Below are 230,686 nucleotides of genomic sequence, written 5' to 3' on the forward strand. Positions count from 1 at the left end.
CGGGATGGTGAAGCGGGCCGACGCGCCGTGGTGGTCACGCTGGGCCGGGCGCGGCCGGTCGGCCGGCAGCTCCAGGGTCTCCAGCCCGGCGAGCCGGTCCTTCCAGTAGACGAGATCCGCGTCGTGAGCGTCCACCCGGGACTGTTCCCACACCGCGAAGTCCGCATAGGACAGTTCGATCGGGGGCAGCTCGGCGCCGGTGTAGAGCTTGCGCAGGTCCTCCAGGAGGATCGGCAGCGACCAGCCGTCGCAGGCGATGTGGTGGACGTTGAGCGCCAGGACGTGCCGCTCGGGTGCCTCGCGGACCAGCAGCGCCCGGAACACCGGCCCGGCCGCGAGGTCGAACGGACGGCTGACGTAGTCCGCCAGCACCGCGTCCAGGTCGCCCTCGACCACCGGCAGGTCGACCGGCTCGGGAGCGCCGATCACCTGACGCGGCTTGTTGTCCTCGGCGATGTAGGTCGTGCGCAGGATCTCGTGCCGCGCGACCAGGGCGTCGAGCGAACGCTGCAGCGCGTCGACGTCGAGGGTGCCGTCCAGGCGGAGCAGGAGCGGCACGGCGTACTCGGCGCTGTCCGGGTCGAGGCGGTCGAGGAACCACAATCGCTGCTGGCCTGCCGACAGCGGGAGCGGGACGTCGCGGTCGGCCCGGCCGAAGGTGCGGACCGGCGCGGTCGCCCGGCCGCGCAACCGCTTCGCGAGCACCGCGGCCCGCAGCCGGGCCGCCCGTTCGGCGGTGTCGTCGGCGGGGCGGGTGTCGAACGTGGTCATGCGCTGGCCTCCTCGGTGAGGGAGTCGAGGAGCTCCTGCTCGGACATGCCGGCGAGCTCGGCCTCGATCTCGGTGTGGACCACGGCGGCGAGCGCGGCGACCGTGGTGGTCTGGAACAGCACGGGCAGGGGCAGGTCCACGCCGAACGCGGCCTGCAGCCGCATGCGGACCTTGGCGGCGAGCACGGAATGCCCGCCGAGGGCGAAGAAGTCGTCGCCGAGCCCGACGCGGGGCACGCCCAGCACCTCGGCCCAGATGTCGGCGATCAGCTGCTCCTCGGGGCTGTCCGGGGCGACGTAGTCCGCCGTCTCCTCGGCCGGTTCGGGCAGCGCGGCGCGGTCGAGCTTGCCGCTGGTGTTGACCGGCAGCGCGGCGAGCACGACGAACGCGCTCGGCACCAGGTGCTCCGGCAGCCGCTGCCCGAGGAAGGCACGCAGGTCCGCGGCCGTGACGTCCCCGGCGACGTAGGCGACCAGGCGTTTCTGGCCGGCCGGGTCCGGTTTGGCGAGCACGACCGCCGCGGTGAGCGCGGGGTGGGCCCGCAGCGCGGACTCGACTTCGCCGAGTTCGATGCGGAAGCCGCGGATCTTGACCTGGTCGTCGGTCCGGCCGAGGAACTCCAGCTCTCCGGCGCGGGTGCGGCGGACGAGGTCGCCGGTGCGGTACATCCGGCCACCCGCCGGGTTCGCGACGAACCGGCTCGCGGTGAGTCCCGGCCGGCCGAGGTAGCCGCGGGCCAGGCCCGGGCTCGCGACGTACAGCTCCCCCGCCACGCCCGGCGGCACCGGCTGCAGGCGGTCGTCCAGGACGTACGCCCGCGTGTGGCGCAGCGCGCGGCCGATGGTCACCTGCTCGCCCGGCACCAGCGGCTCGCTCACCGTGGACACGACCGTGGCTTCGGTCGGGCCGTACATGTTGAGCATCCGGCGGCCCGGCGCCCACTTCGCGACCAGCTCCGGCGGGCAGACGTCGCCGCCGACCACGACCGTCCGGAAGTCCGGCAGGTCCGGGTCCTCGACGGTGGCCAGCGCCGCGGGCGGGATCAGCGCGTGCGTCACGCGTCCTTCGGCGAGGACGTCCCGGAGCTGGTCGCCGAGCAGCGGTCCGGGCGGGGTCACGACGAGGGCGGCGCCGGTCATCAGCGACGCGCACAGCTCCAGGATCGACGCGTCGAAGCTCGGCGAGACGTACTGCAGCACGCGGTCGCCCGGGCCGACCCGGTAGGCGGCGACGGTGTTGGCCACCAGGGTGCCGAGGCCGGCGTGGCTGACGACGACACCCTTCGGCCGTCCGGTGGAGCCCGACGTGTAGATCACGTACGCCGCGTTCTCCGGCTCGACCTCGACGTCCAGCGGACTGTCGTCCATTGTGGACTCCGGCAGCTCTCGGAGAGTGAGCACCGGATCGGCGTCGTCGAGCATGTAGCGGATGCGCTCTTCCGGGTAGCCCGGGTCGATCGGGAGGAACGCCGCCCCGGTCTTGACGACGGCAAGCTGGGCGACGACCAGGTCGGCCGAGCGCGGCAGCAGCAGCGCGACGACCTCCTCCGGCCCGGCGCCGTGAGCCTGCAGGACCCGGGCCACGCGGTTCGCGGCCTTGTCCAGCTCGGCGTAGGTGAGCGAGTCCGGTCCGGCCACGACGGCCGGGGCATCCGGGGTTCGCTGTGCCTGGGCTTCGATCAACCCCGCGAAGGTCCCGCCGGGGGCATCGTCGCCGAGCGGGGTGGCCTCGGCCGCGTCGAGCATCGGGACGCGGTCCACAGGACGCTGCGGGTCGGCGGCGAGCCCGGCCAGGAGCCGGACGTACCGCTCGGCGAACCCGGCGACCGTGTCCTCGTCGAACAGCGCGACCGGGTATTCGAGGACGCCGTCGACCGCGCCGGAGGGCTGCTCGCGCAGCACCATGGCGAGGTCGAACTTGGCGGCGCCGGTCTCGACGCCCAGGGGCTCGCAGTCGAGGTCACCGAGTTCCCAGCCACCTTCGGAGACCGTCTGCAGCGCGAACATCAGCTGCACCAAGGGGTTCCGGCTCGGGTCGCGGTCGGGCCGCAGCTCGGCGACGACCCGGTCGAACGGGACTTCCTGGTGGCTGAAGGAGTTCAGCGCGGTCTCGCGGACGCGCTCCAGCAGCTCGGTGAAGCCGGGCGAGCCGGTCAGGTCCGCGCGCAGGGCCAGGGTGTTGACGAACTGGCCGATCAGCCGCTCGGTGTCCGGGTGGTCGCGACCGGCGACCGGGCTGCCGACCGCGAACTCGCGCAGCCCGGTGTGCCGGGAGACGAGGACCTGGAATCCCGCCAGCAGCGTCATGAACAGGCTGGCCCGGGCTTCGGTGCCCAGCTCGCCGAGCCGGTTCGCCAGCTCCGCCGGGACGCTGAACTCGTACCGCGCGCCACGCGGGTCCCGCACCGCCGGCCGGGGCCGGTCGGCGGGCAGCTGCACGACCTGCGGGACCCCGGCCAGCTGCGTCCGCCAGAACTCGACGTCCGCTTCGGTGGGCTGGGACCAGGTCGCGACGTCGGCGTACTGCACCGGCAACGGCGGCAGGTCGGCACCCGCGTAGAGGTCGCGCAGCTCCTCGGCGAGGAGGCCTTCGGACCAGCCGTCGAGGACGATGTGGTGGGCCGAGAGGACCAGGACGTGGTCGTCCTCGGCGAGCCGGCCGAGGGCCGCAGCGAACACCGGGCCCGTGGCGAGGTCGATGGGCCGCGCCGCCAGGAACGGCTCGACCTCGTCGATGTCGCTGACCGGCAGCGGGACCGGCCCGGCGGGGTCGACGACCTGCCTCGGCTCACCGTCGATCTCCACGAACCGGGTCCGCAGGATCTCGTGCCGCTCGACCAGTTTCGTCAGGGCGGCGGCCAGCGCGTCGATGTCGAGGGAGCCGCGGAGGCGGACCGCGTTGGGCACCAGGTACTCGGCGCTGGACGGTGCCATCCGGTCGGCCAGCCACATGCCGACCTGGACCCCCGCAAGGGGCGCGGGGCCGTCGGGCCGCTTCGGGATCGCCTCGAACTCGCGGCGGGTGGCGCGGGCGACGGCGTCGGCGAGTTCGGCGACTGTGGGCGAGTCGAAGATGAGCCGGATCGGGATGTCCGCCGAGAGCCGCTTGCGCAGCTCGGCGACCACCCGGACACCCAGCAGGGAGTGCCCGCCCAGGTCGAAGAAGTTGTCGTCCGCGCCGACGCGTTCGACGCCCAGGACGTTCTGCAGCACCTCGGCGACCAGCTCCGCGACCGGGCCTTCCGGAGCGCGGTACTCGGCGCCGGCCGCGGCCGGCGCGGGCAGCACCTTGCGGTCGATCTTGCCGCTGGTCGTGGTCGGGAACTCCGGCAGCACGCTCAGCGCCGTCGGCACGAGGTAGCCGGGCAGCCGTTCGCGGAGCTGCTCGCGGATCCCGGCCTCGGTGAGCGTGACGCCGGCCTGCGCGGTGACGTACCCGGCGAGGCGCTTGTCCCCGGGCGACGGCTGCCAGACCGTCACCGCGGCTTCACGCACCCCGGGCAGCTCCAGGAGCACCTGCTCGACCTCGCCGGGTTCGACGCGGATGCCGCGGATCTTGACCTGCGAGTCCTGGCGGCCGAGGAAGGTCAGCGCGCCGTCGGGGGTGCGCAGACCGCGGTCGCCGGTGCGGTAGAGCCGCTCGCCGGGGTGGAACGGGCTGGCCAGGAACGCCGCCGCCGTCTTGCCCGGGTTGCCGAAGTAGCCCCTCGCCAAGCCGACGCCGCCGATGAACAGGTCACCGGGGACGCCGACCGGGACCGGCCGGAAGTGCTCGTCGAGGACGTGGATCTGGTTGTTGGCGATCGGTGAGCCGACGCTGACCGAGCCCGCGCCGTCGAGGTCGGAGCGGAGGCACTCGCGCATGGTCGAGTCGATCGACACTTCGGTGGCGCCCCACTGGTTGTGCAGGGTCGCGTGCTCGCCCAGGCGGTCGAGGAACAGCTTCAGCAGTTCCGGTTGCAGCGCTTCGCCACTGGTGATGACGTTGCGCACGGTCTTGAGCGCGGCCCGGTCGGCCGAGGTCAGCTGCTCCAGGAAGAGCGTCAGCATGCTCGGCACGAACTGCAGGTTGACGACCCGGTGCTTGATGGCGCCGGCCAGGATCGCGGCCGGGTCGCGGTGCAGGCCCGGTGGGATCAGCGCGACGCGCCCGCCGACGATCAGCGGCCACAGGCATTCGATGGCGGCGTCGTCGAAGACCAGCGTCGTCTTCTGCAGGACGGCTTCGCCCGGCTGCAGCCGGTAGGTGTCCTGGTGCCAGCGCAGGCGGTTGACCCAGCCGCGGTGGGTGCTCGCGACGCCCTTCGGCTTCCCGGTGGAGCCCGAGGTGTAGTAGATCGAGACGAGGTTGTCGGGGTGGGTGTCGTCGGTGATCTCCGGGGCTTCTCCGGCCGAATCGGACACTTCGAGGAAGACGATCTCGCCGGTCGCCGGTGTCTTCGCCCCCGCGTTGACCAGGCAGACGGGCGAGTTGGCGTCGCCGAGGATGCCGAGGACCCGGAGGTCGGGTGCGTCGGTCTCGATCGGGACGAACGCGCCGCCGGCCTTGAGGATCGCGACGAGGCCCACGATCAGGTCGATCGAGCGGTCCATCCGCAGGCCGACCGGGACGTCCGGGGCCACGCCGTGGTCGCGCAACCGCGCGGCGAGGACTCCGGCGCGGCGTTCCAGCTCGGCGTAGTCGAGGTGGTCGTCTTCGTATTCGACGGCGGTCGCGTGCGGGGTTTTCGCTGCCTGTTCGGCGATGAGGTGGTGCAGGCAGACGCTCTCGTCGTAGGCGACGTCGGTGTCGTTGACGCCGTGGACGAGGTGGGTGCGCTCGGTCTCGCCGAGGAGGTCCAGCTCGCCGACCGGGGTCTCGGGTGCGTCGGCGATCCGCTCGAGCAGTGTGGTGAAGTGGCCGGCCAGGCGCTCGATCGTGGTGGTGTCGAACAGTGCGGTCGGGTACTCGAAGATGCCGGTCAGGGCGCCGCCGGGGTCGTGGGCGAGGGCGAGTTCGAGGTCGAACTTGCTGACCCGGGTGTCGACGGACAGCTGTTCGACGGTCAGGCCGGGCAGCGCCCAGCCGGCTTTCTCGTTGTTCTGCAGGGCGAACACGATCTGCACCAGCGGGGTGCGGGTGAGGTCGCGTTGTGGGCGCAGGAGTTCGACGATCCGGTCGAAGGGGACGTCGTCGTGGTCGAACGCGGCGAGGGTGCTGGTCCGGACCCGGCGCAGGAGTTCGGTGAAGGCCGGGTCGCCGGTCAGGTCCGCGCGCAGCGGCACGGTGTTGACGAAGTGCCCGACGAGCGGCTCGGTCTGCGGGTGGCTGCGGCCGGACACGGGGGTGCCGATGGCGAAGTCCCGCATGGCGGTGTAGCGGCCGATCAGGACTTCGAAGGCGGCGAGCACGGTCATGAAGAGGCTGGCACCGTGCTCGGCCCCGAGTGCGGCCAGCTTCCCGACGGTTGCCGCGGGCACGTGCACCGGGGTCTTGGCCCCGGCGATGTCCCGGGTGAGCGGGCGAGGCCGATCGGCGGGCAGCTCGGCGACGTGCGGCATGCCGTCGAGGGCTTGACGCCAGAAGGCGAGCCCGGCTTCGTCGGAGGCTTCGGCTTGCCATGCGGCAACGTCGCCGAACTGCACGGGCAGGGCCGCGGGACGGATCCCGGCGTAGTGGTCGCGGAGTTCGGCGGCGAGGACGCCCATGGACCACCCGTCGGCGACGATGTGGTGCAGGACCAGGACGAGGACGTGGTCGGTCGGTGAGACGCGGCCGAGGGCGGTGCGAACGACGGGGCCGTGTTCGAGGTCGAGCGGGATGCCGACCTGGGACTGGATGAAGGACTCGACGTCGCTCACCTCGGTGACCGGGAGCGGCAGCGGCCGCACCGGGTCGACCACCTGGGATGGCTCACCGTCCTGCTCCACGAACCGGCTGCGCAGCACCTCGTGCCGCGCCACCACCGCCGACAGCGCGCCGGCCAAGGTCTCCACGTCCAGGTCGCCGCCGATGCGCAACGCCAGCGGGACCAGGTACTCCGCCGAGCCCGGCGCGAGCCGTTCGGCGAACCAGAGTCCCCTCTGGACCGGGGAAAGCGGCGTACGCGCCCCGTGCTCGCGGACCGGGATCGGCGAGAAGTCCACAGTGGACGCATCCGGGATCAGCCGGGCCAAGGCCGCGATCGTCGGGGCCTCGAACAGCGCCCGCACCCCCAGCCGCACGCCGAACTCCGTGCGCATCCGGCCGGTCACCTTCGCCGCCAGCAGCGAATGCCCGCCCAGCGCGAAGAAGTTGTCCTCCACTCCCGGCTCCGAGACACCGAGGACATCGGCCCAGATCGCGGCGAGCGCGACCTCAGCCGGGTTCCGCGGCGCGACGTGCCCCGCGACGACCCGCTGCGGCGCGGGCAACGCCGCACGATCCAGCTTGCCGTTCGCAGTCCGGGGCAGCTCGGCCAGCGGCACGATCACCGACGGCACCAGGTACTCCGGAAGCCGTGCCGCCGCATGATCGGCCAGCACCGCCGGGTCCGCGGTGCCGACGACGTACGCCACCAGCAGCCCGTCGCGAACGACCACCGCAGCCTGCGTGACCCCCTCGAACCCGGCCAGAACGGCCTGCACTTCCCCGGGCTCGACGCGGAAGCCACGGATCTTCACCTGGTCGTCCGCCCGGCCGGCGTACTCGAGGACACCGAGAGCGTTCCACCGCGCGAGGTCACCCGTGCGGTACATCCGCTCCCCCGCCGCGAACGGCGAAGCCACGAACCGCTCGGCGGAAAGCCCCGGTTGCCCGAGGTAGCCGTGCGCGGTACCGACACCCGACAGGTACAGCTCGCCGACGACACCGGCAGGCACCGGCTGCAGGAGAGCGTCGAGGACGTACGCGTGCTTGCCGACCACCGGCCGCCCGATCGGGACCGGCCCGTCCACCGCCGTGACCGCGTGGACCGTGCTGAAGCCCATCGTCTCGGCCGGCCCGTACCCGTTGACCACCGCGACGTGCGGGTACGACCGCAGCACCTTCGCCAGGTGCGCGGGCGAGGCCGCCTCGCCGCCGGTCATCGCGCGGCGGACCGTCGCGAACACCGCCGGGTGCTCGTCGACCAGGAAGTTGAACAGGCTCGCCGAGACGTCCAGGACCGTGACATCGTGCGCCACGACCAGGTCCTCGATCAGCGCCGGCTCGGGACGCTGGCCGGGCTGGAGCACGACCGTGCCGCCGGCCAGGAGCGGCCCGAGCAGCTGCGTGCCGAACGCGTCCCACGACACCGGCGCGCACTGCAGCCAGACGTCGTCCGGGCCGAACCCGGCGTAGTCCTGGCCGGTCAGCGTGCCGACGACCGCGCGGTGCGGCGCCGCGACCGCCTTCGGGACGCCGGTCGACCCCGAGGTGAACATGACGACGGCGAGGTCGTCCGGGCTGCCGGGCAGGCCGAGGACACCGCCGTCGCGCACGGCGATCGCGGCCGCGTCGGCGACGACGTCGATCCGGCGCCAGGGCAGCTCGCGCCCATCGGTCAAGACGACCGCCGCCGACGTCCGCCGCAGCGCGCCGACCAGGCGCTCGGCCGGGAAGTCCGTGTCCAGCACGGTGTAGGCGGCCCCGGCCTTGAGCACGGCGAGCAGCGCGACGGCCAGCCGCGGCGACCGTCCGATGTGGACACCGACCAGGTCGCCGCGGCGGATGCCCTCGGCGATCAGGTGCCGGGCGAGCCGGTTGGCCTCGACGTCGAGCTGCCCGTAGGTCAGCGACGAGCCCTCGAAGACCAGCGCGGCCGCGTCCGGCGCCCACGCCGCCTGCCGCTCGACCAGCTCGTGCAGCCGCATGGCCGGAGCGGTGACCGTCGTCGTGCCCTGGGCCAGCAGCGCGGCTCGCTCGTCGGCGGTCAGCAGGTCCAGGTCCACGAGCGGGACGTCCGGAGTGGTGACGGCCGCGGTGAGGAACCGGGCGAACCGGGCCGCGATCGACTCGGCGGTGGCCGCGTCGAAGAGGTCGGCGGCGTACTCCAGCTGCCCGGTCAGGCCGGCCGGAGCGCCATCCGGCAAGTGGTTCTCCTCGATGCCCGCGGTCAGGTCGAACTTGGCGACGTCACGGCGGACCGTGACGCCCTCGGTTTCCAGACCCGGCAGGCTGAGCTGCGCGGTGGCGTTGTTCTGCAGCACCAGCATCACCTGGAACAGCGGATGCCGCGCGGCCGAGCGCGCCGGGTTCAGCTCCTCGACGACCCGCTCGAACGGGACGTCGGCGTGCGCCAGCGCGGCCAGCCCGGCGTCGCGGACGCGGGCCAGGAGCTGCCGGAACGTCGGCTGCCCGGACACGTCGGTGCGCAGGACGAGGGTGTTGACGAAGAACCCGGCGAGATCGTCCAAAGCGGTGTCCCCGCGGCCGGCGACGGCGGTGCCCAGCGGGACGTCGTCGCCCGCGCCGAGCCGCGACAGCAGCGCCGCGAACCCGGCCTGCAGCGCCATGAACAGCGTCGCGCCACCGGAGCGGGCCAGGTCGGCGAGGGCCGCGTGGACGTCCGCACCGAGCGCGAACTCCACCGAACCGCCGCGGTGGCTCGCCACAGCCGGGCGGACCCGGTCGGCGGGCAGCGCCAGTTCCTCGGGTGCCCCGGCGAGGGCGTCGCGCCAGAACCCGAGCTGACCGGTGATCTCCGCTTCGTCGAGGACTTCGCGCTGCCACAGCGTGTAGTCCGCGTACTGCACCGGCAACGGCGTCCACTTCGGAGCGTCGCCGTCGAGGCGGGCCGCGTAGGCGGTGGCCAGGTCGCGCCACAGCGGCGCGGCCGACCAGCCGTCGGACGCGATGTGGTGCAGCACCAGCAGCAGCACGTGGTCCTCGGCGGAAACCGAGACCAGGTGCGCGCGGATCGGCAGCTCGGTCCGCAGGTCGAACACGTGCGTGGCGGCCTCGGCGAGCACGTCCGGCAACGAGTCCTCGGTGCACTGGGTGAGCGTCCACGGCACCGAAGGTGTGGTCAGGATCTCCTGCCACGGCTCGCCTTCGTGCGACGGGAACACCGTGCGCAGCGACTCGTGCCGCTCGACGACGTCGGCCAAAGCGGCCTGCAGCGCGGGCACCTCGAGGGAGCCGCGCAGGCGCAGCGCACGCGGGACGTCGTAGCCGGCGTTGGCCTCTTCGGCCTGGTCGACGAACCACAGCCGCTGCTGCGCGAACGACAGCGGCAGCCGCTCGGGCCGCTCCCGCCGGGTCACCGGCGGACGCGCCGGGGCAGCGTCGCCGAGGACCTCGGCGAGCCCGGCGACCGCCGGCGTGCGGAACAGGTCGCGGATGCCCAGCTCGACGCCGAGCACGGCACGGACGCGGCCGATCAGCCGGGCGGCCAGCAGCGAATGCCCGCCCAGGTCGAAGAAGCCGTCGTCGAGACCGACCTCGGGCAGCCCGAGGACTTCGGCGAAGAGTCCACAGAGGACGTTCTCGGTGACGGTCCGCGGCCGGCGCCGTGAGCCCGCCGCGAAGTCCGGCGCGGGCAGCGCGCGGCGGTCGAGCTTGCCGTTCGCGGTCCGGGGCAGCTCGGGCAGCGGCACGATCGCCGACGGCACGAGGTAGTCCGGCAGCCGATCGGCCAGGTAGGCCCGCAGATCGGCCGGTTCGGCCGAGCCGACGACGTACCCGATCAGCCGTCCGTCACGGACGACGACCGCGGCCTGCTCGACTCCGTCGTGGCGGGCCAGCACCGCGCGGACCTCACCGGGCTCGACGCGGAAGCCGCGGACCTTGACCTGGTCGTCGGCGCGGCCGACGTACTCGAGAACGCCGTCGGCGTTCCACCGGACCAGGTCACCGGTGCGGTACATCCGCTCCCCCGCCGCGAACGGCGACGCCACGAACCGCTCGGCGGTGGCGCCGGGCAGGCCGCGGTAGCCGTCGGCGAGGCCGTGGCCCGCGAGGTACAGCTCGCCCGTAACACCCGGCGCGGCGAGCGCGAGATGCGCGTCGAGGACGTAGGCGCGCTTGCTCGCCACCGGCCGCCCGATCGGGATCGCGACCCCGCCGAGGTCGGCCGCGGTGATCGGGTGGAACGTCGTGTAGCCCATGCTCTCGGCCGGGCCGTAGCCGTTGATCAGCGCGACGCCCGGGTATTCGCGCAGTGCCTTCGTGACGTGCTCGACGGACGCCGGCTCGCCACCGGTCATGGCGCGGCGCAGCACCGAGAAGACCTGCGGCTCCTGGTCGAGGAGGTAGTTGAACAGGCTCGCCGAAGCATGCAGGACGGTGACGCCGTGCTCGACGACCAGCGCGGCGATGCGGTCCGGCTCGGGGTTCTGGCCGGGCTGCAGGACCGTGCGGCCGCCGTAGAGCAGCGCGCCGAACAGCTGGAGCGCGAAGCCGTCCCACGACACTGGGGCGCACTGGAGCCACACCTGGTCCGCGTCGAAGGTGGCGTAGCCCTGGCCCATGGTCGCGACGACGCCGCGGTGCGAGGTGGCGACGCCCTTGGGCACGCCGGTGGAGCCCGAGGTGAACATGACGCAGGCCAGGTCGGCCGGGGTCAGCTCGACGTCGGGGTTCGTCGGGTCCGGGTGGTCCGGGATCGCTGTCAGGACCCGCCGCACGCCGGCCTGCTCGGTGACCGCGGCCAGGCGCTCGGCCGGGTAGCTCGGGTCCAGCAAGGTGTAGGCGGCGCCGGACTTGAGCACGCCGAGCACCGCGGCGGCGAAGTCGAAGCCGCGGTCGATCAGGACACCGACCACCTCGCCGCGCTGCACACCGTCTTCGATGAGGTGGTGGGCGACCCGGTTGGCGCGGGCGTTCAGCTCGCCGTAGGTCAGCGACTCGTCCTCGAACAGGATCGCGACGGCGTCGGGGTCCTGGCGTTCGACGATGGTGTGCAGGCAGTCCTCAGGCGCCCGCTCGAGGTCGAGCGCGTGGCCCGAAGTCAGCACGATGTCGCGTTCGGCGGTGGTGAGCACGTCGAACGCCGCGACCGACGTCGTGGGCGCGTCGGCGATCTGCTCCAGCAGCCGGACGAACGCGGCGGCCAGGCGCTCGGCGGTGGCGGCGTCGAACAGCGCGGTCGCGTACTCGAACGCACCGGTGATTCCGTCGCCGTGGTCCTCCAGCGCGACGGTGAGGTCGAACTTGGCGACCGAACGAGTCACCTCGTACGGCTCGGTGTCCACTCCGGACAGGGCGACGGGCGGGGTGTCCTGCTGCAGCACCAGCATCACCTGGAACAGCGGGTGCCGCGACGCCGACCGCGCCGGGTTAAGCTCCTCGACCAGGCGCTCGAACGGGACGTCGTCGTGCTCGAACGCGCTCAGGTCGGCTTCCCGGACGCGGTCCAGCAGCTCGGTGAACGCAGGGGCGCCGCTGACGTCCGTCCGCAGGACGACGGTGTTCACGAAGAACCCGACGAGGTCGTCGAGAGCCGGGTCGGGCCGGCCCGCGACGGGGGTGCCGATCGGGACGTCGTCGCCGGCGCCGAACCGCGCCAGCAGCGTGGCGAGGGCGGCCTGCAGAACCATGAACAGGGTCGCGCGCTGCCCGGCCGCCAGCTCCAGGAGCCGTGCGTGCAGCTCGGCCGGGATCTCGATCGCCGCCGAGCCGCCGGTGTGGTCCGCGGTGGCGGGACGGACGCGGTCGTACGGCAGGGCCAGCTCCTCGGGCAGCCCGGACAGAGTATTCGTCCAGTACGCGAGGTCGGTGTCGAGTTCTCGTTGCCACAGCGTGTAATCCGCGTACTGCACGGGCAGCGGCTCCCACTCCGGAGCGCGGCCGCCAAGCCGGGCCGCGTACGCGGTGGCGAGGTCGCGCAGCAGGACCGGGATCGACCAGCCGTCCCCGGCGATGTGGTGGGTCAGCACCAGCAGGACGTGCTCGTCGCCCTCGCTGAACAGCCACGACCGCACCGGCGGCGCGGCGGCCAGGTCGAACGGGGTGCGCGCGGCGTCGGCGACCGAGCCGGTGCCGGCCTCGAACGGGACCTCGAAGGAGTCGAGGATCACCTGGTACGGCCCGGACTCGTCCTCGGCGTAGTACGTCCGCAGGGCTTCGTGGCGTCCGGCTACATCGGACAGTGCGGCCGCCAGCGCGGCAGCGTCGACGTCGCCACGCAGCCGCAAAGCGATCGGCATGTGGTACGAGGTGTCGTCGCGGTCCATCCGGGCCAGGAACCACAGGCGTTCCTGACCGGGCGCCAGCGGGAGCCGTTCGGGCCGCTCGCGGCGCGTGACGGCCGGGCGAGCCACGACGGCGTCACCCAGGCTCTCGCTCAGCCCGGCGACAGTCGGATTCGCGAACAGCGCCCGCACGGTGACGTCGAGGCCCAGCACCGCGCGGATCCGCCCGGCCAGCCGGGTGGCCAGCAGCGAGTGGCCGCCCAGGTCGAAGAACCCGTCGTCGACGCCGACCTCGGGCACGCCCAGGACCTCGGCGAACAGCTCGCACAGCGCGTGCTCGCGAGCGGTGCGCGGGACCCGGCCGGTGCCGCTTTCGAGTGCGGGCACGGGCAGGGCCTTGCGGTCCAGCTTGCCGTTCGGCGTCCGGGGCAGCTCGTCGAGCAGCACGAACGCCGACGGCACCATGTACCCGGGCAGCGCGGCGGCCACGTGCCGGCGCAGCTCCTCGACGTCCGCGGTGCCCACGACATACGCGACCAGGCGCTTGTCGCCCGGCCGGTCCTCGCGGACGACGACCGCGCGCAGCGCGACGGCCGGGTGCGTGGCCAGCACGGCCTCGATCTCGCCCAGCTCGATGCGGAAGCCGCGGATCTTGACCTGGTGGTCGACGCGGCCGAGGAACCGGATCTCGCCGTCGCGGCGGCGCGCGACCAGGTCGCCGGTGCGATACATCCGCTTCCCCGGCTCGAACGGCGAGGCGACGAACCGGTCCGCGGTCAGGTCGGGGCGGCCGAGGTAGCCGCGCACGACACCGTCGCCGGCGATGTACAGCTCGCCCGGCACACCCGCCGGGACCGGCCGCAGGGCGCGGTCCAGCACGTGAACCTGGGTGTTCGCGATCGGCGTGCCGATGGTCGGCGAGCCCTCGCCGACGCGCGCGGTCGTCGACCAGATCGTCGTCTCGGTCGGGCCGTACATGTTGGTCACGGATGCGGCCCGCGCCCGCAGCGCGACGGCCAGGTCGTCCGGCAGGGCTTCGCCGCCGACCAGGACGTGCACGCCGGAGAGGTCGACGGGCTCGGCCAGCAGCGCGTGGAACAGGCTCGGCGTGGCCTGCAGGAGCGTGACGCCGTCCTCGGCGAGGGCGGCCAGCGCGCGGGTGTCGCGGACGTCGTCGCGGCTCGCGAGGACGACCGTCGCCCCGGCCAGCAGCGGCGCGAAGATCTCCAGGCCCGCGATGTCGAAGCCGACGGTCGTGACGGCCAGCAGCCGGTCGCCCGGAGTCATGCCGAAGCGGTCGACCATGTCCAGCAGGAAGTTCAGCAGCGGCCGGCGCGGGACGACGACGCCCTTGGGACGGCCGGTCGAACCGGACGTGAAGATCACGTACGCCGGGCTGTCCGGCGACGCGGTGTGCGCCAGGTTCTCCGCCGGGCCGTCGAAGACCAGCTCGTCGCGGGTCAGGACCAGGGCCGGGGCGGCATCCTCCAGCATCATCGCCAGCCGGTCCTCCGGGTACTCCAGGTCGAGCGCCAGGTAGCCCGCGCCGGTTTTGAGCACGGCCAGCATCGCGATGATCAGCTGTTCGTCGCGGGGCAGGGCGAGCGCGACGTACCGCTCGGGCCCGGCGCCCCGCGTGGCGAGGTGGTGGGCGAGCCGGTTGGCCTGGGTGTTCAGTTCGGCGTAGGTCAGGGTCGTGCCGCCGAACTGCAGGGCGGGCGCGTCCGGACTGGCCGCAGCCTGCGTCTCGAACAGCTCGATCACCGAAGTGTCCGGCAGTGGCCGGACCGTCTCGCTGTTCGCCGTCTCGATGGCCACGCGCTCGCCGTCCGACAGCAAGTCCACAGTGGACAGCGCGACGTCCGGGGCGGCGACCGCGGCGGTGAGCAGGCGGACGAACCGGTCGGCCAGGTCGGCCGCGGTACCCGGGTCCAGGAGGTCGGTCGCGTACTCGAGGTACCCCCCGATCCCGGCGGTGGTCTCCTCCAGGTTGAGCGTCAGGTCGAACTTCGCGGTCGCGGTGGTCACCGGCACGTCCGCCGTGGCCAGGCCGGGCAGGGCCAGGTTCGCCGCGACGTTGTTCTGCAGCGCCAGCATCACCTGGAACAGCGGGTGCCGCGCGGTCGAGCGGGCCGGGTTGAGCCGCTCCACGACCCGCTCGAACGGGACGTCGGCGTGGTCGAACGCCGCGAGCGAGCTCTCCCGGACCCGGCGCACGAGCTCGGTGAAGCTCGGGTCGCCACTGAGGTCGGTCCGCAGCACCAGGGTCTCGACGAAGAAGCCGACGAGGTCGTCGAGCGCGGCGTCCGGCCGGCCCGCCGACGGGGTGCCGACGGCGACGTCGTCCCCGGCGCCGAGGCGGGACAGCAGGGCCGCGAACCCGGCCTGCAGCACCATGAACAGCGTCGCGTGCTCGCCGCGGGCGAGCTGCAGGAGCCGGGCGTGCAGGTCCGCGTCGAGGGCGACCGGGACGGTCGCGCCTCGGTGGCTCGCGACCGGCGGGCGCGGATGGTCGAAGGGCAGGGAGATCTCGTCGGGCAGCCCGGCGAGCGCGTCCGCCCAGTAGTCGAGGGAGTCGTCGGTGAGTTCTTGTTGCCACAGCGCGTAGTCCGCGTACTGCACCGGCAGCGGCGTCCACTTCGGACGTTCTTGTGCCACGCGGGCGGCGTAGGCCGTCGACAGGTCGCGCAGCAGCGGGCCGAAGGACCAGCCGTCGCCGGCGATGTGGTGGGTGACGAGCACCAGGACGTGGTCGTCACCGTCGGGGATCAGCGCGGCGCGGATCGGCAGGTCGGCGGCCAGGTCGAACTCGCGGGCGGCGAACTCGGCGACGTCGATCGCGTCGTCGGTCCACGGCAGCTCGGTGAGCGGGCGGATCTCCTGGCGGGGCACACCGTCGGTGTCCGGGAACACCGTCCGCAGCGCCTCATGACGCTCGACGACGTCGGCGAACGCCTGGCGCAGCGCCGCGACGTCGAGAGCGCCGGTCAGCCGCAGGGCGCGCGGGACGTTGTAGGTGGCCCCGGCCCGGTCGAGCTGTTCGACGAACCACAGGCTGCGCTGCGCCGACGACAGCGGCAGGACGTCCGGGCGCGACCGGGCCACGACGGCCGGTCGGGCGGCGTGGGCGGTGTCGAGCGCCGTGGCCAACCCGGCGACGGTCGGGGCGCGGAAGACGTCCGCGACGCCGATCCGGACCCCGAGCACCGCGCCGACGCGGGCGACGAGCCGGGCGGCCAGCAGCGAGTGCCCGCCGAGGGCGAAGAACCCGTCGTCGACGCCGACCGTGTCGACGCCGAGCACGTCGGCGAAGAGTCCGCAAAGGACCTCTTCACGCGGGGTGCGCGGTGCGCGGCTGGTGGTCGTGCGGTCGGGCGCGGGCAGGGCGCGGCGGTCGAGCTTGCCGTTGGGGGTCAGCGGCAGCGCGTCGAGCAGGACGAACGCGCTCGGCACCAGGTGTTCCGGCAGCCGCTCGGCGAGGTACGCGCGGAAGTCGGCCGGCTCGCCCACGACGTAGGCGACCAGCAGCTTCTGGCCGGGCCGGTCCTCGCGGACGACGACGGCGGACTCGCTCACGGCCGGGTGCGTGCCCAGCGCGGTCCGGATCTCACCCGGCTCGACGCGGAACCCGCGGATCTTGACCTGGTCGTCGGCGCGGCCGGCGTACTCCAGGACGCCGTCGGCGCGGCGGCGCACCAGGTCGCCGGTGCGGTACATCCGCTCCCCCGCCTCGAACGGCGACGCGACGAACCGGACAGCGGTGAGGTCGGGGCGGCGGACATAGCCGTCCGCGATGCCGCCGCCCGCGGCGTACAGCTCGCCGACCACGCCGGGCGCGACCGGCCGCAGCCGCTCGTCCAGGACGTACGCGCGCTTGCCGTTGAGCGGGGTGCCGATCGGGATGGGCGCGCCGGTGAGGTCGGCCGCCGTGACGCGGTGGCAGCTGACGAAGATCATGTTCTCGACCGGCCCGTAGGCGTTGCTGAACGCCACCGACGGGTGGCTTTCGAGGGCCTTGGTCAGGTGGGCGACCGACGCGACCTCGCCGCCGGTGTAGACGTGACTGACCTGCGAGAACACGGCCGGGTACTCGTCGAGGAGGAAGTTCAGCAGGCTGGCCGAGGCGAACATCGTCGTGACGCCGTGCCGCTCGACGAGGTCGGCGATGAGGGCGGGCTCGGGCTTCGGGCCGGGCTGCAGGACGCAGGTCGCGCCGGTGAGCAGCGCGCCGAACAGCTCGAACGCGAAGGCGTCCCAGGAGACCGGCGCGGTCTGCAGCCAGACGTCGCCGGAGTAGCCCTGGCCGAGGATCGTCGTCGCGACCGCTGCGTGCGAGGCGACGACGCCCTTCGGCGTGCCGGTCGAGCCGGAGGTGAACATGACGCAGGCGGGCCCGGCCGGGTCGGTGTGCCGGCCTGGCGCTTCCGCCATGGCGTCTACTGTGGACAGGTCGTCGAGCACGATCGGCGTGCCGACCTGCTCGGCCAGCAGCTGCCGCCGCTCGACCGGGAAGGACGGGTCCAGGAGCGTGTAGCCGCAGCCGGCCTTCAGCACGCCGAGGATGGCGGCGACCAGGTCGGGGCCGCGGTCGAGGCAGATCGCGACGATCCGCCCGGCCGGGACGCCGGTCAGGAGCGCGGCGACGCCGTTCGCGCGGGCGTCCAGCTCGGCGTAGGTGACGATCTGGTCCTCGAACAGCAGCGCGGCGCGGTCCGGGGTGCGGCGGGCGTGGCTCTCGACCAGCTCGTGCAGGAGGACGGCCGGGGCGGCGGGGGCGGGCATGCCGCCCGTCTCGGCCTGGACCCGCTCGGCCGCGTCGAGGATGGCCAGGTCGCCGATCCGCGTGTCGGGGTTCTCGGCGACCGCGGACAGGACGCGCAGCAAGCGGCCGGCCAGCGTCGCGGCGGTGCCGCGGTCGAACAGGTCGCTCGCGTACTCCAGCAGGCCGGTCAGCTCGCCGTCGCGTTCCTCGAAGATCGCGGCCAGGTCGAACTTCGCGTAGCCGATGTCGACGCGTTCGCCGTCGGCGCGGACGCCGGGGAGGTCCAGCTCGGCGGCGAGGTTGTTCTGCAGGACCAGGAGCACCTGGAACAGCGGGTGGCGGCCGAGCGAGCGGGCCGGGTTCAGCTCCTCGACGACGCGCTCGAACGGCACCTCGGAGTGCTCGAACGCGGCCAGGCAGGTCTCGCGGGCGCGGTCGAGGAGCTCGCGGAACGTCGGGTCGCCGCCGGTGGCCGTGCGCAGGACGACGGTGTTGACGAAGAACCCGACGAGATCGTCGAGGGCGGCGTCGGTGCGGCCGGCGACGGGCGAACCGACCGGAACGTCATCGCCGGCGCCGAGGCGGGTGAGCAGGGCGGCGAACGCGGCCTGCAGGACCATGAACAGCGTCGCGCCTTCCGCCGCGGCCAGCGCCGCCAGCTTCCGGTGCGTCTCGGCGGGCACGTCCATCGGGACGACGCCGCCGCGGTGGCTCGCGACCGCCGGCCGCGGGCGGTCGGCGGGCAGCGGCAGTTCTTCCGCGAGTCCGGCCAGAGCGTCACGCCAGTACGCGAGGTCGCGCTCGACAGGGAGTTCTTGTTGCCACAGCGTGTAGTCCGCGTACTGGACCGGCAACGGCGTCCACTTCGGACTTTCTCCGGCGAGACGGGCCGCGTAGGCGGTCGAGACGTCGCGCAGGAGCGGGGCGAAGGACCAGCCGTCGCTCGCGATGTGGTGCACGACCAGGAGCAGCACCGCTTCTTCGGCGTTCAGAGTGAAGAGCGTCGCGCGGATCGGGAGTTCGCGGGCGAGGTCGAAGTCCGCTTCGGTGGCCGCGGTCAGGTCGGCACCGAGAGTGTCCTCAGTGGATTCTTTGACCGCCCACGGGACTTCGCCTCCGGGGAGGATGCGCTGCACCGGCTCGTCGCCGTCGCTCGTGAAGATCGTGCGGAGGGTTTCGTGCCGGGCGACGACGTCTTCGACCGCGCTTCGCAGCGCCCTGGCGTCGATCGGGCCGGTCAGGCGGACGGCCTGCGGGATGTGGTAGCTGGCGTTGCGGGTGTCGGCCTGGTCGAGGAACCACAGCCGCCGCTGCGCGAACGACAGCGGCATCGGCTCTGGGCGGGGGCGCGGGGTGAGCGCCGGGCGGGCTTCCGGCGCGTCTTCGAGGAGTTCGGCCAGGCCGGCCGGGGTCGGCGCGCGGAAGATGTCACCGAGGGCGGCCTCGACGCCGAGCGTCGCGCGGATGCGGGAGACGAGCTTGGCCGCGAGGAGCGAGTGGCCGCCGAGAGCGAGGAAGCCGTCGTCGATGCCGACGCCGTCGACGCCGAGGATCTCGGAGAACAGCTCGCACAGTGCCGCTTCGCGCGGGGTGCGCGGGGCGCGGCCGGTGCGGGCGGCGGACCAGTCCGGGGCGGGGAGGGCCTTGCGGTCGAGCTTGCCGCTCGGGGTCAGCGGCAGCTCGGCCAGGACGACGAAGGCCGCGGGCACCATGTACTCCGGCAGGTTCTCCGCCAGGGCGGCTCGGAGGGCATCGACGTCCGGGGTGCCGTCCGGGACGACGTAGCCGACCAGACGCTGGTCGCCGACGCGGTCTTCGCGGGCCAGCACGCACGAGCCGCCGACGCCGGGCTGGCGGTCGAGGACGGCTTCGATCTCACCCAGCTCGACGCGCAGGCCGCGGATCTTCACCTGGTGGTCGGTGCGGCCGAGGTACTCCAGCGCGCCGTCTTCCGTCCAGCGTGCGAGGTCGCCGGTGCGGTACATCCGTTCCCCCGGCGCGAACGGGCTGGCCACGAACCGCTCGGCCGTCAGGCCCGGCCGGCCGTGGTAGCCGCGGGCCAGCTGGATCCCGGCGAGGTACAGCTCACCGGCCACGCCGGGCGCGACCGGGTTCAGCTCCGCGTCGAGGACGAACGTGTGCGTGTTCCACACCGGACGTCCGATGGGGACTGTCCGTTGTGCCGGGTCGCACGCCCAGTACGTCACGTCTACGGAGGCTTCGGTGGGACCGTAGAGGTTGTGCAGCTCGACACCGGGCAGGGTCTCGAAGAACCGGGCCTGCAGCTCGGCGGGCAGCGCCTCACCACTGCACAGCACGCGCCGGAGTCCGGTGCAGGTCGCGGCGGCCGGGTCGAGCAGGAACGCCTGCAGCATCGACGGGACGAAGTGGACGGTCGTGATCCGCTCGGCGCGGATCAGCCCGGCGAGGTAGGCGGGGTCGCGGTGGCCGCCGGGCCGCGCGACGACCAGCGTGGCGCCGGTCAGCAGCGGCCAGAAGAACTCCCAGACCGAGACGTCGAAGCTGGACGGCGTCTTCTGCAGCACGCGGTCGGTCTCGTCGAGGCGGTACTCGGCCTGGGTCCAGGCGAGCCGGTTGACGATGCCTTCGTGCGGCACGAGCACGCCCTTGGGGCGGCCGGTGGAGCCCGAGGTGTAGATGGCGTAGGCGAGGTCCTGGGTGGACGTCGTAGTGTCGGGTTCGGTGGCCGGGGTGAGGTCGAGGGTGTCGAGGCAGAGCGTCTCGGCGGTCTCGGCGAAGAGGCTTCTGTGGTGGGTCTGGGTGAGGACGACCGGTGCGGCGCTGTCGGCGACCATGTACGCCAGCCGGTCGGCCGGGTAGTCCGGGTCGAGCGGGACGTAGGCGCCGCCGGCCTTGAGCACCCCCAGCAGGGCGATGACGAGCTCAAGGGATCGGTCGGCGCAGACGCCGGTGAGGACACCGGGGCCCACGCCCCGCTCGACCAGGAGATTGGCGAGGCCGTTGGCCTTTCCGTGCAGTTCGCGGTAGGTCAGGGACTCGTTTTCGAACACCAGCGCCGTCGCGTCCGGGGTGCGGGCCGCCTGCTCGGCGAGCAGCCGGGCGAGCGTGCGGCCCGCTTCCGGGACGTCGGTGGTGGTGTCGTTCCAGGCCGCCAGCAGCTGCCGGTCGTCGACGTTCACGTAGATCAGCTCCAGTTCGGTTTCTGCCGGCGGGTGGGGGTCAGCGCATCGAGGCGACGAGGCTCGCCGGGCGCAGGTCGGTCCAGTGCGTCTCGACGTACTCCAGGCACGCGGCGCGGGTGTCCTCGCCGTGCACGGTGCGCCAGCCGGCCGGGACGTCCACAGTGGACGGCCAGAGCGAGTGCTGGTTCTCGGCGTTGACCAGGACCAGGAAGGTGGCGTTCTCGTCTTCGAAGGGGTTGGTCATGACTTCTTCTCCTCTGTGAGGGCGGCCCGGCCGAGTGCCGGGGTGGCGACGAGCAGGGCGAGCGCGACGAGCGCGACCGCGGCGTGGGCGAACATGGTGAGCGGGACGCCGATCGCCTCGGTGAGCACGCCGATCAGCAGGTTGCCGACCGGGGTGGCGGCGAGGGTGAACAGCGCGAGGATCGACATGACGCGCCCGCGCATCTCGGGGGTCGCCCACCGCTGGGCGAGGCTGACGAGCACGAGCGCGGTGAGCCCGGCGACCAGGCCGAGGGTGAAGAAGGCGGCGACGCCGACGGCGAGGTTCCCGCTGGCCAGCAGCGCGAGGCAGCCGGCCTGGGCGGCGAGGCCCGCGGTGGCGAGCCGTCCGGCTTTCCCGCGGGGCGGCCACTTGACCGAGACGACGAAGGCGAGGGAGGCGCCGAGCGTCATGGCGGTGAGCAGCCAGCCGGCGCCGTGGGTGCCGCCGAGGAGGACGAGACCGAGGTTGATCGGGCCGGCCCCGCTGAGCTCGAGGAGGCCGGTGACGATCATGGCGGTCCGCAGGGCGGGCCGTCGTGCGACGTACCGGCAGCCTTCGCCGATCTCCTTGCCGAGCTGCTTGACCTTGACGCGTTCCCGGGGTTCGTTGCTGGTCAGCGTCTTGGTGTTGCCGGCGGCGAGGGCGGAGATCCCGAAGCTGACGCCGTTGACGACGGCGACGGTGACGAGCCCCCCGAGCCCGGCCAGCCAAGACCCGAGCGCCCCACCGGCGGCTTGCCCGCCCCGCACGGCGGCGAGGTAGACGGCGTTGCCGCGCACGAGGTGTTCGGGCGGGAGCAGGTTCGGGCGCAGGGCATCGGAGGCGGGGATGAAGAAGGCACTGGCCACGGCCATGACGACGATGAGCCCGGCGAGGAGAGGAAGCTGCGGCCCGACCACGAGGACGGCGGCGGCCCCGGCGAGCATGGCCCCGGCGCGGACGAGGTCGGTGGTGATGAGGACGCGCCTGGGTCCGGTGCGGTCGGCGACGGCGCCGCCGACGAGGAGGGTGAGGACTTTGGGGAGGGAACCGAGGGCGAGGACGAGGCCGGCGAGGGCCGGTCCGGCGGTGCCGACGAGGGTGACGGAGAGGGCGATGAGCCAGACCGCGTCGCCGAAGGAGGACAGGCCCATGGCCAGGACGAGGCCGAGGAAGGGAGCAGGGAGGGCTTTGCCTGCGGTGGGGACGGGCTCGGCAGCGGCGGCCGGCTCGGCCACCACGGTGGCGCGATTCGCGGCAGCGATGCCCAACGCCCCCGTGACCCCGGCCGGCCCAGGCGCCGGGTGCGGCTCGGCTGCTGGCGCGGTGGTGGCGGGCTCGGCCGCGCCCGGCTTGGCCGGTGCGGTGGTGCGCTTGGCCGCAGCAATGCCCGGCGCCCCGGCCCGCGCAGGCGCCAGGTGCGGCCCGGCTGCCGCCGGGGTTCGCGAACCGGTCTCCGCCAAACGCGGCCCGGTCGGCGGGTCGAGTTCCGCCGCGCGGGGCTCCTCGACCGCCGTCATGACAGCACCTGCTCGCGGACTCGGTCCGGCGTCCCCGGGAACCACACGTCCTCGGGCGTCAGCGCGTCGGCGCGGTACTGGCCCAGCGCGCTGAGCAGCATCCGCAGCTCCAGCGCCAAGGCCTCAACGAACCGGAGCAGCCCGGAAGCCGGGTCCGTGTCCACCGCCAGCAGCGCCGCGCGGCCGAGGCCTGCCGCGCGGGCTCCCAATGCCAGGACCTTTGCCACTCGCGTGCCCTCCCACATGCGGCCCGAGGCCAGCAAGCACCCCGCCGGCACACCGATGCGGGACAAGCACTCCGCCAGCGGCAGGCCGACCGAAGCGAACGACAGCGGGGCCCAGCCCGACCCGCCCTCCGCGCCGTCGACCGTCACCGCCGAGGCTCCCGCCGCCCACGCCACCGATGCCGCGAACGCCACATCGCGGCCCGGCGGGAGCTTCACCCACACCCCGGCGCGCGGGAAGTTGTTGCGCATCAAGCGGATCTGCTGACGGAGGATCTCGTCGGTGAACGTCCCCGGCGAACTGCTCCGCAACACCGAAGAGCCCAGCGACAGATCGACCGCGTACTGAGAAGACAGCGAAGCGGCGACAGCAGGCGAGACCAGCGTCATCCCGCCGAGCCCCGGCTTCGCGCCCTGCCCCACCTTCAGCTCGAACGCCAACCTCCCGGACTCCAGCAGCGATGCCGCCGACGGGTCCGAGTACACGAGGTTCCACACCTCCGCGTCCGCGTCCTCGGTGCTCTGCTGGACGACCACCCCGCCGAGCCCGTCGGGCACCGCGTCCGCGTACGCCCGCATCCGCTCCAGCAGCGTCCCGGCCGACGCTCCGCCCGCACGACCGTGGCCGTGCACCGGGACGACGTTCTCGCCGATCACCATCGGGATCCCGAGCCGCGCCGCCTGCGCCGAAGCCGCCGCGCCCAGCCCGGCACCGGCGACCTGCGTCGAGCCGAATGCCGACAGGTACAGCGGCAGCGAAGACTCGAACCCGCCGATCGACGTCGACAGGGAGACGTCGCCGTACAACGGCTCGCGGCCCAGCTCGATCAGCTTCTCCAGCCGCCGCGGTACGAACACCGGCGGGACCAGCCGCGCCTCGTCAAGAACGTCCGACGAAAAAGAAGGAGCGTCGCCGAACAACGATGTCCCGTAAGAAGAAGCGTCAGGGAACACCGCCGCGGCGCCGGAACGGGCCCGCTCCCGGACCTGGTCGGCGGGGAACCCGGAGGCGTGCAGCGCGGTCACGGCGAGACCACCCCCGGCAGCTTCGGGAACGCCGTCGCCTGCCACACCGCGTCCAGCCCGGCCACGTACCGGGTGAACCGCTGCACGCCCAGGCCGAACCCGGCACTCGCCGGGATCCCGGCCCGGACCAGGTCGAGGTACCACGCGTACTTCGCCGGGTTCTCGCCGGTCTCCCGCATCCGCGTGACGATCCGGCCGTAGTCGTGCTCACGCTCGCTGCCACTGCACAGCTCGCCGTAGCCCTCCGGCGCGATCAGGTCGAAGTTGCGCAGGACGCCGGCAACAGAAGTGCTTTCGCGGTCGTAGAACCCGCGCGACCCCTTCGGGTAGTCGACGAGGAAGAACGGCCGCGCGTGCTTCTCCGACAGGATCGCTTCGCCCGCCCAGTCGATCTCGGCGTCCGCGCTCTGCGGGTGCCCGAGCTCGCGCAGCGTCTCGACGGCGGTGGCGTGCGGCAGCCGGCCGAACGCGCCGCCGAGCAGGTCGGTGAACGCGCCCGAGTCGCGGCCGAGCGCCTCCAGTACGTCGCCCGCGTCCTCGACGACGCGGCGCACCACGTGCGCCACCAGGTCCTGCAGCAGGTCGAGCACGTCGTCGCGGGACGCCCCGGCGACCTCGACGTCGAGCTGGTGGAACTCGGCCAGGTGCCGGCTCGTGTTCGCCGTCTCCAGGGGCTCCAGCCGCACGTTCGGCGCGACGTAGAAGATCTTCGAGAAGCCGAGCAGCGACGCCTGCTTGTACAGGATCGCGCTGGTCATCAGCTTGTAGCGGTGGCCGTAGAAGTCGACGTCGACCTGCTTCGCGCCGCGGCCGCCGGGGTCGGTGACCGGGCCGATCACCGGCGGCAGCAGCTCGGTGAAGCCGCGGGCGCCGAGGAACGCGCGCGCCTCGGTGAGCATCTTGTGCTGGAGGCCCAGCACGTGCCGCGTGGTCTCCGAGGTCAGGTGCGTACGCGGGTCCGGCGGATCGGTGTACTCCATGGCGTTTTCACTCCCAGCTGGTCGGGACGGATCAGGACAGGACCGGGTCGAGCCTTCGGCGGTGGTAGGACAGGTCGGCGAGCAGCCGGGTCGCGCTGACCCGGTCGTGACCGCGGCGGCCGCCCAGCGCGGGCGGCAGCGGCATCCGGCCGGTGTGCCACCACTGCAGGCGGCCTTCGTCGTCGAGCACGCACCGGGTTTCGCCGCCGTTGTCGGGGTGCAGGCAGTACGGGACGTCGAGCAGGCCGCGTTCGAACGCCGCCGGCAGCGCCTCGGCCAGCGTCGGGGCGAGCGAGCGCACCTCGTCGACGAGCCGCCGCGCCTGCGCGTACACCTCGGTGTCCTCTGATGTGGGGGCGGCCGGAGCCGGCTGGTCCAGCGCGGTGGCGTGGGCCAGCCGCAGGGCCTCGACGTTCTCTTCGACGGTGGGGATCCGGTGTGCTTCCGCCGTGGTCTTGACGATCAGCCGCTCGGTGCCGGTGCGCACGGCCAGCCGGACGCTCTCGGCGACCAGCTCCCGGGCCCCGGCCGCGGACTCCGGGAACAGGCCCATGTACGTGTAGAGCACGATATGATAGTCCACAGTGGACAGTTCCTCGGCGCAGAGCCGCCGCATCGCCCACAGCGCTTCGGCGTCCTGCTCCGGGCTGGTCTGCTGCGCGTAGCTGGCCGATACGCTGCGCACGCCGTGCTCGACGAAGAACAGGCACTCGAGCACCGACAGCGCGACGAGCAGGCCCGGCGGGCACAGCTGCCCGAGCATGCAGCCGCCGAAGCTCTCCAGGTGGCACTCGACGGCCTGCCCGGCCAGCAGCGACGCCGAGCGCGACCACGACTTCGCCGCCGTCCGCAGCGGCACGCTGCTGTAGGGCAGGCAGTAGGAGACCGGCCCGCCCTCGGAGGCGTCGAGCCCGGCTTCGAGCATCGCGGCGAAGATGTCCTCCGGCTGCGCCGACCCGTGCCGCACCTGGACCGGGAAGCGCGGGCCGTACAGGCCGTCCACCAGCTCGGCGGTGACGGCCGGGCCCAGCGCCACCAGCGGGTAGCCGTTGAGCGGGACGCCGGAGGCGATCGACATGGCGGCGAGGTCGTGCTGCCCGGTGCGGGTGTAGCTGTCCAGGGTCACGGTGCCGACGGCCGGCACGCCCGCCTCGGCGACCGCGCGCAGCCCGCGGCGCATCGTGGCGGGGTCGGAGAACCCCATGCGCGGCTGGACGAGCAGCGTCCGGCGGCGCCGGTGCTCGGCCACGAAGCCGCTGAACACCGACCGGGCAGCGGTCACCGCAAGGTCCGGACGTTCGCCGCGACGAACTCGCGGAACGACTCGATCGCCTGGCCGGAGTCACCGGCGCCGACGTGGAACACCGCGTCGTAGCCCAGTGCCAGCAGCTCGGTCTCCAGCCCGGCGTTGGCGTCGCCCTGGACGCCGAGCTTGCCGCCGATGACGGCGGGCAGGCCGGCCAGCTCGGCGTCGGCGCGCAGGGCGGAGATCACCCGGGCGCCGTCGACGTGGCCGTGGCCGTTGATGGTGCTGATCACCAGGCAGTCCGGCCGCTCGGCGCGGCAGGCGGCCAGCAGCCGCTCGACCGGGACGCAGGCGCCGAGGTTGACCACCTCGTGCCCCATCTCCTCCATGATCAGCTGGAGGGCGACGAGGTTCCACATGTGCGAGTCGGACTGGACGCTGGACAGGACGAACTTGAGCGGGGACCCGGCGGCCACGCCGGGCCCGTCGGGGGTCTGCTCGATCTGGAACGTGGTCATCGTGCGTCGCTCCCTGTGTGTTCGGGGAACGTCCGCGGGGCGAGCCGCGAACTTCTCACGACGAATCGTCATCGGCCGGCGGCCCGCGCACATGGGTGCGGCGGCCCCGCATTCCGGTGCCGCTCCCGGCACCGGAGTCCGCCTCGCGCGCGGGCGACGCGGCCGCGCGCGCGACCGCGGAGACAGGGGGCCGGGGGTGCCCCGCACGGGGGATCGAGCCGGTGCGCGCCCTCGTCAACCCCTGTCGGGCCCGCCCACCGAACGGACCAACCGCCACGTCCATTCAGGGCAAGCACGTAGTCCGCGACCAGGCGTTTCGCCGGCGGCGCCCCCATGAACCCCTAATACGCCCCCATGCCGCGCGGGAATGCGGGCGTAGCACCCCCATGTAACCGGCGTCACCCGCTGCCATGCTCGATCCCGTGATTCCCCCGCAGCCGAACCCGGCGACCACGACGCTCCCGCCCACCTGGTGGGCGGCGGCGCTGACCACGCAGGAGCGGCGTCCGGACGGCGTCCGCCCCGCGTGGGTGGACTTCGCCGAGACGGCGCTCACGTCGGCCCGGCCCGCCGCTCCGGCGACCGGTCCGGACTGGCGCACCGCGTTCGCCGCGGTGTTCCGCCCCTTCACCGACGCGGCCCGCGCCGCGATCGCCGGCGCCGCAGCGGCTTCGCCCGCCGTCGACGCCACCGCGATCGCCGGCGGGTGCGCCGCGGGGCTGGGTCACCAGCTCGCCGGGCTCGCCGCCCGCACGCTGGTGCTGGAACTCGGCCGGGCCCGCCGCGCGGAGCTCCTCACGGGGGAAACGCCGGAAGCGCGGTTCGCCGGCTTCGTCCGGCAGACCGGCACCCCGGCCGGGCTCACCGACCTGCTGCACCGCTACCCCGTGCTCGCCCGGCTCGCCGCGCAGGCTTCGCTGCACGCGATCGAGTCGGTCACCGAACTGCTCGACCGCTTCACCGCCGACCGTGCCGACCTCGCCGCGTTCATCGGCGCCGAGCCCGGCACGCTGGTCGAGATCAGCGGCGGCACCGGGGACGCCCACCAGCGCGGCCGCTCGGTCCGCGAGCTGCGGTTCGCCGGCGGCGCGCGCGTCATCTACAAGCCCCGCCCGCTCGACCTGCACGCGGCGTTCACCGGCCTGGTGGAGTGGCTCAACCCGCGCGTGCCCGGCCTCGAGCTGCGCACGGTCGACGTCCTGGTGCGCCCCGGCTACGGCTGGCTGCGCTTCGTCGAGCACCGGCCGTGCGCCGACCTCACCGAGGTGGACCGGTTCTACCGCCGCCAGGGCGTGCTGCTCGCCCTGCTGCACGCCCTCGACGGCACCGACGTGCACTTCGAGAACATCATCGCCGCCGGCGACCAGCCCGTGCTGATCGACATCGAAACGCTCTTCCAGCCGGTGCTGCCGGCCGAAGAGACCGAGGTCGACCCCGCTTCCGAGCTGCTCGCGCGGTCGGTGCACCGGACGCTGCTGCTGCCGCAGATGATCGTCGGCGAGCACGGCGCGGTCGACATCTCCGGCCTCGGCGGCGGCCGCGCGGCGGGCCCGGCGCTGACCCGCGTCGACTGGCTCGACGCCGGCACCGACCGGATGCGGCTGACCCGGGTGCCCGGCGGGGTCGGCACCGGCGTCAACCGGCCGACCCTCGGCGGCGTCGACGTCGAACCGGCCGAGCACGGGGCCGCGCTGCTGGCCGGGTTCCGCGCCGGCTACGACGCGATCGCCGCCGGTGCGGCGGAGTTCACCGCCCTGCTGGACCGCTGCGCCGGCGCGGGGATCCGCGTCCTGGTGCGCCCGACCAGCTTCTACACGCGGCTGCTCGACGAGACCACGCACCCGTCGCTGCTGGCCGGCGCCGACGCCCGCGACGACGCGTTCGGGCTGCTGCACGACGACAGCACCGACGACGTCCGCCGCGGCCTCGTCGCCGCCGAGCTCACCGACCTGTGGGCGGGCGACGTCCCGATGTTCATCGGCCGGCCCGGATCCGCGGACCTCTGGGACGCCGACGGGAACCGCCTCCCCGGGCTCCTGGGCGAACCGCCGCTGACGACGGTCCGCGCGAAGGTCGCCGGGATGACCACGATCGACCGCCGCGACCAGGAGTGGCTGATCTCCGCGGCGCTGGCGACCCGCCCGGCGGCCGAGACGCACGCGGGCACCGGGGTCACCGACCGGGTCCTGCCGAGCAAGAGCCCCGAGCCCGCGCACCTGCTTTCGGCGGCGTGCGGGGTCGCCGACGCGATCATCGCCCGGGCGTCCTCGGCCGGCGGCCGGGTCAACTGGGTGGGCCTGGAGCTCGTCGACGAGAAATACTGGACCGTGCTGCCGATGGGCGCCGGGCTCGGCGAGGGCTACACCGGCGTCGCGCTGTTCCTCGCGCAGCTGGCCGAGCTGACCGGCATCGACCGCTACCGCGACCTGGCCGGGAAGGCGCTTTCCGGCCTGCCGTGGCTGGTGTCGGCGCTGGAGGCCGACCCGGAGCTCGCCGCCGCGGCCGGGCCCGGCGGGCTGCTGGGGCTCGGCGGCGTCGCCTACGCCACGGCCCGGCTCGCCCGGCTGCTCGACCGCCCGGACCTGCTCGACCTGACCGCTCGCACGGTCGCGGTCATGCCCGCCCCGACGCCCGAGACGTCGCCGCGCTACACCACCGGCCTGGCCGGCGGCCTGGTCGCGCTGCGCTCGGTGGCCACCCAGACCGGGCTCGCCGAAGCCACGCTGCTGGCCGCCGCCTACGCGGCCGAGCTCGCCGTCCGCTCCCTCGACCCCGACCTCGCCGACCCCGGGTTCGCGCACGGCGCGGCCGGCGTCGACTGGGCCCTCGCCGGCTACCCGCGCGAGACGGCGACCCTGCCGCCCGCGAAGGCCGCCACCGGGCACGGATGGTGTTCCGGCCTGGCCGGGCAGGTGCTGGCCTACGCCGGCCAGCCCGCGGTGCTCGGCGGCCTCGACGAGCAGGTCGCGGCCCTCGCCGCCCAGGACCCGCTGCGCGACCTGAGCCTCTGCCACGGCGAAACCGGCATCACCGACGTTCTCGGCTTCCTCGCCGACACCGGGCACCTCGGCGCCGCCGCCGCGGTCGCCACCCGCACCGGGCAGCTGCTCACCGCCGTCGAACAGGACGGCGCGCGCTGCGGCACCCCCGACGGCGTCCCGTCCCCCGGCCTGCTGACCGGCCTGGCCGGCATCGGCTACGGCCTGCTGCGCCTGGGCTTCGGCCCCCGCGTCCCGTCCGCCCTGCTCCTGCAACCCCCGACCCGCTGAGCCCCTGATCCGCACCCGTCCCCACCGTCCCGCCCTGAGGAGAGAACGACCGATGCCCGAAACCACCGCCGAGACCGTCGAAGCCACCGTCGGTGCCCTGGTGCTCCCCCGCGCGAACCGCCGCGGTGCCCGCAACCAGGCGCTGGCCGGCACCCGGCCCCGGCTCTCCGGGATGACCCTCGAGACGCTCGGTGGCCCCACCGTCGTCACCAACGGCACCTTCGCCCTCTGACGTCCGTCCCCTGCCCCGATTGCGACAGAAAGCGGAGAACACGCCATGAGCGAGTACGACTTCACCGGCTCGGACAACCCCGTCGGCGACCCGACCCTCCCGGTGCCGACCCGGACCGGCGCCCGCAACCGCGCCCTCGCCGGCCGGACCGCGCGGCTGAGCCACAACGGCGCCGACACCCTGGACATCACCCCGGTCTTCACCGTCAGCATCGCGTTCCCCCAGTAGCCGTTCCCGCCCCCAGCACTACCGAGAGTGGAGCCACCCGCATGACCCAGCACGACTTCGCCGGCCCGGACAACCCGATCGGCGACTTGACCCTCCCCCGGACCTCCCGCACCGGCGCCCGCAACCACGCGCTGTCCGGCAAAACGGCGCGCGTGAGCCAGAACTCGCTGACCACGATGGACATCACGGTCGTCACGGGCGGCTTCACCGAACAGTGAGACACCGGGGCGTCGGTAATTCGACCTACGTCCGGATGTGGCCAGTCCGGTTATAGTGACCGCGATGGGCATCCGGTCGACGCGTCTCATCGGACGCGACAGGGAGCTCGGCGCACTGTCCCAGGCTCTGGAGAAGGCCCGCACCGACCACGGTGGGGCCTTCTTCCTTGTCGGCGAAGGCGGGATCGGGAAGTCCCGGCTCGCCGCCGACGTCGCCTCGCGGGCCCTGGCGACCGGGCTCCCGGTGCTACGCGGACGAGCCAGCTCGATCGGCCCGATGGTGCCGTTCCGGCCACTGGCCGAAGCCCTGCTTTCGCACTTCCGCGGCGGTCTCCCGCCCGCCGCGCCCGAGCTCGACCCGCTCGTGCCGGTGCTCGCCCGGCTCGTGCCCGACTGGTACCGCGGCGACCGGCCGCACGACAACGGGAACCTGCTCGTGCTGGCCGAAGCCGTGTTCCGGCTGCTGTCGGTGGCCGGTCGCGAAGGCGGCTGCCTGATCGTGCTGGAGGACCTGCACAACGCCGACGCCGAGACCCTGTTCATCGTCGAGTACCTCGTCGACAACCTGGCGTCGAGCCGGGTCATGCTGATCGGCACCCTGCGCGGCGAGCCGGGCGAGGCGCTGCGGCTGGCGACCGCGGCGGCGCAGCGCTCGTCCAGCCACACCTTCGAACTGGCCCGGCTCGACGCCGAGCGCACCCGCGAGTTCGCGGCCGCCTGCCTGGAGACCGAGCCGGCCGCGGTCCCGGCCGCCGTCGCGAACCTGTTGTGGCAGAACAGCGAGGGCGTCCCGTTCGTCGTCGAGGAGCTGCTGCACGGCATGCTCGGCGACGGCCTGCTCGTCGGTGGGGCGGGCGGCTGGCAGGTCGTCGGCGAGCTGCAGGCCCGCGTGCCGGAGGCGCTGATCAGCAGCATCGCCACCCGCGTCGACGCACTCGGCTCGGACGGCGAGACGCTGCTTTCGGTGGCCGCCGTGCTGGGCCGGCGGTTCCCGCTGTCGGTCGTGCAGGCGGTGACCGACATGGACGACCGCATGCTGCACAACCACATCAGCGCGAGCGTCGCGGCGCACCTGGTCACCACCGACGAGACCACGCCCGGCTGGTACGCCTTCCGCCACCCGCTGACCGCCGAGGCCCTGCTGGCCCGGCTCGTGCCGTCGACGAAGGCGAACCTGGCGCGCCGGGCCGCCGACGCCGTCGAACTCCTGCACCCCGGCCTGCCGGGCGAGCTGTGCGCGCTGGCCGCGGCGCTGCGGCTGACGGCGATGGACCACCCCGGCGCCGGCCGGCTGTTCGCCGAGGCCGGCCGCCGCGCGCTCGACGGCGGCGCGGCCGACACCGCGGTGACCATGCTGACCCGCGCCGTCGAGCTGCTGGCCGCGGCCGGCCCGGACGACCGCGCCGACGCCCTGGAGACCCTGCTGCACGCGCTCGGGCAGACCGGCCAGTTCGACCGGGCCGTCGAGTTCTCCGCCCGCTTCGCCGAGATCGGCCGTCTGGAACGGGCGGTCGACCTGCACATCCAGCTGGCGTGGGCGGCCTACATCGGCGGGCGGCACGACGAGTGCCTCAACCAGATCGAGCAGGCCCGCGCGCCGCTCGGCGGCGAGATCACCGAAGAGCAGAAGGCGGGGCTGGACGCCGTCGAAGCGACGCTGTGGCTGGACATCCCGGGCCCGGCGCACACCGAGCGGGCCCGGAAGCTGGCCGAGCAGGCGTGGGAGGTCGCCGAGCGCGCCGGAGTGCCGTTCGTGTCGTGCCAGGCGCTGCAGGTCCTCGGCATGGTGGCGCTGGAGACCGACCTCGCCGAAGCCGAGCGCTACCTGCAGCTGGCGCGGCGGCTGGCCGAACAGCACCAGCTGACGCACCTGCGCACCCAGGTGCTCGTGCGGCTCGGCGGGCACCGGATGCTGGCCGAGGGCGACGTCCGCACGTTCGACCTGGCCCGCGCGGAGGCCCAGCGCACCGGCGCGATCACGCTGACCTGCGCGGTCGACGCGAGCCGCGCGGTGCACGCGGCGATGCGCGGCGAGTTCGCGCAGGCCGACACGATCCTCGACGAGAACCTCGCGGTGCTCGGCCGGCTCGGCCTGGTCGCGCTGCTGCAGTACACGCACATGACGCGCGCGATGGTGGCCGCCCACCAGGCGGACCGGCCGCGGATGGACCGCGCGCTCGAGGACTTCCGCACGGCGGGCGGCACCGGAGCACAGGAGCTCGTCCTCAGCGTCGGGCTGGCCCAGGTGTTCTGTTCCCTGCTCGAGGAGGACGCCGAACGCGCCCGCCGCGAGCTGGACCAGGTGCTGGCCCTGGAGGAGCGGCAGCCGAGTCGCTTCCACCTGGCCGGCCAGCACGGCCTGCGGCTGCTGGTCGAGGCGCTGGACGGGACGGAGCCGGAGGTGACCCGGCCGCGGGCGGCGGTGAGCGGGATGCGCTGGAACCGCCAGTTCGTCCTGCTCGGCGACGCGGTCCGCCACGGCCGCGCGGGAGAACCGGAGCAGGCCGACGCGGCGGTGGCGGCGGCGATCGAGGCGGCGGCCCCGTTCCCGGTGAGCAGGCACCTGGGGCTGCGGATGGTGGCGGAGTCCGCCTCGGCCGACGGCTGGGGCGACCCGGTGACGTGGCTGAAAGAGGCCGAGGAGTACTTCCACCAGGCGGAGGTGACGGCGGTCGCGAGCGCGTGCCGCGGCCTGCTGCGCAAGATCGGCGCCCCGGTCGGCCAGCGCCGCACGGGCTCGGACCGCCTCCCGGCCACCTTGCGCTCGGCCGGGGTGACGGTGCGCGAGTACGAGGTGCTGCAGCTGCTGGCGGACAACATGGGCAACAAGGACATCGCCCGCCGGCTGCACATTTCGCCGCGCACGGTGGAGAAGCACGTGGCGAGCTTGATGGCGAAGTCGAACCTGCAGAACCGGGGCGAGCTGACGGAGTACGCGCGGAACACACCCCACTAGCGGCGGCTCGGGCCGGCGGGGGCCTGGCCGCGAGGTGTCGATGGCGGCTTCGGGGACGCCGGGTGGCCGGAATCCTCCATCGACGAGCACCGAGGGCCCCTGGCCGTGACGCGACCCCGACGGCGGAACCGTCGCCGGAGCTTCAGCCGGCGAACCCGTTCCACCGTCGAACGAATTGCAACGCGCGACACCAGCTGCGGCGGCTCGATCCGGGCGGTAGTGCCCCGGCATTTTCGCTTGCCCGGGCACGCCCGGGGCCACCACCCGAACGTCCACATCGGACTCTCACCTGTTCACCCCCGATCAGACCTTGACGCGCGTGATGCGGGTCACGTAAATTACTTGCTCATTGAATCGTTTCAATTCAGCTGGGGAGCTTCATGACCGAGCACGACGAAGTGCGGATCATGCCCACCACCGGCGTGCGGCTGTCCCGGCGGCAGGCGCTCACGCTCGCCGTCGCCACCGGGGTGGCCCTCCGGATCCCCGCCGCCGAAGCCGCGACCGAGGCGACCAGCGGCTTCTCCGCCGGCCGCTTCGCCGACCCGCGGCCCGACTCGCGCCCCACCGTGCTGTGGTTCTGGAACGGCACCGTCACGCCCGGCCTCGTCGCCACCGGGCTCGCCGACCTGCGTGGTCAAGGCGTGCACGAAGTCCTGCTCTTCCCCTTCGAAACCGGTGCTCTGAAACCCGCCTTCTTCACCGAAGACTGGTTCTCCGTCATCGAATTCGCCCTCCGCGAGGCCCAGCGCCACGGCATGCACCTCTGGCTGTTCAACGACGACTACTTCCCCAGCGGCCGCGCCGCCGGCCTCGTCGTCGACGGCGGGACCGTCGGCGGCCGCGTGTACCCGCCCCGGCCGGACCTTCGGCTCAAAGGCGTCGGGCACCAGGTGCTGACGGCCACCGGCGGCTCGCCGGTGCCCTTGGTCAGCCGCGGGCTGTCCGTTTCGGACGGCCGGCTGCTCGTCGACGCCGCCGCCCGCGACGGCGTCACCCTCCTGCGGCAAGGCGCCCAGTGGCAGGACTACGACGTCGAAGCGAAGGTCCGGGTCGAGAGCGCGACCGCGGGCCTGATGGTGCGCAGCGCGAGCGAGGGCGACGGCGTCCTCGCCGACCTGCGGGCCGACGGCGCCGTCGACGTCTGGCAGCAGACCGGCGGCGCCTTCGCCCTGGTCCGGAGCGGAACTCCGGTGCCGGGCTTCGACGCGAGCGCGGACCACGTACTCCTCGTCACGGTCCGGGGCACGCACCTGACCGTGGCGCTGGACGGCACCGCGCAGGCCCCGGCCGACATCGCTTTCGCCGCCGGGCGCGTCGGGGTGCGCGCGGTGGCGAGCCAGCGGTCCTCGTGGGACCGCCTGACCGTCCGCGATCCCGCCGGAACCGTCCGGTACGACGAAACCTTCGACACCGCCGCCGCGCTCGACGCCTTCGACCTGCCCGCCGACGGACTGCCGCTGGTCGCCGCGACCGCCCGCCCGGCGGGCTCCACCGACCCGAAGTCCCTCGTGGACCTCACGAACCAGGCCCGCGCGGGCGGGACGTGGACGCCGCCGGCCGGGCGGTGGCAGCTGGACCTGTTCACCGTCCGCCCGCTGAGCACGCCCACCGGCTCCGGCCGCGCCTACCTGGACCTCCTGGACGACGAGGCCGTGCGGCTGTTCCTCGACGCCGTGCCGGGCGAGTACGTCCGCCGCTTCCCGTGGGCCGGGAAAGCCGTCCTACGCGGCTTCGCCGACGACGAGCCGTACCTCGCCTCGGCGCACGGCCCCTTCGACACCGTCCCCTGGTCCCCCACCCTCGACGCCGAACTGGGCCGGCTCGGGACGTCGGCCGGGGTCGCCCTGACCGCGGTGCACGACGACCTCGGCGCGGACGGCCTCCGCCTGCGCGGGCTGTTCTGGCGCGCGGTGAGCAACCGGTTCGCGGCCGCCTACTACCGCACGCAGGGCCGGTGGATGGCCGACCACGGCCTCGAGCTGATCTCCAACCCGCTGTGGGACGAGTACGGCCCGGGCGAACAGCTGCAGAGCTCCGGCAACCTCAACGCGAACAACCAGTGGGCGCAGCGGCCCGGCACCGACCTGATCTTCGACCACTACCAGCGCGGCTACCACCGCACGCTGTCGCGCTTCCCGGCCAGCACGGCGCACCAGCTGGGCCTCGAGCGCGTCTACCTCGAAGCCATGGGCGGCACCGGGTGGACGGTGACCCCGGCGTTCGTGCGCGAGGTCGTCGGCGCGTTCGCCGTGCGCGGGGTCAACCACACGCTGCTGCACGCGCGGTTCAGCGACGAGAGCCAGATCGTCTACCCACCGCCGTTCCAGCCCGCCAACCCGTGGTGGCCGGTGTCCGCGCCGCTGAACGACTGGATCGGCAGGCTGATGGAAGCCTGCCGCGCGCCGGCCGTCGCGCAGACCGCCCTGCTGCAGCCACAACGCGCCGCGGAGTCCACTCAGGACACCCCGGCGATGGCCGAGCTCGACACGGCGTTCCTCACCACCGCGCACGCGCTCGAAGACGTCCAGGTGGACTTCGACTTCCTCGACGAGGGCGCGCTCGACGCCGACCCCGCGCTGGTGACCCACGCCCGGCCGAGCGGGCCGAACCTGGTCGTCGGGCAGCAGGCGTACCGGATCGTGGTGGTGCCGGCGACGCCGGTCCTGGCGCTCGGCGCGGTGCGGACGCTGACGCGGTTCGCCCGTGGCGGCGGCGCCGTGGTCGTCATCGGCACGCCACCGGCCCGCGAAGCCGGTGGTGACGACGCGGGCCTGCGGGCCGCCTTGGCCGAGTTGTTCGCGGCGCGCTCGGTGACGCGGGCGGCCGACCCGGGTGCGGCGGCGGCCGCGGCGGTCACGGCCGGTGGCGCGGCGGCCGCGTTGGACCCGCCGCACGCCGACATCCGGGTGCTGCGCCTGGAAAACCGCGGCGAGCAGGCGTTCGTCGTGGTGAGCGAACGGGCCGACGCCGTCGAGCTGACCGCGACGTTCCCGGCGACCGGAACGCCCGAGGTGTGGGACCCCGACACCGGCGCGGCCACCCCGGCGGGTGTCTGGCGCAAGGCCGGGGCCGGCACGGCGGTTTCCCTGCGGCTGGAGCCGAAAGCCGCGCTGCTGGTGGTCTTCCGCGGCGGACGGGAACCCTTGCACGCGGTGTCCGCGTCGGCGCCGGTGGAGCGGATCGACGGGCGGAGCGCGATCGTGCGCGCGACCGGGCCGGGCCGCATCACCGTCACCGCGACGGACGGCGCTCGCCGTTACACCGGCGCGGCGACCGTCTCCGACTCGCTCGCGCCGGTCGCGCTCGGCGGCGCCTGGACGTTCCACTTCGACCGCGCCGGCGCGCCGGTGACCACGCGGCCGCTCGGCTCGTGGACCGACGTGGACGCCGCGTACTCCGGATCCGCCTGGTACGAAACGGAGTTCGACCTGCCCGCCGTGCCCGGCCGGCGGTGGACGCTCGACCTCGGCGAGGTCCACGAGGTGGCCGAAGTGGAAGTCAACGGCACAGCTACCGGGTCACGGCTCTGGCCGCCCTACCGGGTCGACGTGAGCGCCGCCCTGCGCCCCGGCCGCAACCGCGTCCGGGTGCGGGTCACGAACACCGGCGCCAACGCGCGCGGGCAGGTGCTCGCGTCCGGCCTGCTCGGGCCGGTCACGCTGCGCCCGTACCGGCTCGTGAGCGTACCGCTGACTTAAACGTTTCACACTCTCCGGCACATCTCAACGTGCGAGTTGAGTGCACGTCTGTACACTCAACTGGCATGGCTGAAGTGGGAATGCGCCCCCCGGCGTCGCCGCTGCGGCGCCGGGCACTGCGCGCGGTGCGCTGGCTCTTCACCCCCCTGCGCCCGGACGACTACCTCGAGCTGATCAACCCCCTGTGGTCGACCCGGGAGCTGCGCGGGCGCGTCGAGCGCGTCGTGCCCGAACGAGGTGGCGCGGCCACCGTGCTGATCCGGCCGGGCTTCGACTGGGTCGGGCACCGGCCCGGGCAGTACGTGCGGCTGGGCGTGGTCATCGACGGCGTCCACCACTGGCGCGCGTACTCGCTGACGTCGAGCCCGGACCGCGCCGACGGGCTCATTTCGGTCACCCCTAAGAAGGTCGACGGCGGAGTGGTCTCGCCGTTCCTCGTCGACCGCGTCCGCCCCGGGGAGGTCGTGCGGCTCGGCGAGGTCGAAGGGGCCTTCACCCTGCCGGACCGGCTCGACCGCGGCCTGCTGTTCGTCACCGCCGGCAGCGGCATCACGCCGGTGATGAGCATGCTGCGCCACCTCGCGCCGGGGCCCGGCCTGCGCGACGTCGTCCACGTGCATTCGGCGCGGGAGGCGGACGGGGTCACCTTCGGCGAAGAGCTGGCCGGCCTCGAAAAGCAGCACGCGGGTTTCCGCCTCGAACTGCGCATCACCGGTGCGGACGGCCGGTTCACCCCGGCCGACCTCGACACCGTGTGCCCGGACTGGCGCGAGCGGGAGACCTACGCCTGCGGTCCCGGCGAGCTGCTCGACGCGCTGCAGGCGCACTGGAAACGGCACGGCGACACCGGCCGGCTGCACCACGAACGGTTCCAGCCGATCGTCGGCGGCGAAGACGCCGAGGGCGCGGGCGGCACCGTGCGGTTCGCGCACCGCAACCTCGACGCGGACTGCCCGCCCGGCACCCCGATCCTCGTCGCGGGCGAGAACGCGGGCGTCGAGATGCCCTTCGGCTGCCGGGTCGGGGTCTGCCACACGTGCGTGCTGCCGATCCGGGAAGGCCGGATCCGGGACCTGCGCACGAACGCCGTCAGCGAGAAGCACAACGAGATCGTGCGCACCTGCGTGCACGGTGCCGAAGGCCGGGTCACGGTCGAACTCTGAACGTGGAGAGGAACTCATGACTGCCCCTACGCACCCTTTCGCCCACTTGAGCGAAGTCCAGCTCGCCGAACTCGCCCGCGAGTTCGACGCCATCCACGACCGGGTGCGCGCCGACCTGGGCGAGCGCGACCGCCGGTACATCAAGGGCGTCATCCGGCTGCACCGCCAGATCGCGGTGGCCGGCCGGGCGCTGCTGCTCGGATCCCGGTCCAAGGTGGCCTGGACCGCGGGCACCGGCTGCCTCGCGGTCGCGAAGATCCTGGAGAACATGGAGATCGGGCACAACGTGCTGCACGGCCAGTGGGACTGGATGAACGACCCGTACATCCATTCGTCCACTTGGGACTGGGACACGGCGTCGACGGCGGCGGCGTGGAAGCACTCGCACAACTACATCCACCACACGTACACGAACATCCGCGGCAAGGACAAGGATCTCGGCTACGAGATCATGCGCATCGACCCGCACCAGAAGTGGCACCCGGCGTACCTCGCGCAGCCGTTGTACAACCTGCTGCTGATGGCGTTCTTCGAGTGGGGCGTCGCGGTGCACGACCTGGACGTCGAAGCCATCCGCGCCGGCGAGAAGCCGATGAAGGACGTGTGGCACGACATCAAGGGCATCTCGGGCAAGGCCCGCGACCAGATCCTGAAGGACTACGTCGGCTGGCCGCTGGTGAGTGCGCTCGCCGCGACCGCCGTGGGCAGGCTCGTGCACCGCGAGCCGCGTTCCCGGGCCCGCGGACGACGTCGTCGCGGTGCGGTGCGGGCCCAGCTCGCGGCGGCCCGGACCGAGGGCGGCGGCACGTTCGCGGCGACGTTCTGGGCGGACTTCACGGCGAACATCATCCGCAACCTGTGGGCCCACTCGATCATCTTCTGCGGCCATTTCCCGGACCAGACGTACACGTTCGGCCAGGAGGAAGTCGAGGACGAGACCCGCGGCGGCTGGTACGTCCGCCAGCTCGTCGGCGCGGCGAACATCACGGGATCCCCGCTGTTCCACCTGATGAGCGGCAACCTCGGCTACCAGGTCGAGCACCACCTGTTCCCGGACATGCCGAGCAGCCGCTACGCGGAGATCGCCCCCCAGGTCCGCGACATCTGCCGGCGCTACGGCCTGCCGTACAACACGGGCCCGCTGTCCAAGCAGCTCGGCACGGTGCACCGGACGATCTTGCGGCTGGCGTTCCCGGGCGGCAAGGTCCGCCCGAAGCCGGGCCCGTACCCGGGCGACGAACTGCAGCGCGCGGCTTGAGCATCGAAGCGGGCGCGGCCGGCGCGATGGTGGCTGGAAAGGCCAAGATCTCGCCGGTCGCGCAAGGGCCACCGGTACTCGCGGACCGCCAAAGCCAGGGCCGAAACCCGTCGCTTGGCTCGGGGAGGTGGCCCGTACCCGGGCGACGAGCTGCAGCGCGCGGCCTGAGCGCCGGACCGGGGCGGGGCCGGCGCGATGGTGGCCGGCACCCCACGGATCTCGCCGGTCAGCGCCGGCCGCGCAAGTGCCAACGGCGCACGCAGACCGCCGAAGCCCAGCCCGTACCCGGGCGACGAGCTGCAGCGCGCGGCCTGAGCGCCGGGCCGGGGCGCGGCGGCCAGTCGGTCGATAGTTGCCATTCCGCTCGTATCAAGGCGCCGCACCTCCTACTCTCACTGGTGTGGACGGCATCGAGAGTCTCCGGCACGCGATCGAGACGATCCCCATCCCCGGCGCCCCGCCCCGGCTGTCGCGCCAGGGTGCCGCCGTCGGGCTCGCTCTTCTCGACACCTCCTTGCGGCTCAACCACGTGCGGCGCCTGACCGAACGGCTGACCGTCGTCGAACACGGGACCGCCCGGCGCAGCACCGAGGTCGACGTCAGCCTCAAGCTCCTCGACGAAGGGCAGCGCCAGGCCACCGCGCAGCTGCAGGACCTCATCGGGCAGGAACACGGCGAGCGGGCGGCCTCGCGACCGGCCCGGCAACGGTCCCTGTGGGTGCCGCTGGCCCGGCTGCCGCGCCGGGACGTCTCCCCCGTCGACGTCTTCGACAGCGCGGGCCAGAAGCTGCCGCGGCTCACCCAGCACGAGGCGTCCCGGCTGGTCGCTTCCGGGCTCTACCGGCTGCTGCGCGGGATCCTCGCCGGCGACGAGAACGCCCAGACCGCCAAGCACGAGCTCAACACGTTCCTCTTCCAGGTGCACGAACCGCGCTGGCTCATCCAGCAGGCCTTGCTGACCCTGCTCACCGAGCGGAACCACCCGGAGGAGCAGTTCGCGCTCGCCCCGGCCGGCGGCACGGTCCCCGGCTACGGGCGGCAGTGCCGGGAACTGGCGCTGGACATCCTTTCCGGCTGCGCGGACCTGCTCGTCGAATACGCATACCTGCTGAACGTCGCCGTCCGCGACTACATGCTGGTGGTCGCGCTGGACGACTCGGTCGAAGAACACCGGCTCAGCTACGAAACCCCGCTGCACGTCGACGCCCGGCAGCCCGTCGCGAAGGAGCAGTGGCGGCGGCTGGCCTCGAGCCGTCGCGGCTACGTCGTCAGCTACGAGACCATGATCCCGGCGACGCTGAAGTCCTACCACCTGGTGGCCGGGACCGCGCCGGAAGCCGAGATCTCCCGGATGTACCTGTCCACCGACGCCGACCAGCACCAGGTCGACGGCCTGGCCGAGGACCTGCTCTCGCTGGCCGAACGCCAGGACGCCGCGCCGCTGCAGGAAGCCGACGGCGCCCGCCACAAGATCCTCGAGCTGCAGGCGCAGACCGTGCTGCGGCGGCTGGCCGACCTGCTGCGCCGCCGCAAGTGGGAGGCCGGCCAGTCCGGGGTGGAGCTGTCCCCGCGCAGCCTGCCCGCCTGCCACCGGCTCGCCGCCGCGGCCACGACGGGCGAGGCGGTGCGGACCGACGTCGGCGAGCTCGACAACTCCCTGCGGCGGCACCCCGAGTTCACGGCCGCGAACCTCCGCGAGGCCGCGCGCGAACTGACCGAGCGGGAGTTCGGGCAGGACCTGGTCCTCGTCAACGGCATCGCCGACAACGAGGCCCGGGCGTACTGGCGCCGCTCCGGCGGCCGCGACCCGCGCGGCGACCACGTCCGGATCCGCGCGACGCTCGTCCTCAAGGACTCCACGAAGTCCGGCCCGCTCAACGTGACGTTCTACGCGCTGGCCGTCGCGACGGTCTCGTTCGTGCTCGGCTGGCTGCTGGTGGGCAGCCCGTGGCCGTACGGCCGGGAGGCCACCACGGCGCTCGGCCACATCGGCGACGGCCAGTCGGTGATCACGATGTTGCTGCTGCTGCCGGGCTTCCTCTACAGCCGCCTGTCATTGCCGCCGCGACGGACCGTGCTCGGCTACCTCGGCACGCTGCCGCAGGCGCTGGTCCAGCTGAGCATCGCGGCCATCGCCGGGTTCGCCGCGGCCGTCGCGACGCAGAGCCGGGGCGAGGTCGTCCAGGTCACCCTCACGATCGCGGTGGGGCTGCCGGTGCTCGCCGCGCTCGTGCTGTTCGGCCAAGCGTCGTGGCGCGAGTCGGCGATCCCGCTGTCGCGCATCGGGGCGCCACGGTGGGCGGGCTCCGGCGCCTGGGACCGCCGCAAGCCCCTCGAAGCCGACGTGCGGTTCGACTCGTCCGGCGGGTGGTGAAGGTGCGCAGCCAGCGGATCTCCGTGCGGAACGTGGCCGACCTGGCCCGGGCCGGGTTCGAGATCGCGCGGCAACCGGTGACCCAGGTGGACTTCGAGGTGCACCACGCGCTGGCGCGGCACGGCTACCTGCGCGAGCTCGTCTCCGCGAACTCCGACAGCACGGTCTTCCTGGAAACGCTGTGCTCGGCCACGAACGGCGCCGGCGTCGTGATCGGCACCCGCACCCGCAAACCCCTGGACGGCACCGAGGTCGTCGAGCGCGTCGACGGGCACCAGCCGGCCGAACGCCCCGAGCAGAACGCGGGCGGCTGGGTGTTCCACCAGACGACCTCGCCCAACCCGACGTTCATCTACGAGTCCGCGCAGCGGTTCGAGGGCCTGATCGGGATCGACCCGGGGGCGCGCGAGGTGTCCGAGTGGCACGGCCTCGCCATCCGCGACCTCGTCCGGGAGATCTCCGACGCCGCGTCCTCGCTCATCGACGCGCCGCTGCTGTCGCTGCAGTGCCCGGCCCAGCTGCCGACGGTCGTCAAGACCCGCAACCACGACCTGCGCACCCGCAAGGAGATCGCGTCGCCGTGCGCGTCGCTGGCGGTCCGGTTCGCGATCGCGCTGCGGGACGCGTCCGCGGCCGCGCGGTTCGAGCTGGCCGACCGGTTCCGGGAGCTGTGCGAGAAGCACGGGTACAGCTTCTGGCTCGCCGACACGCGGCCGGGGCACCGGCAGGGCAACTGGTTCGAGGTCTCCCACGCCGACGGCGAGTTCTCCCCGCTCTACAAGGGCGACCTCCGGTCCCGCCAGCGGGTCGGCGCGGTCCTGCCGGTGACGTTCGTCGGGCCGGCGCGGATCGGCTCCACGAACGCCATCGCCTCCTTCCTGCAGCGCTACCCCCAGGTGGGCGTGGTCGGCTGCGCGGCCACGACGCTGTCGGACGTCGCGTTCGTCCACCTGCAGCTGGCGATCCACGGCGTGGCCACCGACCGGCTGAACCGCATCCTCGGCAAGCTGCTCGGCGAGGCCACCACCCCGGCCCGGCCGACCAAGCTGCTGCGCGAGCTGTTCAAGCGCCTCGGCCTGCCGCCCGACCCCGACGGGCCGGGTCCGTCCGCGAAGGACCCGACCAGCGACTACCAGACGTTCACCGGTCCCGCGTTCGCCTACCGCCCGTTCCAGATGCCCGACTGCATGGCGGTGTGGGTGTCGTGGGAGATCGCCCGCCAGCACCAGGGCCTGGCCGCCCCGCTGGACTGCCTGTACCGCGCGCTGGCCCAGGTCGCGCCCCGGGTGTCACCGGAAACCGTCGGCTCGGCGGGCGACCTGGCCACCGTCGAGTACCTCATCTGCCGCGCCACCGAGCAGTCGGTGGTGCGGGGCAAGGCAAAGCTGGCCGTGCCGAAGTCGGTCCTGCGCCAGTTCTCCTCGGGCGGGGTCGAGCTGCCCGCGTCCAAGCTGTGCGCCGCACTGGAGGAGGCGTGGAAGGCCCACGTCGACCAGTCCGGTGTGGACGGAGTGAGCGAGCTGACGGTGGCCTGGCGCGAATCCTGGCTGGGCCACTGGACCTATTCGTAGAAGTCGCGCAGCGCCCGGGCCACGACGAGCGGGGCTCCGTCGTCCTCCGGTCCCGAATGGCCCAGGCCCGGCAGGGTGACGCTGTGCGCGTGCGGGAGCACCTCGGCGAGCTTCCCCAGCGCCCGGCCCAGGTACTCCGCGCTCTTGGTGCCGCCGAGGAGCAGCACTCGCGCCTCGAGTCCGGTGTACTCCCCGGCGGTGTCGGCCAGCTCGTCGATGACCTGCATGTCGAAGTGCAGCGTCGGGATGAGCGCCTCGACCGGCACGTCCTCGGGGTTTCCCTTGCCCTGCAGGCGCGCGCCGGCGGTCAGGAGCGGCACCAGGGCGACGCGCGGGATCCGGCTGAACAGCGACGGTTCGGTGGCCAGCCCCCGCATGCCCGTGACGAGTGCGGCCGCGCTCCGGCCCGCGGCGATCTCGCGGTCGAAGCGCGGCAGCCAGCCCATCGGCACCGACCCGTCGATCGACAGCGGCGGCTCGTACAGGGCGATCCGGTCGAGCGCGGGCGTGCCCAGGGCCGTGCGCAGGACGACGAGAGCGCCCGTGCTCAGGCCGAAGGCCCGGGTCGCGCCGGTCGCGGCGACGAGGGCCTGCAGGTCTTCGACCTCCTTCCCGACGCCGAAGTCCCCGCCGTGCGGACCGCTCAGCCCGCGGCCGCGCCGGTCGGGCACGTGGACCGTGAAGTCGGCCGACAGGGCGGCAGCGAGCTTCGTGAAGTGCTGCGACGCGAGCATTCCGCCGTGGACCAGGATCAGCGCGGGGCCGTGGCCGAGGGTGCGGTAGCCGATCGTGGTCCCGTCGGCCGAGCGGACTTCGTTCATCGCGCTGCCCCCGAGACCGGGACGAACCGGCGCAGGGCCTGCTTGCCGACCTCGACGGCCGCGTTCCCGCGTTCCAGCAGATCATGCTGGTACGCCTCCAGAGCCTGGTGGAGATCTCCCGCCTCGGCCAGCAGCGCGCTCAGCCGGACGGCGTCCTGCATCGCGGTCGCGGCGCCGTTGCCGCCGCTGGCGAGCGTCTGGTGCGCGGCGTCCCCCAGCAGCGTCACGCGGCTCACCGGCCAGGGCGGCATCGGGCGGTCGAAGACCTTCGAGCGGCCGACCCCGCTCATGTCGGCGCTTTCCACCAGCGCCCGGAGGTCGGGGTGCCAGCCGTCGATCAGCTCCAGCACCAGCTCGCGGGCGTCGTCCCGGGGCGGGCCGGTGGCGGCCGGATGGTCCGGCGGGACGAGCAGCACCCAGCGCACGTAGCTTTCCCGGTGCGGCAGGGGCAGGCCGGGAGCGAGCTCGGCGGCCGCGTCCGACGGCTCCCGGTCGAAGTCCATCCGGCCCAGCATCAGCGTGCTGTCGGGCCCCTTCACCATGGTGCCGCGTCCCGGGACGAGCCGCCGGAAGCGGTCGGCGGCGGGGGTGCGTCCCATCGCGCCGCACAGGTCGGCGTCGACGAGCTGTACTTCCGGCACCAGCTTCCGCCGCACCGCGGAGTTCCCGCCGTCGGCGCCGACGAGGACGTCACCCGTGGCCTTCGTGCCGTCGGTGAAGAAGGCGGTGACGGTGTGCTCGTCTTCGTCGAAGCTCTTGAGCCGCTTGGTGAAGGTGACGCGGTCACCCAGGTCGCCGAGCAGGATCTGCCGCAGCACCTGCCGGTCGAACGCCCTCGACTCCTCCGGTCCGGGCAGGTCGCTGCCGAGCAGGGTGAGCTGCGCGTCGAAGAGCAGGCCGGGCCCGGTCAGGCTGCCGCTGGTGGCCTCGGCGAGGTCGTGGAGCCGCGGCGGCAGGCTCGCGCGCAGGGCGTCCATCGCCGGCGGCGCGAGGCCGATCCGGTAGCCCTGGGTGCGCTCGCCGGTCCCGTCGTCGGCTTCGAACACGCGGACGTCGAGGCCCGCGCGGACCAGGGCGTGCGCGAGGGTCAGCCCGCCGAGCCCGGCGCCGATCACCAGAATCCGTGTCATTTCCCATCCCCCATCTCCCATGTGAACAACGTTCACGTGTACATTGTTCACGTAGGCGAGGCAGGCTTGTCAAGCCCGGATTTTCGGAGGACTTTCGTGGGGCAGCGACGCACCGAGGTACTCGCGGCGGCGATCGAGCTGCTCGACGAGGCCGGCTTGGACGCGCTGACGATGCGGCTCCTGGCGAGCCGGCTCGGGGTGCGCGCGAGTGCGTTGTACCGGCATTACCCGAGCAAGCAGGCGTTGCTGGACGCGATGGTGGCTTCGCTGGTGGGCCCCGCTCCGGCCATGCCGGCCGACGCGCCGTGGGAGGACTCGTTGCGCGGCGCGGCTTCGGGCATGCGCGAGGTGATGCTGGCCCACCGCGACGGAGCCCGCCTGATTTCCGGCTTCCACAACCCGGGCGACGAGGCGATCGCGGTGTTCACGCACCTCGTCGAGTCGCTGGCAGGGGCGGGGATTACGGCTGGGATGGCGTCGGTCGCGGTGGACACGGTTTTGGCTTATGCCAACGGTTTCACGATCGAGGAGCAGGCGCGGAAGCTTGCGTGGCCCAGAGAGGAGCGGGACCGCGCTTTCGGTGACGGGTTGGATTTGATCATCGCGGGGATCAGGGGATCACTGCCGTCCTGACCCGACCGCTGGGCGCTATCGGACCGCGCCGGCGGCGTAGAAGACGATGCCGAGACCGACCAGGATCAGCGGGATGACGACCAGGACCCAGGTCAGCAGCCGCTTCAGCTTGTAGATGGCGACCAGCGTCTCGTACTTGATCTGCAGGTCGGCTTCGTCGGTGTCGTCGGCCTCGAGGATGCGGCCGACCACCTGGTCCATCTCGGTGCCGGGGCGCACCTCGTGCGCGGACATGATGCCGAACTGTGCCAGCGTTTCAGCCATCGCGGCCCTCTCCCGTCGGTCACCCCCTGCCCTCGCAGGTCGCCTGCACCGCCGCGGCCGTTACAGTGTCAGGACGATCTTGCCGTGGACATGACGGCTCGCCTGGACCTCCACCGCCTCGCGGACCTTCTCGATCGGGAACGTCCCCGCGATCGGCACCACGATCTCCCCCGCGAGGATCGCGTCCGTGAGCCTCGCCATCGCCTCCGGGGCCGCGTCCGCACCTCCGGTCGCGCGCACTCCGCCTGGTGGGTTCGGGCCCGCCGCGATCGTCGAGATGCGCGCGGGTGAGATACCCAGGGCGAGCGCCGCCTCCGCTGCTTCCGTGCCGAACAAGTCCGTTGCCGATGTCGGGGCCAACGCACGGACTCGGTCCGCCAGGCCGGGGCCGTAGGACACCGGGATGGCGCCCAGCTGGCGCACGAACGGGAACGTCCCCTCCCCCGCGGTCCCGATCACCCGGGCGCCCGCGCGTGCGGCCAGTTGCACTGCGAACACGCCCACCCCACCCGCCGCTCCGCCGATCAGGACCGTGTCCTGCGGCCGCAAGTCGATCGCCGCCAGGGCCGCCGCGGCCGTCAAGCCGGCCACCGGGAGCGTCGCCGCGACTTCGTCGGGAATGCCAGGCGGGGTCGGCCAGAGCGTGTCGGCCGGGGTTGCCACCACCGCGAAGTCCGCCGCCGCGCGAGCCATCACGCCGCCGAACACCCGTTGGCCCACCGAGAAACCCGTGGCGCCGGGGCCGACCTCGTCGATCACCCCGGCCAGGTCGTAGCCGAAACCGGACGGCACCGTCACGCCGAACTGCGCCGCCAGCGCCGGGTGCGATGCCAGGCCCCAGTCCATCGGGTTCAGGCCCGCGGCCGCCACCCGGATGCGGAGCTCACCCGGCCCCGCGTGCGGCTCCGGGACCTCGCGCACCTCCAGGACCTCGGGACCGCCGAACTTCTCGTAAATGACCGCGCGGCTCATGAGCCACCTCCACTGTGATGAGACTTGGTCCCATCACCGTACACGAGGTGACGGGACCAAGTCCCGTACACTCGGGCCATGGCCCGCTGGCAACCCCACGCTCCGGAACGACTCGTCACGGCCGCGCTCGAACTGTTCGAGGAGCGGGGCTACGAAAACACCACCGTGATCGAGATCGCCGAGCGCGCCGGGCTGACCAAGAGCACCTTCTTCCGGCACTTCCCCGACAAGCGCGAGGTGCTCTTCGGCGGCGACACCCTCGCCGGGCTGCTCGCCGACCGGATCGCCGACGGGCCGGCCGCGGCCGGCCCGCTCGAAGCCGTTGCCCACGCCCTCGAGGCGCTCGGCCGAGAAACCTTCACCGCCGAGCGCCGTGAGTTCAGCGCCCGGCGAGGAGCGGTCATCGCCGCCAACCCCGAGCTGCGTGAACGCGAGGCACTGAAGGGCCTCGGGCTCACCGCGGCGATGGCCGAAGCCCTCGGCCGCCGCGGTGTGCCCGATCCCGCAGCACGCGTGGGAGCGCAGCTCGGCGCGCTCGTCCTGACGCTCGCCTACGAACGCTGGAGCGAGCCGGGCGGCGACACCGATTTCGGTGCCGCCGCCCGGCAGGCCCTGCGCGAAGTGCAAGCCGCTACAGCAGCTTCCTGACGTCGCCGGCCCGGGCACCGGCGGTGGGCGCGCCGCCGATGTCCGACTCGATCGCCGCCGTCACGATGCGGTTCCGGTCCCCGCTGGACAGCACGCCGTTGCCGACCAGCTCCTGCGTCACCGCCTTCACGTGCTTCACGAACCGGTCGTGCGACGCGTATTCCGCGTTCTCGTCGATGACGTCGTTGAGCGTGCAGCCGTTGCCGATGTCGATGTTCTCCACCTGGCTGTCGACCCCGCCGATCACCACCGTCTCCCGGGTGTCCGAGACCGGGCAGGCGTCCGGCGGCGGCGTGGCCGAGACCACCGTGAACGCACCGAACACCTCCAGCGAGGCGTTCCCGGCGACGTCCGTGGCCCGGGCGCCGACGGTGTGCGCGCCCAGCGCCGACACGACTACGGGCGCCGTGTACCGCGTCCACGCTCCACTGTCCACTTTATACTCGACGGAGTCCACACCCGACCCGGCGTCGGTGGCGGCCAGCGTCACGGTCGCCTGGCCGACGTAGGACCAGTTGCCGTCCTGCCTGCCGCTCACCGCCAGGGACGCCACCGGCGCCGTCGTGTCGCCGCCGGCCACCACGGTGAAGGACACGCTCGCCGGCGCGGACGTGTTCCCGGCGACGTCCCGGGCGCGGTAGCCGACCGTGTGCGCACCCACCGCGGTCACCGCGACCGGTGCGGTGTAGGCGGTCCACGCGCCACCGTCCACCTGGTACTCCGTCGCCGCGACACCGGACCCGGTGTCGGAAGCCACGACCGTGACGGTCGCCTTGCCGACGTAGTTGCCGCCGGTGTCCTGCGTACCGGCCACCGAGGCCGTCACGGTCGGCGGGGTCGTGTCGCTCTTCACCACGGTGAAGTGGGACATGCCCTCCGGTGACGTGTTCCCGGCGGTGTCGGTCGCCCGGAAGTGGACCATGTGCTCACCCGCACCGGTCACCGCGACCGGCGCGGTGTAGGCGGTCCACGCCCCGCCGTCCAGCTGGTACTCCACCGACGCCACCGCGGAATCGGCGTCGGTCGCCGTCAGCCGGACCGTGGCGACGTCGATGTAGTTGCCCGAAGAGTCCTGGGTACCGGTGATCGCCGCGGTCACCGTGGGCGGGCTCGTGTCCCCCTGCCCCGCGACGATCGTGAAGTGCTCCATACCCTCGGCGGAGGTGTTCCCGGCGACGTCGGTGGCGCGGTAGTGGAGCATGTGCATGCCCACGGCGGACACCACCACCGGCGCCGAGTACGCGGTCCAGCTACCGCCGTCCAGCTGGTACTCGACCGAGGCCACGCCGGACCCCGCGTCGGTCGCGGTCAAGGACACCGTCGCCGACGCGATGTAGTTGCCCGAGGGATCGCGGTCGCCCGCCACGGCCGCCGTCACGACCGGTGCGGTCGTGTCGCCGGTGCCGTCGGAGACGACGAACTCCCCCACCATCGTGGTGTGGCCGGGGATCGTGCAGAAGTACCGGTACTTGCCCGGGGTGAGCGTCACGACCGCCTCGTGCCGGCCGTTCTGCGGGTCGAACGGGTTGGCCAGGACGTTGAGCGACACGTCGTGGTTGTAGCCCGGCGTCGACGTGTCGAACGTCAGGGTGTGCGACATCCCCGTCGTGTTGCCGGTGGCTTCGCTGTTCTCGAAGACGATGGTGGTCTCGCCGGGCAGCGCGCCGGTGGGTGCCGACGCGTATTCGGTGGTGCTGTTGCTCCCGGTCCAGGTCAGGGTCTGGACCGGCGCCGCCACCGCGGGGGTGACGAGGCCGAGCAAGACCAGGAAAGCGGCCAGCAGCACGGCGATCGGTCGTGGGGACATCACGGGAAACCTTCCTGGGAGGAACGGGGGCCGGGGGTGAGCCCGGCCCCCGTCGCGCTACAGCTGCCGCACCCGGATGTTGCGGAACTCGATCAGGTCGTTGTCACTGTGGTTCTGCAGCCCGATGAACCCGCTGACGAACTGCCGCAGGTCGGTCGGCGGGTCCCCGGCGCGCGAGGACTGCTGACCCGGCGTGTTGTCGAACTCGTTGATCACCACGCCGTTGCGGATCATCGTGTAGTGCTGCCCGACGACCTTGATCTCGTACTCGTTCCACGTGCCCTTCGGCCGCGCGCCCGCCTGGTCCAGCGTCCGCGGGTCGAAGTTGTAGACCGACCCGGTCTTCTGCGGTTCGCCGGAGTCGCCGTCGTAGATCTGGATCTCGTGACCGCAGTAGATCGCGACCCACGCCTGCGACGTCCGGGCCGAGCCGACCGTGCCGCAGCTGCCCGGTGGCCGCTGCTCCAGCGGCGTCCGCGGGTCCGGGAACCGGACGAAGACGCCGCTGTTGGCCCGGAAGGTGTCCGGGGCGATGTCCTTGAACTGGACCTTCACCGAGAAGTCGGTGAACTGCCGCTGGGCGTACCAGAGCATGCCCAGCCCGCCTGCCGACCGGATCGACCCGTCGGGTTGCAGGGTGAACTGCCCCGATGGCGCCTGTTCCCAGCCGCGTAGCGACGCTGCCGTGCCGTCGAAGATCGCGTCGTAGCCGGTGGTGCCCGGCTTCCCGATCGGCGACGCCTCGGCCGCGGTGTTCAGCTCGGCCACCTCGGCGTCGTTGAGCACCCCGAGGTCCGACAGCGTCTCGGTGGCCTGCTCGACGTGGTTGACGAAGGCCGCGTGCGTGCTCCACGTGCTCTCGTCGTCGATGAAGTCGTCCACCGAACAGCCGCCGCCCGCGTTGCGGTTCGGCACCTTCGTGATCGCGTCGCCCAGGGTCACCACCGGGCTCGGATCGGCCACGAGGCACCCGACGTTCACCGCGGTCCGCGTGGTCACCGCTTCGCCGTCCGCGTAGGTCACGGTCAGCTTGGCGGTGAAGATCCCGGTCCGCGGGTAGGTGTGGCGCGGGTCCGCCTGGGTGGACACCGAGCCGTCGCCGAACTCCCAGCGGTAGGACACCCCGCCGGACTTCGACCCGGTGAACGCCGCCGTCAGCGCCTTGTTCTGCACCAGCACCGACGACGCCGCCGGCGCCGGGGTCGGCGCACCGCCGGTGTAGCTGATCTTCAGCAGCTTCTGGTTGGCGTCCAGGGAGAAGAAGCCGTTGCCGTAGTCGAGCACGTACAGCGCGCCGTCCGGCCCGAACTTGGCGTCCATCCAGCTCTGCACCTTGGTGTCACCCGACCCGCCCGGGATGATCTGGCGGAACGTCTCGGCGAACACCGGCGGCTGGTGCGTCGGCACGCCCGCCGGGTCCACGGTCACCGCGACCCGGTTCTGGGAGTTGGACTCGTCGCCGATGAACCACTTGTTGTCCCAGTACTCCGGCCACGCCACGCCGCTGTTCGTGTTGACCAGCGAGCGGTGGTACGTCGGCCCGGACATGACCGCCTGGCCGCCGCCCCGCAGGTACGGCTGGGTGTAGGTGGCGTCCGCGGCGACGTAGGTCGGGATGGACGAGCCCGGCCGCTTCGGGAAGACCGGGCCGCCGCCGTCCGGCGAGTACCAGATCATGTTGTCCTTGATCGGCGGCAGGTTCACCAGGCCGGTGTTGCGCGGCGAGGTGTTGACCGGGTTGTCGCAGTCGTACCAGCCGGTCAGCTCCGCGGCGTTGGTGCTGCTGCGGTCGCGGTAGGGCTGCCGGTTGCCCATGCAGTACGGCCAGCCGTGATTGCCCGCCTCGGTGATGATCGTCGCCGTCTCGTACTTCGCCGGGCCGAGCTCCGGGCTCGGCGAAGACGCGTCGGGGCCGACCCAGCCCGCGGTCATCCAGTTGTGCACCGGGTCGATCTGCAGGCGCGAGATGTTGCGGACGCCCATCACGTAGATCTCCGGGCGCGTCTTGTCCGCCGGCCCGTTCGGGAAGAGGTTGCCCTGCGGGATGGTGTACGTCCCGTTCGCCTCCGGGTGGATGCGCAGGATCTTGCCGTCGAGGTCGTTCGTGTTGCCCGCCGTGCGGCGCGCGTCCTGGAACGAGATGCCCTTGTAGTCGAGCGTCCAGTTGTTGCCCGAGTAGCCGTTCGAGCCGCCCGAGGAGTTGTTGTCCCCGGACCCGATGTAGAGGTTGCCGTCCTTGTCGAACGCCATGCCGCCGCCGGCGTGGCAGCAGCTGTGGATCTGGACGTCCCAGGACAGCAGGTCCTTGCGGGTGGCCTGGTCGAGCGTCTGCGCGGTGGCGTTGTAGGTGAACCGCGAGACCGTGCGCTTGCCGATCCGCTTGTCGCGGTCGATCGACGCGTGCGGCATCCAGTACGCGTACATGTAGCCGTTCTCGGTGAACTTCGGGTCCAGCGTCAGCCCGAGCAGGCCCTCTTCGTTCTTGACGAGCTCGTCACCGCTGCCGCGGTTGCCCATCACCGGCAGGGTGGTGAGCAGCTTGACCTTCTTGGTGACCGGGTCCCACTGGTGGACCGTGCCGCAGCCGAGGCCGACGTTCGGGTCGTCCCAGCTGACGATCGGGCCGGTCGGGCAGGCCGCCTTGCCGATGTAGAACACCTTGCCGTCCGGGGCGATGGTGAGCCCGTGCGGCTCGCCGATCTGGTCGAGCTGCCCGGCCGCGTTCTTGCCGGTCAGCCGCTCGACCTTGTAGTTCGCGGCGATCCCGGCCTGGCAGTCGCCGCGCACCATGCCGGTCGTCCAGCGCAGGGCGCCGAGCAGGTGGTTGCGGAACTGCGCTTCGCCGTAGGAGCCTTCGGTGCGGCCCATTCCGGTGTAGAAGGAGCGGCCGCCGTCGTAGTCGCGGCACCACGAGATCGGGTGGAACGCGCCGTTCGCGCCGACGCCCGGCTGGTAGCCCTTCTCCTCGACCTGCGCGACCGTGTGGACGGTGCCGACCGGGTTGGACTCCCAGTTGAGCCAGCGGTCGGTGCGCGTCCAGTTCTGCGGCAGCCCGGCGGTGGCCGGGTGCTTGGCGTCCAGGACGTCGACGACGGCCTGCTGCGGCGCGGGCTCCGGCGGCGGCGGGGTCGTCGAAGTGTCCTTGAACAGCTTGAGGTCGGCGAGCTGGATGAGCGGCTCACCCGAGTTCGCGGTGATGTTCAGCCGGTAGTTCGGGTAGACCGTGGTGTTGCTGAAGGTGAACGTCCGGGTCTGGAACCGGTCGGTGAACACTTCGTTCGTGCGCGTGTCCAGGTCGGTCCAGGTGGCCCCGTCGGCCGAGCCCTGCAGGGTCCAGTTCTTCGGGTCGCGGCCGGGGAAGTCGTTCGCCGACACCAGCGAGTAGCTGCTGACCGCGACCGGAGTGGCCATCTTGTAGGCGGCCCAGCCGGTCGTCGCGAACGTCAGCCACTTGGTGTTTTCGTTGTTGTCGGCCAGTTTCTCCTTGGTCTCGTTCGGCGGGTTCTCCGCGCTCGCGGTCACCGAAGCCACGGCCTCGGGCGTCGGGCGGGCGCCGACCGGGCGCGCGCCGATCAGGCCGGTGAACCACTGGGACGAGTCCTGCGCGCGGGCGGCGTCGGAGATGCCGAGGAACCCGCCGCCGGCCTTCATGTAGGCCTGCAGCGCGGCTTCCTGCTCCCGCGCGAGCGTCACGCCCTGCGCGGACAGGAACACCACGCCGCGGTAGCGGGCGAGGTTGGCCGTGCTGAACACGGCGGGGTCGGACGACGCCGTGACGGTGATGCCGTTGTCCTGCCCGAGCCGCGCGATCGCGTCCGCCGCGCGCAGCACCGGGTCCTTCTGGTCGCCCGCCGCGCCGTGGAAGACCAGCACGTTCACCGGCACGTTCACCACGGCGGGCGCGGCCTGCGCGACCGGCATGGTGATCAGCGGGGCCCCGGCCGCGAGCACCGCCCCGATGGCGAGCACGAGCGCCCCGCGCCTGCCGAACCATCGTCTCTTCATGATCCGTTCCCTCCTAAGCATGGGTGCGGCCGTCGGGGTTCATGTCGTGCCCGGCGTGGCCGTGCTGCTTGAACCGGTCGATCGCTTCCTGTGCGCCGTCGGGCAGGCTGCCGTCGGGGTTGCGGACCAGGAACAGGCCCACCATCCCGCCGTCGGAGTGGGTCTGGACGTGGCAGTGGTACATCCACACCCCCGGCCCGACGCCTTCGCCGGCCAGCACCTGGAAGCCGAACGAGCTGCCGGGGTCGAGGTTCTTGTTGTCGACGACCTGGGCGTTGTCGGTGGCACTGCTCAGCATCCCGGTGCGGGTGTCGGCCCAGCGGTGCCCGTGCAGGTGGAACGTGTGCGGCAGGCTGCCGTACCCGATGCACACCCACTCGACGCGCTCGCCGAGGCGCGCCTCGAACATCGGCGTGTCGGGCGCCATCTCGTGGTTGATCATCATCTCGTTGAACACGACGGTGTACTGCCGGCTGGGCAGCAGGTCGCCGCGCTTGCGCACGATCAGCCCGCCGTAGAGCCCGCGCGCGAGCCCGGCGGTGCCGTGGTCGGTGCCCATCGCGTGGTCGTGGTAGTGCCAGTACCCGGCGCTGCCCGGCATCCAGAACCCGCCGCTCGCTTCGTAGCGGGTCCGCGTCTTCCAGGTGTAGGTCCGGGTTTCGCCCGGGTTGTTGAACGACGCGTTGAGCGGCGCGCCGTCGGACGCGGTGTCGTAGTTGACGCCGTGCGGGTGGATCGACAGCCGCTGGTCGGTCCGGTTGACCAGTTCGATCTCGAGGGTGTCGGCCTCGTAGATCTCCAGCAGCGGTCCCGGAATCGTGGCTTTGCCGGGCTCCAGGCCGTAGCCGTAGCGGCCGCCGGGAAGCGCTTCCGCGTAGATCGTGATCTTGCGGGTCAGACCCGCCGCCGACGCCGTGTCGGCGGCGCCGAGGGCGGGCACGAGCACGCCCGCGGCGGTTCCGGCCAGCATCGACCGACGTGACACTCGCATGTGGATTTCCCCCGGGGTCTCAGAACCGTACGGTGCGGAGGTATTCGAAACCGACCTTGGCCGTGTTCAGCGGGTCGGCAGGCTGGTCGTGCTCGACGATGTAATCGCCGATGTTGTGGCAGGACGCGGCGAAGATGCGCGGGAAGTTGATGACGCCGGCGCCCGGGTCGACCATCTGCCCGTCCGCGGTCCGGTCCTTCACGTGGTACTGGGTCACGCGCGGGAAGTTGCGCCGGAACAGCTCGACCGGGTCCGCGCCGCCGTTGACCGCCCAGAAGAGGTCGATCTCCAGGTGCACGTCCCGCTTGTTCGTCTTCGCGGTGAGGACGTCGTACGGGACCACCCCGCCGATCGGGGCGAACTCGTGGTCGTGGTTGTGGTAACCGAGCGCGAGCCCGGCCTTCTTGAAGGCGACGGCCGCGGTGTTCATACGGCCCGCGAAGGCCTCCCACTCGGCGATGGTGCCGAAGTTCGCGTACGGCACCACGACGGAGCGGTTGCCGAGGACCTTCGCGTCGGCGATGGTCTGGTTCAGGTCGCCGTCGATGCCGACGTGCGTCGAGGACGCCTTGATGTGGTTCTTGTCGAGGATGGCGCGGAACTCGGCGGCGCTGCGGCCGTACGTCCCGGCCAGCTCGACCTTCCGGTAGCCGATGTCGGCCAGCGCGGAGAGCGTGCCTTCGGGGTCGTTCTGCAGCAGCGACCGCAGGGAGTAGAGCTGGATGCTGATCTTGTCGAGCGGGACGCGCCGGCGGGCCGGGGAGGCGCCCGCGGTGCCGGGTAACGCGATAGCTGCTGCCCCTACCGTGAGGGCCGCTGTCGCCACGTTCAGGAATGTCCGCCGGGAGTGCTGCTCTGGCCGGTCACCGCACATGGAACTCCCTCATTTCTGATTGCTGAAAGCCGCGTCGAAAGCCGCCGACGGCTGGTCGAACAGGTGCTCGCGCAGGTACTTCACCGCCTCCGCCGCGCCGCGGAGGCGGTCCATCCCGGCGTCCTCCCACTCCACCGAGACGGGCCCGGTGTACCCGATCGAGTTCAGCGCCCGGAAGCAGTCCTCCCAGGGGACGTCGCCGTGGCCGACGGACACGAAGTCCCAGCCCCGGCGCGGGTTCGCCCAGGCGAGGTGGGAGCCGAGCCGGCCGTTGCGGCCGTCGAAGCGCTTCTTCGTGTCCTTGCAGTCGACGTGGTAGATCCGGTCGGCGAAGTCGAGGATGAACCCGACCGGGTCGAGGTCCTGCCACACGAAGTGCGACGGGTCCCAGTTCAGCCCGAACGCGGGCCGGTTCCCGACGGCTTCGAGGGTCCGTTTCGTGGTCCAGTAGTCGTACGCGATCTCCGACGGGTGCACCTCGTGCGCGAACCGGACGCCCACCTCGTCGAAGACGTCCAGGATCGGGTTCCAGCGGCGCGCGAAGTCTTCGTAGCCGTCGTCGATCACCTCCTGCGACACGGGCGGGAACATCGCGACGTACTTCCAGATCTTCGAGCCGGTGAACCCGATGACCGTGTCCACGCCGAGCTTCGCCGCCGCCCGCGCGGTGTCGGCCAGCTCCGCGGCCGCCCGCTGCCGGACACCCTCGGGCTCGCCGTCACCCCAGATCCGCGACGGGAGGATCGCGCGGTGCCGGTCGTCGATCGGGTCGTCGCAGACGGCCTGGCCGACGAGGTGGTTCGAGATCGCCCACACCTTGAGCCCGTGCTCGGCCAGCAGCGCCAGCCGTCCTGGCACGTAGTCCTCTTCGGACAGTGCGCGGTCGACTTCGAAGTGGTCGCCCGAGCAAGCGATTTCCAGGCCGTCGTAACCCCAGTCGGCCGCGAGCTTGCAGACCTCGGTGAACGGCAGGTCCGCCCACTGGCCGGTGAACAGCGTGACCGGACGGCTCACCGGGCCACCTCGGTCCACGAGGCTTGCGCGGAAGCGCTTTCCTCCACAGCGTGCAGCACGCGCTGGACGCGCAGGCCGTCCTCGAAGCTCGGCTCGGGGTCGGTGCCCGAGCCGATGGCGTCCAGGAGGTCGGCGACCTCGTTGGTGAACGTGTGCTCGTAGCCGAGCAGGTGGCCCGGCGGCCACCACACCCCGACGTACGGGTGCTCCGGCTCGGTGACGAGGATGCGCCGGAAGCCCGCTTCGGTGCCGGTGCCCTCGTACCACTGCAGCTCGTTCATCGACTCGAAGTCGAACGCCAGGCTCGCCTTCGACCCGTTGACCTCCAGCCGCATCGCGTTCTTGCGGCCGAGCGCGAACCGCGTCGCCTCGAAGCTCGCCACGGCTCCCCCGGACAGCCGGGCCAGGAACAGCGCGGTGTCGTCGACCGTCACGTCGTCCGTCCCGCCGTTCTCGGCCGGCCGCTGCTTCACGAAGGTGTTCGTCAGCGCCGAGACGCCGGTGATCACGTCCCCGGTGACGAACTGGGCGGCGTCGACGATGTGCGCGCCGAGGTCGCCCAGCGCACCCGACCCGGCGGATTCCTTGCGCAGCCGCCAGGTCATCGGCGCCTGCGGGTCGGACAGCCAGTCCTGCAGGTAGACCGACCGCACGTGCCGGATCTCCCCGAGCGCCCCGCTCGCCACCAGCTTCCTGGCGTGCGCGAGCGCGGGCACCCGGCGGTAGTTGAACGCCACCATGGCCCGCACCCCGCGGTCCCGGGCCTTCCGCGCCGCCTCGGCCATCGCTTCGGCCTCCGCGACCGAGTTGGCCAGGGGTTTCTCGCACAGCACGTGCTTGCCGGCCTCGAGCGCGGCGATCGCGATCTCGGCGTGGCTGTCGCCCGGCGTGCAGACGTCGACCAGGCCGACGTCGTCGCGGGCGATCAGCTTCCGCCAGTCCGTCTCGACGGCTTCCCACCCGAACCGCTCCGCCGCCGCCTTCGTGCGGGTCTCGTCGCGGCCGGCGAGGACGGCGAGTCTCGGCACCAGCGGTGGGTCGAAGAACCGGTGGACGCTGCGCCAGGCGTGCGAATGCACCGCACCCATGAACGCGTGGCCCACCATCCCGATCCCGATGGTTTCCCGTGCCGGGCTCATACCCCTCCTTCGTTACGTGCGTGCGAGAACCGGGTCAGGAGTCGAAGCCGACGTCGAGGTACTGGTCGACGTTCTCCTTCGTGACGACCGCGGAGTACGTCGTGATCTCGGCCGGGATGTCGTGCTCGGCCAGGTCGGCGATCCCCTTGGTCTGCCCGAGCAGGCGGGCGAGCGCGATCGCCGTCGAGGCCATCGACGGGCTGTAGAGCACCGTCGCCTTGATCGGCGACGCGTCGGCCTTGATCAGGTTCATCATGTTCTTCGAGCCGGCGCCGCCGACCATCAGGAACTCCTTGCGGCCCGCGGTGTCGATCGCGGCGTTGACGCCGATGCCCTGGTCGTCGTCGTGGTTCCACAGCGCGTCCAGCTTGGGCGCACCCTGGAGCAGGTTCGCCGTCTGCTGCTCCCCCGACTCCGACGTGAACTGCGCCGAGACCCGCGGGCCGACCTTGAACCCGGCCCGCCCGAGCGCGTCCGCGAAACCCTTGCTGCGTTCCTGGGTCAGCGGCAGCGAGTCGATCCCGGCGACCTCGCCGATGACCGGGTTCGCGACGTTCTTCGCCTTCAGCTGCTTGGCGATGTAGTTGCCCGCGTTGACGCCCATGCGGTAGTTGTCGCCGCCGATCCACGTTCTATAGGCGAGCGGGGTGTCGAAGACGCGGTCCAGGTTGATCACCGGGATCCCGGCGTCCATCGCCTGCTGCCCGACCGAGGTGAGCGCCTTGCCGTCGAACGGCAGGATCACCAGGACGTCGACCTTGGCGTTGATCAGCGTCTCCACCTGGGAGATCTGCTGGTTGACGTCGTTGGTGCCCTCGGTGGCGGTGAACTTCACCTCGCTGAACTTCTGCGCCTGCGCCTTGGCGTTCTTGGTGATCGCCGCGATCCAGCCGTGGTCGGCGGCCGGCGCGGAGAAGCCGATCGTGACCGGCTTGCCCGGCTGGGCGTTGTTGCCCGCGTTGGCGACCGGCGCGTTGGACTCCGAGTTCGCGGGCGTGTTCGACGTGCAGCCGGCCAGCAGCGCGCCGGCGCCGACGGCGGCCCCGCCCAGCAGGAAACCCCGGCGGCCGAGGAAAGGGTGTTCGGCCATGGTGAACCTCCATCGGTGGTGACTACTACGACCCGGTCCTGGCTTTCCTGGCCCGGAACTGCAAGAGCACGGCGAGCACGATGATCACGCCTTTGGCGATGTTCTGGATGTCGGTGTCCAGGTTGTTGAGCGTGAAGAGGTTGGACAGCACCGTGAAGATCAGCACGCCGATCAGGGTGCCGATCAGCGAACCGCGGCCGCCGGTGAGCAGGGTGCCGCCGATGACGACGGCCGCGATCGCGTCGAGCTCGTAGAACATGCCGTTGGTGGACGCGCCCGCCGTCGTCCGCGCGACGACCATGAGCGCCGCGATCCCGCAGCACAGCCCGGCGACGCCGTAGACGAGCGCGAGGTGGCGCTTGACGTTGATGCCGGCCAGCCGCGACGCCTCGATGTTGCCGCCGACCGCGTAGGTCCGGCGGCCGAAGGTGGTGCGGTTGAGCACGACCCAGCCGACCGCGAACACCAGCGCGAACAGCCAGATCAGCACCGGGATGCCGAGCAGGTCACCGCGGAAGAAGGCGAGGAAGTCCTGGTCGGCGACCACCTGCGTGCGGCGGCCGCTGAGCCGCTCGGCGAGCCCGCGTGCCGAGACGTACATCGCGAGCGTCGCGATGAACGGGACGACCTTGCCGTAGGAGACGAGCACGCCGTTGACCAGCCCGCAGCCGAGGCCGACCGCGAGTCCGCAGAGGACCATGATCCACGGCCCGTAGGACTGGGTGGCCAGCGTGGTGAGCCAGACGCTCGACAAGGCGACGATCGAGCCGACGGACAGGTCGATGCCGCCGCTGATGATCACGAACGTCATGCCGACGCTGACCACGCCGATCGCCGCGGCCAGCCGCAGGATCGTCGAGATGTTGCTTTCGGTGAAGAACAGCTCGGGCCGGGTGAACTGGCCGACCAGGCAGAGCACGACGAGCACCCCGGCCAGGCCGAGCAGCCGCGGGTCGGCCCGGAAGGAGAACCGCTTCCGTTCGACGGGAAGCGCTTCCTGTGGTGCTGCTTGCGTTTCGGTCATGCCGCGCTCCCCTCGAGAATCACGTCGAGCACCTCGGCCTCGGTCAGCCCCGCCGACGGCCGGTCGGCGAGGACACGGCCCTCGCGCAGCACCAGCACCCGGTCGGACAGCCCGAGCACCTCGGGGATTTCACTGGACACCAGCACGATCGCGACACCGGTCGCGGCCAGCTCGTCGATCAGCCGGTAGAGCTCGGCGCGGGCGCCGACGTCGACGCCGCGCGTGGGCTCGTCGAGCAGCAGCACCTTGCAGCCGCGGACCAGCCACCGGGCGAGCACCGCCTTCTGCTGGTTGCCGCCCGAGAGCGTGCGGACGATCCGGCGCGGGTCGGCGGGCCGCAGGTCGAGGCGCCGCAGGCTCGCGCCGGAGTCGTCCAGTTCCTTCGCGCGCTCGGTGAACCCGAGCTTCGAGTAGCGGCCGAGGCTGGCCAGGGTCACGTTGTGCGCCACCGAAAGGTCGAGCAGGAGGCCCTGGCTCTTGCGCTCCTCCGGAGCCAGCCCGATCCCCGCCTTGACAGCGGCCTGGACGTTGCCGGGGGTCAGCGCTTTTCCTTGGACGGTCACGGTTCCGCGGTCGGCCTTGCGCGCGCCGAAGATCGTCTCCAGCAGCTCGCTGCGGCCGGAACCGACCAGCCCGGCGATGCCGACGACCTCGCCCGCGTGGACGGTGAAGCCGACGTCTTCGAACTCGCCTTCCCGGGTCAGCCCCTCGACTTCGAGGGCACGTTGGGACCGGTCGGCGTGGCCGTCGTGGCGCGGCCCGAAGACCGTCTCGACCTTGCGCCCGGCCATCAGCGCGACCAGGTCGGCGGTCGGCGTCGTGCGGGCGTCGAGGCCGGTGCCGACGGTCCGGCCGTCCTTGAGCACGGTCACCCGGTGCCCGATCCGGCGCAGCTCCTCGAGCCGGTGCGAGATGTAGACGACCGCGACGCCGTCCGCGGTCAGCTCGCCGACGATGCGGAAGAGGTTGTCGACCTCCTCGCCGGCCAGCGCGGCGGTGGGCTCGTCCATCACGAGCAGCCGGGCGTCGTGGGCCAGCGCGCGGGCCATCGACACGAGCTGCTGCCCGGCGGCCGACAGCTTGCCGACCTCGTGCCACGGCCGGATGCCGGGGTGGCCGAGCCGGGCCATCAGCCGGGCGGCTTCGTCACGGGCCTGGGAGATCCTGGTGAACCCGAACCGGGCGCGCTCGTGGCCGAGGAAGATGTTGTCCGCCACGGAAAGCCCGGGCACGAGGTCGAGCTCCTGGTACATCGTGGCGATGCCCAGACGCAGCGCGTCGACCGGGGTGCCGAGCGACACCGGCTCGCCCTGCCAGGTGATCTCCCCGGTGTCGGGCTGGTGCGCCCCGGCGAGGACCTTGATCAGCGTCGACTTCCCCGCGCCGTTCTGGCCGAGCAGGCAGTGCACCTCGCCGGGTTCGACGTCGAGGTCGACGCCGTCCAGCGCGCGCACCCCCGGGAAGGTCTTCACGATTCCGCGAACGGAAAGCAGGCTCATACCGAGGCCTCCTCGATGAGCGTCGGGTTCGCGAACAGCCGCTCGGCGGCCAGGTGCGCGGCGCCCCGGAGCGGGGCTTTGAGGCCGAGTGCCGACGGCACCACCGCGGCGTGGCCGAGCGGCCGGACGGCGAGCTCGACGCGGATCGGCTCGACCAGCCAGTCCCCGAGCTCGGCGAAGTAGCCGCCGAGGACGACGACGTCCGGGTCGAGCACGTCGACCACAGTGGACAGTGCGACCCCGAGGGCGACGCCGAGGCCGTGGACCGCGGTGGCCGCGCGCTGGTCGCCGTGGCGGACGCGGTGCTTCAGCTGGGCGACCCGGCCGTCGATGCCGAGGGAGGGATCGTGCAGCGGGTCACCGGGAGGGGCCGCCGCGCGCAGGACGGCGGCCAGGTTCGCCTTCGTCTCGAGGCAGCCGGTCCGGCCGCACGAGCAGCGTTCGCCGGACGGGTCGACGGCGATGTGCCCGACCTCGCCCGCGAAGCCGCGTGCGCCGCGCAGGATGGCGCCGCCGGAGACGAGCCCGCCGCCGACCGCCGTGCCGCCGCTGAGGTAGAACAGCTCACCGGCGCCGGCGGCCGACTCGGCGAGCGCGCCGAGGTTGGCCTCGTTGTCCACCGCGATGGCGTCGGCCGGGAGGTCCAGCCGGGCCGCCATCAGCCCGGCGATTTCGGCGTCCCGCCAGCGCAGGGCGGGAGCGAGCCGCAGCACGGCCGCGGCCGAGTCGACCAGCCCGGGCACCGAGATCGCGACCCCGACCGGCGGGCCGGGCAGCACCCGGTGGGCGAGGTGGGCGAGCTCGTCCATGCCTCTCTGGAGCCCGAGCGCGGCGACGTCGACGGTCTCCGTCCGCTCGGCCAGCACGCGGCCGCCGAGATCGGTGACGAGCGCCGAGAGCCGGTCGGCCTCGATGCTCAAGGCGAGGGCGTAGGCGTCTTCGCCGTGCAGTTCGACCAGCCGGCTCGGCCGCCCGTTGCCGGGGAGGACACCGGCGGGCCGGACCAGGCCGCGCCCGGCGAGCTCGGTGAGCAGGCCGGGAACCGCCGACTTCGCGATCCCGCAGCGGGCGGCGAGCTGGGTGCGCGAGAGCGGTCCGGTGCGCAGGGCTCGCAGGACGGCGGCCAGGTTCGCGGTACGCGGGCTCGCCGGATCGGCTCGCCTCGTCCCGGTGACGGCCACGGTGCCCCCAACTTGTGCTGCGCACTGAACGGACTTTGTCTCTCAGGCAGCGAAAGTAGGGTGGTCTGCATCACTCGTCAAGGTGATGTCGTCGCGGTTAGTCCGGTTTTCACCCGGATAGACGTGCGGAACCGGACAGACTTTCGCTCTGGCGATACGAAAGTCTGTCCGATTCTGACATTACGACGGGAAGTTGTTCAGCAACGGAATGTGAAGGGGAGGTCATCGGCAGGTTTCCGATGGCCGACGGCGGCGGGCGCCGGCCGACCTCGGCGGGACGTCGGCCGGCGGCGGAAAGTGAGCGGTGCGGTGAGTTGCTGTGGGTGATTGGCCGGTCGGCTGGCGGACCGCGCCGGTAGCGGCCAGCGCACCGGCGGGCCACGCCGGTGCGCTGGCAGGCCACGACGGTGGCGCGACCGCGTCACCGGCGGCCGCGCGCGTCAACTGCTGAGCGTGAAAGCCCGATCCGTCGCCGACCAGGCCGCCCCGATCACGCCCGCCGTCTCGCCCAGCTCCGACAGCACGATCGGCAGGTTCCCCGTCGCCAGGGGCAGCGACCTCCGGTACACCGCGCCGCGGACCTCGGCCAGGAGCTGGTGCCCCAGCTGGGCCACGCCGCCGCCGATCACCACCATGCCCGGGTTGAGGAAGCTGACCAGCGATGCCACCACCTGGCCGACCCGGCGACCGCCGTCGCGGATGAGGTTGACCGCGCCGAAGTCGCCCGCCGCTGCCGCCCGGCCCACGTCGCGGGCCGTGACCACGCCGCGGTCGGCCGCCACCTCGGCGAGGTGGGCCGACCGGCCGCTGCGGGCCAGGGCCAGCCCGTCGCGGGCCAGCGCCGCCCCGCCGAAGTAGGCCTCCAGGCAGCCGACCTCGCCGCACGCGCACGTCGGGCCGAAGTCGTCGAGGCGGATGTGCCCGATGTCGCCCGCCGTGCCGGCGACGCCGCGGTAGACCTTGCCGCCGAGCACGATCCCGCAGCCGATGCCGGTGCCGATCTTGACGAACATCAGGTCGTCGGTCGAGCGCGCGACCCCGGCGTGGCGCTCGCCCAGCGCCATCGCGTTGACGTCGTTGTCCACCGCGACCGGGCAGCCCCAGTGCCCGCCGAGGTGGTCCCGCACGTTGAACCGGTCCCAGCCCGGCATGATCGGCGGCGCGACCGCCATCCCCTCGGCGAAGCTGACCGGCCCCGGCAGCCCGATGCCCGCCGCGACCAGCCGGCCGGGCGCCTCGTCGCGCACCTTCTCGGCGAGTTCGGCGACCCGCCGCAGCACCGGGTGCGGCCCCTGCCGGACGTCGCAGTCCTCGACGGCGTGCGCGAGCACCTCGCACGAAGCGTCGGTGACCGCCACCCCGACCGACGTCGCGCCGACGTCCACCGCGAGCACCCGCAGGTCACCCGCGAGCCGGACCAGTGTCGAACGCCGGCCGCCGCGGCTGGCCGAAGGCCCCGCCGTCTCGACCAGCCCGACCTCGCCGAGCCGGGTCACCTCGGCGCCGACCCGGGCCCGCGGCAGCTCGAGCCGCTCCCCCAGCTCGACCCGCGACATCGGGCCCTCGTCCCGCAACAGGGTGAGCAGCCGGGTCTGGTGCCGGGTTTCGACCATCGAGTGCTCCGTGCCGGATGCCACGCTCATTCGCCTCAGCCTACTGCGTCGGTTGTCCTGCCCCGGGGAGCGCCGCTGGTCGCGGCCGGGTTGTCGAGGGGTAGTCGACGACTGTCGACGGATTGTCGACGGCCCCTGCCACGGTGACACCCAGGGCTCGACGGGAGGGGGTGATCGGCATGTCCGCGGACGCAACGTCAGCCGGGCAGGGTGGGCTCCGTCCACACCTTGCCCATCTTTTCGAACTCGCGGCGGGTGGCGCTCAGGACGTGCCGCCTGCCGATCTCGCTCTTGTCGACCGCGGCCAGGAACGCGGCGTTCAGCGCGATGTTCTTGATGTTGCCGCCGGAGATCGTGAAGTGCCCGGCCAGCTCGGCGAAGTCCACGTCGGCGGCCAGCGGCGCCTCGGCCGGGAAGACGGCCCGCCAGATCCGGCGCCGGCTGTCGGCCTCCGGGAACGGGAACTCGACGACGAACCGCAGCCGCCGGGTGAACGCCTCGTCGAGGTTCTGCCGGAGGTTGCTGGCCAGGACCACCACGCCGTCGTACTCGTCCATCTTCTGCAGCAGGTAGCTGGTCTCGATGTTGGCGTACCGGTCGTGCGCGTCGGACACCTCGGTGCGCTTGCCGAACAGCGCGTCCGCCTCGTCGAAGAACAGGATCGCGTTGCCGGTGCGGGCCTCGTCGAAGATCTTCGCGAGGTTCTTCTCCGTCTCGCCGATGTACTTGCTGACCACCTGGGACAGGTCCACCTGGTAGACGTCCAGGCCGAGGTCGACGGCCAGCACCTCGGCGGCCATCGTCTTGCCGGTGCCCGGCGGGCCGCTGAACAGCGCGCTCAGGCCCTTGCCCCGCGCCAGCTTCGCGCCGAAGCCCCAGCTCTCGAGCACCTGGTGCCGGTGGTCGAACTGGTCGCGGATCTCGTGCAGCACCGCCACCTGGTCGGCGGGCAGCACCAGGTCGTCCCAGCGGGCGGTGGCCGTCATCTTCACCGCGACACCGCCGAGCGTGCGGGCGGACTGCTGCCGGCAGGCGGCGGACACGTCGGCCAGCCGCAGCGGCCCCGGCTCGGGCGCCATCAGCCGGTTGTCCCGGGCCAGCCGGACCACGGCCGGGATGCGGCCGGCGGGCAGCCGGTACCGCCCGGCCAGCTCGCCGGCCCACGACTCGGCCTCCGGTCCGCAGCCGGCCAGGCAGGCGCGCCAGATGTCCGTGCTGCGCGCGAGATCCGGCAGGGGCACCGCGAGGGGGACGACGGCGTCGCCGGGCGGCCACTCGGACTCGCCGCTGAGGACCACCAGTCCCTGGTGCCCGGCCAGCGCCGGCATCAGCGCGGCGCGGCTCAGCGTGTCGGCTCCGGCGACGTGCACGGCGGCTCCGTGCAGCAGGCCTTCGCGCAATGCCAGGCGAAGCAGGGAAACGTCGTCGCCGAGGCTCGCGCCGTCGACGCTGACCAACGGCACGCCGAGGCGCTCGGCGCAGCGCATCGCCAGCGCCCGCTTGCCGGACCCCGCCTGCCCCTGCAGGTAGAAGACGACCGGCCGGTGCTCACCCAAGCGCACCATCCGGTCGGCCAGGCCGGCCTCGGGGCGGGGACCAGCCTCGAGGCCGGTCGCCGGGTACAGCCGGGCGTGCCCGGCCAGGCGGGCGTCGAGCCCCGCGGTGCCGAGCAGGAACCGGGTGATCCGCGGGTCCAGCGCGAGGAACCGGCCCAGGCCGGACGAGCCGGACGGGCTGTGCGGGTCCTCGACCGGCCGCAGGATCCCGGAGCGCAGGAGCGGCGCGCTGTCGTCGAACACCGCCTGGGCCGCCCAGCGCTCGCGTTCGCCGGCGCACACCAGATCCAGGACGAGATCGACGCTCGGCCGCTGCCGGGTGATGTCGTCCTGCAGGTACGCGTAGAGCCGGTCGTACTTGCGGCGCAGCTCGGGCGCCAGGCAGATCAGCACCGCGTCGAGCTCGAGGGCGGACAGGCCGAAGATCCGGCCGAGCTCCGGCAGCGGCAGCACGCCGTCACTGGCCGCGACCCGCGCGGCCACGTGAGCGGTGAACTCCGCGAGCCCGGACCGGTCCGGCACCGGATCGGCGGCCTCGCCGCCCAGCAGCGACTCGACCTCCTGCCGCGTCACGTACATCGCCCGGTTCACCTGGCCGGCGCCGTCGGCGGCGTCCACCGCCTTCAGCCGCGTGCCGATCAGCAGATCCAGCCGGTGCAATTCGTCGGCCAGGTGTTCCCCGCAGTTCGCATACTCCCGTGCCGTCACCGGAAATCCCCCTTCGGATGCACTCACGAATGGAAGGTCCCCACCGACTGGGCCGCCCAGCGGCCGAGCACCGCCCAGGCGGGCCCGGGCTGGACGACGGTCACCGCCCGCGACACCGCGCAGACGCTCACCACCCCGCGGTTCTGGGTCGGCCTGCGCCTGGCCAACACGAAGACGACGCCGCTGACCATCGGGATCGACCGCGTGCTGTTCAACGCGGCCGGCGCCCACAACGCGCTGACGATCCCCACGCCCGAGCCGCTCGGCCAGAGCACCGGGCAGCCGTTCCAGATCTTCGGCCTGGCCCACCGGCCGCTGTTCCGGCGCCCGGACACCATCACGCCCTACGACCACCTGACGGTCCAGGTCGGCGTCGGCAAGCCCCCGGTGTGGCAGACGTGGACGGCCGTCGCCGACCTGCCGCCCGGGCCCGGCCAGGTGTACCGGGTCGACCCGGTCACCGCGGAGATCAGCTTCGGCAGCTACGACGAGCAGGCCAAGACCGGCCACGGCACGGTTCCCCCGGCGGGCAGCCAGATCCGTGCCCTGTCGTACAAGTACGTGGCCGGCGGGGTGGCCGGCAACGTGGCGCCCGGCCAGGTGACCATCCTCGGGCCCACGCCCGGCGGCGGGCTCCCGAGCGGGATCACCGCGGTGACCAACCTCGGCCCCGGCCTGGACGGCTCGGACGAGGAGGCGCTGGACGACACCCTGCGCCGCGCCCCGGACGCCCTCAAGGTGCGCGACCGCGCGGTCACCGCCGCCGACTACGAGTTCCTGGCCGCCGAGGCCACCACCGACGTCGTGATCGTGCGCGCCCTGCCGCCGCGGCTGCAGGAGGCCGACGGCGCCGGCAACGCCTGGAAGAAGGGCGATCCCTGGGCGTTCGCCGGGATCAGCCGGGCCCCCGGCACGGTGAACCTCGTCGTGGTGCCCGACCAGGGACCGGCCGTGCCTCAGCCGGCGCCGACCCCGGACCTCGTCCGGGAGATCCAGACCTACCTCGACGCGCGGCGGGACCTGTCCGCGCGCCTCACCGTCATCGGTCCCCGCTACCTGCCGATCATCGTCAAGGCGGAGGTCACGTTCTTCCCGCAGGCGCCCAACTCGACGGCCGACCAGAACAAGGTCAAGGCCGACATGCTGGACAAGATCAAGGCGTTCCTGCACCCGGCGCGCGGCGGCCCGGACGGGCGCGGCTGGCAGGTGGGGCAGCCGGTGGTCGTCTCCGACCTGTTCCGCGCGATCACGCCGCCGGAGGACACCGCCTTCCTCTCCAGCCTGCTGGTCAAGCCGGACATCCCGGTGTACCACCTGCCGCCGCTGAACCCGGCGGGCACCACGGGCAACTGGAGCAACCTCGAACGGCCCTTCGCGCTCTCGGACTACGGCGCGGCCGTCCGCGTCGCGGACTACGAGCTCGTGTGCGCGGCCGCCGACAACCTGCACACCATCACCGTCATCCTCGCGTCGAGCTGAAGGAAGCCTTGCGATGGCCGAGCTGAGCAGCTACCTCCGGCACCTGCCCCCGGTGCTGTGGTCCGGGGACCCGGCACCGCCCGGGTTCTCCCTCGGTGCCTTCCTGCGGATCTTCGAGAAGGTCCTCACCGGGATCGACGACGACGTCGAGGTCTCCCACGGCGACCACGCCCACCCGGCGATCACCGAGCTGGTCGCCCGCCAGCACGAGCTGTTCGACCCGTGGCGCACGCCGGCGGAGTTCCTGCCGTACCTGGCCTCCTGGGTGGGCCTGGAGTTCCCGACGCTGCAGCGGCAGCCGCTGTGGGACGAATACCAGCAGCGGAAGGCGACCGCCGAGATCGCGAGCATCGAGCGGCAGCGCGGGCTGCGCAGCGGCCTGAACCGCTACCTCGACCTGTACACGGTCGGCCAGACCCACCCGCGCGTCGTCCTCGACGACGGACGGCGGCTGCTGGTGACCAAGCCCGCGCGCGGGCGCCTCGCGCCGATCGCCGGCCTGGTCACCCAGGGCCCGGTGCTCGCCGGCGGCCTGCCGACGGGAGCGGTCGTCAGCGACGGCCTGATCCGGCCGCAGTGCGTCACCCCGGCACCCGACGGCGGCCTGTTCGTCGGGGACATCGGGGCGCCGAGCGCCAGCGGCGTGCCGTTGAAGAGCCGGGTGTTCCGGATCAGCGCCACCGGCGGGTACGACCTGACCGGCACGCCGCCGAAGCCGCAGCCGCTCGTCGGCTCCGACGTCATCCAGGTGCCGGTCGTCGCGCTGGCGGTCCGGCCGGCCGGCGACGGGCTGCCGGAGAACCTCTACATCGTGGACCGGTCCGGCAAGGTGTTCGCGCTGCCCGCGCCCTACACCGGGAAGACCGCGACCCAGGTGACGACGGTGGCGCCCGGGGGCAACACGACGATCGCGCCGGTGGCCATGGCCGTGGACACCAACGGGGACCTGCTGATCCTGGACCGCGGCGACGGGTCCGGCACGACCAACCCGCCGAAGATCATCACCATCAAGCCCAGCCCGCTGACGGTGACGCGCAAGAACCTCACGACCGTCGTCGAGCCGCTGTCGCTGCTGGTGCAGGCCGACGGGAAGCTGATCGTCGGCGACGGCGGCAACCAGGCGCCCACCGGGCCCGAGCAGCTGCCCGGCAACCTGGTCCGGATCACCCGCAGCGGGACCACCTGGACCGAGGCCGCGCTGCTGCCGGCGGCCAACCCGCTGGTCGCGCCGACCGGGCTGGTCCAGCCGGGTGGCCGGCTCTACGTGCTCGACGCGGGCCTGAAACCGTTCTCGCCGCCCAACGTCGACCCGTTCCTGCTGAACGTCGCCGACCCGGCCGTGGTGTACGCCGTCGACCTGCAGGCGTCCCCGGTCACCGTCACCCCGGTGACGGAGCCGGGCAACATCGTCTACCCGACCGGGCTGGCCACCTCCGGCGACCGGCTGGTCATCTGCGACCCCGGGCAGCCCGAGGTGGCCGGCGGGGTCGTGCCGGTCTGGTCCCGGCTGCTGCCGTGCCGGATCGACGTGGTGATCCACTTCCTCGTGGCGCGCGTGCCGGCCGACCCCGACGAGCGCTCGGCCGTGCTGCGCCAGGTGGTCGGCACCATCCGCACCGTCGTCGAGCAGCGGAAACCGGCGCACGGCATGTGGAACCTGGTCACCGAATTCTGAAGTTTCGTCAGGGAGGGGAAGAAATGCGTGCACAACTCCAGGCCCGGCTCACCGAGCTGACGCGGGACCACCAGCTCGGCCAGGGCCGGCTGGCGGAGCTCGACCGGGAACAGGCGGCGCTGCGGGAAACCCTGCTGCGCATCAGCGGCGCGATGCAGGTGCTCGAAGAGCTCCTCGGCACCGCGAACACCAACGGGCAGCAGGCCGGTTCCGAGACCGCCGCGGCCCACTGACCGTGACCACTATGGGGAGGACACCGAGATGACGAGTTTACCGTTGGTGCGCACCGAATACATGAACGTCAGCACCAACACCGTGCGCACCGGCGCCACGTCGCACGGCGAGAGCCTGACCGACATGGAGTCCTACGTCATGCGCCACGGCCAGGTGGCCGCGTCGGCCCTGCACGCCTGGGGCGTCGCCGAGGGGCTGGCCGTGCTGGCCGCGCCGGATCCGACGAGCCTGACCGTGCAGCCGGGGGTCGCGCTGGACTCGGCGGGGCACCTGATCGTGCTCGCCGCGAACGGCTTCGCCATCACCGATCCGAACGTCGACCCGGGCCAGGTCGCCAACGTCCCGACCGTGCAGGTCGCCGCGGACGGCGTCGTCCTCACGGCCACCGGGCTGACCGGCGACCGCTACCTCACCCTCACCTGGCGGGAGGTGATCGACCCGAACTCCCCCAGCAGCGCCCCGACCCTCCTGCACGCGCCGTGGCTGCGCCTGCAGCCCGTCGCCGAGGTCCCCGACACCGGCGACCAGGTCGTCCTCGCGCACGTCGTGCTGAGCAACCAGAACCAGATCACGGCGCTGACCGCCGACCACCGGCGCGTCGCCGGGATCCCGGCCGGGCGGCTGGAACTGCGGCGCTCGCGCAGCAACGGCGGCCCGCCGGCGACGGTCGACCAGCTGCCCGCCGGCGAGCTCCAGGCCACCGACGGCGGCGGCGTCGCGATGAACCTGCTGCTGGCCAACGGAACCAGCCAGCCGGTGCTGAGCGCCGACCCGGCGGGCACGCTCGCCCTGCTGCCCAGCGGCGGCAACGCCGGGGTCGGCCTGCACGGCTCGCCCCCGCGGCGCACCCTGCACGTCGAGGGCAGCGAGGTCCACAGTGGCGGCTCCGGCGGCGGGTTCTCCTTCGCCAGCCGGACGACCGGCAGCTTCGTCGAGAACCCCACGGCGGGCGAGCGCTGGTCGTGGTACGCGGCGGGCGGCACCGCGCGGCTCTGGTCCGGCTCCGACCAGTTCGTCTTCGGGACCAACGCCGGCGGCACGCGCGTGCAGGCGGGCGGCGTGGGCGCGCCGCTGGAGCTGAGCGCGATCGGCGGCGCCCTCGGCAAGCTCGCGCTGACCACGACCACGATCGCGGCCCGCCGCTCCGACGGCGTCGAGACCGTCGTCGTCGACACCGTGAACGGGCGGATCGGGCAGGGCACCGCCACCCCGACCCACCCGCTGCACGTCACCGCGAACCGCGGCATCCGGCAGAACTCGCTGTACGTCGGCGGCACCACGGGGTGGAGCAGCCTGACCTACAACGCGTTCCACAACGACGCGAACACCGACTGGGTCTTCCCCGATCCGAGCCGGCCCGGCGTCACCCTGGAGATGGACGACAACGGCGGCACCCCGCGGTTCCAGGTCTACACCACCACGCCCACCAACAAGACTGCGTGGCAGCTCCGGCTGGGGATCGACGGCACCACCGGCAAGGTGACCATCCCCGGGCAGCTCAGCCTGAGCACCGGCGGCTCCTCGAGCGGCCCGTTCAGCGTGTCCTCGAACGCCGCGAACACCAACGCGTTCTCCGCCACGAACAACAACGGCGTGGCGATCTGCGCGCTGAACAACAGCAACGCCGGGTCGACGGTGCAGATCCTGGGTGGCGAAACCGGGCTGTCGGTGCTCGGCGCCTCCTTCCAGGCAGCCTCGTTCAACGGCGACGTCCGCGTCACCGGGACGCTGTCGGCCAACGCCAAGCAGTTCGTGATCGACCACCCGCTCGACCCGGAGAACCGCTACCTCAACCACGTCGCCATCGAGTCGAGCGAGCGGACCGTCGTCTACAGCGGCAACGTCGAGTGCGATGAGGACGGCAGCGCGACGGTGCGGCTGCCGGAGTGGCTGGAGGCGCTGGCGGACGACTTCCGCTACCAGCTCACCTGCGTCGGCGGGCGGTCGGACGTGTACGTCTCGGCAGAGATGAAGGACAACGCCTTCGGGATCGCCGGGGGCAGCGCCGGGCAGCGGGTTTCCTGGCAGGTCACCGGCGTCCGCCACGACGCGTGGGCGGAGTCCCACCAGTTCTTCGTCGAGGAGGACAAGCCCGAGCGGGAGCGCGGCTTCTACCGGAACCCGGAAGCGTTCGGGAAGGACGTCACGGCGGGCGTGCAGTGGGTCGACACCGAGCAGGTGCGCCAGGCGCACCCCCTGGCGACCCGGCACTTCGTCCGCCGGCACGCCGAGCAGGAAGCCACCCGGCTGCGGGTGCAGGCCGAGCGGAAGCTGGCCATGGCCCGGTGAGCCGCCGAAGGACGCCTTCGGCGGACCTCGTGCCCTGAAGGCGTCCTTCGGCTCCGGCAGCAACGCGAAAGGGGAAGGCCGGTGGAACGGGCCGAGAAGACCTCCGGAGCCAAGGGTTCCGTCCAGGGCACCAAGCGACCGGGCACGGCCGCCGGCCCGGCGGCGGCTCCGCTGTCCCCGCTGGGGCTGATCCAGCGGTTCGCCGGCAACCGCGCGGCCGGGCAGATCCTGCACCGGTGCGGACCCGAACCGTGCGAATGCTCGGCCGGGAAGCAGCGGGAGGCCGCCGGTTACGCGGGAATCCCGGTCAGCCACCCGAACGATCCCGCCGAGCGGGACGCCGACCGGGCGGCCGACGAAGTGCTCCGGGTGCGCGACGACGAGCTGGGCCCGGTGCGGGAGCACCACCCGGAAGACGCCGGGGTCGTCCACCGGTCCGCCGCCCACGACGCGGCCGGCCCGGCACTGGCGGCCCCGGTGCGGGCGGCGCTCGCCGCCGGGCAGCCGCTCGACGCGGTCACCCGCGCCTGGTTCGAACCCCGCTTCGGGGTGTCGCTGGACGGGGTTCGCGTGCACACCGGCCCGGCGGCCGCCGACTCGGCGCGTGAGCTGGACGCGCGCGCCTACACCGTCGGCTCGGACATCGCCTTCGGGGCCGGGGAATACGCGCCGGGCACCCCGGCCGGGCGGCGGCTCCTCGCCCACGAACTGGCCCACGTCGTCAGCCCGGCCGGACCCGGGGTGTACCGGCAGCCGGCCCCGGCCGACACGTTCCACGACCGGGACAAGGGCCCGGTGCGGCCGAGCTCGAAGTCCTACACCTTCCAGGGCGTCGAACTGTCGACCGACCCCGCCTACACCCGCCGGGAGCTGAAACTCCTCGTCCGGCGGTTCGGGATCAAGGGACTCGAGCTGTGGTACGGCGTGCTGCACGGCACCCGCACCCAGATCGCCCTGCCGTTCTCCGCGCACGCCCGCGCGTTCGGCGGCCTGCGCCCGCGCACCCCGATGGACGCGCAGCGGGACATGGCGAACGACGCCGTCCGCGGCGAGATCGGCGCGCAGGCCGTCGCCGTGGTGGACAAGATCTACCCGGAGGTCCTGGCCGAGGCGCAGGCGTTCCGCGCGTCCTTCCAGCGCTCGCTGCGCCGGTCCCTCGAACACCTGCTCAGGGAGAGCGAGCTCCGGATCCGGACGCAGCGGATGCGCTACGGGCTCCAGGCGGACCCGGCCCACCCCGACGAGGTGGTTGCCGCGGACACCGTCTCGTTCCGCGCGGTGGTCGGCGCGGCGCAGGACCTCCTGGTCATCCGCCGCCGGGTCGACCGGCTCCGCGGGGAACAGCACGCGCTGCTGGAGATCACGAACGCCAAGGCGGGCACGACCCGGCTGCCCGAACGGAACCGGGCCCGGTACGACGAGCTGGGCAAGCAGGCGGCCGAGATCGAAAAGACCTACGACGAGGCCCGGGTGTCCGCCGCTTCCCGGCATCCCGCGCTGGGCGCGGTCCTGGACGACGCCGGCGCCGCCGCGACGTTCGAGCTGGAGAACCTCGCGACCGGCGACCGGCGCGGCACGGTGCGCCGCATCGGCCGGTCCCGCGGCACGGCCGCGGGACTCGAAGACGTCATGCGGAGCCGGGAGCGGAGCATCGGCAAGGTCCGGGAGAAGGCCGACGGCGACCCGGAACTGCTGTGGGCGCTGCCCGAGATCGTCGCGCTCACGAAGGCCGTGCTCGGCACGGACGGCAACATCATGGCCGACGGGATCATCAAGGAGAAGCTCGACGAGCTCCAGTTCGAAGAGGCCCTGAAGAGCTCGTTCCTGCTCGTCGCCCAGCTGGCGCTGCTGATCCCGAGCGGTGGTACGAGCTTGGCGGGGACGGCGGCGCTGTCGGGCTACCAGGCCGCCCGCAGCGTGGACAACTACCGGTACCAGTCCGCGCTGGCCTCGACCGACCTGAACAAGCGGGCGTACGCGATCGCCGCCGAGGACCCGTCGCTGGCCTGGGTCGCGCTGGACGTCGCCTTCGCCATCCTCGACGCCAAGGCCGCGGTGCACGCGTTCCGGGAACTGCGCCCGCTGGCCCGGGCGGCGCTGCTCGGCAAGGAGGCCGACGCGGCCGCGCTCGCGACCCGGGCCGACGGGTTCGGCCAGGGGCTCGGCAAGCGGCTGCTGGACCGGCTCGCCGTCCTGCGCAAGCGCCCGGAGGCGGTCCGGTTGCTCGGCGCGGCGGGCGAGGCGGAGGTGAAGGCCGTCGCCGAGGCGGCCGAAACGATCGGGCGCGAGGCGAGTGCGGCGGAACGGATCGCGGGCGTCGCCGGCCACGACGTCAAGGTCACCAGGTCCGGCGCGCTGGTGGTGTGCAGCGAGTGCATGTGGCTGCGGGAACGGTTCGCCACCGAGCTGGCCGGGAACCCGGCGCTGAGCAGCCGGATGGCCACGGCGGAAGCCAAGGCCAGGGCCGGTGCGCTCGACGCGGCGAGCAAGGCGGAGGTCGGCGCCCTCACCACGGAGCTGCAACGGCTCCGGGAGACCCGGCTCGTCGCCGAGTTCGGGCCGGCCGCGGCCAAGGCGGCCGCCGCCGGTGACGCCCGTGCCGCCTATCAGACGGTGCTGCGGCGGCGGCCGGGGCTCGATCGCGAGCTGACCGAACTGGAGCGGCGGCTGGCGGCCGCGCCGCGGCTGAACCCGGCCGACGCCGCCCGCGTGGACCGGCTCACCGCGCAGCTGGAGCGGCTGCGCTCGATCGACACGATCAGTGTGGCGCCGCGCAACGGGCGGATCGTCGAAGTGTCCCTGGACCGGACCGCCGCGAACTACTTCGAGCACGTCGCCTCGGTGGTCCCCGGTCCCCCGGTCGTGCTGGAGTTCCCCGACGGCAGCCGCGTCTGGCGGGACACCGTCGGCGGTCCCATCCGGCACGAGTCCACGCTCGGCGGTTCGCTGGGGCGGGCCGGGACGGAGAACGCGAAGTACGCCACGGGCGCGCACGGCAACCTGCCGGCCGGGCCGAAGTACGAGCGCGCCCACACGTCCGGTCAGGGAACCGGGTTCGAGAGCCCGTACGCCATCTACTACGCACCCGAGTACGTCAACCAGACGCTGCAGAACCAGGGCATCGAGACCTACCTGCGGGACATCACCGCCGGCGCCCAGCCGGGCGAGTCGTTCCGGGTGGTGACCCGGACGCAGCCGCACCCGGACACGTTGCGGCTGGCCACGATCGACTACAGCATCCTGCGCCAGACCGGCGACCGGGTCGAGGAGATCGCGTCCTACTCGATCGTGGTCAGCAGTTCGGCCGAGCACCCCGTGGTGACGGCGGGCGCGCTCCGGTTCGCCCCGACGAGCACCGGGCGGGCGATGGCCACCCGCTTCCCGATCCCGCCACCGCTGACCGGCCCCGCCCGCTTCGCCTACTAGTGCCACGGGATCCGGCCGGCCCGCCCGTTGGCGCACACCGCACGGTCCGAAAGGGAGGTATCCGGCGGACCCCCTTCGCGCTCTTGTCCGCGTGGGAGAAAGTCGTGGAGTGGGCACGCGAAGACCGCCGGACGACGGCACGGCACCGCCGCCGTTTCGGGTCCTCGGGCCGTTCGAGGTGTGCGTCGACGACCGGCGGCTCGAGCTCGGCGGTCCGCGGATCCGGACCCTGCTCGCGCTGCTGACCGCGAACGCCGGCCGGGTGATGCAGGTGGGTGCGCTGGTCGACGCCCTGTGGGGCACGGATGCCCCGCCGGACGGCGCGCAGACCGTGCGGACCTACGTCTCGCGGCTGCGTCGTTCGCTGTCCGCGGCGGGTCAGCTCATCGTCACCCACCCGGTCGGCTACGCGCTGCGCCTGGTGCCGGGCGCGCTCGACGCCGGGAACTTCGAACGTCTTGTCGCCACCGGACGGGACGCGCTCACGGCATCGCGGCACGCGGACGCCGTCACTCGACTGGCTTCGGCGCTCGAGCTGTGGCGCGGCGACGCCTACGCCGACTTCGGTGACGTCCCGCTGCTGCGCTCGGAAGCCGGCCGGCTGGCCGCGATGCGCCTGGCCGCCACCGAAGACCGGATCGACGCCGAACTCGCCACCGGCGCGAGCTCGGGCCTGCTCGACGAGCTGACCGAGCTGACCGAGCGGCACCCCGGCCACGACCGGGTGTGGGGCCAGCTGATGATCGCGCTGTACCGGGCGGGCCGGCAGGCCGACGCGGTGGAGGTGTTCGGGCGCGCCCGTGCCGTGCTCGCCGGGCGGTTCGGTCTCGACCCTTCGGCGCGGCTGACGGAAATCCACCGCCGGCTCCTGAACAACGACACCCGGTTGCTCGGTGTCCCCGCCGCCGTCACCACCACCTCGGCGCCGGCCCGCGACGACCTTCCCGGTGCCGTCGCCCGCTTCACCGGCCGCGCGGCCGAGCTGTCCCGGCTCCTGGCCGTGCCCACCGGCCCGCCGGCCGCCGTCGCGGCGATCGACGGGATGCCCGGCATCGGCAAGACGACGCTGGCCGTGCACGCCGCGCACCGCCTCGCGGACCACTACCGCGACGCCCGGCTCTTCCTCGACCTGCACGGGCACACCCCCGGCCGGGCGCCGACGCCGCCGTCGGCCGCGCTGGACACGCTGCTGCGGGCCCTCGGTGTGCCGGGCGGCCGGATCCCGGACGACCTCGACGCGCGTGCGGCGCTCTGGCGGGCGGAGCTGGCCACCCGGTCGGTGCTGGTGGTGCTCGACGACGCCGCCGACCTCGCGCAGGTCCGCCCGCTCCTGCCCGGCACCGCGCGGACCCTGGTGCTGGTCACCGGCAGGCATCGCCTGGTCGGCCTGGACTCCGCGCTCAGCGTGTCCCTGGACGTGCTGCCGGAAGCGGACGCCGCCGCGTTGTTCGCCGGCGTCCTCGGCGACGACCGCGCCGCCGACGCCGGTGCCGTCCACGACGTCGTCGACCGGTGCGGGTACCTGCCCCTGGCGATCCGGCTGGCGGCGGCCCGGCTGCGGGCCCGGCCGTCGTGGCCGGTGCGGTACCTGGCCGAGCGGCTGCGCGGGCTCGGCTGGCCCCTCGCCGAACTCGAGGCGGACGGCTGCGGTGTCGCCGCGGCCCTCGCGCCGTCCTGCGACCGCCTGGCCCCGCCCGCGCGGCGGCTGTTCCGGCTCCTGGGGCTGCACCCGGGCCCGGACTTCGACGCACCCGCCGCCGCGGCGCTCGCCGCCGTCGCCGTGCCGGAAGCCGAACGGCTGCTGGAGCACCTCGTCGACGACCACCTGCTGCGCCCGTCCGCCGCCGGCCGCTACCGGTTCCACGCGCTGGTGCGGCGGCACGCCCACGCCGCCGCGCTGGCCGAAGAGCCCGAGCCCGAACGCCGTGCGGCGCTGCGCCGGGTGCTGGAGTTCTCCCGGCACACCGCCCGCCGGCCGTCGATCAGCCTCGGCCCGGCGGCGGCCGTCACGTTCGCGTCGAGCGCCCCGGCCGAGCCGGTGGAAGTCACGCCGTGGGCCGGATTCGCCGGAGAAATCCTCTAGCGGGCTTTCGTCGGATTGGTGCCTATTCTCCGAACCCAGTGCGCGATCCGGGAATATCCCTGCCACGAAACGGATCCGCGCCGGATGGGCCGTCCGGGTGCACCCGGACGGAAACCCAGTGGACTGGACCACCCGCACCTCGTGAACTGTTGACACCGGCGAGAACCCGGCCCTACCCTCCCCCCATTCCCATCCGTTCTCCCCGCATCCCCCTTCTCTCCCGGAAATACAACGTTGTAAAAATCCGCGCAGGTTGCTGACCTGCGACTTCGAGAGTGAGGTCCCGTGCCCCGCGGTCGAAAACCCCTCGCCATCCTCACCACGGCACTGCTCGTCCTCGCGGCCATGCTCGGCCTGGGCACCGGCGCCCAGGCCGCCGGTTCCCTGCCGTGCGACATCTACGGCGCCGCCGGCACCCAGTGCGTTGCCGCGCACAGCACCACGCGCGCCCTCTATTCGGCCTACGCCGGTGACCTCTACCGCGTCCAGCGCGCTTCCGACCACGCCGAAACGAACATCGGCCTGCTCGCCACCGGCGGGTACGCCAACGCCGCCGCGCAGGACTCGTTCTGCGCGGGCACGACGTGCACCATCACGGTGATCTACGACCAGTCCCCGCGCCACAACGACCTCACCGTCGAAGGCCCGGGCACCGCGGGCGGGCAGGACGTCGCCGCGATCGCGTCGGCGCTGCCGGTCACCGCGGGCGGCCACAAGGTCTACGGCGTCTACGTCTCCCCCGGCACCGGGTACCGGCACTACGTCGGCGCCGGCGTCGCGGTCAACGGCCAGCCCGAAGGCATGTACATGGTCGCCAGCGGCACGCACGTCAACGGCGGCTGCTGCTTCGACTACGGCAACGTCGAAGCGCAGATCGCCGACACCGGCAACGGCCACATGGACGCCGTCAACCTCGGCACGACGTGCTACTTCCCGCCGTGCACCGGGATCGGCCCGTGGGTCGCGGGCGACCTCGAAAACGGGCTGTTCCAAGGAAACCGCTCCAACACGGCCAACCGCGGCAACGCGACGCCGTTCGTCACCGCGCTGCTGAAGAACAACGGCCAGACCACCTTCGCGCTCAAGGGCGGCAACTCCCAGAGCGGCGGCCTCACCACCTGGTACAACGGCACGCTGCCCTCGGGCGGGTACACGCCGATGCACCAGGAGGGCTCGATCGTGCTCGGCACCGGCGGCGACAACAGCAACGCGTCCATCGGCTCGTTCTTCGAAGGCGTGATGACCGCGGGCTACCCGACCGACGCCGCGGACGACGCCGTCCAGGCCAACGTGGTCTCCGTCGGCTACTCCGGGTCCACCGGGACCCCGCCTTATGCCGCAACGGTTTCCGGCCCCGGCGGCAAGTGCCTCGACGTGGCCGGCGACGACACCGGCGGCAACGGCACCGCCGTGCAGCTGTGGGACTGCCAGGCCAACGCGTCGGACCAGCACTGGGCGCACAACGCGGACGCGTCACTGTCCACTTTGGGCCGCTGCCTCGACGTCGTCGGCAACGGCACGGCGGGCGGCGCGCTGCTGGAGCTGTGGGACTGCAACGGCGTCGGCGGCCAGAAGTGGGTGCAGCAGGCCGACGGCTCGCTGCGCAACCCGCAGTCCGGCCGCTGCCTCGACTCGCCGAACGGCGCCACCGCCAACGGCACCCGGATGCAGCTGTGGGACTGTAACAGCTCCGCGGCCCAGAAGTTCTCCGTCACCGGCGGCGGCCCGATCACCGGCCCCGGCGGCAAGTGCGTCGACGTGGCCGGCGACGACCACGGCGTGAACGGGACGGCCGTGCAGCTGTGGGACTGCCAGTCGTTCGCGGTGGACCAGCACTGGTTCCACCTCTCCGGCGGCGCGCTGCGCACCCTGGGCCGCTGCCTCGACATCACCGGCAACGGCACGGCGAACGGCGCACTGGCGGAACTGTGGGACTGCAACGGCGTCGGCGGCCAGACGTGGACGCAGCAGGCCGACGGGTCCCTGCGCAACCCGCAGTCCGGCCGCTGCCTCGACTCACCGAACGGCGCGACGGGCAACGGGACGCGGCTGCAGATCTGGGACTGCAACGGGTCCGCGGCCCAGAAGTTCCCGCTGATCTGAGCCCGGGCCCCGGGGGAGCTCGTCAGCCGAGGCTGATGAGCTCCCCCGAAACCGGGACGAGCAGATCTCCGTGCGCACCGACGGCGAGCCGGCCGGTGATCGGCCGGCCCGCCGGCCACGTGCCCCGCGGGCCGTCCTCGTCGAAGAACAGCACGTAACAGTCTTCGGCCAGGTCGAAGCCGGGCCACCCGTGGTAGGTCGTCCAGCGTTCCCACGTCGGGCTGACCGCGACGGCGACCAGCCCGTCGGTACCGGCGGCAATGCCCCGGATGTCGGCGCGCAGCCGCCGGTGCTGGACCACCGCCCCGGTCCCACCATCCACTATGGACACCGTCGGGCGCCATTCCCCGTCGTCGTCGCGCTCGGGCCAGCCGGGCAGCGCGAGCCGGCCACCGGGCAGCGGCACCGCCGGGGTACCGGGTGGCAGGTGTGCCGGCAGCGTCCGGACTTCGCCGCCCGGGTCGAGCACGACGTAGCCGGTGTGCTCCTCGCCGTGGACCGGCACGAGCACGCTGCCGTCCGGCAGGCCGACGAGGGTCCCGGCCACGTCGCCCGCGAGGGCGGCCCGCCACAGCGCGGCACCGTCCCGGTCGAACGCCCGGACCGCGGTGCGCCCGGCGACGAACACGGTGTCGTGCCAGACGAGCGGCCACGCCGGGGCGGGCACCTCGACCTCCCACCGCGGCTCCCCCGTCAGCGTCGCCGCCCGGAGCACGGGCCCGTCGGTCAGGAACACCAGCGACCCGTCCGCCAGCGCCATCGGCGCGGACCTCGGCGTCGCGCGGAGCACGCCGGTGACGGCACCGGTCCGCCGGTCCCGCAGCTCGTACCCGTCGGCGCCGGCCGTGACGAGCAGGCCGCCGTCGAGCAGCAGGCCGCCCCCGGGAGCCGACGCGTCCGCGGTCCAGCGAACCTTCGGGCCGTCCAGGGCGACCACCCCGGTTTCCGTCGCCACGAAGCACATTCCGTCCGCCGCCACCGAGATCCCGGCGACGGTCCGGCCGGGCAGCGGGACGCGCCACCGCACCTCCCCGGTGCCCGACAGCGGAACCGGCGACGTCGTCATCAGAGCCCGAACGCTTCGACGGCGAGGTCGATGTGCTGCTGCTGCACCGCATCGATGGGCGGGACCACACCCCGCACGGTCCCGGCCCGCAGGTCGTTCATCACCCGCATCAGCCAGCCGAGCGACGCCCGGGCCCGGAAGAACGCGTCCGCCTGCGGGGTCGTGCCGGTGGCGCCGGCGGCCGCGTACGCGCGGCGGAACACGGACTGCAAGGTCGCCACCTCGGCGCGGGTCAGCTTCAGGGCGACGCTGTAGTGCGCCACCTGTTGCGCGAAGACGCCGACGTCGCGCGACGGCGCGCCGATCGGGTTGCCGCGGGCGTCGATGGACAGGTGCAGCGTCGTGACGTCGATGATGGTCGTGACCCCGCTCGCCGGGTCGAAGAAGTAGTTCCCGGGGTGCGCGTCGCCGTGCACGAGCGCCGCCCCGCCCGGGTGCGCGCGGAAGCCCGCGATGAGCGCGTCGATCCGCGCCTGGAGCGCGCCCACGTCGATCCCGGCGTGGGCCAGCTGGGTGCGGAGGCCGGTCAGCTTGGTCCGGCGGTCCGCCATGTCGTCGAGGTGGCGCCGCAGGTACGCCGACGCCACGGGCCCGCCCGAGCCGCCCGGCCGGGTGTGCAGCTGGGCCAGCGTCCGCCCGATCCCGGCGACGGCCGCCTTCAGCTGCCCGAACAGCCGCCGGCGCTCCGGCCCGCTCGGGGTGGCGTCGGTCTCCTTCATCATCCCCTCGACGTCCCGGCCGCCCGCCGCGCTCGACACCACCAGGCCCGCGGCGGTCCGCCGCCGCGACGTCCGCGCGACGCCGAGCGCGGCCACCGCCCGCCCGCCGACGATCCGCACCCGGCCCAGCCGCGCGAGCGCGGACAGCTCCATCGCGAACTCCTCGCGGCTCGGGAACAGCTTCAGCACGCCGAGCAGTCTGCCGCTCGCGTCGAGGATCCGCCGCACCGGCGCGCCGGAGAACCCGCCGCCGACCGCCACCAGCCGCACCTCCCCGGGGGCGTTGACCGACAGAGCGGCGAACCGCGCCAGCGCGTCACCCGCGGTCGGCACCACCGGCAGCGAGCTCAGCAGCCGGTCCAGCGCGGCCGGGTCGACGCCCCCGGCCGGCGTCCGGGTCCCCGCCGCCCGCTTGGTCGCCTGGCTGGTCCGGAACCGCTCGCGGGCCCGGGCCGTCGCCGTCCGGGCGCCCTTCTCGTCGAGCACGTGCTGCCGTCCCTCCGGGAGCGCGGTGCCGTCGGCCAGCAGCTCCCGGAAGTACCCGGGCACCGGCATGTCCAGGATCTTCGTGGGGTCGTCGCCCCAGTCCATCGCGTGGAACTTCAGCTCGATGGAGCGGCGGGTGGACCGCATGATCCGGCGCACCGTCGGCAGCTCGGTTTCGAGGAGCACCGAGGAGGCCAGGAACTGCCGCACGAAGATGTGGATCTCCTTGCGCAGGCTGCCGGCGTACCGCCGGGAGAACACCATCCACAGCGGGCGCACCAGGGACCAGTCGTCGAGCAGGGTCAGGCCCTTCGTGACGTTGTAGAACTCCTGCGTCTCCAGCGCGGCGAACCCGAGGCCGGCCGCGTACTCGCTGATGTCTTCGCCCTTCGACCAGAGCGCGCCCTGGCCCGGCGCGATCCGCATGCTGTGCATCAGTGCTTCCGCCACGACCTCGAAGTTGGCCGGCTTCCCGTCGCGCAGGCCCTCGATGAGCAGTTTCCAGAGGGCGGCGGCGGTCGCGGCCGGGAGGTGGATGGTCGCCGCGCCCGCCATCCACCTGGCGCGCTCCGGGTGTTTGGCGGGGTCCTTGAGGTCGTCCCCGGTCAGGTGGACGAAGCTGTAGACCGCGCGGCCGTCCGTGATCGTCTTGGTGAGCTTGCCCGCGGTGACCCACTTCTCGGCGTACTTGCGCGCCTGCGTCGCACTGAGCCCGAGGACCTTCTTCAGCCCGGGCACGGTGGCGCCCTTCGGGTCCCGCCGGTCGTCGACCGCGAAGTCGAGGCTGTCCTTGGGATCCGGCCTCTTGTAGGCCTTCCGCGCCTCGGAGAGGTAGCGGTCGTTCGCGAGGTGCTCGAACTTGGCGCGCGGGTTGATCGCGCCGTCGAAGACGAACAGCACCGCCTCGCCGGTGCCCGGCCGGGTGGCCACGGTCAGCGCGGTCAGCCGGTACCGGGACCGGATCGCGGGCAGCCCGCGCCGCACGGCGTCCTGGTCGCCGGACACGCGGTCGGCCAGCCGGCCGGCCTCGTGCAGCGCGGCCATGAGCGTCCGGCGGAGCTTCGCGTCGTCTTTCTGCGGGCGGCCGGCGGGGCGAGGACGGCGTGGCCGGGCGGGCCGGTGGTCGTCCGGCCGCCCGCGCACGGGCCGGCGCGGCTTCGGCTTGATCTTGGCCCAGAGCTTCTTGACCAGCCCGGCGATCTTGTCGATGACCCAGTCGATCGCGCGGGTCACCGGCCGGGAGAGCTTCTGGAAGATCTGGCGGACTTTCCCCGCGATGCCGCCGATGCCGAGCAGCGCGGCGAGCGCGCCGATGAGAACCGGGACGGCGCGGGCCAGCGCGCGTTCGACCAGCGCGGGCACACCGCCGGTGCCGCCGCGGGCGATCGCGAGGACGGCGTCCAGCACGGCGTTGACGAAGTCGATGATCTGCCGGGCGTTCAGCACGACGAACCGGACGATGTCGATGATCATCTTGCAGGCGCGGATGAACGCCGACGCCGGGTTGAACAGCGACAGGATCCAGGTGATGCCGGCGATGACGATCGTCGGCAGCAGGTACGACACCAGGTCGTCGATCAGGGTTTTCTTCAGGTCGCCGACGCGGGTCTTGACGTCGTCGACGACGCCGAGGATCCCCCGCCGCTTGACCTGCACGAGGATCGGGACGGAGACCTCGGCGGCGACGACGGCCTTCTCCGGCACCTTGCGCACCAGCCGGGACCGGATGTTCGGCCACGAGATGCCGAGCAGCGTCGCGATCAGCACCAGGATGCCGGCGATGTCGAACGTCGTCGGCAGCTGGAGCCCGGCGGTGGCGGCGGTGCCCAGCAGCCACGCCAGCACGCCCTGTTCCAGGTGCTTGCCCGCGTTGCGGATGAACAGCTTCAGCCCGCCGCCGACGCCGGTGACCAGGTTGCCGAGGAACCCGATCGGGTCCTTCAGGATCGCGCCGATCGCGCTGACCGCCTTGGCCAGCACGCCCAGCAGCATCCGGCCGAGCTCGACGATCGCCTTGATCGCGCCACCGATCGCGTCCGCCGCCTTCGCGACCAGTCCCTTGTTCTTCTCCTTCTCGGCGGCGATCTCGCCGTCGACGGCCTCGACCGCTTCGGTGTACTTCGTGGCGAGCGTGTCGACGAGCTCGGTGCCCTTGTCGTCGACGGTGTCCTTCAGCTCTTCGAACCGGGCGGCGAAGTCGTCGGCCGCCTCGCGCCCGATCGCCTTCAGGTCGGCCGGGAGCGCGTCCACGGCGGCCTGGAGCTCCCCGCGGCCGGTGCCGATGCGGTCCTTGGCGCGGCGCAGCTCCCGTTCCACCAGGTCGGCGATGTCGGTGATGATCAGGCCCATCGCGGTCAGGTAGTGGTCCTTCGCGACCTCGTAGATGCGGTTGGCTTCCTCCGGCAGGCCCGCGAACAGGTCGCGGCCCCACTTGATCCAGCCGTCCCAGCCGCCGTAGCGCTCGTCCTTGTAGCGGCTCATCCCGTCTTCGTGCTCCTGGGTGAACCGGTCCCGGGCGCGCTTTTCCTTGGTGGTGAACTCGTCGTCGACCTTCTCGTCCAGGTCGGTGAGGATCTGCTCGACGTCGCCCTTGGTCCGGTCGAAGACCTTCTGCAGGAGGTCGGTGACCTCCTTGCGCTTGTCCTCGTCGGTCTTCTTGGTGCCGGTTTTCCTGGTGCCGACCAGCTTGCCGGTGGCCACCCGCGTCGCCTGGATGCCCGCCATGGTCGCGGAGCCGCGGGCGGCCGCGCCGGCCTTCACCTCGCCGACCTCGCGGTGCTCGTCGGCGCGCAGCTTCTTCGGCGCCGTCTCCGAGTGCGCGTCCATGGCCTTCTTGTCCCGGACGGCCTTGTCGAACCCCGGCTCACGCGAGTTCTCGAACGTCAGCTGCTGTTCGGTGACGTTCGCGGCGGCCAGCTGCTTGTCGACCTGCGCGGGACCGGCGGACAGGTCCGTGGCGGACGGCGGAAGGGTGTCGGGGGCGGCCTGGGCCGGGTTCGGCGGGCCGGGCTTGGCGGGCACCCGGTCCGGCGCCATCGGGACGACCCGCTTGGCGTCCGGCGCGGGTTCCGGCGGCGCCGCGGTCGTGTCGGCGATCTCCCGGGCCGAGGCGTCCTTGCCGTCGCCGACCTTGTCCTGGACCTCGGTCTTGATCTGCCCGGCCTTGTCCGACTTCCCGAACTTGTCGGCCTCGTCGAGGTTCTTGGGTGCCTTGTCGGCAACCGCTTTCTTGACCGCGTCGACGAACGCCTTCTTGTCGAACTCCTTGGGCTGTGCGGCAGCCATGTCCTCGGCGTGCGCCGCCTTGCCCCGGGCCTCCTGGTCGTCGGCCGGCGCGACGGCGGCCGCCTGCGCCGAACCCGCCTCCGCCGTCGCGGGCGGATGACTGCTCCCGACGGCCTTCTTCTTGGTGGCGACGTCCTTCTTCAGCGCCTGGAACTTCGGGTCGGCGCCCGGCGAGCGGGGTCCCGCCGCCTTCTCCCCGGGCGCCCGCTCGGCCGGACTCTCCACTGTGGACTTGTCCGGCTCGGCCTTCCGCTCCGCCGCGGCCGGTTTCGCCTTCGGCGCAACGGGAGCCGGGGGTATCTTCCCGGCCGCAACCGGCACCGGCCGGGCGGGCGGCACCGGTAGTCCCCGGCTCGCGACGACCTGGTTCCCGACCAGCTGCTGCCCGGTCAGCAGCTGCCGGGCGGCCCACGAACCCGGGGTCGGTTCCTTCCCCGGCGGCAGCCCGCCCATGACCGCCGACACGGCGGCGTTGCCCACGACGGCCTGCGCGCGCACGACATCCGCCGGCCCGGGGTCCAGGGCCCCGCGCGTCTCCGGCCGTCGCGGCGGCCCCACGGACGTCACCGCGGTCGACACGGCAGGCGGCCGCGGACCGCGGACCTTCATCGGGACGGGCATCGAACCCGAGAATGACAGAGGCGGCGAGGCCCGGACGTCACCGCGACGTCACCAGGGCGTTCACGCCGTCAGGATGGCAAGGACACCCTCGACCTCCGCGCGCGCATGCCCCTCGACCGTGACAAGCAATTCCCGCAACGGCCCGACCACCCGGCGCACGCCACCACGGCGCTCACCCCGTCAAGATGGCAAGGACACCCTCGACCTCCGCGCGCGCATGCCCTTCGACCGTCACGAGCAATTCCCGCAACGGCCCGACCACCCGGCGCACGCCACCACGGCGCTCACCCCGTCAGGGTGGCGAGGACGCCCTCGATCTCCGTTCGTGCGTGCCCTTCGGCCGTCACGAGCAGTTCCCGCAACGGCCCGACCGCCCGGCGCACCTCCAGCGCGCCCGCGGCCCGGACCGCGCGGCGGTCGGCGTGCAGGCGCAGCAGTACGAGGTTCTCGACGAGCGTGCGTTCGCGTCCGGTCAGTGTCTCCAGCCCCTGCGTGCGGAACTCCGGCCGGGCGCTGTCGATGCTGTCGGCGAACCGGCGCACCGCCTTGGTATCGCAGCGCCAGGTCAGGCCCAGGTCGTCGGCCGTCTCCCCCGCTTCCCACCGGGCGACGATCTCGCGCAGTTCGGTCAGTGCCTCGGTCCGCACGGTCGTCAGCGACGACAGCAGCCGGCCGGCGGCGCTCATGAGCACCTCGCCCCACAGCACTTCGTCGCCGTCCAGCCCGACGAGGGTGAGCAGCGTGTCCGTCGCCTCGGACCGCGCGGTCGGGTCCGGGTCCGCCGCCATCACCTCGTAGACGATTTCCCGGTCGGGCTCGGGGAACTCGGCCAGCAGCCGGACGGCGGCGCCCCGGTCGTAGCCGGTGCCGGCGTGCGTGCGCAGCAACCGGATCATGGCGGCCTCGCCGGCGAGATCGTCGAGCTGCAGCAACGCCCGCGCGGCGGCCACCCGCGTGGCCGGCGGCGCTCCATCGGAGGTCGCCTCGACGAGCGCCGGGATGGCGCGGAAGCAGTCGGCCTCGGCCAGCGCGGCGGCGGCGCGGCCGTCACCGGTGGCGAGCTTCGCGACGAGGATGTCCTCCGCCTCGAGCCGTTCTTCGCCGACGAGGTCGAAGATCGCGCCGACGCCGGGGATCTCGTCGAGCGAGTCCTTCGTGAGCCCGACGGGGGTGGTGACCCCGGCCAGGAACCGCTCGAACGCGGCGGAACGCGCCATCCGGCACACGGTAGTCACCCGGCGCGCGGGTCCGCCAGGTCGTGGTGACCGGGCGCCGGGGCCGCCCCCGTCACCAGCTCCGCCCGCCCCTTGATCCGCAGCTTCCGGTAGGCACTGGTCAAATGCTTCTCGACGGCTCGGATCGTGACCCCCAGCTCGGCCGCGATGTCGCGGTTGCGGCCGCCGCGGGCCACCAGCTCCACGATGCGCTGCTCCGTCGTCGTCAGCGCCGGGTCGGAGGCGAAGCCGCGGCCGGCCGCGTTCTCGCCCGGTGCCGGGTCGGGCAGGTCGCACAGCAACCGCAACCGGCGGCCCCGGCGGAGGTGGTCCTCCGCGTCGGGGACGCCGGGGCGGCGGCCGAGGGCGATCAGGGACTTGGCCAGCTCCAGCCGGTCCCCCGACGTCGCCAGGGCCGCCACCGACTCGTGCAGCAGCCGGATCCCCGGGGGCCCGGCCGCCAGCGCCGCCCGGGCCCGCAGCGCCCGGCCGAGCGCCGCCGGGGCGCCCCAGCGCTGCGCGTGCTCGTACTCCTGCTCGACCAGGTCCACGGCGGGCCCGCGCCGGCCGGCCCGGCTGTGCAGGGTCGCGGCCAGCAGCCGCCACGGGTACCACGCCACGTTGGTCCGGCCGGCGCGGCTCACCTGGCGGCCGTAGTCCTCGACGTACTCGATCGCCGTGGGCAGGTCGCCGGTGGTCACCGCCACCGCGCCGTGGACCATCGACAGCTCCCACGGCGCAAGCCGCGCGCCGCCGGCGGCCGCCCGGGCCCGGATCGCCAGCTCGTCGTCACGCAGCTCGATCGCCAAGCGCGCCAACAGGACCACGCAGTCGGTGACCACCGCGGTCCAGTCCGGCGCGGCGTGCTCGAGCGCTTCGAGCGCGCGGTCCCTGGCCCGCACCGGGCCGCCGGTCGCGGCCCACAGTTTCGCCTGGTTCGTCCACGCCTGCAGCGCCGCCAGCCCGGGCTCGTCCGCGCCGGGCTCCGCCGCCGCCTGCAACCACGACTCCAGGCCCTCGGTGGCGTCGGCCGCCACCAGCACCGCCGTCACCAGCGGCAGCACTGTGAACATCTGGGCGGGACCGCCGGGTTCGCGGTCGAGGACCCGGTGGGCGAGGCCGGCGGCCGCCCGCCGCGGGACCGTCTCGGCCTGCGTCGCCGCGTGCAGGAGCGCGACCACGAGCTCGCGCTGCCCCGGACCGGCCGGTGCCGGGTCCGGGCCGAGGCGGCGCAGCCGGTCGGCCGCCGCCGTGAACGTGCTCGCGTTGTCCTGGCCGTGCAGCCAGAGCCGGGCCTCCAGCCGCGCCCGGAGATCCTCCTCGCCGCCGTTCGCCGCGAGTTCGACGAGGGTGCCGCGCAGCAGCTCGGTTTCCTCGCGGCTGCGCGCGGTCGCGAGCGCGGGGACGCGGCAGAGCAGGTCGGCCCGCTCGGCCGGGGTCCGCAGCAGGGGAAGCGCTTGCTGGAGGTGCCGGGTCGTGGCGCCGGGGTCGCGCCCGCGCTCGGCCGCGACGAGGTCGGCAAGCAGCACACCGCGTTCGGACGTCGTGTACAGCAGGGCGTGCCGCAGGTACTGGGCCGCCTGCTCGGCCTCGCCCCGGTCGGCCGCCGCCGCGGCCGCGCCGCGCAGCACCTCGGTCCCCCACGGCGCCGGTTCGGCGGTCGTCGCGAGCAGTTCCCGCGCGATGCGCTCCAGCGGCGCGCCGTCGGTGTAGAGCACCTCGGCCGCGCGCAGCCGCAGCTCGTCCTGTTCGGACACGGTCATGGTGCCCGCGACGGCTTCGGCGATCCGGGCCCCGGCGAACCGGACGCCGTCGGCGGCCAGCAAACCCAGGCGCCGCAACGCTCCGGCGGCCTCGTCGAGGTCCGCCGGGTCGAGCCCGCTGAGCCGCCCGAGCGCGGCGGCGTCGCCGGGCTCGCCGAACGACGTCAAGGCTCGCGCCAGCTCCGCCACCCGGGGCGGCTGGGCGCGCAGGCACCGGGCGATGTGGTGCGACGGGCCGGTCGGCCGCAGCGCCAGCACCTCGGCGAGGTGCCCGTCGGCCGGATCGAGGTCCTCGGCGAGCATCGCGTCCGCCAGCGCGCCCAGGAACATCGGGCTGCCGCCGGTGACTTCGCGGCACGCGACCGCGAGGCGTTCGCCGGCCGGTTCACCGCAGTGGCGGCCGAGGAACGCCCGCGTCCCCTCCGGCGACAGCGGCCCCGGCTGCAGGACGACGGCCGCCGCGCGCACGAGGTCGCCGACCACCGGGCGGTCGGCACCGGCGTCGCCGTCGAGCACGGTGGCCACGACGACCAGCGGCACCGCCCGCAGCCGGTTGACCAGGTGGGCCAGCCAGCCCAGCGACTCGGCGTCGGACCACTGCAGGTCGTCCACGAGCAGCGCCACCGGCCGGTCCGCGGCGACTTCGGCGACCAGCACCCACAAGCGGTGCAGCAGGGCGTGCCGGCCCGCCGCGAGTGCCGCCGCGTCGGGCGGGCTCACCAGGCTCAGCTCCGCGGGCAGCTCCCGGCCTTCGGCCACCAGCGGCTCCAGCAGCTGCCGGGCGACCCCGTGCGGGAAGCGGCGCTCCGTGGGCGCGGCGGACGCGCGCAGCACCCGCGTGCCGTTCTTCCCGGCGAGCCCGGCCGCGGCGTGCAGGAGCGCCGACCGGCCGCAGCCGAGCCGCCCGCCGATCACCGCCAGCGCACCGGTGCCCCGGCTGCCGGCCGCCAGGAGGTCGGCCAGCACCGCCAGCTCGGCGTCGCGCTCGATCAGCATGGCGTCCCGAACTCCCCGTCCTCCAGCGCGAACAACGCCCGCAGCTCGGCGCGCCCGGTGACGCCGAAGTGCCGGTAGATCCGGGTGAGCCGCACCTCGACCGCCCGCTTGCCGACCGTCAGCCGCCGGGCGATCTCCGCGTTCGGCAGCCCCTGCACCACCATGTCCACGACCTGCGCCGAGGTTTCCGACAGGGCTTGGCGCTTGCGGTCCGCGCGCTGGGCCGAGCCCGCCGGGCGGGGCTGCGCGGCGAGCCGGGCCGTCAGGTCGCGCACCCGCGCCGACTGGCCGTCGAGCCGGTAGGCCTTCACCAGGCGCCCGGCCTCGTGCAGCAGACCGGACACCCCGGCCGGCTGGCCCGCGTCGAGCTGCGCCTCGGCGAGCCGCAGCACCGCGGTGACGTACCAGATCCGCTCCGGCGAGTCCCGCAGCGATTCGACCGCGCGGGTCAGCCGGAACGACGCGCTCCCCGCGGGCAGCGCGATGCCGGCGAACAGGTGCGTCAGCCCGGTCGCGGTCCGGGTTCCCCACGCCCTGGCCAGTTCCCACTCGGCCGTGACCAGTTCTTCCGCGGCCTCCGGGTGGCCGAGGTCGCGCTGGGCGACGCCGGCGAGCGACCGCCAGGGCAGCAGGGCCGGGTTGACCCAGCCCCGGCTCAGCAGGATCCGGCCGCACTCCTGGAAGTGGTGCAGCGCGGCCTGCGGGCGCTGCCCGGTCCAGTCGAGCAGGCCGCGGGCGAACAGCAGCTGCGTGTCCAGGTGGTGGCGGCCCCGGCGCGCCGCCGTCCCCCGCGCCAGGGTCGCGGCCGCCCGCTCGGCGGCGTCCCGGTCGCCGCGGGCCAGGCCGAGCAGGATCCGCAAGCCCAGCAACGCGCGGGCCATCGGCGGCGGCCACCGGGTGAGCGGGTAGCCCTCGATCGCGGCCTCGGCGTCGGCTTCGGCGGCCGGGACGCGCCCTCGCCGCAGGCTGAGCCGGCCGCGGGAGAGCAGCGCCAGCGCGGCCGCGGCCCGTGATCCCCGGCGGCGCGCGTCGGCGAGCACCCCGTCCAGGCCTTCGGCCGCTTCCAGCGGGTCGTCGGTGGCCATGAGCGTCCAGGCGGCGGCGATCCGCGGCGCGTAGAGGCGGGTGCCGCCCCGGCCGGGCGAAAGCGCGACCCTGGCCAGTTTCCGCGCCCGCCGCGGGTCCGTGCCCCGGGTCGCGGTGAGCCAGGCGGCGGCGCCCGCGCGGTCGGGGTCGAGGCGGTCCTCGGCGTAGGCCGCGGCCGGGATGCCGACCGCGGGCACGCCGTCCGGGGAATCGGTGGCGAGCCAGTGCAGTGCGGCCAGGGAACCGAGATCGGGTGCATCGGTGCCCGCGGCGAGCCCGGTGAGCAGGCCGGCCGCGCGTTCCGGGGCGCAGCGCGTGACGAGCAGGTCCGCGGCGGCCAGCCGTTCGCACAGCAGCCGGTCGGTGGTCGCGGTCAGGGCCGCGCGAGCGAGCCGCACCTCGCCGGTGTGCGGGGCCGCACCGTCGGCGGCGGCGAGTTCGAGCGTGAGCTGCGCGCGGGTGGTGTCCGCGAGCGGTTCGCGCAGGGCGCGCCGGTAGTACGGGGCAGCTTCGCCCGCCTGGCCGGCGGCACTCCGCGCGGCGGTGAGGAGTGCGTCGAGCGCCCACCGGGTCCCGGTCGGCCCGGCGCCGAGCAGCAGGCGGGCGACGTCCTCTTCCGGCAGGGCGCACCGGTGCGCCAGTTCCGCGGCGGCGCCGTACAGTTCGGCGCGTTCGGCGCGGGTCATGCCCGCGAGGACCCAGGTGGCGATCCCGGGGTCGGCGCACCGGCCGCGTCCCGGCACGAGCCCGATGCCGACGAGCACCCGCCAGGCGCGCGCGGGCGACAGCGTCTGCCGACCCGCGAGCGGCCCGAGCTGTTCCGGGGAAAGCAGGTGCCCCGCGACGACGAAGGCGCGCAGCAGCCGGCGCAGGTCGTCGGGGAGCCGGCCGAGCAACCCGAGCATCTGGTCGCGGCGCGCGTCGGCGGCCAGCCGGTCCGGCCGCGCGCCCGGCTCGGGATCGGTCCGGCAGTGGTCGAGCACGACGCGGACGAGGGCGGGGTTGCCCCCGGTGGCGGCGTGCAGTTCGGTGACGAAGTCCTCCCCGCCGGGCCCGGCCCCGTGGGCGCGCACGACCTCGGCGACCCCGGACCGGCTCAGCGGCCGCAGCCGCACGACGTGGGTGGCGTGCCAGTTGAGGCCGGAAAGCTGCCACGGTTCGGCGGTTTCCTGGTCGAAGAACGGCAGGACGACCCCGGCGCCGGTGATGACGACGAGGAGCGGAACCTGCCACAGCCGCCGCAGCAGCGCGCCGAGCCAGGCTTTGGAGCTGTCGTCCATGAGGTGGGCGTCATCGAGCAGCAGCAGAACCGGCCGCCGCCGCGCGGCCTCGACGAAGGGGTGCCAGAGTTCGGGAGATCCTTCGTCGAGCGCACCGGTGGCGAGCAGTTCACCGAGGGCGCGGGCCACGGTCCGATCGGGCAAGGCGGAGGCGAGCTGCGAGACAACACCGAACCGCAGCGCGGACTCGGTCAGCGAGCCCCGGGCGCTGAGCACCTGGATCGGCCGGTCTTTGCCCCGCGTGGCGAGCAGCGAGAGCAGACTGGTGCGGCCGGTACCGGGCAGTCCGGTGACGACGGCGATGCCGGAGTTGCCTTGTTCGAGCTCGGTGAGCAGGCCGGTGAGCAGGGCGGTTTCGCTGACCCGCTCGGCGAGGAGGTCAGTACCGGAGGTCCCGGCGAGCACGGTCATCCCACGCACCGGCCGGCCGGAGTCCACATCGGACGGAGGTGGAGCGGGTAGGTGGCGTGCGCGGTAGGCGGCGCGAGGGAATCGCTTCCGGCGCAGGCCGGGCGGCCACCGGCGGCCCCGGCTCGGAGCGACCGCAGGGCAAGGCGCTTTCCAACGCCGGCCATCCCGCGCGCCCCGCGACCAGGCGAGCCCAGCCCGGCGCCTCCGGCGCCGGCCGGGCTCGCGAGCCGCCCAACGAAGTCGCTTCCAGCGCCAACCGGCTCACTCCGAGCAAGGCTTGCGCCGCGACCCGCCCAGCCACCTCTCTCACCACCGCGCCGACAGCCAGCTGGCCGGGCCCCCGGCGCGGGGCACCCGGGGGCCGCTGCTCCGGCCGACCGCACGGCAAAACCCCTTCCCCCGCCGGCGATCCCGCGCCCCGCGCGACCAGGCCGCTCCAACCCGGCGCCTCCGGCGCCGGAGGGGTTCGCGAGCCGCACAACGAAATCGCTTCCGGCGCCGACCATCTCGCGCCGAGCAGGGCTTGTGCCGCGACCCGCCCAGCCCCTTCTCCCGCCACCCGGCCGGGCCCCCAGCACAGAGCGCCCGCGAGCCGCAGCTCCGGCCGACCGCACGGCAAGACCCCTTCCCCCGCCGGCGACCCCGCGCCCCGCGCGACCCAGCCCGGCGCCGCCAAGCCCGAAACCTCTTCCGCTGTCCCTCATACCGCGTCCCGGCGGGACAGGGCTGCGGCCAGGTCCGGGCGGCCCGCGATGCTCAACTTCTTGTACACGCTCGTCAAATGCATCTCCACCGTGCGGACCGTCACGAACAGCGCCTCCGCTATCGCGCGGTTGCCGTCGCCCCCGGCCGCCAGCTCCGCGACCCTTCGCTCGCTGCCCGTCAACGTGTCGAGCGCCGAGCCTCCCTGGGGGCCCGGGCGGCCGCCGGCCGCGAGGAGTGCCGTGCGGGCCGCGTCGAGGAGGCGGCGGTCGCCCGTTCGGGTGCATCCGTCGACCGCTCGGCGCAAGTGCTCGCGCGCGCCTCGGCGGTCGTCGCGGGCCAGCAGTGCCCGGCCCAGCAGGTACTCCGCGCGCTGGTGTTCGCGCAGGCCCGGGCCGCCCTCGAACGTCCGGACCGCCTCGGTCAGCAGGTCGACGCCCGCCGCGCCGGACGTCGTGACGCCCGCCGCCAGCAGGCCCATGCCCACCGCCCGGGGCGTGCCCCAGCGCTCGGCGAGCGCCTGGCCGTGCTCGGCCAGCTCGCGGCCCTCCGAAAACCGGCCGAGCTCGGCCAGCAGGCACGCGCCTTCCAGCCACCACGGCGCGAACACCGGGTTCGCCATCCCGGCCCCGCTCAAGCTCTCCCCGCACCGGCGCAGATGTTCCAGGGCACCCGCAGCATCACCCAGGCCCGCACGCGCCGCCGCGCGCGCCATGAGGTACCAGTGGTACTCCAGGGCGAACCGGTCGAGCCGGGGACGGGTGATGCCGTCGAGCAGTTCCTCCGCACGGGCCGCCTCGCCGCGCGGGGCCAGCACCGTCGCCAGCGCGATCCGCGGCATCGTCGTGGTCTCGCCCCACGATTCCTGGTGGGCGAGGTCGTAGCTGACCTGCGCGTCCGCCCCGGCCTCCGTCAGATCCCCGGCCCAGTGCCAGAACATCGCCCGCGTGCACTGCGCGAGGCAGTACGTCCACGCGTCCCCGGCGCCGCTCGCGTGCTCGATCAGCCGGCCCAGCGCGTCCTGCGCCGGCTTCAGCTCGTCGGCCAGCTGGAGCGCGAGACCCGCACCCAGCGCCGCCCAGCCGCCCAGCCCGGCGGGGTCGACGCGCAGGGCGCGGGTCGCCTCCGCGGCCGCCGTCACCGCCGAATCGCCTTCCAGTGCCCGCGCCGCCGCGCGCATCCCGAGCAGCTGGCACTCGGCCGGATCGTCGCCGGCCGGCGTGGGCTGCTCGCGGACGCGGGCGAGCGCCGCGGGGACCGTGCCCTTCTCGTCGAGCCCGGTGATCAGCGCCATCGACTCGACGAGCGTGCGCAGCCCCGCGTCGGCGACCGACCGCGGTTCGCCGAGCCGGGCGTCCAGCTCGCCGGCCACGTCGCGCAACACCGTCACCGCCTCCGGCGCGCGTTGGACGGCCAGGGCCACCATGCCGAGCCGGACGGCGATCCGCGCCCGCTCCCGCACGTCACCCGCCAGCCCGCGGGCCCGCTCCAGCAAGTCGAACGCGGCGACCGGGTCCGCCGGCGCCAGCGCGGCCGCCAGCTCCAGCAGCAGGCCGACGTCGGCAGGCTCGAACGCCAAGGCCAGCTTCAGGTACTTCGCGGCGGTGCCGGGCGCGCCACGGCCGGTGGCACTCTTGGCCGCCTCCCGCATGATGCCGGCCATCCACCCCTCGTCCAGCTCCGGCAGCAGGAGCAGGTGCCCCGCCACCTCCTCGGCCGGCCGGCCGGCGTCGCTGAGCAGCCGCGCGGCCCGCCGGTGCCAGCGGGCGGGCTCGCCGGCGCCCCCGGCGTCGAGGATCGCCGCCCGGACCAGCTCGTGCACGAACTCCCGGGTGCCGTCGAGCAGGATTTCGTGCGCCTGCAACGTTTCCAGGGCCGTCGACACGACGGCGGCGGGCACTTCGGCGAGCTTGGCGAGCAGGCCCGGTTCGTCGTCGCCGAGCACCGCGACGGCCATCGCGACCGCCCGGGTGGGCGCCGAGAGCCGGTCGAGCGTCGAGGTCGCCAGGACGGCGCGGCCCGAGCCCGCGACCGAGGACAGCGAGAGCGGCTCGCCGCCGGTCCGCGCCCGGGCCAGCTCGCCGAGCATCCGGCGCAGCAGCAACGGGTTCCCGCCGGTCTCGTCGAAGCACGTGCGGGCGAACAGCCCGTCCGCCGTGGCCAGCGGTTCCGGGATCAGCTCGGCCACCGCGTCGAGCGGCAGCGGGCCGAGGTCGAGGGTCCGCGTGTCGTGCGCACCCGCGATCTCCGCGAGAGTCCCGTCCGCCGAGATCGCCGTGCCGCTCCGCTGCGCCAGCACGACGAGCAGCGGGAGATCACCGGCCCGGCGCACCAGGAACTCCAGCCAGCGCAGCGAACTCTCGTCGCACCACTGCACGTCGTCCACGACGAGGATCAGCGGCCCCGGCGTCGCGAGCGTGGCGGCCAGCCAGTACAGCCCGTGCTGCACGGCGTAGGAGCTCACGGCGAGCGGTTCCGCGACCGCGTCCGTGGTCAGCGCGTGCCGGGCGAACCGGGCGCTGCCCTGCAGCAGGGACTCGCCCGCTTCCCCGGTCAACCCCAAGGGGGCGAACAGGTCCCGCACGACGCCGTACGCGGTGTTCGCGTCCTTCCGCACCGCCGCGGCCGTCAGGATCCGGCCCGGCTCCGGCAGGTCGGCCGCCGCGTCGTGCAGGGCCGCGGCGAGGAGGCTGGTCTTGCCGATCCCCGCCGGGCCGCGCACGAGCAGGGCGTGGCCGTGGCCGTCCCCGGCGTACCGCCTGCTCTCGATGAAGCGGTCGAGTTCTCGCCGACGCCCCACCAGCCTGGCCGGCGGTGCGGGGAACGGGATCCGGGAAGACAAGTGCCACCTACCGTTTCCGCTGCGCGGGCCCACCCGGGCGAGCGAAGACCGCTCCACTGGGTGCGCCTGCTGCGACAGTCCGTGATCGATCTCCAAGAAATCACAAGGCCGTCACGCGGACAAGGGGCAGCACGGGCGAATCAGGCGAAGCCGGGTAACCGCGGGCAAGAACCCTGCCCCGGACGGGCAGGAAATGTATTTGAAATTCTTTCGCCTTTCACTTTTTGGTCACCCGACCGGAAACCACCGCCCTACCCCAGCGTAGTCCGCTGAACGGGGCACGAGACCTTTTGTCCGTTTGTCAACTTTCGGTTGGCCAGTGCGTCAACTTTCGGCTAACCGCAGCCACCCGCGTGCCCACCATCCGAGACGGCCTTCGCCAGCTCGGCGAATTCCGGCCGCTCATCTGAGACCGATTCCGCGGGCGTGGTGACCATGCGGGCCCGCCACGCCGCGAGGAACCGGGCGAGCCGGTCGGTGCCCCAGAACTTCTCGCGGCCCAGCACGAACATCGGCACCCCGAAGACGCCGTCATCGGCCACCCGGGTGAGAACGTCGATCCCGCGGTGGCGCAACTGCTCGTCGTCGGCCGCGCCGGCGTAGCGGGCCGGGTCGAGCCCGAGCCCCTCGGCGATCGCGCCGATCACCGCGGGATCGGAAATGTCCTCCCCGCGTTCCCAGCGCGCCGCATAAACGCGGTCGAGGAACGGACGGCCCATGCCTTCGTCGGTCGCCGCGAGGTAGGCCAGGTGCGAGACCTCCCACACCGGCGCCCGGTCGACGGGCCAGATCATCGGCAGGCCCCGCTCCTTCGCGAGCCGCCGGGTGTCCTGCAGGATGTAGAAGTTCTTGGCCCGCGACATCGGGACGACCGGCAGCTCGACGCCGCGCTCGGCGAGCATCCGCTCCGAGACCGGGTCGGGCTCCCAGACCGGGATCCACTCCGCGGCGTGCAGCACCGCGGGCTCGGTTTCCAGCAGCTCCCGGTAACAGAACCACGAATACGGGCTCCGCAGCGAGAAATACCACCGCGGTTGCGCGTTCCTGCGCGCCATGAACGGACTCCTTCGCACTCAGACGGTGATTCCGCCGTCGATCTGGAAAACGGAACCGGTGACATAGGACGCGCGCGGCGAGGCGAGGAAGGAAACCAGATCGGCCACCTCGTCCACCGTTCCGAACCGCCGCAGCGGAATGGCTTTCAGCATCTTTTCGCGGGCGGACTCGGTCATCACGCGCGTCATCTCGGTGTCGATGATCCCCGGTGCCACGGCGTTCGCCCGGATTCCGTACCGGCCGACCTCCTTGGCCAGCGCGCGGGTGAACCCGATGATCCCGGCTTTGCTCGCCGAATAGTTCGTCTGCGTCGCGTTCCCGTACACCCCGGACACCGACGACAGGTTCACGACGCAGCCGGCCCGCCGTTTCATCATCGCGAACACCGCCGGGCGGCAGACGTGGTAAACGCCGTCGAGATTGGTGTGGACGACGTCGTTCCACTGCTCGTCGGACATCAGGGCGAGGGGCTGGTCGCGGGTGATCCCGGCCGAGGTGACCACCACCCCGACCGGGCCCAGCTCGCCCTCGACGCGGTCCACCCAGTCCCGCACCTCGGCCGCGTTGCCGACGTCGACGCGCACCCCCAGGGCGCGTACGCCGGACTCACCGGCCAGCTTCTCCACCTCGGTCGCCGCCCGTTCGTCCGAGCGGTAGCAGAACCCGACGTCCCAGCCGTCCTCGGCCAGCCGCCGGACCACGGCCGCCCCGATGCCGCGCGACCCGCCGCTGACCAGGGCGACCCGCGGCGCGCTCTCCTCGCTCATCCTTCTCCCGTCCCGTTTTCGTCGATCGTGTCCAGGTCCGCCTCGGGCCGGAACGCCAGCGTCATGCGCTCCACGCTGAGCACCGGGCGCCCGCCCGCCGTGCTCTCGCCCGCGACGATCGCGCTGTCGTCGAACACGCGGACCACGTGCAGCCGGTGCTCCACCAGGTCGCCGGGGAACACCTTGCCGTGGAACCGGACGCCGGAGACCGCGCCGATCAGCGTCACCCGCCCGGCCCCGGCCGCGCCGCCGGTGACGCCGAGCACGCCGGCCGACTGCGCGAAGGACTCGACGAGCAGCACGTCCGGGTACGCCAGCTGCTCCTCGGCGACGTCTTCGCCGAGCGTCGCGTACCACGGCTCGTTCGCGGTCACGGCCTTGACGGTGACCGCCCGCACCCCCGGTTCCAGCTCCACCACCCGGTCCACCAGCAGGATCGGGTACCGGTGCGGCAGCAGCTCCCGCACGCCCGCGCCGCCGATCACGCCGGGTCCTCCGCGTAGTGCAGCCGGACGGTCGCCGCCCGGCCGCGCGCGGTCCCGATCTTGGCCGAGACGCGCCAGCCGCCGTCCTCGCGCTTCCAGTCCAGGGCCAGGTCGAGCACGTCACCCGGCACGACGGCCGAGACGAACCGGGCGGACCCCAGCTCCGCGAGCCGCAGCTCCCCGGTGCCGGGCGGCCGGGCCGCGACCGCGCCGCGGTGCACGCACTCGACCAGGCAGACGCCCGGGAACAGCGGCAGTCCCGGGTAGTGGCCCGCGAAGACCGGTTCGATCTCGCGGACCCCGAAGCGGGCCTTCGAGTGCCAGCCGCCGTCCGCCTGGACGCCGGCCTCCAGCACCTCCACCTCGCCCCGGACCGGGCTCGCCGTCCCGGTCAACGCTCGTCCCCCGGCAGCCCGAAGACACCGCACGCCACGGATCCGTCGGCATCGGCCGACGTCACGACGGCGACCCGGGCGCCGGTCTCGGCCTCGCCGAGCGCGGCCACCACCCCGAAGCACGCCGACGCGGCGCCGGTGTCCCCGATCAGCGCGCCGACGTCGAGCCGGTGGGCCGCGCCGAACACCCCGTCGAGGACCTCGGTCTCCTGCGCGCCGGTCCGCCCGCCCGCCCCGGAGGGCACGACGACGTCCACCGCCACCGGGGCGACGCCGGCCTCGGCCAGCGCCGCGTGCACGCAGTCGCGCAGCGCGTCGCGCAGGTCGTCGGCCGCGAAGACGCGGGACGTGATCGCAAGGGCTCGAGGCCGGCCCGTGGTCGCCGTCTCGGCTCGCTCCAGCAGCATCATGCAGGCGCCTTCGCCGAGCGGCCGGGGCGCCGGCCCGTCCTCCCGGCTGTGGAAGTCGAGCCACGCCCGGTCGGCGGAGTACTCCTCGGCCCCGCCCACCAGCACGGTGTCGGCTCGCCCGCGGGCGAGCAGCCGGGTCGCGTAGCGGAACGCCGACAGGCCCGAAACCCGGCCGCTGGCCAGGGTGACGTTGGGCCCGTTCAGCCCGTACCAGATCGCGCAGCGGCCGGCGGCGCAGTTCATCACCGTGTTCGGCATGCGGGCCGGGTCGACGTGGTAGGGCTTGTCCCCGAGCAGCGACGACCGGGTGAAGTCCATCATGCTCTGGGTGCTCCCGCTCGTGGCGAGCACCAGCCCGGTGCCGCCGGGCGCGGCCCCGGCGTCGAACACCTGGCCCACCGCGGTGACCGCCAGCGCCGTCACCCGGTCCATCGCGCGGGTTCCCTTGCGGCCCAGCACCTCCCGGATGTCGAAGTCCGGGACGGCCCGGCCGCGTTCGCCGGGCACCCCGCCCTCGGCCTGCGCCATGTGGCGGGCGGGCTCGCCGGTGCGCAGCCCGTCCAGGAAATGCTTGCGGTCGATCCCGAAGGGCGACACCGCGGACCACGCGGTGATCACCGCGCCGGTCGCCGTTGCGCTCATCTGCTCACTCCCTCACTAGGCTGCCCGGCCGGACCCGGCCAGTGCCGGGTAGCGGCCGAGGACGACGCTCGCGTTGTTGCCGCCGAACGCCATCCCGTTGTTCTGCACGACGTCGATCTCGGCGTCGACAGCGTGGTTGGGGACGCAGTCGACCGCGCACTCCGGGTCGGTCTCGACGTGGTTGATGGTCGGGAACACGAAGCCCTCGCGGATCGCCAGCGCACCGGCGATCGCGGCCAGCGCACTGGCCGCCCCCATGGTGTGGCCGAGCATCGACTTCAGCGAAACCGTGCGCGGGGCGTCGGCGCCGAAGACGTCGTGGATGGCCCCGCACTCGGTGACGTCGTTGGCCTTCGTGCCCGTCCCGTGCGCGGAGACGAGGTCGACCTGGGCCGGGTCGAGCCCGGCGTCCTCCAGCGCCAGCCGCATGCACTGCGCGACGCCGTCCTGGTTCGGCGCCACCTGGTGGTAGGCGTCGCAGTTCAGGCCGTACCCCAGCACCTCGGCGTGGATCCGGGCGCCCCGGGCGAGCGCGGAGTCCAGCGTCTCCAGCAGGAGCACGCCGGCGCCTTCGCCGGTGAGGATGCCCTTGCGGCCGATGTCGAAGGGGCGGCAGTTGTCCGGCGCGATCGTGCCCAGCCGGTAGAACCCGGCGAAGGTCTTGCGGCAGATCGCGTCCGCGCCGCCGCACAGCGCGAACTCGGCCTCGCCCGCCTTGACCGCGTCGAAGCCGTAGCCGAGCGCGTAGTTGCCCGCCGAGCACGCCGTGGCGATGGTGGTCGCCTCGACGTCGCCCAGTTCCAGCTCCCGGGCGATCGCCGTGGAGAGCCGGCTCGGCGGCACCCGCCGGACCTGCTGCGGCGTCAGCGACTCCGGCCCGCCGGCGATCCCGGCCGCGGCCAGCTCGTCCAACTCGTTCGACTCGCCATCGGTCGTCCCGACCGCCACCATCCCGCGGCGGGACCGCAACAGTTCGGGCGTCAGGCCCGCGTCCTCGAGCGCCATCCGGGCCGCGGCCACCGCGAACCGGCTGGCCCGGCCCAGCGACTCCACCGGCAGGTTCCGGATCCAGTCGCCGGGTTCGAACCCGCGCACCTCGCAGCCGCGGGAGTGCTCGAACCCGGTGGTGTCGAACGCGGTGATGTCCCGGGCGCCGCTGCGCCCGGCCCGCAGGCCGGCCGCGAACTCGGTGGCGCCGAGGCCGATGCTCGACAGCGCGCCGAGCCCGGTGAGCACCACCCGGTGGCCGGTCACCAGCCCGCGCTCTCTGCGACCACTTCGTGCACGGCGGTCAGGTTCACCATCCGCGGCAGCTCGGCCTGCTCGATGGTCACCTTGAACTCCTTCTCCAGCAACGCGAGGATCTCGATCGCGAGCAGCGAGTCGGCGCCGTGGTCGTCGATGAAGAGGCTGGTCGGGGTCATCTCGTCCTCGTCGATCTCCAGGACGTCGCAGACGATCTCCTTGATCCGGGCGGTGCGCGTGGAGGTTTCGGTGCTGGTCATCGTCGTTCTTCCTTCGTTCCGGTTCGGGGTCGTTCGGGTTATTCGGCGTGCTTGGCGGCGAGGCTGCGCGGACGCAGGTCCCGCCAGTTCTCCTCGACGTAGGCGAGGCAGGCCGCGCGGGTCTCCGGGCCGTGCACGCGGTCCCACCCGTCGGGCAGTTCGGCGAACACGGGCCAGAGGGCGTGCTGGTCTTCGGCGTTGACGACCACGTGGAAGGTGCCCGTCTCGTCGTCGAAGGGGTTGGTCACCGATCGCTCCTTTCGTTCGCGAGGTACTTCTCGATCGCCGCGCCGATCCGCCGCAGCGGCTCGGCTCCGGTCATGGCGTCGTGCCCGGCCGCCACGCCGGTCACGGCGACCGCACCGTCCACATGGGACGTCCACGCCGCGGCGGTGCGGTTGCCCGCGTCGGCGGCCGCGGCGAAGTGCAGCAGGGTGCCGCGGAAGGTGCGGGGCACGAACTCCTTCTGCAGCTTCAGGTTGTTGCGCCAGGCGGCGAAGCACCGCTTCAGCTGCTCCGGGGTCAGCTCCGCCAGGGGGTTGGCTTCCCGCGCGAACAGCTCGCGCAGGCCGGCGAAGTCGGGGCCGCGCACGGGTTCCTCGTCGCCGCGGTAACCGAAGAACCGCAGCACGATCGCCGCGAGCTCCTCGTCGCCGGGCAGGTCGTCGTCGCTGCCGGGGGCGCTGTCGAGGCTCACCAGCAGGGCCACGTGCTCGCCCTCGTCCTGCAGCCGGCAGGCGATCTCGTGCGCGACCACGCCGCCGAACGACCAGCCCAGCAGGTGGTAGGGCCCGTGCGGCTGGACCCGGCGGATCTCCGCCAGGTAGTCCGCCGCCATCGCGCCGACGTCGGCGGGCAGCACGGCGTCGTCGACGATCCCGCGGGCCTGCAGGCCGTGCAGCGGCCGGTCGGCCAGGTGCGCGGCGAGCCCGTGGTAGGACCAGCTGACGCAGCCGGCCGGGTGGACGCAGAACAGCGGTTCGCGGGTGCCTTCCCGGCGCAGCGGGAGCAGCACGTCGAACGACGTCCCCCCGTCGGCACTCTCGATCCGCCGGGCCAGCCGCGCGGGCGTCGGGTGGTCGAACAGGTCACGGATGCCGAGCCCGCCGGACAGCCGGTCGCGGACCCGGCTCAGCAGCCGCGTCGCCAGCAGCGAATGACCGCCCAGGGCGAAGAAGTCGTCGTGCAGGCCGACCGCGGGCACGCCGAGCACGTCGGCGAACGCCGCGCACAGCAGGTCCTCGGCCGGGGTCCGCAGCCGGTCGTGGCCGGCGGTGATCGTGGCCGCCGGCGCGGGCAGCGCCGAACGGTCGAGCTTCCCGTTGGCGGTCAGCGGGAAGCGCTCGAGCACGACCACCGCGGCGGGGACCATGTAGTCCGGCAGGGTCTCGCCCAGCCGGGCCCGCACCTGCGCCGGTTCGACCCCGTCACCGGCGACGTAGGCCACGAGCCGCCGGTCGCCCGGGACGTCCTCGCGCACGATCACCGTGGCCCGGCCGATCTCCGGAAGCGCCAGGAGCGCGGTTTCGATCTCCCCGAGCTCGATGCGGAAGCCGCGCAGCTTCACCTGGTGGTCGGTCCGGCCGACGTAGTCGAGCTGCCCGTCGGCGCCCCACCGCACCAGATCGCCGGTGCGGTACATCCGCGTGCCCGGCGCGCCGAACGGGTCGGCGACGAAGCGCTGCGCGGTGAGGCCCGGGCGGTTCAGGTAGCCCCGCGCGAGCCCGGCGCCGGCGATGTACAGCTCGCCGGGGACGCCGTCCGGCACCGGCCGCAGCCGGGCGTCGAGGACGTAGACCTGCGTGTTGGCCAGCGGGACGCCGATCGTCGGCGCGCCCGGCCGATCGGGCCCGGCGGTCAGGTCGGCCGCGGTCGACCAGATCGTCGTCTCGGTGGGGCCGTAGACGTTGGTGACGCCCCGGGTGACCGCGCCGAGCCGGTCGGCCAGCGCGCGGCTGACCGCCTCGCCGCCGATCAGCGCCCGCAGCCCGCCCAGGGTCTCCGGCGCCGTCTCGGCCAGCTCCTGCCACAGCGTCGGCGTCGCCTGCATGATCGTCGCTCCCGTGTGGACGATCAGCTCGCCGAGCACCGCGGGGTCGCGGACCTCGTCGGGGGCCGCGACCACCAGCCGCGCCCCGGCGAGCAGGGGCACCAGGAGCTCCAGGTTGGCGATGTCGAACCCGGGCGTGGTGACCGTGAGGAAGCTGTCGTCCGGGGCGATCCGGGTGCGGGTCACCATGTCGTCCAGCAGGTTCGCCAGGGCGCCGAGCGGGACGACGACGCCCTTGGGGCGGCCGGTGGACCCCGACGTGTACAGGATGTACGCGGGGTTCTCCGGCCGGGTGACGACACCGTCCGGCGGAGTGGGGTAGGACTCCGCCGGAACGGCGTCGTCGAGCAGCACCCGCGGCGCGCTGCCCGTCTCGGTGCCCGGGGTGGTGACGACCACCGCGGGGGCCGCGTCTTCGAGCATGAAGGCGACCCGCTCGGCCGGGTAGCCGGGGTCGATCGGCAGGTACGCGGCGCCGGTCCGCAGCACCGCGAGCACGGCGACGACCAGGTCCGCCGAGCGCGGCAGGACCAGGCCCACCACCGCCTCCGGCCCGGCGCCGTGCCGGACCAGCACGCGGGCCAGCCCGTTCGCCCGGGCGTCCAGCTCGCGGTAGGTGAGCTCGGTGTCGCCGGCCACCAGCGCGACCGTGTCCCAGGCCCGCTGGGCGGTCAGCCGCAGCCGGTCGGACAGGGTCGCCGCGGCCAGCTCGCGCGCGGTGTCGTTGCGGGCCACCAGGATCCGGGCGCGCTCCTCGGCGTCGAGCACGTCGATCGCACCGAGCCGCTTCCCCGGATCGCCGGCCATCGCCCGCAGGACGGTGCTCAGGCGCTCCGCCATCCGCGTCACGGTCTCCGCTTCGAACAGCTCGGTGCGGTACTCGACGAACCCGCCGAACCCGCTTTCGTGCTCGGTGAATTCGAACGCCAGGTCGTACCGGGCCGTGCCGGTGGGCTCCGGCAGCACCTCGGCGTCCACTCCGGACAGTTCGAGGCTCGCCCCGGCGTTGTTGTGCAGCACCAGCAGCACGCCGAACAGCGGGGTCCGCGCTTGGGAGCGGGCCGGGTTGAGCACGTCGACCAGCCGCTCGAACGGCAGGTCCTGGTGGGCGTAGGCGGTCAGGTCGGCCTGGCGGATCCGGGCCAGCAGCTCGGCGACGGTCGGGTCGCCGGCGAGGTCGGTGCGCAGGACGAGGGTGTTGAGGAAGACGCCGACCAGGTCGTCGAGCGCGTCGTCGGTGCGCCCGGCGACCGGGGTGCCCAGCGGGACGTCCTCCCCCGCGCCGAGCTTCGCCAGCAGCGTGGCGAGCCCGGCCTGCAGCACCATGAACACGCTGACCCCGGCGGCGGCGGCGAGCCGTTCGAGACCGGCCCGCAGCTCGCGGTCCAGCTCGAAGTACACGCGGTCGCCCCGCCCGTCGGCCACGGCGGGCCGGGGGTGGTCGGTCGGCAGCTCCAGCTGGTCGGGGACGCCGGCCAGGGCCGTGCGCCAGTGCGCCAGCTGCCGCGCGGCGAGGCTGTCCGGGTCGTCCTCGGCGCCGAGCAGGTCCCGTTGCCACAACGCGAAGTCCGCGTACTGCACCGGCAGCGGCGCCCAGTCCGGCGTCCGCCCGGCCAGCCTGGCGGCGTAGGCGTGCGAGAGGTCGCGGGTCAGCGGCCCGAACGACCAGCCGTCGGCGGCGATGTGGTGCACGACGACGACCAGCACGTGCGCCCGCTCGCCGGTGCTGAGCAGCGTGGCCCGCATCGGCGGCTCCACCGCCAGGTCGAAGCCCCGCCGGGTGGCGGCGCGCACGGCGCCGTCCAGCTCGCGAGCAGTGACGTCGGCGGCGGTGAACACCCCGGTGACCTCGACGATCTGCTGGTACGGCACCCCGTCGTGCTCGGGGAACACCGTCCGCAGGCTCTCGTGCCGCGCGACGACGTCGTCGAAGGCGGCCGAGAGGGCACCGGTGTCGATCGGGCCGGTGAGCTTCACCGCAACGGACAGCGTGTACGCCGCGCTCTGCTCCTCGAACCGGCTGAGGAACCACAGCCGCTGCTGCGCGAACGACAGCGGCAGCACCCCGGGACGCGGCCGGGCCACCAGCGCGGCGCGGGTCCGCGCGCGGTCCAGCCGGCCGGCGAGCCCGGCGGCCGTCGGGTGGTCGAAGAGGTCCTGGACGGACACCTCGGCGTCCAGCTCGGTGCGGATCCGGCTGGCCAGGCGGGTGGCCAGCAGCGAATGCCCGCCGTGGGCGAAGAAGTCGTCCGTGACACCGACTTCGCGGCCCAGCACTTCGGCGAACAGGGCCAGCAGCCGCCGTTCGCGCTCGGTTTCCGGGGCCCGGCCGGGTTCGGCCGCGCCGGTGCTCGGCGGCACCAGTGCCTTGCGGTCGACCTTGCCGTTCGGGGTCAGCGGCAGCGTCTCCAGCCGGACGTAGGCCCCGGGCACCATGTAGCCGGGCACGGCGCGGGCGAGCCGCCCGCGCAGCTCGTCGTCGGGGATGTCGCTGTGCAGCACGACGTAGGCGGCCAGCTCGTCGCCGTGGGGCTGCACGACCGCGTCGCGGATCTCGGGCTGGGCCCGCAGCGCGGCCTCGATCTCGCCGAGCTCGATGCGGTTGCCGCGGATCTTGACCTGGTCGTCGCGGCGGTGCAGGAACTCCAGCTGCTCGTCGGCGCGCAGCACGACGAGGTCACCGGTGCGGTACATCCGCTCCCCCGGCACCGGCCGGAACGGGTCCGGCAGGAAGGTCGCGGCGGTGCGGCCCGGGTCGGCCAGGTACCCGCGGCCGACGCCGAGCCCGCCGACGTACAGCTCGCCCGGCACGCCGGCCGGGACCGGCCGCAGGTGGTCGTCCAGGACGTAGAGCGCGGTGTTGCGCAGCGGCGAGCCGATCGGCGTCCGCGAGCCCTCCGGCGCGGTCGTCAGAACCGCGTGCGTGACGTCGTCCGAGCACTCCGTGGGCCCGTAGGCGTTGACCAGCGGGACGTCCGGGAACCGGGCGAGCCAGCGTGCGCAGGATCGCGGCGGCAGGGCCTCGCCGGTGACGACCAGCAGGCGCAGGGCGGGCAGCGCCGGCGCGCCACCCTCGATCTCCCAGGCATCGAGGGTGGCGGCCAGCAGGGAGGGCACGATCTCCAGGACGGTGACGCCGTGCTCGGCCACCGTCGCGAACAGGGCACGCGGATCGCGCGCGGACTCGCGGCCGGTCACCTGGACCCGCCCGCCGGCGACGAGCGGCGCCAGCATCTGCCAGACCGAGATGTCGAAGGTGACCGGCGCGTTGTGCACCACGACGTCCCGCTCGCCGAGCGCGAGGTCCTCGACCTTCGCGAGCAGGTGGTTGGCCATGCCGCGGCGCGCCACCATGGCACCCTTGGGCCGACCGGTCGACCCGGACGTGTACAGCACGTACGCCAGGTCCAGCTCGTCGCCCGACAGCGGCGGCGCGTCCTCGGCGGTTTCGCCGTCGAGGGTCAGGACGGGGACCCCGCCGGCCAGTTCGGCGGCGAGCGTCCCGTGGGCCGGGTCGGCCAGGAGGACGACCGGAGCGCTTTCGTTCAGCAGACCGGCGTTCCGGACGAGCGGCGCGGCGGCGTCCAGCGGCAGGTAGGCGCAGCCGGCACCGAGCACACCCAGCACCGCCGCGACGTAACCGGCGCCGGGCTCGGCCAGCAGCGCGACCAGCGAGCCGGTCACCGCCCCGGCGTCGCGCAGCCGGGTGGTCACGGCGTTCGCGCGGCGGACGAGCTCCGCGTACGTCGTTTCGCCGTGCTCGTCACCGACCGCGACCCGCTCCGGGAAGCTCCCCGCGAACTCCCGCACGCGGGCCACGACGTCGGTCATGCCGAGCGGGCGTCCGGTGTCGTTCCAGTCGACCAGCAGCCGGCGTTCCTCGGCGGGGCTGAGCACCCCGACCTGGCTGAGCGGCAGCTCCGGCCGGGTGAGCGCGCGATCGAGGAACCGCGCCAGCCCGTCGGCCAGCCGCTGCACCGTCTCGCGGTCGAAGAGGTCGGTGCTGTACTTGATCAGCGAGACGACGCCGGCGCAGGTGTTGTCGTCCGTCCGCTCTTCGGCGAACTCGAAGTGCAGGTCCAGGTCCGCGGTGCCGGTCGGGACCAGCTCGCCGCCCAGCGTCAGGCCGGGCAGCTCCACGCGCGGGGTTTCGTTGCTGTGCAACGTGATCGCGACCTGGAACAGCGGGTGCCGGGCCCGCACGCGCGGCGGGTTGAGCACCTCGACGAGCCGTTCGAACGGGACGTCCTGGTTGCCGTACCCGGCGAGGTCGGTCTCCCGGACCCGGCCCAGCAGCTCCCGGAAGGCCGGGTCGCCGGCGAGGTCCACGCGCAGCACGAGCGTGTTGACGAAGAACCCGGCCAGGTCGGCCAGCGCGGCGTCGGTGCGGCCTGCGACCAGCGTGCCGAGCGGGATGTCGTCGCCTGCGCCGTACTTGCCGAGCACCGTGGCGACGGCGGCCTGCAGCACCATGAACACCGTCGTGCCCGTCTCGGCGGCCAGCCGGTCGAGCCGGGTGTGCAGGTCCGCGTCGAGGGTGAAGGGGACGATGTCGCCGACGTAGGTCGAGGTGGCCGGGCGCGGGCGGTCGACCGGCAGCGGCAGCTCGCCGGGCAGGCCGTCCAGTGCCTCGTTCCAGTACGCGAGCTGCCGCGCCTGCAGGCTTTCCGGGTCGCCGGCGTCGCCCAGCAGCTCGCGCTGCCACAGCGCGTAGTCCGCGTACTGCACCGGCAGCGGCGCCCAGTCCGGGGCGACGCCGTCGAGGCGGCGGGCGTAGGCCTGGGCGAGGTCGCGGGCCAGTGGCGCGGCCGACCAGCCGTCGCCGGCGATGTGGTGCAGCACCAGCAGGAGCACGTGCTCCTCCGGGCCGACGGCGAACAGGGTCGGCCGCAGCGGCACGTCCCGCGTCACGTCGAACGCCGTGCGCGCGGCTTCGCGGAGCACCTCGTCGAGTCGGTCCGCCGAGGTCTCGACGACCGGCAGCTCCGGCTCCGCTTCGGTCGCGGCGAGCACGAGCTGCACGCCTTCGCCGTCGACCTGCGGGTACACCGTGCGCAGCACTTCGTGTCGCTCGACGAGGTCCCGCAGCGCGGTCCGCATCGCGTCGACGTCGAGGTTTCCGGTCAGCCGCAAGGCGATCGGGATGTTGTAGGTGGCGCCGGGACCCTCGAACTGGTTGAGGAACCACAGCCGCTGCTGCGAGAACGACAGCGGCACCCGGCCGGGACGCGGGCCCGCGGTCAGCGCGGGCCGCGTGCCCGTGCCGCCGAGCCGGGTCGCGAGCTGCGCCGGGGTCTGGTTCTCGAAGACGTCGCGGATGGTCAGCCCGGCGTGCAGGACGGCCTCGATCCGGCCGACCAGCTTGGTGACGAGCAGCGAATGCCCGCCGCACTCGAAGAAGTTGTCGTCGATGCCGACGCTCTCGCGGCCGAGCACCTCGGCGAACAGGCGGCACAGCATCTCTTCGCCCGGGGTGCGCGGCTCCTGGGAGCGCGGGCCGACGACCTCGGGTTCGGCGGCCGCCGGCCGGACCGGCTCGAGGACTTCCGGCTCGCCGTAGCGGCTCCACCGGCCCCGGCGGCCGGTCGCGGCCATCCGGGTGCCCGCCTTGCCGAACGGGCTGGGCACGAGCGTCGTGGCGAGCGCGACGGGGTCGGCGTCCGCCGTCGTCGTCAGCGGCCGGCTCGACGCGACGTACCACCACCCCGGCACCCCGGGCGGGACGAGCCGCAGGTGCTCGTCCAGCAGGTACACGCGCGGTCGCGCGGGCGGGGCGACCGGCAGGCCGGCCAGCAGCTCCGGCACGCCGGCCGCGCGCTTGCTCCACTCCCCGAGCAGCGTCTCGCGCTCCCCCGCGGCCAGCAGGTCCAAAGTGGACAGCGTCCGGCCGGGATCGGCGACGGCGGAGGCGAGCACGGCCAGGAAGCGTTCGCCGAGCAGGCGGGCGGTGTCTTCGAAGAAGAGGTCGGTGCTGTACTCGAGGCCGAGGGTGATCCCGGCCGGGGTGCCGTCGGCGCCGAAGTCCTCGACGAAGTCGAACGACAGGTCGAACTTCGCGGTGCCGTTGGTGGCCAGCTCGAAGTGGCCGGCCAGCCCGTCCATCGTGACTTCGGGCCGCTCGTTGTTCTGGAAGGTGAGGATGACCTCGAACATCGTCTTCGCGCCGCCGGAGCGCGCCGGGCGGATGGTCTCCATCAGCCGTTCGAACGGCACGTCCTGGTGTGCGTAGGCGGCGAGGTCGGTTTCGCGCACCCGGGCGAGCAGGGCGCGGAAGCTCGGGTCGCCGGACAGGTCGGTCCGCAGGAGCACGGTGTTGAGGAACAGCCCGACCAGCGGGTCGAGCACCGGCTCGGTGCGCCCGGCGACCGGGCTGACGAGCGCGATGTCCGTGCTGCCGCCGAGGCGCGACAGTAGCGTCGCCAGCGCGGCCTGCACGACCATGAACGGCGTGGCGCCGGACGTCCTGGCCAGCTCGGTGACGCCCGCGTGCAGCCCGGCGCCGAGCGGGAAGTGGAGCGTGTCGCCCTGCGGCGTCCGGTTCTCCGGCCGCGGCCGGTCCAGCGGGAGGTTGAGGTCGGTGGTCAGCCCGACGAGCTCGGCCCGCCAGTACTCGATCTGCTCGTTCGCGAGGCTGCCCGGGTCGTCGTCGGCGCCGAGCAGTTCGGTCTGCCAGCGCGTGTAGTCGGCGTACTGGACTTCCAGGGGCGTCCAGTCCGGCGCCTGCCCGCGCTTGCGGGCGTTGTAGGCGGCACTCAGGTCGCGGGCCAGCGGGGCGGCCGACCAGCCGTCGGCGGCGATGTGGTGCACCACCACGAGCAGGACGTGCTCGCGCTCGGCCAGCTCGAACAGCGTCGGGCACACCGGGATCTCGGTGGCCAGGTCGAAGACGTGCGCACCCGCCTCGGCCAAGTCTTCGGCGAGGTCGTCCTCGGTGGTCTCGACGACGTCCAGCCGCGGCCGGGCGGCCTCGGGGGCGAGGACGACCTGGTGCGGTTCGCCGCCGTCGTCGGGGAAGACCGTGCGCAGGGTCTCGTGGCGCGCGATGAGGTCCCAGACCGCCTGCTCGAGGGCGTCGCGGTCGAGGTCGCCGGACAGCCGCGTCACCGCGGGCACGTTGTAGGTGCCGCTCGGGCCTTCCATCCGGTCGAGGAACCACAGCCGTTGCTGGGCGGGCGAAAGCGGGATGCGCGCCGGCCGCTCGGCGCGCTCGAGCGGGGGCCGGGGCCGGAGCGGGCCGTCGAGCAGCGCGGCCAGGTCGGCGGCCTTCGGCGCGCCGAACAGGTCCTTGAGGGAAAGCTCGATCCCGGTGGCCCGGCGCAGCTTCCCGATCAGCCGGGTGCCGAGCAGGGAGTGCCCGCCGAGGTCGAAGAAGCTGTCGTCGACGCCGACCCGCGCCACGTCGAGGACTTCGGCGAACGCCGTCGTGACGAGCTCTTCGTTCGCGGTCCGCGGGGCGCGGACGTCGGCGCCGGTGTCCACCCGGGGCTCGGGGAGGGCCTTGAGGTCGACCTTGCCGTTCGGGGTGAGCGGCAGCGCCGGCAGCGCTTCGAACACCGACGGCACGAGGTGGCCCGGCAGCCGTTCGGCCGTCGCGGCCCGCCACTGCTCGGGGTCGCCGTCGCCGACAACGTAGCCGACGAGCCGCTTCTGCCCCGCCGGGTCGGTGCCGACGACCACCACGGCGTCGGTGACGCCGGGCAGCGCGCGCAGGGCGACCTCGACCTCGCCGATCTCGATGCGATGGCCGCGGATCTTGACCTGGCGGTCGCGGCGGCGGAGGAATTCGAGCTGGCCGTCGTCGCGGTGGCGCACGATGTCGCCGGTGCGGTACATCCGCGCGCCCGAGCCGGGCTGGAACGGGTCCGGCAGGAACGTCGTGGCGGTGCGGCCGGGGTCGGCCAGGTAGCCGCGGCCGACCCCGTGCCCGGCGACGTACAGCTCGCCCGGGACGCCCGGCGGGACCGGGCGCAGGCCGTCGCCGAGCACGTAGAGCCGCGTGTTGCGCACGGCGTGCCCGATCGGCACCAGCGGCCCGTCGAGCGGGCTGGCGGAGGTGAGCACCGCGTGCGTGACGTCGTCGGCGCACTCGGTCGGCCCGTAGGCGTTGACCATCGGAATCCCGGCGAACCGCGAGAACCAGCGGCGGCACAGGTCCGGGGGCAGCGGCTCACCGGTCACGACCAGCTCGCGCAGGAGCGGCAGCGCCGGCGTCGGGGCACCGTCGTCCCAGGAGTCGAGCGCGGCCCGCAGCAGCGACGGCACGACCTCGAGGATCGTCACGCTCTCGCGGGCGGTGACGCCGAACAGCGCGGCCGGGTCGCCGGCGACCTCGCGGCCGACGACGCGCACGCGGCCGCCGAGCACCAAGGCGCAGGCCATCTGCCAGATCGAGATGTCGAACGACAGCGGCGCGTTCTGCACCACGACGTCCTCGCCGCGCAGGTCCAGGTCGTCGATCTTCGCCTGGAGGTGGTTGACCAGCCCGCCGTGGGTGACCATCGCACCCTTGGGCGTGCCGGTGGAACCGGAGGTGAACAAGACATAGGCGAGGTCGTCGGCCTCGGCCGGCACCGCCGCGTCGAGCAGCCGGCCGGCGGTTCCGGCCGGCACGAGCGGGTCCACGCCGAGCGCGACGACGGCCTCCCGGTACGCGGGAGCCGCGATCACCGCCGTGGCCCCGCTTTCGGCGATCAGCTGCGCCGTGCGGGCGCCCGGCGCCCGCGGGTCGAGCGGGACGTAGGCGCCGCCCGCGGCCCAGACGCCGACCATCGCCGCGATGAACCCGGTGCCGGGCCCGTCGAGGATGCCGACCCGGTCGCCCTTCGCCAGCCCGCGCTCCCGCAGCTGCCGCGCGACGGCGGCCGCCCGGCCGCACAGGTCCGCGTAGGTGGTCTCACCGGCGTCGTCGACCACCGCGACCGCGTCGGGCCGGGCGGCGGCGATCGCGTCGATCCGCTCGACGACGCCGGTGAATTCCGGGGCGCCGCTGGTGCCGGTCCAGCCGGCCAGCAGCGCGCGTTCGGCCGGGGCGAGCACGTCGATCCCGCCGAGCGGCCGGTCCGCCGGCCAGTCCCCCAGGTCGCGCAGGTAGCCGAGGAACCGGTGGGCCAGCCGGTCGAGGTCGGCCTCGGTGTAGAGCTTCGGGTTGCCGTCGAAGAGGACGCCGAGCCCGCCGTCCTCGCTGTCGTAGACGGTGATGGAAAGGTCGTCGTTCGGCGCGGTGGACAGGTTGTGCGTGCGGCCCGGGCACGGCCCGAAGCGCAGCTGCTCCACGAAGGACGCGACGTTCAGCTCCGGCCCGAACGGCCGCGTGTCGGTCGGCGGCAGGCCGATCAGCCCGCGCACCTCGCGGCCGCGGTGGCGCTGGTGCTTCAGCGTCCGGCGGACCTCCTTGCCGACGTGGCCGAGCAGCTCGCCGCGGGTCATCGCCGGGCGGATCGCCAGGGGCAGCGGCAGCACGTTGGCGCGCATGCCGGGGATCGCGCGGGTCGCGTCGGTGGTGCGGGCGGTCACCGGCAGCGAGAGGACGACCTCGGGGCCGCCGGTCAGCCGCTGCAGGTACGCGCCCATCGCGGCGATCACGAACGTCGGCCACGCGGCCCGGTCCTCCCAGGCCAGCGCGCGCAGGGCCGCGGCGGCGGCCGGGTCCAGGGTCGCACCGCGGCGGAGGAAGCCGTCGGCGGGCACCACCGGGCGGGTCGCCACGGTGGTCAGCTCGGGGGTCTCCGGGAACCGGCCGGCCCAGAACTCGCGGTCGCGCTCCGCCTGCTTCGAGTCCAGGTAGGACTGTTCGTCGGCGAGCAGCACCGACAGCGGCTCGAACGCGCCTTCGGCCGGGTCGGTTCCGTCGACGAGCGCGGTGTAGATCGTGGCGACGCGGCGGGCGAACACCGCCTCGCTGAAGCCGTCCCACAGGACGTGGTGCGCGCGGGTGTAGAAGTAGTGCTTTTCGTCAGCCAGCCGCAGCAGCGCCATCTCGTACAGGGCCGCGCCGGGATCCGCCGGGTCCACGGGACGGCGGACGTCGGCCCGCATCCACTCGAGCGCGTCCTGCTCGGCATCGAAGCCGAGCAGCGTCAACGGCGACCCGGTCAGCGGCTCGACGACCTGGCGCACGGTGTCGCCCTCGGCGTGGAACCGCACCCGCAGGCACTCCGCCTCGGTGACCGCGCGGCGCACGGCGTCGGCGAAGACGTCCTCGCGCAGCGGGCCGTCGATCTCGTAGTACTCGGCGATGTTCCAGATCGGGTTGCCCGGGTCGAGCTGCTGGGCGTACCAGACTTCGAGCTGCGCGGCCGACAGCGGCAGGGCGGCCCCGGATGGATTCTGCGACATGCTGACGTTTCTCCCGGTCAGTGCGCGGCGTTCAGTTCGGACAGCCGGCCGTCTTCGTACGCCGGTTCGTATTCGGGCCAGTAGGACTCGCGCACCCAGGCGTCGTCGTAGACGGTGGCGAGGTAGCGCTCGCCGAAGTCGGGCGCGATGGCGACCGCGGTGACCGGCGACGTCCCCGTGTTCGCGTCCAGCCAGGCCAGCGCGCCGGCGATCACGGTGCCAGTGGATCCGCCGAACAGGAAGCCCCGCCGCGCCAGCTCCCGGCAGCGGCGCACCGCGTCCGGCTCGGTCACGTGCACCACTTCGTCCACAAAGGACTCGTTCAGGATCCCCGGACGGACGCTGGTCCCCAGCCCCGGGATCAGCCGGCGCGCGGGCGCCCGGCCGAAGGTCACCGACCCCTCGACGTCCACGGCCACGATCCGCGGCGCCCGCCGGGCGGTGCGGAAGTACCGGGCGCACCCCATCAGCGTCCCGGTGGTGCCCGCGCCGACGAACAGCACGTCGACGTCGGGGAACTGCCGGGCGATGGCGGGCGCGGTGGTGAGGTAGTGCGCCATCCAGTTGTCCCGGTTCCCGTACTGGTTCAGCCAGACGAACCCGTTCTGCGCGCAGAGCATCCGCACGTGGGCGATGCGCGCACCGAGGAACCCGCCCTCGGCGGCCGGTTCGGTGACGACGTGCACCCGGGCGCCGAAGGCTTCCATCATCCGCCGCGTCGCCTCGTTGCAGCGCGCGTCGGTCACGCAGACGAAGCCGTAGCCGCGGTCGGCGGCGATCATGCTCAGCGCGACGCCGAGGTTGCCCGAGGACGATTCCACCAGCGTCGAGCCGGGCGTGAGCAGGCCACGCCGCTCCGCGCTCGTGATCATCTCCTGCGCCGCCTTCAGCTTGACCGAGCCGGCGAAGTTGAACGCCTCGCACTTGAGGTACAGGGCAGGGCCGAAGACCGGCCGGAGGTCCACGTACAGGTTGTCTTCGTTGTATTCCTGCGGAGCCGAGATGATGGGCACGCACAACCCCTATTCGTGCGGGAGAGGACCGGCCGGGCGGATCGCCGCGGTCCGGGCTAGCGGGCCGGGGGCCGGTGCCGGTCCAGCTCGTGGAAGAAACCGTCGACCACCGGCAGCTCCCCCGCCGCGGCAGTCTCGTCGTACACGTACTTCGCCACCGCGAGGTCGAGCACCCCGAGGCCGAACGGCGAGAAGATCAGCGGGCGGCCGGCCGGCGGTTCGAGGCGGCCGGTCAGCACGTCGAACAGCGTGCCGGACAGGAAGCCCCGGTCCCCGGTCAGCTGCTCGGCCAGGTGCGGCGAGGTGTTCGCCTTGAGGCAGTGGTCGACGTCGTCGACGACGTTGGTGGAGACCAGCACGATCTCCGGGGCGATGTCCCGCAGCGAGATGTTGAGCACCAGCGGGTCGTGGGAGAACCAGTCGACGTCGGACACGTACGGCTCGGCGGCGACGGTGGCGAACACGACCAGGTCGCTGGCGCGGATCAGGCTCTCCGCGTCGTCGTGGCCGGTGACCCGCGCGGTCGTGCCGGTGCCTTCGAGGTAGTCGCGGAAGCCGGCGGCCGACCCCGCGTGCAGGTCGTGCACGCCGATCTCGTCGAACTCCCAGCCGGTGGCCTGCAGGTAGGTGTGCACGAACCGGGCGATCAGGCCCGTCCCGACGAACCCGACCCGGCGCGGACGGCCGCGGCTCGTGCTCAGCACCGCCGCGGCGAGTGCGGCCGAGGCGGCCGTGCGCGCGGCGCTGATGATGGAGCTTTCCAGGCAGGCCAAGGGATAGCCGGTGGCCGGGTCGTTGAGGATCAGCACCGCCGACGCCCGCGGGATCCCGTTCTTGACGTTGCCCGGGAAGCTGGAAATCCACTTGAGACCGTCGACGCCGTCGTCGCCGCCGAGCGAGGCCGGCAGCGCGATGATCCGGGAGTCCGGGCGGTCCGGGAACCGCAGGAAGTAGGAGGGCGGGTTGACCGTGTTCCCGGCGCCGTGCAGCCGGTAGGCCGCCTCGACGAGGTCGACCACCTTTTTCTCGTTGCCGGCCAGTACGGCCGAGACCTGCCGGCCGGAAATGACCGCGAAAGGAGGAATTTCGTTCCGCTCCGGCATTTCTTCCCTCCGATTCCCGCCCGGCTTTCCCGGGCACTGGGGTGGCTTGCCGAAATGACGCTAGCCGCGCCGCCACTGGCAATCCGCCACCACTGCTGGCGGGCGGCAAACGGGCGCACTGCTGGACTGGGGCCCGCGCCGTCGCCGGAAGAGAAGGGCCGAGGAGTGACCGCAGCAATCGAAACCGAGGGTCTGACCAAACGGTACGGCAGCCATCAAGCGTTGCGCGGGGTGGACCTGCACGTGCCGGCGGGCACGGTGCTGGGGGTGCTGGGGCGCAACGGGGCGGGCAAGACGACGACCGTGCGGATCCTCTCCACCCTGCTCGTCCCGGACTCGGGCCGGGCGTTCGTCGCCGGGCTCGACGTCGTGCGGCAGCAAGCCGAAGTGCGCACGCGGATCGGGCTGACCGGACAATACGCCGCGGTCGACGACCGGCTGACCGGCCGGGAGAACCTGGTGCTGCTGGGCACATTGCTCCACATCGGACGCTCGCCCGCGAAGGCCCGTGCCCGCGAGCTCCTGGCGCAGTTCGACCTCACCGGCGCCGCCGACCGGCAGGTCCGGACCTACTCCGGCGGCATGCGGCGCCGGCTCGACCTGGCCAGCTGCCTGATCTCCCGCCCGCCGGTCGTGTTCCTCGACGAGCCGACCACCGGGCTGGACCCGGCCAGTCGCGCCGTGCTGTGGGCGGCGATCCGCGAGCAGGCGGCGGCCGGCACGACCGTGCTGCTCACCACGCAGTACCTCGAAGAGGCCGACAAGCTGGCCGACCGCGTCGTCGTGATCGACGCCGGCAAGGTCGTCGCCGAGGGCAGCCCGGAACAGCTCAAGCGGGATGTCGGCGGCGAGTGGCTGGAGGTCTCGGTCGCCGACCCTTCGCGCGCGGGTGAAGCCCGGGAAATCCTGGCGTCGGTCGCCGGCTCGGTCGAGGTCTCGGACGGCAAGCTCAGCGCGCCCATCCCCGACGGCACGGCCGGAATCGCCGCGGTGGCGGGGAAACTCCACGCGAACGGGATCGCCGTGCTGGAGTTCGCCTTGCGCCGCCCGTCGCTCGACGACGTCTTCTTCGCTCTCACCCGGACTTCGGAGGCGGTATGACCACGCTCATCAGCGACGTCGCGGCGTTGACCGGACGCCGGTTGCGCGCGACGGTCCGCTCGCCGGCCAAGATCGTCGGCGTCCTGCTCATGCCGATCAGTCTGGTGCTGGTGCTCGGCTTCCTCTTCGACGGCTCGATCACGCTACCCGGCGGCGCGCCCTATGTGGACTACCTGACCGCCGGCGTCGCCGCGCAGGTGGGTCTGACGCTGGTGGCGACGAGCGGACTCGGCATCGCCGACGACCTGGCCGGCGGGCTGGCCGACCGGTTTCGTTCGCTCCCGATCCCGCGGTCGGCGGTGCTGCTCGGGCACACGCTCTCGGACCTGGTGCTGGCCGCGGCCGGGATCGGGGCCACCACGGGGATCGCGTACACCATCGGCTGGCGGATCCACAGTGGACTGCTGCCGGGGCTGGCGGGGTTCGGGCTGCTGCTGTTGTTCGCCTACGCGATGCTCTGGCTCGGTGCCCTGATCGGGCTCACCACGAGCGGCGCCGAGGCGATCAGCGCGATCGCGGCGTTGGTCATGGTGGTGGGTTCGTTCGTGTCGAACGCGTTCGTGCCGCTGCGCGGCCTGCCGGCCTGGCTCGCGACGGTGTCGGCGTGGAACCCGGTCAGCTCGGTGGTGGCGGCCTGCCGCCGCCTGTGGGGCAACCCGGACCTGGTGACCGACGGAGCCGGCTTCCCCCAGCGGCACGCGACGCTGATCGCACTGGTGGTGCTGGTGGCGGTACTGGCGGCAGCAATTCCGGCCGGGACGCGGATCTATCGAGCCGGCACCGCGGCCTGACCGGCGGCGATCCCAGCCGGGACGCGCATCTGCCGGACGGGCACCGCGCCCTGACCGGCGGCGATCCCAGCCGGGACGCGCATCTACCGGACGGGCACCGCGCCCTGACCGGCGGCCGGCCCTGCGGCGATGGAGTTCGGACCGGTCCGTCCCCTGCGGCGGGCCGGTCTTCTTCTTGTGGGGCCGCCCGCCCGAAGCAAGCGGCGAGGTCGGCGCGAGCGGTTCTTCACCTCGCGGCCCCCAGGACCGGTACTCCCGCCCGACCGGTCCCCGCCGACCGGGCATCACCTGCGGCACGTCCGGCGCGCCCCCAGCGGCGGCCGAACCGGCGCAGCCGGTCTAGCGGACCGAAACCGCGGCCTGACCGGCGACCGCCCGGCCCGGCAGGACCTGCGGCGGCCACACGTCCGGCGCGAGCAGACCGGCCACATAGGCCCGTGAGACCAGCTCCGTCCGGTTCTTCACCTTGAGGAACCGCATCATCCGGTGGATGTGGTACTCGACGCCCTGCCGGGACAGGTACAGCCGCCGGGCCAGCTCGGCCGTGCTGGCACCGGCCGCGACGCCCTGGAGGATCTGCGTCTCGATCTCGCTCATCGCGCGGTTCCGGCCGGCCGGGTCGATGCTGCGGCGCTGCACGCGGTCGGGCAGGAACAGCAGCAGGGCCGCCGCGGCAGCCGGGCGACGGCCGGGCAGGGCCGCGGCGATCAGGGTCACCGGCAACGCTCCCGCCGCCGGCACGAGCGGGGTGAACCGCTCCCGGAACCCGCGCTCCCCCTCCAGCACGAGCCGCGTGAGGCGGCGCTGGACGCGTTCGGAGACGAACGGGTGCAGCAGGCCCGGGAGATCCGCCCGGCAGACCTCGGCCGCGCTCCGGCCGAACAGGGCCAGCAGTTCGCGGTTCGCCGCGACCACCCGCAGCCGGTCGTCGAGGATCGCCGAAGAGACGTCCGAATTCTCCAAGAAGGACGAGAACATTCTTTGGTATTCGCCCCCGATTTCCTTTTCTTGGTCGGGGGAGAAACGGGAGTCGGTCACCGAGCCGTGGACCTGGATTTCGGGCATGGAAAACCACCGGTTCGTCGTCGGGCGATGCGGGATCCGGTGGCTTCGGTGCCGGGTGCCGGCCGTACCACCGTCGGGACTCACCCTAGGAACGGGCGGTCACCAGCGTCAACACGAACGGGTGAGTGCGACCTAATCCTGTGGCACTGCGGGTGACCGTACGGTGACCCCACCCACCGAACGGTACGGTCGGTGCGGTTTAGATGTTCTCCTCGATTCCCGTCCGGCGGTTGACAAGGCCGGTCACGGTCGGAAGACACAATCCATTTTACCTACGTTAAGGCCATCTTAAGGGCAGTGGACACCCCTGAGATGGCCTTGACGGGTTCGTTATGAGATTCAGCTGGTCAAGCCGGTGAACGCGGCTTCGAGGGCGGCGAGGGTCTCCCTGATGTGCGGCAGGGTGAGCGGCGACGGCGACCGCAGCGCGGCCCACCGCTCGGCGTCGTCGGCGCCGTACAGCATGCTCGTCGCGGCGCGGAACCGCAGCGCGCCGGGATCGTCGCCCAGGTGCTCACCGCCCAGCACCGCGACGCCCAGCCGGTCGATCAGGTGGTCCTGCAGCGCCGCCGACCCGGTGATCCCCTTCGCGGCCAGCACGTCCCGCACCGGCTCGAAGTCGGGGTACACGTAGAAGCCACCGGTGGGCGGGCGGCAGATCGCGCCCGCCTGCGTGACGATCCGGTGCACCGCGTCCGCCACGGCGCCGTGCAGGCGCGTACTGGCCCGCAGGTGCGCGACGACCTCGGGTGGCTCCGCCAGCGCGAGGCAGGCGACCTCCTGCATCGGGCCCGCCAAGGTGGACCAGATCTCGCTGGCCAGCCCCAGGACGGTCGAGCGCAGCGCCCGGCCGTCGCCGGTGTCCGGGAACCGGGCGAACCCGATCCGCCAGCCGCCGAGGGCGAGGCTCTTGCTCAGCCCGGACGTCACCACCGTGCGCCCGGGGCTGAACTCGGCCGGGCTCGCGAACGGGTCGGCCGGGTCGTGCAGGATGTCGCGGTAGATCTCGTCGGAGACGATCAGCAGGTCCTCGGCCTCGGCGATGTCGCACAACCGCCGCACGACGTCGGGCGGCGCGTGGGTGCCGGTGGGGTTGTCCGGCAGCGTCAGCAGCAGCATCCGGGGACGCCCGCCGGCCGCGCGGAACGCCCGCAGCGCGCCCGGCAGCAGGTCGGGGTCGGGCACCCCGCCGCAGCCGGCCGGGATGGGCACCTCGAGCACCGGGCGGCCGAACAGGCGCGCCTGCGGGGCGTAGGTGACCCAGCAGGGCTGCGGCAGGACCACCGCGCCGTCGATCGCCGCCATCAGCGCGAGCAGCAGCGGCTTGCTCCCCGGCGCCAGCACGATCTGGTCCGCGCCGGTCTCCAGGCCACGGCGGGTGAAGTAGCCCGCGGCGGCCGCTCGGCTGTCGTCCGCCCCGGCGACCGGCCCGTAGGCGGTGCGCCGGGCCCCGGCGAGCAGCCGCTCGGCGAGGAAGTCCGGCAGGGGCAGCCGGGACTCGCCGAACCCGAGGTGGATCAGCGGCTGCCCGGCCGCGCGGCGGCGGCTCACGGCCTCGTCGAGGGCGAGGTTCGGCGAGACGGCGTGCACGGCGGTCATCGGGCCCCTCCCGGCGTGGTCGGGAGCAGTTCGAGGTCCGCCGTGGCGGCACGCGTGCCCACCAGGTGTTGCGAGCGGACCGCTTCGGCGATGTCGGGCGGGGTGTCCGGCAGCAGCTCCAGCTCGTCGAGCCAGGCGGCGTCCGGGTTGTACCGGGCGAAGAACGGCCTGCCGGTCAGCCCGGGCCGCCGGGCCTGCAGGAACCGCAGCTGGAACAGCCGCTGGCCGCCGAGCTCGACCGTGCCGTCGACGACGACCTTGCCCGGCGTCGCCGACATCACCGGCCCCCGGATCGTGCGGGCCAGCCCGGGCAGCTGCCCGTACGCCCCGGAGAACAGCTCGTGGGCGCGGGCGAGCGGCACCTTGAAGTAGTCGTGCGGGCCGGTGTCCCGGGCGACGAACATGTAGTACGGCACCGCACCCAGAGCCAGCTCGGTGCTCCACAGCCCGGCCAGGGCGCCGGCGTCGTCGTTGACGTGCGCGATCAGCGGCGACTGGCAGTACATCCGGGCGCCGGTGGCCAGGATCCGCTTGACCGCCTGTCCCGCGACGTCGGTGGCCAGCTCCCGCTCGTGGCTGTAGTGCGCCATCACCGAGAGCGTGCGCCCGGAGGCGACGACGTCCTCGTAGAGCCGCAGCACGGCGTCCGCGTCGGCGTCGGTCACGAAGCGCTGCGGCCAGTAGGCGACGGACTTGGTGCCGATCCGGATCGTGCGGACCGTGGGGATCGCCAGCAGCGGCTCGAGGTGCACCCGCAGCCGCTCGGCGGACATCACCATCGGGTCGCCGCCGGTGACCAGCACGTCGGTGACCTCCGGGTGTTCCCGCAGGTACGCGACCAGCTGATCGGCCTCCTTCACCGCGAACCGCAGGTCCTTCTCGCCGACGAACTGCGCCCAGCGGAAGCAGTACGTGCAGTAGGTGTGGCAGGTCTGACCCTGCTGGGGGAAGTACAGGACGGTGTGGCGGTACTTGTGCTGGAGCCCGCCCAGCTCGTCACCGCCCAGGGTGGGCACGTTGAGCTCGAGCTGGCCCGACGGGTGCGGGTTGAGGCGCTGCCGGATCCGCCGCACGACCGCGGGCAGCTCGGCGCGCCGGCCGGCCCCGGTGGCCGCGCGGGCCAGGTCGTGCTCGTCTTCCTTCGTGAGCATCCCGTCCTGCGGGAAGACCAGCTGGAAGATCGGGTCCGCCGGGACGTTCGCCCAGTCGATCAGCTCCGTCAGGACGTACTCGTTCACGCGGAACGGCAGCACGAGGGAGAAGAGCCGGATGGTCTCCGCGAGCCCTTCCGGGACGGGGAACCTCTTCAGGATTTCGTCGAGCTTGCTCGGTCCGTACGCTTCGAACCTGGTGCCCACCGGGGCCGGCTGTTCCAGCAGCTTCACGTCGACAATTCCCTTTCCTTCGAAACTCGGCCACGGCAGCGGAAAACGGCGGAATCTCTTTCCCTGGCATTTCTGTTTCCGGTCGCCAGGTTAGGAGTCGGCGTCCTGGCAGAATGCTCGTCCCGCGAAACCGGGAACGAGACTGGCACGGTGCCACCGGGGCGGCCACTAGCGTCGGAAAACGCATCGCTGCCCCGTACGAGGATGGTCTGGTGAGCATGAAGTTCTACTGCTGTCCCTTCGCCGGTGCCGGCGCGAGCGTCTACCGTTCCTGGACGCCGCCCGGCGACGCGGAAATCGAGATCCGGCCGGTGCAGCTGGCCGGCCGCGAAGAGCAGTTCGGCCTCCCGCCGCACGAAGACGTCGCTTCCGCGGCCGCGCACGCGCTCGGGCAGATCCGGCGCTCCGCCGTCGCGGGCGAGGAGATCGTCCTGTTCGGACACAGCTCGGGCGCCGCCGTCGCGTTCGAGACGACCCGCGCGATCGCGGCGTCCGGCGAGTTCCGGGTGGCCGGGCTGGTCGTCAGCGGCGCGCCGGATCCGGTGACGCCCTTGGACCTCGGCCTGCGCGGGCTCGAGGGCGAGGAGTTCGTCGCCGCCGTCGAGCGGCTGATCGGCTACGCCCACCCGGCGCTGGCCCAGCCCGAGCTGCGCGACATCCTGCTGCCGCCGCTGCGCGCGGACCTGCTGGCGCGCGAGGTGTACCTGGCTCCCGCCGGCACCCGCCTGCCGGTGCCGGTGCTCGCGATCCGCGGCGCGGACGACCCGCTCGTGTCCCGGGCCGACCTGGCCGGCTGGGAGCGGATCACCGGCGACCGCTTCGACGTCGCCGAACTCCCGGGTGAGCACATGTACTTCCTGCCGGATCCGGGCCCGCTGCTGGACCTGCTGGCCGCGCGGTTCGCCGTCCCGGCGCGGGAAGGTGCGCGATGAGCGACGACTGGATGTCCTTCGGCCCGGCCGGCTCCGGGACCGCCGAAGTGAGTGCTCCCCTTCCCGCGGGCAGCCCCGCGGACGTGCGGACGCTCGCCGCCGCCACCGCCGCGGTGCTGGCCCGGTTCTCCGGCGGCACCCCGCGGATCGCGCTGCCGGACGCTCGCGGGCGGCGCACCTGGATCCTCCCGGTGGCCGAGGAGCTGCCCGCATCTCGTTACCTGGCCACGCTTTTCGTCGGCGCCTCGGCCGACGAGGGGCCGGCGCCGGTCGCGATCGGCGTGGCGGACGGCGACTTCGCCTTGGTGCTCGACGTCGATCCGGGCGACCCGCGGCGCCTGCGTTGCCGCTTTCGCCGTGAGCAGGTCCACGAGACCGCGGCCCGCTGGCTGCTGCACGGCGTCGGCGTCCTGCTGGACCTGTTCGCCCGGAACCCCGGCGCGACCGTCGGGTCCGCCGACCTGACCGCCGGCGAGCACCCGGCGCCGGTGCTGCCCGGCGAAGCCACCCCGGACTGGCTCGACGGCGAACACACGCTCCACGAGCTGATCCAGCGCCGGGTGCTGGCCGATCCGGACGCGATCGCCGTGACGGCCGGGCCGCGCTCGGTGTCCTACCGGGAACTCGGTCACGCCGCGGACGTCCTGGCCGCCCGGCTCGCCGCCCACGGCTGTGGCCCGGGCAGCCGCGTCGGCCTGAGCTTCGCCCGGTCGCCGGAGCTGATCGCCGCGATGTTCGCGGTGCTGAAGACCGGCGCCGCCTACGTCCCGCTGGCGCCGGGCAACCCGCCCGCCCGGCTGCGGCGGATCGCCGAGGACGCGGAGGTGTCGCTCGTCCTCGCGGACTCCCCCGCCGAGCTGGGCCTGCCCACGCTGGTCGTCGACGACGGCGTGTGGACGGACCGGGCCGAGCCGGTCCTGATGACCGGGACCGCGGACGACGGCGCGTACCTCATCTACACCTCCGGCTCCACCGGGCAGCCGAAGGGCGTGGTGGTCGCGCACCGGCAGATCTGCAGCCTGCTCGACGCGGCCCGGGTGTTCGGGTTCGGCTTCGGGTCCGCCGACAGCTGGGCGCTGTTCCACACCTACTCGTGGGACTTCTCGGTGTGGGAGATCTTCGGCTGCCTGACCACCGGCGGCCGGCTGGTCATCGTGCCCGAGGAGACCGCCCGCGACGCGCACGCCCTGCACGACCTGCTGTCCGCCGAAGGTGTCACCGTGCTCAACCAGACGCCGTCGGTGTTCACGCAGCTGGCGGCGGTGGACGCCGACCGCGCCGAACGGCTTTCCGTGCGGCTGCTCATGTTCAGCGGCGAGCCGCTGGACATGGCGCTGATGCTGCGGTGGTTCGAGCGGTACCCGGCGGACACCTGCCAGGTGATCAACATGTACGGGATCACCGAGACGACGGTCGCGTGCACGTGGCACCCGGTCACCCGCGAGGCCGCCGCGGCGGGCAGCCGCTCGGTCGGGCGGGCCGTGCCCGGGTGGCGGGTCGACGTCGTCGACGAGCGCGGCCGGCGCGTACCCCCGGGGGTGCCGGGTGAGATCCTGCTCGGCGGCGCCGGGATCGTCGACGGCTACCACCGGCGTCCCGAGCTGACGGCGGCCAAGTTCCTCGGTGAACCGGGCGCACGCTGGTACCGCACCGGCGACCGCGGCCGCGTGCTGCCCGACGGCGAGCTGGAGTACCTGGGCCGGCTCGACGACCAGGTCAAGATCCGCGGCCACCGCGTCGAGCTCGGCGAGATCCGCGCGGTGCTGCTGGCCGAACCGGGCATCCGCGCGGCGGCGGTCGTGGTGCGTTCCCGCGGCACGGGCGCGGGTTCGGAGCGGCTGGACGCGTACGTGGCCGGCACCGGGCTCGACTTGTCCGTGGTGGACCAGCGGCTCCAGGAGCAGCTGCCCGGGTACATGGTGCCGGACACGCTGACCGAGCTTGACGCGCTGCCGGTGAACGCGAACGGCAAGCTGGACCCGGGACGCCTGCCGGAGCCGCAGGCCACCGATGTCGGCCTGGTCGACGCGGTGGAGGCGACCGAGCTGCAGCTGAGGGTCGGCGAGCTGTGGTCGGGAGCCCTCGGCCGCCCGATAGCCCTGGACGACGACCTGTTCTTGACGGGCGGCAATTCGCTGCTGGCCTTCACGATCGTGGACGGCATCCGCAAGGCGGGTCTGGGCGACCTGGCGGTGGCCGACCTCTACCGCACCCGCACGGTCCGCGGAGTGGCGGAGATCCTGTCCCCCGCTGCCGCCGCGACCTGATCAGGCACCCACCCCGCCGGGCCACCGGACACGGCACCTTCCGCGGGTTCCACCGCACCCAGCATCCGCAAGGCGGGTCTGGGCGACCTGGCGGTGGCCGACCTCTACCGCACCCGCACGGTCCGCGGAGTGGCGGAGATCCTGTCCCCGCTACCTGATCAGGCGCCTTCGACCGAACCCGGCGGCAGGAAGTCCACGTCGTGCAAGGCCGACAGCCGGACGACCTCCGCCGGGTCCGTCAGGTCGTGCAGCCGGTCGAAGAGCTGGGCGAGCCGGCCGGCCGGGCTCACCCAGAACAGCCCACGGGTCAGGCCCTCGCTGCGGTTGTAGTACGCGTGCGGCAGGCCCTTCGGCATCCGCACGGTGTCGCCGGGGCCCGCCGTCGTCCACTCGCCGTCGAGGTAGAGGGTGAACACGCCCTCCAGGATGTAGATGTGCTCGTCCTGGGTCGGGTGCACGTGCGGCGGTACGCCGGTGCCGGGTGGGTCGAGCGTCTCGAACGCGAAGCTCGACTCGCTCGCCGCCTTCAGGGAGTACGTGTGGCCGAGCACGTTCCACACCTTGCCCTCCCCGGCCGGCGTGATCCCCTTCGGCAGCGGGCCGAGCACGATCTCTTCGCCGGTCATGGCACCTCCTGCTGGTCGTGCGCGGCCAGCCGTTCCTGGACGCGGGCGTGGCGGAACTGGTAGACGCCGCCGGCCTGCCGCAGCACGCCGCGGCGGTGGGCGTCGTCGAGGAAGTGCATGAGGCGCCAGGGAAGGCGGCCCGTCGCCGCCAGCCAGACGTGGTGGACGAAGTAGTTGCCCCACGCGCGCGTCACCAGGACCGCCAGCCCGATGCCGCCGCCGAAGAACACGCCGACCACCACCGGCAGCACCGGGTTCGTCGCCGGCGGGAACACCTGGCCGCCGGCGAGCGCGCCCGCCAGGCCGTAGCACACCGCCGCCACCCCGCGGCCCATGAACCACCCGAACGACGCGCCCGCGAGCCCGCCGGCGATGGCCAGCGCGAGGTCGTACCGGCCGCCCAGCACCGGCAGGAACCGGGTGTTCGCGGTGAACGCGAACGCCATCCCGTCGAACAGCCCCAGCGACACGAAGAAGGAGGCGGCCAAGGCGATCGCGCCGGTCCGCTCGTTGCGCAGGATCGTCCCCGGGCTCGACACGCGGCTGGCGTCGACCGGCTTCGCGAGCCACACGTGCACCGCGAACACCAGCCCGAACACCACCGCCAGGAAGACGACCAGGCCGGTGGCCAGCGACCAGCCCAGGCCGAGCAGCACACCCACGACGGCACCGATCGCGAAGCGGCCGGCGAACTTCCGGCCGGCCCCGGCGAAGCGCAGTTCGGTGCGCAGCGGCTCCGGCGCGCGCCCGAAGCGGTGGGTCAGGTAACCGGCGCCGCCGAAGGAAAGGCCGTAGATCGCGGCCAGCACCGGTCCGTCGTCGAACCAGCCGGTGACGACGAAGAACAGCGCGATCAGCACCCCGATCAGGGCCGACCGGGTCCCGGCGGGCACCGCCCGGTAGAGCTGCCACCAGGCCAGGTCCCGGCTGCGCGCCCGCTCGAGGTGCCGGGCCAGGAACCCCAGCCAGCGGGTCGCCTGCTCGGCCGTGTACCGCCCGGACGGGCTGGTCTTCGGGTTCCGCCCCGGCGACTGCGGCACCTGGGCGTAAGCGTTGGGGACGAACGAATCGAGCAGCCGGCCTTCGAGGGCGCCCGCGTCTTCGGCGTCGAGCAGCTCCGCGGGATCCGCGCCGGGACGGCCGTAGCCGATCCGCGCGAGGTCGACCATCAACGGCGTCCGCAGCACCCGGCCCAGCGCCGCGTCCGGCTCCCGGCGCAGCCGCTCGGCCACCGGGCCCCAGCGGTCGCTCCCCCGCGCCGAGAGATAGGTGATCGCCTCCTGCCGGGCCACCGGTTCCAGCCGCACCACGGTGGCGGCACCCAGCACCGGGCCTGCTTCGCGGGTGACCTGCTCGTACTCGGCCGAGCGGCAGGTCAGCACGAGCGACCGGCCGACGGCCATGGTCTGGTCCAGCGCGTCGAGCGCCGCGGCGCGCAGGTCGGTCGGCATCTCGTCGAGACCGTCGAGGACCGGGACGACGTGGCCGCCGAGGACGAGCCGCGTCGGCGCGCCGGGCCCGTACTCGCGGGCGTTGAGCAGGGCCGGGTGGTTGTCGGCGAGCCGGCCCGCCAGCCACCGGTCGAGGTGTTCGCGGCGAGGATCCCAGGAGGCCAGCGAAAGCAGGACCGGGACCGGGGTCCCCGGGTCGCGGGTGCGCAGCAGCTCCACCGTCAGCATCAGGGCGAGCACCGACTTGCCGGAGCCGGGATCGCCGAGCACGACGAGCTGCTTCTCAGGCAGCGCGGTGAACGTTTCGGCGATGTCATCGAGGTCGCCCCGGCGCGCCGGCCGGCCCGGGCGCGCGAGGGCCGACCAGCGCAGGACGATCGGCTGCGGCCGGTGCAGCGACCGCAGCTCGGCTTCGGCGCGCCACTGCCACGTGACGGCCTCGGCCAGCTCGGTCACCGCGCGATCGAACTGGTGGTGCGCGGGCGGGGTTTCCGGCTCGGGGTCACTCGGCGCGGCCTCGGCGAGGATCTGGTCGTGCAGCCGCCGCAGGTCGGGGTTCGGGTCGACGCCGAGCTCGTCGGCCAGCCGCCGGCGCAGGCCGTGGAACAACGTCGAGGCCTCGGCGTAGCGGCCCTCCTTCGCGAGCGCACGCATCAGGAGCAGGTGGGACAGCTCGCGCGTCGGGTGCTCGCCGCAGAACTCGGTCAGCTCGCGGACGACCTCCCCCGTTTCGCCGAGCCGCAGCCGCCATTCGGCACAGAGCTCCACGGCGTCGGCGCGCTGTTCGTCGAGCACCGCGGCCCGGCCGGCCAGCGTGGTCGTCCGCAGCCCGTCGAGCGCCGGGCCGCGCCAGAGGGCGAGCGCGGCCTGGATCTCTTCGACGGCGTCGACGAGCTTCGCCTGCCCGGCCAGTCCTCGCGCGGCCGCGACGTGCCGGCGGAACCGGAGCGAGTCGAGGTCGTCGCTGTCGGCCCGCAGGCGGTACCCGGGGCCGTCGGTGAGGATCATCCCGCCGGTTTCGCCGAGCCGGCTCCGCAGCGCGGAAACGCAGTTGCGCACCTGCTTCACGGCCGTCGCCGGCGGCTCGTCCTCCCAGAGCGCGTCGATCATCCGCTCCACGGGGACGACCGAGTTGGGGTTGAGCAGCAGGGCGGCCAGCGCACGCTGCTGGCGCGGGCTCGCGAGGGTGACCCGATCCCCGTACGCAAGCACTTCCAGCGTCCCGAGAATCCGGAACCTCATCGCATCCCCCCTCGACCTCAAGGCTACCGGCTCCGAAACGCGCAGGTGGCGGCGTGGATGCCGGCGCGAGGACGAAACGAGGACGGCTTCGGGAACCCTAGGGGCACGGCGAAAGAGGGGGAATGCCGGGGCGACCCGGTGGCGGGCGCGTCGTTGGGGGTCGCGCCCACCACCGGGACCGCTGCGGGTGCGCCCCGCCGCCCCAGACCGGACAACCGATGACGTGACGAGGCCATCGCGGAACCACTCCGCGATGGCCTCGCTGTCGTTTCGCGGGCTTGCCTCCCGGCCACTATTCAGTGTTACTATGTACCAGTACTAAGCGACACTGAGTACCACTGGGGAGGGGACCACCCATGTCCGAGACCGAAGACCGCGTCCGGTGACCCCGGCGATCCGAGTGCGCGGGCTGGAAAAGTCGTACAAGACGCTCGAGGTCCTGCGCGGAGTGGACTTCGACGTGGCGCGGGGCAGCATCTTCGCCCTGCTCGGCTCCAACGGGGCGGGCAAGACCACCGTCGTGAAGATCCTGTCCACCCTCCTCAGGGCGGACGCGGGATCGGCCGGCGTCAACGGCTTCGACGTCGTCACGCAAGCCGACGACGTGCGCGCGGCGATCAGCCTCACCGGGCAGTTCGCCGCCGTCGACGAGATCCTCAGCGGCCGCGAGAACCTCGTGCTCATCGCCAAGCTGCGGCACCTGAAGCAGCCGGGCAGGATCGCCGACGACCTGCTGCGGCGCTTTTCGCTGACCGACGCGGGCGCGCGGAAGGTGGCGACCTATTCCGGCGGCCTGCGGCGCCGGCTGGACATCGCCATGAGCCTCATCGGCGATCCCCCGGTGATCTTCCTGGACGAGCCCACCACCGGGCTCGATCCGGAGGCCCGCCTCGAGGTGTGGGAGGCGGTGAAGGGCCTCGCCGCGCGCGGCACGACGGTGCTGCTCACCACCCAGTACCTGGACGAAGCCGAGCAGCTCGCCGACCGGATCGCGATCCTGCGCGACGGCCGGATCCTCGTGAACGGCACGCTCGCCGAGCTCAAGCGGCTGCTCCCGCCCGCCGAGGTCGAATACGTCGAGAAGCAGCCGACTCTCGAGGACGTCTACTTCGCCGTCGTCGACCGCGCCCGCACGGAAGGGGAAGAACCATGACCACGCACGTCCTCGGCGACACCACCGTCCTCTTGGGACGGTCCCTGCGCCACGTCACCCGCAGCCCGGACACCGTCATCACGACCGCGGTCATGCCGATCGCCATGATGCTGATGTTCGTCTACGTGTTCGGCGGCGCGATCGACACCGGGTCGGCCTCCTACGTGAACTACCTGCTGCCGGGCATCCTGCTGATCACGATCGCCTCGGGCGTCGCCTACACCGCGCTCCGGCTCTTCACCGACCTGAAGAGCGGGATCTTCGAGCGGTTCCACTCGATGCCGATCGCCCGGCCGGCCGCGCTGTGGGCGCACGTGCTGACCTCGCTGGTCGCCAACCTGGTCTCGCTCGTGATCGTGGTGGGCGTCGCCCTGCTCATGGGCTTCCGCTCGGGGGCGGGACCGGCGGCGTGGCTCGCGGTCGCCGGCATCCTGGTCCTGTTCACCCTGGCGCTGACGTGGATCGCGGTGCTGGCCGGCCTGAGCGCGAAGACGGCGGAAGGCGGCAGCGCGTTCTCCTACCCGCTGATCTTCCTGCCGTTCCTCAGCTCGGCGTTCGTCCCGACCGCGACGATGCCCGGCCCGGTGCGCGCGTTCGCCGAGCATCAGCCGGTGACGTCGATCGTCGACACGATCCGGGACCTGTTCACCGGGCAGCCGGTGGGTTCGGACATCTGGACCGCTCTGGCGTGGTGCGCGGGGATTCTCGTGGTGGCGTACCTCTTCGCCACGGCCGCCTACCGCCGCAAGATCTCGTGAGCGCCGGTCAGCTCCAGATCGTCACGTAAACCGGCGGCCGGAACCGCGACGGTGGGACCCCGCTCCCCGGTGACCGCATCACCTGCATCGCCGCCGGGGTGCCCAGGAAGTGCCGCAGGGAGTTCGCCGCCGCCGAACGGCGGTCCGTCGGCAACGTCGTCACGTGCCAGCACAGGGACACCGGTGTCCCGCGGGTCGGGACCAGCGCCAGCTCGTGGCGGCGCAGCTGGGGCGCCACCAGGTGCTCCAGCGCCACCGACACCCCCGCGCCGCTCGCCGCCGCCGACCACGCCGCCGTCTGGTTGGGGAAGATCTGGATGCCTTCGTCCGGTACGCCCAGCCGGCGCAGCAGACGCAGCGTGTCGCTGCCGGGGTCGGCGCCGGCCGGGTCGAGCAGCCAGCGCCAGTGCGCCGGACTGCCCTGGTGGCGGCTGTTCGGCGCGCCCACCACCACCAGCGACCCCCGGAACACCGGGACGCAGTCGAGGCCCTTCGCCGCGTCGCCGGTCAGCTCGGGACCCAGCGCCACGTCGGCGAGGCGGTTGGCGACCAGGACCGCCAGCTCCGTGGTGCGCGCCAGCCCGGCCGACGCGTCGATCGAGTTGCCCGAGCGCCGGGTGAACGCCTCCAGCAACGGGTTCGCGACGAACTCGGCGATTTCGCTGGTCACCGCCAGCTGCAGCCGCGCCGCCACGCCGTTGGCCTGCCGGACGGCGGCGTCCGCCTCGGCGCCCAGTGCCACCATCTGCGAGGCGATCGGCAGCAGCCGGCTGCCGCCCGCGGTGAGCGTCATCCCGCCCGCGCGCTTGATCAGGAGCTTGTCGCCGTGGTGCAGGCGCAGCGCGGCCAGCGCCTGCGACACCGCGGGCTCGCTCACGCCGAGGGCCTTCGCCGCGTCCGTGACCGAGCCCAGCCGGGCCACCAGGACGAACGCGTTGAGCTGGCCCAGTGTCATAGTCCCAGGTTCTCCGTCGAGCCGATCACGGGACACTACAACTTAAGGGAAGCATTAATCGAGGCCCGGCACGGACCCGAACCGCCACTAACCTCGGCTGATGGCCGATTCCGACGAGACCCTCCGGGTGCTGCGCGAGATCTGGGACGCCGGCGGGCGGAGCAGCGAAGACGTCGAAGAAGCGTGCGGGCCGCAGAAGGCGTGCAAGAACATGCAGGCCGTCGGCTTCGACGGGCTCACCTCGAGCTGGCGGGACCAGCTGGCCGCCGACGGCAAGCTCGACGCGGGCGCGAGCCCGGTCCGCGACCTCGTCCTCGGCCCCGACCGGCAACCGTGACGCGGGAGTACCCGGACACCGTCGCCGGCCTGACCGAGCGGCTGCGCACCGCCGGCTACCTCGCCGACCGCGGCCTCGCCACGGCCCTGCTCGTGGCCACCCACCTGCACCGCCCGATCCTGCTGGAGGGCGAGGTCGGCGTCGGGAAGACCGAGCTGGCCAAGACGGTGGCGGCGGTGTTCGACCGCGAGCTCGTCCGCCTCCAGTGCTACGAAGGCATCGACACGGCACAGGCGCTCTACGAATGGGACTACGCCCGTCAGCTGCTGCACATCCGGACGCTGTCGGACCCGGGCGACCAGTCCGTGGCCGACCTGTTCGGTCCCGAGTTCCTGGTGGAACGGCCGCTGCTCACCGCGATCCGCCGGGGCGACGACGCCGTGCTGCTCATCGACGAGATCGACCGCGCGGACGACGAGTTCGAAGCGTTCCTCCTGGAGCTGCTGGCCGACTTCCAGGTGACCGTGCCCGAGATCGGCACGATCCGGGCGCCGAGCCCGCCGCTGGTGGTGCTGACCTCGAACCGCACCCGGGAACTGCACGACGCGCTCAAGCGCCGCTGCCTCTACCACTGGATCGACTACCCCGCCGCCGACCGCGAGGTCGAGATCGTGCTGGCTCGGGAGCCCGGCCTGCCCGAGCTGCTCGCCCGCAAGGTGGTCGCGGCCGTGCACCGGCTGCGCGAGCTGGACCTGGCGAAGCCGCCCGGGGTCGCGGAGACGATCGACTGGGCGCGGATGCTCCGGTTCCTCGGCCTGGACGAACTGGACGCCGACACGCTCGGCGCGGTGGTCAAGGACCGCGACGACCTCGACGTCGTCCGCGCGAACCTGGCGGAGATCACCTCCGGTGGCTGACGCGTTCGTTCCCCTGTTCGCCGGTTTCGCCCGGGCGCTGCGGTCCGCCGGGATCGCGGCCGGGCCGGGTGACGTGCTGACGTACTGCCGCGCGCTGACCGTCCTCGACCCGGCCGATCTGTCCGATGTGTACTGGGGTGGCCGGGTCACGCTCCTCGGGCGGCACGAGGACATCCCGCGCTACGACGAGGTCTTCCGGCGCTACTTCCTCGGCGGCGAAGCCCTGCCGGAGGCGCTCGTCGCGGAGGTGGCCACCGACGCCGTCCTCGCCCTTCCCGACACCGAAGGCGACGGGCCCGAGCGGGAGGCGGAGGCGGTACTCGGGCTGACCGCGTCCGCCGTCGAATCGGTCAAGGACAAGGCTTTCGGCGTGTGCACCCCCGAGGAGCTGGCGGCCATCCGGCGCATGATGGCCCGGCTGCGGCTCACCCCGCCGCGCCGGCGCACCCGCCGGACCCGGCCCGCGCGCCGGGGCCCGATCCCCGACCTGCGGGCCACCGTGCGCGGGACGCTGCGCCGCTACGGCGAAATCGACGAGCTGCGCCGGCGCCGCCGCCGGGTCAAGCTGCGGCCGCTCGTGCTGGTGCTGGACGTCTCGGGGTCGATGGCGGACTATTCGCGGCACCTGCTGCAGTTCGCCTACTCCGCGCGCCGGGCGGCGGCGCGGGTCGAGGTGTTCTGCTTCGGCACGCGGCTCACCCGGATCACCGACGAGCTGGGCGAGCGCGACGCCGACTTCGCGCTCGCCCAGGCCGCCCGCACGGTCGTCGACTGGGAAGGCGGGACGCGGATCGGCGACTCGCTGGCCGAGTTCGTCCGGCGCTGGGGCCGGCGCGGGCTCTGCCGCGGCGCGGTGGTGGTGATCTGCTCCGACGGCCTCGACCGCGGTGACCCGGAGGTGCTGGCGAACGCCGTCGAACGGCTGTCGCGGCTGTGCCACCGGCTGGTGTGGACGAACCCGCACCACGGGCACGGGCCCGCCGTCGGGATGCTCGTCGCCGGCCCGCACGTCGACCTCGTCGTGCGGGGCGGCGACCTGCGCAGCCTGGAAGAGCTGGCGGCGTTGCTGCCGCGGCTGGGATAGCCGGGAAAGGAGACGCGGATGCGCTGGAGCGTGTCGATCGAGGCGGCCGGGGACCGGGTGCTGACGCGGGCGGAGATCGTCGAGCTGGCCGACGCGGTCGCGCCGAGCGGCGGCATCGCGAGCGGGATCGGCAGCACGCGCTACGGCGCGCAGCTGCTGGTCGAGGCGCCCGACCGGGCCACCGCCGCCGAGCTCGCGACCCGCGACTTCGGCCGCGCCGTGGCGGCGGCCGGGCTGCCCGTGTACCCGGTGGTGCGCACGGAAGTGCTGGGCGAGGACGAATGATCCGGCTGGGCTCGGCGGCGGGCTACCCGTTCGAAGGACCGCGCCTGCTCGGCGGCTGGACCCCACCGGCGGCGGCCGCGGTGTACGCCGTGCTCTACAAACCGGACCCGGACGAGCACCCGGACCGCTACGCCGTCACGTACGTCGGGCACAGCGACGACCTGTCCCGCGAGCGGTTCCCGTTCCAGCACGCCCGGGCGGCGTGCTGGATCAAGCGCGCCGGCTCCCGCTGGAAGGTGCACATCTGCACGTACGTCGCTCCCGGCGCGGCACGGGCGCACCGGGAGCAGATCGTGCGGGAGCTGCTGGCGGTCTACCGCCCGCGCTGCAACGCGGAGCAGTTCGAGCACGACTGGCCCGAACACTGGATCGGCCACAGCCGCTAGCGCGGGGCGAACCCCACCATCTCGTGCAGCCGCGACCGCCGCGTCCCGGACGCCGGGCGCGCGGGCTCCCGCTCCCCCGCCGGCGGCTCGTAAGTCGCTCCGGCGACGACCTCCTCGGCCATGCCGTACAGCAGCGGCAAAGCGCCGGCGACCACCCCGCCCGTGCGGTTGATGTGCTCGACGCCGGGCACGATCAGCTCCGCGTGGCCGTTGATCTCACGCACCTTCTCCGCGCAGTCCTCGAGGTTCGCCGCGATCCGGCCGAGCAGCGACCCCACCCGGTACAGGTAGCCCGCGAGCACGGCGGTCAGCAGCACGATGTCCACGACCGTCAGCACCACCAGCAGCGTCATGACTTCGCCCTTCCCAGGAACAGGTGGTGCCGCAGGCCTTCCGCGAGCACCCCGTCGACGCGCCCGGCCGTCTCCGGGATCAGCGCGGTGTCCTGGGTGTTCGCCGCCGCCGCGCGCAGGGTGCCGCGGATGCCCGCCACGCGCTCGTCGATCACCCGCACGTACCGGATCAGCAGGCTCAGCAGCCCGGCCACGGCGAGCACCACCACGAACCCGGCCACGACGGCGATCCACCACAGCGTCTCGTCCGAAGAAGACACGTCAACCTCCCAGGCGTTCCCGGCCGCGGCGCAGGCCGGCCGTGATGACCTCGGCGTGGTCGATGGTCGTGCGCAGCTCGCGCAACGCCGCCGTGTGCCGCACCGCCGCGGTCAGCTCGTCGTCGATCAGCGGGGCCGCGCGGCCGATCGACCGCGCCAGCACCAGGATCGGCACCACGAGCGCGACGACGGCCAGCACGACCACCACCCCGATCGCGTACCCCACGATCCAGCCCGTCGTCATGCCCGCCCCCTCACACCGTCTCGCAGAAGTCGCGCACCGGTTCCAGGTCCGCGTTGACGCTCGCCAGTGCCCCGGGCACCGGCGCGGTGCGCTCGGCCACCAGCCGGACCCCGCCCAGGACGAGACCGAGCGTTTTCCGCACCTGAACCAGGTGCAGGATGACGCGGAAGAGGCCGACGGCGGCGAACAGGATGATCAGGGCGGCGATGGCCAGGGTCGCCCAAGCGGCTGCGGGCATGATGCGGTTCTCCTTTCAGCCGAGCAGTTTCGCGACGCTGCCGGCGTACCGGGTGGCGCCCGCGGACACATCTGCGATCGTCGACGCCGTCTGTGCGAGCGCGGCCGGTACCGGTTCGAGCTGCCCGGCCAGGCGGCCGCCACCGGCCAGGATGTCGTCGGCCGCGCCACGGATGCGTTCCACCGCGGCGAGCACCCGGTTCAGCAGGGCGATCACCACCGGCAGCACGACGAGCAGCAGCACGGCGTTGCCGATCCACCACAGGACCACGACGTCCTCCTCAGGCCGGATTGCTCTGGTAGGGCAGGAAGAACCGGCGGAACACCCGCCGCAAGGCCATCAGCGCAGCCTGCACGCCGATCCGGAAGCCGCGGGCGGGCGCGGCCCCGGCGACGAGCTCCTCGCCGCGTTCGACGCGGTCGATGCCGTCCTGCAGGTTCACCGCGAAGTCGCGCATCAGCACCGACGAGACGTCCGAGATCATGCCGCGCCCGTACTGCGCGGCGGCGCCGGAGATCTGCAGGTCCTGGTCGACGTCGACGCGGGTGCCCGTCCCGGAGCGGACGAGGGTCGCGGTGAGCGTCATGCCCGCCGTCCCGCGCCCCTTCTCTTCCGCGCCTTCGGCGCTGACGACGATCCGGTGGGCCGCCTCGTCGCGTTCGACGATCTCCGCGGTTCCCTTGAAGCGCAGGGAAACCGGGCCCATGCGGACGGCGACCCCGCCGCGGTAGCGCTCGTCGCCGAGGTCCTCGGTCAGCTCCGCGCCGGGCAGGCAGACGGCGACGCGCGGGACGTCGTCGAAGAACCGCCAGACCTTCTCGACCGGCTGGGCGACCTCGAACCGGTTCCGGATCAGCATCGGACGTCCTTCCTGGCGTAGGCCCCGGGGTCCCGCCGGAACGCGTCGCGGCACCCGGGGCAGCAGAAGTAGTACGTCACACCCTCGTGCTCGACCGGCTCGCCGAGCGGCTCGACCGTCATCCCGCACACCGGGTCGACGAGGTCCTCGACCGGCGGCGCGGACACCCGCGGTGCGGCGCGGAACGCGACGAGCTCGGCCAGGATCGCGACGGCGATCTCGCGGTGCGGCACCGGCCCGAGGTCGAGCCCGACGGGCACGCGCACCCGGTCCAGGTCGGCCCGCGGCACCCCGCGGTCGGCCAGGTAGCCCAGCACGGCCTCGCCTCGCCGGCGCGACCCGACGAGCCCGACGTACGCCGGCCCCGCCCGCAACGCGCCTTCGACGGCGTCTTCGTCGAAGTGTCCCTGGGTCGCCACCACGACCATGGTGCGCGGGCCGACCTCGTCGAACTCGGCGCGGGCGACCAGTTCGGCGCACCAGCCGAGCGCGGTGGCCAGGTCGACGAGCGTGCGCGCCATCGGCGACCGGCCGACGACCAGCAGGTGCGGCGCCGGTTCGACCGGCTCGACGTAGATCTCCAGCGCGCCTTCGCTCTGACAGGCGATCGGCACGACCGTCATCCCCGCCGGGACCGCTTCGCCGAACTGGCCGGACGTCCCGAGCAGCAGCAGCCGCGGCTCGCCGTCGGCGATCGCCTGCCGCGCCTCCCGGATCACGGCGGGTTCGGCGCAGGCGCCGCCGATCCAGCCGTCGAGGACGCCGTCGGCGGTGACGATCGCCCGGTAGCCCTCCTTGCCCGACGAGGGGCCCTGGCGCCAGACCACGGTGGCCCAGGCGAACGTCTCGCCCCGGTCGGACAGCTCCCTGGCCCGGTCGAACAAGCTCCAGTCGTGCATGGAAGTCCCTTCAGTCCGCGGTACGCAGCGGCGGCATGCCGGACACGTCACGGCGCTCCCGCAGCGCTTCCCAGACCCGGTCGGGCAGCACCGGCATGTCGATGTTGCGCACGCCGGTGTCGTCGATCGCGTCCATCACCGCGTTGACGAAGGCCGCCGGGCCGCCCACCGCGGCGCACTCCCCTACGCCCTTGGCGCCGATCGGGTGGTGCGGCGACGGCGTGACGACCTCGCTGTGCAGCTCGAACCCCGGGGTCTCCCACGCGGTCGGCAGCAGGTAGTCCATGTAGTTCGAGCCGATGCAGTTGCCCTCGGCGTCGTAGGTGATGAACTGCATGTTCGCCATCGCGTAGGCCTCGGTGAGCCCGCCCATGATCTGGCCTTCGACGATCATCGGGTTGATCCGGACGCCGCAGTCGTCGACGGCGACCAGGTTCAGCACGTCCCACACACCGGTCTGCGGGTCCACCTCGACGGTGACGATGTAGACCGCGAACGGCCAGGTCAGGTTCGGCGGGTCGTAGTAGGCGGTGTTCTCCAGGCCCGGTTCCATGCCGTCGGGCATGTTGCCGTACGCGGCCATCGCGCACTCCTGGATCGTCACGCCGCGGTCGGGCGCGCTGCGGACGTAGAACCGGCCCAGCTCCCACTCGACGTCCTCTTCGGACACTTCGAGCAGGTGCGCGGCGAGCTTCCGCGCCTTGGCCCGGATCTTGCGCGCCACCATCGCGGTGGCCGCGCCGGCGACGGGTGTGCTGCGGGAGGCGTAGGTGCCCATCCCGAACGGCGCGGTGTCGGTGTCGCCGTGCTCCACCACGATGTCGTCGGCCGGGATGCCCAGCTCGTGCGAGACGATCTGGGCGAAGGTCGTTTCGTGGCCCTGCCCCTGGCTCTGCGCGCCGATCCGCAGCAGGGCCTTGCCGGTGAGGTGCACGCGCAGCTCGGCCGAGTCGAACATCTTGATGCCGAGGATGTCGTACTCGCGGCTGTTGCCCGCGCCGAGCGGCTCGGTCATGGTCGAGATGCCGATGCCCAGCCGCCGGCCGCGAGCACGCGCTTCTTCCTTCTGCCGCAGGAAGTCCTCGTAGCCGACGGCCTTCAGCGCGACGTCGAGGCACTTCCCGTACTGCCCGGAGTCCACCAGGAAGCCGTACGGCGTCCGGTGCGGGAACTGGTCGTCGCGCACGAAGTTGCGCCGGCGGAACTCGGCCTGGTCGATGCCGAGCTCCAGCGCGGCCTGGTGCACCATGCGCTCCTGGAAGAACATCGCCTCGGTGACGCGGAACGAGCACCGGTAGGCGACGCCGCCGGGCGCCTTGTTCGTGTAGGTGCCGCGCGCGGCCAGGTGGGCGTGCGGCACGTTGTAGCAGGCGAACGCCGAGTGCAGCAGGCCGATCTTGAACTTGCTGGGCTGGGCGTCGGCGAAGAACGCGCCGTGGTCGGCCACCGCGCGCATCCGCACGCCGAGGATGCGGCCGTCGTCGGTCAGCGCCATTTCGCTGTCGAGGTACATGTCGCGGGCGAACCCGGTCGAGATGAGGTTGCCGGTCTTGTCCTCGATCCACTTCACCGGGCGTTCCAGCAGGATCGAGCAGAGGATCGAGCACACGTACCCCGGGTAGACGGGCACCTTGTTGCCGAAGCCGCCGCCGACGTCCGGCGAGATGATCCGGATCATGTGCTCGGGCAGCTCGGCGATCATCGCGACGGCGGCCCGCACGATGTGCGGTGCCTGGGACGTCAGGTAGACGGTGAGCTTCGACGTCGCCCGGTCGAAGTCGGCGACCGAGCCGCAGCATTCGATCGGCGACGGGTGCGAACGCGGGTAGTGCAGCCGCAGCTTGGAGATCCGGTCCGCCTGCTCGAACGCCCGGTCCGTGCCCTCGCGGTCGCCGACTTCCCAGTCGTAGATGACGTTGTCGCGCTGCCCGGCCTTGTCGTCGCGGATCAGCGGCGCGTCCTCGGCCATCGCCTGCTCGGGGTTGACGACCGGCGGCAGCGGCTCGTACTCGACGTCGATCGCGTCGCACGCGTCCTTGGCGATGTACGGGTCGTCGGCCACCACGCAGGCGACCTCCTGGCCCTGGAAGCGGACCTTGTCCGTGGCCAGCACGGCCTGGGTGTCGTAGGACAGCGTCGGCATCCAGGCCAGGTTGCGGGTCGCGGCCATCTCGCCGGTCAGCACCAGCCGCACACCCGGGATCTCCCAGGCGCGGCTGGTGTCGATCGACTTGATCCGGGCGTGGGCCAGCGGGCTGCGCAGGATCTCCATGTGCAGCATGCCGGGCAGCACGATGTCGTCGGTGTAGTTGCCCTTTCCGCGCAGGAAGCGGTTGTCCTCCACGCGGCGGCGGCTGGCGCCGAGCCCGCCGATCCGGTTTTCGTCCAGTGCTTGCGACACGTCAGGCCTCCTGGTCGTTCCGCAGCCGGGCCGCGGCCCAGAGCACCGACTTCACGATGTTCTGGTAGCCGGTGCAGCGGCAGAGGTTGCCCGAGAGCGCCCAGCGCACCTCGTCCTCGGTCGGGTCAGGGTTCTCCGCGAGCAGCGCCTTGGCGGCCATCAGCATCCCGGAGGTGCAGAACCCGCACTGCAGCCCGTGTTCCTCCTTGAACCCCTCCTGCAGCGGGTGCAGCCCGCTCGGTGCCGCGAGCCCTTCGACGGTCGTCACCGCGCGGCCGTCGGCCTGCACGGCGAGCATCGTGCAGGACTTGACCGGGCGGTCGTCGACGAGCACCGTGCAGGCCCCGCAGTTGGTGGTGTCGCAGCCCATGTGGGTGCCGGTGAGCCGCAGGCCCTGCCGCAGCAGGTGCGAGAGCAGGAGCCGCGGCTCGCACTCGACGACGCTGCGCCGCCCGTTCACGGTGACGGTGATCCGCCGCGTCGGGACGTCCCCTTGGTCCGGACCTTCCTCGATGACCCGCACGCTCGTCATCTCACGCCGCCCTTTCCCCGGTCTGCTCGAGAATGCGCCGCACGAAGACGCGCACCATGTGCCGTTTGAAGTCGGCCGAGCCGCGGTGGTCGCCCTTCGGCCGCGCGGCCTGCGCGGCGAGGCCGGCCGCGTGGTCGATCACGTCCTCGCCGAGCGGCCCGCCGACGAGCGCCTCCGCGGCGTCGGCGGCCTCGATCGTCGCCGCGCCGACCCCGGTCAGCGCGATCCCGGCGCGGGTGACGATGTCGCGATCGCGTTCGATCGCGACGGCGACGCCGACGGTCGCGAAGTCCCCGACCCGCCGCTCCAGCTTGAGGTAGCCGCCGTCCGGGATCCCGCGCGGCGCGGGGATCACCGCCTCGACCGCGACCTCGTCGTGGGCGAGGGCGTTCTGGAACGGGCCGTGCACGAAGTCCCGCACCGGGATGGTCCGCCGCCCGCCGGGTCCGGCGGCCACGACCGAGCCGCCGAGCGCGAGCACCACCGACGCCCAGTCGCCCTGCGGGTCGGCGTGGCACAGCGAGCCGACGAGCGTGCCGCGGCTGCGCACGAGCGGGTCGGCGACCAGCCGCGCGGCGGCGGCCATCACCGGCTGGGTGCTCTTCAGCAGGGCCGAGCGTTCGAGGTCCCCGTGCCGGCACAACGCGCCGACGTGCAGGTTCCCGTTCTCGTCGACGTCGTGGTGGTCGAGGCCGGGGACGGTGTTGAGGTCCACCAGCAGCGTCGGCGACGCGAACCGGAGCTTCAGCAGCGGCACCAGGCTCTGCCCGCCGGCCAGCACCTTCGCGTCCTCGCCGCCGTCGTGCAGGGTGCCGATCGCCTCGTCCAGCGAGCGGGGTGCCTCGTAGCGGAACCGGGTCGGGTACACGGTGCTCCCTCAGACTTCTTCGTCGGGTACAGCCGGATCGGGCACGGCCACGGGCAGCGCATCGTCGGTGGGGTCCGGCCGGGGCCGCTGGTGCGGCGGCCACGGCCCGGCGACCGGCCGGGCGGCGACCTTGAGGAAGCCGACGAACTCCGGCCACGCCCACACGGTGGGGCTGCCGCCCTCCTTCGGCGCGTCCTCGACGAGCTCGTACAGGCGCGGGTTGTCCCGGCTGTGCCCGTCGGACTCGATCCGCATCGCGCGCCCCCGCTTCCACCGTCGGTCCAGGTGAGAATCGATCTTTCACCCGGACCCGAAGTGCGACAACGCGCGATTAACCCTTTGCTTAAGGCGGTTGCGGTACCGGTCCCCGCGGAGAACGATCGACCGCTATGCAGGTGCCCGCCCCGTTCGAATACGAGCGCGCCGGCAGCGTCGAGCACGCCCTGACGCTGCTGGCGAAGTACGGCCAGGCCGCGCGGGTCATCGCCGGCGGGCACAGCCTGATCCCGATGATGAAGCTGCGGCTGGCCGCGCCGGAGGTGCTCGTCGACATCAACGAGCTGACCGAGCTGAGCGGGATCGACGCATCGGCGGAGACGCTGCGGGTCGGCGCGCTCGCCCGCCACGCCGACCTGCTCTCCTCCGCCGCGGCCGGGGCGCTGTTCCCGGTGCTGCACGACGCCGAGCGGGTCGTCGCGGACCCGATCGTGCGCAACCGCGGCACGGTCGGCGGCTCGCTGTGCCAGGCCGACCCGTCCGAAGACCTCTCCGCCGCGTTCGCCGCCGTCCGGGCCGAGGCCGTGATCCGCGGTCCGGACGGCGAACGCGCGGTGCCGGTGCGGGAGTTCTTCCGCGGCCCGTACGAAACCGCGGTCGGCCCGGCCGAGCTGCTGACCGAGATCCGGGTCCCGGTCGTGCCCGGCGCGGGCAGCGCGTACGCGAAGGTCGGCAGGCGGGCGGGCGACTGGGCCGTCGCCGCGGCGGCCGCGGCGCTCACGCTCGAGGGCGGCACCGTCGTCGAAGCGGGGATCGGGCTCACCGCCGTCGGGGCACCGCGGTTCGTCGCCGCCGAGGCGGAGGACTTCCTGCGCGGCGGGGCGGCCACCGCCGAGCGGTTCGCCAAGGCGGGCGCGATCGCGGCCGAGCACTGCCGGCCCGCCGCCGACCAGCGCGGCCCGGTGGACTACAAGCGCCACCTGGTCGCCACCCTCACCACGCGCGCGCTCGCGCTCGCCAAGACCCGCGCGGAGGCGTGACGTGGAGATCACCGTGACCGTCAACGACGAGCGGCACCGCCGTTCGGTGGAGCCCCGGCTGCTGCTCGTCCACTTCCTCCGCGACGAGCTGGGCCTCACCGGCACGCACTGGGGCTGCGACACCTCGAACTGCGGCGCCTGCGTGGTGTGGCTCGACGACGTGCCGGTCAAGTCGTGCACGGTGCTGGCCGCGATGGCCGACGGCAAGCGGGTCCGCACGGTCGAGGACCTCGCCGACGGCGCCGCGCTCGACCCGGTGCAGCAGGGGTTCGTGACCTGTCACGGCATCCAGTGCGGCTTCTGCACCCCGGGGATGCTGATGACCGCGCGCTGGCTGCTCGACCACGACCCGGACCCCGGCGAAGACGTCATCCGCGAAGCCATTTCGGGGCAGTTGTGCCGCTGCACGGGGTACGAGAACATCGTCCGGTCCATCCGCTGGGCCGCCGCGCACCCGGACGGTGACCGGTGACCGGCGGGTTCGGCTCCCGGACGCGCAAGGAGGACGCCCGGTTCGTCCGCGGCCGCGGCACCTTCGTCGACGACGTCGTCCGGCCCGGCATGCTGCACGGCGCCGTCCTGCGCAGCCCGCACGCGCACGCCCGGATCGTCTCGGTCGACACCAGCGCGGCCGAGGCGCACCCGAAGGTCCGGCTGGTGCTGACCGGCGCGATGCTGGCCGAGCGCGCCATGGCGTGGATGCCCACGCTGTCCCACGACGTCCAGGCCGTGCTGGCCACGGACAAGGTGCGGTTCCAGGGCCAGGAGGTCGCGTTCGTCGTCGCCGAGGACCGGTACTCCGCGCGTGACGCGCTGGAGCTGATCGACGTGGAGTACGAGCCGCTGCCGGCGGTGGTCGACGCGCGCACCGCGCTGGCGCCGGACACCCCGGTGATCCGCGACGACCTGGGCCGCACCGACAACCGCGTGTTCGACTGGGATGCCGGCGACGCCGAGGCGACCGCAGCCGCGTTCGCCCGCGCGGACGTCGTCGTCGAGCAGGACATGCTCTACCCGCGGGTGCACCCGGCGCCGCTGGAGACCTGCGGCGCGGTCGCCGAGGTCGACGTCATCAGCGGGAAGCTCACCGTGTGGTCGACCGCGCAGGCCCCGCACGCGCACCGGCTGATGTACTCGCGGATCACCGGCCTGCCCGAGCACCGGATCCGGGTCGTGGCCCCGGACATCGGCGGCGGCTTCGGCAACAAGGTCGTCGTCTACCCGGGGTACCTGTGCGCGGCGGCGGCCGCGATGCTCACCGGGAAGCCGGTGAAGTGGGTCGAGGACCGCTCGGAAAACCTGATGAGCACGTCGTTCGCCCGCGACTACCACATGCACGGCGAGATCGCCGCCACCCGCGACGGCAAGCTGCTCGGCCTGCGGGTGCGGGTGCTCGCCGACCACGGCGCCTTCAACGGCACCGCCCAGCCGACGAAGTTCCCCGCCGGGTTCTTCCACGTCTTCACCGGCTCCTACGACCTGCCGGCGGCGCACTGTTCCGTCACCGGCGTGTACACGAACAAAGCGCCGGGCGGGGTCGCGTACGCGTGCTCGTTCCGGATCACCGAAGCGGTCTACGTCGTCGAACGGATGATGGACGTGCTCGCGCGCTCCCTCGACATCGACCCGGCTTCACTCCGGGAAAGGAACCTGCTGCGGCCCGAGCAGTTCCCGTACCCGAGCGCGACCGGCTGGAGCTACGACTCCGGCGACTACCCGCGGGCGCTGGCGCTGGCGCTCGAGATGGCCGGGTACGACTCCTTGCGTCGCGAGCAGGCCGAGCGGCGGGAGCGCGGCGAGCTGATGGGGATCGGCCTCAGCTTCTTCACCGAGGCGGTCGGCGCGGGCCCGCGCGAGCACATGGACATCCTCGGCTTCGGCATGGCCGACGGCGCCGAGCTGCGCGTCCACCCGACCGGCTCGGCCGTGCTGCGGCTGTCGTGCATGTCCCAGGGCCAGGGGCACGAAACGACGTTCGCCCAGCTGGTTTCGCAGGAGCTGGGGATCCCCGAGGACGAGGTCGAGATCGTGCAGGGCGACACCGACCGGACGCCGTTCGGGCTCGGCACCTACGGTTCCCGCTCGACCCCGGTGTCCGGCGCGGCGGCGGTGACGGTGGCCCGCAAGGTCCGCGAGCGCGCGCGGCAGGTGGCGTCCGCGATGCTGGAGGTCGACCCCGGCGACCTGGAGTGGGAGCGCGGGCGCTGGTTCGTCCGCGGGGTGCCCGACCGCGGCCACACGATCCGGGAGATCGCGCTGGCGGCGCATTCCGACCTGGCGCTGCCCGAAGGCGTGGAGGGGCACCTCGACGCGACCACGGTGTACAGCCCGCCGAACTTGACTTTCCCGTTCGGCGCTTACGTTTGCGTGGTCGACGTCGACGCGGACACGGGCCAGGTGCGGGTCCGCCGGTTCATCGCGGTCGACGACTGCGGAGTCCGCATCAACCCGGCGATCGTGGCGGGCCAGGTCCACCGCGGCCTCGCCGACGGAATCGGGATGGCGCTGATGGAACTGGTCGCGTTCGACGAGGACGGCAACCACCTGGGCGGCTCGTTCATGGACTACCTGCTCCCGACGGCCCTGGAGTGCCCGTCGTGGGAGCTGGGCGAGACGGTGACACCGTCCCCCCACCACCCGATCGGCGCAAAGGGCATCGGCGAGTCGGCCACGGTCGGTTCCCCGGCGGCGGTGGTCAACGCGGTGGTGGACGCGTTGGCCCCGTTCGGAGTCCGCCACGCGGACATGCCGCTGACGCCGGCCGCGGTGTGGCGCGCGATGCGCGGAGATCCGCTGCGCGCGGATCTCGCGGTGAGCTGAGGGAGTTTTCGCCCGAAGAACTCGTTCGCCGGGCGGGGTTTCGGCGCGCCACCGAGGACGGCAAGGGCCCCTCGGTAATCCCGCCTCACCGCGCCCCAGGGCGGCACGGCCCACCCGGCCACCCGGTGTCCACGCCTCACCGTGCCGCTGGGGCAGCACCGCCCATCGCTTCGCCCGGGGCCCGGTCCTGCCAGTACCGGGCTTCGTCCCGGTCGTGGTTGGTGAGGAGGTTTCCCAGCACCACCATTCCGGCGACCGGGTCGGCCTCGGCGGAGGCGCGGGCCGCGCGTTCGGCTCCGGCCGCGTCGCCGGCCCGCCGGAGTTCGTTGCCCAGGCACACAATGGCGAATTCTCCTCGAGCCCTCGCACGCCCAGGTTGATCGTCGCGCTGGGCTCACCGCCGCCGGGTAACCTCGCGAAATGCCGGTGAACGACGAGCTGTCCCAGAAGTTCCTCGCGGTGGACACGACCGCCCTCTGCGATGTCGACAAGACGACCAGGGTGCTGCACAGCGCGCTCCGCCCTCGTTCGGCCCGATCGCGGATCTTCGGGCCCGCCTTCACCGTGCGGTGCCGCGACGACTTCCTCGGCGTGCTGCGGGCCATCGAATCGGCGGCGCCGGGCGACGTGATCGTGGTCGACGGCGGGGCGCGCGAGATCGCCCTCGGCGGCGAACTGTTCGCCCGCGGGGCCTTGGCCCGGTCGCTCGGCGGGATCGTCGTGGACGGCGGCTACCGGGACATGGCCTACGTCGGCGGCTGCGAACTCCCCCTGTACAGCCGTTTCGTCACGCCGCTTTCCGGTACGTCGTCGAAGCTCGGCGAGCTGCAGGTGCCGGTGACCTGCGGCGGGGTCACGGTGAATCCCGGCGACCTGGTCCTGGCCGACGGCGAAGGCCTCATCGTGGTGGCCCCCGACCGGATCGGCGGTCTCCTCGACGGCGCGCTCGCGATCAAGACGGCCGAAAACGCGGTCATCGAACGACTCGACGCGGGAGCCACGCTCAGCGAGACCTTCAACCTCGCCGAGCACGTCGCCGCGCTGAGCCGGGCCGAGCCGTCTGCGCTACGGCCGCGGGATCGAAGCTGAGGGAAGCGCCACGAGGCACCGGGTGCAGCCGGACTCCTTCAGGTGCTGGTGCCACACCTGGTGTGGGTTCGCGCTGTCGCAGGTCTGCTGGTACAGCTTGACTCCGCTGCCGGTGCCGGTGATGCACTTCTGGCTCGTCGCGTTCCGGAACAGGACGTTGACCGAGCCGTTCGGGTTCGTCGAGACGGTCGGCAGCTGCCATTCCTGCGACCAGTGGTTCGGGGCCCGGTCCGGGCATTCGACCAGGAACACCGGGTCGCCGTCGTTCGCCGGGCCCGCGCTCACGGCGATGCACATCGCACCGGCCACCCCCGACCTGATCCACGCGTTCCCGTTGGCCTGCGGCGCGGTCTGGAACACCTGGTTGGCGGCCTGGCTGCCGACCGGTGTCTTGCAGGCGGCCTCCTGCAGCGACCAGGAGCCGTGACTGGCGTCGTAAAGCCCGTCCATGCACAGGTTCGTGCTCCGGTCGGAGTACTGCAGCCACCAGCCGTCCGCGCCCGCCGGCGAGACCATCAGGAACAGTACGCACAAGCTGGCGAACACCGCCGCGAAACGACTGCGCATGGCCGGTCCCTTCCGGGGTACCAGGGGGCGAAAGAAAATGCTGGCAGCACGCGAGAGCGCTTTCAGCCACCATCCGGCCGCACTTGCTCAGCGGGCCAGCAGCCCGAGGACCAGCGCGAGCGGCGGCCACGCCTCGCGGCCGCGACGAGTGCACGCGAAGGCGCGTTGCCGCACGTCCGGCCCCGCCAGCGGAACCAGCGCGACGCCGGGTCGCGTGGCGCGGCCGGCCGGAAGCAGGCCGACGGCGGGCGCCGGGCCGGTCGCGATGAGGTCCTCCACCAGTTCCAGGCTGTCCGCGCGGTGCGTGACGCGGGGGGTGAACCGGGCCGTCGACGCCAGCCGGCGGATCACGTCCTCGTCGGCGCTGTTGCGGGAGTTGACGATCCAGCCGTGGTCGCGGAACGCCTCGAAGACGGCCCCGGTGTTCCCGCCGCGCGCCCGGGCCGCGTCGGCCGCCGGGACGGCGAGGTCCCACCGCGCCGTCCACAGTGGACTCACCGTGACCGCCGGATCCGTGACGGCCGGGGCGAGGTCGTAGTCGTAGGTGAGGGCGAGGTCGACGTCGTCGGCCAGCAGCGCGGCGAAGGCCTCGTGCGGTTCGTACTCGCTGATCCGCAGCTCCACCTGCGGGTGGTGCTCGGCGAGCGCCGCGGCCGCCGGGAGCACGGACCGCCGCACGGCCGTGGCGAACCCGGCGACGCGCACGGTGCCGGCCGGTTCGGCGTGCGGGTCGAGGTCGGCGCGCGCCGCTTCCACCGCGGCGAGGATCGTCACGGCGTGCTCGGCCAGCCGCCGTCCCGCGGGAGTGAGCCGCACGCGCCGGCCGTCCGGCTCGAGCAGGGGCGCGCCGATCTCCTTCGCCAGCACCGCGATCTGCTGCGAAACCGTCGACGTCGTGGTGCCGAGCACGTCCGCCACCGCGCGCATCGAGCCGTGACGGGACAGCTCGAGGAGGAACTGAAGCCGGCGAGTGTCCATGATTCCTGAACAGTACATCCACGATCGGCACGTGGACACGAACGGTGCGGATCGGTTTTGCTGGGTTCGTGCGCTCCTCCACCCGTGACGGCGCGGCCTTCGCGGTCGCCGCCATGCTCTGCGTCCAGCTCGGTCTCGCCGTGTCCGTCGGCCTGTTCGACCGGATCGGTCCCGAAGGTGCGGCGTGGCTGCGGCTGGCGTGGGCCGGCGTGCTGCTGCTGGCCGTCGTCCGGCCGCGGCCGTCGTCGTTCCGGCGGGCCACCTTCGCGGCCTGTTGCGCGCTGGGCGTCGTCACGGCGGGGATGACCATGCTGTTCATGGAGGCCGTCGCCCGGCTCCCGCTCGGCACGGCGAGCGCGCTGGAGTTCCTCGGCCCGCTCACCGTGGCGGTCACGCGCGGCCGCGGCGGCAAGCGGCTGTGGCCGGTCCTCGCCGCGCTCGGCGTCGTGCTGCTGACCGAGCCGTGGCGGGGCGGCGCCGACCTGGCGGGCGTCGGCTACGCACTCGCGTCGGCGGTGTGCTGGGCGGCCTACATCCTGCTGACGCAACGGGTCGGTGACGAGGTCTCGGGCGTGCGCGGGCTCGCCGTGTCGATGCCGGTGGCGGGGATCGTGGCGACCCTCGCCTACGGGCCCGGGGTGGTCGGGCACCTGACCCCGGAGCTCCTCCTCATCGGCCTCGGGCTGGCGATCCTGCTTCCGGTCGTCCCGTTCAGCCTGGAGATGCTCGCGCTGCGGCGGCTGACCACGTCCGCGTTCGGGACGCTGATGAGCCTGGAACCGGCCATCGCCCTGACGATCGGGCTCGTCGTGCTCCACCAGGTCCCGGACCCCTTTGCGGCGGCGGGCGTGCTGTTCGTCGTGGCCGCCGGGGTCGGCGCGGAGCGCACCGGCGCGCGGGAGCCGGTGGTTTTGTAGCACAATCTCCCCCGGTATCGTTCGGCCGGTGAACGAGCAGACCGCGCCGGAGCGGGTCGCGAGAGCGCTGCGGGACGAGCTGCTGGACGGGGCCCACCCGGTCGGCACCCGCTTCCGCGAGGAAGACCTGGCCGAGCGCTTCGACGTCGGCCGGCACACGATCCGCGCGGGGCTGCGGCTGCTCGTCGAGCGCGGGCTGGTGATCCACGAGCGGAACCGGGGCGCGGTCGTCGCCCCCTTGAGCAGGCGGCGCATCGACGAGGTCTTCGACTACCGCAAGGTCCTGGAGCTCGGCGCCCTGCGGATGGCCCTGGACGCGGGCGCCGACCTCGGCCCGGTACTGGCCGAAGTGGACCGGCTCGAGGAGCTGGCCCGGCAGCAGCCCGACCCACCGTGGCGCGAGCTGACGAAGGCACACAGCGCGATCCACCGGGCGATCGTCGCGGCCGCGGGCAACCAGCACCTGCTGGACGGCTACGAGCGCTGCGAGGACGAGGTCCGGCTGCTGCTGACGTTCGTCCGGCCCGACTTCGACGCCGCCCGCCTGGCCGCGGTCCACCGAGACCTGGTGAAGAAGCTCCAGCAGGGCGGCGAGGCCGCGGAAGACGCGCTGACGGAGGACATCGACCATACGGGTAGGGCGGCGCTGCTGACCGCGTTGCGACGCGCCGAGGAAAGCGCCCGCCTGCTCGGCCGCTGACGAGCGCACCGGATCGGCCGACGGTGTGGGCCACGCCACGAGCGCCTGGGCACGATCGGCTGGTTGGAGGGGCATTCCCCGGGGTTCGCGGAATCCTTGCCGCCACCGCTTGTTAACTTCAATCGTGGGCGCTGGACACGGTGAGGAAAGGTCGGCACGTGAGTAATCCGTTGGTCGCAGAAACCAAGGACTCGACGACGGCGTACTCCGGGATCTCCCTGCTGGAGTCGGCGAACGACCTCAAGTCCGCCATCGAGAGCGGCGACTGGGCGTCGGTCGCCATGGGCGCCGTCGGGACCGCGCTCGACGCACTCTCGATGGCCATGGACCCGTTCGGGGCGATCCTCGCGGCCGGTGTCGGCTGGCTGATCGAGCACGTCGGCCCGCTCAAGGAAGCCCTCAACGGCCTCACCGGCAACGCCGACGAGATCGCCGCCCAGTCCGAGACCTGGAAGAACGTCGCCACCGAACTCGGCAGCATCGGCCAGGACCTGACCGGCATGGTCAAAACCGACATCTCGTCGTGGACCGGGAACGCCGGTGACGCCTACCGCCAACGCGCACAAGACACCGTCACCCTGCTGGAAACCGCCCAGAAGGGCTGCGAAGGCGCATCCAGCGGCGTGAAGACCGCCGGTGAAGTCGTCGCGGCAGTCCGGGCCCTGGTCCGCGACATCATCGCCGAACTCGTCGGTCACTTGATCAGCTGGGCACTGCAAGTGATCTTCACCCTCGGCATCGGCATGACCTGGGTCGTTCCGCAGGTCATCAACGCGGTCGCGAAGACCGCCTCGAAGATCGCCGACCTGGTGAAGCGGCTTGTCAAAGCGCTCCAGGCGCTGGTCCCGCTGCTCAAGCGCGCCGGCGACCTGTTCGGCGACGCGGCGAAGGCACTGAAGAACATCAAGCCGGGCAAGGCCGCCCCCGCCCCGAAGCACGCCGACATCAACGGCAGCCCCAAGGGGCTCGACGGGCCCAAGGGCAAGGGCGGCCCGGACGCACCGCCGCCGAAGACCGACCCGCCGCCGACGCCGAAGGGCGGTGACGGCACCACTCCCTCCGGCGCGAAGGGCGACGGCACCACCCCGTCCGGCGACCACACCCCGCCCAAGACCGATCCGCCGCCCGCGTCGAAGGGCCCCGACGACACGCCGAAGAGCCCCGACCCGACGCCCCCTCCGGCGTCGAAGGGCCCGGACCCCACGCCCTCCGGCACGCCGAAGGGCGACCCCAAGGGCGACGGGTCGCGGATCAAGGACACCAACACCAAGCCGGACGAACACACCACGCAGACGAAGGACAAGACCGACTGCGGTGACCCGATCGACGTCGCGACCGGTGCCGTGATGCTCGTGCAGGAGGACGTCTCGCTGCCCGGCGCGCTGCCCCTGGTCGTCGAGCGCACGCACCTGTCCACCTACCGGGCGGGCCGGGCGTTCGGCCCCACGTGGGCCTCGACGCTGGACGAACGCCTCGAGATCGAGCCGGACGGGCTGCACCTCGCGCTGGCCGACGGCACGCTGCTGCGCTACCCGGTCCCGGCCGGCGTGGCGGCGGTCGTCCCGGAAAGCGGCCCGTACCTGGCGCTGCGCCGGGTGCGGCACGGGTTCATCGTCGGCGACCCGCAGTCCGACCGCGTGCGCTACTTCGCCGGCCGTCCCGGCGACACCACGCTGCCGCTGCGCGCGGTCGTGGACGGCGCGAAGAACCGGATCGTGCTGCGCTACCGCGACGGCGTGCCGGTGGCGATCGAGCACTCCGGCGGCTACCGCGTCGAGATCGACAGCGCCGGCGGCCTGGTCACGGCGTTGCGCACCGCGGGCTCCCCCGTCCCGCTGGCGGAGTACCGCTACGACTCCGCGCGCCGGCTGGTCGAGGTCGTCGACGCGGTCGGCACCCCGCAGAAGTTCACCTACGACGCCGACGGCAGGCTCGCACGCTGGGAAGACGTCAACGGCCGCTGGTACCGCTACGGCTACGACGCCCAGGGGCGCTGCGTGCGCGCCCAGGGCACCGACGGCTACCTCGACACGACGCTGGCCTTCGCGCCCGGCGAGACGACCGTGACCGACTCGCTCGGGGCCGTCACCCGCTACCGGCTCGACGAGCGGCTGCGCGTGATCGGGCAGACCGACCCGCTGGGCAACACCACCAGTGCCGAACGGGACCGCTTCGGGCGCGTGCTCGCCGAGACCGACGAGCTCGGCAACGTCACGCGCTGGGACTACGACGAGATCGGCAACCTCGCCGCGGTGACCCGCCCCGACGGCACCCGCCTGGTGCTCGGCTACGACGAACGGCGCCGCCCGGCCGCGGTGACCGGCCCGGACGGCGCCGTCTGGCGCTACGAGTACGACCGGGGCGGCAGCCTCGCCCGCACCGTCGACCCGACCGGCGCCGCGACGTCCTACACCTACGACCCCTTCACCGGCACCGTCGACTCGGTGACCGACGCCCTCGGCGGGGTCACCCGGATCCAGGCCAACGCCGCCGGGCTCCCCCTGCTCGTCACCGAGCCGGACGGCGCCGTGTGGCGCTACGGCTACGACGCCCTCGGCAACACCACCAGCGTCACCGACCCGCTGGGCAACACCACCACGATGGTCAGCGACGCCGCCGGCAAGCTCGTGCAGGCACGCGACGCCGACGGCACCGTGGAACGGTTCGCCTCGGCCGCGCAGGGCAGCTTCGAGGAGCGGACGGACCAGCGCGGGGGCGTCACCCGCATCGAGTACGCCCAGTTCGACCTGCCGGTCAGCGAACGCGGCCCCGACGGCGGCACGCTGGAGTACGGCTACGACACCGAACTGCGGCTCACCTCGGTCACCAACGAACGCGGCCTGGTGTGGCGCTACGAGTACGACGCCGCGGGCCGGAAGGTGGCCGAAACCGACTACAACGGACGCGTCCTGCGCTACGGCTACGACGCCGCGGGCCGGCTCGTGCTCCGCACCAACGGCGCCGGGCAGACCATCACCTTCGAGCGCGACAGCGTCGGCCGGGTCGTGCGGCGCACCAGCGCCGACGAGGTCGCCGTGTTCACCTACGACGCGGCCGACCGGATGGTGTCGGCGGCCAACGGGCACAGCGAGGTCCGCTACACCTACGACGGGCTCGGCCGCGTCGTGGCGGAGTCGATCAACGGCCGGGTCGTGCACTTCCGCTACGACGCCCTCGGCCGCCGCGTGGCGCGCCGGACCCCCTCGGGTGCGGAGTCGGTGGTCGGCTACGACGCCGGTGCCCGCCCCTCCGAGCTGACCACCGCCGGGCGCACCCTGCGGTTCGGTTACGACGCCGCGGGCCGGGAGACGGTCCGCACGCTGCTGGGCGGCGCCGGTCCGGTGGCGGAGCTGCGCCAGGACTGGACGCCCACCGGGCAGCTGGCGGCGCAGACGGTGCTGCGCGGCCCGGAAACGGTGCAGCGGCGCGAATACGGCTACCTGCCCGACGGCTACCTCGCCGGTGTCGACGACCTGATCTCCGGGCCGCGCACCCTCGACGTCGACGCCGCCGGCCGGGTCCGCGCGGTGCGCGGCCCGCGCTGGCAGGAGGACTACGACTACGACGTGACCGGTGCCGTCACCGGAGCCGGCTGGTCCGGCGCGCCCCAGGTCGGCGGCCCGCGCGCCTACTCCGGCACCCTGCTCACCGCCGCCGGCCCGACGGGCTACAGCCACGACGGCGAAGGCCGCGTCATCGCCCGGGAGCGGGGCGGGCAGCGGTGGACCTACGAGTGGAGCGCGGAGAACCGGCTGCTGGGCGTGCGCACGCCGGACGGTTCGGCGTGGCGCTACCGCTACGACGCGTTCGGCCGCCGGATCGCCAAGCAGCGCCTGGACGCCACCGGCGGCGTCGCCGAGCAGGTCGAGTTCGCCTGGGACGGGCAGCTGCCGGCCGAACAGGTCCACAGTGGACCGGGCCGGCCGCCGGTCGCCACGGTGTGGGAGTACGCGCCCGGCGAGCGGCTCCCGCTCACCCAGACCGAACGCGTCCTCGCCCCGGGCGGCGGCGAGCGGTTCCACGCGATCGTCTCCGACCTCGTCGGCACGCCCGCGGAGCTGGTCGACGACACCGGCGCGCTGGCCGGGCACCTGCACACGGCGTTGTGGGGCCCGGCCGTCTCGGCAGGCGGCACGGCGAGCACCCCGCTGCGGTTCCCCGGCCAGTACCACGATCCCGAGACGGGCCTGCACTACAACCGGTACCGCTACTACGACCCCGAGACCGGCCGGTACCTGTCCCACGACCCGCTGGGCCTGACGCCGGCGCCGGACTCCCTCGCCTACGTGGGCAACCCGACCGCCATGGTCGACCCGCTCGGCCTGGCCCCGACGCGGACCACGCCGTGCCAGAAGGCGGCCAACCGCTACAACCCCTACGCCCGGGGGAACGACAAGCCTTCGGCGAGCGACCGCACGTACCCGGAAAGCACCTACGGCGACCGGAACGCCGAGCGCAAGCGCCTCGACGACAAGCACGACTTCACGATCGACGGCAACAAGACGCACCAGTCCGAGCACGCCGGCGGGTACGACATCCTGGCCGACAACGGCGGCGCGAAGGGGGCCCGCAAGGACAACAAGCCCTTGGAGAACAACGCCTACGCCTACTACGAGGACTTCGCCAACCACCGGTACCACCCGGGCACGGGCAAGGGCGGCGACAACCACGAGTCGGGGTTCACCAAGGGCGACGTCCGGGACTCGCCCAACACGGCGAAGGACGACAAGCTCGGGTACGACGACCGCCTCGGGTCGTACCGGAACGCGCAGCGCAACGCCATCGAGTCCAACGACCCGAGCACCGCGGTCCAGCTCAACCAGCTCGGTTACGGGCACCAGCAGGGCTTCCAGAACTCGCAGACCATCAAGGCGGGCTACGACCAGCCACACAGCTTCTCCGACAACGTCTACCACGGGAACGATCCCAACCACGTCCACCACAAGGACCACCCGCTCTACAACAAGGACACCGCCGACGCGGCGAAGGCCGAGCAGGACCGGCGGGACGCCATCAAGAACGACCCGAACCACCCGGACCGCGCGGCCTACGACGCCGAGCAGAAGCGGATGGCCATCGCCGACGACTCGTACCACAAGATGGTCGACGACATGCACTCCAGCGGCGAGGGCATGCGGTACAACCCGAAGACCGGTGAGGCGACCCCGGCGGGCGGGCACACGGTGGACGGCACCGGGCACGTGACCACGAAGCCGATCGACAAGTGGGACGCGGCCGAGATGCACGGCGCCCGCGACGCGGCGCGCACCGGCGAATGGCCGGGCTACGGCGGTTTCTACAAGAACCCGACGGCCGCGGACTGGGCGGCGCTCGAGCGCGGCGACCTCGACCCGCCGTCGCTCAAGAACATCAAGGACGAGGACATGATGGACCTCACGCCGTGACCGCGGCGGCCCGGTGACCGCGGTCCTGCCGGACGTGCTCGCCGAGGGGCTGCGCGTGGTGTTCGTCGGCATCAACCCCGGCCTCTCCTCGGCGGCGGCCGGGCACAGCTTCCACACGCCGGGCAACCGGTTCTGGCCCGCCCTGCACCGCGCCGGCTTCACCCCGAGGCAGCTGCGCGCGGAGGAGGAACGGCTCCTGCTGGGCTGGGGGCTGGGCATCACGAGCCTCGTCCGCCGCCCGACGGCCCGCGCCGCCCAGCTGACCCGCGCCGAGCTCGTCGCGGGCGGCGAGGACCTGGCCGGACGCGTCCGGGCGATCGGGCCGGAGTGGCTGGCGATGCTGGGCGTGACGGGCTACCGGACGGCGTTCGGAGCACCCCGGGCCCGCCTCGGCCCGCAGCCGGAGACGATCGGCGGCGCCCGCGTGTGGATCGTCCCCAACCCCAGCGGCCTCAACGCCCACTTCCCGCCCGCGGCGCTCGCGGTGGAGTTCGCCCGGATGCGCGCGGCGGCCGGAGTCCCCGACCGCTCGGGCCTCCTCGGCGACGGCCCGTTCCCGGAGACAGCACCCCGCTGACCTCGGCAGTCTCTTGTGGACGGATCCGGGCACCCGCGAAGCCCGGCGGGCGTGGAGGCCGCGGGGTCACCAGGCGGACGATGCGCGCCGGTTCGGGGTGGCAGGCCGCCGCTCCCCCACCGGCGGCGGGACCGGAGCGGCCGAGCCCGGCGCACCCGTCACCCGGCACCGCGGCCGAACGGAACTACAGCCGGCCGGGACGGTTCACCGGAATGCCAGGTTTTGCGCGTCACCCCAGCGGGCATTGCCGAAGTACGGGCCTGACCGGAACTCCCCCCTCGCGGTCGGGTCCGGGTTCCGGGTCCCACCGCGCTTTCCCCTCTGCGCGATGGTGCCGGAACTTCACGCCGGCCGTGGGTGCGCCGGGCCAGACCCCGCGCCCACGGCCCGGCTACGACACCGGGTGCCCGGCCGGAACTCCTTGGACGACAGCGGAAATCCCGGGACCGGCCGGTTCGCCGAGCTTCTCGCCCTTGCGGTAGCCGCCGAAGATCAGGCCGAGCACCAGGATGGCGAGGATGGCCAGCAGGACCCACAGCCACACGGACTTGCGCACGAAAGCATCCCCACTTCGTCGGATCCGACCACGTAGGCAGATCACGGTACCGCCGCCCCCGCTTGACCGCGCAGCGGAGTGGGTAACCTTCCCGCCATGGGCAAATGGGGCAGGCGGCTCGTCGCGATCGGTGTGGCAGTGGTGCTTTTGGCCGTGGTGGCGCTCGTCGCGTCGGCGGTTCACCTGTTACCCCAGCTGCGCAACCCGTTCGCCGAGAAGACCGAAGAGCGCTCCGGTCCGGTGCTGCTGCAGTCGATCGTCGAGCTGTCGCGCTACGAGGCGGCCAGCGGCTCGTTCCAGGTGGTCGTCGACATCAAGACCAGCTCGATCCTGCCCAGCTTCCTCGCGGGCAGTGACACGCTGTTCATCGGCGTCGGCACCGACAACGCCTACGTGGACTTCTCCAAGCTCAAGGGCGACGCGGTCCAGGTCTCCGACGACCGCCTGTCCGCCACGCTCACCCTGGCGCACGCCCAGCTCGAGCCGGCGACCCTGGACACGAAGGAGTCCTACGTCTACGCGCAGCAGCAGGGCCTGTTCACCCGGATCAACGACTTCCTCAGCGGGAACCCGAACTCGCAGCAGGCGCTCTACCAGCTCGCCCAGAAGCAGATCGAGGGCGCGGCCGCGAAGAGCACGCTGGTCGCCGACGCCGAGCGCAACACCAAGGCCATGCTGACCGGCCTGCTGCAGTCGCTCGGCTTCAAGAACGTCGTGGTGAACTACGCCGACAACGCCGGCTAGCCGCAGTAGCGCGCGGTGAACTTCGACATCCCGGAGGCGGCCTCGATCCGTTTCCCGGTCGGCAGGGTGACCGTGGCGGTCGTGTTGGCCGGCACGGTCACCGTCAGGTCGAACCGGCAGCCGGACTGCGTCCACTCCGACGCGACCACCCCGCGGACCGTGTCGATCGACGCCGCCACGTGCCCCAGCCCGGCGGGCACGCGGGGCGCGATCGCGATGGACGCGTACCCCGGCGACGCGGGCGTGATCCCGGCGAACTGCGTGTAGAACGCGGCGTTGATCCCGGCGAACATCGCGTGGTCGTGGGTTTCCATGCCGGACTCGTAGGTCCACTGCTCCCACGGCGTCGTCGCGCCGCGGCCGATCTCGTACCCGAAGCCCGGGTAGGTCCGCTGCCGGAGCACCGTGAGCGCGACGTCGATCCGGCCGGCCGCCGCGAGCGCTTCGGGCAGGTAGCGGGTGCCGAAGATCCCGGTGTCGAGGTGCCCGCCGTCCTTGGTCAGGATCGTGTCGGCGAGCTTCGCGCCCACCGCGGCGACCTTGTCCGGCGGCACCATGCCGAACGCCAGCGGCAGGATGCCGGTCGTCTGCCGGCCGTCGCCGTAGGTGGCGCCTACGAGGAAGTGCGCGTTGAACGCGGCGGCGATCGCCGTCGCCAGGTCCGTGAAGTGCGCCGCGTCGCCGGTGTTCCCCAGTGCCCGCGCGGCTTTCGCGACGTCTTCGGCCTGCCGGTACGACAGCGCGGTGTTGACCAGTGAGCGCTCGCTGAAGCACGCACCCGCGGACGGGTTTCCCTGTCCGCCGTCGGCGTTCGGGCTCCGGTCGGGCGGGCACCAGTCCCCGAAGCCGCGGTCCTCCGGCCAGATGAGGCCCGGGTAGGCGGCGGCGTTGGTGTCCACGAACGCCTTCATCGCCGGGTAGGCCGCGGCCAGCCGCGCAAGGTCGCCGTACTGCTCGTAGAGCGACCAGGCCAGGTCGACCGAGCCGCCGCCCATGTCCGGCAGCTGGGCGTTGCCGTCGTCGCTGGGCAGCGCGGTCCCGGGCGGGAGGTCGAGCAGGTACTTGCCGTAGAAGCCGTCCATGCCGAAGTCGAGGACGGACGCGTCGTGGTAGGCCTGCACGTCCATGCCCGGCGGCGTCCGCTCGTCGCGGACGGGGTTGTCGGTGGGCAGGCTCATCGAGTTGTTCAGGACCGCGCGCCGGTTGTTCGCCCAGATCGCGTTCAGCAGCGGGTCGGACGTCTCGACGTGCCCGGTGGCGGCGACGTCGGCGTGCACGACCCGGCCGGCGACGCTGGCGAGGTCCGGCGTCCCCGGGTAGCCGGTGAGCTCGAGGTAGCGGAAGCCGTGGTAGGTGAACCGGGGCTCGTAGACCTGGACCCCGCGCGCGGGGCCGAGCGTGTAGGAGTCGGCCGACGCGGCGTTGCGGTTGGTCGTGGTGTCGAGCATCCCGTCGGAGGTCAGCTCTTCCGCGGTCCGCATCCGCACGGTCGTGCCGGCCGGCCCGGCGACGCGCAGCCGCGCCCAGCCCGCGAAGTTCTCCCCGAAGTCGTAGACGTACACCCCCGGGCGCGGCTGCTTCACCGCGACGGGTGCCACGGTCCGGACCACCCGGATCGGCGGCGCGGTCGACCCGGTGAGCGAGGGCGCGGGGGCCGTCGCGGTCCGCACCGGGTGCCAGGCCGCGTCGTCGAAGCCCGGCCGGTCCCAGCCGTCCTGCCGGAGCCGGGCGTCGTAGCTTTCGCCCGCGTAGAGGTCGTTGGCCGTCACCGGGCCGTCCGACCAGCGCCAGGAGTCGTCGGTGGTGATCGTGCGGCGGGTCCCGTCGGCGAAGGTGACGACCAGGGCCACGATGCCCTGCTTGGGTCCGGTCCAGCGGAACCCGTACTGGCTGAAGCGCGGCCCGTACCCGTTGCCCAGCCACAGTCCCGCGGCGTTCGGTCCGATGTGGACCTGGTTCGTCACGTCGAAGGAGTCGTAGAGCGTGCGCCGGTCGTACGGCGTGCTCCCCGGGGCCAGCACCTGGTCGCCGACCTTGGCGCCGTTGAGATGCAGCTCGTAGAAGCCGAGTCCGTACACGTACGCGCGGGCGCTCGCGACGGGCTTGTCCAGGACGAACTCGTGGCGCAGCAGCGGCGCGTCCGGCGACTGGGCGAGCAGGAGCGGATCGCCCTGGGGTTCGAGCTGCCCGTCGGCGATCGTGGCCCCGGGGAACCGGGCGTCCGGGGTGGCCGAGAAGTCGTCGGAGAACAGCGGCGTGCCGTCGAGACCGTGCACGGCCAGGTTGTCGTAGGCGGCGGCTTCGGCCGTGCCCTGGCTGACCGAGGTCCGGAACCCGATGGTGCCGGCGCGCACCGCGCCGACCGTGCGGGAGTCCACCTCGGTCCCGTCGATCAGCGTGACGACGGTGCTCCCCCGTGCTTCGATCCGGAGGTGGTGCAGTGCGCCGGCGTTCTGCGGGGTGAGCACCGCACTCAGGTCGGTCTCCCCGAGGAGCGCGAACGAGCCGTGGCTCTTCTCGTGCGGCCGCAGCAGCACCTTGCCCGGCGTGGTGGCGGCGTTGACCTGCCACATCAGGAAGTCGTCGGGACCGGCGGCCCGGAAGACCACGGTCGCGGCCGCGGCCTTGATGGTGAAGTCGATGTCCAGGGCGAAGTCCTGCCAGGCGTAAGCGCCGCCGGTGTCCGGCGTGATCCACTCGGCGCCGCCCCAGTCGGCCGGCCGCGCGGGCCCGCTCTCCCACCACGCCGTCTCGCCCCTGGCCGGGGCGCCGCCGCGGGCACCCCACACTTCGACGGTCCAGTAGGTCCGCTTCCCGACGCCGGCGGCGGGGCCGCGGTAAGGCACCGCGACGGAGTCCGCGCTCGCGATCCGGCCGCTGTCCCAGACGTCGGCCCGGTCCTCGGCCAGGAGCCGGGGACTGCTCGCGACGAGGATCCGGTACGCCGTCTGCCGTTCGCCCGGCCGGGTGGAACGCAGCTTCCAGCTCAACGCCGGGGAGCCGCTCGCGGCCAGGGGGTTGACGACGTTGTCGGCCCGCAGGTCGAAGGCCTGCAGCGCCGGCTCGGCCGCGCTTCCCGACGGCGTAGCGAACGACGTCACCAGCAACGCGGACAGGAAAGCGAGCACGACTCGTACGCGGCATCCGGACATGAACGCTCCGCTCACCCGACTTGAAACGTTTCAGGCGAGGATAGCAGCGGAGCCGCGCGTCACCCAGGATGTCCACGAGACAGAAAGGGGCTCAGCGGCCGGTCACCGGTGCAGGCGCTGGGTCCAGTCCTCGGGCACCCGCTCGGCCGGCCCCGGCGCGGTCTGGGTCAGCGGGCGGTGCCCCGGCCCCGCGAGCTCCGGGCCGGATTCGTACATCGCCTGCTCGTCGTAGTCCCAGAACCACTCTTCGCCGGGCTCGAAGCTGCGCACGATCCGGTGCCCCGCGGCCGCGGCGTGGGCGCTCGCGTGCTGGCCGGGCGAGGAGTCGCAGCACCCGATGTGCCCGCACTCGGCGCAGCGCCGGAGGTGGAACCACCAGCCCTGCGGGTCGGCGGTATCGCAGTCCGCGCAGCCCGTGCCGCTGGGTGGCACGGAGGGATCTACGCCTTGCATGCGAACTCCTCTGCTCGGAGGCGGCGGGCTGTGCCGCGGAACAAGCCCGACTTTACTGATCCGGCCAAAAGCAGGCCGGCCCCCGAGCGGGAAGCGCCCGTTGCCACGAAGCCATCCGGCCGTGACTGTGGTCGGATCAGTAAACAACGGCACTGTAATCCGAACTGTCATCAGGCGCTCGCGGCCACCACCCCGGCCGGATCCGCCAGGTCGACGTCGCGGCTTTCGCGCAGGACGAGCACGCACAGCACCGTGACGAGGCAGCAGGCCGCGATCACCGCGGAGATCACCCCCGTGCCCGCGCCGGCGACGGCCGCGAAGACCACCGGGCCGATCCCCGCGCCGAGCCCGGCGATCTGGTAGCCGAGCGACGCGCCGGTGTAGCGGGTGCGGGTGGCGAACAGCTCCGTGTACAGCGCGGCCAGCGGCCCGTACATCGCCGGGTGCGCGACCGACTGGCCCAGCACGACCGCCAGCGTGAGCAGCCCGGCCGAGCGGCTGTCGATCAGCGGGAAGAGCACGAACCCGACGACGGCGGTGGCCAGCGCCCCGGCGATGACGACGGGACGGCGCCCGACCCGGTCGGACAGCGCCGAGTAGCCGATGATGCCGGCCACCGCGCCGATCGAGGACACCGTGATCGCGTTGAGCACGGTCTGGCGCGTGAAGCCCGCGTGGACGGCGTAGGACAGGACGTACGTGGTGAGCGTGCCCTGCGCGACGAAGGCACCGAACCCCACGCCGATCGCCAGGAGCAGGTTCTTCGGGTGGCGGCGCAGCACCTCCAGCAGCGGCGCCCCGGCGGACCGCTCGGCCGTGGCGAACACCGGGGTCTCGTCGACCTTCAGCCGGATGAACAGGCCGATGGCCAGCAGCACGACGCTGAGCAGGAACGGCACGCGCCAGCCCCACGAGAGGAACTGCGCGTCGGTGGTCACCGCACCCATCAGCGTGAGCAGCAGCGTCGAGACGACCATCCCGCTGGGTGCCCCGGCGTTGGTGAAGCTCGCCCAGAGCCCGCGGCGGCTGGTCGCGTGCTCGGCCGACATCAGCACCGCGCCGCCCCACTCACCGCCGACGGCGACGCCCTGCAGGACGCGCAGCACGATCAGCAGCACCGGCGCCCACACGCCGATCTGCGCGTACGTGGGCAGGACGCCGATCAGCGTGCTCGCGATGCCCATCATCGACATCGTGATCACGAGCATCCGCTTGCGCCCCAGCAGATCGCCGAAGTGCCCGAAGATGATCCCGCCGATCGGCCGCGCCAGGTAGCCGGTGGTGAAGGTGCCGAGGCTGGCGATCGTGCCGAGCACCGGGTCGAGGTTCGAGAAGAAGACCTTGTTGAAGACCACCGCCGACGCGGTGGCGTAGAGGAGGAAGTCGTAGTACTCGATCACGCTGCCGAAGTAGCTGGAGAGCACCGCGCGGCGCAGCTGCGCCCGCGAGCGGAGGTTTTCTGCCATCGCATCCTGCCTCGTCGCCGACCCACGTGACCCACGTCACGCCGCGACGAACGTTAAGCACTTTGGTGACCACCGTCAAGACACTGCCCAACATCAGGAAGGGGCTTATGCTCGCGGCGTGAGCGATCTGGCCGTCACCGCCGCCGAAGGCATCGGCGCCGACACCCCGCGACCGCAGACGCTGCTGCTCACGTTCTTCGCCTGCCACGTCCTGGACCGCGGGATCCACGTCGCCACCGCGAGCGTGCTCGACGTGCTGGACCGCGTCGGCGTCTCCGAGCACGCCACCCGGTCCACGCTGAGCCGCATGGCCCGGCGCGGGCTGCTGCACCGGGTGCGCCGCGGCCGGCACGTCTACGTCGGTCTCACCGAACGGTCGCGGGCGATCCTGCACGACGGCGAGCGGCGCATCTGGCGGGCCGGCGCGGTCAACCGGCAGTGGGACGGCACCTGGACGCTGCTGGGCTTTTCGATGCCGGAGTCGTGGCAGCGCCAGCGCCACGCGCTGCGGTCGAGGCTGCTGTGGGCCGGCTTCGGCAGCCTGCAGGGCGGCCTGTGGATCGCCCCCGGCGAGGTCGACCCGGTCCCCCTGCTCGACGGCCTCGGCGCCGACGGCCACGTCAAGGTGTTCCAGGGCCGCGCGCTGCCGCCCACCGAGGTCGCCGGGATCGTCCGGGAGGCCTGGGACACCGACGGGCTGGCCGAGCGCTACCGGGCGTTCCTGGGCCGCTGGCAGGACCCCGCGGCCCAGGCACCGGACAGCCTCGCCCGCCACCTGCTCCTGGAGTCCGACTGGCTGCAGACCATCCGCACCGACCCCCGGCTGCCCCGGGAGCACCTGCCGGCGGACTGGCCCGCCGAGCCCGCCCAGGAGCTGTTCTACGCGTTCAGCAAGCAGTTGCGGCCCGCGGCCCGCGCCATCGCGGCCGACATCCTCGACTCGATCACCGACGAACAGGCCGACGCCTGAGCCGGGGAGCGAGTGGCTCGCTCCCCGGCTCAGGACGGGGTTTCAGTGCGTACAGGTGAAACTCGAAGCCAGCGCCGGATCACCGCCGCGGTACCGAGGCCAGTCCGGATAGGCGCAGAGCGGCCGGGTGCGGGCATGGGCCGTGTCCGTCACGACCGGGTTCGCCGGCGGCTGCCCGCGATCGACCCAGCGCTCCAGTGCCGACAGCGAATCCCAGCTCGCGGCGACCGCCGGGGTGCCGAAGTTGGCGTGGTTCGCCCCGGGCACGACGTAGTACTTCAGGAACGCGTCGGTCGCCCGCGGTCCTACCGTGGCGCGCACCCGCTCGTAGTAGTCACTGGTCGAGTACGGCGAAACCAGCTCGTCCGCGGCTCCGTGGAGCAGGATCAGCTTGCCGCCGGCCCGGGCGAACGGGCCCAGGTCCGCGTTGTTCCGGTCCTCTATTGTGGACAGTGCACTGATCCGGCCCAGCCACTTCCCGGGGTGCCGGGGATCGATGTCGAGCGAATTCTGCTGCGGGTTCCGGGTCAGGAAGTACTTGACCCACTGGTCCCAGTACTGCATGCCGTAGCCGCTCGTGACCGGCATCGGGTTCGCCGGTGCCGTGGTGCCGAACCCGAGGAACGGCGTCCGCATGTCCGCCCCCGACAGGAACGGGAAGCCCGGGTACTGCGTTTCGCCGCTGGCGACCCGGTACGGCCACCGGAACGGCGAGGACATGGCGGTCACCGACCCGATCTGCAGATCCGACAGGCACGCCGGACCCGTGTCGGTGCCGCCCGGGCAGCGGAGCGAGCGAGGATCGAAGTGGCACGCTCCCGGGTTCGAGACGATGTTGTCCCGGAGGCCGTCCAGCCCGTCGCAGGCGGCGATGACACTGGTGTACAGCAACGTCTGCTTGTCGACGCCGGGGAACGCGCCGGGACGCGACATGATCCGGGTCAGGTACCCCAGGTCGAGGATCTCGGCGAGGTTGTTCCAAGCGGGAAAGGCCGAAATCACGCCGTCGAACGCGGTCGGCCACCGCTGGGCGACGTTGAGCGCCTCGCGGCCGCCCGTCGACCCGCCGGAGAAGAACACCTCGGTGGGCGTCGCCGCGTAAGCGCGCCGGATGAGGAACCGGCTCGCGTCGAGGGTCTTCTTCAGCGCGTCGCCCGCGGCGAAGTTCGTCAACGCCTCGTCGTTCGCGCCGAACGACCCGTCGAGTGACGGCGGGGACGCCGGGTTCTGCTGGTGGCCGGAGTCGCTCGCGAACGTCGCGTACCCCCGGGCCAGCGGCACCGGCTGGTCCACCGGACCGAACGGCACGTTCGACGCCGGGTCGGGAATCGTGCCGTTGTAGCCGCCGCCACCGAACATCAGCGCCCGGTGGTTCCACTCGGACGGCAGATCGAGGCGCATCTTGATGGCGGGCGCGGCCGGGTCGACGGGAAAGAGGTCGGCGTCGACCTGGCAGAACCGGATCGTCTTGCCGCTGACGACGGCGGTCGTGGCCGCAGCCGCTGTGACGCGGCCGCCGGTCGTCGGCAGGCTCATCACCGACGCCGGGATCTTCAGTCCCGCCAACGCGCCGCACTCGGGAACCTTCGTGGTCGCGGAAGCCGGTCCGGCCACCGCCGTCGTCACCAGGAGCATCATCACCGGCACCGCGAGCCGGCGGGTCGTCTGCATCACTGCGTCCTCATTTCCCGGCGTAGAGGTGCGCGCCGGGGATGGCCTGCGGGTCGTCCCGGACGTCGGCGGGGTTGGTCTCCGGCAGGAACCACGCGCTGGCGAAGGTGATCAGCCCCATCAGCGTGATGTAGCCGGCGACGGCCGTGGTGCCGCCGGTGTTCGCGATGAGCGCGGTCATCAGGAACGGCGTGCCGCCGCTGACGATGATCGCCGAGAGCTGGTAGGCCAGCGAGGCGCCCGAGTAGCGGACGCGCGGCGCGAAGAGCTCGCCGAGGAAGCTCGCGATCGGGCCGTAGGTCATGGTCTGGAACACGAACCCCACGGTCACCGCGACGAAGATCAGCGGCAGCGACGCGGTGCCGACGAGCCCGAAGTACGGGAAGCCCCACGCCGCGACGCCCAGCCCGCCGATCAGGATCAGCGGCCGGCGGCCCAGCTTGTCCGAGAGGTGCCCGGACCACGGGATGACCACCAGCATCGCCACCGAAGCGAGCAGCACGACCGTGAGCAGGGAGTCGCGCTTGAGCCCGAGAGAACCGGTGCCGTAGCTCAAGAGGCCGGAGATGCTGACGTAGAACAGGCTGTTGGTGGCGGACAGGAGCCCGCAGCCGAGCAGGATGGTGCCCCACCGGCTGCGCAGGACCTGGGCCAGCGGAGCGCGGACCACCGCCTCGCCGGGCTTCGCCGTTTCCCGTTGCAGCTCGCGGAACTCCGGCGTGTCCTCGACTTTGGCCTGGATGTAGAGGACCACCGAGAACATCACGACGCTGAGCAAGAACGGGATGCGCCAGCCCCAGCTGAGGAACGCGGCGTCCGGCATCAGGGCGCTGGCGCCGACGAAGATCAGGTTCGAGAGGATGACGGCGACCGGAACGCTGGTCTGGCCGAAGGTTCCGGCGAAGCCGCGCCGCTTGGGGCCGGCGGACTCGGTGAGCAGGAGCACGATGCCGCCCCACTGCCCGCCGGTGGCGAGTCCCTGCACGAAGCGCAGGATGACCAGCAACGTCGGGGCCAGCGCGCCGACGCTCGCCGCGGTGGGCAGGCAGCCGATCAGGAAGGTCGCGGCCCCCATGACCGCCAGGCAGGCGACGACGACCGGCTTGCGCCCGTACTTGTCCCCGAGGTGCCCGGCGAGCACCCCGCCGACCGGCCGCGCGACGAAGCCCGCCCAGAACGTGCTGAAGGCCAAGAGGGTTCCGGTCAGCGCCGAGGCGTGCGGGAAGAACACCTTCGGGAACACCAGGGCGGCCGCGGTGCCGTAGAGGAAGAAGTCGTACCACTCGATCGAGCTGCCGACGAGCCCCGCGGCCAGCAGCTTGCGGAAGGCCCGGGGCCGAGCCGCGGCCGAGCCGGCGTCGACTTGGCCGGACTGTCCTTCGGGTTGGGTGAGGGGAGTTGCCATGGATGCCGCCTTCGTCGTTGAGCGCAGCCCGGTGATGGCGGTCATGTTAGGGCGCCGTTACGCTGAGGGTTGAGGTGTGGACCACCCACTCCTGCCGCCGGATCGGTGGCGCATTCGTCCACCGCAGCCGAGGGGGGATGGCACTGTGGCCAGCGGATCCGGTTCGGCGGAGACGCGACGGCAGCGGGAGCTGGCGTCGTTGTACGCGACCGTCAAGTCGCTCACCGCGCTCGGCGAGCTCGACGAGGTCCTGCAGTCGATCGTCCACCACGCCCACGACCTGATCGGCACGGACTTCACCTACCTCTCCCTCGTCGGCGAGGACGGCAGGCTGTCGGCCCGGGCCGCGGAGGGCACGGTCTCCCCCACCTTCCTCGCGGCGGCCATCCCGGTTGGGGTGGGCCTGGGCGGCAAGGTGCTGGCCTCCCGGAGCCCGCACTGGGTGCGCGACTACGCCGCCGCGGCCGCGATCGAGCACGACCCGGACTTCGATCGCCTGGTCACCACCGAGAAACTCGTGGCGCTGCTCGGTGTTCCCCTGGTCATCCGGGGCGAAGCGGTGGGTGCCCTGTTCGCCGCGGACCGTTCCGAGCGCTCGTTCCAGGCCGACGAGATCGCGCTGCTGAACGCGTTCGCCGACCACGCCGCGGTGGCCCTCGACAACGCCCGCCTCTACGAAGCGAGCCGGACCGCCCTGCAGGAACTCCAGGTGGCGTACCGGAAGAGCGAACGGGCGCAAGCGATCCACGAAGCCTTGACCGGCGCCGTGCTGGGCGGCGGGACGCCGGGCGACGTCGCGCAGCTCCTCGCCGACCAGCTCGCCGGCAGCGTCACGCTCCTCGACCACACCGGGACCGCCGTCGCCCGCCGGGATTCGGCGTCGAGTCCGGAACCGGGCCCGTCGGAGGCTTCTCTGGCCGGTGCCGTCGAAGACGCCCGGCGCTCGGGCCGCTGCACGGTCTCGATCGGCGCCGGCGGTGCCGCCCTCAGCGTCGCCGCGATCCAGGCGGGCGACAGCTACCTCGGCGCGCTGGCGTGGCACCGCCCGCCCGCCGGCGGCCACGACGTCCCGGACGCGATGGACCTGCGCACCCTCGAGCGGGCCACGCACATCCTCGGGCTGCTCATCCTCAAGGAGCGGGCCGTCGCCGACGCCGGCGAGCGGCTGAGCGGCGAGCTCCTGACCGAGCTCATGCTCGGCGGTGCCGGGATCAGCACGGCGCAGCGGGCCCGCACCCGCGCCCGCAACATCGACGTCGACGGCCTCGACCTGGTCCTCGTCGCGGACTCCCCCACGGTGGCGCCGACCGATCTTTCCCGGCACCTGCACGGCATCGCGCGCGAGCGCGCCGGGCTGGCGGGCGAGCACCTGGGCCGGGCCACGCTGCTCCTGCCCGGCGGGGACGACGAGCAGACCGTCGAAGAAGTCCACAGTGGACTGCGCCGCACGCTGGGCGGCCCGCTCGTCGTCGTCGGGGAACGGGCGGTCGACCACGACTGGTCCCGCGCCTTCTCCCTCGCCCGGCGCTGCGGCGCGGTGGTGCGGGCGCTCGGGCACACCGACCTGGGCACCACCACGCGCCGCTACGCCTTGTACGCCATGGTCTTCGACCCCGAACGGGCCGGCGAGCTCGACCGCTTCCTCGCCGGCTCCATCGGTGCGCTCCTCGACCACGACCAGCGGCGGGGCACCGGGCTCGTCGAGACCCTCGGCGCCTACTACGTCCACCACGCCAACGTCGCGGCGACGGCCCGGGCGCTGCACCTGCACGTCAACACCCTGCTCAAGCGGCTGGACCGGGCCGGCACCGTCCTCGGCGTCGACTGGCGCCGCGAGAACGACCTGGAACTGCGGCTCGGGCTCCGGCTGCACCAGCTCCGGGCGAGCACCCCGTCGTGAGGTGCCTCAGGCGATCCGCGCCGAGTCCCGCAGGGCGATCTTCGAGAGCTTGCCGGTGCCCGTCTTGGGCAGCGTCGCCAGGAAGACGAACTCGTCGGGCAGCCACCACTTGGCGACCAGCGGCGTGATGTGCCGCAGGAGCTCCTCGGCTGTGGCGGTGCCGCCTTCGCGCAGGGCGACGTACGCGACGGGGCGTTCCATCCACTTCGGGTCCGGGCGGGCGATCACGGCGACTTCGACGACGTCGGGGTGCGAAGCGATGGCGCCTTCGAGCTCGACCGACGAGATCCACTCACCGCCGGACTTGATCAGGTCCTTCATCCGGTCCACCAGCCGCAGGTAGCCCTGGGCGTCGAGGGTGGCCAGGTCGCCGGTGCGCAGCCAGCCGTCGCCGGTGAAGCTGCCGGCGGCGTCCACCCGGTAGTAGCCGCCCGCCACCCAGGGTCCGGCCACCTGCAGCTCGCCGACCGCCTCGCCGTCGCTCGGCAGCTCGTCGCCGGTCTCGACGTCGACGATCCGCACGTTCACCAGCGGCAGCGGCTGGCCCTGCGCGGCCCGCACGGCCAGCTGCTCGGCCGCGCTCGCGTCCCGGTGCTGGGTGCGCGTGCCCCCGATGACTCCGACCGGGCTCACCTCCGTCATCCCCCAGGAATGGGTGATGGGGACGCCGATCGCGGCGCGGTAGGTCTCCGACAGCGCCGGGGGTACGGCGGAGCCGCCGCCGAGCAGGAACCGCGTGGCACTCAGGTCGTGCTCCGGCAGGTGCGGCGCCAGGCTCGTCCAGACGGTGGGCACGGCCCCGGCCACGGTCACCCGTTCGGCCGCCATCAGCCGCAGCAGGTGCGCCGGTTCCGAGGACGCACCGGGAAGGACCAGGGAAGCGCCCGCCATCATCGCGCCGTAGGGCAGCCCCCAGGCGTTGGCGTGGAACATGGGCACGATCGGCAGCACCACGTCGCTCTCGCCGATGCCGATGAGGCCGGCGGCGAGCGTGCCCAGGCAGTGCAGGACCGTCGAGCGGTGGCTGTAGAGCACGCCCTTCGGCGGCCCGGTCGTCCCGGAGGTGTAGCAGAGCCCGGAGGCCAGGTGCTCGTCCGCGAGCGTGAACGCGTCCTCGAACGAGCCCGCGAACGGCTCGGCCGCGGCGAGCAGGTCGTCGTAGTGCGAGATGCGGGGGTCCGCCGGGATCTCGGTTCCGGTGCCGTCGGGCAGCACCACCCAGTGCCGCACCAGCGGCAGCCGCCCGACGCTCGGCCAGATGCGCGGGAGCAGCCCGCGATCGACGAACACGACGTCGTCCTCGGCGTGGTTCACGATGTACTCGAGGTGCTCCGCCGAGAGCCGGATGTTGATGGAGTGCAGCACCCGCTTCGTGGCCGGCACCCCGAGGTACAGCTCCAGGTGGCGCCGGCTGTTGCTCGCGAAGGTGGCGACCCGGGCGCCCACCGGGACGCCGAGGGCGTCGAGCGCGGTGGCGAGGCGCCGGGTGTGGCCGGCGACCTCGGCGTAGGTGAGCCGCTCGGCTCCGGCCGTCACGACCGGCTTGTGCGCGAAGAGCCGCTCCGCGCGGTCGAGGATGTGGGCGATCGTGAGCGGCCGCGGCTGCATCAGCCCGTCGATGGCGCCGCCGCCGGCTCCGGGGACGCGCGCTTGTTCAGGCATGAGGGTGCTCTTTCGGTCGGCGGGCCCGGGCCCGGCTCTCGGGGCGGGTGTCACTCTAAGTGCGCTTTCCGGCGGAAGAGAGGTCAGAATCTTCCACTGATCGGCCTGCCCCGGCGGTGGTTGATCACACCCCGGCCGGCCCGGACCCCATCCGGCCGTGCCGATGCACGCCCATTCGCCGGACCGTCAAAACTCTTCACAACCGTTGTCCGGCAACAAACTTTCGTACATCCGTCAGGTGACGGATGTCTGCATCCCGCGCGTCACGAAACATTGCTCTACGGAGTCCGACGCTCCGGACCTCGACACCGAGGAGGAGCGATGTTCCGTGCTACCACCGTCTCCACCGCCGTGATCTTCGTCCTCGCCATCAACCTGCGGCCCGCCGTGACCAGCCTGGGAGCCGCCCTGCCGGACATCTCCGTCGCCAGTGCCCTCATCGCCGCGGTCCTCGTCGCGCTGCCCCTGTGGGCGATCGGCCTGGGTGGCTGGGCCACGCCGTGGCTGTGCGGCCGGGTGGGAACGCACCGGACCGTCACCTTCGCCCTTCTCGGACTGGTGCTGTCACTGGCCGGCCGGGTCCTCGGGGGCCCGATCCCGCTCCTGGCCGGGACGGCGCTCGCGTGCCTGTCCATCGCCGTGCTCGGCACCATGCTGCCCCTGCTGGCCAACGGGTCCGCCGCCTTCACCCTCGGGCTCGGGCTCGGCAGCACGGCCGGGGCACTGGTCACCCCGGCGGTCGTGATGTCGTCGTCGTGGCGGATCGCCCTCGGCCTGTGGGCGGTCGTGGCCCTGCTGGCCCAGCAGGTGTGGCGGCGCACCCCCGGCGAGTTCGTCTCGCCGCGGACCGCGTCGGGCTGGGTGCCCGCCTGGGCCTTGACCATCCACTTCGGACTCATCTCGACGGTGACGTTCCTGGTCATGGGCTGGCTCCCCGGCATCCTGCGCGACGCGGGGGTGTCCCCGGCGACCGCGGGCGCGTGCCTCGCGGTGTCGATGGCCATGGGGCTGCCCATGATGTGGCTGGTCCCGGGCTGGACGCGCCGGTGGAACAACCAGACCCTGCTCGTCATCGCCCTGGCCGCGCCCAACGCCATCGGGGTGACCGGCCTGCTCCTCGCCCCGGCGGCCGCCCCCTGGGTGTGGGCCGCGGCGACCGGCCTGGGCATGGGCTCGCTCGCGTTCGTCCTGACGACGATCTCGTTGCGCAGCAAGGGCAGCTCACTGGCCCTGTCCGCCGGGGTCCAGGGCGTCGGTTACGTCATCGCCGGGTTCGGCGTGCTGGCCTGCGGCTGGCTGCACACCTACACCAGCGCCTGGCGGACACCGCTGATGCTGGTGCTGGGGATCCTGCTCGGCCAGGTCATCAGCGGGCACCTGTCGGTGACCCGCCGGACTTCGAAGCTGCCGGTCCCGGGCCCGCTCGTCGTGCTGCCCCCGCGGAACGCTCCGGAGGTCGGTGTCTGACCCCGCCGTGCACAGTCCACTTCGGACACCCGCCGGCCCGCACTCAGCCCGGGGAGGACTGGTTGCGGGCGGCTTCCCGGGCGATGTCGATGCGCGAGTTCACGCCGAGCTTGGTGAGGACGTGCGAGACGTGCGTGCCGACCGTGCGCGGGGACAGGTAGAGCCGGGCCGCGATCTGCGGGTTCGACAGGCCTTCGACGACGAGTGCGGCGATCTTGGCCTCGGTCGGGGTCAGGCTCTCCCAGCCGTGCGTGCTCTGGCGGTGCTTCACCGTCGGGCCGCTCCGGATGCCGTAGGTCCGGAACAGGGCGCGCAACCTCGCCACGTCCCATTGCGCGTCCAGCCCCGAGTAGATGTCGACGGCGTGGGTGAAGGCGGCCCGGGCCGAACCGCGGTCTTCGGACTCGTCGTTCGCGAGCGCGACCGCGGCGGCTTCCAGGGCCTTGGCCCGGAAGAGCGGCCGGCCCGCGTCGTGGTAACCGTCGGCGGCACGCAGCAGCGTCGCCGCGTCCCGCTCGAGCAGACCGCGGCAGTACAGGGCCAGCGCGCGGTGGTGCGGAACGGTGGAGTCGGCGGCGATCGCGCTCGCCCGGGCCTCGATCTCCCCCGCCGTCCCCACGTCGCCGATCGACGCGGCCAGCCGGGCGGCGTCCGCCAGCAGGTCCTCGCCCGCGTCTTCGCCGTCGAGCACACCGGTCAGCAAGGTGAGCGCCTGTTCCGGCGCGCCGGCGTGTTCGAAGGCGAGGCAGCGGGCCCGCACCAGGGGTTCCACGACCCGGTCGCCGATGCGTTCCGCGTAGGGCGCGGCGACCTCGAGGTGCCGGCGCGCCGCGTCCGTGTCGCCGCGGTGGAAGTGGATGATCGCGGCGACCCCGTGGTCGCAGCACACCACGCTCGGGTCCTTGCGCTCGTCCGGGACGACGTCCACCTCGGCCAGCGCGTCGTCCCACCGGCCGGCACCCAGCAGCAACTGCCCGAGCGCGCTCTGGACCTGGGTCAGCCGGACGGCGCTGCCGGTGCGGTCGGCCAGTTCCCGCGCCCGCCCGGCGGCGGCGAGCGCGTCGGCGTAGCGGTCGAGCGCGCCGTAGGTGACCGACTGGTTGATGCGCAGCAGCAGCGTGAGGTCGATCAGCTCGGGGTCGCCGCGCACGATCACCATCGCCCGCTCGAACAGCGGCAGCGCACCGGTCCACTCGCCCCGCATCATCGCGACCAGGCTCAGCACGTGCAGCGCCCACCCGGTCGCCCAGCGGTCTTCGACCGGGCCGAGCTCCACGAGCGCCGCGGTGGCGACCCGGCCGGCGGAGTCGACCTCGCCGAGGTCGCGGTGCGTGCGTGCGATGAGCACCAGCAACCTGGCCCGGTGCCGGGCTTCCAGCCCCGGCTGGGTCAGTGCGTCGTTCAGCTCGGCGAGGGACTCGGCGGAGCGGCCGGTCATCCCGCGGCACTGGACGACCGTCGTGTGCAGGTCGACGACCACGTCGGGATCGCGGACGCGGTCGAGGGCGCGGCAGGCGATCCGCTCGGCCTGCGCGACGTTGCCCACCCGGAAGTAGGCGTCGGCCAGCCGGCAGGCCAGCGCACCGGTCACGGCGTCGTCGAGCGGCGCGTCCCGCACCGCCCGTCTCAGGAGCGCGACGGCGGCCACGGGTGACTGGCCGATCAACGGCGTGGCCACGTCGAGCAGCCACCGCACCGCCCACGCCGGCACCGGCACCCGACTGTCCGTTGTGGACACCATGGGCAGCAGCTGCCGCGCGACGCGCTCGACCGGCGCGCTCGATTCGGCCAGCGCCCACGCGGCGGCCTGGTGCCAGGCGATCCGGACCGCCGTCGGCATCTCGTCGTACAGCGCCCGGCGGATCAACGCGTGCCGGAAGGCCAGGTCGTCACCGGCCGCCACCAGCACCCCGGCGGCGCGCGCCTCGTCGAGGGCGGGCAGCAGGCCGGCGAGCGAGCTGTTGGTGACGGTCACCAGGTCCGCGACCGAGAAGCCGTCCCCGAGCAGCGCCGCCGCCCGCAGCACGGTCCGCGCCGCCTCGGACAGGAACCCCAGCCGGTCCGCGATCGCCTCCGGCAGGGAGTCCGGCGTGGCCGTGCCGGTCAGCTCCGCGACGCCGGCGGTGTCGACTTCCAGGCACGAGCTCCTGGTCAGGGCGTCGAGCAGTTCGGTGAGGTACAAGGGGTTTCCGGCCGCGCCGGCGGCGAGTTCCTCCAGCCGGACGCCCGGCTTGCCGCCGGTCCGCGCGGCCACCAGCTCGAGCACCGCCGGTTCTCCCAGCCGGCCCACCCGCAGCCGCTCGGCCTGCGGGACGACCCGGAAGAGCGACCGCAGGTCGTCGCGGCGCGGCACCGGCCGCAGCACACCCACCAGCAGCAGCGGGAGCCGCCGGACCGACCGCGCGATCCGGCTCCACACCGCGACCGTCGTGCGATCGGCCCACTGCAGCTCGTCGACGACCAGCATGACCGGCCCGGCCTGGCAGAGCTCGTCCACCAGCGCGATCAGCTGCTCGGCCGCCGCGGCGGCGAGATCGGCCCCCTTGTTCGCGACCGCCGCGCCCCCGAGCAGCTCGGAAATGGTGTCACGACGGGGATCCCGCGTCACCGGCGCGATCTGCAGGGCGTCCAGGAGCGGGAGCAGCGGCAGGGCCTGCCCGAGTTCGTCGCCGGCTCCCCAGAACACCTGGCAGCCCGCATCCGCGGCGGCCACGCACGCGGCTCGCACCAACGCCGACTTGCCGATGCCCGGCTCCCCGTCCACCAGCACGGCCCGGCCGCGGCCCGCTTCCGCTTCATGGATCCAGGCGACCAGCCGGGACAGCTCGTCGTCCCGACCGACCAGCAGCTCGATACCGTCCGTGAGCGGTCGCACACCGGGGATACTAGAAGGAAAAACCTTACCCAACAAGAGGTATGGGGATGCCGCTCGGATGAACAGCCGTTTTCCGCCGTTCCCCTCCGTAAACATCAATTTCGGGAATAATCTCGATTCGTGATCCCAGCGTGATTTCCCCACCGGGTTTTGCCGGGTCACCGGACGCGCGGGGCGCCCAGCTCCGCGCGAATCCGCCCGCCCCGCCGGCCATTCGCGCGTCAGGGCCACCATCCGGACAGAAGAGGGAACAACGGCGTCGCACCCGAAGAAACAGTGCCCATCGAGGGCGGAGACCTCCGCGACCGCGGTCGAAGACGATTCCTCCGACCGCGCCTGTCCCGGGTCCGCGGCAGAGTTCGTTCGAAGATTTCGACAGGCACGCGATGATCGTCCCGGCGGGCTTCGCGCGGGCTTCCCCCGCGAATACGCGCGAGGCGGCGATGGTACGTGCCGACCGAGGTGACGACGACAACCGGTGGATTTCGACACCGTGAATTCGCCGGGTTCGCCGTCGCCCGGAGCGCGACCGCTGATCCATTGTCTTTTACCGCGACCGGCGCTCCCGCGGCCACGTTTTCCGCAGTCTTTCCGGCGGCGGCCGGGTCCGACCGAGCCCGAACGGCAGTCACCGGCTGCTGCACGCGGTCCAGCCGGCGATGCCCCCGGCCGGGCCGCGCCGGCGTGCCCGGCGAACCGCCCGCCCGCCCCGCTGGGCCGCACCGGCGCCCGTCCCCGATCGGAGCAGCCGCACCCGAAACCGCGATCCCGGCGCCGATCCGTCCGGGAATCGGTGGCGGAAAACCCTTTCCACCACGGCTATCCGTAGCGCCTTCCGGCACCCGCCGACCGCCCAAGATCTTCGATCAAGTATTCGTGCCGCCATTCTGGTGAAATCCCGGGCGCGAGCTACATCACGCATTGTCAAGCGATGTCGCGCTGCCTACAGTGGCCTGCTTGACAGACCGGGAAATGAATCACGGATCTTCCCGGGATTCGGTAGAGCCAACCGTCATCTCCTTCGAGGAGCAGGACTTGTTTGGAATCACCACGGGCCGTGGCGGGGTTCACGCACGTCACGCCGCGCTCGCCGTCGCAGCACTCATGCTCACCACCGGTTGCGGCGCACTCGGTTCGACCGGCTCGGGCGGCTCGTCCAGCGGCAGCGGCCTGGAAAAGACGACACTCAAGGTCTCGATCCTGCCCACCACGGACCTCGCGCCGTTCTGGCTGGCTCAGGACAACGGCTACTTCAAGGCCGAAGGCCTCAGCGTCGACTCCGTCATCGCCGCCAGCGGGCAGGCCTCGTTGACGAAGTCGATCTCCGGCGAAGCCGACATCGCGTTCTCGACCTACCCGCCGTTCTTCACCGCGAAGAGCACCGGCGCCGCCGACATGCAGCTGGTCGCCGACGCGACCTCGGTCAACCCCAAGTCCAACGCGATCGTCACCGTGCCGAATTCGCCGGTGAAGACCATCTTCGACCTGGCCGACAAGAAGATCGCCATCACGGCCAAGAACACCGCGTCGGACCTCCTGACGCGTTCGGTGATGCAAGATCACGGCGTGAGTTTCAGCAAGGTGAAATGGGTGCTGATCCCGCTGCCGAACATCGCCGCGGCGTTGCAGCAGGGCGAGGCGGATGCCGCGTACCTGCCGGAGCCCTACATCACCCAGGCCGCCAAGACGGCCGGCGCGATCCCCGTGATCGACATCAACTCCGGCGCGACCCAGGACTTCCCGCTGACCGGCTACGGCGCGACGAGGAAGTGGGTGCGGGACAACCCGAAGACCCTGGCCGCGTTCCAGCGCGCGATGCAGCGCGCCACGCACGACGCCCTCAACGACCGCGCCAAGGTCGAGCCGCTGCTGGTGCGGTTCGCCAAGATCGACGAGGACACCGCCAAGCTGCTCACCCTGCCGGGCTACGGCTCGACGTTGGACTCGCGGCGCCTGCAACGCGTGCCGGACCTGCTGCTGCAGCTCGGCGCCATCCCGAGGGCGATCGACGTCAACTCGATGATCGGGCCGCAAGCCGGACGATGACCCGGCGCCGGTACCCGGGCGGGACGGTTCCGCCCGGGTACCGCGCTATTCGCCGAGGTTGGGCATCGGCCGGTTCGATCCCCAGTTGATCGGCGGGTCGAACGCCCCGCTGACCGTGTCCAGCTTCGTCCCCTTCGGCGGGAACTCCGTCAGGAAGTTGTCCGGCTTGTTGTGCTGGATGAACTTCTGCACGTTGGAGGAGAGCCCGTCGTAGCCGGCGTCGAGCTTGACGTGGTCCCGGATGCCCTGTTCGGCGGGGTTCTTGGCGTCCGGCCACTTGACGTTATCGCTGGCCGTGACCGAGTAGTCCACCTTGAGGCCCTGGGCTTCCTTGCGGAAGTCCGCGGGCGTCCCGTCGATGCCCCAGGCGTTCATCTTCCGCTGCAGCTCCGTGTCGCCCATCCGGTTGACCGTGTCCTTGAACTGCCCGATCTGGATGTCGGCCTGCTTGAGCTTGCTCTCGAAGTTGCCCGACATCTGGGAGTTCGCCTTGCGGGACAGCGTGGTCATGTTGTCGGCGGTCCCGGAGCCGCCGAGTTCGTTGTTCTTCAGGTGCCCCTTGATGAAGTAGCCCTCGTCGGAGTCGGGCTTGTAGCCGTTCTTGCCGTCGCCCTTGAGCTTGTCGAGCTCGGCCTGCAGGCGCGGGTCGAAGTCCGCGTGCTTGGTCCCGTTCAGGTCGTTGACGTCGGTGAGGTGGTTGCCCGCCGGCGTGGTGCCGCCGGGGCGGCTCCCCCGCCCGGACCCGTCGAGTGAGCCGCCGCCCGACTTCCCGCCGCCTTGCATCACCGTCCGGCCGGAGTTGCCGTGCGACACGTTGTCGTTGCCGGTGAGCGGCGGGTCCTGCCGGCCGGTCTTGGGCCTCTTCGTGGCGGACCCGGTCCCGGCGGCACCGTTCCCGAGCCCCGGGTTGGTGTTCGGCCCCCGCTTCTTGCCGGTCTTGCACGGCGCCGGGGCCTCGAAGGTCGCGTCGTCGTCGAGGAACGCGGTCGGGTCGTCGGCGTAGTTGACGACCTTGCCGCTGTTGCGGGTCAGGCCGAGCGGGTCGGCGGCGAGGAACGGGTCCTCGACGTAGGTTTCGGGGTTCGGCGCCGGGGTCAGGCCGAGCGGGTCCGGCGAGATGTAGCGGGCGTTGGCCGGGTCGTAGTAGCGGAAGACGTTGTAGTGCAGGCCGGTTTCCGCGTCGAAGTACTGGCCGGGGAACCGCAGTGGTGTCTGCGGCCGGGCGCCGGGCGCGGTCAGGCCCCACAGGCTCGTCCGCACCGGGCTGACCGTGCCGTGGTCCGGCCCGACCAGCTCGGTCGGGGTGCCGATCTCGTCGGTGATCACGGCGGAGACCTCGACCCGCCCGTCGGGCAGGGTGCGGGCCTGCGCCACCACCCGGTCCTCATCGGGGTGGTGGATCCAGGTCAGGGTCTCCACCGGTGCGCCGCCGGCGGTGTGCCGCGCTTCGACGAGATTCGTGCCGTCCCAGGCGAAATCGACCCGCTCGACGACGGCGCCCGCGGGGTCCAGGCGTTCCTTGGCGGTGCGCCGGTCCAGCGCGTCGTAGCGGTAGCGCCACCGGGAACCGTCCGGCGTCCGCACCGCGACCAGGTGATCGTGCGCGTCCCAGCCGAACGTCCAGGTGAGCGCCGTCCCGTCGGGCGCGGGCAGGGTCCGGCCGACCAGCCTGCCCTGCGCGTCGTGGGTGTAGCGCACCGCGCCCGCCGCGGCGAGCACGCCGCCGGCGTACTGGCGCGGGCCCGCCTCGGGGCCGGTCCCCGGCGAGGAGGAGATCAGGTTGCCGAGCACGTCGTAGGCGTAGCGCTCGGCCCCGCCGTGGTGCACGGCGGCGGTGACGCGGCCGGCGTGGTCGAACTCGTACCGCACTCCCCCGGCCGGGTCCTCCCGCGCGGCGATGCTGCCGTCCGCGCGCCGGTGGTAGCGCGTGGCCCCGGCCGGGGTGTGCTGCGCGACGAGCCGGCCCACCGGGTCGAACTCCTGCCGCAGCAAGGGATTCGGCCCGGCGGAGAGGCCGAGCGTGCGGCCGGCGGCGTCCTGGTGCAGGGCCAGCTCGGTGCCGGCGATCCGCACCAGCTCCGCCCCGTCCGCGCGCTGTCCCCAGTGGACGTCCACTCCGGACGGAGTGCGCCGGGTCTTCTCGCCGTGGGGGTAGCCGAAGGTGGTGGTCCCCGCCGCGGTGGTCTGCCGCGTGACGCGGCCCTCGCCGTCGTGGGTCAGCTCGAGCACGCCGTCCGGCCCGGTGGCGCGCACGAGCCGCCCGACCGGGTCGTAGCGGTAGGTCTCGGTGCCCGCCGGGCTGATCCGCTCGGTCAGGTTGCCCAGCACGTCGTACCGGGACTCCACGGTCTCCCCGGCCGGGCCGGTGAGCCGCACCCGCTGTCCCGCGGCGTCGTATTCGCAGCGGGTGACGCGGCCGGCGAAGTCCGTCTGGGAGAGCAGCCGCTCTTCGGCGTCGTAGGTGTAGTGCCAGGTCTGCCCGGCGGGGTTGGTCACCGCGACCAGCCGCAGCTCGGTGTCGTAGCGGTGGGTGGTGCGCGCGCCGAGGGCGTCGACCGTGGCGGTGATCGTGCCCATCGGGCCGTTTTCGGTGCGGACCACCCGGCCCAGCTCGTCGGTGCGGGACGTCTCTTCGCTTTCGCCGTCGAACGTCCACTGCCGGCGGCTTCCGTCCGTGGCGAGGACTTCGCGCAGGGAGCCCTCGACCGTCCACGCGTAGGTGGTGTGGCCGCCGAAGCCGGCCACCGCCCGCGGCCGCCCGAAGAGGTCGAGCTCGACGCGGGGCCCGGCGACGTCCGGCAGGACCCCGGTGCCGGCCTCGGCGTGCTCGTGGTGCTGGTCCTCGGTCACGCCGAGCGGGTCGGCGTAGGGGTCCGGCAGGTTCGGGGCCGCGTAGCGGCGGCGGAAGACCCGGTCGCCGTCGGCCACCTCGATCTCCAGCTCGGTGTCGGTCCGCTCGGTGATCAGCACCCGGGAGCCGTCGGCGCGCAGCACCGAGACGAGCCGCCCGTGCGCGTCGTGCTCGAACTCGGTGCGCCGGCCGAGCGGGTCGGTGCGCGCGAGCAGCACGTCGCGCGGACCCCACTCGCGGCGGGTCACGCCACCGAGCCGGTCGGTCAGCGCGACCGTGTTGCCGTTCTCGTCGAACTCGTAGACCGTGTCGCGGCCGAAGGAGTCGGTCACGGTGGTGCGCCGGTCGGCGTAGACGAGCGTGGAGTCGAGGTAGCCCTGGTCGCCGACGCCCCGCACGCAGCGGCCGTGCTGGTCGTAGACGTAGCGGTACCAGGCGCCGACGTGGTTGGTCCAGCCGGTGAGCCGGCCCTCGGCGTCGTGGGTGTAGCGGGCCGGCCGGGGCGAGGAGTTGGCGCGCAGGGACAGGTGCCCGTGCGCGTCGTAGTCGTACCGGGCGACGGGCACGTCACCGGTGTCGGCCAGCGCCCGGACGGCGCGGATCCGGCCGCCGGCGACGTCGAAGGCGATCCGGGCGCCGCCGGAGTGCGTGAGCAACGCGGGCGCGCCGTCGGCGTCGTGGTCCAGCTCGACGTATCCCGCGGCTTCGGTGCGGATCTCCCTGAGCAGGAACAGGTCCGGGTTCCCCTCGGCCGCGACGAACCGGTGCAGGGTGCCGCGCGAGGGGTTCTCCAGGACGTAGTCGGCGCCCTGCCCGTGCATCCGGCGCAGCGGACCGTGCGGGGAGGTGGCCGCCTTCCCCGGCGCGGGCACCGGGAACCGCAGGATCATCGCGTCGGCGCTGTAGTAGGTGACGGTCCCGTTCGCCACGGTCAGCCGCTCGTCCAGCAGCGACGCCCACGTGGGCCCGAACCAGCGCCCGCCTCGGTAGGACGAGACGTGGTTGCGCACGATGAGCTGCCCGAGCGGCCCCGGCACGACGAGGTCGCTTTCGGTCATCAGGACGTCGCCGGTCTGGACGTCGATCGGGTCGCCGCTGCCCTCCTTGCAGACCGGTTCCTTGGTCTCGGAGGTGTTCCGGTCCGGGCCCTTCGATCCGTCGGATCCCTTGGCGCCGGCCGACTTCGTCGAGTCGCCGCCCGGCGGATCGTCGAGCCCGCGCGAGGCCGGCGGCGGATCGGTCTTGGGCGGCGGGTCGGCCTTCGCCGGCGGCGGGTCGGCCTTCGGCGGCGGGTCGCCCTTGGCTCCGGACGGCGTGGTGTCGTCGCCCTTCGCGCCCGAGGGAGTGGTGCCGTCGCCGTCGCCCTTGCCCTTGGGTCCGTCGAGGCCCTTGGGATTGCCGTTGATGTCGGCGTGCTTCGGGGCGGGGGCGCCCTTGCCCGGCTTGATGTTCTTCAGTGCCTTCGCCGCGTCGCCGAACAAATCACCGGCGCGCTTGAGCAACGGGACCAACGCCTGGAGCGCCTTGACCAGCCGCTTCACCAGATCGGCGATCTTCGACGCCGTCTTCGCGACCGCGTTGATCACCTGCGGCACGACCCACGTCATGCCGATGCCCAAGGTGAAGATCACCTGCAGCGCCCAGCTGATCAAGTGACCGACGAGCTCCGCGATGATGTCACGCACCAACGCCCGCACCGCCGCGACGACCTCACCCGCGGTCTTCACGCCGCTGGATGCGCCTTCGCAGCCCTTCTGGGCGGTTTCCAGCAGCGTGACCGTGTCCTGCGCCCGCTGGCGGTAGGCGTCACCGGCGTTCCCGGTCCACGACGAGACGTCCGTCTTCACCATGCCGGTCAGATCCTGGCCGATGCTGCCCAGCTCGGCCGCGACGTTCTTCCACGTCTCCGACTGCGCCGCGATCTCATCGGCGTTGCCGGTCAACCCGTTAAGCGCTTCCTTCAACGGACCGACGTGCTCGATCAGCCAGCCGACACCGGCCGCGAGGATCGCCCCGAACGGATCCATCGCCATCGACAACGCATCCAGCGCGGTCCCGACCGCCCCCATCGCCACCGACGCCCAGTCGCCGCTCTCGATGGCCGACTTCAGGTCGTTCGCCGACTCCAGCAGCGAGATCCCCGAATACGCCGTCGTCGAGTCCTTGGTCTCCGCGACCAATGGATTGCTCATCCGTCCCCCGCCTCAGTCCCCCAGACTGACCCGAAGTTCCCATGTAAACACACCCGGGCCGGTGGACCGCCGGGGGTGTGATCATCGCGAAACCCGGGGCACAGCGCGGCTTGACAGCGCCGGTCGCGCTCGTCGACAGTCCGGACTGTGGCTGAGCACCGACTTCCGGCGACCCCCGAGACCACCGTCGACGTTTTCGACCGGGACACCGCACCCGTGCTCACGGTCGACCCGGGCGACTCCGTCGTGGTCGGCTCGCTCGACGCCGCGGGCTACCTGGAACGCCGGCTGACCGGCCCGACGATGTTCTCCGACCGGCGCGGGCACTGCCTGACCGGGCCGATCGCCGTGCGCGGCGCCGAGCCGGGAATGGTCCTGCAGGTGCACTTCGCGTCGATCACGCCCGGGGACTGGGGCTGGACCACCGCGGCGGTGAAGGACAACGCGCTCACCCGCCGGCTCGGCGTGGCCGGCGGGCCGGCCGCGCGCCTGACGTGGGACATCGGCGACGGCACCGCGACCAGCAACCTCGGGCACACCGTCGCCATCGCGCCCTTCCTCGGCGTCGCCGGGATGCCGCCCACCGAGCCGGGACCGCACTCGACCATCCCGCCGAGAGCGGCCGGCGGCGGCAACATCGACTGCCGCGACCTGGTGGCCGGGTCCACGTTGTCCCTGCCGGTGACCGTGCCCGGCGCGCTGCTGCACCTGGGCGACGGCCACGCGGCCCAGGGACACGGCGAAGTCGGCGGGACGGCGATCGAATGCCCGATGACCACCCGGGTGACCCTGACGCTGTCGGCGGATCCGGTGGTCCCGGGCATCCACGCCGAGACGCCGGAAGGCCGGGTCACCTTCGGGTTCGACGCCGACCTCAACCAGGCCACGGCCGACGCGATGGACACCATGCTGACCTGGCTGCAGCGGCTCCACGGCGTCGACAAGCCGACCGCGCTGGCGCTCGCCAGCCCGGTCGTGGACCTGCGGATCACCCAGATCGCCAACGAGACGTGGGGCGTGCACGCGGTCCTGCCGCACGGCGCGATCCGCTGACCGGCCGCGTCAGCGAGCGGGGCCGGACGCCTGGTCGCCGGGTGCGGGAAGCAGCGCCTCCGCGAGCCGCTTCCCCACCGAAAACGGCCGTGCGTCCCGGGACACCACCGACGTGGCGGTCGTGCCCTCGAGCAGGAGCAGCAGCTCGTCCGCCAGGGCGTCCGCACGGTCCGACCCGGCGCGGTCGAGCTGGGTCCGGAGGTAGCCGCGCAGGGCGGTCTTGTGGTGGCGGACCACCTCGCGGACCGGGTCCGCGGGATCGGGGAACTCCGCGGCGGCGTTGAGGAACGCGCAGCCGCGGTAGCCGTCGCGGGACAGCCACGCCTCGTACGCGTCGAACACCGCCAGCACGCGCTCGCGCGGGTCGTCGTGCCCGGTCGTGATCGCGTCGACCTGCTCCTGCCACCGGCGGTCGCGATCGCGCAGGTACGCGACGACCAGCCGGCTCTTCGAACCGAAGTTCCCGTAGAGGGCGGCCTTCGTCACGCCCGCTTCGGCCGCCACGGTGTCGACTCCCACCGCGTGGATGCCGTCGCGGTAGAACAGCGTCGAAGCCGCCTTGAGCACCTTCGCTCCCGCGTCGCCCGGACGAGTCCTGCCCACCATTCCTCCACACCGGTCTGTCTACCCCTTTACCTGGGACAACAGTAGCATTCCTTGACACCAGACAGACCTGTCTGTTTGGTGGAAATATGGCGAGGACGGCGGAAGGCACGGCCCGGTGGTGGCCCGTCGCGGCGGCCGGCGCGGGCGTGATCGCCCTCTGCTACGGCTTCGCGCGCTACGCCTACGGGCTGTTCGTCCCGCGGTTCAGCGCAACGTTCGGGCTCACGACGGCCTCCGTCGGCGTGCTCGGCGGCCTCTCCACCGCGGGGTACGGCCTCGGGCTGCTGCTGTCCCCGAGAACATCGGCGTGGTCACCGCGCGGCACCGTGCTGCTGGCCGCGGCGGCGGCCACCGCGGGTCTCGCGCTGATGGCGGCGGCACCGGGGGTCGCGGTGTTCGGCGCCGGGATCGTCATCGCGGGCGCCGGCGCCGGACTCGTGTCGCCGGGCGTCGCGCAGCTCATCGGCGAAACCGTCGGCGCGAGCTCCCGGCCGCGGGCGCAGACCTGGGCGAACACCGGAACCGGCCTCGGGCTCGCGGCGTCGGCGTTCACGCCCCTGCTCGCGTTCGGCTGGCCCGCGATCTGGGCGACGTTCGCCGTGCTCGGCGCGGCGACGACGCTGGCCGCCTGGCGGACGCTGCCGCACGCCCGGCCCGCCGAAGCGGCCACCGGTCCCGCCCGCGGCGTGGCGCCGCTGGTGGTCAACTCGGTGCTCATCGGCGTGACGAGCGCGCCGTACTGGACGTTCTCCAGCTCCCACCTCACCGAGGCCGGGCTGAGCCCGGCCGCCGCGACCTGGTGCTGGTTCGGCATCGGCGCCGCCGGGCTGCTCGGCGGCCTGGCCGGCCGGGCCGCCGGGCGCATCGGGCTGCGGGCCGCCAACCTCGCCACGTGGACGCTCGCGGCGGCCGGCATCGCCCTCCTGGCCCTCCCCTGCCCCGGCCTCCCCGGCGCACTGGTGTCCGGCGCGCTGTTCGGCGTCACCTACATGGCGCTGACCGGCCTGTGCATCCTCTGGGCCGCCCGCCTGTTCCCGGCGCGGCCCGCCCGCGGGGTCACGTGGTCCTTCGCCGGGCTCGGCGCCGGCCAGACCGCGGCGTCCCCGCTGGCCGGCGCGGCGGCGTCCGGCATCGGGCTGGGCGCGGTGTTCGGGCTGACGGCACTGGTCGCACTGGTCGCGTGGAGCCAGCTCCACCCCCGCCTCGCGCCACCCGCGCATGTTCACCGAGGGCGTTCTCCGGGTAAGTACCTGCCGGACGCTCCACGAGGTGGTCGTGGAGCCGGACGGAAGGCGACTCGCCGATGACGATCGAGCAGACGCGGCACAGCACCGACGAACTGCGGGTCGTCGCCCTGGAAGTCGCCGACGACCTCAGCGAGCTGGCCGCGGTGCGCGCCTGGGCCGACCGGCTCCTCCTCGACCTGCCCGACCACGTGCGCCACGACGTGGTGACGGTGGTCGACGAGCTCACGTCCAACGCCTTGCGCCACGGCGAACCGCCGCGGCAGGTCCGGTTGCTGCGGCGCCTGAACTGGCTGTGCGTCGAGGTCGACGACGCGTGCCTCGACCCCGCGTGCTCGCAGCCGTCCATGGGGGCGCCGCCGAGCGGGCTGGGGCTGGTCGCGAACCTGAGCGTCGCGTGGGGCCAGTGGCAGCGCTCGACGGGGAAGACGGTGTGGGCCGAGATCACCTTCGACGCCGGCTAGCAGCGGATCGGCGGCGAAATCGGGCGAACACCTGGCCAACCGAGCGGAAGAGGACGAGGCTGCGCGGGTGCCCGACTTCAGAGGATTCAGCCTGTTGGCCCGAATCGGCTTGACCTGCTACGCCTGCGTGCACCTCGTCGTCGCGTGGCTGGCGGCGCAGGTGGCGCTCGGGGACAACGAAAAGGCCGACAAGGCCGGTGCCCTGCAAATCGTCGCGTCGGGCGGTGGAGCGTGGCTGCTCTGGGTGATCGCCGTCGGCACGGGACTGCTGGCGCTGTGGCAGCTCACCGAGGCGATCGCCGGCCACCGGCACGCTCCCCAGCGGCGGCGGTGGGTGCGCCGGGCGACCAGCGGCGTCGAAGTCGTGTTGTACGGCCTGGTCGCCTACAGCGCGGGGAAGACCGCGACCGGCGGGTCCGCCAAGGCGGGCTCGGTGGTGGCCACGGTGCTGGCCGAGGACTGGGGAGCCTTCGCGGTGATCTCGGCCGGGGTCCTCGTCATCGCCGTGGCCGCGTTCCTCGCCTACCGCGGGATCAGGAAGAAGTTCGTCCACGACCTCGACCTCGGCGGAGCGTCCCCGGCGGTGCGCCGGTCGACCGAACGGCTCGGCCAGGTCGGCTGGTGCGCGATGGGGCTCACCTACGCCACCGTGGGCACGATGCTCGTCATCGCCGCCGTCGACTACGACCCCGCCAAGGCCGGCGGCCTCGACCCGGCGCTCAAGACGCTCGCGGTTCAGCCGTACGGGCAGTTCCTGCTGCTGGCGCTGGCCGCCGGCATCGCGGTCTTCGGGGTGTTCGCGCTGCTGGAGAGCCGGTACCGCAAGATCTGACGCGCATTCAGTCCTTCGGGTGAGAACGCGTGTTTGCCCGGCGGGATCGCGGGTATCCGCTGGTGGAAGCGAGCCGTCACCGCCCCGAGGTGCCGGCTCGTTCGGAAAAGAAGGAGCTTTCCCCACCGTGATTGTCCTCGGCGTCATCCTGCTCATCATCGGCTTCATCGTCGGCATCCCCGTGCTGTACACGATCGGTATCGTGCTGGCCATCGCCGGCGTCGTCTTGGCGATCCTCGGCGGGACCGGCCGCAAGATCGGCGGCCGGGCGCACTGGTTCTGAGCCGAACCCGTTCACCGCACCGCCGTCAGGGCCGGAAGCACGCGCTTCCGGCCCTGACCGCGTGGGTGGCGGAGACTTCCGGGCAAACTCCGCTGTCACCCCTCGTCATCACCCGATGGTGTGGTGTTAACTATCCGGACTGACAGAGAGCGTTTCCCCGACCTCGGCTGCGACGGCACAACGCCGTACCGGTTCGCCCGCCCCGCCCGGAAAGGCCGTCCTCGATGCGAGTGTCCGCACCGCTGTCGTCCGGTCAGCAGCGCCTTTGGACCGTCTCCCAGCTGGACGGGGCCGGCCCGGCCTACAACGAGACCATGGCTTTCACCCTCCGCGGCCCTCTGGATCGCGAGGCGCTGCGAAGGGCCTTCGACTCCCTCGCCGACCGCCACGAGGCCCTGCGGACCCGGATCGTCGTCGAAGACGGCCGGCCCGTGCAGGTCGTCGAACCCGCCGGGCACGGGTTTCCCTGCACCGTCACCGATGTCGCCGGACGACCGGGCGAGGCCGCCGAGCTGCGGCGCACCGACCCGTTCGAACCGTTCGACCTCACGCGGGCCCCGCTGGCCCGGGCCCGGCTGCTGGCCGACGGCGACGAGGACCACGTCCTGCTGATCACCGTCCACCACGTCGTCTTCGACGGCTGGTCCCGCACGCTGCTGCTGCGTGAGCTCGGCATCCTCTACGCCGCTCATCTGAGCGGCGCACCGGCGGACCTGCCGCCGGCGCGGCCCTACCGCGAACACGCAAGCGCGCAGCAGGAGTGGCTGGCCGGCCCCGGCCCGGCGCCGCACGAGGCGTACTGGCAGGACCGGCTCGACGGCGTGCCGCCGGTGCTGGAACTGCCCGCCGACCGGCCGCGCCCGGCCCGGCAGGACCACCGCGGCGCCCGGGTGCCGATCGCCCTCGGGCCGGACCTCACCGCGCGCCTGAAAGCGGTGGCCCGCGACCACGGCGCCACGCTCTACTCCACCGTCCTGACCTGCTGGTCCCTCTTGCTGTCCCGGCTTTCCGCACAAACTGACATCGTTGTCGGCGTCCCCACCGCCAACCGCGGCGCCGGCGGCGAGCACCCCGACACGATCGGGTTCTTCGTCAACACGCTGGCCGTGCGCGCCGACCTGACGGGCTCCCGCACCGGTGGTGCCCTGCTCAAGCAGGTCCGCGCGGCACTGCGGGGCGCGATCGACCACGTCGAGCTGCCGTTCGAACGGGTCGTCGAGCTGGTGAACCCGCCGCGCAGCCCGGCGCACACCCCGCTGTTCCAGACGATGGTCGCCTGGGTCCCGACCCTGCACGACCTCCTGGAGCTGCCGGGTGTGGCCGCCGAGCCCCTCGAGGTCGAGCACGCCCCCGCGAAGTTCGACCTCGCCCTCGGCCTCGCCGACGAGAACGGCGACGTCGCCGGGCACCTCGACTACGCCGTCGCCCTCTTCGACCACGCCACGGCGCAGCGGTACGCCCACTACTTCGTCCGGCTGCTCGACCAGCTGGCCGCGCGACCGGACCTCGACGTCTCGAGCTACGAACTCCTCGACGACGCCGAACGCCGCGAGATCCTCACCGGCTGGAGCACCGGGCCGAGTCCGCACCGGCGCCCCGGCGGGCTCGTCGACCGCTTCACCACCCACGCCGGGACCACCCCGGATGCCCCCGCGCTCGTCTGCGACGGCCGGACCCTCACCTACGGCGAGCTGGACCGCCGCAGCACGAAGCTGGCGAACGCCCTGCGCGCCCGCGGAGCCGGGCCGGGCGAGGTCGTGGCCGTCCTCAGTGGACGGTCGGCGGAGCTGGTGGTCGCCGTCCTGGGCGTGCTGAAGACCGGCGCCGCCTACCTCCCGCTCGACCCGGCCCAGCCGGCCGCGCGGCGGGCAGCGATGGTCGAGGACGCCCGGCCGGTCCTGGTCCTGGGCGACGACGTCCCGGCGCTGGAGGCCGAGGGCGACGAGACCCGGTACCCGGTCACGACCGGGTCGGACGAGCCGGCCTACGTGATCTACACGTCGGGCTCGACCGGGCGGCCGAAGGGGGTCGCCGTGACCCACCACAGCGTCCTCGCCCTGTTCGACCAGTGGCTCGACCGCTTCGGCGCGACGCCCGGCGAGGCGACGTCGGCGTGGTCGAGCATCGGCTTCGACGCCTCGGTGCACGAACTGCTGCTCCCCCTGACCACCGGCGCCGTGCTGCACGTCGTGCCCGAAGACGTCCGGCCCGACCCCGCGGCGCTGATGGCGTGGCTGCGGGAGCACCGCGTGGTGCAGGCGTTCCTGCCGCCCGCCTACGTCCGGTGGATCGACGAAGACCTCGGCCGGGTGGCCGGGCTCGCGCTGCGGCAGGTCCTCACCGGCGTCGAGCCGCTGACCGGCGCCGCACTCGCCCGGTTCGAAGCGGCCCTGCCCGGCCTGCGGATCTGCTTCGGCTACGGGCCGACCGAGGCCACGCTCTACGCCACCGCGCACTTCGCCCCGAAGCCCCTGGACCGCCCGGCGCCGATCGGGCGGCCGCTGCCCGGCTCGCGGCTGTACCTGCTGGACGAGCGGCTGCGCCCGGTGCCGCCGGGCGTGGTGGGCGAGGTCTTCCTGGCCGGCGACTGCCTGGCGCGCGGCTACCTGCACCGGCCGGGCCTGACCGCCGAGCGGTTCGTGGCGGACCCGTTCGCCCCGGGCGAGCGCATGTACCGGACCGGCGACCTCGCTCGCTGGCTGCCCGACGGCGAGGCCGAGTACGCCGGCCGCCGCGACGACCAGATCAAGCTGCGCGGGTTCCGCATCGAGCCCGGCGAGGTGACGGCCGCGCTGCTGGCCGTCCCCGGCGTCCGGGAGGCCGCCGTGCTGGTGGACCGCGAGGGCGAGCCCCGGCTCGTCGCCGGTATCGCGGGCGGCAGCCGGACCCCGCACGAGTGGCGTGCCGCGCTCGCCGACCGGCTGCCGGACTACATGATCCCGTCGGTGTTCGCCGAGTTCGACCGGCTGCCCCTGAGCCGCAGCGGCAAGCTCGACCGCGACGCCGTCCTCGCGCAAGCCCGGGAGAGCGCCCCCGCCGCGGTCAACACCGCCGCCCCGCGCGACCACGTCGAACTGGCCCTGCTGCGGATCTGGCGCACCCTGCTGCTGCACCAGGCGATCGGCGTCTCGGACGACTTCTTCGCCGTCGGCGGCACGTCGATCTCGGCGATCAAGCTGGCCCACGCCATCGGCGCCGAGTTCGGCCGCGAGCTGCCGATCCGCGACGTCATCCTGCACCCGAGCATCGAGGCGCAGGCCGCGCTGCTGCGTGCGGAAAGCCCGCCGGACGGCGGCAGCCTGATCGAGTTCCGCCGCGGCGCCGGCGACGCGCGCGTCGTCTGCGTCCATCCGGCGGGCGGGACGGCGTTCTGCTACCTGCCGCTCAGCGCCGCGCTGCCCGACGACGCCGGGGTCCTCGGGATCCAGTCCCCCGGGCTCAACGCCGGTGAAGAGCCGCTGCCGAGCGTCGAGGCGATGGCCGAGGAGTACCTGCGGCTCGTCGGCCCGCGCCCCGATGAGACTTTGGTCCTTTGTGGACTCTCCTACGGCGGCCTGGTCGCCTACGAGATGGGCCGCCGGCTGGCCGAACACCACCCGCGCGTCAGCGTCGTCCTGCTCGACACCACCGCGACCGACGACCCGGCCGCGAAGGCGGCGATCGAACCGGTGCCGGCGGCCGAGTTCCGCGAGAAACTGGTGCGCTTCAACGGGATGTACCCGGGGATCGAGGACGCGCAGATCGAGCGCTACCACCGCACGTACAACCACAACCGGCTGACCGCGCGCGAGCACGATCCCGGGGATTCCGCCGCGCGGGTGGTGTTCGTGCAGGCCGTCGGGGAGGACACGATCCCCGGCACCGCGGAGTTCTGGCGCCGCCGCGCCCGCGGCGAGTTCGACGTGGTCCCGGCCGGCTGCGGGCACTGGGACATGCTCGAAAGCGACGCACTGCCACTGGTCGCCAAGGTGATCTCGGCCGAGCTGGCGGCCCGATGACCTCGATCGCCCGCCGCGTCCACGACCGGGCGCTGCGGCACCCCGACGCCGTCGCCGTGGCCGACGGTGCGCGCCGGCTCACCTACGCCGAGCTGAACGCGGGCGCCGCCGCCGTCGCGGAATCCCTGTCCCGCAAGGGAGTCCGGCCGGGCGACGCGGTCGCCGTCGACCTGCCCCGCTCGGCCGAACTGATCCAGGTCATGCTGGGCGTGCTGCGCCTGGGCGGCCAGGTCGTGCCGCTGGACCGGCAGAGCCCGCCCGCCCGCCGCGACGTCATCCTCGCCGATGCGGGCGCGGCCGCCGTCGTCCACGACGGGCTGCCGGGCCTGCCCCCGCTGACGCCCGCCGAACTCCTGGCCGTCACGGTCGAAGCCGGCGTGCCCGCCGAGCCCGCGCCGGCGTCGTTCCTGTTCTCCACCTCCGGCACGACCGGCCGGCCCAAGGGCGTCGAGGTGCGCGACGCCGGGGTCCTGCGGCTCGCCGAACCCGGCTGGCTCGACCACGGCACGCGGTACGCCTGCCTGGCCAACCCCGCGTTCGACGCGATCAGCTTCGAGGTGTGGGTGCCGCTGCTCACCGGCGGTACCTGCGTCGTGCTCGACGACGAGACCGTCCGGGACCCGCGGGCGTTCGCCGAAGCGCTGGTCCGCGAGCGCGTCGACACGATGTTCGTGACCGCGACGCTGTTCAACGCGGTCGCCGAGACCGTGCCGGACAGCTTCTCGACCGTGCGGCGGGTCGTCATCGGCGGCGAACAGCTCAACGCCCCGCTGATCCGCCGCTGGTACCGGGCCAACCCGGACGCGCCGACCCGGCTGCAGAACGGCTACGGCCCGACCGAGACGACGACGTTCGCGCTGAGCTACGCCATCCCGCGGGGCTTCGACGGCGACGTCGTGCCGATCGGCCGTCCGCTGCCGGGCACCGGCGCGGTCGCCGTGACCGCCGACGAACGTGTGGCCGCCGAAGGCGAGCTGGCGGAGCTGTACATCTCGGGAGCCGGGGTCGCGCTCGGCTACCGCGGCCTGCCCGCGGAGACCGGGCAGCGGTTCGTCCGGCTGCCGTGGCTCGACGAGGGCCGCGCGCGGTTCTACCGCACCGGCGACCTGGTCCGCGTGCTGCCGGGCGGGCGCTTCGCCTACGCCGGGCGCACCGACCGGCAGGTCAAGGTCCGCGGGTTCCGGATCGAGCCGGGCGAGCTGGAGCAGCGGCTCCTCGCGCACCCGGAGGTCCGGCAGGCGCACGTGGCGGTGCGCCGCGCGGCCACGGCCGAGCTGCTCGCCTTCATCGTGGCCGGCGATCTTCCCTTCGACGTCTTCGAAGCTCATCTGAGCGAAACCGTGCCGGCCTACATGCGGCCGCACCTCGTCTTCCGCGTCGAGGAGCTGCCCCGGAACGCGAACGGGAAGGTCGACGAAGGCGCGCTCCTGGCCGGCGGGTTTATGCCGTGGCGGCCGGACTCCAGCGGTGCCGCGACCCGGTGGGAGCGCGAAGTCCTCGACGTCGTCGGGGACGTCCTCGGCCTTCCGGACCTGCACCCCGGCGACACGTGGCTGCGCTCCGGCGGCGACTCGCTCAAGGCACTGCGGCTGCGGTTCGCGATCCGCGAGCGGTGGGGTGCGGACCTGGCGCCCTCGGTGGTGCAGCGCGGGTCGTTCGCCGATCTCGCTGGCGCCGTCGCGGCGGCCGAGCGGGCGGCCTATCCGGAGCCGGGCCCGCCGACGACCGCGACGACAGCGCCGGCCACCAGCGAGCAGCAACGGCTTTGGCTGCTGCAGCAACGGAATCCCGCGTCCACGGCGTACCACGTGCCGCTCGCTTTCCGCGTCACCGGGTCCCCCGACCTCGACGCCCTGCGCCGGGACGTGCGCGGCCTGGTCGAGCGGCACCCGGCGCTGCGCACCGCCTTCGAGGCGACGTCCGACGGCCTGCGGCAGGTGGCGAAGGCGCCGTACGACCCGTGGACCGAGCCTTCCGAGGACTTCTTCACCGCGCCGTTCGACCTCGCGTCGGGCCGGCTGCTGCGCGCGGCCTGGCGGCCGGACGGCTCGCTTCTGCTGTGCCTGCACCACATCGCGGTCGACGGCTGGTCGCTGAACATCCTGTTCCGCGAGCTGTCCGGCGCCTCGCCGCGGCCCGGCACGCACACGCCGCTCGACTTCGCCGGGTGGCAGTCCCGGTGGTTCGCCTCCTCCGGCTACCGAGCCCAGCTGACCGAACGCTCCGACGACGCCGAGCCACTCGGCGAAGCGTCCCTCGCCGGGCGGCTGCACACGACCCGGATCGACCACGAACGCGTCGACGCATGGGCCGGCGAGCTGGGCCTGACCCGGTTCCAGCTCCTGCTCGGCGTGTTCGCCTGGAGCCTCTACGCCGTGACCGGGCGGACCCGGCCGCGGATCGCCGCGCCGGTGGCCAACCGGCCGGTGCGGGAGTTCGAAGACGGTGTCGGGATGTTCGCCAACACCGTCCGGCTGCCGCTGTCGGTGGATCCGGACGAAGATCTGGGCTCCCAGCTCCGCCGGCTCGGCGAAGCGGCCGGTGCGGCCCTGGACGGCCAGGACATCGCCTTCGCCGACCTCGATCCCGGGTACGCGGCGTTCGACTACCTGTTCGTCCTGGAGAACACCGACTTCGGCGCGTTGCGGCTGCCAGGGTGCTCGGTCAGTCCACAGTGGATCGAGGCCGCCGAAGCCAAGTGCGCGCTCACGCTGTCGGTCGTGGAACGGCCGGACGGCTTCGACTGCCTGTGGGAGTACGGCGAAGGCCACTTCACCGAAGCCGAAGCGACCGCCCTCGGCGACGTCTTCGACCGCGCCCTGCACGGCGACGCGCGGACACCGGACCACCGCGACCACGGCCGTGGTCCCACGGCGCAGCTGACGTGGGAGACCGTGGCGGACGGCTTCGCTCGCCAGGTCGCGCTGACGCCCGACGCGCCGGCGTTGACCGGCGAGACGACCCTGACCTACGCCGAACTGGACGCACACGCGGCGCGGCTGGCCGCCACCCTGCCCGGCGACGCGACCGACATCGCGCTGTACTTGCGGCCGTCGGCCGAGCACGTCGTCGCGCTCCTCGCCCTCGCGCGGCTGAACATCACCGCCGTACCCCTGGATCCCGCGTACCCGCCGGCGTTGCTGCGTGACGTGCTCGACCGGGTCCGGCCGAGCTGCGTCCTGCTCGCCCCGGGCGAAACGTTCGAAACGGACGTCGAACGGCGGGACGTCACGCTCACCGGCGGGCCGGTGCCGGACGTCCCGGCCCGGCACGCCGGACGGCCGCTCTACACGCTGTTCACCTCCGGCTCGACCGGGACGCCCAAGGGCGTGCGCGTCCCCGACCACACCCTGGCCAACCTGCTGCAGTGGCAGGACGCGCCACCCGCGGTGACGCAGCAGTTCTCGATGCTGTCGTTCGACGTGTCGTTCCAGGAGATCTTCACGACGCTGTGCGGCGGCGGCCGGCTGCACCTGGTCCGGCCGGAGTGGCGCCACGACGTCCCGGCGCTGCTGGCGCAGCTCGAAACCGCCGGCATCGAACGGATCTTCCTGCCTTACGTGGCGTTGCAGCTGCTGGCCGAGCACGGCGTCCGGCTCGGGCGGTACCCGTCGCGGCTGCGGGACGTGATCACCGCCGGCGAGCAGCTGGTGTGCACGCCGGCCATCCGCCGCTGGTTCGCCGGGCTGCCCGGCGCGCGCCTGCACAACCACTACGGCCCGACCGAAACCCACGTCGCCAGCGCGCTGACCCTCGACGGCGATCCCGCGGGCTGGCCCGACCGGCCCGCCATCGGCCGTCCCGTGGCGAACGCGGTGCTGCGGGTCGCCGACGCCGCGGGCGCGCCCCTGCCGCCGGGGCAGGTCGGCGAGCTGCTCATCGGCGGTCTCGCGGCGAACCGCTGCTACCTGGGCGAAGCGGCTCCGGAGAAGTTCGCCGAACTGCCGGAGCTGTACTACCGCAGCGGCGACCTCGCGCACTTCGACCGCGCCGGGCTGCTGCACTTCGACGGCCGGGCCGACCGGCAGGTCAAGCTCAGCGGGCACCGCCTCGAGCTCGGGCAGGTCGAGGCCGCGCTGCTGCGGCACCCCGACGTCGTCAACGCGGTCGTCGCGGCCGACGGCGACCGGCTGACCGCGTTCCTCGAATGCCGCCGGACGCCGACCGCCGCGGAGCTGGGCGAGCACCTCGTGCCGCTGCTGCCCCCGCACGCGCGGGTCGACCGCTTCCGCGTCGTGGCCGCCCTGCCCCGCACGCCCAGCGGGAAGCTCGACCGGGACGCCGCCGCCCGCACCCCCGGCGAGGACCTGCACCGGACGGCCGCGGCCCCGTCGAGCGAGCTGGCGGCGCTGTTCGAGGAGGTGACCGGCGCGCCGATCGGTCCCGACGAGACATTCTTCGCCGCCGGCGCCACCAGCCTCTCGCTGATGCGGTTCCACCTGCGCTGCGCGGAAGCGGGCTACCGCTTCACCGCGGCCGACCTCTTCGAGCACGTCACGCTCCGGGACCTGACCCGGCACCTCGAAAGCGGACCGGCCGCGGCCCGGGTCGTTTCCGAGGCCGCCGCCGACGAACCGGTGGCCGTCGTCGGCCTGGCGGTGCGGCTGCCCGGCGCACCGGACCTGGCGGCGTTCTGGGACCTGGTCGTCGCCGGGCGCCGGGGCATCGAAGAGTTCGCGGCGCCGGACGGCCTCGTCGGCGCGCGCAGCCTCCTGGACGATCCCTTGGCGTTCGACCCGGAGCACTTCGGGATCAGCCACCGCGACGCCGCGCTGATGGACCCGCAGCAGCGGCAGCTGCTGATGGCCTGCGTCGAGGCGCTGGCCCACGCCGGGGTCGCCGGGGCGGACCGGATCGGGCTGATCGCGGGCTGCGGCGAGAACACGTACTTCCAGCAGATGCTGCGCGAGGGCGACCCGGCCGCGCTGCCGGACGGCTTCCAGCTCGCGCTGCACCACGAGAAGGACTTCCTGGCGACGAAGGTGGCGTACCACCTCGACCTCCGCGGTCCCGCGCTGACGACGCAGACGGCGTGTTCGAGTTCGCTGGTCGCGGTCCACCAGGCCGCCGGGATGCTGCGCGGCGGCGAGGCGGACGTGATGCTGGCGGGCGGGGTGCTCGTCGACGTCACCCTGGCCGAGGGATACCGGTACCGGCCGCAGCACATCTTCTCGGCGGACGGCCACTGCCGCCCGTTCAGCGACGACGCGGACGGCACGGTGGGCGCGAGCGGCGTCGGCGTGGTGGTGCTGAAGCCCCTGTCGGCGGCCCGCCGCGACGGCGACACGGTGTACTCGGTGATCACGGGCTCGGCGCTGACCAACGACGGCGCGGTGAAGCAGGGGTACAGCGCCCCGTCCCCGGCCGGGCAACGCGCGGCCGTCCAAGCCGCGCTCCGGCGGGCCGGGCGCTCCGGCGCCGACGTCGGGTACGTGGAGACGCACGGAACGGGCACCCGCCTCGGCGACCCGATCGAGGTCGCGGCCCTGCGCGAGGCGATGCCCGATGCGACGGGCTGCGCGTTGTCGTCGGTGAAGAGCCAGCTCGGCCACCTGGGCGCGGCGGCGGGCGTGGTCGGCCTGATCCGCGCGACGCTGGCCATCCACCACGGCGTGCTCCCGCCGACGGTGGACTTCCGGGCGCCTAACCCGGCCTTGGAACTGGGGCCGTTCCGGGTACCGACGCGGGCGGAGCCGTGGCCCGCGGGACCGCGGGTGGCCGGGGTGAGCAGCTTCGGCATCGGCGGGACGAACGCCCACGTGGTCCTGGAGTCGGTCCGCCCGGCATCGGTCCCGGCTCCCTCGCCGGCGCGATGCGTGGTGCTTTCGGCTCGCAGCGCCGCGGCGCTGCGTGTGGAGGCAGCTCGCGTGGCGGAGTACCTGGCGGCGCACCCGGAGTCCTATGCGGACGTTCTCCGGCACCTGCAGTCGGGCCGCCCGGAGAATCGGTGGCGCGTGGCGGCGGCCTGCGAGGACGCGGCCACCGCGGTCGAATGGCTGCGCACGGCCGAGCCACGGCAAACACCGGAGTCATCCGAAGCGCCGCTTTCCCGGGACAATCGCGCTCCCGCCGAGCTGGCCGCCGCCTGGCTGGCCGGGGCGTCCGTCGACTGGGGTCACTCCGCCGCCCCCGCGCCGTGGGACTTCCCCCCGCCCGCCTTCGCCGCCCGCGACTTCGACTTCCCGCGCCGGGCCGCCGTCACCCGGCTGCCCGAAACCGACTGGCTGCACCAGCCCACCTGGGTCCGCCTCCGCCGGGCGACCACCGCCGCCAGAACCGACCGCCTGCTTGTCATCTCCGGCGACGGCCCGCTCACCGCCCCCGCCCTCGACGCCGTCTACCCACGCGTCGTGCGGGTTCACGCCGCGGACCACTTCGCCCGGCTCGGCCCCGACGCCTTCGAAGCCGACCCGGCCGACACCGCCCACCTGCGTCAGGTCCTCGAAGCCCTGCCGGACCAGGAAATCGACTGGCTCCACACTCTCCCCCTCACGATCACCGGATCGCTCGGCGAAGAGTCCCTCACCCGAGCCCGTTGGGCCTGCCTCGACACTCCTGCCGTACTGCTGCGGGCCGCCCATGACCGTCCACTCAGGACCTGGTGGGTCTCCGCCGGGGCCGCGCCCGCGAACACCGCCGTCACGCGCCCCGAAGCCGGGCTGCTCGCCGGAATCACCGCCGTCGGCCCGCAGGAAAGCGGCGTGCCCGGCCACTGGGTCGACCTGCCCGGCCCCGACCTGGACGCACTGGCCGACCTCCTCACCGGACCGCCCCCACCGGCACGCACCGCCCTCCGGGCCGGCTTCTGGTGGACGCAGGAAAGCACGCCGGTCACCGCCGGCGAGGCCGTCCACGCGGACGGGACCCACCTCGTCCTCGGTGGCACCGGCGGCATCGGGACCGCCGTCGCCGAAGAACTGCTCGTCCGGACCACCGGCCGGGTCGTCCTGCTGGCGCGCGAACCCCACCTGCCCGAGACGCTCAAGCCGTGGGCGGACCGCGTCGACCTCCTCGCCGCCGACCTCACGACGATCACCGCCGAGGAAGTCGACGCCCGGATCGGCACGCCCCTGGCCGGGATCGTGCACGCGGCCGGGGTCCCCGGCGGCGGTCTCATCGCCACCCGCGGCGCGGGCACGCAGTCCGCCAAGCTCGCCGGCGCGCTCCTCACCGAGCGGCTCATCGACCGCCACCGGCCCGCGTTCGCCGTCTACTGCTCGTCGCTCTCGGCGCAGTTCGGCGGGACCGGCCAGCTGGACTACGCCGCCGCCAACGGTTTCCTCGACGCGCTCGCCCACCGCGACGGCCCGACCGCCCGGCTCTCGATCGGCTGGGACGTCTGGCGCGACAGCGGCATGGCCGTCACCGCGCTGGAAACCGATGCCCGGCACCAGGCGCACCTCGCGGTCGGCCTGAGCACGGACGAGGGCCGCCGCACCTTCGCCCGCGCGCTGGGGTCGGGGCTGCCGCAGCTCCTCGTCGCGACAACCGGCCTCGAGACCGCCCGCGGGTTCCACGAACGCGACACCACGCCGACGACGACGGCCAAACCGGCCGCCGCGGATCTGACCGAGGAAGTGCGTGCTCTCCTGGGCGTCGCCGAACTCGACCCGGACGTGCCGCTCTACGACCTCGGTGCCGACTCCCTGACGCTGCTGGACGTCGTCGACTCGGTGAAACGCCTCTACGGCGTCGACCTCGACCTCGCCTGGCTCGGCCCGGAAGTGACGATGGCCGCGCTGCTGGCGAAGCTCTCCGAGGCGGCCGACACCGGCGAGGTCGTGGTGCAGGTCTGGCGCGAAGGGACGACGCGAGACGTCCTGTGCCTCGTGCACCCGGTCGGCGGGGACGTCCACGCCTACCGCCCGCTCGTCGAGGCCCTGCCGCCCGAACTCGGTGTCTGCGTGATCGCCGACCCGGCGCTGAGCCGCCCGGAACCGCCCGGGTGGTCGGTCGAGGACCGGGCCCACCGCTACTACACGGCGCTGCACGAGCGGTTCCCCGGCCACACCTGGCAGCTGGCCGGGTGGTCGTTCGGCTCGTGGGTGGCGGCCGGCATGGCCGCCGCAGCCGAGCGGGCCGGGCAGCCGGTGCGTGCCCTGCACCTCATCGACCCGCCGCCGCCCGGCGCGAGCGCCTCGGACTACAGCGACGCCCAGCTGGAAACGGTGTTCGAGCGCGAACTCGGCGCCTCCGGCGGCGCCGCGGGCGAGCACGCCCGGCGGCTCGCCCGCGCGTGCCGGGCCAACCTGCGCAGCATGACCGGGCACGAGCTGCCGCGGCTGAGCACGACCCCCAGCCACGTCTGGCTCGCCGCCGAGCCCGAACCCGGCCTGCCGGTCACGGACCGCGGCGGCTGGCGGGCCCTGCTGCCCGAGCCGAGCCACTGGCGCGAGCTGCCCGCCACCCACTACGGCATCGTGCGCGCACCGCACGTCACGGAAGTGGCCGCGGCCATCGGACTGTGAGACCCACAGGGAGGAAAGGAAACCATGGAGCAGTACGAACTCGACGCGGTCAAGCGGATCACGACCCGGCCACCGCGCGACCACCGGACGCTGGCGGTGCGGGGCCTGACCCCGGTGATCGGCGCCGAGGTCACCGGCCTCGACCTGTCCCGGGAGCTCACCGAGGAGCAGCTGACCGAGCTGAAGACGGCGTTCCTGGACCACCACGTGCTGGTGTTCCGCGACCAGGACATCACGCCGGACGACCACCAGCGCCTGGCCGCGAACTTCGGTGAGCTGCGGCCGGTGAACCCGCCGCCCGAGCACGGCAACCCGTACATCCTCGAGGTCGCGACCGCCCCGGAGTCGGCCACCGTGTTCGGCAACGGCTGGCACGCCGACGGGACCGCCGACGCCGAGCCGTCGCTGGGCTCGATGCTCCACATCACGCGGATGCCCGAGCCGGGCAGCGGCGGCGACACGCTCTTCGCGAACATGCACCTCGCGTACGACATGCTGTCGCCGAAGCTGAAGGACCTGCTGGCCGGGCTGACCGCGATCCACGACGGCGCGCACGCCTTCCGCGGCCACAAGATCCCGGAAGGCTACGAGCCCCCGGTCAGCGAGCACCCGGTGGTGGTGCGGCACCCGGAGACCGACCGGCCGCTGCTGTACGTCAACCCGGCCTACACCTCGCGCATCCCGCAGCTGTCGGGCGACGAGAGCCAGGCGGTGCTCGACCTGCTGTTCTCGGTCGTGCCGAACCGGCCGATGCTGGCCTGCAGGGTGCGCTGGGAGCCGAACACGCTGGTGTTCTGGGACAACCGCTGCGTCCAGCACCACGCGACGTACGACTACTACCCGTACACCCGCTCCGGCAACCGCGTCGCGATCAACGGCGGCCCGCTGAAAGGCTGACATGTCGTCCGAACCTGTGGTGGACGTCCGCGATCCGGCCGTCCTCGACGACCCGATGCGCGGCTACGACCGCGTCCTCGCCGAGGCACCGGTCTGCTGGGCCCGGCTGCCCGACGGCGGCGAGGGCTGGCTCGTGACCGGCAGCGCCGAAGTCCGTGCCGTGCTGTCGGATCCGGCCGTGCGCAACGATCCCACCGGCCTGCCGGGGCAGGGCGCGCAGACGCAGGAGGAGGCGTTCCTCGCGCTGGGCACGCCGCCGGAGCACCTGCCCTACCTGCGGGCGAGCCTGCTCAGCCTGGACGGTGCCGAGCACACCCGGCTGCGCCGCAGCATCAGCCACGCCTTCGGCGCGTCCCGGGTCGCCACGTTGCGCCCGCGGGTGCAGGAGATCGTCGACGAACTGCTCGACGGCCTCGGCTCCGAGACCGTGAACCTGCTCGACGAGTACGCCTATCCCCTGGCGATGGCCGTGGTCTGCGAACTGGTCGGGGTTCCCGAAGCGGACTGGGCGGACTGGTGGCGCTGGGGCAAGGTGCTCGTCGAGGGCGACCCGGCGCGGATCACGCCGACGCTGGGCGAGATGTTCGCCTACTGCCACGCCCTGGTCGACCGGCGCCGGGCCGAGCCGGCCGGGGACCTGCTGAGCGAGGTCGTCGCCCAGGACGACCTGACCGACGTCGACGCCGTGGCGCTCGTGGTGTTCCTGGTGCTCGCCGGGCACGAGACGATGGCGCACATGCTGTCCAACGCGGCGCTGGCGCTGATGCGCGACCCGGCCCAGCGGGAGCTGCTGCGCGCGGAGCCCGAGCTGTGGCCGGCCGCGGTGCGGGAGCTGGTCCGCACCGACGGCCCGGTGCAGCTGGCCCGCCTGCGCTACGCGGCGGCCGACCTCGAGGTGGGCGGGGTGAAGATCAGCGCGGGTGACCCGGTCCAGGTGGTGCTCGGCGCGGCCAACCGCGACCCGGCGCAGTTCGCCCACCCGCACGCGGCCGACGTGCGCTGGCAGGCCGAGCACGGCGGCCGCGAGGGCAGCGTCGGATTCGGCTGGGGGCCGCACTTCTGCCTCGGCGTGGCGTTGGCGAAGGTGGAGGCCGAGGTCGCGCTGCGCAGCCTGGTCGACCGCTTTCCGGCGGTGCGGCCGGTGACCGAACCGGCTTGGGTCCCGCTGCCTCGCGGCCGCCACCGGGTCGCCTTGGAGGTGCGCCTGCGCTGAGCCACCGCGTCAGCTACGTCAGCCTCGGGGTGCGCGGGCGTAGAAGCCGACCGGCATCGTCACTTCCGCGCTCGACGCTCCGCACTCCAGCATCCACAACGCCGCCGCCGGGCCGAGTTCGCGGCCCAGCACCTCGAGCGCGGCCGGGTCCGGGGCGACCGCCCGTGCCTGTTCCACCCCGCGTGCGAACGCTTCCGGGTCCCAGCCACCCGGGTCCGGGTCGCCGAGGGAACGCGCGCCGTCGGTCATCCTCGCGACCGGCAGCGGTTCGGCCACCCCGAGCAGGCCGTGGGTGCGTTCGCCGATCAGGACTCCCATCCAGCGCGAGCTTTCCGCGGTGGGCCGGGGCCCGGTCCAGCGGGGCCGCCCGTCCATGTCGGGGAGCTTCGCCGGGGCGCCGGACACCGCCCAGCGGCCGGCCCACTCGACGGCCAGGCCCGGCGCACTGCGGCTTGCGGGGTTGTGGAACCGGGCCATGTCCCAGCGGTTGCCGACCGCGACCGCGGCCAGGTCGCGGTGCGGCCAGACCCGCGCCTCCCACCAGAACCCCCACGGGAACGCCGCGGTGTGCCCCCACCACCAGTCCTCGCCCAGGTCCGGGTCGGCGAGTTCGAGCGTCAGGCCGGAAAAGGAGCGGACGCCGTGCGGGCTCGGGCGCGGTGCCCGCGGTTCCACCATGGCCGCGAGCGAGTCCGGCCCGACCAGGCCGCGGTCGCCCCTTGCGGTGCGCAGCAGGGATTGCAGCAGCCGCGCGAAGTCCGCGGCGCTGGTGTGCATCCCGACCCCCGGGTAGGCCGACGTGCGCAGCGGCGGGCTCGGCAGGCACCAGTCGCCGAACGCCAGGTACCCGGTCGCGCCACCGGCCGCGCGCGTGCCGTCGTCGATGGTCGTGTCCCGCATGCCGGTCGCGGTGAACACCTCCCGGTGGACGCGCGCGCCGTACGGTTCGCCGGCCAGGTGCTCGACCACCCCGCCCAGCACCCCGACGCCGAAACTCGAGTAGGAGTACGGCCCCGGCGCCGTCACCAGCGGCAGCACCCCGCCGTACTCGACGGCGCGCCCGGCCTCGTGGCGGCGCCGGACGTAGTCGAGGATCGGCTCGGCCGGCGTCGTGGGCGCGACGGCGGTGACGATGTCGCTGTAGTAGCCGCCTTGGTGGGCCGCCAGCATCGCGGTCGTGACGGGCGCCGGGTCCGGGCCCCGCAGTCCCACGGGCAGCACTTGGTCGACCGGGGTGTCCAGGCCGGCCTCGCCCGCTTCGACCAGCTGCATGAAGGCCAGTCCCGTGACGGGTTTCGTGAGCGACCCCGCCGGCGCGACCGTCTCCGCGGTCATCGGTGTGCCCGCGGCCAGGTCCGCGAACCCGGTCGCGGCCGTGCGCAGCTCGTCGCTCGTCGCCACCGCGACGGCGACCCCGGGAGTACCGGTGACCGCGGCCAGCCGCGGCAGGACGGTGCCGAGCGCCGTCATCACATCGTCGAGCATGCTTCTCCTTGCCGGATCGAAAGTCCACAAAGGACTACGTCAGCCTTCGGCGGTGTTGTAGTTGACGATCCGCTCCACCATGAGGGCGACCGCGCCGGCCAGCGGGCTGTCCGCGTCCCTCCTGGCCACGTCCGGCAGCCGGTGGGCCTCGTCCGCGGCGACCGCCACCATGCCCCACAGCGCGTTGAAGCCCGCAGGGTCCGCCGGCTTCTCCGCGGCCGCCTCGACCGTCCCGACGCCGTCCTCGGCGGCCACGGTCAGCGCGCCCATCTGCCGCAGGGTGCCGGGATCCCGCTCTTCGGCGGCCACCACGCTCCAGCCCGCCACTTCGGTCTGCCGCACGGCGGCGAGCAGGCTGCCCACCCCGCTGACAACGATGTCAGGCAATACGAGGGCCACCGGTCCCCACGTCATCGGCAAGGCGGACCGGATCGCGCCGTCCAGCCCCGGTTCGGCCACGTCGTCCTGGTAGACGAAGACCAGCTGGAACGTCCCGGCGTAGCGCGCCAGGTACTTCACCGTGTCCAGCTTGTGCGTCCCGAACACGACGACCACGCGGACGGTCAGCCCGCTCTTCACCAGTTCGACGACGGCTTCCAGGCTGCGGTCGAGGATGGTGACCCCGGGAGCCAGGCAGTGCAGTTCCTTCGCGTACGGCGCTCCGAAGCGCGTTCCCAGCCCGGCGCAGGGCAGGATGATCGAAACATCAGGGGTGGGTACGGACGAAGCAGGCATCGAATGGCCCTCAAGTTCTGTTGACGGTCAGGAGCCCTTACGCACCACAGTAGTCACCGGAGGCAGCCGCGCGCGAGAGGATGTCGATCGCCGTAGACTGCCCGGAATGCGAGTGCTGCTCTCCACGTACGGGACCCGCGGCGACTTCGACCCGCTGGTGGCCCTCGCGGTCCAGCTGCAGGCGCTCGGAGCGGACGTGCGGATGTGCGCCCCGCCGGACGAAGAGTTCGCGCACCGGCTGGCCGGCCTCGGGATCGACGCCGTGCCGATCGGGCCGCCCGTCCGGGCGCTGATGCGCGCGACGGCACCCCCGTCGCCGGCGGAACTGTCCCGGTACCGGGCCGAGCTGGTCGAAAAGCAGTTCGACGTTTTCCCTTCGGCCGTCAGTGGATGCGACGCACTGGTGGCCGCCGGCCTGGCGCAGGTCGCCGCGCGGTCCGTGGCCGAAGCCGCGGGCATCCCCTACGTCTACGTGACCTATGCGGCGGTCAACCTGCCGTCGCCGCACCACGCCCCGCCGCCGCGGCCGGGCTGGCCCGAGCCGGAAGGCGCGGACAACGCGACGCGGTGGCAGCTGGACGCCGACCGGGTCGACGCGCAGTTCCGCGCGCCGCTCAACGGCCACCGGGCCGCCCTCGGCCTGCCCCCGGTGGACGACGTGCGCGGCCACATCTACTCCGCCCGGCCGTGGCTGGCGGCCGACCCGGTGCTGGGACCGTGGCCGGCGAGCCCGGGCGCCGAAGTGGTCCAGACCGGTCAGTGGACGCAGGCCGACGAGCGGCCGCTGCCCGCCGACCTCGTGGCGTTCCTGGAGGCGGGCGCGCCGCCGGTCTACGTGGGCTTCGGCAGCATCAGCCCGGCGCCGGACATCGCCCGCTGGGCCGTCGAGGTGAGCCGTGCCCGGGGGTACCGCGTCCTCGTCTCCCGCGGGTGGGCGGACCTGGACCTGGTCGACGGCCAGGACGACTGCTTCGCCATCGGCGAGGTCAACCACCAGCGCCTGTTCGGCGAGCTGGCCGCGGTGGTCCACCACGGCGGCGCGGGCACGACGCAGGTGGCCGCCCGCGCCGGCGTCCCGCAGGTGGTGGTCCCCATCCGGCTGGCGGACAACCCGTACTGGGCCGGGCGGGTCGCGGCCCGGCAGGTCGGCGCGGCCCTCGACGGCCCGACGGCGACCCTCGAGTCGCTGGGCGCGGCGTTCGACGCCGCCCTGGCTCCCGAAACCCGGGCGCGAGCGGCGGCGCTGGGCGCCGAGATCCGCACCGACGGGGCGGCGGTGGCCGCGCGCCTGCTGCTCGACTCGGTGCGGTGAGCCGGCCGTCGGACACCCCGGCGAAAATATTCTCGGGGCCGTGTTGATCCGCGGGCCGCTCGTTCGACAAGAGGGGGCGAGGGCCGAGAGGCGGCCCCGCGGACCGAGGAGCACACGATGTCGAAGTACATGCTGATCATGCGGGGCACCGACGAGTCGAACGCGGCCATGCTGGCCGACATCGAGGCGTCGATGGCCTCGACCCGCCAGTACATCGAAGACATGCTCAAGGCCGGCGTCCTCCTCGCGGCCGAAGGGCTGGACGAGCCGCGCAACGGCGTCGTGGTCGACTTCGGTGCCGAAGCCCCGGTGGTCACCGACGGGCCGTACGGGGAGACCAAGGAGCTGTTCGGGGGCTACTTCCTGCTCGACGTCGCCTCGAAGGAGGAAGCGGTCGAGTGGGCCAAGCGGATGCCGGCGACCCGCGGGTCCAAGATCGAGGTCCGCCGGGTGGCCGGCGAAGACGAGGTCCCGGCCGCGGACGGGAACTGATGCACGCGGCCGACGTCGAGGCCGTCTGGCGGATCGAGTCGGCGCGGATCGTCGCCGCGCTGACCCGGTTCACCGGCGACTTCGGGCTGGCCGAGGACGCGGCGCAGGAGGCGGTGGCCGAGGCGCTGGTGTCGTGGCCGCTCGACCCGCCGGCCAACCCGGCCGGCTGGCTGCGGGCCACGGCCCGGCGGCGCGCGATCGACGCGATCCGCCGCCGGACCGCCCTCCGCGACCGCTACGCCCTGCTGGCCGCCGACGGCGAACCCGATCCCGGGGACGTCGATCCCGACCGGATCGACGACGACGTCCTGGCGCTGATGTTCGTCAGCTGCCACCCGGTGCTCTCCCGCGAGTCGCGGGTGGCGCTGACCCTGCGCGTGGTCGGCGGCCTGACCAGCGAGGAGATCGCCCGCGCGTTCCTCGTGCCGGTGCCGACCGTGCAGGCCCGCATCACCCGGGGCAAGAAGACGATCGCGGCGGCCGGCGTGCCGTTCGAGCTGCCGGCGGCCGGCGAACGGCGGGAGCGGCTGGGCGGGGTGCTCAGCGTCCTCTACGTGATCTTCACCGAGGGGTCGACGGCGACGTCGGGCGAGCAGCTGCTGCGCCCCGACGTCGCGTACGAGGCGATCCGGCTGGCCCGCACGCTGGCCGCGCTGCAGCCGGACGAGCCGGAGGTGCACGGCCTGCTCGCGTTGTGCGAGCTGACCGCCGCGCGCTTCCCGGCCCGCACCGGCCCGGACGGCGCGCCGATCCTGCTCGAGGACCAGGACCGGCGCCGGTGGGACTTCTCGGCGATCCACCGCGGTCTGGCGGCGCTGGCCAAGGCATCGGCTCGCGGCCTCGGCCCGTACGGTCTCCAGGCGGCGATCGCGGCCACCCACGCGGCGGCGCCGTCGGTCGCGGAGACGGACTGGGACCGGATCGTGGTGCTCTACGAGGCACTGGGCCGGGTCGCGCCTTCGCCGGTGGTCGAGCTCAACCGGGCGGTCGCGGTGGGGATGGTTTCGGGGCCGGCGGACGGTTTGGCGATCGTGGACGAGCTGGTCGCCGCGGACCGGCTCCCGGGTTCCCACCTGGTCCCGACGGTCCGAGGGGAGCTGCTGACCCGCCTCGGCCGGTACCCGGAGGCGCGGGCGGAGCTGGAGCTGGCGGCCCGGCTGTGCACCAACGAGCGCGAACGCTCGGTACTGCTGCACAAGGCGGCGGGGCTGGGCTGACGCTGTCCGAAGTGGACGGTTTGACCGCCTCGCGCGGCCGGCCCGGCGGCGGCCGCACCGAGCAGCGCCGAAACCCGTTACCGTCCGACACAGTCCTAAGTGGACAGTGTTGCTGGCCGGATCGGCCGGCGTCACCGGGTCCGGGCGGCCAGCAGGCTGCGGGCGGTGTCGGCCACCGTTTCCGCCACCGGGCGGGACCGCCAGCCGAGCACGGTCCTCGCCTTGTCCGTGCGGATCACCGGGACCCGGCCCAAACGACCGGCCGCTTCCCGCATGGCCGGGTCGGTCTCGGCGGCCGCCCGCACCTCCTCGGCGGTCAGCTCGCGCGTCGGCAGGGCATCGCCGCCGACGGTTTCGGCCAGGATCCGCGCCAGCTCCAGGAAGCTGATCGCCTTCCCGCTCGCGGCCAGGAACCGCTCCCCCGCCGCCCGCGGGTGGGTCATCGCCCGCACGTGCAGGTCGGCCACGTCCCGGACGTCGGCCACGCCGAAGGACAACGGTGGCACCACCGGCATCTCCCCGTCGAGCATCGCCCGGACCAGCGCGACCGACGACGACGGGCGCCCGCCGAGGACCGGCCCGAAGATGCCCGCCGGGTTGATCACCGCCAGCTCCGGGCCGCCCGCCGACCGGACATGCTCCCACGCGGCCCGTTCGGCGATGACCTTCGAACGGACGTACGCGCTGTTGGGGTCGGCCGGATCCGTCCAGTCGGCTTCGGTGTACTCCGCCCGCGGCGTCGCGCTGTAGCCGACCGCGGCGAACGACGACGTCAGCACGACCCGCCGGACCCCGGCTTCCCGGGCCGCGGCCAGGACCCGGACGGCGCCGTCGCGGGCCGGGCGGATCACCTCGTCGTCGTTCTCGGGCGAGGAGGGCGGGAACGGGGAGGCGACGTGGAGCACGTAGTCCACGCCCTCGGTGGCCCCGGCCCAGCCGTCGTCGGCGCCGAGGTCCGCGGCCACCACCTCCAGATCGCCGTGCACGGCCTTGATTTCGGCCGCCCGGCCGAGATCGCGGACGGTGGTGCGGACGCGGTGGCCGTCGGCCAGCAACCGCGCGATCGCGTGGCCGCCCAGGTGCCCGGTGCCGCCGGTGACCAGGACGAGGGTGTCGGTCATTTCAGTCCTTTGTGGAGTGTCAGAATCGGTCGATCAGGGCCAGCAGCCGCGGGACGAGCCGCTGCGCCGCATCGGAGTCACCCCGGTCGCGGGCGTCCCAGAGCCGCGCTTTCAGCCGCAGGTACTCCAGCCGCACCCGCAGCCGCTCGATCTCGGCTTCGAGCCGGTCGGCGTGGTGGTCGAACAGCTCACGCTGCTCGGCGGCCGCGGCGTCCCCGCGGGCCAGCAGGCCGAGGTAGCGCCGCAGGTCCTCGACGCGCAGCCCGGCCGAGCGCAGGCACCCGAGCGCATCGAGGACGTCCATGGTCTCGGCGTCGTACCGGCGGTGCCCGCTGCTCGGGTCCCGCGGTACCGGGCCGACCAGCCCGATCTGCTCGTAGTAGCGCAACGTCGGCTCACTGAGCCCGCTGCGCCGCGACGCCTCGAGGATCGTCAGCCACACCCGCTCGCCCGCAACTCCTGCCGCCATGGGACCAGCATGCAGAACTTCAAGCACTTGAAGTCAAGGCGACCGCGAGGAAACCCCCGGAAGCGTGCTACCCGTCCCCGGAGGTGAGCACCGCCAGCCCGAGCGAGGTGATGAGGTGCGTCGCGAGGTTCTCGTGCCGGTCGGTCGTGATGAGGCCCGCGTCGCGCAGGACGCCCGTGTGGTGGCTGACCGTCGCCGGGGCGACCCCCGCCTGCCGCGCCAGGCGGGTGGTGGTCGCGCCGGTGACGGCCGAACGCAGGATCGTGGCCCGGGTGGGGCCCAGCAGCGCGCTCACGTGGTCGCCCGCACCGCGGCGGCCGGCGAGCAGCCGGGCGCGGGCTTCGATCGGGAACACCAGGACCGGGCGCAGCCGAGGGTCGGCCAGTGCCACCGGGTGGTAGACGCCGAAGTAGCTGGGGACGAGCACCAGGCCCCGGCCGTCGAGGCGCAGGTCGCGATCGACCGGGTAGTCGACGGCGAGCACCGGCGGCCGCCAGCTCGTGGCCGGGCCGAGCCAGCGCAGCAGGCCTTCGGGACCGTCCCGCAGGTACCGCTGGATGCCGCCGGCGCACGCGATGCGCAGGCCGTCGCCGATCACCGGGAGGTCCGGTTCGAGCGCGGCCTCGAAGTACACGCGCAACGCCCCGTGCAGGTGCCGCACCGCGGCGGTCTTCCCGCGGGCGAGCTCGTCCAGCCACCGCGCGGCCGGCGCCCGGGGCGGCCGGAGCCGGCCGACCTCCTCGCGCATCCGCCGCGGCGAGGCCGACACGACCGCGTCGGCCCCCTCGCCGATGTCGCGCACGTCGTCGGCGGGCGTGAGGAAATCCGGGAAGTAGGCCGCGTGCGGCGCGACCGTCGTCACGGTGTGCACCGCGAGCCGGACCGCCCCCGCCGCGCACGCGCGCTCCCGCACCCGGCGGCGCCAGCGCTTCAGCGGCAACCCGCCGCCGCCGTGCTGCAGGACCTGGGCGCTGCCGACGACCTCCCACAGCAGATCGATCTCCGGCTTCAGCCGCGTCCGCGCGAGGTCGGCATCGGTGAAGTGGATCCGCAGCTGTGGCACGTCGTCCCCCCGGACTCCTCAGTGACCACCTGCGGTCCAGGTGTTCGCGACCCGGCGGCCAAGTACGGGCGGGGCCCGGAGGTCAGCCGATCGGACCAGCGCTCACCGCCCCGGCGGCCAAGCCGTGACGTGGATGGTGAGCGGGTCCACGACGACCTGCCAGGTCCGCGCTGCGCCGGCCCCCGTCCGGACCAGGTCCGGGATGCGCTCGAAGGGCAGGGCGCGCAGGTCGAACCGCGGGACGGTCGCGGCGGTGGGCGCGAACACCACCGACAGCCGCCGCTCCTGGACGACCGCGGTGAGCACCTGGGAAACGTCCGCGGCCCGCGCCAGGGAGTCGACGGCCCGGCGCAGCTCCCCCCGCGTCCAGCAGGGTCCGGTCCGGCCCCACGGTCACCGTGGCCGACCCCGAGGAGGACGTGACCGAGGTGGCCGGCGGCTCGGGCGGCCGCTCCGTGGTCTCCGGGCCGAACAGCTCGGCGCGGAACAGCACCAGGACGACCGCCGCGGCGAGCAGCAGCCCCGTCGAGGTGGCCGCTCCGGACGCGCAGCCCTCCGGCGGCGTGCGCAGCAAAGCGGACTCGGGAGCGGATGCGAGGGCGGCACCCGCCCTCCGGCGCGCCCACTCCGGGGCCGGGCGCGGCACGATCCGGGCCTGCCACGGCCGGTCCGGCGGATACTCGACCACGACGACGTCGCCCCGCCGGAAGCCCGGGAGGTCGACCAGGTTGACGTGGTGGGTCACCTCGACCCGGTACGACGGCGCGTCGTCCGGCGCGACCGTGAGCACGAGGTCGACCGGCACGTCGCCGGTTTCGGTGCCGCCGGCGCGCAGGCTCTCGACCTTCGCGAGCGCCACGCGGGGAACGACCGCCGCCTCTCGCGCCCGCCGCGGTGCGCCGGCGGCGAAGAGGAGCACGCCGTAGCCGAGCGGAAGCCCCAGCGCGAACAGGATCAAGGGCACCCGCTCGAGGATGGTGCCGACGACGAAGGCGCTCAGCGTCCCTCCGGCGACGCCGCCGGTCAGGAACCCGCGGGCGAGGGCGACCGCGCCCCGGTGGGCCGGCGCGGCGGTGTCGGGCACGGTGGGCATGGCGGCGCTCCGGATTCTCGAAGGTCTCCGGCGGGCTCGTCCGCGGGAGTACCCCCAGGCTGGTCCGGGCCGGGCGCTACCGAACCCGGGTTCGCGTCACCGGGCGAAGGTCGCGCGGCCGGTGATCGCCGTGGCGCCGCCTTCGGCCATGCCGGACAGCGCGAGCCCGTCACCGTCCCGGCGGCCGTGGGTCAGGACGGTCGCGCCGGAGAACACCGGGCTGGACAACCGGTACCCGAACGACGCCACCGGCCGGTCCGCGTGCCGGCGCGGGATCTCCAGCAGCAGCAACGCGAGCAGCGGCCCGTGCACCACGAGACCGGGATAGCCCTCGACCTCGGTCGCGTACGGCCGGTCGTAGTGGATGCGGTGGGTGTTGTAGGTCAGCGCGCTGAACCGGAACAGCTGCCGCGGCCCGGTCGGCGTGCCGATCTTCCAGTCGTGCGGCGGTTCGCCGACGGGGTCGGGCGTGGCCGGCGGCCGGTGTTGGCCGGCGGGCTGAGAGCGGTAGACGACGTCCTGGTGCTCGGTCAGCAGCAGCTCGGCACCGCGCCGGTACTCGTGCCGGACGGTCACGAACGCCATCTGCCCGCTCCGGCCCTCCTTCACCGCGACCTCGGCCAGTGCGCTGCGGCGGTCGATCCGGTCACCGAGCAGGATCGGCGCACGCACCTCCAGCCGGCCACCCGCGATCATCCGGCGGCGGTCCGGGATCGGCGGCAGGAACCGGCCCCGGGCCGGGTGGCCGTCCTCGCCGAGCGCGGCCTGCGGGACCGGCTCCAGGAAGTGGAACCAGTGCCACAGCAGCGGAAGTGGCTCACCGAGCCGGGCGGCGGGCCCGGGGAGGTCGAGCAGCCCGGAGAACGCCTCCGTCGGCCAGGGACCGATCACCTCGGACGTCTCGGCCGCTTCGGGCCGCCACCCGGCGACGGCGTCGCGCAGGTCGGTCACCGCAGGCCGCCGCGGGCGACGAGCTGGCCGACGATGACGTTCTGCTGGATCTCGTTGGTCCCCTCGCCGACGATCATCAGCGGCGCGTCGCGGAAGTACCGCTCGACGTCGAACTCGGTCGAGTAGCCGTACCCGCCGTGGACGCGGATCGCGTCGAGCGCGACCTCCATCGCGGTCTCCGAGCAGAACAGCTTCGCCATCCCCGCTTCGAGATCGGCCCGCTCCCCCGCGTCGTACTGCCGCGCGGCGTGCAGCAGCAGCTGGCGGGCGGCGGTCAGCTTGGTCGCCATCGTGGCCAGGTGGTTGCCGACGGACTGGTGCTTCCAGATCGGCTTCCCGAACGACTCCCGTTCCTGCGCGTACCGCAGAGCGTCGTCGAACGCGGCCCGCGCGACGCCGGTCGCGCGGGCGGCGACCTGGATGCGGCCGACCTCGAGACCCCGCATCATCTGCGCGAAGCCCTCCCCCTCGGCCGCCCCGAGCAGCGCGTCCGCCGGTACCCGGCAGCCGTCGAACGTGAGCTCGCAGCTTTCGACCCCCTTGTAACCCAGCTTCGGCAGGTCCTTGGAGACGGTGAACCCCGGCACCTTCTCGACCAGCAGGATGCTGATGCCCCGGTGCGCGGGCTCCGCCCGGGGGTCGGTCTTGCACAGCAGCGCGACCAGACCGGACCGGCGGGCGTTGCTGATCCAGGTCTTGGTGCCGTCGACGACGTACTCGCCGCCGTCCTTCCGCGCCGTCGTGCGCAGGGCCTGCAGGTCCGAACCACCGCCGGGCTCGGTCAGCGCCATCGTGGCGCGCAGCTCGCCGGTGGCCATCCGCGGGAGGTAACGCCGCTTCTGCTCCTCGGTGCCGAAGGTGAGGATCAGCTTCGCCACGACCGTGTGGCCGCCCATGGCGCCGGCGAGGCTCATCCAGCCGCGAGCCAGCTCCTCGGTGACCAGCGCGTAGCACCGGGTGGAGACCTCGAGGCCGCCGTAGGGCTCGGGGATGGCGAGCCCGTAGACGCCGAGCCGCTTCATCTGCTCGATCAGCTCGCCGGGGTAGGTGTCGGCGTGCTCGAGCTCGCGCACGACCGGCCGGACCTCGCGGTCGACGAACTCGCGGACCGTGTCCACAATGGCCTGCTCGACGTCATCCAGCTCGTCCATGGGCCTTCTCCTCGGGCGGGGGTGATCCGGTCTGCCCCCTACCTTGTCACCGAGTGGCCGGAGGACCAGCCGCAGGGCGATTGACCCTGCCGCACGGAAACGCGATCCTGGGAGTCTTGCCCGTTCCTGGAGGGGGAACAATGCGACGACTTTCCGTGCTGCTCTGCGCGCTTTTCCTGACGGTCACCGCCGTTCCGGCGTCGGCCGATACGCCACCCGAACCGGTTCCGGGCGACAGACCGCCGCTGGGGATCACCTGGGCCACCGGGGATCCCTACTGCGTCCACCAGTTCGGCGAAGACGTCGTGAAAGCCGCCGCCGACCAGCTGGTCGCTTCGGGGCTGCGGGACGCCGGATACGAGTACGTCATGCTCGGCGACTGCTGGCAGGCCGCGCAGCGCGCCGCCGACGGCAAGCTCACCGCCCGCGCGAGTTTCCCCTCCGGCATCCCGGCGCTGGTGGAGTACGTGCACTCGCGCGGGCTCAAGATCGGTTTCACCAGCGGCACCGGCGCGAAGACCTGCAGCGGCCAGGCGGCGGGCTCGCTCGACCACGAGAGCCTCGACGCGCAGACCTTCGCCGGCTGGGGCGCGGACTACCTGCGCTACGACACCTGTTACAGCGTCAACGGCGACGCACCCGCCCGGGTCAAGAAGATGGCCGACGCGATCAAGCTCACCGGCCGGCCGATCACCCTCGAGGTCGACGACTACGACCGCGACCAGAGCCCGTGGCTGTGGGCCCGCGCGGCCGGCGCACAGGTCTGGCGCACCTACAAGAACGCGACCTTCAACTTCGGCTACTCGATGGGTAGTCTCGACAAGCAATACGGCCTGGACGGCTATCCCGGCCCGGGTGGCTGGAACAACCCCGGCTCGTTCACCTTCAGCTACCTCGACCCCGCGGAGCGCCAGGCCAAGCTCGGGCTGTGGGCGGTGCTCAACGCGCCGCTCGTGACCGACATGGCGCTCGCCGCCGACGTCACGCTCCCGGCCGCCGAGCTGGGCAACCCCGACATCATCGCCGTCGACCAGGACTGGGCGGGGGTCGGCGGGCACAAGGTCCGCGACACCGGCTGGACCGAGGTCTGGACGAAACCGATGTCGGACGGCTCGGCCGTCCTCGTGCTGTTCAACCGCGGAGAGCTGGCCTCGCCGATCACCACCTCCGTGGCCGACGCCGGGCTCCCCGCCGCGTCCGGATATCGCGTGCGCGACCTGTGGACCGGCGACGAGACCGAGACGACCGGCGCGCTCGGCGGGACGGTCGGGCGGCACGCGGCCACCGTGCTGCGCGTGTGGCCGGCGAACGTGCCCGCCGCGCCGCGGACGTCGCTGACCGTCGAGCTGCCCGACTCGGTGCCGCCGTCCCAGCCGGTCACCGCGACGGTCCGGTTCACCAACGCCGGCTCGACCCCGGTCACGGGTGCGCACCTGCAGCTGACCGCGCCCGCGCAGTGGCAGTTCGACAGCCCCGCCCAGGCGGACACCGCGACCGTCGCACCCGGGGCCACGTGGGAGACGGCGGTGACGCTGCACCCGTCGGCGACCGCCACCCAGGCGTTCAAGATGCCGGCCACGGTGACGTACACGACCGTGCAGGGCACGCGGACGGCGACCGCGTCGGCCGAGGCGCCGCTGATGCTCGCGCCGAACCCGCCCGCCACCAACGGGTTGCTCAACACCCAGCCGTGGATCTCCAGCGAGAACGGCCTCGGGCCGGTCGAGCGGGACAGCACCGACAACGGCCACCCGCTCACGGTCAACGGCAAGACCGACGCGCGCGGCGGGCTGGGCGCGCACGCCCCGTCGGTCGTGCGGTACTACCTCGGCGGCAAGTGCAAGCAGTTCACCGCGACCGTGGGCGTCGACGACCGCGGGCCGGCCGGGACGCTCGGCTTCCGGGTGCTCGGCGACGGCGTGGAGCTGGAGGCCACCGGGGATATGCGGCACGGTGACGCCGCGCAGCACCTCGTGGTGCCGGTGACGGGGGTGCAGGTGCTCGCGCTCGCCGTGGACGACGCGGGCGACGGCTCCGCCGGGGACTGGGGAGACTGGCTGTCGCCGTACCTCAGCTGCTGAAGAGGGGGTGCCGCCGGTCCCGGCCGGCGGCACCCGTGCCCTCAGAAGCCGGGGAACACGCGGCGCAGGTCGTCGAGCGTGACGCCGCCCTCGATCGTGACGCCCTTGTCGTACGGCGCCTTCAGCCGGCCGCTGACCAGCCGGATGAACGCCTCCGCCGGCCCGTCGAACGTCGCCGTGGGCGCCTCGAGGTCGTCCACCACCGTGACCGCGTCGTCGATCACCAGCGCGGCTCCGGGGAACGCGACGGACACCGGGTCGGCGAGCTCGGCCGGCTTCGCGAGGAAGCCCAGCATGAACCCCAGCGGCCCGGTCAGGAGGTCGACGAGCACCTCGGCCGACCCGGCGGCCACCCCGGCGTCCGGGTCGAAGGCCACCCGCACGTCCCACGAGTGGTTGGCGACCTCGCTGAGCCGCATGCCCAGTGCGGTCGCCAGCGGGACCGGCTCCGGCAGGAACCCGAGGTCGACGGTCAGCGACGAGCGCTGCTCCGGCGTGAGCGCCTCGACCAGGTCGAGCCAGCGGCCGTTGTGCTCCAGGAAGCCCTCGGCCTGCGCCCGGGGCGTGGACCCGTCCCAGCGGGCCCAGATCGTCGGGTTGTCCTCGGCCGCCACGGTCTCCCCGGCGGCCCGGGCGATCGGCGCGCGGCCGATCTCGGCGCCGCTGCCGAGGTGGGAAAGGGCCTGGGCGACCGTCCACTCCGAGGCGCCGCTGGTGGCGGCCAGCTGGTCGTCGGTGAGGGTGCGGACGAGGCCGGCGAGCACGTCGTGCTCGGCGCGCAGGGCGGCGATCGTGCGGTCCACGAGTTGACTCATGCCACCCTCAACTCCCGAGGGGACGCGTGTGTTCCGCTGATCACCGTGCGGTGCGCGGGCCGCCGGCCGGGCAGGCTAGTTTGCTCGGATGAGCCTCCTCGATGACGTCGCCGAGCGCGACGGCTGGCGATGCTGGGTGTGCGACGAGCCGGTCGACCCCGGCATGTCGGTGAACGACCCGCGGGGGCCCAGCGTCGACAGCCGGACCGCCGACCGCAAGGCCAAGATCGCCGAGCGGCTCGCGCACCGCGGGTGCAACACCCGCAAAGGCGCGGTCAAGGTGGTCATCGCCTGGCCGGACCGCCTGCACGTCGCCGAACCCGCACCGCTGATCACCGTGGCCGGGCGGCTGGAGCGCAAGGGCGGCCGCGAGCTGGTGGCCCGGTGCCCGACCGAAGCGGACGCCCGGGAGGCGGCCGACTGGCTGGTCGACCGGTTCTCCCGGCTGGTCCCGGGGCTGCCGGTGACCGCCGGTGTCGAGCCGGGCGGCGGCCAGTTCCTCGTCATCCTGGCCACCGGCCGCCGCTGACCCTGCGCGCGGTGGACCCCGCGGCGGGCACCGTGGTAGAAGTAGAACGTGTTCCACTTCTGACCGCCGGTGTTTGGGGTGCACGGATGAGCGTTCCCACGGTGACCGAGCTGCTCCTGGCCCGCGCCGGGGACGAGCGGCCGGGCCTGCGGTTCGAGGACGAGACGTATTCGTGGGCCGAGCACGTCCGGGCGTCGGCCCGCCGCGCGGCCGACCTCCGGGCGACGCTGAATTGGGACGAGCCGCCGCACGTCGGCATTCTCGCCGACAACGTGCCGGCCTTCTCCGTCCTCTTGGGCGCCTGCGCGTTCGCCGGGGCGGTGCTGGTCGGGCTCAACCCCACCCGGCGAGGTGAAGCCCTGGCGCGCGACATCCGGCTCGCCGACTGCCAGTTCGTGCTCGCCGAAGCGAAGTACCAGCCCCTGCTGCACGGACTGGACCTCGGCGGGATTCCCGTGCGGGACCTGGACTCGTGGCCGTCGGCGGACACGTCGCTCGACCCCGTCCCCGCGTCGGCCGACGACCTGCTGATGCTGATCTTCACCTCCGGCACCAGCGGCGACCCGAAGGCCGTGCGCTGCACCCACGGCAAGATCGCGTTCCCCGGCGCGATGCTCGCCCAGCGGTTCGGACTGTCCACATCGGACACGGTGTACGTCACGATGCCGATGTTCCACTCCAACGCCGTCATGGCCGGCTGGGCGGTCGGGCTCGCCGCCGGCGCGGGCATCGCGCTGCGCCGCCGGTTCTCCGCCTCCGGCTTCCTGCCCGACGTCCGGAAGTTCGGCGCGACCTACGCCAACTACGTCGGCAAGCCACTGTCCTACGTGGTCGCCACTCCCCCGCGCCCGGACGACGCGGACAACCCCCTGCGTCTCGTCTACGGCAACGAAGGGGCGAGCGCCGACCTGGCCGCGTTCGAGAAACGCTTCGGCTGCAAGGTCGTCGACGCGTTCGGTTCGACCGAGGGCGGCGTGGGGTTCGCCCGCACCGACGACACGCCACCCGGCTCGCTCGGCAGGCCGGCCGAGGACGTGGCCATCGTGCACCCGCACACCGGCCGGCCGTGCCCGCCGGCGGAGTTCGACCTCGACGGCCGGCTGACCAACGCCGAGGAAGCCGTCGGCGAACTGGTCAACACCACCGGCGCCGGCTGGTTCGCCGGGTACTACCGCGATCCCGCAGCCGACGCGGAGCGGCTGCGCGACGGCCGGTTCCACACCGGCGATCTCGCCTACGCCGACGCCGAGGGGTTCTGCTACTTCGCCGGGCGGCTCGGCGACTGGCTGCGCGTCGACGGGGAGAACCTCGGCACCGCGCCGATCGAGCGCATCCTGCTGCGCCACCCCGCGATCACCGACGCCGCCGTCTACGCGGTGCCGGACCCGGTGACCGGGGACCGGGTGATGGCGGCCGTCGTCACCGGCGGCACGCCCCTGGACCCCGCGGACTTCGCCCGTTTCCTCGCCGAGCAGCCCGACCTCGGGCCCAAGCAGGTGCCGGAGTACGTGCGCACGGTCCGGGAACTGCCGCGGACCTCGACGTTCAAGGTCGTCAAGCGCCGGCTCGCCGCCGAGGGCCCGAACTGCCCCGGGGTGCTCCGGCGGCGCGCGGGGCAGGACATCGCCTACACCATTCCGGCTACGGAGGACACTCCCGTCTGAGGGGTTTTCCGATCTCCCCGCACCGGCTACAGTCACTCGCTGGGAGCGCTCCCAGGCAGGGCGGGCGAGCACGAAGCTCGCCCCGTCGTCCTAGGGAGAGAAGTGCATGCGAAACAGGACACTGGCAGCCGGCCTGATCGCCGTCTGCGCGGCGACCGGCGTCGTCGTCACCACCTGGACCAGCGCGCAGGCCGCCGGCTCGGCGTTCTACGTCGACCCGGGCACCAACGCGGCCAAGTGGGTCGCGGCGAACCCCGGTGACTCGCGGACCGCGGTCATCCGCGACCGCGTCGCCGCCGTGCCGCAAGCGAGGTGATTCACCACCACGAACACCAGCACGGTCCGCGGCGAGGTGGACGCCTACGTCGGGGCCGCGGCCGCCGCGGGGAAGATCCCGATCATGGTGGTCTACGACATCCCCAACCGGGACTGCGGCGGCGCGAGCGGCGGCGGCGCGCCGTCCCACGACGCGTACCGGGCGTGGATCGACCAGGTCGCGGCCGGGGTGGCGGGCCGCCCCGCGGCCATCGTGCTCGAACCCGACGTGCTCGCGCTCATGACGAACTGCCAGAGCGGCGACCAGCAGAACCAGACCACCGCGTCGATCGCCTACGCGGGCAAACGGCTCAAGGCCGCGTCGACCCAGGCGAAGGTCTACTTCGACATCGGGCACTCCGCCTGGCTTTCCGCCGGCGACGCCGCGACCCGCCTGCGGGCCGCGGACATCTCGAACAGCGCCGACGGCATCTCCACCAACGTGTCCAACTACCGCGCCACCGCCGACGAGGTCGCCTACGACAAGTCCGTGCTCGGCCAGCTCGGTGACTCGCGGCTGAAAGCGGTGGTCGACACGAGCCGCAACGGCAACGGCCCGCAGGGCAGCGAATGGTGCGACCCCGGCGGGCGTGCGATCGGCACGCCGAGCACCGACCAGACCGGCGACGACCGGATCGCGGCGTACCTGTGGGTCAAGCCGCCGGGCGAGGCGGACGGCTGCCTCGCCGCGGCCGGCCAGTTCGTGCCCCAGCGGGCCTACGACCTCGCGGTCGCGGCCGGTCCGGTCCCCACGACCACGCCCACGACGCCCACCACGCCGACCACCACGACCACGCCGCCGTCCGGCGGCTGCGCGGTCACGCAGCGGGTGGTCAGCTCCTGGCCGACCGGGTACACCGGCGAGATCGTCATCGAGAACCGCGGCGCGCCCCTCGACCACTGGACGCTCACCTTCTCCGCACCCGGGGTGACCGTCACCCAGGGCTGGAACGGCACCTGGACCGACACCGGTGACGTGGTCGAAGCCGCGAGCACACCGTGGAACGGCACGCTCACCACCGGCGGGACGGTCACCATCGGGTACAACGCGAACTACGGCGGCGGCACCCCGCCGTTCCGGTCCCCGACGCTCAACGGCCGGTCCTGCGCCTGACCGGCGCCGGCGAGGGCCGGCCCGGTGCCGGCCCTCGCTCCCGGGCTCAGGCGGTGGTCGTCCGGTGGGCCGCGTAGTGCGCGGTGCCGATCGCCCCGACCACGGCCAGGACGAACCCGGCGGCCGCGGCGGCGGTGAAGCCGTCCCGGACGCGGTCGTCCAGCACCGCCACGCCGATGAGCGAGGACACCGCCGTGTTGGTGGTGAACATGATGGCGGTGACCGCGGTCGCCCGGCCGCGTTGCAGGGCCATCGCGAACGCGACCGCCGCGACGAGCCCGTTGGCGATCATCGCCCAGAGCGCCGGCTCCAGGGCGAGGCGCCAGACCGGCCCGGACGCGTCGAGGGTCCGCGCCGAGATCCCGACGGCACTGAACCCCAGGCCGGCGCAGAACCCCAGCACGATCGGCGACCAGCGGCCTTTGCTGCGCTGGACGGTGAACGCGATCGCCGCGATCACCGCCGCCACGCCCACCAGCGCCAGCTTCCAGCCGGTCGCCAACGCCCGCGCCGGACCCGGGTCCGCGGACAGGCCGAGCAGGACCAGGCCCGTCGCGCCGACCCCCAGCGCGGCCCACCCGGCGCCGACCAGCCGGACGCCGAGGATCGCGGAGATCGTCGCGGTCACGCCGACGCTGAACGCGAGCACCGACTGGACCAGGAACAGCGGCAGGCGGTGCAGCGCGGCGGCGGCGAAGACGAACCCGAGCAGGTCCACCCCCACCCCGAGGAAGTAGAGCGGCTGCCGGCGCAGCGCGACGAGGTCCTGCGGCGAGCCGCCGAAGGCCCCGGCCCGCCGCACCCCGGCCGACTCCAGGATGGAGCCACTACCCGAGGCGACGGCGGCCAGCACGGCGAGGACGTATCCGAGGATCACGGCCTGAGTCTGTCAGCCCGCCCGTGACCGGCGGCGAACCATCCCCCGACGGCGGTGTGCGTGCCCGCGCCGCCGTGGTCAGTGCGGCCGGGAGAGATCACCGGGGGTGAAGGCCTTGACCGTGTCGGTGACGGGCTTGTCGAGCTCGGTCTTGTGCTCGGCCGGGTAGACCCAGCGCAGCCCGGCCGTCGAACCGGCTCCGAGGGACGCGCGCTCGTAGAAGATCCGCCCGTCGCCCAGGTAGCCGGACACCGCGTAGCCCTCGCTGTCGGCGGTGCGGAAGGTCACCCGGCCGCCGTCCCCCTCCGTCGAGGCGACGAGCTGGGCCAGCTGGTCCGCCGGACGGCGGCCGCCCGCGTTGGTTCCCCACACCGTCAGCGTCGCGCCGAGGTCGTCGCGGGAGAACCGCATCCCCTCGCCGTCCTCCGGGACCCACGAGGACGCCGTGTAGCCCGGCGGCACCTGCGTGGTGAACCCGAAGCGGGAGTTCGTGTAGGTCGTCCCGGCACCCGGCCGGCCCGACGTCGGCGGCGGCGTCGAGGAGGGTGCCGACGACGCGGCCGGCGCCGTCCGGCCCAGCATCGTCCGGAACTTAGGCTGCAGGAGGTCGTCGAGCTCGTCGTACGGCAGCACCACGACCTCCTTCCCCGCCGCCGACGCGCAGCCGAGCTCGTACCAGAGGATTTCGAACTCGGCCCCGGCCGTGGTGAACCCGAACGTCGCGGCCGGCACGTGGTCACCACCACCGGGCCGGTCCGCGGCGTCCATCGTGACCTGCCGCTCCGAGTCCCCGACCACCGTCGGCACGGTGCAGAAACCGCTCCTCGTGTGCGGCGCCAGCCGCTGAGTCAGCGTCCGCATGCCGGCGGCCGTCAGGATCTCGGGGCGGAACACGTCCCGGGGCCCCAGCACCCGCCCGGTGGTGAGGTCGACGGAGAGCGCTTCGGGGAACCGCCACGTGGTGTGCCCCAGCACGTCCGAGTCGAGATCGTGTTCGTAGTGCACGGAAAGCAGGCTCGGCTTCTGCAGCAGGACCCGCGCGGACGAGCGCATCGCGGGGGTTTCGCCCGCCGCCCGGATCTGCTCGAGCGTGCTCGGCACGGCGACCCCGTCCCGCACCGACTTCAGCCGCTTGTCGATCGGCGCCCGCAACGCGTCGTTGACCCGTTGCCGGACCGCGGCGTCCGCACCGCCGGACACCTGCGGGTACTGGAGCTCGTAGCTGACCGGCAGGGCCGGGTCGCGCCCGGACAGGGTCTGCACGGCCACCGACAGCGCCGCCGGCGGCGCGGGCGGGTCCTCTCCGTGCGGGAAGATCGCGAGCCCGCCGGCGACCAGCCCGCCGGCGATCGCGACCGCGGCGGCGATCTTGCCCACCATCGCCGCGGTCACCCCCGTGCCGGTGCCCGCGGCCGTGACGCCGGCCCCGGCGCCGGCCGCCGCGACCGGCGCGGCCGCCGTGCCGGCGGCCGTCAGGAGCGCCAGCGGGGTCAGCGCCGTCAACGCCGCGGCCGAGGTGGCCAGCCGCTTCCAGCCGCGCTTCTCCCAGTGCTTCCCGTAGGCCTCGCGGGCGACGGCTTCCAGCTCGGTCACGAAGGCGTCCGCCGTCGCCGGGCGCCACGCCGGGTCCTTCGCCATGCCCCGCGCGATCAGCGGGCGCAGCGGCTCGGGCACCGCTTCCAGGGGCACCGGCGCGGTCCCGTGCAGGGCGCGCAGCTGCTCGCTCGTGTCCGCCTCGAACGGCCGCTGCCCGGTGACGCACTGGTAGAACACGCACGTGGCCGCGTACACGTCGGTGGCGGGCCGGCCGGGCTGACCGGCCCACTGTTCCGGGGCCATGTAGGCGGGCGAACCGGCGGTCAGCCCGTTGTGTCCGTCCAAAGTGGCCAGTCCGAAGTCGACCAGCTTCGACTCGCCTTCCCGCGACACCAGCACGTTCCCCGGCTTGTAGTCCCGGTGCACCACGCCGGCCGCGTGCGCGTCGGCGAGGCCGAGCAGCGAGCCCTTCAGGATCGCCAGCGCCGCCTCGGGCACCAGGACGTTCTCCGCCGCCAGCAGGGCGCGCAGCGACACGCCGGGCACCGCCTCCATGACGAGCGCGGCACCCTGCGGCGTCTCGACGAAGTCGAAGAGCCGGACGACGTGCGGGCTCCGCACCCCCGACAGCAGCCACGCCTCCTGCCGGAACCCGGCCACGATCCGCGCGTCGGCGAGGAAGTCCGCGCGCAGGTACTTGATCGCCGCCATCTTCCCCGTGGCTTCGTGCTTGGCCAGCACGACCCGCCCGAAACCGCCGGTGCCGAGCACGTCCACTTCGGCGTACCCGGGCACGTTCCAGGTGTCGTTCATCCCCGCCGGTTTCCCCTCACCCGAGCCTTGCTTCGCGGAGGACATCCGACCACGATCCGCCGGGCGCCACCACCCGGAAGTGGCACCCGGTCCGGGACAGTGGCCGGTTCCGGCCATCCCGGAGCCGAGGTCCCGGGATCACCCCACCGTGGCCGCCGTCGCCGCTTATGCTGCCCCGGTTCCCGACTCGAAGGGTGTTCCGTGTCCGCTCGCGCACTACCGTTCCTGACCACGGGCGTGCTCGCCCTGGTGCTCGCCGGCTGTTCGGGCGGGGTGACCGGCTCCGCGGCACCGGCGCCGCCGGGCACCGCCACACCGCCGACCTCCGCCGCGCCGGCCTCGGCCCCCTCGACGACGCAGCAACCCGCGACCACGTCACGAGCCACCCCGGCGAAGCCTGCCGGCGCGGTCGAGCGGTACGAAGCCTACTTGCACGCCGTGGGCGAGGAAGACGTCACGACGGCCTGCGAGATCGCCGCGCCCGCCGCCGAGAAGGCGGAAGACGAAGGCTTCGGGCCGTGCGAGAAGACACTTCCGATCAGCTTCGCGATGTTCTCCGCCGGGCAGCGGAAAGCACTGCTGAGCGCCACCGTCGACCGGGGTCGCGTCACCGAGGGCCCGACGAGGGTCGACATCCCCGCCAAGGCGGTGCAGGCCGGCGTCAAGTTCACCAGCAGCGACCTGGGCGACGCCGTCCTGGAGCTGCGCGGCGGCAAGTGGTACATCACCGACTGACGGACCGTCCTCATCGGACGGTCGTGGAGATCCACGGCCGCGCGTCGGTCATCAGGCCGATCATGCCCGCCACGAGCCGCATCTCCTCCACCGTCCGGATGTCGGCCTCGACGAGCCGGGGCGAGCACACCAGGATCGCCAGCGCCTGCGCCCGGGACAGGGCCACGTTGAGCCGGTTGCGGGACAACAGGAAGTCCAGCCCGCGGGGCAGGTCGATCGCCGACGACGACGTCATCGTGGTGATCACCACCGGCGCTTCCTGGCCCTGGAAGCGGTCGACCGTGCCCACCCGGACCCCCGGGAACCCCGCCTCGTCCAGTGCCCGGGTCACCGTCCGCGCCTGCAGGTTGTAGGGCGCCACGACGACGATGTCGGCGTCCCCGAGCGGCCGGGCCGGGCCGTGGTCCGTCCACATGCGACCGTGCAGGCCGGCCACGATCTCCGTGACGGCGGCGGCTTCCTCCACCGAGCGGGTCGTGTTGCCGTGGTGGTCGACCTCGGCCAGGTACAGCCCCGCGGCGATGCCGTCCAGGCCGCGGCCGGCGGCCGAGGGGTGGGCGTGCAGCCGGCCGGCGTAGGACAGGTTCGACACCGGCTCGCACACGGCCGGGTGCATGCGCCGCGTCTCGTCGAGGAAGTAGCCCAGCGACGCCGGCATGATGTCGGCCTCGCCGATCACGTGCCCCAGCGCCGACGCCTCCGCGCCCGCCGGGTGCGTGCCCTGCACGACCTGGGGCAGCTGCTGCGGATCGCCCAGCAGCAGGACGTTCTTCGCGCACATCGACACCGCGAGCGCGTCGGCGAGGGCGAACTGGCCCGCCTCGTCGATGATCAGCAGGTCGAAGGGCTCCTCCCGGATCGCGGCGTTGGCGAACGTCCACGCCGTCCCGCCGACCAGGTGCCCGTCGGTGTGCTCTTCGCGCCACTTCACCAGCGCCGGGTTGCTCTTCGGCTGCTCCCACGGCGCGGCCGGGTCCGGGGTCTTCTTCGCCCGCTTGGCGCACGGCAGGTCCGGCGCGCTCTTCTTCGCCGCGCTCAGCACGTTTTCGACGGCCTTGTGGCTCGTGGAGGTGACCGCGACGGTCCGCCCCGCGCGCACGAGCCGGGCGATCAGCTTGCCCGCGAGGTAGGTCTTGCCCGCCCCCGGCGGTCCCTGCACCGCGAGCGCGGACCCGTCGAGCTCCTCGACCGCGTCGATCACCGTGGCGACCAGGTCCTCCCCCGGTTCCGGCAGCGCGGCGCCCAGGCGCAGCCGCGGCGCGGTCCGGCGGAGCAGGTCGACGCCGGGATGCCGCGGCAGCTCCGGGAGCGCGTCGACGACCAGGCGGGCGAGGTCGGCGACCGCCTCGTCCTTCGGCGAGGGCCGCACCGGGCTGCCGGGCAGCACCGCGACCGGCCGGTCCGCGGTGGTGGCGTCCGGCGGGCTGCTCTCCTCCAGCGTCAGCTCCACGGCGGAGGCGGCGACGACCTTGGCGTCCCGCGCGGTGGCGCCGTAGCGCAGCCGCACTTCGTCACCCGGGGTGAACGGGTGCGGCCGGTCCGGGTCGCACGCGACGAGCAGGGTCCGCTTCGCGGTGCGGACCCGCCCGGCGGGTGGCACCCACTCCCCCGCTTCGAGCGACACCGGCACCGCGCACGCGGTGTCGATCTCCAGGTCGCCGAGCGGAGCGGCGAGCCGGCGGAAGTACTCCCACCACGCGGGGTTCGTCTCCCGGCGGTGGTAGCCGACCGACGCCGCGAGCAGCGCGCGGGCCCGCTCGTCGCCGGTGAAGTCGCCCGGATCGTCCGGCAGCCCGTCGAGCAGCGGGTCGACCAGCGCGGCCAGCTGCGCGGCGCGTTCGGCGCGGCGCTCGGCGGCGACGTCCTCCTCGGCCGCGCGCAGCAGCGCGTCCTCGGCGGACTCTTCCGCCGGCACCGGCACGTCGATCCCCGCGTCGGCCCGGACCTGGTGGAGGAACTCGAACAGCCGCAGGGCCGCAACGCAGTCGTACTCGGTGTTTTCGCCGATGCCGCGCAGGACCTCGGCCGCCCGCTCCGGCTCCCCCGAGCGCGCGAACGCCAGGTACTCCTCGTACGCCTCGACATCCGACAGCACGGCCTTCGTGCCGCCGTCGCGGGCGCCGGGCTGGAAGAGCGGCTCGAGGTGCCGGATCGAGTACGACCGCTGCGACACGCGCATCGCCTTGCGCACCACCGCGTGCAGGTCCACGACCGCCCCGCTGCGCAGCAGGTGGTCGACGGTCTCCTCCCGGGTGCCGTGCACCGCCGCGAGCCGCTTGATCGCGGTGACCTCGTAGGGCGCGTAGTGGTAGACGTGCGACCCGGGGTGCTCCTCGACCCGCGCCGCGGCGAAGTCGACGAACTCCTCGAACGCCCGCTTCTCCTCGGCCCGGGTGTGCGCCCAGAACGGCGTGAACCGCCGGTCGTCCTGCGCGGTGAGCGCGCCGAAGAGGTACTCGAGCCCTTCGCCCGACAACGCGTGCGGATCACCCGCCAGATCGAGGAATACGTCCCCGGGCGCGGGGGCGGGCAGCTCGGCGAGCACCCCGGGCTCGACGACCTCGTAGGCGACCTCGCCGGTGGCGTCCTGCCGGACCTGGAGCGCGGCCTGCGCGCGCAGGGTCTCGAACGCCGTGACGGACAGGTCGCGCGGCCGGTCGCCCGGCACGGCCGCGGCCAGCGCGTCGATCGAGCCCAGCCCGGCGGCCGCCAGCTTGCGGCGCTGGTCGCCGCGCATCCCGGCCACGAGCGACAGATCGCGGTCGGCTTCGCGGGCCGTGGCGCAGTGCTGGGCGAAGCGGCAGCCGGCGCACGCGGGGCGTTCGTCGGCCCACAGCCGGGCCGGCAGCTCCGGCGCCCGGCCGCGCAGCCGCGCCCGGAGGCGGTTCACCACGGGCAGGAAGTCTTCGACCCGCAACGTCCGGGTGCTGCCGTCGCCGAGGCCCAGGTGCAGGTGGGGCCCGGCCGGCCAGCCGGCCCGCCGCACCGCGTCGGCGCAGGCGGTCAGCTCCACCACCGCGGCGGGCTTCGCCTGCCGGGCCGGCTTCGCGCCGTAGACCTCGTAGCGGCCTTCGCCGTCCCGGACCAGGAAGTCCGCGCACGCCGTGAACTCGCCGTCGCCGACGACGGCCCGGTGGATCACCGGCACCCCCGCCCGCACCGCCTTCTCGGTGGCCTTCGCGGCCGCCACCGGATCCCGGACGTCGATCACGACCACGTCGCGCCCTTCGCGGCGGAACCGGGCGAGCAGCGCCGCCACGGCCGCGCGGCCCCGCCGCACCTCCGGCTGGTCGGGCCCGGGACCGGGCCGCGGCGCCCCCGGCAGGCCCGCGGCCAGCGCCTGGTTCAGCACGCTGCGGTGTTCGCATTCGAGCAGGTCGGCGAGATCGGCTGGGGTGTCCATCGCCGCGGAGTCTGACACGGGCGGTGACCCCGGCCGGAGCACCCCGCACCCGACACGCCGACCGCCGGAGGGCACCGGCCAGCCGAAGTCTCGAGGCGGCGACACCGGCGGCCGGCCGGGCGGCGAACCGCGGCCGGGGCCGTAACCGGCGTCGGCCGGCCCGCGGCAGCGACCGCAGCGCAGGTGGGCGCCTATCCGTTCCCGCAACAGCCGCGCGGCAACCCCGGCGCCGGCCGGCCGGCGGCGACCGCAGCGCAGGTGGGCGCGTGTCCGTTCCCCCAACGGCCCCGGCCCCGGTTCGCCGGGAACGGCCGGAACCGTTGGTGTGACGGCGAGGTGCCACCACCTGGCCGGGTGCAGACCGCCGGGTGGCGCAATCCGTCGGTTTCCGCCCGGCATCCGGCCGGACGGTGTTAGTTTCCGTCCGGCCGGATGCTGCCCGAGCGAGGTGTAACAGTGACCGTGACATTGCACGCGGACAAGTTCGCCGCCTACCTGCGCATGTTGAAGGACCGCAGCGGGCAGGGCTACGAACGGCTCGGCCGGCAGGCCGGGGCCAGCGGCTCCAGCCTGCACCGGTACTGCTCGGGCAAGAGCGTGCCCGCCGACTACCGCGTGGTCCACTCGTTCGCCAAGGTCTGCGGCGCGTCCGCGGAGGAACTGCGCGAACTGCACCAGCTGTGGGCGCTGGCGGACGCGGCCCGGGACGACGGGGTGCCGTCGGAGCACGCCGAGCCGCCGGCGGCCGGCGCGGACGTCGCGCCGCGGCGGCGCAGGCGCGCGTACGCGGCGGTGGCCGTCGCGATCGCGGTGCTGCTGGCCGGTGGCCTGGTCTGGGTCACCGCCGACGGGTCCGAACCGGCTCCCGGCCGCTACGCCGACCGGATGCTGTTCTCCGCGGCGTGCCGGCCGCCGGTGAGCATGGGCCAGCACGACGAGTGCGTCACCGAGGTGCAGAACCTGCTGGTCTCGGCCCAGGGCCGGCTTTCGGTCGACGGCTCGTTCGGTCCGGAGACACTGCGCCGGGTCACCGCGTTCCAGGTGCTGGCCGGGCTGCCCGCGCGCGGCGTCGTCGACGAGGCCACCAAGACCGCGCTGTACGACCACCGGACCAGCCTCGCGGGCTGGTCGGCGGCCATGGTGGAGCAGCGGGTCCGGGCCGTGTTCACCGAGGCGCCGGACACCGCGGTCGCGATCGCCCGCTGCGCGTCGTTCCTCGATCCGCTGTGGGTGCTGCCGAACACGAACGGCAGCCGCAACTGGGGGATCTTCCAGATCTCCGACGCCCGCCTGCTGGACCTGGGCGGCACGCCGCGCCAGGCGTTCGACCCGGTCTGGAACATCGACGCGGCGCACCGCCTGTGGAGCGCCCACCACGACTTCCACGACTGGCCGTCCTGCTCGGCGGCTCTGCAGAACCCGCAGGCGCACTGAGCGCCGACAGGGCGGAACCCGCGCCCTCCGCGAGGGGCGGCCCGGGAAACGGGCCGGAGGGTGCGGGTTCCGCGGCACGCTGACGCCGGAAACCCCCGAGGGCGGGGTTTCCGGCGTCAGACCCCCAGTCGCCGGTCAGACCGTGCCGTTCTCCCACCACCACGCGCGGCCGAGGTCGGCCCGGCTGTCCACGTGCTGGTGGTCGGTGTTGTAGGTCTCCAGGCCGGAGAACCCGCTGGTCTCGGCCTTCTGGTAGACCGTCTTGTTGGCCACGCCCGGCACGTCCAGGTCGGCCGCGGTGCCGTACATGTGCATGCTGTCGCTGGCGCCGCCGATCTCCGCGTTGTGCGCGATGCTGCGGAACCCGGAGTTCACCGTGATCGGCTTGTTCCCGAGCTTCTTGCGCACCGCCTCGAGCTTGTACATGCAGCGGCGGGCGTTCTCCTTGGCGGTGGCCGCGCTGACCTTGCCGCCGTTGAAGGTGCCGCTCACCCGGTCGGTGAACTCGCTGAAGTTGAAGTGCACGGTCGACCCGTCGCTCTGCTCCAGCGCGTTGAGCGCCGACTGGGTGGCCGGGCCGACCTGGCCGTCCGCGCCCAGGCCGTAGGCCGCCTGGAACCGGCGGACCGCCGCCGCCGTGCCGGGACCGAACTCGCCGTCGATCGAGACCCGGCTGTGGCTGGGGCTGTCGGCAGCCCAGCCCGCCACCCGGATCTGGAGCTCGGTGACGTCGGCGCCCGTGCTGCCCTCGGACAGGGTGCGGGACCACGGATAAGCCTGGGCGGTGCCCGAAAGCAGCAGCGGGGTGACCGCCGCGGTCGCGCCGAGCACCACCGCGCCGCGCAGTACCGTGCGGCGGCTCATGGGGAGTCTCATTCTCGTCCTTTCCTAGCGGGGAATCAGCGGTTGGCGAGCTGGTCGAGAGCGGCCTGGGTGCCGTTGAAGACGTCCCCGGTCGCCGGGGCGGGGATGCCGTCGGGGATGGCCGCGTCGGTGTACTGCCACATCAGCCACGTCGACGACCCGGCGGGCAGCGCCGGCTGCGAGACGGACTGGCGGTAGTCGGCGAGCTGCATCGGATAGCCGGACAGCGCCGTGGTGCCGCCCAGGCACGCGTCCAGGAACGACTTCTGGGTGTAGATGATCGGGGTCCGGCCGAACGCCGTCTGGACCTTGTCCAGCCACGCCTTCGCGTCGGCGACGGTGACGTACGGCGGGCAGCCGCCGGAGCCGTCGTCCTTCCACTCCAGGTCGAAGACGGGCGGCAGGTCGCCGGCGCGCTTGCCGGTGTACCCGGTGGCCTTCACCGCGGCGATGAACCGGTCCGCCTGCGCGCCGCCGGTGTTCGCCGCCGTGCCCGTGTAGAAGTGGTACGGCCCCACGGCCAGGCCGGCGTTGCGAGCGGCGGGCAGGTCCGTGGCCAGGTACTCGTCGGTGACGTTCAGGCCGCGGGTCGCCTTGACGGTCGCGAACTCGACGCCGGACGCCTTCACCGCGCCCCAGTTGATCGCCGCGCCACCGGGGTGCTGGTACTTCGCCGTGTCCACGCCGTCGATCGGGTGCCCGGCGGGCTTCGGCGGCGTGCAGTAGGCGTTGCGGCCGGACCAGTCGGTGACCTTCGCCCAGGTGGTGGGCCCGGCGACGCCGTCGGCACTGGCGTTGACGCAGTGCTGGAACTGGATCACCCGGTTGCGGGTGCCGTCCCCGAAGTTGCCGTCGACCGTCAGCGGCGGGTAGTGGCCCGGCTCCATGGCGAGGTTCAGCCGGCACTGGAGCTCCTTGACCTCCGTGCCGGTGGACCCGCTCTGCAGGGTCGGCCGCGCCGTCGAAAAGCCGCACACCACGCTCTGCGCGGTGTCGGAGGTGCCCTGGGTGGCGCACTTCTTCGGCCGCGCGGCCCACGAGTTGAGCGCGGCCCACGTGTTCGGCCCGATCTCCCCGTCCACGCTCAGGGCGGCGCAGCGCTGGAAGACGCGGACCCGGGCGTCGGTCGCCGCGCCGAAGGAACCGTCCGCGCCGATGGGCGTGTACCGGCTCGCCTTGGTGGCCAGGTTCAGCTGGCACTGGGCTTCGACGACCTCGGCGCCGGTCGACCCCTGCTTCAGGGTGGGCTGGGCACTGGTGTGCCCGCACACCGCGACGGCGTCGGCCGCGGCGGCGGCGGTCGCGGCGGGGAACACCAGCAGCACCGCGACGGCCAGAGCGAGTCTTTGCATGGCCAGGAGGCTGGCAGTGGCCGGGCCGCCGGTCGCCGGTCGGCGGCCGACTCGGGACGCCGGGACAGTCCCACCGCACCGGACCAGCGGGAACGCCACCCCCGTGGGACGCGGCTGGGACGCCTTCCGCCGTCCCCGCTACGGCCTCGCGAGCGCCCAGGGCATGAGTTTCCCGGCGAGCGCCCGGCTGAACGGGCTCACCAGCGTCTGCAGTTCGGCGCAGGCGGGCTCGCCGAGGTGGGCGTAGGGAGTCACGCTGTTTTCGTCGGTCGCCTGCTCGATCTCCGCCCGGCGGGCCGCGCCGGCGGGGGTGAAGGTCAGGTCGGTGTCGCCGGTGAGCCAGTCCCGCTCGCGGAGGCCGGAGACGGCCCGGGTCCAGTCGTCCTCGGACCACGACCGGGAGGTGCGCAGGGTTTCGGCGGGGACGGCGCCGGAAGCGGCGTGGGTGACGAGGGCTTCGATGCCGCGCAGGCCGGCCGTCAGCAGGGCGGCGATGTGCGCGTCGCCGCGGTACTCGCGGAGCAGGGTCTGGGCGTGCCACAGAACCAGGTGGGGCTCGTCGGGCCACGGCAGGGCCGCGTGGGCGGCGAAGAGCGGGCGGCCGGTGACGTCGCCGGTGATCGTCTCGGCGGCCTCACGCAGGAGAGCGGCGGCCCGGCGCATTTCGGGCGAGGTGACGGCGTCGCCCAGGATGCCGCGCAACGCCTGGTCGGCCGCGGCGTAGCGCGCGGCGAGGACGGCGGCCGGGTCGGTGGTGGACCAGGCGGCGCTGATCGAGGCCTCGACGAGGGCCGGGTTGAAGTTGTAGAAGGTCGCGACCACGACCGGCGCCGGAACCGCGCCGAGCGCCGCCGACCGCGACGCGAAGTAGCCGCTGCGGCCGGTGAGTCCGAGCTTCCCGTAGGCGGCCGCGGCTTCCGGGGCGAAGTAGATCATTCCGTGGTAGGGCTCGAGAAATCGCCAGGTCCGGCGCGCCGCTTCGATCACGCGGCGAACATACCATCCGGTCGGTACGGCGGGCCGGGGAAATCGGGTCACCGGGAGGCGGTCGGTTTATCACTTGGAACGACGGGTAGCCGAACAGTGGCCGTGCACTGCGAGTGCGGTATCCCGAGACCGAAGAGAAGGAGCGACCGCGGCATGAGCACGATCACGAAGTCCGTCGACGTCGAAGCCGATGTGAGCACCGTCTACAACCAGTGGACCCAGTTCGCCGACTTCCCCCGTTTCATGGAAGGCGTCGACCGCATCGAGCAGGTGGACAACACCCACACCCACTGGACCATCAGCGTCACCGGCGTCACCAGGCAGTTCGACGCCACGATCACCGAGCAGAACCGCGACGAGCGGGTCGCCTGGAAGTCCGATTCCGGCCCGAACCACGCCGGCGTCGTCACCGTGCACCGCCTCGACGACACCAGCACCCGGGTCACCGTCCAGATGGACATCGACCCCGAGGGCTTCGTCGAGAACGTCGCCGACAAGCTCGGCATCCTCGACCACCGGGTCCAAGGCGACCTCGACCGGTTCAAGAAGTTCATCGAGGTCCGCGACGGCCACGAGACCGGTGCCTGGCGCGGCGACGTCGACCGCCCCGGCCAGCACCCCGCGAAGTAACACCGCGCGCACCGCGGCCGGTCCTCCCGAGAGCAACTCTCGAGGGGACCGGCCGTTTGGCGTGCGCGGAAAGGTTTCCCGGGCCGCCCACTGTCCGAAGTGGACTGGTAGGCTGCCGGGATACTGCCGAGTGTGTCGCGATTTCAGTTGCTCTCGGATGCTGTATCGAGCCGCCTGAACATGCGATCGGCCGCTGGTGACGATGGTCGGTCCCGGCCAGGCCGGGGACGCACCATGTTCCCGCACCTCGTGCGGCAGCTGCACATCACTCGCCCGGGACGCGGTCGGGCCCGCACCCGACCTGAGCGCGTCCGCGGCGACTAGGCCTGTTCTTGCCACTCGTCATGACAAGCTCGCCATCGTCCATCGATCGGCGGTCGTCCTCGATGCCGTGATCACCTGAACCAGGACTTTGCCGGACACGCCCCTAGGTCCGCGCGGAACCCGGGCCGCTCTCCTCGTCGTCGGGCGGGGCCAGCCCGCGGTCGAGTGGGTGGGTCGAAGTGATCTCCGGAACCACCGACGGCGGCGCGAGTCCGCGGTCCAGGGTTTCGGCGGGCTGGGCTTCTCCGGGCACGTCCGTGCGGTCCGGCTCTTCTCGGTTGTCCGTCATGACCGGCGGATACCCGAATCCCCGGCCGCTACCCGGCGGAAGGCGCGCGTCCGGGTAGCGGGCTCGTCCACACCAGCCGGGTGCCGCCCGCGGCCGGGCGTTCGAGCCGCAGCGATCCGCCCGCTTCCGCCGCGCGCTGCTCGA

Annotated in this window: 150 protein-coding genes and 1 pseudogene (2 of these 151 only partly in view); 63 read left to right on the forward strand and 88 right to left on the reverse strand. The window is 73.2% G+C overall.

Translation table 11 applies throughout. From position 1 onward, the window contains the following. The 8 genes and pseudogenes from QSK39_RS18840 to QSK39_RS18875 all read right to left on the reverse strand — a co-directional run. A protein-coding gene (locus tag QSK39_RS18840) for a non-ribosomal peptide synthetase (RefSeq protein ID WP_285479048.1) crosses the window boundary here: on the reverse strand, nucleotides 1-771 show its 5' end (the start). The gene continues 3,207 nt to the left of window position 1, outside the view; the window shows 771 of its 3,978 coding nt (coding positions 1-771); the start codon lies at nucleotides 769-771; the stop codon falls past the left edge of the window. After that, nucleotides 768-20,765: pseudogene (locus QSK39_RS18845) on the reverse strand (non-ribosomal peptide synthetase); the annotation flags it as partial. The gene QSK39_RS18840 and the pseudogene QSK39_RS18845, both read right to left, overlap by 4 nt. A gap of 40 nt (nucleotides 20,766-20,805) precedes the next feature. Continuing rightward, complete coding sequence (locus QSK39_RS18850) at nucleotides 20,806-21,012, reverse strand: MbtH family protein (RefSeq protein WP_285479050.1); 207 nt, start codon at nucleotides 21,010-21,012, stop codon at nucleotides 20,806-20,808. Further along, a complete protein-coding gene (locus QSK39_RS18855; protein WP_285479051.1) occupies nucleotides 21,009-22,532 on the reverse strand; it encodes an MFS transporter in 1,524 nt (507 codons plus the stop codon). Before QSK39_RS18855 ends, QSK39_RS18850 begins: the two co-directional genes overlap by 4 nt. Then, nucleotides 22,529-23,782 (reverse strand): glutamate synthase-related protein, encoded by a 1,254-nt coding sequence (locus tag QSK39_RS18860; protein WP_285479052.1) that lies wholly within the window; start codon nucleotides 23,780-23,782, stop codon nucleotides 22,529-22,531. The genes QSK39_RS18855 and QSK39_RS18860 overlap by 4 nt, the downstream gene beginning before the upstream one ends. After that, nucleotides 23,779-24,762 (reverse strand): asparagine synthetase A, encoded by a 984-nt coding sequence (locus QSK39_RS18865; RefSeq protein ID WP_285479053.1) that lies wholly within the window; start codon nucleotides 24,760-24,762, stop codon nucleotides 23,779-23,781. The genes QSK39_RS18860 and QSK39_RS18865 overlap by 4 nt, the downstream gene beginning before the upstream one ends. Before the next feature lie 31 nt (nucleotides 24,763-24,793). Continuing rightward, the gene (locus QSK39_RS18870) at nucleotides 24,794-26,044 is read right to left on the reverse strand and encodes a methylaspartate mutase (RefSeq protein ID WP_285479054.1); all 1,251 of its coding nucleotides are present in this window, start codon (nucleotides 26,042-26,044) and stop codon (nucleotides 24,794-24,796) included. Beyond that, nucleotides 26,041-26,526, reverse strand: a complete 486-nt coding sequence (locus QSK39_RS18875; protein WP_285479055.1) for a cobalamin B12-binding domain-containing protein — start codon at nucleotides 26,524-26,526, stop codon at nucleotides 26,041-26,043. Before QSK39_RS18875 ends, QSK39_RS18870 begins: the two co-directional genes overlap by 4 nt. Before the next feature lie 422 nt (nucleotides 26,527-26,948). Between QSK39_RS18875 and QSK39_RS18880 the strand changes: the two genes are divergently transcribed. The 10 genes from QSK39_RS18880 (at nucleotide 26,949) to QSK39_RS18925 (ending at nucleotide 43,496) form a co-directional block, all read left to right on the forward strand. Then, a complete protein-coding gene (locus QSK39_RS18880) occupies nucleotides 26,949-29,795 on the forward strand; it encodes a type 2 lanthipeptide synthetase LanM family protein (RefSeq protein ID WP_285479056.1) in 2,847 nt (948 codons plus the stop codon). Between the two features lie 52 nt (nucleotides 29,796-29,847). Continuing rightward, a complete protein-coding gene (locus QSK39_RS18885; RefSeq protein WP_285479057.1) occupies nucleotides 29,848-30,027 on the forward strand; it encodes a hypothetical protein in 180 nt (59 codons plus the stop codon). 45 nt (nucleotides 30,028-30,072) lie between these two features. Then, nucleotides 30,073-30,255, forward strand: a complete 183-nt coding sequence (locus QSK39_RS18890) for a hypothetical protein (RefSeq protein ID WP_285479058.1) — start codon at nucleotides 30,073-30,075, stop codon at nucleotides 30,253-30,255. Nucleotides 30,256-30,296: 41 nt separating this feature from the next. After that, a complete protein-coding gene (locus QSK39_RS18895; RefSeq protein WP_285479059.1) occupies nucleotides 30,297-30,473 on the forward strand; it encodes a hypothetical protein in 177 nt (58 codons plus the stop codon). Between the two features lie 64 nt (nucleotides 30,474-30,537). Continuing rightward, nucleotides 30,538-33,429, forward strand: coding sequence for a helix-turn-helix transcriptional regulator (locus QSK39_RS18900; protein ID WP_285479060.1), 2,892 nt, complete (start codon nucleotides 30,538-30,540; stop codon nucleotides 33,427-33,429). A 380-nt stretch (nucleotides 33,430-33,809) separates the two neighbouring features. Further along, nucleotides 33,810-37,130, forward strand: a complete 3,321-nt coding sequence (locus QSK39_RS18905; protein ID WP_285479061.1) for a glycosylhydrolase-like jelly roll fold domain-containing protein — start codon at nucleotides 33,810-33,812, stop codon at nucleotides 37,128-37,130. 65 nt (nucleotides 37,131-37,195) lie between these two features. Further along, a complete protein-coding gene (locus QSK39_RS18910; protein ID WP_285479062.1) occupies nucleotides 37,196-38,293 on the forward strand; it encodes a ferredoxin reductase in 1,098 nt (365 codons plus the stop codon). Nucleotides 38,294-38,339: 46 nt separating this feature from the next. Continuing rightward, the gene (locus tag QSK39_RS18915; RefSeq protein WP_285479063.1) at nucleotides 38,340-39,551 is read left to right on the forward strand and encodes a fatty acid desaturase family protein; all 1,212 of its coding nucleotides are present in this window, start codon (nucleotides 38,340-38,342) and stop codon (nucleotides 39,549-39,551) included. Nucleotides 39,552-39,951: 400 nt separating this feature from the next. Next, entirely contained in the window at nucleotides 39,952-41,925 is a 1,974-nt protein-coding gene (locus tag QSK39_RS18920; protein ID WP_285479064.1) for a hypothetical protein, read from the forward strand. A gap of 2 nt (nucleotides 41,926-41,927) precedes the next feature. Continuing rightward, nucleotides 41,928-43,496, forward strand: coding sequence for a hypothetical protein (locus QSK39_RS18925; protein WP_285479065.1), 1,569 nt, complete (start codon nucleotides 41,928-41,930; stop codon nucleotides 43,494-43,496). Here the strand turns inward: QSK39_RS18925 and QSK39_RS18930 are convergent. Both QSK39_RS18930 and QSK39_RS18935 read right to left on the reverse strand, forming a co-directional pair. After that, nucleotides 43,487-44,317 (reverse strand): alpha/beta fold hydrolase, encoded by an 831-nt coding sequence (locus tag QSK39_RS18930; protein ID WP_285479066.1) that lies wholly within the window; start codon nucleotides 44,315-44,317, stop codon nucleotides 43,487-43,489. The two genes, QSK39_RS18925 and QSK39_RS18930, sit on opposite strands and share 10 nt — an antisense overlap. Then, nucleotides 44,314-45,447 carry an FAD-dependent oxidoreductase gene (locus QSK39_RS18935; RefSeq protein WP_285479067.1) on the reverse strand — a complete coding sequence of 378 codons (1,134 nt, stop codon included), beginning with the start codon at nucleotides 45,445-45,447 and terminating at the stop codon, nucleotides 44,314-44,316. The genes QSK39_RS18930 and QSK39_RS18935 overlap by 4 nt, the downstream gene beginning before the upstream one ends. Before the next feature lie 96 nt (nucleotides 45,448-45,543). Here QSK39_RS18935 and QSK39_RS18940 point away from each other — a divergent pair, with 96 nt between their 5' ends. Further along, complete coding sequence (locus QSK39_RS18940) at nucleotides 45,544-46,080, forward strand: TetR/AcrR family transcriptional regulator C-terminal domain-containing protein (RefSeq protein WP_285479068.1); 537 nt, start codon at nucleotides 45,544-45,546, stop codon at nucleotides 46,078-46,080. Between the two features lie 15 nt (nucleotides 46,081-46,095). Here QSK39_RS18940 and QSK39_RS18945 read toward each other — a convergent pair whose 3' ends face one another. After that, complete coding sequence (locus tag QSK39_RS18945; RefSeq protein ID WP_285479069.1) at nucleotides 46,096-46,344, reverse strand: hypothetical protein; 249 nt, start codon at nucleotides 46,342-46,344, stop codon at nucleotides 46,096-46,098. Nucleotides 46,345-46,404: 60 nt separating this feature from the next. Continuing rightward, nucleotides 46,405-47,316, reverse strand: coding sequence for an NADP-dependent oxidoreductase (locus QSK39_RS18950; protein WP_285479070.1), 912 nt, complete (start codon nucleotides 47,314-47,316; stop codon nucleotides 46,405-46,407). A gap of 78 nt (nucleotides 47,317-47,394) precedes the next feature. Between QSK39_RS18950 and QSK39_RS18955 the strand changes: the two genes are divergently transcribed. After that, nucleotides 47,395-47,964, forward strand: a complete 570-nt coding sequence (locus QSK39_RS18955; protein WP_285479071.1) for a TetR/AcrR family transcriptional regulator — start codon at nucleotides 47,395-47,397, stop codon at nucleotides 47,962-47,964. Here the strand turns inward: QSK39_RS18955 and QSK39_RS18960 are convergent. The 12 genes from QSK39_RS18960 to QSK39_RS19015 all read right to left on the reverse strand — a co-directional run bounded on the left by QSK39_RS18960 (nucleotide 47,948) and on the right by QSK39_RS19015 (nucleotide 66,465). Next, on the reverse strand, nucleotides 47,948-49,771 hold the full coding sequence (locus tag QSK39_RS18960; protein WP_285479072.1) for a cupredoxin domain-containing protein: 1,824 nt from the start codon (nucleotides 49,769-49,771) through the stop codon (nucleotides 47,948-47,950). The genes QSK39_RS18955 and QSK39_RS18960 overlap by 17 nt on opposite strands. Before the next feature lie 57 nt (nucleotides 49,772-49,828). Next, on the reverse strand, nucleotides 49,829-53,776 hold the full coding sequence (locus QSK39_RS18965; protein WP_285479073.1) for a ThuA domain-containing protein: 3,948 nt from the start codon (nucleotides 53,774-53,776) through the stop codon (nucleotides 49,829-49,831). A 13-nt stretch (nucleotides 53,777-53,789) separates the two neighbouring features. Continuing rightward, the gene (locus QSK39_RS18970; RefSeq protein WP_285479074.1) at nucleotides 53,790-54,767 is read right to left on the reverse strand and encodes a multicopper oxidase domain-containing protein; all 978 of its coding nucleotides are present in this window, start codon (nucleotides 54,765-54,767) and stop codon (nucleotides 53,790-53,792) included. 19 nt (nucleotides 54,768-54,786) lie between these two features. Then, entirely contained in the window at nucleotides 54,787-55,641 is an 855-nt protein-coding gene (locus QSK39_RS18975) for a TIM barrel protein (protein ID WP_285479075.1), read from the reverse strand. A gap of 9 nt (nucleotides 55,642-55,650) precedes the next feature. Next, complete coding sequence (locus QSK39_RS18980; RefSeq protein WP_285479076.1) at nucleotides 55,651-56,655, reverse strand: sugar phosphate isomerase/epimerase family protein; 1,005 nt, start codon at nucleotides 56,653-56,655, stop codon at nucleotides 55,651-55,653. After that, nucleotides 56,652-57,794, reverse strand: a complete 1,143-nt coding sequence (locus QSK39_RS18985; protein ID WP_285479077.1) for a Gfo/Idh/MocA family protein — start codon at nucleotides 57,792-57,794, stop codon at nucleotides 56,652-56,654. Before QSK39_RS18985 ends, QSK39_RS18980 begins: the two co-directional genes overlap by 4 nt. A 34-nt stretch (nucleotides 57,795-57,828) precedes the next feature. Continuing rightward, entirely contained in the window at nucleotides 57,829-58,884 is a 1,056-nt protein-coding gene (locus QSK39_RS18990) for a substrate-binding domain-containing protein (protein WP_285479078.1), read from the reverse strand. A gap of 25 nt (nucleotides 58,885-58,909) precedes the next feature. Next, nucleotides 58,910-59,908, reverse strand: a complete 999-nt coding sequence (locus QSK39_RS18995) for an ABC transporter permease (protein WP_285479079.1) — start codon at nucleotides 59,906-59,908, stop codon at nucleotides 58,910-58,912. Continuing rightward, the gene (locus QSK39_RS19000) at nucleotides 59,905-61,407 is read right to left on the reverse strand and encodes a sugar ABC transporter ATP-binding protein (RefSeq protein ID WP_285479080.1); all 1,503 of its coding nucleotides are present in this window, start codon (nucleotides 61,405-61,407) and stop codon (nucleotides 59,905-59,907) included. The genes QSK39_RS18995 and QSK39_RS19000 overlap by 4 nt, the downstream gene beginning before the upstream one ends. Beyond that, complete coding sequence (locus QSK39_RS19005; protein WP_285479081.1) at nucleotides 61,404-62,588, reverse strand: ROK family transcriptional regulator; 1,185 nt, start codon at nucleotides 62,586-62,588, stop codon at nucleotides 61,404-61,406. Before QSK39_RS19005 ends, QSK39_RS19000 begins: the two co-directional genes overlap by 4 nt. A gap of 440 nt (nucleotides 62,589-63,028) precedes the next feature. Continuing rightward, nucleotides 63,029-64,231 (reverse strand): ROK family transcriptional regulator, encoded by a 1,203-nt coding sequence (locus QSK39_RS19010; RefSeq protein WP_285479082.1) that lies wholly within the window; start codon nucleotides 64,229-64,231, stop codon nucleotides 63,029-63,031. Nucleotides 64,232-64,398: 167 nt separating this feature from the next. Continuing rightward, the gene (locus QSK39_RS19015) at nucleotides 64,399-66,465 is read right to left on the reverse strand and encodes an ATP-binding protein (RefSeq protein ID WP_285479083.1); all 2,067 of its coding nucleotides are present in this window, start codon (nucleotides 66,463-66,465) and stop codon (nucleotides 64,399-64,401) included. Here QSK39_RS19015 and QSK39_RS19020 point away from each other — a divergent pair. The 7 genes from QSK39_RS19020 to QSK39_RS19050 all read left to right on the forward strand — a co-directional run bounded on the left by QSK39_RS19020 (nucleotide 66,430) and on the right by QSK39_RS19050 (nucleotide 79,754). Further along, complete coding sequence (locus tag QSK39_RS19020) at nucleotides 66,430-67,944, forward strand: baseplate J/gp47 family protein (RefSeq protein WP_285479084.1); 1,515 nt, start codon at nucleotides 66,430-66,432, stop codon at nucleotides 67,942-67,944. The genes QSK39_RS19015 and QSK39_RS19020 overlap by 36 nt on opposite strands. Nucleotides 67,945-67,957: 13 nt before the next feature. Then, entirely contained in the window at nucleotides 67,958-69,619 is a 1,662-nt protein-coding gene (locus tag QSK39_RS19025) for a phage tail protein (RefSeq protein WP_285479085.1), read from the forward strand. A 23-nt stretch (nucleotides 69,620-69,642) separates the two neighbouring features. Continuing rightward, the gene (locus QSK39_RS19030; RefSeq protein WP_285479086.1) at nucleotides 69,643-69,852 is read left to right on the forward strand and encodes a hypothetical protein; all 210 of its coding nucleotides are present in this window, start codon (nucleotides 69,643-69,645) and stop codon (nucleotides 69,850-69,852) included. 28 nt (nucleotides 69,853-69,880) lie between these two features. After that, on the forward strand, nucleotides 69,881-72,142 hold the full coding sequence (locus QSK39_RS19035) for a hypothetical protein (RefSeq protein ID WP_285479087.1): 2,262 nt from the start codon (nucleotides 69,881-69,883) through the stop codon (nucleotides 72,140-72,142). 81 nt (nucleotides 72,143-72,223) lie between these two features. Continuing rightward, nucleotides 72,224-75,568 carry an eCIS core domain-containing protein gene (locus tag QSK39_RS19040; protein ID WP_285479088.1) on the forward strand — a complete coding sequence of 1,115 codons (3,345 nt, stop codon included), beginning with the start codon at nucleotides 72,224-72,226 and terminating at the stop codon, nucleotides 75,566-75,568. 109 nt (nucleotides 75,569-75,677) lie between these two features. Continuing rightward, entirely contained in the window at nucleotides 75,678-77,651 is a 1,974-nt protein-coding gene (locus tag QSK39_RS19045) for an AfsR/SARP family transcriptional regulator (RefSeq protein ID WP_285479089.1), read from the forward strand. Between the two features lie 285 nt (nucleotides 77,652-77,936). After that, the gene (locus tag QSK39_RS19050) at nucleotides 77,937-79,754 is read left to right on the forward strand and encodes an arabinofuranosidase catalytic domain-containing protein (RefSeq protein WP_285479090.1); all 1,818 of its coding nucleotides are present in this window, start codon (nucleotides 77,937-77,939) and stop codon (nucleotides 79,752-79,754) included. A gap of 22 nt (nucleotides 79,755-79,776) precedes the next feature. Here the strand turns inward: QSK39_RS19050 and QSK39_RS19055 are convergent, their stop codons facing one another. The 17 genes from QSK39_RS19055 to sbnB form a co-directional block, all read right to left on the reverse strand. Next, on the reverse strand, nucleotides 79,777-80,820 hold the full coding sequence (locus QSK39_RS19055; protein WP_285479091.1) for an outer membrane protein assembly factor BamB family protein: 1,044 nt from the start codon (nucleotides 80,818-80,820) through the stop codon (nucleotides 79,777-79,779). Then, nucleotides 80,820-85,931 (reverse strand): phosphotransferase, encoded by a 5,112-nt coding sequence (locus QSK39_RS19060; protein WP_285479092.1) that lies wholly within the window; start codon nucleotides 85,929-85,931, stop codon nucleotides 80,820-80,822. Before QSK39_RS19060 ends, QSK39_RS19055 begins: the two co-directional genes overlap by 1 nt. A 284-nt stretch (nucleotides 85,932-86,215) precedes the next feature. Next, nucleotides 86,216-87,148, reverse strand: a complete 933-nt coding sequence (locus QSK39_RS19065) for a HEAT repeat domain-containing protein (RefSeq protein ID WP_285479093.1) — start codon at nucleotides 87,146-87,148, stop codon at nucleotides 86,216-86,218. Between the two features lie 14 nt (nucleotides 87,149-87,162). Further along, a complete protein-coding gene (locus tag QSK39_RS19070; protein WP_285479094.1) occupies nucleotides 87,163-89,904 on the reverse strand; it encodes an AAA family ATPase in 2,742 nt (913 codons plus the stop codon). Beyond that, nucleotides 89,898-92,681, reverse strand: coding sequence for an ATP-binding protein (locus QSK39_RS19075; RefSeq protein ID WP_285479095.1), 2,784 nt, complete (start codon nucleotides 92,679-92,681; stop codon nucleotides 89,898-89,900). Before QSK39_RS19075 ends, QSK39_RS19070 begins: the two co-directional genes overlap by 7 nt. A gap of 700 nt (nucleotides 92,682-93,381) precedes the next feature. Next, entirely contained in the window at nucleotides 93,382-96,225 is a 2,844-nt protein-coding gene (locus QSK39_RS19080) for a helix-turn-helix transcriptional regulator (protein WP_285479096.1), read from the reverse strand. A 335-nt stretch (nucleotides 96,226-96,560) separates the two neighbouring features. Then, on the reverse strand, nucleotides 96,561-97,280 hold the full coding sequence (locus QSK39_RS19085) for a 2-hydroxychromene-2-carboxylate isomerase (RefSeq protein WP_285479097.1): 720 nt from the start codon (nucleotides 97,278-97,280) through the stop codon (nucleotides 96,561-96,563). Nucleotides 97,281-97,298: 18 nt separating this feature from the next. Further along, a complete protein-coding gene (fabG, locus tag QSK39_RS19090) occupies nucleotides 97,299-98,048 on the reverse strand; it encodes a 3-oxoacyl-[acyl-carrier-protein] reductase (protein WP_285479098.1) in 750 nt (249 codons plus the stop codon). Continuing rightward, nucleotides 98,045-98,533, reverse strand: a complete 489-nt coding sequence (locus tag QSK39_RS19095; protein ID WP_285479099.1) for a 3-hydroxyacyl-ACP dehydratase FabZ family protein — start codon at nucleotides 98,531-98,533, stop codon at nucleotides 98,045-98,047. Before QSK39_RS19095 ends, fabG begins: the two co-directional genes overlap by 4 nt. Further along, nucleotides 98,530-98,928, reverse strand: coding sequence for a 3-hydroxyacyl-ACP dehydratase FabZ family protein (locus QSK39_RS19100; RefSeq protein ID WP_285479100.1), 399 nt, complete (start codon nucleotides 98,926-98,928; stop codon nucleotides 98,530-98,532). The genes QSK39_RS19095 and QSK39_RS19100 overlap by 4 nt, the downstream gene beginning before the upstream one ends. Further along, nucleotides 98,925-99,980: a beta-ketoacyl synthase N-terminal-like domain-containing protein gene (locus QSK39_RS19105; RefSeq protein WP_285479101.1), complete on the reverse strand. Its 1,056-nt coding sequence runs from the start codon at nucleotides 99,978-99,980 to the stop codon at nucleotides 98,925-98,927. The genes QSK39_RS19100 and QSK39_RS19105 overlap by 4 nt, the downstream gene beginning before the upstream one ends. Nucleotides 99,981-99,995: 15 nt before the next feature. Next, nucleotides 99,996-101,234 (reverse strand): beta-ketoacyl-[acyl-carrier-protein] synthase family protein, encoded by a 1,239-nt coding sequence (locus tag QSK39_RS19110; protein WP_285479102.1) that lies wholly within the window; start codon nucleotides 101,232-101,234, stop codon nucleotides 99,996-99,998. Continuing rightward, nucleotides 101,231-101,485, reverse strand: coding sequence for a phosphopantetheine-binding protein (locus QSK39_RS19115; protein ID WP_155547004.1), 255 nt, complete (start codon nucleotides 101,483-101,485; stop codon nucleotides 101,231-101,233). The genes QSK39_RS19110 and QSK39_RS19115 overlap by 4 nt, the downstream gene beginning before the upstream one ends. A gap of 38 nt (nucleotides 101,486-101,523) precedes the next feature. Beyond that, on the reverse strand, nucleotides 101,524-101,733 hold the full coding sequence (locus tag QSK39_RS19120; protein ID WP_284740880.1) for an MbtH family protein: 210 nt from the start codon (nucleotides 101,731-101,733) through the stop codon (nucleotides 101,524-101,526). Continuing rightward, entirely contained in the window at nucleotides 101,730-113,870 is a 12,141-nt protein-coding gene (locus QSK39_RS19125; RefSeq protein ID WP_285479103.1) for a non-ribosomal peptide synthetase, read from the reverse strand. Before QSK39_RS19125 ends, QSK39_RS19120 begins: the two co-directional genes overlap by 4 nt. A gap of 17 nt (nucleotides 113,871-113,887) precedes the next feature. Continuing rightward, nucleotides 113,888-114,883, reverse strand: a complete 996-nt coding sequence (gene sbnA, locus QSK39_RS19130) for a 2,3-diaminopropionate biosynthesis protein SbnA (protein ID WP_285479104.1) — start codon at nucleotides 114,881-114,883, stop codon at nucleotides 113,888-113,890. Nucleotides 114,884-114,939: 56 nt separating this feature from the next. Continuing rightward, nucleotides 114,940-115,986 carry a 2,3-diaminopropionate biosynthesis protein SbnB gene (gene sbnB, locus QSK39_RS19135; RefSeq protein WP_285479105.1) on the reverse strand — a complete coding sequence of 349 codons (1,047 nt, stop codon included), beginning with the start codon at nucleotides 115,984-115,986 and terminating at the stop codon, nucleotides 114,940-114,942. 165 nt (nucleotides 115,987-116,151) lie between these two features. On the opposite strand from sbnB, the gene QSK39_RS19140 reads away from it, so the two are divergent. Next, nucleotides 116,152-117,087 (forward strand): ATP-binding cassette domain-containing protein, encoded by a 936-nt coding sequence (locus tag QSK39_RS19140; protein WP_285479106.1) that lies wholly within the window; start codon nucleotides 116,152-116,154, stop codon nucleotides 117,085-117,087. Beyond that, nucleotides 117,084-117,878 (forward strand): ABC transporter permease, encoded by a 795-nt coding sequence (locus tag QSK39_RS19145; RefSeq protein WP_285479107.1) that lies wholly within the window; start codon nucleotides 117,084-117,086, stop codon nucleotides 117,876-117,878. Before QSK39_RS19140 ends, QSK39_RS19145 begins: the two co-directional genes overlap by 4 nt. Before the next feature lie 339 nt (nucleotides 117,879-118,217). Here the strand turns inward: QSK39_RS19145 and QSK39_RS19150 are convergent, their stop codons facing one another. The 3 genes from QSK39_RS19150 to QSK39_RS19160 form a co-directional block, all read right to left on the reverse strand. After that, nucleotides 118,218-118,943, reverse strand: coding sequence for a helix-turn-helix transcriptional regulator (locus QSK39_RS19150; protein ID WP_285479108.1), 726 nt, complete (start codon nucleotides 118,941-118,943; stop codon nucleotides 118,218-118,220). A 339-nt stretch (nucleotides 118,944-119,282) separates the two neighbouring features. Further along, nucleotides 119,283-120,542 (reverse strand): pyridoxal phosphate-dependent aminotransferase, encoded by a 1,260-nt coding sequence (locus tag QSK39_RS19155; protein ID WP_285479109.1) that lies wholly within the window; start codon nucleotides 120,540-120,542, stop codon nucleotides 119,283-119,285. Beyond that, nucleotides 120,539-121,927: a KamA family radical SAM protein gene (locus tag QSK39_RS19160; protein WP_285479110.1), complete on the reverse strand. Its 1,389-nt coding sequence runs from the start codon at nucleotides 121,925-121,927 to the stop codon at nucleotides 120,539-120,541. Before QSK39_RS19160 ends, QSK39_RS19155 begins: the two co-directional genes overlap by 4 nt. Before the next feature lie 218 nt (nucleotides 121,928-122,145). Here QSK39_RS19160 and QSK39_RS19165 point away from each other — a divergent pair, with 218 nt between their 5' ends. Together QSK39_RS19165 and QSK39_RS19170 are read left to right on the forward strand one after the other, a co-directional pair. Further along, complete coding sequence (locus tag QSK39_RS19165) at nucleotides 122,146-122,859, forward strand: thioesterase II family protein (protein ID WP_285479930.1); 714 nt, start codon at nucleotides 122,146-122,148, stop codon at nucleotides 122,857-122,859. After that, nucleotides 122,856-125,126, forward strand: coding sequence for a non-ribosomal peptide synthetase (locus QSK39_RS19170; RefSeq protein WP_285479111.1), 2,271 nt, complete (start codon nucleotides 122,856-122,858; stop codon nucleotides 125,124-125,126). Before QSK39_RS19165 ends, QSK39_RS19170 begins: the two co-directional genes overlap by 4 nt. 158 nt (nucleotides 125,127-125,284) lie before the next feature. Here QSK39_RS19170 and QSK39_RS19175 read toward each other — a convergent pair whose 3' ends face one another. Continuing rightward, nucleotides 125,285-125,752, reverse strand: a complete 468-nt coding sequence (locus QSK39_RS19175; RefSeq protein WP_285479112.1) for a cupin domain-containing protein — start codon at nucleotides 125,750-125,752, stop codon at nucleotides 125,285-125,287. Next, nucleotides 125,749-128,445, reverse strand: a complete 2,697-nt coding sequence (locus tag QSK39_RS19180; protein WP_285479113.1) for a BTAD domain-containing putative transcriptional regulator — start codon at nucleotides 128,443-128,445, stop codon at nucleotides 125,749-125,751. The genes QSK39_RS19175 and QSK39_RS19180 overlap by 4 nt, the downstream gene beginning before the upstream one ends. 382 nt (nucleotides 128,446-128,827) lie before the next feature. On the opposite strand from QSK39_RS19180, the gene QSK39_RS19185 reads away from it, so the two are divergent. Further along, complete coding sequence (locus QSK39_RS19185) at nucleotides 128,828-129,598, forward strand: ABC transporter ATP-binding protein (RefSeq protein ID WP_285479114.1); 771 nt, start codon at nucleotides 128,828-128,830, stop codon at nucleotides 129,596-129,598. Further along, nucleotides 129,595-130,356, forward strand: a complete 762-nt coding sequence (locus QSK39_RS19190) for an ABC transporter permease (protein ID WP_285479115.1) — start codon at nucleotides 129,595-129,597, stop codon at nucleotides 130,354-130,356. The genes QSK39_RS19185 and QSK39_RS19190 overlap by 4 nt, the downstream gene beginning before the upstream one ends. A 7-nt stretch (nucleotides 130,357-130,363) precedes the next feature. On the opposite strand, the gene QSK39_RS19195 is transcribed toward QSK39_RS19190, so the two are convergent. Beyond that, entirely contained in the window at nucleotides 130,364-131,311 is a 948-nt protein-coding gene (locus QSK39_RS19195; RefSeq protein ID WP_285479116.1) for a LysR family transcriptional regulator, read from the reverse strand. A 100-nt stretch (nucleotides 131,312-131,411) separates the two neighbouring features. Here QSK39_RS19195 and QSK39_RS19200 point away from each other — a divergent pair, with 100 nt between their 5' ends. From QSK39_RS19200 to QSK39_RS19220, 5 genes are read left to right on the forward strand one after another with little or no spacing between them, the layout of a single operon-like run. Then, a complete protein-coding gene (locus QSK39_RS19200) occupies nucleotides 131,412-131,648 on the forward strand; it encodes a hypothetical protein (protein ID WP_285479117.1) in 237 nt (78 codons plus the stop codon). Then, the gene (locus tag QSK39_RS19205) at nucleotides 131,645-132,505 is read left to right on the forward strand and encodes an AAA family ATPase (RefSeq protein ID WP_285479118.1); all 861 of its coding nucleotides are present in this window, start codon (nucleotides 131,645-131,647) and stop codon (nucleotides 132,503-132,505) included. Before QSK39_RS19200 ends, QSK39_RS19205 begins: the two co-directional genes overlap by 4 nt. Further along, nucleotides 132,498-133,589 carry a vWA domain-containing protein gene (locus tag QSK39_RS19210; protein WP_285479119.1) on the forward strand — a complete coding sequence of 364 codons (1,092 nt, stop codon included), beginning with the start codon at nucleotides 132,498-132,500 and terminating at the stop codon, nucleotides 133,587-133,589. The genes QSK39_RS19205 and QSK39_RS19210 overlap by 8 nt, the downstream gene beginning before the upstream one ends. Nucleotides 133,590-133,607: 18 nt before the next feature. Beyond that, the gene (locus QSK39_RS19215) at nucleotides 133,608-133,874 is read left to right on the forward strand and encodes a hypothetical protein (protein WP_285479120.1); all 267 of its coding nucleotides are present in this window, start codon (nucleotides 133,608-133,610) and stop codon (nucleotides 133,872-133,874) included. Then, nucleotides 133,871-134,260 (forward strand): hypothetical protein, encoded by a 390-nt coding sequence (locus QSK39_RS19220; RefSeq protein WP_285479121.1) that lies wholly within the window; start codon nucleotides 133,871-133,873, stop codon nucleotides 134,258-134,260. The genes QSK39_RS19215 and QSK39_RS19220 overlap by 4 nt, the downstream gene beginning before the upstream one ends. On the opposite strand, the gene QSK39_RS19225 is transcribed toward QSK39_RS19220, so the two are convergent. From QSK39_RS19225 to QSK39_RS19275, 11 genes are read right to left on the reverse strand one after another with little or no spacing between them, the layout of a single operon-like run. After that, nucleotides 134,257-134,613, reverse strand: coding sequence for a hypothetical protein (locus QSK39_RS19225; protein WP_285479122.1), 357 nt, complete (start codon nucleotides 134,611-134,613; stop codon nucleotides 134,257-134,259). The two genes, QSK39_RS19220 and QSK39_RS19225, sit on opposite strands and share 4 nt — an antisense overlap. Next, nucleotides 134,610-134,873 (reverse strand): hypothetical protein, encoded by a 264-nt coding sequence (locus QSK39_RS19230; protein WP_285479123.1) that lies wholly within the window; start codon nucleotides 134,871-134,873, stop codon nucleotides 134,610-134,612. The genes QSK39_RS19225 and QSK39_RS19230 overlap by 4 nt, the downstream gene beginning before the upstream one ends. A 1-nt stretch (nucleotide 134,874) precedes the next feature. Continuing rightward, nucleotides 134,875-135,117 (reverse strand): hypothetical protein, encoded by a 243-nt coding sequence (locus tag QSK39_RS19235; protein ID WP_285479124.1) that lies wholly within the window; start codon nucleotides 135,115-135,117, stop codon nucleotides 134,875-134,877. Between the two features lie 10 nt (nucleotides 135,118-135,127). Then, nucleotides 135,128-135,355, reverse strand: coding sequence for a hypothetical protein (locus tag QSK39_RS19240; protein WP_285479125.1), 228 nt, complete (start codon nucleotides 135,353-135,355; stop codon nucleotides 135,128-135,130). A 15-nt stretch (nucleotides 135,356-135,370) separates the two neighbouring features. After that, nucleotides 135,371-135,625, reverse strand: a complete 255-nt coding sequence (locus QSK39_RS19245; RefSeq protein WP_285479126.1) for a hypothetical protein — start codon at nucleotides 135,623-135,625, stop codon at nucleotides 135,371-135,373. A gap of 10 nt (nucleotides 135,626-135,635) precedes the next feature. After that, nucleotides 135,636-136,214 (reverse strand): SRPBCC family protein, encoded by a 579-nt coding sequence (locus tag QSK39_RS19250; protein WP_285479127.1) that lies wholly within the window; start codon nucleotides 136,212-136,214, stop codon nucleotides 135,636-135,638. Then, a complete protein-coding gene (locus QSK39_RS19255; RefSeq protein ID WP_285479128.1) occupies nucleotides 136,208-137,113 on the reverse strand; it encodes an XdhC family protein in 906 nt (301 codons plus the stop codon). The genes QSK39_RS19250 and QSK39_RS19255 overlap by 7 nt, the downstream gene beginning before the upstream one ends. Before the next feature lie 10 nt (nucleotides 137,114-137,123). Beyond that, on the reverse strand, nucleotides 137,124-139,514 hold the full coding sequence (locus QSK39_RS19260; protein WP_285479129.1) for an aerobic carbon-monoxide dehydrogenase large subunit: 2,391 nt from the start codon (nucleotides 139,512-139,514) through the stop codon (nucleotides 137,124-137,126). Nucleotide 139,515: 1 nt separating this feature from the next. Then, nucleotides 139,516-140,046 carry a (2Fe-2S)-binding protein gene (locus tag QSK39_RS19265; RefSeq protein WP_285479130.1) on the reverse strand — a complete coding sequence of 177 codons (531 nt, stop codon included), beginning with the start codon at nucleotides 140,044-140,046 and terminating at the stop codon, nucleotides 139,516-139,518. 1 nt (nucleotide 140,047) lies between these two features. Further along, the gene (locus QSK39_RS19270) at nucleotides 140,048-140,914 is read right to left on the reverse strand and encodes an FAD binding domain-containing protein (RefSeq protein ID WP_285479131.1); all 867 of its coding nucleotides are present in this window, start codon (nucleotides 140,912-140,914) and stop codon (nucleotides 140,048-140,050) included. Between the two features lie 9 nt (nucleotides 140,915-140,923). Next, on the reverse strand, nucleotides 140,924-141,169 hold the full coding sequence (locus tag QSK39_RS19275; RefSeq protein ID WP_285479132.1) for a hypothetical protein: 246 nt from the start codon (nucleotides 141,167-141,169) through the stop codon (nucleotides 140,924-140,926). A 134-nt stretch (nucleotides 141,170-141,303) separates the two neighbouring features. On the opposite strand from QSK39_RS19275, the gene QSK39_RS19280 reads away from it, so the two are divergent. Genes QSK39_RS19280 through QSK39_RS19290 form a run of 3 tightly spaced genes read left to right on the forward strand, consistent with a single transcriptional unit; the run spans nucleotide 141,304 to nucleotide 144,990 of the window. Continuing rightward, the gene (locus QSK39_RS19280; protein ID WP_285479133.1) at nucleotides 141,304-142,170 is read left to right on the forward strand and encodes an FAD binding domain-containing protein; all 867 of its coding nucleotides are present in this window, start codon (nucleotides 141,304-141,306) and stop codon (nucleotides 142,168-142,170) included. A gap of 1 nt (nucleotide 142,171) precedes the next feature. After that, a complete protein-coding gene (locus QSK39_RS19285) occupies nucleotides 142,172-142,642 on the forward strand; it encodes a (2Fe-2S)-binding protein (RefSeq protein ID WP_285479134.1) in 471 nt (156 codons plus the stop codon). After that, entirely contained in the window at nucleotides 142,639-144,990 is a 2,352-nt protein-coding gene (locus QSK39_RS19290; RefSeq protein WP_285479135.1) for an aerobic carbon-monoxide dehydrogenase large subunit, read from the forward strand. Before QSK39_RS19285 ends, QSK39_RS19290 begins: the two co-directional genes overlap by 4 nt. A gap of 136 nt (nucleotides 144,991-145,126) precedes the next feature. Here QSK39_RS19290 and QSK39_RS19295 read toward each other — a convergent pair whose 3' ends face one another. Continuing rightward, nucleotides 145,127-145,330 (reverse strand): hypothetical protein, encoded by a 204-nt coding sequence (locus tag QSK39_RS19295; RefSeq protein WP_285479136.1) that lies wholly within the window; start codon nucleotides 145,328-145,330, stop codon nucleotides 145,127-145,129. 80 nt (nucleotides 145,331-145,410) lie between these two features. Here QSK39_RS19295 and QSK39_RS19300 point away from each other — a divergent pair, with 80 nt between their 5' ends. Next, entirely contained in the window at nucleotides 145,411-146,079 is a 669-nt protein-coding gene (locus QSK39_RS19300) for an RraA family protein (protein ID WP_285479137.1), read from the forward strand. Here QSK39_RS19300 and QSK39_RS19305 read toward each other — a convergent pair. Continuing rightward, complete coding sequence (locus QSK39_RS19305) at nucleotides 146,056-146,646, reverse strand: RICIN domain-containing protein (protein ID WP_285479138.1); 591 nt, start codon at nucleotides 146,644-146,646, stop codon at nucleotides 146,056-146,058. The two genes, QSK39_RS19300 and QSK39_RS19305, sit on opposite strands and share 24 nt — an antisense overlap. A gap of 87 nt (nucleotides 146,647-146,733) precedes the next feature. Next, on the reverse strand, nucleotides 146,734-147,624 hold the full coding sequence (locus tag QSK39_RS19310) for a LysR family transcriptional regulator (RefSeq protein ID WP_285479139.1): 891 nt from the start codon (nucleotides 147,622-147,624) through the stop codon (nucleotides 146,734-146,736). A 68-nt stretch (nucleotides 147,625-147,692) separates the two neighbouring features. Between QSK39_RS19310 and QSK39_RS19315 the strand changes: the two genes are divergently transcribed. From QSK39_RS19315 to mug, 4 genes are all read left to right on the forward strand, one after another. Further along, on the forward strand, nucleotides 147,693-148,541 hold the full coding sequence (locus QSK39_RS19315; protein ID WP_285479140.1) for an EamA family transporter: 849 nt from the start codon (nucleotides 147,693-147,695) through the stop codon (nucleotides 148,539-148,541). A gap of 28 nt (nucleotides 148,542-148,569) precedes the next feature. Further along, complete coding sequence (locus tag QSK39_RS19320; RefSeq protein WP_285479141.1) at nucleotides 148,570-149,241, forward strand: GntR family transcriptional regulator; 672 nt, start codon at nucleotides 148,570-148,572, stop codon at nucleotides 149,239-149,241. A gap of 158 nt (nucleotides 149,242-149,399) precedes the next feature. Further along, on the forward strand, nucleotides 149,400-154,646 hold the full coding sequence (locus tag QSK39_RS19325) for an RHS repeat-associated core domain-containing protein (RefSeq protein WP_285479142.1): 5,247 nt from the start codon (nucleotides 149,400-149,402) through the stop codon (nucleotides 154,644-154,646). Between the two features lie 13 nt (nucleotides 154,647-154,659). Further along, nucleotides 154,660-155,223, forward strand: a complete 564-nt coding sequence (mug, locus tag QSK39_RS19330) for a G/U mismatch-specific DNA glycosylase (RefSeq protein ID WP_285479143.1) — start codon at nucleotides 154,660-154,662, stop codon at nucleotides 155,221-155,223. Between the two features lie 391 nt (nucleotides 155,224-155,614). On the opposite strand, the gene QSK39_RS19335 is transcribed toward mug, so the two are convergent. After that, nucleotides 155,615-155,779, reverse strand: a complete 165-nt coding sequence (locus QSK39_RS19335; protein WP_285479144.1) for a hypothetical protein — start codon at nucleotides 155,777-155,779, stop codon at nucleotides 155,615-155,617. Nucleotides 155,780-155,875: 96 nt separating this feature from the next. Here QSK39_RS19335 and QSK39_RS19340 point away from each other — a divergent pair, with 96 nt between their 5' ends. Further along, complete coding sequence (locus QSK39_RS19340; protein ID WP_285479145.1) at nucleotides 155,876-156,523, forward strand: DUF4230 domain-containing protein; 648 nt, start codon at nucleotides 155,876-155,878, stop codon at nucleotides 156,521-156,523. On the opposite strand, the gene QSK39_RS19345 is transcribed toward QSK39_RS19340, so the two are convergent. The 3 genes from QSK39_RS19345 to QSK39_RS19355 form a co-directional block, all read right to left on the reverse strand. Continuing rightward, nucleotides 156,520-159,675, reverse strand: coding sequence for a family 78 glycoside hydrolase catalytic domain (locus tag QSK39_RS19345; RefSeq protein ID WP_285479146.1), 3,156 nt, complete (start codon nucleotides 159,673-159,675; stop codon nucleotides 156,520-156,522). The genes QSK39_RS19340 and QSK39_RS19345 overlap by 4 nt on opposite strands. A 102-nt stretch (nucleotides 159,676-159,777) precedes the next feature. Further along, nucleotides 159,778-160,128, reverse strand: a complete 351-nt coding sequence (locus tag QSK39_RS19350) for a UBP-type zinc finger domain-containing protein (RefSeq protein ID WP_285479147.1) — start codon at nucleotides 160,126-160,128, stop codon at nucleotides 159,778-159,780. A 170-nt stretch (nucleotides 160,129-160,298) separates the two neighbouring features. Next, a complete protein-coding gene (locus QSK39_RS19355) occupies nucleotides 160,299-161,594 on the reverse strand; it encodes an MFS transporter (RefSeq protein WP_285479148.1) in 1,296 nt (431 codons plus the stop codon). 118 nt (nucleotides 161,595-161,712) lie between these two features. Between QSK39_RS19355 and QSK39_RS19360 the strand changes: the two genes are divergently transcribed. Then, on the forward strand, nucleotides 161,713-162,564 hold the full coding sequence (locus QSK39_RS19360) for a PaaX family transcriptional regulator (RefSeq protein ID WP_285479149.1): 852 nt from the start codon (nucleotides 161,713-161,715) through the stop codon (nucleotides 162,562-162,564). Nucleotides 162,565-162,606: 42 nt separating this feature from the next. Here the strand turns inward: QSK39_RS19360 and QSK39_RS19365 are convergent, their stop codons facing one another. Beyond that, nucleotides 162,607-164,235 (reverse strand): tannase/feruloyl esterase family alpha/beta hydrolase, encoded by a 1,629-nt coding sequence (locus QSK39_RS19365; RefSeq protein WP_285479150.1) that lies wholly within the window; start codon nucleotides 164,233-164,235, stop codon nucleotides 162,607-162,609. Nucleotides 164,236-164,245: 10 nt separating this feature from the next. Then, complete coding sequence (locus QSK39_RS19370; RefSeq protein WP_285479151.1) at nucleotides 164,246-165,640, reverse strand: MFS transporter; 1,395 nt, start codon at nucleotides 165,638-165,640, stop codon at nucleotides 164,246-164,248. 145 nt (nucleotides 165,641-165,785) lie between these two features. On the opposite strand from QSK39_RS19370, the gene QSK39_RS19375 reads away from it, so the two are divergent. Beyond that, nucleotides 165,786-167,540, forward strand: coding sequence for a helix-turn-helix domain-containing protein (locus QSK39_RS19375; RefSeq protein ID WP_285479152.1), 1,755 nt, complete (start codon nucleotides 165,786-165,788; stop codon nucleotides 167,538-167,540). Between the two features lie 6 nt (nucleotides 167,541-167,546). On the opposite strand, the gene QSK39_RS19380 is transcribed toward QSK39_RS19375, so the two are convergent. Then, nucleotides 167,547-169,202 carry a long-chain fatty acid--CoA ligase gene (locus QSK39_RS19380; RefSeq protein WP_285479153.1) on the reverse strand — a complete coding sequence of 552 codons (1,656 nt, stop codon included), beginning with the start codon at nucleotides 169,200-169,202 and terminating at the stop codon, nucleotides 167,547-167,549. Nucleotides 169,203-169,523: 321 nt separating this feature from the next. Between QSK39_RS19380 and QSK39_RS19385 the strand changes: the two genes are divergently transcribed. After that, the gene (locus QSK39_RS19385; RefSeq protein ID WP_285479154.1) at nucleotides 169,524-170,669 is read left to right on the forward strand and encodes an MFS transporter; all 1,146 of its coding nucleotides are present in this window, start codon (nucleotides 169,524-169,526) and stop codon (nucleotides 170,667-170,669) included. A gap of 43 nt (nucleotides 170,670-170,712) precedes the next feature. Here QSK39_RS19385 and QSK39_RS19390 read toward each other — a convergent pair whose 3' ends face one another. Continuing rightward, nucleotides 170,713-173,544 carry a helix-turn-helix transcriptional regulator gene (locus QSK39_RS19390; RefSeq protein WP_285479155.1) on the reverse strand — a complete coding sequence of 944 codons (2,832 nt, stop codon included), beginning with the start codon at nucleotides 173,542-173,544 and terminating at the stop codon, nucleotides 170,713-170,715. A gap of 1,104 nt (nucleotides 173,545-174,648) precedes the next feature. Between QSK39_RS19390 and QSK39_RS19395 the strand changes: the two genes are divergently transcribed. Then, complete coding sequence (locus tag QSK39_RS19395) at nucleotides 174,649-175,590, forward strand: ABC transporter substrate-binding protein (RefSeq protein ID WP_285479156.1); 942 nt, start codon at nucleotides 174,649-174,651, stop codon at nucleotides 175,588-175,590. A 45-nt stretch (nucleotides 175,591-175,635) separates the two neighbouring features. On the opposite strand, the gene QSK39_RS19400 is transcribed toward QSK39_RS19395, so the two are convergent. Further along, entirely contained in the window at nucleotides 175,636-180,633 is a 4,998-nt protein-coding gene (locus tag QSK39_RS19400) for an RHS repeat-associated core domain-containing protein (RefSeq protein ID WP_285479157.1), read from the reverse strand. A 147-nt stretch (nucleotides 180,634-180,780) separates the two neighbouring features. On the opposite strand from QSK39_RS19400, the gene QSK39_RS19405 reads away from it, so the two are divergent. Beyond that, nucleotides 180,781-181,686: an acetamidase/formamidase family protein gene (locus tag QSK39_RS19405; protein ID WP_285479158.1), complete on the forward strand. Its 906-nt coding sequence runs from the start codon at nucleotides 180,781-180,783 to the stop codon at nucleotides 181,684-181,686. Nucleotides 181,687-181,695: 9 nt separating this feature from the next. On the opposite strand, the gene QSK39_RS19410 is transcribed toward QSK39_RS19405, so the two are convergent. Then, nucleotides 181,696-182,289, reverse strand: a complete 594-nt coding sequence (locus QSK39_RS19410) for a TetR/AcrR family transcriptional regulator (protein WP_285479159.1) — start codon at nucleotides 182,287-182,289, stop codon at nucleotides 181,696-181,698. An 89-nt stretch (nucleotides 182,290-182,378) separates the two neighbouring features. Between QSK39_RS19410 and QSK39_RS19415 the strand changes: the two genes are divergently transcribed. The 8 genes from QSK39_RS19415 to QSK39_RS19450 all read left to right on the forward strand — a co-directional run bounded on the left by QSK39_RS19415 (nucleotide 182,379) and on the right by QSK39_RS19450 (nucleotide 199,691). Continuing rightward, nucleotides 182,379-183,599, forward strand: coding sequence for an MFS transporter (locus QSK39_RS19415; RefSeq protein ID WP_285479160.1), 1,221 nt, complete (start codon nucleotides 182,379-182,381; stop codon nucleotides 183,597-183,599). After that, nucleotides 183,596-184,000 (forward strand): ATP-binding protein, encoded by a 405-nt coding sequence (locus QSK39_RS19420; protein WP_285479161.1) that lies wholly within the window; start codon nucleotides 183,596-183,598, stop codon nucleotides 183,998-184,000. Before QSK39_RS19415 ends, QSK39_RS19420 begins: the two co-directional genes overlap by 4 nt. Before the next feature lie 94 nt (nucleotides 184,001-184,094). Next, nucleotides 184,095-184,832, forward strand: a complete 738-nt coding sequence (locus QSK39_RS19425; RefSeq protein ID WP_285479162.1) for a DUF1206 domain-containing protein — start codon at nucleotides 184,095-184,097, stop codon at nucleotides 184,830-184,832. A 127-nt stretch (nucleotides 184,833-184,959) separates the two neighbouring features. Beyond that, nucleotides 184,960-185,115: a hypothetical protein gene (locus QSK39_RS19430; protein ID WP_285479163.1), complete on the forward strand. Its 156-nt coding sequence runs from the start codon at nucleotides 184,960-184,962 to the stop codon at nucleotides 185,113-185,115. A gap of 224 nt (nucleotides 185,116-185,339) precedes the next feature. Next, on the forward strand, nucleotides 185,340-189,113 hold the full coding sequence (locus tag QSK39_RS19435; RefSeq protein WP_285479164.1) for a non-ribosomal peptide synthetase: 3,774 nt from the start codon (nucleotides 185,340-185,342) through the stop codon (nucleotides 189,111-189,113). After that, nucleotides 189,110-197,581: a non-ribosomal peptide synthetase gene (locus QSK39_RS19440; RefSeq protein ID WP_285479165.1), complete on the forward strand. Its 8,472-nt coding sequence runs from the start codon at nucleotides 189,110-189,112 to the stop codon at nucleotides 197,579-197,581. The genes QSK39_RS19435 and QSK39_RS19440 overlap by 4 nt, the downstream gene beginning before the upstream one ends. A gap of 24 nt (nucleotides 197,582-197,605) precedes the next feature. Beyond that, nucleotides 197,606-198,478, forward strand: a complete 873-nt coding sequence (locus QSK39_RS19445; protein ID WP_285479166.1) for a TauD/TfdA dioxygenase family protein — start codon at nucleotides 197,606-197,608, stop codon at nucleotides 198,476-198,478. 1 nt (nucleotide 198,479) lies between these two features. After that, nucleotides 198,480-199,691 (forward strand): cytochrome P450 family protein, encoded by a 1,212-nt coding sequence (locus QSK39_RS19450; RefSeq protein WP_285479167.1) that lies wholly within the window; start codon nucleotides 198,480-198,482, stop codon nucleotides 199,689-199,691. Between the two features lie 18 nt (nucleotides 199,692-199,709). Here the strand turns inward: QSK39_RS19450 and QSK39_RS19455 are convergent, their stop codons facing one another. Continuing rightward, entirely contained in the window at nucleotides 199,710-201,176 is a 1,467-nt protein-coding gene (locus tag QSK39_RS19455) for a serine hydrolase domain-containing protein (RefSeq protein ID WP_285479168.1), read from the reverse strand. Between the two features lie 39 nt (nucleotides 201,177-201,215). Then, nucleotides 201,216-201,911 (reverse strand): glycosyltransferase family protein, encoded by a 696-nt coding sequence (locus tag QSK39_RS19460; RefSeq protein ID WP_285479169.1) that lies wholly within the window; start codon nucleotides 201,909-201,911, stop codon nucleotides 201,216-201,218. A gap of 106 nt (nucleotides 201,912-202,017) precedes the next feature. On the opposite strand from QSK39_RS19460, the gene QSK39_RS19465 reads away from it, so the two are divergent. The 3 genes from QSK39_RS19465 to QSK39_RS19475 all read left to right on the forward strand — a co-directional run bounded on the left by QSK39_RS19465 (nucleotide 202,018) and on the right by QSK39_RS19475 (nucleotide 204,932). Beyond that, nucleotides 202,018-203,223, forward strand: coding sequence for a glycosyltransferase (locus tag QSK39_RS19465; RefSeq protein ID WP_285479170.1), 1,206 nt, complete (start codon nucleotides 202,018-202,020; stop codon nucleotides 203,221-203,223). Nucleotides 203,224-203,340: 117 nt separating this feature from the next. After that, nucleotides 203,341-203,715: a YciI family protein gene (locus QSK39_RS19470; RefSeq protein WP_285479171.1), complete on the forward strand. Its 375-nt coding sequence runs from the start codon at nucleotides 203,341-203,343 to the stop codon at nucleotides 203,713-203,715. Then, the gene (locus tag QSK39_RS19475) at nucleotides 203,715-204,932 is read left to right on the forward strand and encodes an RNA polymerase sigma factor (protein ID WP_285479172.1); all 1,218 of its coding nucleotides are present in this window, start codon (nucleotides 203,715-203,717) and stop codon (nucleotides 204,930-204,932) included. The genes QSK39_RS19470 and QSK39_RS19475 overlap by 1 nt, the downstream gene beginning before the upstream one ends. Nucleotides 204,933-205,063: 131 nt before the next feature. Here the strand turns inward: QSK39_RS19475 and QSK39_RS19480 are convergent, their stop codons facing one another. The 6 genes from QSK39_RS19480 to QSK39_RS19505 all read right to left on the reverse strand — a co-directional run bounded on the left by QSK39_RS19480 (nucleotide 205,064) and on the right by QSK39_RS19505 (nucleotide 210,780). Further along, nucleotides 205,064-206,053: an NAD-dependent epimerase/dehydratase family protein gene (locus tag QSK39_RS19480; RefSeq protein WP_285479173.1), complete on the reverse strand. Its 990-nt coding sequence runs from the start codon at nucleotides 206,051-206,053 to the stop codon at nucleotides 205,064-205,066. 19 nt (nucleotides 206,054-206,072) lie between these two features. Further along, nucleotides 206,073-206,522: a MerR family transcriptional regulator gene (locus tag QSK39_RS19485; RefSeq protein WP_285479174.1), complete on the reverse strand. Its 450-nt coding sequence runs from the start codon at nucleotides 206,520-206,522 to the stop codon at nucleotides 206,073-206,075. Between the two features lie 67 nt (nucleotides 206,523-206,589). Beyond that, nucleotides 206,590-207,585 (reverse strand): ArsR/SmtB family transcription factor, encoded by a 996-nt coding sequence (locus QSK39_RS19490; RefSeq protein ID WP_285479175.1) that lies wholly within the window; start codon nucleotides 207,583-207,585, stop codon nucleotides 206,590-206,592. Between the two features lie 82 nt (nucleotides 207,586-207,667). After that, a complete protein-coding gene (locus QSK39_RS19495) occupies nucleotides 207,668-208,678 on the reverse strand; it encodes a hypothetical protein (RefSeq protein ID WP_285479176.1) in 1,011 nt (336 codons plus the stop codon). A 96-nt stretch (nucleotides 208,679-208,774) separates the two neighbouring features. Continuing rightward, nucleotides 208,775-209,629 (reverse strand): HTD2 family dehydratase, encoded by an 855-nt coding sequence (locus tag QSK39_RS19500; protein ID WP_285479177.1) that lies wholly within the window; start codon nucleotides 209,627-209,629, stop codon nucleotides 208,775-208,777. After that, nucleotides 209,626-210,780 (reverse strand): acyl-CoA dehydrogenase family protein, encoded by a 1,155-nt coding sequence (locus QSK39_RS19505; RefSeq protein ID WP_285479178.1) that lies wholly within the window; start codon nucleotides 210,778-210,780, stop codon nucleotides 209,626-209,628. The genes QSK39_RS19500 and QSK39_RS19505 overlap by 4 nt, the downstream gene beginning before the upstream one ends. Before the next feature lie 140 nt (nucleotides 210,781-210,920). On the opposite strand from QSK39_RS19505, the gene QSK39_RS19510 reads away from it, so the two are divergent. Further along, nucleotides 210,921-212,861 carry an NPCBM/NEW2 domain-containing protein gene (locus QSK39_RS19510; RefSeq protein ID WP_285479179.1) on the forward strand — a complete coding sequence of 647 codons (1,941 nt, stop codon included), beginning with the start codon at nucleotides 210,921-210,923 and terminating at the stop codon, nucleotides 212,859-212,861. A 41-nt stretch (nucleotides 212,862-212,902) separates the two neighbouring features. On the opposite strand, the gene QSK39_RS19515 is transcribed toward QSK39_RS19510, so the two are convergent. After that, on the reverse strand, nucleotides 212,903-213,676 hold the full coding sequence (locus QSK39_RS19515; protein WP_285479180.1) for a maleylpyruvate isomerase family mycothiol-dependent enzyme: 774 nt from the start codon (nucleotides 213,674-213,676) through the stop codon (nucleotides 212,903-212,905). An 88-nt stretch (nucleotides 213,677-213,764) separates the two neighbouring features. On the opposite strand from QSK39_RS19515, the gene QSK39_RS19520 reads away from it, so the two are divergent. The 4 genes from QSK39_RS19520 to QSK39_RS53285 all read left to right on the forward strand — a co-directional run bounded on the left by QSK39_RS19520 (nucleotide 213,765) and on the right by QSK39_RS53285 (nucleotide 217,298). Next, nucleotides 213,765-214,205: a hypothetical protein gene (locus QSK39_RS19520; protein ID WP_285479181.1), complete on the forward strand. Its 441-nt coding sequence runs from the start codon at nucleotides 213,765-213,767 to the stop codon at nucleotides 214,203-214,205. 86 nt (nucleotides 214,206-214,291) lie between these two features. After that, nucleotides 214,292-215,869 carry a long-chain-fatty-acid--CoA ligase gene (locus QSK39_RS19525; protein WP_285479182.1) on the forward strand — a complete coding sequence of 526 codons (1,578 nt, stop codon included), beginning with the start codon at nucleotides 214,292-214,294 and terminating at the stop codon, nucleotides 215,867-215,869. Nucleotides 215,870-215,975: 106 nt separating this feature from the next. Continuing rightward, nucleotides 215,976-216,185, forward strand: coding sequence for a hypothetical protein (locus QSK39_RS19530; RefSeq protein WP_285479183.1), 210 nt, complete (start codon nucleotides 215,976-215,978; stop codon nucleotides 216,183-216,185). A gap of 36 nt (nucleotides 216,186-216,221) precedes the next feature. Further along, nucleotides 216,222-217,298, forward strand: coding sequence for a glycoside hydrolase family 6 protein (locus QSK39_RS53285; protein ID WP_502873290.1), 1,077 nt, complete (start codon nucleotides 216,222-216,224; stop codon nucleotides 217,296-217,298). A 46-nt stretch (nucleotides 217,299-217,344) separates the two neighbouring features. Here QSK39_RS53285 and QSK39_RS19545 read toward each other — a convergent pair whose 3' ends face one another. Next, entirely contained in the window at nucleotides 217,345-218,175 is an 831-nt protein-coding gene (locus tag QSK39_RS19545; RefSeq protein ID WP_285479184.1) for a hypothetical protein, read from the reverse strand. A gap of 78 nt (nucleotides 218,176-218,253) precedes the next feature. Beyond that, nucleotides 218,254-220,569 (reverse strand): serine/threonine-protein kinase, encoded by a 2,316-nt coding sequence (locus QSK39_RS19550; protein ID WP_285479185.1) that lies wholly within the window; start codon nucleotides 220,567-220,569, stop codon nucleotides 218,254-218,256. Between the two features lie 156 nt (nucleotides 220,570-220,725). Between QSK39_RS19550 and QSK39_RS19555 the strand changes: the two genes are divergently transcribed. Further along, nucleotides 220,726-221,259, forward strand: a complete 534-nt coding sequence (locus QSK39_RS19555; protein WP_285479186.1) for a hypothetical protein — start codon at nucleotides 220,726-220,728, stop codon at nucleotides 221,257-221,259. Nucleotides 221,260-221,269: 10 nt separating this feature from the next. Here QSK39_RS19555 and QSK39_RS19560 read toward each other — a convergent pair whose 3' ends face one another. Continuing rightward, a complete protein-coding gene (locus QSK39_RS19560) occupies nucleotides 221,270-224,662 on the reverse strand; it encodes a TM0106 family RecB-like putative nuclease (protein WP_285479187.1) in 3,393 nt (1,130 codons plus the stop codon). 456 nt (nucleotides 224,663-225,118) lie between these two features. On the opposite strand from QSK39_RS19560, the gene QSK39_RS19565 reads away from it, so the two are divergent. After that, complete coding sequence (locus QSK39_RS19565) at nucleotides 225,119-226,096, forward strand: helix-turn-helix domain-containing protein (protein WP_285479188.1); 978 nt, start codon at nucleotides 225,119-225,121, stop codon at nucleotides 226,094-226,096. A gap of 135 nt (nucleotides 226,097-226,231) precedes the next feature. Here QSK39_RS19565 and QSK39_RS19570 read toward each other — a convergent pair whose 3' ends face one another. The 3 genes from QSK39_RS19570 to QSK39_RS19580 all read right to left on the reverse strand — a co-directional run bounded on the left by QSK39_RS19570 (nucleotide 226,232) and on the right by QSK39_RS19580 (nucleotide 229,299). Further along, complete coding sequence (locus QSK39_RS19570) at nucleotides 226,232-226,960, reverse strand: D-Ala-D-Ala carboxypeptidase family metallohydrolase (protein ID WP_285479189.1); 729 nt, start codon at nucleotides 226,958-226,960, stop codon at nucleotides 226,232-226,234. Between the two features lie 35 nt (nucleotides 226,961-226,995). Continuing rightward, entirely contained in the window at nucleotides 226,996-228,312 is a 1,317-nt protein-coding gene (locus tag QSK39_RS19575; RefSeq protein WP_285479190.1) for a GH25 family lysozyme, read from the reverse strand. 138 nt (nucleotides 228,313-228,450) lie between these two features. After that, the gene (locus QSK39_RS19580) at nucleotides 228,451-229,299 is read right to left on the reverse strand and encodes an SCO6745 family protein (protein ID WP_285479191.1); all 849 of its coding nucleotides are present in this window, start codon (nucleotides 229,297-229,299) and stop codon (nucleotides 228,451-228,453) included. A 153-nt stretch (nucleotides 229,300-229,452) separates the two neighbouring features. On the opposite strand from QSK39_RS19580, the gene QSK39_RS19585 reads away from it, so the two are divergent. Then, entirely contained in the window at nucleotides 229,453-229,929 is a 477-nt protein-coding gene (locus QSK39_RS19585) for an SRPBCC family protein (RefSeq protein ID WP_285479192.1), read from the forward strand. A 427-nt stretch (nucleotides 229,930-230,356) separates the two neighbouring features. Here the strand turns inward: QSK39_RS19585 and QSK39_RS19590 are convergent, their stop codons facing one another. Both QSK39_RS19590 and QSK39_RS19595 read right to left on the reverse strand, forming a co-directional pair. Then, nucleotides 230,357-230,542, reverse strand: a complete 186-nt coding sequence (locus QSK39_RS19590; RefSeq protein WP_285479193.1) for a hypothetical protein — start codon at nucleotides 230,540-230,542, stop codon at nucleotides 230,357-230,359. A gap of 28 nt (nucleotides 230,543-230,570) precedes the next feature. Continuing rightward, nucleotides 230,571-230,686, reverse strand: the end of a protein-coding gene (locus tag QSK39_RS19595; RefSeq protein ID WP_285479194.1) for a GAF domain-containing sensor histidine kinase. It continues 1,486 nt past the right edge of the window; only the last 116 of its 1,602 coding nucleotides appear in the window; its start codon lies off the right edge, out of view; its stop codon occupies nucleotides 230,571-230,573.

The organism is Amycolatopsis sp. NBRC 101858 (genome assembly GCF_030269325.1).
Taxonomy (GTDB): Bacteria; Actinomycetota; Actinomycetes; order Mycobacteriales; family Pseudonocardiaceae; genus Amycolatopsis; species Amycolatopsis ponsaeliensis.

Coding starts and splice junctions, on each gene's coding strand:
- QSK39_RS19550 (WP_285479185.1), bottom strand. CDS start 220,569: ATGTCCTCCGCGAAGCAAGGCTCGGGTGAGGGGAAACCGGCGGGGATG.
- QSK39_RS19415 (WP_285479160.1), top strand. CDS start 182,379: ATGGCGAGGACGGCGGAAGGCACGGCCCGGTGGTGGCCCGTCGCGGCG.
- QSK39_RS19420 (WP_285479161.1), top strand. CDS start 183,596: ATGACGATCGAGCAGACGCGGCACAGCACCGACGAACTGCGGGTCGTC.
- QSK39_RS18910 (WP_285479062.1), top strand. CDS start 37,196: ATGGCTGAAGTGGGAATGCGCCCCCCGGCGTCGCCGCTGCGGCGCCGG.
- QSK39_RS19515 (WP_285479180.1), bottom strand. CDS start 213,676: ATGAGTCAACTCGTGGACCGCACGATCGCCGCCCTGCGCGCCGAGCAC.
- QSK39_RS19255 (WP_285479128.1), bottom strand. CDS start 137,113: ATGCACGACTGGAGCTTGTTCGACCGGGCCAGGGAGCTGTCCGACCGG.
- QSK39_RS19365 (WP_285479150.1), bottom strand. CDS start 164,235: ATGCAGACGACCCGCCGGCTCGCGGTGCCGGTGATGATGCTCCTGGTG.
- QSK39_RS19465 (WP_285479170.1), top strand. CDS start 202,018: ATGCGAGTGCTGCTCTCCACGTACGGGACCCGCGGCGACTTCGACCCG.
- QSK39_RS19145 (WP_285479107.1), top strand. CDS start 117,084: ATGACCACGCTCATCAGCGACGTCGCGGCGTTGACCGGACGCCGGTTG.
- QSK39_RS19380 (WP_285479153.1), bottom strand. CDS start 169,202: ATGCCTGAACAAGCGCGCGTCCCCGGAGCCGGCGGCGGCGCCATCGAC.
- QSK39_RS19075 (WP_285479095.1), bottom strand. CDS start 92,681: ATGACCGTGCTCGCCGGGACCTCCGGTACTGACCTCCTCGCCGAGCGG.
- QSK39_RS19105 (WP_285479101.1), bottom strand. CDS start 99,980: ATGAGCGCAACGGCGACCGGCGCGGTGATCACCGCGTGGTCCGCGGTG.
- QSK39_RS19370 (WP_285479151.1), bottom strand. CDS start 165,640: ATGGCAACTCCCCTCACCCAACCCGAAGGACAGTCCGGCCAAGTCGAC.
- QSK39_RS19265 (WP_285479130.1), bottom strand. CDS start 140,046: ATGACGAGCGTGCGGGTCATCGAGGAAGGTCCGGACCAAGGGGACGTC.
- QSK39_RS18945 (WP_285479069.1), bottom strand. CDS start 46,344: ATGGCTGAAACGCTGGCACAGTTCGGCATCATGTCCGCGCACGAGGTG.
- QSK39_RS19505 (WP_285479178.1), bottom strand. CDS start 210,780: ATGGACGAGCTGGATGACGTCGAGCAGGCCATTGTGGACACGGTCCGC.
- QSK39_RS19175 (WP_285479112.1), bottom strand. CDS start 125,752: ATGACCGGCGAAGAGATCGTGCTCGGCCCGCTGCCGAAGGGGATCACG.
- QSK39_RS19065 (WP_285479093.1), bottom strand. CDS start 87,148: ATGGCGCGTTCCGCCGCGTTCGAGCGGTTCCTGGCCGGGGTCACCACC.
- QSK39_RS19010 (WP_285479082.1), bottom strand. CDS start 64,231: ATGAGCGTGGCATCCGGCACGGAGCACTCGATGGTCGAAACCCGGCAC.
- QSK39_RS19395 (WP_285479156.1), top strand. CDS start 174,649: ATGCTCACCACCGGTTGCGGCGCACTCGGTTCGACCGGCTCGGGCGGC.
- QSK39_RS19435 (WP_285479164.1), top strand. CDS start 185,340: ATGCGAGTGTCCGCACCGCTGTCGTCCGGTCAGCAGCGCCTTTGGACC.
- QSK39_RS19355 (WP_285479148.1), bottom strand. CDS start 161,594: ATGGCAGAAAACCTCCGCTCGCGGGCGCAGCTGCGCCGCGCGGTGCTC.
- QSK39_RS19475 (WP_285479172.1), top strand. CDS start 203,715: ATGCACGCGGCCGACGTCGAGGCCGTCTGGCGGATCGAGTCGGCGCGG.
- QSK39_RS18875 (WP_285479055.1), bottom strand. CDS start 26,526: ATGACCACGTTCCAGATCGAGCAGACCCCCGACGGGCCCGGCGTGGCC.
- QSK39_RS19225 (WP_285479122.1), bottom strand. CDS start 134,613: ATGACGCTGCTGGTGGTGCTGACGGTCGTGGACATCGTGCTGCTGACC.
- QSK39_RS19215 (WP_285479120.1), top strand. CDS start 133,608: ATGCGCTGGAGCGTGTCGATCGAGGCGGCCGGGGACCGGGTGCTGACG.
- QSK39_RS19530 (WP_285479183.1), top strand. CDS start 215,976: ATGCGAAACAGGACACTGGCAGCCGGCCTGATCGCCGTCTGCGCGGCG.
- QSK39_RS19125 (WP_285479103.1), bottom strand. CDS start 113,870: ATGTCGCAGAATCCATCCGGGGCCGCCCTGCCGCTGTCGGCCGCGCAG.
- fabG (WP_285479098.1), bottom strand. CDS start 98,048: ATGAGCGAGGAGAGCGCGCCGCGGGTCGCCCTGGTCAGCGGCGGGTCG.
- QSK39_RS19085 (WP_285479097.1), bottom strand. CDS start 97,280: ATGGCGCGCAGGAACGCGCAACCGCGGTGGTATTTCTCGCTGCGGAGC.
- QSK39_RS18970 (WP_285479074.1), bottom strand. CDS start 54,767: ATGCGAGTGTCACGTCGGTCGATGCTGGCCGGAACCGCCGCGGGCGTG.
- QSK39_RS19115 (WP_155547004.1), bottom strand. CDS start 101,485: ATGACCAGCACCGAAACCTCCACGCGCACCGCCCGGATCAAGGAGATC.
- QSK39_RS19310 (WP_285479139.1), bottom strand. CDS start 147,624: ATGGACACTCGCCGGCTTCAGTTCCTCCTCGAGCTGTCCCGTCACGGC.
- QSK39_RS19495 (WP_285479176.1), bottom strand. CDS start 208,678: ATGCCCACCGTGCCCGACACCGCCGCGCCGGCCCACCGGGGCGCGGTC.
- QSK39_RS18995 (WP_285479079.1), bottom strand. CDS start 59,908: ATGACCGAAACGCAAGCAGCACCACAGGAAGCGCTTCCCGTCGAACGG.
- QSK39_RS18930 (WP_285479066.1), bottom strand. CDS start 44,317: ATGAACGAAGTCCGCTCGGCCGACGGGACCACGATCGGCTACCGCACC.
- QSK39_RS19170 (WP_285479111.1), top strand. CDS start 122,856: ATGAGCGACGACTGGATGTCCTTCGGCCCGGCCGGCTCCGGGACCGCC.
- QSK39_RS19350 (WP_285479147.1), bottom strand. CDS start 160,128: ATGCAAGGCGTAGATCCCTCCGTGCCACCCAGCGGCACGGGCTGCGCG.
- QSK39_RS19165 (WP_285479930.1), top strand. CDS start 122,146: ATGAAGTTCTACTGCTGTCCCTTCGCCGGTGCCGGCGCGAGCGTCTAC.
- QSK39_RS19560 (WP_285479187.1), bottom strand. CDS start 224,662: ATGGACACCCCAGCCGATCTCGCCGACCTGCTCGAATGCGAACACCGC.
- QSK39_RS18935 (WP_285479067.1), bottom strand. CDS start 45,447: ATGACACGGATTCTGGTGATCGGCGCCGGGCTCGGCGGGCTGACCCTC.
- QSK39_RS19520 (WP_285479181.1), top strand. CDS start 213,765: ATGAGCCTCCTCGATGACGTCGCCGAGCGCGACGGCTGGCGATGCTGG.
- QSK39_RS18905 (WP_285479061.1), top strand. CDS start 33,810: ATGACCGAGCACGACGAAGTGCGGATCATGCCCACCACCGGCGTGCGG.
- QSK39_RS19180 (WP_285479113.1), bottom strand. CDS start 128,445: ATGAGGTTCCGGATTCTCGGGACGCTGGAAGTGCTTGCGTACGGGGAT.
- QSK39_RS18960 (WP_285479072.1), bottom strand. CDS start 49,771: ATGTCCCCACGACCGATCGCCGTGCTGCTGGCCGCTTTCCTGGTCTTG.
- QSK39_RS19575 (WP_285479190.1), bottom strand. CDS start 228,312: ATGCAAAGACTCGCTCTGGCCGTCGCGGTGCTGCTGGTGTTCCCCGCC.
- QSK39_RS19060 (WP_285479092.1), bottom strand. CDS start 85,931: ATGCCCGTCCCGATGAAGGTCCGCGGTCCGCGGCCGCCTGCCGTGTCG.
- QSK39_RS18975 (WP_285479075.1), bottom strand. CDS start 55,641: ATGTGCGGTGACCGGCCAGAGCAGCACTCCCGGCGGACATTCCTGAAC.
- QSK39_RS19070 (WP_285479094.1), bottom strand. CDS start 89,904: ATGCTGATCGAGCGCGACGCCGAGCTGGCGGTGCTGGCCGACCTCCTG.
- QSK39_RS19470 (WP_285479171.1), top strand. CDS start 203,341: ATGTCGAAGTACATGCTGATCATGCGGGGCACCGACGAGTCGAACGCG.
- QSK39_RS19445 (WP_285479166.1), top strand. CDS start 197,606: ATGGAGCAGTACGAACTCGACGCGGTCAAGCGGATCACGACCCGGCCA.
- QSK39_RS19025 (WP_285479085.1), top strand. CDS start 67,958: ATGGCCGAGCTGAGCAGCTACCTCCGGCACCTGCCCCCGGTGCTGTGG.
- QSK39_RS19240 (WP_285479125.1), bottom strand. CDS start 135,355: ATGCCCGCAGCCGCTTGGGCGACCCTGGCCATCGCCGCCCTGATCATC.
- QSK39_RS18965 (WP_285479073.1), bottom strand. CDS start 53,776: ATGAAGAGACGATGGTTCGGCAGGCGCGGGGCGCTCGTGCTCGCCATC.
- QSK39_RS19345 (WP_285479146.1), bottom strand. CDS start 159,675: ATGTCCGGATGCCGCGTACGAGTCGTGCTCGCTTTCCTGTCCGCGTTG.
- QSK39_RS19220 (WP_285479121.1), top strand. CDS start 133,871: ATGATCCGGCTGGGCTCGGCGGCGGGCTACCCGTTCGAAGGACCGCGC.
- QSK39_RS19400 (WP_285479157.1), bottom strand. CDS start 180,633: ATGAGCAATCCATTGGTCGCGGAGACCAAGGACTCGACGACGGCGTAT.
- QSK39_RS19155 (WP_285479109.1), bottom strand. CDS start 120,542: ATGACCGCCGTGCACGCCGTCTCGCCGAACCTCGCCCTCGACGAGGCC.
- QSK39_RS19590 (WP_285479193.1), bottom strand. CDS start 230,542: ATGACGGACAACCGAGAAGAGCCGGACCGCACGGACGTGCCCGGAGAA.
- QSK39_RS18900 (WP_285479060.1), top strand. CDS start 30,538: ATGGGCATCCGGTCGACGCGTCTCATCGGACGCGACAGGGAGCTCGGC.
- QSK39_RS18885 (WP_285479057.1), top strand. CDS start 29,848: ATGCCCGAAACCACCGCCGAGACCGTCGAAGCCACCGTCGGTGCCCTG.
- QSK39_RS18990 (WP_285479078.1), bottom strand. CDS start 58,884: ATGGCCGAACACCCTTTCCTCGGCCGCCGGGGTTTCCTGCTGGGCGGG.
- QSK39_RS19450 (WP_285479167.1), top strand. CDS start 198,480: ATGTCGTCCGAACCTGTGGTGGACGTCCGCGATCCGGCCGTCCTCGAC.
- QSK39_RS19455 (WP_285479168.1), bottom strand. CDS start 201,176: ATGCTCGACGATGTGATGACGGCGCTCGGCACCGTCCTGCCGCGGCTG.
- QSK39_RS19340 (WP_285479145.1), top strand. CDS start 155,876: ATGGGCAAATGGGGCAGGCGGCTCGTCGCGATCGGTGTGGCAGTGGTG.
- QSK39_RS19035 (WP_285479087.1), top strand. CDS start 69,881: ATGACGAGTTTACCGTTGGTGCGCACCGAATACATGAACGTCAGCACC.
- QSK39_RS19150 (WP_285479108.1), bottom strand. CDS start 118,943: ATGCCCGAAATCCAGGTCCACGGCTCGGTGACCGACTCCCGTTTCTCC.
- QSK39_RS19275 (WP_285479132.1), bottom strand. CDS start 141,169: ATGCGGATCGAGTCCGACGGGCACAGCCGGGACAACCCGCGCCTGTAC.
- QSK39_RS19000 (WP_285479080.1), bottom strand. CDS start 61,407: ATGAGCCTGCTTTCCGTTCGCGGAATCGTGAAGACCTTCCCGGGGGTG.
- QSK39_RS18955 (WP_285479071.1), top strand. CDS start 47,395: ATGGCCCGCTGGCAACCCCACGCTCCGGAACGACTCGTCACGGCCGCG.
- QSK39_RS19280 (WP_285479133.1), top strand. CDS start 141,304: ATGCAGGTGCCCGCCCCGTTCGAATACGAGCGCGCCGGCAGCGTCGAG.
- QSK39_RS19250 (WP_285479127.1), bottom strand. CDS start 136,214: ATGCTGATCCGGAACCGGTTCGAGGTCGCCCAGCCGGTCGAGAAGGTC.
- QSK39_RS19190 (WP_285479115.1), top strand. CDS start 129,595: ATGACCACGCACGTCCTCGGCGACACCACCGTCCTCTTGGGACGGTCC.
- QSK39_RS19055 (WP_285479091.1), bottom strand. CDS start 80,820: ATGACGACGTCGCCGGTTCCGCTGTCGGGCACCGGGGAGGTGCGGTGG.
- QSK39_RS18985 (WP_285479077.1), bottom strand. CDS start 57,794: ATGAGCCCGGCACGGGAAACCATCGGGATCGGGATGGTGGGCCACGCG.
- QSK39_RS19460 (WP_285479169.1), bottom strand. CDS start 201,911: ATGCCTGCTTCGTCCGTACCCACCCCTGATGTTTCGATCATCCTGCCC.
- QSK39_RS19510 (WP_285479179.1), top strand. CDS start 210,921: ATGCGACGACTTTCCGTGCTGCTCTGCGCGCTTTTCCTGACGGTCACC.
- QSK39_RS19195 (WP_285479116.1), bottom strand. CDS start 131,311: ATGACACTGGGCCAGCTCAACGCGTTCGTCCTGGTGGCCCGGCTGGGC.
- QSK39_RS19030 (WP_285479086.1), top strand. CDS start 69,643: ATGCGTGCACAACTCCAGGCCCGGCTCACCGAGCTGACGCGGGACCAC.
- QSK39_RS19300 (WP_285479137.1), top strand. CDS start 145,411: ATGCCGGTGAACGACGAGCTGTCCCAGAAGTTCCTCGCGGTGGACACG.
- QSK39_RS18855 (WP_285479051.1), bottom strand. CDS start 22,532: ATGACGGCGGTCGAGGAGCCCCGCGCGGCGGAACTCGACCCGCCGACC.
- QSK39_RS18890 (WP_285479058.1), top strand. CDS start 30,073: ATGAGCGAGTACGACTTCACCGGCTCGGACAACCCCGTCGGCGACCCG.
- QSK39_RS19235 (WP_285479124.1), bottom strand. CDS start 135,117: ATGACGACGGGCTGGATCGTGGGGTACGCGATCGGGGTGGTGGTCGTG.
- QSK39_RS19305 (WP_285479138.1), bottom strand. CDS start 146,646: ATGCGCAGTCGTTTCGCGGCGGTGTTCGCCAGCTTGTGCGTACTGTTC.
- QSK39_RS19200 (WP_285479117.1), top strand. CDS start 131,412: ATGGCCGATTCCGACGAGACCCTCCGGGTGCTGCGCGAGATCTGGGAC.
- QSK39_RS18950 (WP_285479070.1), bottom strand. CDS start 47,316: ATGAGCCGCGCGGTCATTTACGAGAAGTTCGGCGGTCCCGAGGTCCTG.
- QSK39_RS18865 (WP_285479053.1), bottom strand. CDS start 24,762: ATGGAGTACACCGATCCGCCGGACCCGCGTACGCACCTGACCTCGGAG.
- QSK39_RS18850 (WP_285479050.1), bottom strand. CDS start 21,012: ATGACCAACCCCTTCGAAGACGAGAACGCCACCTTCCTGGTCCTGGTC.
- QSK39_RS19585 (WP_285479192.1), top strand. CDS start 229,453: ATGAGCACGATCACGAAGTCCGTCGACGTCGAAGCCGATGTGAGCACC.
- QSK39_RS18895 (WP_285479059.1), top strand. CDS start 30,297: ATGACCCAGCACGACTTCGCCGGCCCGGACAACCCGATCGGCGACTTG.
- QSK39_RS19440 (WP_285479165.1), top strand. CDS start 189,110: ATGACCTCGATCGCCCGCCGCGTCCACGACCGGGCGCTGCGGCACCCC.
- QSK39_RS19570 (WP_285479189.1), bottom strand. CDS start 226,960: ATGAGCCGCCGCACGGTACTGCGCGGCGCGGTGGTGCTCGGCGCGACC.
- QSK39_RS19385 (WP_285479154.1), top strand. CDS start 169,524: ATGTTCCGTGCTACCACCGTCTCCACCGCCGTGATCTTCGTCCTCGCC.
- QSK39_RS19485 (WP_285479174.1), bottom strand. CDS start 206,522: ATGGCGGCAGGAGTTGCGGGCGAGCGGGTGTGGCTGACGATCCTCGAG.
- QSK39_RS19525 (WP_285479182.1), top strand. CDS start 214,292: ATGAGCGTTCCCACGGTGACCGAGCTGCTCCTGGCCCGCGCCGGGGAC.
- QSK39_RS19480 (WP_285479173.1), bottom strand. CDS start 206,053: ATGACCGACACCCTCGTCCTGGTCACCGGCGGCACCGGGCACCTGGGC.
- sbnB (WP_285479105.1), bottom strand. CDS start 115,986: ATGCCGGAGCGGAACGAAATTCCTCCTTTCGCGGTCATTTCCGGCCGG.